Origin of the sequence: Pseudomonas chaetocerotis, from assembly GCF_015712105.2 — a bacterium.
Classification (GTDB): Bacteria; Pseudomonadota; Gammaproteobacteria; order Pseudomonadales; family Pseudomonadaceae; genus Aquipseudomonas; species Aquipseudomonas chaetocerotis.
In genome coordinates, this window is record NZ_JACFYX020000002.1 from 285,908 (window position 1) to 491,526 (window position 205,619).

The window sequence follows — 205,619 nt, forward strand, 5'->3', positions numbered from 1 at the left end:
ACAGGGCATCGAGCAACTCGCCTTGCAGCTGGGCCAGGGCCGGGATGTCCTCGGGCTTGCGGGTCAGCTTGATGTCCGGGTGACGGCGGATCACGCCGGTGGCCGAACAGGGCGCGTCTAGCAGGATGCGCTGGAACGGCTGGCCGTCCCACCAGGCGCCGGTATCGCGGCCGTCGGCGGCGATCAGCGTGGCGTCGAGGTGCAGGCGCTCGAGGTTCTCGCGCACGCGCGTCAGGCGCTTGGCTTCCAGATCCACGGCGACCACTTCGCTCAGCTCCGGTTCGGCTTCCAGCAGGTGACAGGTCTTGCCGCCTGGTGCGGCGCAGGCATCCAGCACGCGCTGTCCGGGCGCCAGCTCCATCAGGTCGGCGGCCAGTTGCGCGGCTTCGTCCTGCACGCTGACGCGGCCGTCCCTGAAGCCGGGTAGTGTGGTGACATCGCAGGGCTGCAGCAGGCGCACGCCGTCGCGGCTGAAGGTGCAGGGCTCGGCTTCGATGCCGGCGCTGCGTAGCTCAATGAGATAGGCATCGCGTGAACCGTGGCGGCGATTGACCCGCAGGATCAGCGGCGGGTGCGCGTTGTTGGCGGCGCAGATGGTCTGCCAGTGCTGCGGCCAGTGCACCTTGAGCGCCTTTTGCAACCAGCGCGGATGCGCGCTGTGCAGCACCGGGTCACGGTCGAGTTCGGCAAACAGCGCTTCGTGTTCTCGCTGGGCGCGGCGTAGCACGGCATTGAGCAGGCCCTTGGCCCAGGGTTTTTTCAGCGCGCCGGCGCAGCCGACGGTCTCGCCGATGGCGGCGTGTTCGGGAATGCGGCTGTGCAGCAGTTGGTAGAGACCGATCAGCAGCAGCGCTTCCACGTCCTTGTCAGCGGCCTTGAAGGGTTTTTCCAGCAGTTTCTCGGCCAGCAGTTGCAGGCGCGGCTGCCAGCGGGCCGCGCCGAAGGCCAGGTCCTGCGCCAGGGCGCGGTCGTGGTGCTCGACCTTGTCCAGCTGTGGCGGCAGGCTGCTGCCCAGCGAGGCCTTGCCGGACAGCACGGCAGTCAGGGCGCGCGCGGCGGCCAGACGTGGGTTCATTGACCGAGTACCAGGCCGGCGGCGAACTGGTCGCGGCGACTGTTATAGAGGTCGGCGAACGCCAGCGGCTTGCCGCCGGGCAACTGCAGGCGAGTCAGGCGCAGTGCACCGTCGCCGCAGGCCACGGTCAGGCCGTTCTTGTCAGCCGCGAGAATGGTGCCTGGGCTGCCCTTGCCCTCCCCGATCTCGGCTGCATGCACTTTCAAGGCATCGCCGTTGAGCATGGTGTGGCAGATCGGCCAGGGATGGAAGGCTCGAACCAGGCGCTCCAGTTCGACGGCTGGGCGGCTGAAATCGAGGCGCGCCTCGTCCTTGTTGAGCTTGTGCGCGTAGTTGGCCAGGGCATCGTCCTGTACCGCACCGATGAGCGTGCCGGCCGCCAGGCCGGCGATGGCCTGCAGCACCGCCTGTGGGCCGAGCTGGGCGAGGCGATCATGCAGCGAGCCGCCCGTGTCGCTGGCGCTGATCGGGGTGCTGACCTTGAGCAGCATCGGCCCGGTGTCCAGGCCGGCCTCCATCTGCATCACGGTAACGCCGCTCTCGGCGTCGCCGGCCTGCACCGCGCGCTGGATTGGCGCGGCGCCGCGCCAGCGTGGCAGCAGCGAGGCGTGGCTGTTGATGCAGCCCAGACGCGGGATGTCGAGCACCGCCTGGGGCAGGATCAGACCGTATGCGACCACCACCATCAGATCCGGCTTGAGCGCCGCCAACTCGGCCTGGGCCTCTTCATTGCGCAGGCTGACCGGTTGGTAGACGGCAATACCGTGCTCCAGAGCAAGCTGCTTGACCGGGCTCGGCATCAGTTTCTGGCCGCGTCCGGCCGGGCGATCCGGCTGAGTGTAGACGGCGACGATCTCGTGCGGGCTGGCCAGCAGAGCCTTGAGGTGCTCGGCGGCGAATTCCGGGGTGCCGGCAAAGACGATACGCAATGAGTCAGGCATGGGGGCTCGCTAAAAGAAAAGGCTTGCAGTAGCAAGCCTTCTGGGTGGGGCGTCAGGCGCGTTGGCGATGCTGTTTTTCCAGCTTCTTCTTGATCCGGTCGCGCTTGAGGTTGGACAGATAGTCGACGAACAGCTTGCCGTTGAGGTGATCGCACTCGTGCTGAATGCACACGGCGAGCAGACCTTCGGCGATCAGCTCGTAGGGCTGACCATCGCGATCCAGTGCCTTGATCTTGACCTTCTGCGGGCGGTCGACGTTCTCGTAGAAACCAGGCACCGACAGGCAGCCTTCCTGGTACTGGTCCATCTCGTCGGTCAGTGACTCGAACTCGGGGTTGATGAACACCCGTGGCTCGGACTTGTCCTCGGACAGGTCCATGACCACCACGCGCTTGTGCACGTTGACCTGCGTCGCGGCCAGGCCGATACCCGGAGCGTCATACATGGTCTCGAACATGTCGTCGACCAGTTGACGGATGGAGTCATCCACGACGTCCACCGGTTTGGCGATGGTACGCAGGCGTGGATCAGGAAATTCGAGGATATTCAGGATCGCCATATGCGTTTGTGATGCACTTGTGGAATAAAGTCAAAATCCGCTGCTAAGATGATGAACAGCATTGAAAAACGGCTTCACGCCGCGTATTCAGCGGGTTTGGCACGCGGCGCTAGGGCGCTTCACGTGAAGGCACATAATAAAGGGATTCACCGTATGAGGAAATCACTACTCGCCCTGCTCTTTGCAGCTGGCGGACTGGCCCTGACCAGCTTGGCTCAGGCCGAAGTGCAACTCAAGGACGGTCACCCGGACCGCTACACTGTGGTCAGGGGCGATACTCTCTGGGACATTTCCGGCAAATTCCTGCGCCAGCCGTGGAAATGGCCGGAGATCTGGCACGCCAACCCGCAGGTCGCTAACCCGCACCTGATCTATCCCGGCGATACGCTCAATCTGGTCTACGTTGACGGTCAGCCGCGCCTGATGCTCAACCGCGGCGAGTCGCGCGGCACCATCAAGCTGTCGCCGCAGGTGCGCAGCACGCCGATGGCCGAAGCGATTCCGACCATCCCGCTGGAGGCGATCAACAGCTTCCTGCTGAGCAACCGCATCGTCGATACGCCGGAAGAATTCAACGGCAAGCCATATATCGTCGCCGGTAACGCTGAGCGCGTGGTCAGCGGTGCTGGTGATCGCGTCTACGCCCGCGGCCAGTTCGATGAAGAGCAGCCGGTCTACGGCATCTTCCGTCAGGGCAAGACCTACGTGGACCCGGAGACCAAGGAATTCCTCGGCATCAACGCCGATGACGTCGGCTCTGGCGAGATCGTGGCCGAAGAGGGTGATGTCGGTACGCTGCTGCTGAAGCGCTCTACTCAGGAAGTGCGCCTGGGCGATCGCCTGTTCCCCACCGAGGAACGTGCGATCAACTCCACCTTCATGCCCAGCGAGCCGATAACCGATATCGACGGTTTGATCCTCGACGTGCCGCGCGGGGTGAGCCAGATTGGTCAGTTCGACGTGGTCACCCTGAACAAGGGACTGCGTGACGGCCTGGAAATCGGCAACGTGCTGGCGGTGTTCAAGACCGGTGAGACCGTGCGTGACCGCGTTACCGGCGAAAGCGTGAAAATTCCGGACGAGCGCTCCGGCTTGCTGATGGTGTTCCGCACCTACGACAAGCTCAGCTATGGCCTGGTACTGCAAGCCAGCCGCCAACTGGCGGTGATGGACAAGGTCCGCAACCCTTAATGCCCAACGAGCCCCGCACTAGCGGGGCTCGTGCTTTCAGGCCGCCAGGATGGCGGTGCAACTGTTCAGGGAAGAGTCGCCATGCCCGCATCCTCCTCGCTTTCCCCCGCCGTTTCTCCTGCCGAACTCGAAGCCCGCTTGCGTCTGCATCTGTTGCCAGAGTTGGGGCCGCGACGCTTTCGCAAACTCCTGAGCGCTTTCGATAGCGCCTCGGCTGCGCTCAGTGCGCCGGCCAGTGCCTGGCGTGCACTGGGGTTGCCGACTGCCTGCGCCGAGCCTCGCCGCAGTGCGGAAATCCGCGAGCGAGCGGCTGCGGCCCTGCGCTGGCTGGATGAGCCTGGTCAGCATGTGGTGATGTGGGACGATCCAGGCTACCCAGCTCTGCTCGGCGAGCTGGCGGATGCGCCGCCGCTGTTGTTCGTGGCGGGCGAGCCGAGCGTGCTGGAGGCGCCGCAACTGGCCATGGTCGGCAGTCGGCGCGCCTCGCGGCCCGGTCTGGATAACGCACGAGCCTTTGCCCGCAGTCTGGCGGGCGGTGGCTTCGTCATCACCAGTGGTCTGGCGTTGGGCATCGATGGTGCTGCGCATCAGGGGGCGCTGGACGGGGGCGGCAAAACGGTGGCTGTGCTGGGTACCGGCTTGCAGTGCCTGTATCCGCGGCGGCATGTGGGGCTGGCGGCGCAGATCATCGAGCACGGCGGGGCGCTGGTCTCCGAGCTGCCGCTGGACTGTCCGCCGCAGGCGAGCAACTTCCCGAGGCGCAACAGGATCATCAGCGGGCTTTCGCTGGGTGTGCTGGTGGTCGAGGCCAGCCCGTCCAGTGGCTCGCTGATCACTGCACGCCTGGCCGCCGAGCAGGGGCGGGAGGTCTATGCCATTCCCGGCTCGATCCATCACCCTGGCGCGCGTGGCTGCCATCAGCTGATTCGTGATGGCGCCACTCTGGTGGAAAGCATCGAACACATCCTCGAAGCGCTGCGTGGCTGGCAGGCGCCGGCCGTCGAATCCACATCGGTGTCGCTGGCTAGCGTCGAGCACCCATTGTTGGCTTTGCTGCATGCCGCGCCGTACAGCACCGAGTCGCTGGTGCAGGTGATCGGCTGGCCGTTGTCACAGGTGCTGGCGGCTTTGACCGAGTTGGAGCTCGATGGCCTGGTGTGCAACGAGGCAGGGCGTTGGCTGGCGCGCAGACCTTAAGTGCCGTGGCAGGCAACGATTGGCTTGGATAGACTGCCGGCCATTGATTCCGTGGGAGACAGTCGATGGCCAGCAACTGGCAGATACAGCAAACGGCGCGAGTGGTACGTGAGGGGGGCGTGATCGCCTATCCGACCGAGGCGGTCTGGGGCCTGGGCTGCGATCCCTGGAACGAAGAGGCGGTGTATCGTCTTCTGGCGCTCAAGGAGCGGCCGATGCACAAGGGACTGATTGTGGTTGCCGATGACATCGAGCAGTTCGACTTTCTGCTCGATGATCTGCCAGAGGTCTGGCAGGAGCGCCTGGCCGGTACCTGGCCTGGCCCGAATACCTGGCTGGTGCCGCATCAGAATCGCCTGCCCGAGTGGGTCACGGGCCAGCACGACAGCGTTGCCCTGCGCGTCAGTGACCATCCGCTGGTTCGCGCGCTGTGCCGCTACACCGGCCCGCTGATCTCCACCTCGGCCAACCCGGCGGGGCGCCCTTCGGCGCGTTCGCGCCTGCGCGTCGAGCAGTACTTCCCGGGCGAACTGGACAAGGTCCTTGGTGGCGCGCTGGGCGGACGCAAGAATCCCAGCCTGATTCGTGACCTGCGCACGGGCGATGTGATTCGCCCGTCCTAGAAGAGCGGCTCAAGCTGCAAGCCATTGCCGTAGGGTGCGCCGCGCGCACCGCGAAAACCACATAGGTCTGAGAACGAGCGGTGCGCATGGCGCACCCTACGGTAAGTCGCGCCGCCATTCGCGAATCATCTCTGGATGATCCCCCGCGGCATGCGCCGCGCGCAACGGCGCTTCGTAACGCCTTGCCCGAAAGAATCGAGACACCATCACTAGCTACCCGTCCTCACGGCAGCAGGATGGTCGAGCCGGTGGTTTGCCGCGAGCTCAAAGCATCCTGTGCGGCGGCGGCGTCCTTCAGCGCGTAGCGGTTGCTGATTTCCACCTGTAGCTGGCCACTGGCAATCATGCTGAACAGCTCGTCGGCCATGGCCTGCAGGCGCTGTGCGCTGGTGGCGTAGCCGGCGAGGGTCGGGCGGGTGACGTACAGCGAGCCCTTCTGCGCCAGGATGCCCAGGTTGACGCCGGTCACAGCGCCCGAGGCATTGCCGAAGCTGACCAGCAGGCCGCGTGGCGCCACGCAGTCCAGCGAGGTTTCCCAGGTGTCCTTGCCGACGCCGTCATAGACCACCGGGCACTTGGCGCCGTCGGTCAGTTCCAGCACGCGCTGTACGACGTTCTCATGGCTGTAGTCGATGGTCGCCCAGGCACCCTGCTCCTTGGCCCGCGCTGCTTTCTCGGCAGAACTGACAGTGCCGATAAGGTTAACGCCCAGCGCCTTGGCCCACTGGCAGGCGAATGAGCCGACACCGCCGGCCGCAGCGTGGAACAGGATGGTTTCGCCGCCCTTGAGCTCGTAGGTCTGGCGCAGCAGGTACTGCACGGTCAGGCCCTTGAGCATCACCGCCGCGGCCTGCTCGAAGCTGATATCGTCCGGCAGTTTCACCAGCTTGTCGGCGGGCAGCACGTGCAGCTCGCTGTAGGCGCCGAGCGGTCCGGTGGCGTAGGCGACGCGGTCACCGACCTTGAGGCCTTCTACCTCGCTGCCGATCGCCTCGACCACACCGGCACCTTCGGTGCCCAGGCTTGAAGGCAGCGCGGGTGGCTGATACAGGCCGCTGCGGAAGTAGGTGTCGATGAAGTTCAGGCCGATGGCCCGGTTGACCACGCGAACCTCGCGCGGGCCTGGTGCTGCCGGCTGGTAGTCACGGTATTCCAGCACGTCGCTGCCGCCGTGCTGGCTGAACTGAATACGCTTGGCCATCTCGGATTCCTTGTCTGACTTGAGCCGCTGCAAGCGGCGAAAGAGCCTATCCAATCGTCCTGATTGACCGACGTCAACTGCGGATGTGCCTGGGTGAATGCTATGCTGCCCGCCGATTTCGACCTGCTCTGTTCAAGGTGCCGCCGTGACTGACCGTACCGAGGCCGTGAAGGCCTACCTGCTCGACCTGCAAGACCGCATCTGCTCCGCCCTGCAAGCCGAAGACGGCCAGGCCGTGTTCGCCGAGGACTCTTGGCAGCGTCCGGCCGGTGGTGGCGGTCGCACGCGGGTGATCGAGAACGGCGCGCTGATTGAGAAAGGCGGGGTGAATTTCTCTCACGTGTTCGGCGACAGCCTGCCGCCCTCGGCCAGCGCCCATCGTCCCGAGCTGGCTGGGCGCGGCTTCCAGGCTCTCGGCGTGTCGCTGGTGATCCACCCGGAAAACCCCTACGTGCCGACCTCGCATGCCAACGTGCGCTTCTTCAGTGCCGAGAAGGAAGGCGAGGAGCCGGTGTGGTGGTTCGGTGGCGGCTTCGACCTGACGCCCTACTACGCCAATGAAGAAGACTGCGTGCACTGGCACCAGGTCGCGCATGACGCTTGCGCACCGTTCGGGGCCGAGGTCTATCCCAAGTTCAAGGCCTGGTGCGACCGTTATTTCCACCTCAAGCATCGCGGCGAGCCGCGTGGCATCGGCGGGCTGTTCTTCGATGACCTCAACGAGTGGGATTTCGACACCAGCTTTGCTTTCATGCGTGCCATTGGTGATGCCTATATCCAGGCCTACCTGCCCATCGTCCAGCGCCGCAAGCTGACGCCTTTCGGCGAGCGCGAGCGCGAGTTCCAGGCCTTCCGTCGCGGTCGCTACGTGGAGTTCAACCTGGTGTTCGACCGGGGCACCCTGTTCGGTCTGCAATCGGGTGGGCGCACGGAGTCGATCCTCATGTCGCTGCCGCCACATGTGCGCTGGGGCTACGACTGGAAGCCGGAGCCGGGGAGCGAGGAGGCGCGCCTGACCGAGTATTTCCTCACGGATCGCGACTGGCTGCAGAAGACGCCGTGATCCTGCAGCCCGGATGCAATCCGGGACCGTTCATAGGCTGCCCCGGATTCATCCGGGCTACGAACTGGCGACATTTCCCCGATGGGAGCCCACTTGCGGGCGATCCGGCCCCAGAGCGAATCGCCAGCAAGCTGGCTCCTACACAAACAGGATTTTCCCATGGACCGCTACTGCGTCTTCGGTAACCCCATCGGCCATAGCAAATCGCCGCTGATCCATCGTCTGTTCGCCGAGCAGACCGGCCAGGCATTGACATATGACGCGCGCCTTGCGCCGCTGGACGATTTCGTCGGTGATGCCCGTACCTTCTTCGCCGAAGGCCAAGGTGGCAACGTCACCGTACCGTTCAAGGAAGAGGCCTTTCGCCTGGCCGACGAACTGACCGAGCGTGCGCGCCGCGCTGGCGCGGTGAACACTCTGAAGAAGTTGGCAGACGGTCGTCTGCTCGGCGACAACACCGATGGCGCCGGTCTGACCCGTGACCTGCAGGACAACGCCGGTTTCAGCCTGGCCGGCAAGCGCATCCTCGTGCTTGGCGCCGGTGGCGCCGTGCGCGGTGTGCTCGAACCCTTCCTGGCGCAGAAACCGGCCGTGCTGGTGATCGCCAACCGTACCGTGGCCAAGGCCGAACAGTTGGTGCGCGAGTTCGCCGATCTCGGCCCACTGGTCGCCGCCGGCTTCGACTGGATCGATGCGCCGGTGGACCTGATCGTCAATGGGACTTCGGCCAGTCTCGGCGGTGAGCTGCCAGCGATTGCGCCAAGCCTGATCCAGCCCGGTCATACGGTCTGCTACGACATGATGTACGGCCGCGAGGCGACCGCCTTCAACCGCTGGGCTGCCGAACAGGGCGCGACGCGCTGCCTGGATGGTCTGGGCATGCTGGTCGAGCAGGCTGCCGAGGCTTTCGAGCTATGGCGTGGCGTGCGTCCGGATACCGCGCCGGTGCTGGCCGAACTGCGCCGCCAGCTGGCGAGCTGAACCCCAGCGTTCCCTGCGCCGCCAGGTGGGGTGCGCCGCGCGCACCAGCAATCGACTCATACGCGGTGCGCACAGCGCACCCTACGGAGCGATGGGTCCGCGCCACCGGGCTTGGGCTAACGTAGGGTGCGCGGTGCGCACCGCCCGTATCTCGCTCAATCCTCGAACTGCACCGGGCAGCGCTCGGCGCCTTCGAGCTTGAGGATTTCCTCCACTACCTGTGGCCGCGCCTGGCGCAGCACCAGGCTGCGTTGCAGCGCCTGCAGGCGGCGCGCCTCCTGGTGCAGCATCTCTACCCCGGCGTAGTCGATGAAGTTGATGTGCCGCGCATCGATCACCAGGCGCTGACCTCGGCTGCGTTGCAGCAATTGCTGGATGTACTGGCAGGCGCCGAAGAAGATCGAGCCCTCGATGCGCAGCACCTCGTCGTCGCCGTCCTGCCACAGGCGCACGCGCGGCTGCGAGGTGCGCTTGAGGTAGAAGAACAGTGAGGCCAGCACACCGGCGTAGATCGCCGTCTGCAGCTCCAGCACCAGGGTCGCGGTGAAAGTCAGCAGCATCACCATGAACTCGGAGCGACTGACCCGGCGCAGTGCGCGGATCGCAGGCAGATCCACCAGTCCCCAGCAGATCAGCAGGATGCCGGCCGCCATCACTGGCAGCGGGATATGCGTCAGCAGCGCTGCGCCGAACACCGCGAACAGCGCCACCAGCAGCGCCGAGAACACTCCGGCCAGCGGTGTACGCGCGCCGGCCTGCAGGTTTAGTGCCGAGCGGGTGAAGGAGCCGGCCGACAGTGAGGCGGAGAACCACGGCCCGAGCATGTTCGACAGGCCCTGGGCGCGAACTTCCTGGTTGGCATCGAGGAACTGGTGTGACTTCACCGCCAGCGCACGGGCGATGGACAGGCTGGTGACCAGCCCGAGCATGCCGCAGGCCACGGCTGCTGGCAGCAGGCGCAGCACGTCGTCGAGGTCGAAACTCAGCGCAGTCAGCGGTGGCAGGCCGCCGGCGAATGGTGCGACCAGGGCAATGTCAGCGGTGAAGCGCGCAGGCAGCAACCAGGCCAGCAGGCTGCCACAGACCAGGCCGATCAGCAGTGCAGGCGCTTTTGGCCAGAGCTTGCGCACGGCCACGCTGAGCAGCAGGGTGAAGGCCGCCAGGGCCAGGCTCGGCCAGTGCGCCTGGGGCAAATGCTGGCCGATCTGCAGCAGGCTGGTCAGGGCCGTGGGTTGGCTGGCGACCTCGACGCCAAGCAGATTGGGCATCTGCCCGATGGCGATCACCAGCGCCGCGCCGAGGGTGAAGCCGAGCACCACCGACTGCGAGACGAAGTTCACCAGGGCGCCGAAGCGCAGCATACCGAGCAGCCACTGGAACAGCCCGGCGAGAAAGGTCAGCAGCAGGATCAGGGCGATGAATTCGTCGCTACCGATGCGCGCCATGGGGCTGACGCTGGTGAACAGGACGATGGAGATCGCGGCGGTCGGCCCGCAAATCAGGTGCCAGGACGAGCCCCACAGGCAGGCGATGATCACTGGCACGATGGCCGCATACAGGCCGTATTCGGCCGGTAGCCCGGCAATCAGCGCGTAAGCCAGCGATTGCGGCAGAGCCAGGATGGCGCCGGTCAGGCCCACCAGCAGGTCATTGCCGAGGGTCTTGCGGCTGGTGCCAGGCAACCAGCGGAGAAACGGCAGCAGGGTCTGTCGGTCAGGTAGGCGCATGATTCGAGTCGAGGGTGGGCCGCAGGCGACTCCACCCTACTCACTTGCCGCGGTTAATTCAAAGCCGCGCCTTCACAGCGGCCAGACCATCGCCACCGTCGAGGGTCTTGACGCCCTGCAGCCAGCCATCGAGTACCTGCGGGTTGGCCTGGAGCCAGGCCTTGATCGCGGCGTCGTTGCTGGCCTGCTTGCTCAGCACCTGATCCATGATGCTGTTCTCCATCTCCTGGGTGAACGTCAGGTTGCTCAGCAGCTTGCCGACGTTGGGGCACTGCGCGGCGTAGCCCTTGCGCGCCAGGGTGTTGACCTGGCCGCTGTCGCCGAAGTATTTCTCGCCGCCTTTGAGGTACTTCATGTCGTGCTGCACGTTCATCGGGTGCGGCGTCCAGCCGAGGAAGACCACGAACTGATCGCGCTTCACCGCGCGGCCGACCTGCACCAGCATCGCCTGTTCGCTGGACTCCACCAGCGTCCAGTCGCCCAGGCCGAATTCGTCGGCGGCGATCATCTGCTTGATCGACTCGTTGGCAGGTGAGCCGGAGGCGATGCCGTAGAGCTTCTTGCCGAACTTGTCGGCGTGTTTGTCCAGATCGGCGAAAGTCTTCACCCCGGCATCAAAGACATAGGTCGGTACGGCCAGGGTGTACTCGGTGCCTTCGAGGTTTTGTGCCAGCTTGTCCACCTCGCCGCTGGCGACGAACTTGTCATAGTTGCTCTGCTGCGCCGGCATCCAGTTGCCGAGGAACACGTCGACCTGGCCCTTCTGCAGGCCGGCGAAGATGATCGGCACGGCCAGGGTCTGGGTTTGTGGCTTATAGCCCAGGCCGTCGAGCAGGAAGCTGGCGATGCCGTTGGTCACGGCGATATCGCTCCAGCCCGGATCACCGAGCTTGACCGTGGCACAGGCTGCGTCCTCAGCCCAGACATTTCCGGCGCTGGTGAGCGCAGTGGTAAGTAACAGCACGCTGAGTCGGTTCATGGCATCTCTCCTTTTTTCTTCTGTGTCGGGCACCTCTAAAAACGTAGGCGAAGCAACCAGCGCAAGGCGCAACGACCGAGGGGAGTGACAGCCAAAGGCTGGCCCGAAGGGTGAGCGCCAGCGAATCAAACAGGCGAAAAACGGTCGGAGTCGCGCTCGACTTTACGCGCTGTAAACGAGCATTTTGATCGGACTCGCGCCCGAGCCTGTCTTTAACGCAGTGATGGCAACGCAGGTAGTTTTTTGAGGTGTCCTTTTGGGGGCGGCAGTGGGTAAAGGTTCATACCTGTGGAAAACGGGCGCGGCGTTCCAGGTCGTCGAGATCGATATGGTTGCGCATGTACTGTTGGCTGGCGTCGACCCAGGGCTGATGATCCCAGCTGGTCAGCTTGCCCTGGCTCAGGGCCTCGGCCACCAGTCGGCGGCGGCGCTGGCTGGCCAGGGTGGCGGCGTGGATGGCCGGAATATCCCAGCGTTCGCGGGCCTCGGCCAGGAAGCCGGCGAGGATACCCTTGTGCTCGCTGCACTCGGCCAGGTTCTGACGCTCGAGCGGGTCATTGTCCAGGTTGAATAGCAGCAGTGGGTCCTGCTCGGAATAGACGAACTTCCAGGGGCCGCGGCGAATCATCATCAGCGGGCTGACAGTGCCCTCGGCCATGTATTCGCCGAGCACTTCGTCGTGGCCACCCGCGCCTTGCAGGTGCGGCAGCAGGGAGTGGCCCTCCAGCTCCAGGCCCTGCTCGACCTGGCCACCGGCCAGTTCCACCAGCGTTGGCAGCAGATCGAGGGTGGATACGGACTGGCTGACCCGGTGCGCGGCAAACTGCTTGGGCGCATGCACCAGCAGCGGCACGCGGGCGGACATCTCGAACCAGTGCATCTTGTACCAGAGGCCGCGCTCGCCAAGCATGTCGCCGTGGTCGCCGGAGAAGACGATCAGGGTGTCCTCCGCCAGGCCGCACTCTTCCAGGGTGTTCAACAGCTTGCCGATATTGTCGTCGATGTAGCTGCAGGCGCCGAAGTAGGCGCGGCGGGCGTCGCGGATCTTGTTCTCGGGCAGCGGCTTGTTCCACAGGTCGATGACCTTGAGCAGGCGCTGCGAATGCGGGTCCTGCTCACTCTGCTCGAGGTACTGGCGCGGCATGGGAATGTCCACACCCTCGTAACGATCCCAGTACTCGCGCGCGATGGTGTAGGGGTCGTGCGGATGGGTCATCGACACGGTCAGGCAGAACGGTTGATCCGGGGTCGTGCGCACATGGTCGTATAGGTACTGACGTGCCTTGAATACCACCTCCTCGTCGAAGTCCAGCTGGTTGCTGCGCACGCAGGGGCCGGCCTGCAGCACCGAAGACATGTTGTGGTACCAGCTGGCGCGTACGTCCGGCTCGTCCCAGTTCACTGCCCAGCCGTAGTCGGCCGGGTAGATGTCGCTGGTCAGGCGCTCTTCGTAGCCATGCAACTGGTCCGGGCCGCAGAAGTGCATCTTGCCCGACAGCGCGGTGCGGTAGCCGAGGCGGCGCAGGTAGTGGGCGTAGGTCGGCACATCAGCTGGAAAGTCAGCGGCGTTATCGAAGGCGCCGATCTTCGACGGCAGCCGCCCGCTGACCAGAGTGAAGCGCGACGGCGCACAGAGCGGGCTGTTGCAGTAGGCCGAGTCGAACACCACGGCCTGCTCGGCCAGCTTCATCAGGTTGGGCATCTGCACCGGCGAGGCGGCATCGTGCAGCGGCAGGATCGGCGCGGCCATCTGGTCGGCCATGATGAAGAGGATGTTCGGGCGCTTCATGGTGACGGGTATTCCATACTGTTGGTTTATGCGACAGTGCGGGCACCATGATTCCGGTAGAACGGCGGCAGGGTAAACCCGGCAGCGAAACATACCTCGGATAAGCAGAGCTTATGTTTAAAGCCATCGATGGACTATCGCTCGACGCACTGCGGGTGTTCGAGTCGGCGGCGCGCCAGCTCAGTTTCACCGCCGCCGCCAGCGAACTGGGCAGCAGCCAGCCGGCGATCAGTCAGCAGATCAAGCGTCTGGAGCAGCAACTGGCCACGCGCCTGTTCGACCGCGTCTACCGAGGCATCGTGCTGACCGAGGCCGGCGAGCTGTTGCTGGCCCATGTGCAGGAAGGGCTGGCGAGCCTCGATGCGGGGCTCGTCGCCGTCACCGCGCGCCAGCAGCATGAAGTGCTGCAGGTGGCCACCGACTTCGCCTTCGCCGCCTACTGGCTGATGCCACGGTTGCAGCGCTTCAACAGGCTGTACCCGGAGGTGGACGTCAGCCTGATCACCAGCGAGCGCGACCCGGCCACGGTGCCGAGCGACATCGACGTGGCGATCCGCTTCGGTGATGGTCGCTTCAAGCATGGCGAGGCGCACCTGCTGTTTCGCGAGGAGGTATTCCCGGTGTGCAGTCCGCGTCTGCTCGGCGAGCTTCAGCCGCCGCTGCCGGTCGCAGTGTTGGCTGAACTACCGTTGCTGCACCTGCGTCCCGAGCACCGTTCGCGCTGGTTCGACTGGGATGGCCTGTTTCGCGCGCTGGGTATCGCCAGTCTGCCAACGCCCGGCGCGTTGCGTTTCGACAACTACACCCTGCTGATCCAGGCGGCGATTGCCGGGCAGGGCGTGGCCATCGGCTGGCGCCATCTGGTCGATGAACTTCTGGCTCAGGGGCTGCTCTGTCGCCTGGGTGAGGCCCAGGTGCATTCGGCGTTGGGCTATTACCTGGTGCTGCCCGAGCGCAAGCGTCGTCAGCGCCTTACCGCGCGTTTCGTCGATTGGTTGCAGGCCGAGCTGGATTCGCCAGCAGCAACCGTTTGACCGGGCCATACTGCAATAGCCAAGCGTGATCCCTATACTGGTCGCCGCCGCTCTGGTCAGTCGTTTTCCACGTCTGCCAGCGGCTCCCACACTCCAACCGGTGAAGTAAACCGTGAAACTCCATCATTCGATTTTGGGCCTGCTGCTGTGCGGCAGCCTTGTTGTTTCGAACCTCCAGGCCGCGCCCGCCCAGCCCAAGCAGGAGCTGGCCGCCGGTAGTGCATTGCTGATCGATCTGAAAACTGGCCAGGAGCTCTATTCCAGCAACCCGGACCTGCGTCTGCCGGTCGCTTCGGTCACCAAGCTGATGACCGCCATGGTGGTGCTGGATGCCAAGCTGCCGCTGGACCAGGTTTTGCCGATCAACATCCGCGACACCCAGGAAATGCAGGGCGTGTTCTCCCGTGTGCGTATCGGCAGCGAAATCACTCGTCGCGAGATGCTGCACCTGGCGCTGATGTCCTCGGAGAACCGCGCTGCCGCCAGCCTCGCGCACCATTACCCAGGCGGCCACTCGGCCTTCGTCGCGGCGATGAATGCCAAGGCCAAGGCGCTGGGTATGCACAACAGCCACTTCGTCGAACCCACCGGCCTGTCCGAGCTGAACGTCGCCACCGCCCGTGATCTGGCACTGATGGTCAAGGCGGCCAACCAGTATCCGCTGATCCACCAGTTCAGCACCGATTCCGAAGCGACCGTGGCCTTCCGCAAGCCCAACTACACCCTCGGCTTTCGCAACACCAATGCGCTGGTGCGCAAGCCTGACTGGAACATCAACCTGAGCAAGACCGGTTTCACCAATGCCGCTGGTCGCTGCCTGGTGATGGCCACCACTATCGCCAATCGCCCGGTAGCCTTCGTGGTGCTCGGCGCCTTCGGCAAGTACACCCACATGGCCGACGCCAACCGCCTCAAGCGCTGGATGGAAACTGGCAAGGTCACCCCGGTACCGGCTGCGGCGCTCAGCTACAAGCAGCAGAAACTGGCCGAGTGGAGTCTGCAGGCCAAGCAGTGATGCAGCGGTGACAGAAAGGGCGACTCGGTGAGTCGCCCTTTTCCGTTGTGCTGTCCTGTAGCCCGGATTGCATCCAGGCTACGGTCGATTTTTCTCAGTCGTGGTGCGTCAGGTCGGACAACCCAGTCGCTCGCTGAGAAAATCGAGAAAGCAGGTGATGCGCGACGCCAGCGCGGTGTTGCGGTAGTACACCGCGTTGATCGGCTGGCGCACCTCCACGCGTTGCTCGGACAGCACCTCGACCAGCGCGCCGCTGGCGCGGGTGCCGTCAGTCATGAAGTCCGACAGGCACACCAGGCCTTCGCCGGCCAGGGCCAGTTCGAGAATGGTGTCGCCGCTGGAGGCGCGCAGGCTTGGGGTGATGCGCCAGCGCTCGCCGAGGGCGTGTCGTAGCGGCCATTCGTTGAGGCTGTCCGGCTCGGTGAAGCCGATGAGGCTGTGCCCGGTCAGATCTTCGGTACGCGCTGGCGTACCATGGCGGCGCAGGTACTCGGGGCTGGCCAGCACGCGGCGGCGACTGTGGCACAGGGGCCTGGCATGCAGGCTGGAGTCCGGCAGGTTGCCGATGCGGATGGCCAGGTCGGTGCGGCGTTCCAGCAGGTCGATGATACGGTCGTCGCTGTTCAGCTCCAGTTCGATCTGCGGATAAAGCGCACGAAACTCGCCGATCAGCGGCACGATCGCATGCAGCATGAAAGGCGAGGCGGTGTTGATTCGCAGGCGCCCGGCCGGTGCGTGGCGGCGCAGGGTCATCTGCTCCTCCGCATCCTCGACACTGGCGAGGATGCGCCGCGCCTGGGCCAGGAATATCTCGCCCTCCTCGGTCAGCTCCAGGCGCCGGGTGGTGCGGCGTAGCAAGGTGACGGCAAGCTTTTCCTCCAGCCGGCTGAGGGCACGGCTGACGCCGGACGCAGTTTGTTCGAGCTGCTCGGCGGCGGCACTGATCGAACCGCAGTCGACCACGTTGGTGAAGGCGAGCATTTCTTCCAGGCTGGTCTTCATTGCTGACCTTCAGTCAAAGGTGTTTGCGGGTTTGATAGGTTTTCCGCATGAGTCTGGCGCGGATACTGCTCTCCATCAAGCCTGCCTGCTGCTCGCCCTTTGCCTTGGGCCTGCAATTTTTACCCACTGAGTCAGGCCGAACCACTCAGTCCCAGCGTCGGTCTGCTGATCGGCCATCCATCTTCACCATCGCTCATTTACGCCAGGCCATCGAGGCAGTGGAGAAGGATGAGATCGCCACCAACCAGGTGGAAAAGCATCCGCTGCTGCAGAACCGCAAGCTGGTGGACTTCGCCCGGCAGCAGGGGATTCATCTGACCGGCTACATGCCGCTGGCCTATGGCAAGGTGCTGGCCGAGCCGGATATCCAGCGCATCCCGCTGCCCATGGCACCAGCCCGGCGCAGGTTGCCCTGGCCTGGTCGTTGCAGCAGGGGTATGCGGTGATTCCGTCCTCGACCAAGCGCGAGAACCTGGCTGCCGCCGAACTGCGCCTGAGCGAGGCGGACATGGCCGCTATCGCCACGCTGGATCGCGGCGAGCGTGTCGCCAACCCGGGCTTCGCGCCACGCTGGGATTGAGCCTGGCGCTGATCACGAACACCCGGCAGGTCCGGGCCTATGACGACGTGACCGCTGCTGCTCAGAATCTCGCGCTCAGGGTCAGTTGCAGGTTGCGCGGCTCGCCATACCAGAGCTGGCTGTAGAAACCGATCTGCTCCAGATACTTCTTGTCGAAGGCGTTGTTGAGGTTGGCGGTCGCCGTGATGTGCTCGCTGATCTGGTACTTGGCCATCAGATCGACCAGGACGTAGCTGCCTGCGCTCACGTCCACCGGGCCGTTGGGGCTGCCGGTGTTGGCGCGGGAGATGCCGCTGCGCCAGGTCGTTCCACCGCCCAGGGTCAGGTCTCTCAATGCACCGTCCAGCCGGTAGGTGGTGAAGAGCTTGAACTGCGTGCGCGGGTGGGTGGTGTTGATCGCCTTGCCTTCGGCATTGCGGGCAATGAAGTGGGTGTAGCTGGTGGATAGGTTCCACACCTCACTCAGCGCGCCGCTCAGCTCCAGGTCGAAGCCATCGACCACCGCGCCCTCGCCGGACTTGTAAGCCTGCTGGCTGGGGTCGGCGGTCAGGAAGGTATCGGGAATGGCTTCGGCCAGGCCCTCCTGTTTGGTGCGATAGACCGACAAGGCAGCATTGAGCCGGCCTCCCAGATAGCCTGCCTTGATCCCGGCTTCGTAGCTGTCGCCGGTGACTGGCTCGAGGAAGCTGCCATCCGGCGCCCTTTGCGTCTGGTTCTTGAAGATGCTGGTGTAGCTCGTGTACAGGCTGTAGGTCTGATCGAGGTCGTAGACCAGGCCGGCATAGGGCGTGACCTCATCGCTATAGCGATAGTTGCGCTGGGTGCCGAAGTAGTTCTGTTCGATTTTCCAGGTGCTGACGCGAGCACCCAGAATCAGATGCAGCGGGTCGGCGAGCGACAGGCGTGTCACTGCGTAGCCGCCAGTCTGGCGAATATCGGTTCGGTCACCGTTGGCCCGAACGTTCGACCAGACGGGTTCGGCGATGTCGCCGTTGGTCCAGTCCAGTCTCGAGTCGGCAATCGGCGCGGTACCTGGCACCGGCAGGTACTGGTCCATCTGCAGATCGTCGTCGATGCTCATCCAGCCGAACGCGGCTTCGTGAGTGCGCCCCAGCAGCTCGAATTGTCCGCTGCTGGTCAGGTGCCAATCGTCGCGGGTGCGCTCACCGTCGTACTTGAGGAAGCTGGCGCTCATGCCGGCGTTGTCCCGGTCTGGATAACCGCCGCGGAACAGGTAGCGCATGGTGTAATCGGCCTCGGTACGACTGTAGGCCGCGCGCAGCTTCCAGTCGTTGTCCAGCTGGTGCTCGAGATCGACGAAGGCGGTGTTCGACTCGGTACCGAAGTACGACCACTTGGTGTTGTTGGCCGTGGAGCGGCCAAAGTTGGTGCGCGATCCGTCGGCGTAGAACATTGGAACGCCGGCGCCCATGCCGTCGGTATCGTTCTTCTGGTGTTCGAGGCTCAAAGTCAGCTGCGTGCTTGGGGTCAGCTCCGCGCTGATCACGCCGTACAGTGTTTCACTGTCGTAACTCTGGTGGTCGATGAAGGTGTCGCGCTCGGAGTAGGCCGCCACCACCCGGGCAGCGATTCGACCGTCAGCGCTGAGCGGGGTGGAGATATCGATATCGCCACGGCGCTGATGCCAACGTCCGATGCCGAGCGAGCCGCCTATGGCGAACTCCGGCAATGGGCGCTTGCGTATGAAGTTGACCGCAGCCGAGGGGTTGCCGGCGCCGGTCAGCAATCCCGTCGAGCCGCGTACCACCTCGACGCGATCATAGATCGCCGAATCGATATCGGTGGCGCCGAAGTTCCAGAAGTTGTTGATCGGCGAAGCCAATCCATCGAACTGGAAGTTGTCGATGTCGAACCCGCGTGCGGAAAACGACACCCGATTGCTGTCGCTGCGGCTCATCGAGATACCCGGAGCGCTGGCGAGAACCGCCGCCGTGTCACGCAGGCCGCGATCTTCGATCTGTTGGCGGGTAACGACGCTCACCGATTGTGGCGTCTCGCGTATCGATAGCGGCAGGCCTACGGCGGTGGACATGCTGCCGGTGGTGTAGCTGCCCGTGCCCTCGGTTCCCGACTGCGGCAGCTGCTTGCCATGCACATTCATCGCCGGCAGCGTCAGGCTGGCCTCGTTCGCGCCGTTGTCATCGAAATCCCCTTGTGGCGTTGCCCCGGCCGTCAGGGGTGCCATTGCGGCGGCCAGCAATGCGCTGCACATCACCGAGGCTAGCGGCGTGAGGGGGAAGATCGAACACTTCGACATTGCAGGGACCTTTTGGGAGTAATTTGTTCATGCGAATTATTCACATTTACTTGAGGGTCCACTTTTGCCGGATGCCAGTGTTCCTATGCTGGATGCCAGGGCAGGAACGACGGTGTTGGGGGTGATGTCCTGCTAGATCGACTCGCGGGGAGAAACACCGAAATGGTGCCGGTACGCGGTGGCGAAATTGCTGGCGTGGCGATAGCCAACATAGTGGGCGGCGTCCTGAACTCGCCAACCCTGTTCGAGGTATTGCCTGGCCAGCTCCATGCGGCGCCGGCGCAGGTAGGCCATGACGCTGACGCCATAGGCGTGCTGGAACTTCTGGCGCAGAGAGCTGGGGCTCATGCACGCCAGTTGTGCCAGCTGGTGCAGGCTGTGCTCGGCTCCAGGCTCTTGATGCAGGTAATCGCGAACCCGTTCCAGCAGGGCCCGATCACGTGGATTGAGCGAGGGGGTGTCGCGCTCATGAGTGCCAATGGCGCTCAAGCCGTGCGCCAACAGTTGCAGTGCCAGGCCCTCGTTCAAGAGCCGTTGCAGGCAGCCTTGCGACTGTTCGCAGGCCAGGGCCTGCAAACCCTGGTGCAGGCTTGCGGGGATGGTCCAGCGTAGGGTGCAGGCGCTGCGGCGTTGCAGGGGGCCGCGTAGCTGATCCGCCAGGTTCTCGTCTGCCAGGTCATCGATGTTGCCGATGGACAGGTTGAGGCCGCGCAAGTTGTGATGAGCGTGATGCCGAGCCGTCTGACCGGGCTCTTCCTGGCCGAGCATGATGACGCCATGACCAGGCGAGAGGGTGATGACGGTGGGGCCGGCGAGCTGAGCCTGTCCCTCCAGCAGGACGATCATGGTCAGGCTGGGAGAGCTGAATGACTGAGCCTGGTAACCCTGGAAGGTTTGTACCTGAGAGCTGACCAGCGTCATGCCCAGGCTGGTTTCCTGCTCGCTGATGTAGCCCTGCATCACGCAGGGATTATCCTCGTGCTGTGCGCCAATCAGGCTGTAATGCACATGATGACGCCGGCCCAACTGGCGGAGGTCCTCCAGCGAATACCGGCATGGGGCATGTTGGGGCTGAGCCAAGAGAGCACCTGATTGTTCAAAGCGCATATAATAGCATTGCTTCTCATTTGCGTAATGATGCTGGTTGGCGGATCGCCTGGCAGATGCCTCCCGCTATGAGGGGGCGCGATAGAGGGATATTGCGGTTTCGCTCGATGTCCCTTCGTTAAGAGCTAGCGCCCGCCAGCGATATCGATCAGCGCGCCAGTGGTGTAGCTGGCCTTGTCACCGAGCAGCCAGACGATGGCTTCGGCGACTTCCTCGGCACGTCCGGGGCGGCCCAGCGGTGTCGCCTTGCCCAGGCGCTCGGCGCGGTCCGGTTGGCCGCCGCTGGCGTGGATCTCGGTATCGATCAGTCCCGGGCGCACGGCATTGACCCGTACGCCCTCGCCGCCCAATTCCTTGGCCAGGCCGAGGGTCAGTACATCCATCGCGCCTTTGGCGCCGGCATAGTCGACATACTCGAAGGGCGCGCCCAGGCTGGCGGCCACCGAAGACACCAGCACCATGGAGCCACCTTCGCCACCGTGATTGCGGGCCATGCGCCGGGCGCCCTCGCGTGCGGTGAGATAGCTACCCAGCACGTTGACGTTGAACATCCGCTGCAAGCGCTCGCCGCTCATCTCCAGCAGCGGCATGGGTGGGGCGACGATGCCGGCATTGACCACCAGGCCGTGCAGCGGACCGAATTTGTCCATGGTCTCGAACAGGCGCAGCACATCGTCCTCGTTGGCGACATCGCCAGGCAGGGCGAGGGCTTTGCCGCCCATCGCTTCGATCTGTGCCACCACCTCATCGGCGGCGGCGCGGTCGCTGCGGTAGTTCACCCCGACCGTCCAGCCGCCAGCAGCGGCCAGCAGGGCGGTGGCGCGACCGATACCGCGGCTGGCACCGGTAATCAGCAGGTTCTTGTTCATGGCGGGGCTCCTTGTTGCAGAATATGTGTCGGGCTGCCGGAGTGTGGCTCCCTTCGTGTCCGGCTTTGCTGGATACAGGTAGCATCGGCGCCGCGCATGTCCGTCTGTGGACGTGTCTCATCATCCGATAAGGAAATCCCATGAAGAAACTGCTGTGTGTTCCCCTGTTCGCCCTATTGTCGAGCGAGGCCAGTGCCGCCACGATCGAAAGCCAGGACCAATTGCTCGGCATCTGGGCCATGACGCCGCTGAACAACGGTATCGCCAACGTCGTCGAGTTCAAGGCCGACGGCAAGAGTGACCTGCATCCGTTCAACTGCGCAACGCCGGGCGAGCAGGAGGTGGAAGTCTCCGACTATCGCCTCAGCGAGGATGGCCAGACCATCCACATCACTTCGCCCTATCAGAGCTTCGATCTGCAGGTCCTGGCTTTCAATGCCAAGACCATGGAGCTGGGCATGGAGATCGAAGGCCTCAAGCTGAATTTCTCCTACGTCAAAGGCGACAAGATCGAGCCGCTGTGCGCTTTGTATCGGTAAGCGATGCCTGACAGAGCCTCTGCTCTGTGATTGTCATGCATACACGGGGTATGGACCAGGTTGCTGATCCCCCGGTCATCTCTGAGCGCATGACGGCAACTTGCTTCGGGCGCTAACATGCGCGCCCTTTTGCCTGTTCACACGCCCGCTCATGAAACCCGCACGCCTACGCGCCGACCTGCTGGCCGGCCTGACCTCGTCCTTCGCCCTGGTACCCGAGTGCATCGCCTTCGCCCTGGTGGCCCAGGTCAACCCGCTGATGGGCCTGTACGGCGCCTTCATCATCTGCACCCTCACCGCCCTGTTCGGTGGCCGACCGGGGATGATCTCCGGCGCGGCCGGCTCGATGGCGGTGGTGATCGTCGCGCTGGTGATACAGCACGGCGTGCAGTACCTGCTGGCCACGGTGCTGCTCGGCGGCCTGATCATGCTGGCGTTCGGCCTGCTGCGCCTGGGCAAGCTGATCCGCATGGTGCCGCATCCGGTGATGCTGGGCTTCGTCAACGGCCTGGCGATCATCATCGCCCTGGCCCAGTTCGAGCACTTCCAGCACGACGGCCACTGGCTGCAAGGCAACGCCTTGTACCTGATGCTCGGGCTGGTGGCGCTGACCATGCTCATCGTCTATCTGCTGCCACGCCTGACCCGCGCCGTGCCGCCGGCGCTGGTCGCAATCCTCGGGATCGGCGCGCTGGTCTACCTGATGGATCTGCCGACTCATACCCTCGGCGACATGGCGCAGATTGCCGGCGGCCTGCCGAGCCTGGTGTGGCCGGACATTCCCTGGAATCTGGAAACCCTCGTCATCATCGCCCCCTACGCCGTGCTGATGGCTCTGGTCGGCCTGCTGGAAACCCTGCTGACCCTGAATCTCACCGACGAAATCACCGCCACGCGCGGCCACCCGGATCGCGAGTGCGTGGCGCTCGGGGTGGCCAACATGACGTCCGGCCTGTTCGGTGGCATGGGCGGCTGCGCGATGATCGGCCAGACCGTTATCAACCTCGGCTCGGGTGGGCGCGGGCGGCTGTCTGGTGTCGTCGCCGGGGTGATGATCCTGCTCTTCGTGCTGTTTCTCTCGCCACTGATCGAGCGCATCCCGCTGGCCGCGCTGGTCGGCGTGATGTTCGTGGTGGCGCAGCAGACGTTCGCCTGGGGTTCGCTGCGCGTGGCCGGCAAGGTGCCGGCCAACGACGTGCTGGTGATCATCGCGGTGACCGCCATCACGGTGGCCACCGACCTGGCAACGGCGGTGCTCTGCGGCATCGTCATCGCTGCGCTCAACTTCGCCTGGCAGCATGCCCGTGAGCTTTACGCCGACAGCGATATGCAGGCCGATGGCAGCAAGCTGTACCGTGCGCACGGCACATTGTTCTTCGCCTCCTGTACCACCTTCCTCGCGCAGTTCGAGCCCGCCGACGACCCGCAACAGGTGACTCTCGACTGCCGCCACCTGAGCTTCGTTGACTACTCGGCCATCGCCGCGCTGAAAACCCTGCGCGAGCGCTACGAGCGCGCCGGCAAGCACCTGCGTGTGGTGCACTTGTCCGAGCGTTGCAAGCAGTTACTCAAGCGTGCGGGTGAGTAGACGACTGACGCCGTAACGAAAAAACCGCTGCACCTTGCGATAGGGCAGCGGTTTTTTGGGGGGCTTGCGATCAGCGCCGCGCGCCACGCACCCCTTCGGCCAGCTCGCGGCACAGACCGAGTACGCCGTCGATGGCCTGTTGCGGGCTTTTCGCCTCGGCGATCTTGTCGATCAGCGCCGAGCCAACCACCGCGCCCTCGGCGCGCCTGGCCACTTCTGCCGCGTGCTCCGGGGTACGGATGCCGAAGCCGATGCACAGGGGCAGGTCGGTGTGGCGACGCAGGCGCGCGACGGCTTCCTCGACATGGTCCATGGTCGCTGCGCCAGCACCGGTCACGCCCGCCACCGATACGTAGTAGACAAAGCCGGAGCTGCCAGCCAGTACGGTGGGCAGGCGATCGTCGTCGGTGGTCGGGGTGGTCAGGCGGATGAAGTCCAGACCAACGGCTTGCGCCGGCTCGCACAGTTCGTCGTTGTGCTCTGGCGGCAGGTCGACCACGATCAGGCCGTCGACGCCAGCGGCCTTGGCGTCAGCGATGAAACGCTCGACACCGTAGACGAAGATCGGGTTGTAGTAGCCCATCAGCACCAGCGGCGTGCTCTGGTTGCCGGTGCGGAATTCGTGAACCATCTGCAGCGTCTGCTGCATACCCTGCTTGCCGGCCAGCGCGCGGATGTTGGCGAGCTGGATGGCCGGGCCGTCGGCCATCGGGTCGGTGAAAGGCATACCCAGCTCGATCACGTCGGCGCCGGCGTCCGGCAGACCCTTGAGGATGCTCAACGAGGTGGCGTAGTCGGGGTCACCGGCAGTGATGAAAGTCACCAGCGCGGCACGGTTTTCCTGCTTGAGTTCGGCGAAACGGTTCTGCAGGCGGCTCATGCGTGCTTCTCCTGGTTGTCCTGCATGTGGTGCATCACGGTCTGCATGTCCTTGTCGCCACGACCGGACAGGTTGATCACCATCAGGTGATCCTTGGGCAGCTTGGGTGCGCGCTTGAAGGCTTCGGCCAGCGCGTGGGCGCTTTCCAGGGCCGGAATGATGCCTTCCAGGCGGCAGCACTGGTGGAAGGCTTCGAGGGCTTCGTCATCGCTGATCGGCACATACTCGACGCGCTTGATCTCATGCAACCAGGCGTGTTCCGGGCCGACGCCGGGGTAATCGAGGCCGGCGGAAATGGAGTGGGCATCGGTGATCTGGCCGTCGTCATCCTGCAGCAGGAAGGTGCGGTTGCCGTGCAGCACGCCCGGCGCGCCTCCGGCCATGCTCGCTGCATGCTTGCCGGTATCGACGCCGTGACCGGCCGCTTCGACGCCGACGATCTGCACCGCGCTGTCGTCGAGGAAGGGGTGGAACAGGCCGATAGCGTTGGAACCGCCACCGATGCAGGCCACCAGCGAGTCGGGCAGGCGCCCTTCTTTCTCGAGAATCTGCTCACGCACTTCGTTGCCGATCACCGACTGGAAGTCGCGCACCATGGCCGGGTACGGATGCGGGCCGGCGGCGGTACCGATCAGGTAGAAGGTGTTGTGGACGTTGGTCACCCAGTCGCGCAGGGCTTCGTTCATGGCGTCCTTGAGGGTGCCTGTGCCGGCAGTGACCGGGATTACCTCGGCGCCGAGCAGCTTCATGCGGAAGACGTTGGCCTGCTGGCGGTCGATGTCGGTGGTGCCCATGTACACCACGCACTGCATGCCGAAGCGCGCGGCCACGGTGGCGGTGGCCACGCCGTGCATGCCGGCGCCGGTCTCGGCGATGATGCGTTGTTTGCCCATGCGCTTGGCCAGCAGGATCTGGCCGATGCAGTTGTTGATCTTGTGCGCGCCGGTATGGTTCAGGTCTTCGCGCTTGAGGTAGATCTTCGCTCCGCCGAAGTGTTCGCTCAGGCGTTCTGCGTAATACAGCGGGCTGGCGCGGCCGATGTAGTCGCGCTGGAAGTAGGCCAGCTCGTCGAGAAAGGCTGGATCGTTTTTGGCCTTCTCGTATTCGGCGGCCAGCGAGTTGATCAGCGGCATCAGGGTTTCGGCGACGAACTGGCCGCCGAAGCGACCGAACAGGCCGCGAGCGTCGGGGCCGGTGCGAAATGAGGTCATGGTCGAGCTCCTGCTTTGGCTCCCCTCGCCCGCTGGGAGAGAGGCTGGGGGGGGAGGTGTGAACAATGGCGTCATTCTACCTCTGGCGGGCAGGCTGAAAAGCGATTAGATTGCTCTGACATGTCAGGAAAAGTCACAAGTCAATGAGTCGAGAACTTCCTCCGTTGAATGCCCTGCGCGCCTTCGAGGCCGCAGCTCGCCTGCAGAGTGTCAGCCGTGCGGGCGAGGAACTGCACGTTACCCATGGTGCGATCAGTCGGCAGATTCGTGCGCTGGAAGAACAGCTTGGTGTCAGTCTGTTCGACAAGGACGGTCGCGGCGTGAAACTCACCGATGCCGGCATGCGTTTGCGCGATGCTGCAAGCGATGCCTTCGAGCGCCTGCGAGGCGTCTGTGCCGAGTTGCGCCAGCGCCAGGATGATGCACCCTTCGTCCTCGCTTGCCCTGGCAGCCTGCTGGCACGCTGGTTTATCCCGCGCCTGGATCGCCTCAATCGCGAGCTGCCGGAGCTGCGCCTGCAGCTATCGGCCAGTGAGGGCGAGCTGGATCCGCGCCGCCCCGGGGTGGACGCCACCCTGTGCTTCGCCGCGCCGCCCTGGCCGGCGGACATGCAGGTGCATGAGCTTGATATCGAACGCATCGGACCGGTCCTGAGCCCGCGCTTTGCCGGCTATGCGTATTTGCGCAATGCGCCCGCCGTGGCGCTGCTCGACGAACCGCTGCTGCACACCGCCTCGCGTCCCCAGGCCTGGCCGCAGTGGGCCACGGCGCAGGGCCTGGAGTTGGCGCGGCTGCAACAGGGCCAGGGTTTCGAGCATCTCTACTACCTGCTGGAGGCGGCTGCTGCCGGCCTGGGCGTGGCCATCGCGCCGCAGCCGTTGGTGGCCGACGACCTGGCCGCCGGCCGCCTGGTCGCGCCCTGGGGCTTCGTCGAAACCGCTGCGCGGCTGGCGCTGTGGGTGCCGGGACGCGTGCGTGATGGCCGCGCTCAGCAATTGGCGCACTGGCTGGAGCACGAGCTACGGGTTTAGGTCATTTCGGCGCGTGCTCTGGCCGCTGGTCTAGGCTGGTAGTAAAGCCACCATGGAGCAACGACATGTCCGACCATCGCACCTACAAGAAGATCGAAATCGTCGGCACTTCCAAGATCAGCATCGAGGATGCCATTCAGAACGCCCTGGCCGAATGTGCCAAGAGCGTGCGCAATATGGACTGGTTCGAAGTCATCGACACCCGTGGCCATATCGTCGATGGCAAGGTGGCGCACTACCAGGTCGAACTCAAGGTCGGTTTTCGCTTGAGTGGTAGCTGATGCCCTGGGCGGTGAGGAAGGCGAAGAAGGCTTCGCGGCTCGAATAGCGCGGTTGGTAGCCGAATTCCTCCTTCAGGCGCTGGTTGGTCAGCACGGGGCGGTAGCGCAGGAAATCCAGTTGCTCCGGGCCGTACTGACTCAGTCCCAGTGGCTTGAGCAGGCGCAGTGCGCCGCTGAGCAGCGACGCCGGTAGCGGCCGGTAGGGTTTGCCGAGGATCTCGGCGATTTCCTTGAGGCTCAACGCGCCATCGCCGGCCAGGTTGTAGATGCCTTCTCGGTTCTCTTCCAGGCCCTGACGGATGATGCTGATCACATCCTGCTCCCAGATGAACACGAAACGGCTGGTGTGGCCGAGCACGCCGAGCACCGTACGCTTCTTGAACAGGTCGCTGATCGGGTTGTTCAGACGTTTGCCAAGGATGGTGCCGGGGCGTAGCACCAGTTGACGCAGTTGCGGATGTTCCTCGCGGCAGCGCGCCAAAAATTGTTCGATCTCCAGTTTGTGCTTGGCGTAGGCGAAATATGGGTGGCCGCGCAGCGGCTGGTCTTCGTCGATCCATTCGGCATTGTCTGCGGCGTAGCCGTAGGCTGCGCCGGAGCTGGCAACTATCAGTTGGCGTACGCCGTTGGCGAGTGCGCTATCCACCAGACACTGGGTACCACCGACCTCGATGGCGTGCAGGTGGGCTTCGGTCATATCGCGCGGTGGGCGTATTACCGTGGCCAGGTGGACGATGGCGTCCGGTTTCCAGCCGCTGATGCAGGCGCGCACCTGCGCCGGGCGACCCATGTCCAGCAGCACCGGCTCGACGTTGGCTTTCAGCCCTTGGCTGGCGAGGGGGCGTATGTCTGCGGCGATAAGCGTCCATTCGGGGTGCTGAATGGCCAGTTCGTCGAGCAACTGATGGCCGATGAAGCCGGCTGCACCGGTGATCAGAACGCGCATGACGGTCTCCCGGCGGACGCTGATGTCCGCCCTGGTCCGTTCGATTGCCGGAAGAGCCCCGGCGCGACGGACGCGGCCCTTTGGATAAACGGGCCTGGTGGTTATTGTTTTTACCCGGCGTCAGGCTAGGCGGGCGACCGTCGGCTGACAATGGCGGAAGTCGCCAGCGGCCGTGGCGATTTACGCCAGGCGGACGGAGGGTGTGGCACCGCGCACAGCCATGAGGGTTGCGGCTGGCCACCAAGGCGTGGATCAGGCAAGCTGGCCACGCTTATTCAGGGAGGATAGTCATGTTCAGGATGATGCTGGTGTTGTTCGTCGCGCTGTCGCTCGGCGGCTGCATCGACAACGAACCGCCACTCGCCGAGGAGCGTCGCTTGCTGCTCAGCGGTGAGGATTTTGCCGCTTACGAGGCGCCGGACGAGGGGCGCTACGAAAAGCTGGTGACCTACGCTGCGCGCAGCATCGACCTCAGTTTCGAGAGCGAGGGCAGCGACTGGTTCTATCTCTACAGCGGCGTCTCGCTCTACCCGCGCGCCGGAGATGCCCTGATGACCAGCTACGCCGAGACCTTCGGCGCCTCGTTCGGCCTGCGTGACAGCGGGTTGGTGCAGCAGGATCTGCCACTGGAAACCAAGCTGGCCAGTCGCGCCAGCCTCAAGCTGCTGACCCAGGACGGTGAGCCGGTGGGCAACCTGTTCTATGCCACAGTCGGCAACAAGTCGATGTTCACCATCTTCACCGGGGTGTACTTCGAGCAGCCCGAGGACTTCGAGGCGTTCATCGCGCCCAAGCTGCTGGCGTTGCGTGAATACCAGCACACCGATCCGTTGCTGAGCTGGGCGGGTGACAAGCTGGGGTTCGGCGCCAACTGAGCGCCCCAGCCCGAAGACAATCAGCCGAAGAACCAGTAGGTGACGGTGATCGCTGCGATCACTCCCGCCAGCTCCGCCAGCAGAGCACAGCCGACGGCGTGGCGAGCACGCTGGATACCCACTGCGCCGAAGTAAACCGCCAGCACGTAGAAAGTGGTTTCCGTACTGCCCTGAACGGTTGCCGCAGCCAACGCAGGGAAGCTGTCCACGCCATGGGTCTGCATGGTCTCGATCAGCATGGCGCGCGCTGCGCTGCCGGAGAACGGCTTGACCAGGGCGGTGGGCAGCGCATCGACGAAACGGGTGTCCCAGCCGAAGGTTTCCACCATCCAGCGGATGCCGTCGAGGCCGAACTCGAGGGCGCCGGAAGCCCGCAGCACGCCGATTGCGCAGAGCATCGCCACCAGATATGGCAGAAGGCTCTTGGCGATATCGAAGCCTTCGCGCGCGCCTTCGATGAACTGCTCGTAGACCTTGACCTTGCGCAGTGCGCCGACCACCAGGAAGGCCAGAATCACGCCGAACAGGGTCAGATTGCCGAGCAACGATGACAGCGCCGCCAGAGCGGTGGCGCTGAGGCCGGCGAGCAGGGCCATGAAGCCACCGAGCAGCAGCGCCCCTGGGATCAGGTAGGCCAGTACCACCGGATCCCACAGGCGCAGGCGCTGCATTAGCGCTACCGAGAGCAAGCCGACAAGGGTCGAGGCACTGGTTGCCAGCAGGATGGGCAGGAACACCAGAGTCGGGTCGGCAGCACCCTGTTGGACGCGATACATGAAGATGGAAACCGGCAGTAGCGTGAGCGACGAGGCATTGAGCACCAGAAAGAGAATCTGCGCGTTGCTCGCGGTGAGCTTGTCCGGGTTCAGCTCCTGCAGGCTGCGCATGGCCTTGAGCCCAATGGGCGTGGCGGCATTGTCCAGACCCAGGCCGTTGGCGGCGAAGTTCATGGTGATCAACCCGAGCGCCGGATGGCCGCGCGGTACTTCTGGCATCAGACGTGCGAACAGTGGGCCCAGCACGCGGGCCAGGGCATCCACCAGGCCGGCTTGCTCGGCGATGCGCAGCAGGCCGAGCCACAGGGTCATGGTGCCGAACAGCAGCACCATCACTTCCACCGACAGCTTGGCCATGGCGAACAGGCTCTCGACCATGGCGCCGAACACCGCTGGGTCATCGCCGATCAGCCAGCGGGAGAAGCCCGCGACCGCTGCCACCAGAAAAAAACTCAGCCACAGGCCATTGAGCATGCCGTACCCCCTCGTCGTTCTGGCGGGGGATGATAACGCGTCGCCCCATTCCATGGGACGTCCGGCAACCTGCCGTTACGTGGTCCTTCGGCGGTCAGGTCGCTTCCCTGCCTCGATAAGCGGGCACTATGTCTAGTACCAGTTGGGATCGCTGCGCAGCTGTTCCATCAGCATCTGCTGGACCTCCTCGTCCGGGTCGCCCAACCAGCGCAGGCTGGCGTGTTCACTGGGCGCACGATCCTCGGGCAGGCCATCGGGCACCTGCACATACAGCGCGTAGGCTTCATCGTCTTCCCATTCGAAGGCGACATAGGCGCGCTGCCCGAAACATCTGTGCGCTTCGCAGACCTGGCCGACCAGGTAGCGATCACTGTCGGCTTCCACTGCCTGCATGGGAGTAGACAGGCCGCTGAGATTGATCAGCCACTCCGGCAGGCGCTCTTCATCTTTTACCAGGTCCTGCCAGGCTTGGCGGTACTCGGTGTTGCTGGTCAGCAACTCGCCTGGATGGAAACGGTCGGCGGCCTGAGCCGCCAGGGCGCCGCCCATCAGCAGGGCGGCGGCAATGGCGTGAATCGACTGCATCTATCTCTCCCTAAAGACGCGGGCGACGGCCCATGACGAACGAGACGATGAATAGCACCAGGAACACCACGAATAGAATCTTGGCGATACCTGCAGCGGTGCCAGCGATGCCACCGAAGCCCAGTACAGCGGCGATGATGGCGATGATCAGGAAAGTGACTGCCCAACTAAGCATGGTGTTTCTCCTCGATGGATCAGTGGGTAATGGCCCAGGCAGGCCAGGGGTCTTGCGCATTGCTCGGGTCCACAGGCTGGGGCGCAGCGCCCGTGGGCAGCTCCAGCTCGGCGGTATTGCGGCTCGCGCACAGGGTCTGACCAATCAGTACAACGCTGGCGAGCGTCAGGCTGAGCAGAAGCAGCAAGGTGGTGAGCACCAGAGCAACTGTCCACATGGCGATTCTCCTGTTGCGTTGGAGGCGGATGGCTCGTTATCCGTCTCTTCCTTGTTCTGCATTGCAACCGGTGCATGACCGGCCACCCACTGGGAACATTGCAGCACCCGTGCCAGGCTGTTTTCTTATATAAAATCCCTAAAAATCAGTTGTTTATGTTTTTCTGGGGTGCCAGGTGGGCAGGCATACTGCCCGAACGAGGTTTGGCCTGTCGTGCGTTTTGCACGATCCGACATGGGCTGTGCGGTTTTGCGTCCTGCCAGAGTGGTCGCTCGTCGACTGCACAGTCGGTATACTCGTTGCGCCCGTGTGCCATGCGGGTTCCGCGCCCAGAACAACAACCGCGCCGCGAGTCTCGAACCGATGAACGACTACGAACAGGAAGACCCGATTCCCCAGGGTGACCTCGCCCTGCAGATCACCGCGTTGCCGCGCGAGACCAATGGTTTCGGGGATATCTACGGTGGCTGGCTGGTATCGCAGATGGATCTCGCCGGCACCGCAATGGCGAGCAAGGTCGCAGGTGGCCGTGTGGCGACCGTCGCCATCGATCGCATGGCTTTTCTGGTACCGGTATCGGTGGGCGCCCAGCTCTCGTTCTACACCCAGGCACTGGAGATCGGCCGCAGTTCGATTCAGATGATGGTCGAGGTGTGGAGCGATGATCCGCTGTCCAACGAGTGGCGCAAGGTCACCGAAGCGGTGTTCGTGTTCGTCGCCATCGACGGCAGTGGTCGCACTCGCCCGGTGCCGCCGCGTCGCGGTTGACGCTTACCCAGCGCAAACGCGAATTGCAGTAACGAAAACGCCGGCTAGAAGCCGGCGTTTTGTTTTGCTGAGCGATCAGCCGCGGATGTTGTAGATATCCTTCTCGTTGCTTTCCGCGTATTCGTAAAGGCGCTTGAGGTAGGCCTTCTGGTGTTCCCACACCTTGGTTGCTGCCGGGTCGGCCGCTGCGCTGGCATCGACCACTTCGGCCGCCACTTCCTTCAGGCGGGCCAGGACTTCGTCCGGCAGGCGGCGAACTTCCACGCCGTCGGCCTTGAGTTGCTCCATGGCCTCCATGTTCTTGGCGTTGTAGTCGTCGAGCATGTCACCGTTGACGTCACGGGCGGCGGCGCGAACGATGGCTTGCAGATCCGCAGGCAGGGTTTCCCAGGCCTTGATGTTGACGTCCAGCTCGAACAGAACGCTCGGCTCCTGCCAGCCTGGGGTGTAGTAATACTTGGCTGCTTTGTGCAGGCCGAGGGCCAGATCGTTGTATGGGCCGATCCACTCGGTGGCGTCGATGGCGCCAGTCTGCATGGCGGTGAAGATTTCACCGGCCGGCATGTTGACCACGGTGCCGCCCATCTTGGTCAGCACTTCGCCGCCCAGGCCAGGGGTACGCATCTTCAGACCTTTGAAGTCTTCGACCGAGTTCATTTCCTTGTTGAACCAGCCAGCGGTCTGCACGCCGGTGTTGCCACAGGCCATCGGTAGGACGCCGAATGGTTTGTAGACTTCTTCCCACAGTTGCTGGCCACCGCCACGATGCAGCCAGGCGTTCATTTCCTGGGCATTCGGGCCGAATGGCGAGGCGCAGAAGAACTGGGCCGCCGGGACCTTGCCTTTCCAGTAGTACGGTGCGCCGTGACCCATCTCGGCGGTACCGCGGGAGACTGCATCGAACACTTCCAGTGCCGGTACCAGTTCACCTGCTGCGTACACCTTGACCTTCAGGCGGCCGTTACTCATTTCATCGACCAGCTTGGCGAAGCGCTCGGCCCCCACGCCGACGCCCGGAAAGTTCTTCGGCCAGGAGGTGACCATCTTCCAGTTGAAGGTTTGGGAACTCGAGCCCTCTTGGGGTGCTGCGGCGCTCTTGGCCTCTTCTTTACAGCCTGCCAGTGCGGTTGCTGCAAGGCCTACGCCCGCTGCGGCGAGTATGTCGCGACGTTTCATGCAATGCTCCTTCTTGTTGTATTGGTCTTACCACGGGATCGCCGAAGGTAGACCGGGCGTGAATAACATAGGGGGTCGTGACCTACAAGCCTAGCTACTACGACTAAAGTTGTACGGGCATTGCTGCATTACCGGTAGCCTGCCTAGAATCGCCGGCCTGCGGCTCACAAGGACGCGGGCGGCGTGATGTGCAGCCAACCGGCTTGCTGTCCTGTCTCCTACACTCATAACGATAAAGGACTCACTATGTCCGACAAGCCTTCATTTCCCCTCGCTCTCGCATACCTGATCGATGCGCTCAACAGCTGGTTCGGCAAGGCCTGCGCCTGGCTGACGGTATTTCTGGTGATCGGTACCGCCATCGTCGTGGTACTGCGTTACGGTTTCGGTATCGGTGCGACAGCCTTGCAGGAGGCGGTGCTTTACGCTCATGCACTTGTGTTCATGGGCGCAGCGGCCTGGGTTCTGCAGCGCAACGGTCACGTGCGCGTGGATATCTTCTACCAGAAGTTCAGCGGCCGCCGTCAGGCGCTGGTGGAAATTCTCGGTAACCTGCTATTCCTGCTGCCGGTCGCGCTGTTCCTCGGCTGGGCCAGCTGGGACTACGTCAGCAACGCCTGGTCGACTTTGGAAGCTTCCAGCGAGTCTGGTGGCCTCAAGTTCGTCTATCTGCAGAAGAGCATCATCCTGGTACTGGTCATCAGCCTGGTACTGCAAGGTATTTCCAATATGATCAAGGCGCTCTACGTCTTCAGCGGTCGCCTGCCGGCTCCGGAGGTGAAACATGGCTGAGTTGATGGCGATTCTGCTGTTCGTCAGTATTTGCGTGGCCTTGATGGCCGGCTTCCCGGTGGCGTTCACCCTGGCCGGCGTTTCCCTGCTGTTCGCCGCTATCGGCGTCGTCACGGGCACCTTCGACCCCGGTTACCTCAGCGCTCTGCCGAACCGTCTGTTCGGCATCATGAACAACCAGACCATGCTCGCCGTACCGCTGTTCGTGTTCATGGGCGTGATGCTGGAACGTTCACGGGTGGCCGAGGACTTGCTGGAGTCCATGTCACGCCTGTTCGGCACCCTGCGTGGCGGCCTGGCGATTTCCGTGTGCGTGGTTGGCGCTCTGCTGGCAGCTTCCACCGGTATCGTCGGTGCCACCGTGGTGACCATGGGCCTGCTGGCTCTGCCGACCATGCTGCGCCGTGGTTACGACCCGGCCATTTCCACCGGTACCCTGGCGGCTACCGGCACCCTGGGGCAGATCATTCCGCCTTCGATCGTGCTGGTGTTGCTGGGTGACGTGATGTCCAGCGCCTATCAGCAGGCGCAGCTGAAGATGGGCATCTTCTCGCCGAAGACCGTGTCGGTCGGTGACCTGTTCGTCGGCGCGCTGATTCCCGGGCTGCTGCTGGTTGGTCTGTACATCGTCTACATCATCGCAGTCGCCATCCTCCAGCCGAAGAAGCTACCGGCGCTGCCCCAGGAAGAACTGGGTCCGATCGAGTGGGGCAAGCTGATCAAAGCCCTGGTCCCGCCGCTGATCCTGATTGGCGCGGTGCTGGGCTCGATCCTCGCTGGCTACGCCACGCCGACCGAGGCCGCCGCGCTGGGGGCCGTGGGCGCCATGTTGCTGGCTTTCAGCAAAGGCAAGCTGAACTTCGGTCAGCTCAAGGAAGTGGCTTACGGCACCACCGAAATCAGTGCCATGGTCTTCATGATCCTGATCGGTGCCTCGCTGTTCTCCCTGGTGTTCCGGGGCTTCGGCGGTGAGGTGCTGATCGAGGACGTGTTCGCCCAACTGCCAGGCGGCGTGCTCGGTGCGTTCTTCCTGGTGATGCTGGTCATCTTCCTGCTCGGCTTCATCCTCGATTTCATCGAGATCACCTTCGTGGTGGTGCCGATCGTCGGGCCGGTGCTGCTGGCCATGGGCCTCGACCCGATCTGGCTCGGCGTGATGATCGCGCTGAACCTGCAGACCTCCTTCCTGACTCCGCCATTCGGCTTCGCGCTGTTCTATCTGCGCGGCGTGACGCCGGCGAGCATCCCGACCAGCACCATCTACAAGGGTGTCGTACCGTTCATCCTGATCCAGATTCTGCTGCTGGTGATCGCCTACATCTTCCCGGGGCTGATCACCTGGCTGCCGGAACAGGTCTACGGCAAGTAAGCATTGCTGGCTGGTTTGGCAAAACGCCCGTCCTTGTGATGGGCGTTTTGCTTTTTGCGTTGTCACACTGTCTGTCATCTATCTCAACGAGAGGTCGCCATGAGCACCGCCCAAGTCGAACGTGTGGAACTGGATCAACTGGTCTGCTGGCGCATCCGTGCCACTGACAGCGAATTGCTGGTGGCCCAGCAGGGTGCGCAGATCCTCAGTTACCAGCAGGGCGAGCAGCCGCCGCTGATCTGGCTAAGCCCGGATGCGGTCTACCAGCGTGGACAAAGCGTGCGTGGTGGTGTGCCGGTGTGCTGGCCCTGGTTCGGTGACCTGCGGCGCAATCCGCAGGCGGTGCAGGCGCACTATCAGGAGGAGCAGGCGCCAGCCCACGGCATGGTGAGGGCGCTGGACTGGGAGTTGCTGGGCATCGATGAGGAAGACCACGCCGTCACCTTGCGCTTTACCTACGACACGCGCAATCAGCCACTGGAGGGTTGGCCCAGGGATGCCAGCCTGACTTTCGTCGTGCGTCTGGCGAACGACCTCAGCATGAGCCTGGAAACCCATAACCGCGGTGACACGCTCCTGACCCTGAGCCAGGCACTGCACAGTTACTTCGCCGTCAGCGATGTGCGTCAGGCCAGCGTCGAGGGGCTGCAGGCCTGTCGCTACCTAGACACCCTGCAGGACTGGCAGGAGCTGCGTCAGCAGAGCGAACTGGGATTCAGCGCCGAGACCGATCGCATCTACCTCGATACTCCCGCGCGGCTAAGTATCATCGACCCCGGCTGGGGCCGGCGCATCCATCTGGATGCCCGTGGCTCGCGCTCGGCTGTGCTGTGGAATCCGTGGGTCGACAAGGCCAGGCGACTCTCGCAGTTTCCCTATGACGCCTGGCAGAACATGTTGTGTATCGAAACGGCCAATGTGCTGGAAGATGTCGTGCAGCTAAAGCCGGATGAAAGGCATCGCCTGGAGTTGCGTATTTCGAGTGAGCTGGCGGGCTAACGGTCAGTGCCGATACATCGAACCTGTAGGAGCCGCGCCTCGCGGCGAATAGCAAGTACGTCGCCAAACCGGAAGCTTCGCCCAGGGGGCTCCTACGAAAGGCATTTAGCGGCCTGCTGGTTCTTCACTGACTGTCAGTGCTTGCTTGTGCCTCCAGGGCTTTTCGCAGATCGTCAGCGCGGCTGAAAACCTGCTGCGAGACGATCTGCAGACCATCGAGCTGCAGCCACAGCACTTCGCCCTCACCGGCCGGATAACGCGGGGCGATGCGCGCATCGCGGTCGAGGAGAATGCGGTAGCTGTAGTCGCGCATCTTCGGCAGGGCGAAGAGGCTGGCGATGATGCCGGGCATGCGGCTGATATCGGCGAGGAAGACCGCTTGGCGCTGTTCCAGATAGCCCCTGGGTTTGCCGTCCAGGGCGGCGTTGACCACTTTGGCGCCGTCCATGTCGCGCGCCACCAGCAGGACGCGGGCCTGATCGTTGAGGGTGTAGGGTGCGTCATGCTGATCCAGCAGCGTCCAGGGCGCCAGGCGCTCGCCAGGCTCCAGAGCCAGCGCAGTGGTGGACAGCAGGCCCAGCAACAGGAACGTGATGATTTTCATGTGCGGCGGCTCAATAAAGGTCTTCGTCAGTTACCAGGCGGACTTCGCCCGCTTCCATGGCATAGGCGGCGTCGGCCAGGTCGTTGCTGACCTGCTCCACCTTGAGCTCGCCGCTGACCCACAGTGGGGCGTAGATATCCTCGAGCGGGATGCCCCTGGGATAGCGCACCAGCACCAGCTGATTGGGCGGCGGTGGCGGTACATGGATGCAGGCGCCCGGGTAGGGCACCAGAAAGAACAGCGTGCTGTTGCCTTTCTCGTCGTTCTCGAGCGGCACCGGGTAACCCCCCAGGCGGATGGCCTTGCCGTCGAGTGCGGCGACGGTTTTGGTGGAGTACATGACCGCAGGCAGGTCCTTGTCCTGCTGACGCAGGCCGCCTTCGCCGTAGAAGGTGCTGTCGCCTTCAGGGCTGTCGTGACTGATGTCGGGCATTTCCTCGAGGGCCTTGCGGTCTTCGGGGGGCATCAGGTCGAGCCAGTCGGTTTCCGGCAGTTCGGCGTGGGCCAGGCCGGTAAATAAAAACAGGGCGAGCAGCAGGTGGCGCATGGGGTATGGCATCTCGTGGCGGCGTGAACCAGGAGCCGACAGGTCGGCTCCTGACCGGGGCCTTTCAGCCCTTCTTGATCGCACCGTAGATTACCAGCAGAACGATGGCGCCGATCACTGCGCCGATAAAACCGGCGGCCTGTCCGGCTTCGTAGATACCCAGTGCCTGGCCGCCATAAGTCGCGGCTATGGAGCCGCCGATACCGAGCAGGATGGTCATGATCCAGCCCATGCTGTCATCGCCGGGTTTGAGAAAACGTGCGATCAACCCGACGATCAGGCCGATGAAGAGGGTGCCGATAATGCCCATTGGCGTGTCTCCTTGATGTGTGCCGCTCGTGCGGCAGGCTGGTCATGGGACAAGCCAATGTGGCTATCAGTTCGCCTGGCCTGGTGGCAGAACGCCATAGCGACGGTAGATCAGGGCCACTTCGCCCTCCTCACGCATGCGCTCGAGCTCAGCGCCCAGGCGGTCGTAGAGTGCGCGCCGGTCGCTCTGGTAGCGTTTCAGCGATGCGCCGAAATGGTTGCCCAGTACCTGCCGGTGTGTGTAGTTCGCGTAGCTGTAGTCGCGAAAGTTAATCGCCTGGAATTGCGCTTCCATCGGTACGGCGTCGAGGATCGCGATGGTGTCCAGGCGCCCGGCGCGGAACATCGCGGCCAACTGCGCGTCGTCGCTGGCATAGGCACGATCGAGCAGGTCATCGCTGTCGAAGGGCTCGAAATAGGCAGTACCGCGTTTGACGCCCACGGACAGATCGTACAGATCCTCGTAGCGGCTCGGTGTGGCTTCTTCCCCCGGGCGCACAACGAAGCGAACGTTCAGTTGCTGATTGCCGATGCTGGGCAGGAAATGGATGTACTCGAGCCGCTGTTGAGTGAGCAATACGCGCGGCACCAGGTCGACTCGCCCGGAGCGAAGGTCGTCGAGGCTGCGCAGGAAGGGGGCTTCACGCCATAGCAGATCTATCCCGACGCGGTGTGCGGCCGTTTCCAGCACGCTGATCAAGGGGCCGCTGGGCAGCCCGTCGACCGCACGCATTTCCGGCGGCCGTTCGCGAAAGTCGACGCGCAGCACCTCTTCCGCGCCAATGCAGGTCAATGCGAAGAGCAGAGGCAGTAAGGAAAGAAGATGTTTCATGGAGGGGGCTCTTGAACGACCGCCGTCGTTCAAGAGTCTAGCTGCGAATCGGCCGGTCAGCCTTCGGCGATCAACGCCTGAACGTCGGTGATACGCGCGTCCAGGCTGGCGCGGTCGGCACACCGCAGGGTGGCGTGACCGACCTTGCGCCCGGCCTTGAAGGCCTTGCCGTAATGGTGCAGGTGGCAGTCGGCAACGCTGATCACCTTGTCCACCGGCGGCACCGAACCGATGAAGTTGAGCATGGCGCTTTCGCCCAGCTTGGCGGTGGAGCCCAGCGGCAGGCCGGCGACGGCGCGCAGGTGGTTTTCGAACTGGCTGCACTCGGCACCTTCGATCGTCCAGTGCCCGGAGTTGTGCACGCGCGGGGCGATCTCGTTGGCCTTGAGACCGCCGTCCACCTCGAAGAACTCGAAGGCCAGCACGCCGACGTAATCGAGCTTGTCCAGCACGCGGCCAACATAGTCCTCGGCCAGTGCCTGCAGCGGGTGATCGGTACTGGCGACGGACAGGGCTAGGATGCCGCTGTCGTGGGTGTTGTGCACCAGCGGGTAGAAGCGCGTTTCGCCGTCGCGGGCGCGCACGGCGATCAGCGATACCTCGCCGGTGAAGGGTACGAAGCCTTCGAGGATGCACGGCACGCTGCCCAGTTCGGCGAAGGCGCCGCTGACGTCTTCGGGCTTGCGCAACACCTTCTGGCCCTTGCCGTCGTAGCCCAGGGTGCGGGTCTTCATCACCGCCGGCAGGCCGATGCTGGCCACGGCGGCGTCGAGGTCAGCCTGCGACTGGATATCGGCGAACTCTGGGGTGGGAATGCCCAGCTCACGGAACATGGACTTCTCGAACCAGCGGTCGCGGGCGATGCGCAGGGCTTGCGCGCTCGGGTAAACCGGCACGAACTGCGAGAGGAAGGCCACGGTCTCGGCTGGCACGCTCTCGAACTCGAAGGTGACCAGGTCGACCTCGTCGGCCAACTGGCGCAGGTGGTCCTGATCGCCGTAGTCGGCACGGATATGCTCGCCGAGCGCCTGGGCGCAGGCGTCCGGCGCGGGGTCGAGGAAAGCGAAGTTCATGCCCAGCGGGGTGCCCGCCAGGGCCATCATGCGGCCCAGCTGGCCGCCACCGATCACACCTATTTTCATAACAAAGCCCCTTTATCAGCAGGTGGCGAGACCAAGCAGTTGAACGCTGCCCGCAGCGCAGGAAGCGGAGTTTACGCCGGTAAATGAGCATTCCGAGCAGCGGACAGCGTTCAAATGCACCGTGTCGCAGCCCCTGATGGAATAGGCTTCAGGCCTCGCGCGGGTCCGGATTGCTCAGCACGGTATCGGTCTGTTCCTGGCGGAACTGCTTCAGCGCCGCATGGAACTGCGGATGCTGGTGACCGAGGATGCTGGCGGCCAGCAGGGCGGCGTTGACCGCGCCGGCCTTGCCGATGGCCAGGGTGGCGACTGGAATGCCGGCCGGCATCTGCACGATCGACAGCAGTGAGTCGACGCCCGAGAGCATGGACGACTGCACCGGTACGCCAAGCACTGGCAGGTGGGTCTTGGCCGCGCACATGCCCGGCAGGTGAGCGGCGCCACCGGCACCGGCGATGATCACCTGAATGCCGCGTGCTTCTGCCTCTTCGGCGTACTGGAACAGCAGATCCGGGGTGCGGTGGGCAGAGACCACCTTGACCTCGTGGGGGATGCCCAGCTTGTCCAGCATCTCGGCGGTGTGGCTAAGGGTGGACCAATCGGACTTGGAGCCCATGATCACGCCAACCAGTGCGCTCATCAAAGTGCCTCTTCTCTCGGGCGCCTCGCGGCGCGTCAAAAACCAACAAGCCACGCGGGCGGGCCAGCGTGGCTTGTCATGATTCGTTGGCCGGGTGCTGCCGGCCGAAGGCCGCGCAGTATAACGCAAAGCCACTGCTGTCGGGCAGTGGTGATGACCGTTTGTCATGCAGGCTGCGGCATAGGAGGAAAACCGCCTAAACCTTGCTCTGGGGCAATGCCGGGGTGGGCTGCGCGCGCACACTGGTCAGACACTCGCATGCAAGAGGAACCGCGCATGAACCAGACCATGAAAGCCGCCGTCGTCCACGCTTTCGGTGAGCCGCTGCGTATCGAGGAGGTGAAAACCCCGCTGCCCGGCCCCGGGCAGATTCTGGTGAAGATCGAGGCCTCCGGCGTCTGTCACACCGACTTGCATGCGGCCGAGGGCGACTGGCCGGTGAAACCGAGCCTGCCGTTCATTCCCGGCCACGAGGGTGTGGGGTATGTGGCGGCGGTCGGCAGCGGCGTGACCCGGGTGAAGGAGGGTGACCGCGTCGGCGTGCCCTGGCTATACACCGCCTGCGGCTGCTGCGAGCACTGCCTGACCGGCTGGGAAACCCTGTGCGAGAGCCAGCAGAACACCGGTTATTCGATCAATGGTGGCTACGCCGAATACGTGCTGGCTGACCCGAACTATGTCGGTATCCTGCCTAAAAATGTCGACTTCCTCGAGATTGCGCCGATCCTTTGCGCTGGCGTGACGGTTTACAAGGGCCTCAAGGAAACCAGGGCACGTCCCGGCCAGTGGGTGGCAGTTTCCGGCATCGGCGGCCTGGGCCACGTTGCCGTGCAATACGCCCGCGCCATGGGCCTGCACGTCATTGCGGTGGACGTCGATGACGCCAAGCTGGAGCTGGCACGCAAGCTCGGCGCCAGCCTGACCATCAACGCGCGCAAGGAGAATCCTGCCGAGGTGGTGCAGCGTGATATCGGCGGCGCTCACGGCGTGCTGGTCACGGCGGTATCCAATGCCGCTTTCGGCCAGGCCATCGGCATGGCACGCCGACATGGCACTGTGGCGCTGGTTGGCCTGCCGCCGGGTGATTTCCCCACGCCCATCTTCGATGTGGTGCTCAAGGCCATCACGATCACCGGCTCCATTGTCGGTACTCGCGCCGATCTGCAGGAAGCGTTGGATTTCGCCGGCGAGGGTTTGGTCAAGGCCACGGTGCACAGCGACAAGCTCGACAACATCAATGCGATCTTCGATCAGATGCGCGGTGGGCAGATCGAGGGGCGGGTGGTGCTGCAGTTCTGATTCGGGAAAGGTCACGGATTGGCAACTTTCCTACAGAACGGACGCGGACGGGCGCACAGATCGCCGCCAGGCGGCAGGCTATACTGTGCACTCTTCATCCGAACAAGGACGTGTCGTCATGAAACAGTACGTTTCGCTCGTTGCTCTCTCCCTGCTCTCCCTTCAAGCCGCTGCGCTGGATCTGGCCAAGCATCCGCAGGTCTTTGATGCCGGCCAGGGCGTCAGCCTGGCGCTGGCCCCTTCTGCCGACGGCAAGCAGGCGCTGGTGCAGGTCCGCGGCATCAACCACCCGCTCGACGAAGTGGTGTTCCTCACCGACGTCCGCGAGCTGGGTAACGAGCAGCGCGACTATGGCATCCGTCTCGATGGTCGCGACTACAACCTGCTGAACAAGCGCCGCGCCTGGAGCGGCGAGAGCTACCAGCTCAACCTGCCGAACACCCCAGGGTTCGAGCTCAGCTACAACGAGGACAAGACCAAGGCGCTGAAGCCGAAGGACCTCCTGGCGATGTACCAGAGGCAGGAGAAGGATGGGCTGCAGGTGCGCCTCGCCGCCTTCGACCGCGAGCAGCGTGTTGCCGATTACAGCGCTCGCCTGCAGGAGATCGACGGTGAGGCCTCCGAGGCCTGCGCCACCCCACTGAGCACCCAGGTGGACTGGAGCGCGACGTCCGATGAGCAACTGATGAGTCTCAGCGTGCCGAGCTTCTGCGGTGAAGTGGTCAACCAGATGGCCTACCTGTGTGGCAAGGATGAGCGCTACAAGGCTGAGGCCAAGACGCTCAAGGGTGTCGACTGTCGCTTCGGCGAGCGCATGAAGTTGCGCGAGCAGGACGGCCAACTGCAGTTCACCACCCTCAAGGACGAACCGAATCAGGGCGACTTCATCAACGCGATTCTGCGTAATCGCTGATCCTTCCCGGCGGGCTGCGGCCCGCCGTCTCGCGGCATATTTCTTGCGTTCCTTTGCGTAATCACGCATACGGAACGCATCATGCTGCACGCCCCACTGACCACCCTGCATGTGGTTTCCCTGATCCTGCAACGCTTCGCCGAGCAGCCCGAGTTACGCCCGCACTTGCTGGCCGGGAGCGGCATTGGTGCGGCTGACCTGGACAATGCCGATGTCCGCATCACCCGGGTGCAGGAGCTGCAGGTCTGCGCCAATGCCCTGGCCCTGCGTGCTGATCTGGGGCTCGACCTGGGGCGCAGCCTGCATGTTTCCTCCTATGGGCTGCTTGGTTACGCTGCGCTGTCGGCTGCCACCTTTGGTGACGCCTGGCGCCTGTTGCTGCAATATCCGGCGCTACTCGGCACCTATTTTCGCCTCGACATTGAGGTAGAAGGCGAGCTGGCCTGGATCTGCGCCAGCGGTTACCGCGATGCCGAGGCGCTGGAAGTGTTCAATGTGGAGATGTGCCTGGCTTCGCTGAAACTGATCGGTGACGAACTGCTGCGCCAGCCGCTGCCACTGGAGGGCGCCGAGTTCACCTATGCCCAGCCGCGCTACGTGAACCACTATGTACACAGCTTTCCCTGCCCGCTGCGTTTCGAGGCCCAGCGCAACGCCTTCGCCTTTCCCGCCGCGTTGCTGGAGCGCCGTCTTCCGCTGGCCGATAGCGTCACCCACGGCGACATGGTGGAACGCTGCCGCCGCCTGAATGCCGAGTTCAGCAGCCGCCAGGCCTGGCTGGAGCGAGTACGCCAGTTGCTCGCCGCGCAGTTGGCCGAGCCGCCGGGGCTGGAGAACCTGGCGCAGCAGATGCATTGCTCGCCGCGTACCCTGCGCCGTCACTTGCAGGAACTGGGCACCAGCTACCAGGGCTTGCTCGACGAGCTGCGCTTCGAGCGCGCCAAGGCGCTGCTCAGCGAGGAGCAATGGCCGATGTACCGCATCGCCGAGGTGCTCGGCTTCAGCGAGACCGCCAGCTTCCGCCATGCCTTCCAGCGCTGGAGCGGCGTGCCGCCGAGTCGCTTTCGCGCGTAGCCCGGATGTAATTCGGGCTACCAGGTTGGTGCGCATGGCGCCCCCTACGAGTCGGTGCAGCGCGCTTTTGTAGGGTGCGCCGTGCGCACCGAATCTTCAGTCCTCCGTCTGCACGTTGCGGTACATCTGCAGCCGCGCTGCTTCATGCAAGCCACGGCTCAGCGCCAGCAGGCGCTGGAACTCTTCCGGGTGACGCTCGGCGACGTTGTCGCGCGGCGTTGGCGAGAGCAGGTCGTGCAAGGTCGGCGAGCTGCCGTCGTGCTGCATCTGCACGAGAAAATCGCGCGTCACCGCGCCAATCACCGGGAAGGTGCCTTCTTGCAGCACCAGCGGCACCACGCGTTCACCTTCCGGCGCCGGTCGCTGCAGGTCGCGGCCCAGGCCGCCGTTATCGAAGGGCACACCGACCAGTCCGGCCACCGTCGGCAACAGGTCGGCCAGGCCCACAGCCTCGTCGAACTCACGCGGTGTCAGCCATTTCGGTGCGTGGATCAGCAGCGGCACGTTGTTGCTCTCCAGCCCCAGTTGCTCGAAGGCCGGCGCCATGTGCGGGATCTGGCTGATGCGGGTGTTGTGGTCGCCGAAGAAGACGAAAATGGTGTTGTCGTAGAAGCCCTGTTCCTTGGCCAACTCCATCAGGCGCCCGATGTTGAAGTCCAGCAGGCGCACCGCGTTGTATTGCTCGACGCTGCGCGAGCCTGCCTGTTGTACCTGTTCCAGCGGCAGGTCGAGGGGCTCGAAGCCGTCGTTGTCCTTGGGAATGGTGAAAGGGCGGTGGTTGCCGGAGGTCTGCAGGTAAGCGAAGAACGGTTTGTCCCTGGGCAGTGCGCCAAGGATGCGCGAACTCTCCTTGAAGAAATCCAGGTCGGAGATGCCCCACACGTCCACCTGCGGCGACTGCCAGTGGCGTTCCTCATAGAGCTGAATGCCGTCGATGCTCTGGCGGATCAGCGCGTTGATGTTGGCCCAGCCGGCGTTGCCGCCGATCATGTAAAACTTTTCGTAGCCTCGTAGCGCGTTGATCAGCGTGCGTTGACGGGCGATCAGCGGGTTGCGCGTCGCCGTCTCCTGGCGCGATACATCGGGGATGCCGGTGATACTCGCCCACACGGTCTTGGCAGTGCCGGTGACTGGCACGTAGAAGTGACGGAAGAACCAGCTTTCCCTGGCCAGACGGTCGAGGTTCGGCGTCGGATTCAGCGGGTTGCCGTAGGCGCCCACGGCGCTGGTGCCGAGGGATTCGAGCATGACGAAAATCACGTTGGGCTGGCGTTCGGTCTGGATGCGATGCGCCTGCACTGGCTGGTGGCGAAAGAAGTTCAGCGTGTTCGGATCGCGCTCGCTGACGCCCAGATAATCGGCCACCACGTCGTAGTGCTCGCGCGTGGCCGTCTCATCGAAAGCGCTGGGTTCGAGCTTGAGGGTGTCGAAGAGAAACAGCGCCGGGTTGATCCCGAGCGCACCCACCTGACTGTTGCCACTGTAGAACGCATCACTCCAGCGCAGCGGCACCGGGTTCTCCAGGTTCAGCGCGCTGGCACGGCCGAGCAGGCCGAAGAACACCAGCACGCTGACCGCTGCCGCGCCGCCGATTGCCGGCAGCATGCCGACTCGTTGTGCGTGCGGCCGATCCAGGGTGGCGCGCTCCAGCCGCAGCAGCGCCCATGACCACAGTGCCACGCCTACCAGCCAGGCCAGGGTTATCCACAGCACCGGGTAGGTCTGCCAGAGCATGCCGGCGGAGATCTGCGCATCACCGGCAAAGCGCAGCACCGTGGCGTTGAGGCGCACGCCCAGGTAGGCGTAATGGCCGAAGTCGATAATGTAGAGCAGGCCCAGCGCGGCCACGGCCAGCAGCAGATAGCCGCGCAGCAGCCAGCGCACCACGCGAAAACGCGCCAGGCGCAGCCTGGGTAGCGCCAGCAGGATACCCACCGGCAGCATCAGCAGCAGGGCCAGGCGCAGGTCGAAGCGCAGGCCGACACCGAGGGTACGCAGCACGTCCGGTTCGCTGATGCTTTCGACAGCCGAAAAGCCCAGCAGAAACAGCCCGCGCAAGGCGGCGAAGAGCACGAACAGCAGCGCCGTGAGGCCTGCCAGGTAATGCAGGCGGCGGGATTTCAGCCAGCTCATGCGAGGTTCCTTGTACGAGTCGAAAGCCGGATCAGCATCCAGCGTCCGCCTGCCATAAGCAGCGCACCGAAGCTGTACAGAGCCAGGTAGGGGTCGATCAGGTAGTCCCAGTAGTTTTCCGAAGCGCCCAGGCGCAGGGCGAAGGCGAGGGTCGCCAGAGCCAGCGTCAGGGCGCCGAGCCAGCTGCGCTGGAGGATCAGCACCGCGCACAACAGGCCGAGCACCAACAACATGGGGCGGGGCTCGAAGCCGAGCTGGTACGGGTCGGCATAACTCAGGCCCAGCGCCGCCGGGTAGAGCAGCACGGCCAGGCCGGCGAACAGCGCCAGGCTGGCCAGGCGATCACGGGCGCCGGCGTGCGACAGGCCAAAACGGCATAGCGTCGCCCAGCCAAGCAGCACCAGGCTGGCCACCGACAGGTCGCCGATATAGGTGCGCAACTGCAGTGCCAGACTGATGCCCTGCACCGGCGCCAGGCTGAGCAGCAGGCAACCCGCCAGCAGGATGCCGCGTTGCGTCGCAGTGCGCGTCAGGCGCGCGAAGATCAGGAATGCGAGCAGGGTGAAGGCCAGATGCGACAGCCAGAAATCAGTCATGTGGTCGGCGCTCCGAGAGCCAGGCCTCGTTGAAGCTCAGGTGCTTGATGAACATGTCGTTCCACGAATAGACCAGGTGGTAAGTGCCTTCGCGGTCGCGGGTGAAATAGGGGTATTCGTAGTCGAAGGAGCAGCCCTCGGCGCTGCACATGCGCTCGCTCACCCGCTCGAGGAACTGCGCCTGCTGCTCCGACTTGCCGCCGCTGGCGCGGAATTTTTCACTGACCACGGCCGGGAATTCGTCTTGCGCAATCGGTTCACCCCAGGGGTTGGGGCTTTCGTCGAGCTCGCCGAGAGTGCGCCAGTTGGCCAGTTTGGCGTCGGTGGCATAAAGGGTCAGGCGAAAGCGCCCATCTTCGAGGTCGTTCATCGCCACCAGCAAGCTGCCGTCCGGGCGGCCGACCGCCGCCAGGGACGAGTTGGGGTTGCTCGGCTCGACCGGCTGCGGATGGCTCCAGCTACGCCCGGCGTCCTCGCTGTAGCTGGCCAGCACGCGGTGATGTTCCTCGCCGGCATAGCGCAAAAGGGCCACGGCGCGACGTTCGTCCAGCGCCACCACGGTCGGTTGCAGGGAATTTCGCCCCTTGCCGATGCGGTACTTGCCCAGCACTTCGCCTTTCGCGCTCAAGTGCAGGTACTCGGGAAACTTGCCGAGGAACTCGTGATACACCGGCAGGCCGATGCTGCCGTCGGCGTGGAACACCGGCGCGGCACGCACCAGCGTGCTGATATTGAGAAAGGGGCTGGTGATCAGTTGCCGGGGCGCCGACCAGGTTTCGCCAAGGTCGTCGGAAACCATGGCGTTGACCGCGCTGCCAGCCCAACCGCCGAGCGACACCGAGACGTAGAACAGCCAAAGGCGATTGTCCGGGGCCAGGCTGATCACCGGATTGCCCAGCTTGCGGATGTGCTTGCCGACCGCGCGCTGGGTCGACTCGCGGCTGGCCAGCACACGCTCGGTGCTCCACTGGCCGCTGGCGGCATCGAAGCGCGCGGCGCGAATCTGTACGTCGGCGGCGCCTTCGCGAGTACCGGCGAACCAGGCTGCCATCAGATCGCCGCCTGGCAGGCCGGTGATCGAGGCGGAATGGACGAAATCCTCCAGATCGGAGGAGGCGAAGTGCGCGGCTCTGGCCGGTGGCGCATCGGCCGACGTCGGTGGCTGGCTGGCGAAGGGCGCCAGTGCGTGCGGGGCAGCGCCGAACCAGGCGCAGGCGAACACCGTGGCAGCGCCCAGCAGCAGTGTGCAGGTCTTGAGGGTCGAGGTCATGTTCGGTGGTTCAGGGGTGTCTGGGTGAAGTCGGGTGCGAACTGGCGACTTCTTCTACCGGGCGGGCATCGACCGGGTCGTAGTAGATCTCCAGCTTGCGGCCGTCACGGTCGAAGCCATAGATCTCGTAGCAATTGCCGGGGGTGATGCGGAACTTGGTGATCTGCACGCCCTGGCGCTTCATCTGCTCGCGGAACTGCGACTCGGGCATCCAGGCGCTGCGGTCTTGCCGAGCACAGTCGGTATCAGCGAGTGCGGCGCTGGATAGTGCAAGCAGTGCGAGCATCGTCAGGGCGCGAACGGGGCGGCGGGCCGGTGTCGACATGCTCGGCATCCTTTGGCGTGGCTGATGGTTCGGGGCTTGGCCCCAGGCAGGTTGCCACCATCGGCCGCCAGGCTTAAGGAAAGCTTAAGCATCACGGGTTGTTACATTTGTCCGCCGTGGGTGGTGGGGAGATTCATGGCCAGCCCTCCCTGGCGGCGACCCGGCGGGCAGTGTCGCTGTGCGCTGTTAAAAACCCGCTCTCGTCCATTTTTGGCCATTTCGATCCCCTTTTGGCCGTTGCCAGCGTTCTCGATTCGCTGCCAGCGGGCGAACAATGCAGGCACAACAACGAGCCTGGAGCGCTTTGCATGCTCACCTACTACAGCGACGACCACCACCTGCACCACGGCAGATGCGAGCTGATCGACGGGCAACTGATGCCCTGCTTCGAGAAGCCGCAACGCGCCGACCACATCCTCGCGCGCGTCAGGCAGCGCCAGCTCGGCGAAGTCCGCGCGCCCAAGGATTTCGGCCTGGCGCCCATCGAGCGCATCCACAGCAAGGCCTACCTGGAATTCTTCAAGGGCGCCTGGACGCGCTGGCAGGAGCAGGGCGGCAAGGGCGACCTGCTGCCGTTCACCTGGCCGGCACGCACCCTGCGCCGGATGATTCCCAACGACCTGCACGGCCAGCTCGGTTACTACAGTTTCGATGGCGGCGCGCCGATCACCGCCGGCACCTGGCAGGCCGCCTACAGCGCTGCGCAGGTTGCGCTGAGCGGGCAGGCCGAGATTGCCAGCGGCGCCCACAGTGCCTTCGCCTTGTGCCGTCCGCCAGGCCACCACGCCGCTGGCGACGTGATGGGCGGCTACTGCTACCTGAACAACGCCGCCATCGCCGCCCAGGCCTTCATCGATCAGGGTTGCAAGAAAGTCGCCATCCTCGATGTCGACTACCATCACGGCAACGGTACCCAGGACATCTTCTATCAGCGCAGCGACGTGCTGTTCGCCTCCATCCACGGCGACCCGGCCGAGGAATTCCCGTTCTTCCTCGGTTATGCCGACGAACTGGGCGAAGGGGCTGGTGAGGGCTGCAACTTCAATTACCCGTTGCCGATGGGCAGCTCCTGGGACACCTGGAACGCTGCGCTGGAGCAGGCCTGCCAGCGCATCGCCGACTACGGCGCCGACGTGCTGGTGGTGTCGCTGGGCGTGGACACCTACATGGAAGATCCGATTTCGCAGTTCAAGCTCGATAGCCCGGATTACCTGGCGATGGGCCGGCGCATCGCCGCGCTCGGCTTGCCGACGCTGTTCATCATGGAAGGCGGCTACGCGGTGGAGGCCATCGGCGTCAACGCAGTCAACGTGCTGGAAGGCTTCGAGGGCGCCTGATCGGCGATCAATCTGCCAAACAAGAGCAACATTTCAGGGGTGAGAAACGATGACAGCCATCAAACAGATGCTCGGCGCCGCCCTGTGCGGCGCCACCCTGCTCAGCGGCGCAGTGCAGGCCAAGGAGTTGCGCGTGTACAACTGGGCCGACTACATCCTCCCGGAGGTGCCCAAGGACTTCCAGAAGGAGTCCGGCATCCAGATCACCTGGGACACCTTCGAGACCAACGAGGCGCTGGAGGCCAAGCTGCTCACTGGCAACTCCGGCTATGACCTGGTGATCCCGTCCAACCAGTTCCTCGAGACCCAGATCAAGGCCGGCGTATTCGCTCCGCTGGACAAGTCCAAGCTGCCCAACTGGAAGAATCTCGACCCGGTACTGCTCGGCCTGCTGGAGAAGAACGACCCGGGCAACCAGTACGGCGTGCCCTACATGTATGGCACCGTGCTGATCGGCTACAACCCGGACAAGGTCAAGGCTGCGCTCGGTGACGATGCGCCGGTGAACAGCTGGGATCTGGTGTTCAAACCCGAGTACATGGAGAAGCTGAAATCCTGCGGTGTGGCCATGCTCGATTCGCCCACCGAAATCATCCCCATCGCCCTGCACTACCTGGGCCTGGACCCCAACAGCGCCAACCCGGCCGACTACGACAAGGTCACTGAACTGCTGCTCAAAGTGCGCCCGTACGTGGCCTACTTCCATTCGGCCAAGTACATGACCGACATCGCCAACGGCGACATCTGCGTGGCCATCGGTTATTCGGGCAGCTTCTACCAGTTCGCCAACCGTGCCAAGGAAGCCGGCAACGGCGTGGTGATCAACTGGCGCCTGCCGAAGGAAGGCGCACCGATCTGGTTCGACACCTGGGCCATTCCCAAGAGCGCGAATAACGTCGACGAAGCCCACGCCTTCATCAACCACCTGCTCGAACCCAAGGTCATCGCGCCGATCAGCGATTTCCTGGGCTACCCCAACCCCAACGTACCGGGCATGAAGTTGGTGGGTGCGGACATCGCCGATGACCATGACCTGACCCCGACACCGGAGCTGCAGAAGTCGCTGTACGTGGTGCAGCCGCTGCCGCAGAAGATCGAGCGCGTGCGTACGCGGGCGTGGACGTCGATCAAGTCGGGTAAATGATTCGTCGCTAGAAGCTCGCGGTTGAAGCGCAATGCTGTCCAGCCGCTCCTGCAGAACGCGATGCCCGCTGTACCGATGGTGCCCACGCTCTGCGTGGGCGTCTGCGTTTGTGACGCTCTGCGTCATGTGTGGCGGCGTTGGTGGCTGTGACGGACGCAGAGCGTCCTGGGCTGCGTTTCCACGCGGAGCGTGGGAACGATCAATGAGTCGCTGCGCGCAGCGCACCCTAGCCGAAAGCTCAGCTGCCCACTTCCCCCGTCTCCAACTTGCGCCACAGCAATCGCACCGCCGCCTTGCGTACCAGGGCGCAGCGGTACAGGCGGATTTCCAGCGGGATCTGCCAGTGTTCGCCGCCGCAGATGGCCAGCTCGCCACGGCCCAGTTCCGCCGTCACCGACAGCCGCGGCACCCAGGCCACCCCCATGCCTTGTAACGCCATGCTCTTGAGGCTGTCGGCCATGGCGGTCTCGTACACCGTCGTCGAGCGCAGCGCGCGCTGGCGCAGCAGCAAGTTGACCGAGCGCCCGAGAAAGGCACCGGCGCTGTAGGCCAGCAGCGGTACGCTCTGGCCGTTGTCGAGGTCGTACAGCGGCGCGCCGGACTCGTTAACCGCGCACACCGGCAACATCGAGGTGGCACCCAGGTGCAGCGAGGGGAAAATCGCCGGGTCCATCTGCAGCGCGGCATCGGGGTCGTAGTAGGCGAGGATCAGGTCGCAGGCGCCTTCGCGCAACGAGTGCACCGCTTCGCCGACGTTGGTCGCTACCAGTCGTGTGGTCAGTGGCAGGCCTTCGCGGCGCAGGCGGGCGATCCACTCGGGGAAGAAGCCCAGGGTCAGCGAGTGAGCGGCGGCAATCGACAGCATTTCGCCCTGCTGACCTTCCAGGTTGTGCAGGTGGCGCACCACCTCGCCGAGCTGTTCGACCAGGCTGCGCGCGGTGACCAGAAACAGCCGGCCGGCTTCGGTGAGTTCGACGGGGGTGCAGGAGCGGTCAACCAGAGTCAGGCCGAGCACCGACTCAAGGCTGCGGATGCGTCGGCTGAACGCCGGCTGGGTGACGAAGCGCTTTTCCGCCGCCTGGGAAAAGCTGCGGGTGCCGGCCAGGACGACGAAATCTTCCAGCCATTTGGTTTCCAGGTTCATCGCAGGCTCCCGAGGCTTGCACGAGGCGTAGGGTGGGTGAGCGACGCAGAACGCGGTTCGGTAGACGCAGCTGCCGTGGTACGTCGCGTAACCCACCAGGCGATGGATCGTCGTTGCGCCGATGGTGGGTTACGCCGCGTCTCGAACGACGTGATGTTCGGCAATGGCAGCATGCGGCTAACCCGCCCTACGTTTGCCGCTATCCCGCAGTCACATCAACATTATGCCGATTGTGCATAGGGCAGCAAGTAACGGCATTGGTAGCGAGGCGGTCGGAACCCCTATTCTATGGGCATCGCGGCACTCGCCGTACTTCCCAAGAGCCATCGCTATCATGTCCTCTGCTGCATCTGTTCGCGTCGAAAAAGACCTGCTCGGCACCCTCGAAGTTCCTGCCGATGCCTATTACGGCATCCAGACCCTGCGCGCCGTGCAGAACTTCCGCCTATCCGGTGTGCCGCTGTCGCACTACCCGAAGCTGGTGATCGGCCTGGCCATGGTCAAGCAGGCCTCGGCAGACGCCAACCGTGAGCTGGGCCACCTCAGCGCGGCCAAGCACACGGCGATCAGCACCGCCTGCGCACGTATCATTCAGGGCGAGTTCCACGAGCAGTTCGTGGTCGACATGATCCAGGGCGGCGCGGGCACCTCGACCAACATGAATGCCAACGAGGTGATTGCCAACATCGCCCTCGAGGCCATGGGGCATGAGAAGGGCCAGTACCAGCATCTGCACCCGAACAACGACGTGAACATGGCGCAGTCGACCAACGACGCCTATCCGACCGCCATCCGCCTCGGTCTGCTGCTCGGTCACGACAGCCTGCTCGGTGCGCTGGACAAGCTGATCCAGTCGTTCGCCGCCAAGGGCCTGGAGTTCGGCCACGTGCTGAAAATGGGCCGCACCCAGCTGCAGGACGCCGTGCCGATGACCCTCGGCCAGGAATTTCGCGCGTTCGCCACCACCCTCGGCGAAGACCTGCAACACCTGAAACTGCTGGCGCCGACCCTGCTCACCGAGGTGAACCTGGGCGGTACCGCGATCGGCACCGGCATCAATGCCGACCCGAAATACCAGGCCCTGGCGGTCAAGCGCCTGGCCATCATCAGCGGCCACCCGTTGACCCCGGCTGCCGACCTCATCGAAGCCACCAGCGACATGGGCGCCTTCGTGCTGTTCTCCGGCATGCTCAAGCGCACGGCGGTCAAGTTGTCGAAGATCTGCAACGATCTGCGTCTGCTCTCCAGCGGCCCGCGTACCGGCATCAACGAGATCAACCTGCCAGCGCGTCAGCCGGGCAGTTCGATCATGCCGGGCAAGGTCAACCCGGTGATCCCCGAGGCGGTCAATCAGGTGGCCTTCGAAGTGATCGGCAATGACCTGGCGCTGACCATGGCAGCCGAGGGCGGCCAGTTGCAGCTGAACGTGATGGAGCCGCTGATCGCCTACAAGATCTTCGACTCGATCCGCCTGCTCACTCGCGCCATGGATATGCTGCGCGAGCTGTGCATCGACGGCATCACCGCCAACGAGGCGCGCTGCCGTGAGCTGATGGAAAACTCCATTGGCCTGATCACCGCGCTGAACCCCTATATCGGCTACGAGAACGCCACCCGCATCGCCAAGGTCGCTCTGGAGAGCGGGCGTGGTGTGCTGGAGTTGGTGCGCGAGGAACAACTGCTGGACGAAGCCACGCTGGCCGACATCCTGCGCCCTGAGAACATGATCGCCCCGCGTCTCGTGCCCTTGCAGCCCTGAGTGGAGAACCATCATGCAGCCTACAACGACGCCTAACGTCAGGTTCCTGTTCCGTACGGTGCATCCGCCACGGCGCTTCTGGCCGGGCCTGGGTGGTTTCTACACCGGGGCGAGCCAGGTGCAAGCCCGCCCGCGCAGCTGACAACCTGTTCATAGGAGGCCTTCACCAGCCTCAACCTTCAGGGATGGCTTTGGCCATCCCTTTTTTTGCCTGCCATTCAATTGGGGGTAGGGTGCGCCGTGCGCACCGTCTGTTGGCCTGGGTTACAGCTTCCACGCCCGGCGCAGCGTCTGCACCGCTTCGACGATCTGCGCCTCCGGCACTGCAGCAAAACCCAGCACCAGCCCGGTGCGGGCGTCCTCGGCCGTCTCGCTGCCTGGCAGCCAGTAATCGCTCAGAGGGTTCATCTCGATGCCGGTTGCGCGCGCAGCGCCGATCAGCTCGCGTTCACGCGTTAGGCTCTCGACCTTGATGCACAGGTGCAGGCCGGCTTCCACGGCCGGTAAAGAAGAGCACCCGGGAATTGCCTGCGGCCAGGCTTCGATCAGGGCGTCGCGTCGGCTGCGCGCAGCCTGACGCATGCGCCGCACATGGCGCTGGAAGTGCCCGGCAGCGATGAACTCGGCCATCACCGCCTGGGTGCCGACCTCCAAATGGCGCATCTCCAGCGCCTGGCGCCTCGCGAAACTCTCGGCCAGCGCGGGCGGCAGTAGTAGATAGCCCAGGCGCAGTGCCGGAAAGGCGAGCTTGCCGAAGGTGCCGACGTAGATCACCCGCTGCTGCTCGTCCAGCGCTGCCAGTGGCGCGAGCGGCGTGCCGCTGTAGCGGTACTCGCCGTCGTAGTCGTCCTCGATGATCCAGCCGTTCACGCGCTTGGCCCACTCCAGCAATGCCAGGCGTCGCGGCAGCGACAGGGTGACGCCGGTGGGGTACTGGTGCGCGGGTGTGACATAGGTCAGGCGGCAATCATTCAGGCGCTGCAGGGCGGCGACGTCCAGGCCTTCGCCGTCCACCGAAACGCCGCACAGCTGCGCGCCGGCCATGGCAAAGGCATGGCCCGCCGCGCGGTAGCCGGGGTTTTCAATGGCCACACGGTCGCCCGGTTGAATCAACAGTTGAGCGCAGAGGCTGATGGCCTGCTGCGAGCCGCAGGTGATCAATACCTGGCGTGCCTCGCAGGTCAGGCCGCGACTGTTGCGCAGGTAGGCGGCGATCAGCTCGCGCAACTGCATGTCACCGGCCGGGTCGCCATAACCCAGCCGTGCCGGCGAGGGTTTGCGCCAGAAGCGTGCCTGCAGGCGTGCCCAGGTCTCGAAGGGGAAAAGATCGAAGGCCGGTATGCCGATGCGAAAGGCGCGCGGTGCGCCCTCGGTGGGCATCGCCAGGTGATGGTTCTGTAACAGCTGCAATGCCGGGCTGGCGGTTGTTGGGGTGACGGCTGCTACTGCGGCAGGGCGACTGCGCGTCAGCTCGGCGACATAGGTGCCATCGCCAACCCGCCCGGCTACGTATCCTTCGGCATACAGCTGGTCCAGCGCGCGGGTCACGGTATTGCGCGAGATGCCGAGCAGCGCGGCCAGCTCACGGCTGGCAGGCAAGCGTGTGCCACCGGCCAGGCGACCGTCGAGGATGCGCTCGCGCAAGGCCTGGTAGAGCTGGCGCGCCAGGCCCTGGCCGGGCTGCAGATGAATGCCGGAAAGATCGAATGGCAAGGCGGACGAGCGATTCATGATCAGCGGATTGGCTCTATCAAAGTTATGAGGAATGGATCTTACGTCAGGCCAATATCCTGCCTAGCATGGCCCCATCACGCCAGGAGAAAACGTCATGTACTGCCCCGCCGCCTTCCGCCAGGACGACCTTGCCACCTTGCATGCACAGATCCAGGCCAGTGGCCTGGCCATTGTGACGAGTAATGGAGAGCAGGGCCTGCAGGCCAGTCACCTGCCGCTGCTGCTTGAGCCTGGTGAGGGCGAGTTCGGTACCCTCTATGGCCACTTCGCCCGGGCCAATTCCCACTGGCGTGACCTGGCCAGCGGCGCCGAGGCACTGGTGGTGTTCAGCAGCGCTGACGCCTATGTGCATCCTGGCTGGTACCCGGCCAAGGCCGAGCACGGCAAGGTGGTGCCGACCTGGAACTACATCGCCGTGCATGCCTGGGGCCAGGCCGAGGTGTTCGATGAGCCCGAGCGCTTGTTGCAACTGGTCAGCCGCCTCAGCGACCGCCACGAACAGGGGCGCCCACAGCCCTGGGCGGTCAGCGATGCGCCGCGCGACTACATCGACGCCATGTTGCGCGCCATTGTCGGTTTTGCCCTGCCGATTCGCAGGCTAGAGGGCAAGTGGAAGCTCAGCCAGAACCGTTCCGAGGCAGACCAGGCTGGTGTACGTGCTGGCCTGACGACGTCAACCGCGCCGCGTGACCATGAGCTGGCGGCGCAGATGAATCCAACCGACTGACCATCAAAGGAATGCCCACATGCTCGACATTCGCCCTGCCACCGCTGCCGATCACGCCGCCTGGCTGCCGCTCTGGCAGGCTTACCAGCGCTTCTACCAGGCCGAGATTCCAGCCGAGACCAGCGCCCTCACCTGGCAGCGCTTTCTCGACCCGGCCGAGCCGATGCACGCCGCCCTGGCCTGGCTGGACGGCGAGGCAGTCGGTTTGGTGCACTTCATCTATCACCGCAGTTGCTGGACGCGTGGTGACTACTGCTACCTACAGGATCTGTTCGTCGCCGAGCACATTCGCGGTGGCGGCATCGGCCGCGCGCTGATCGAGCATGTCTACGCCGATGCTCGTGCCGCCGGTGCCAGCCGCGTGCACTGGCTGACCCAGGAAAACAACTATCAGGGGCGTATGCTCTACGACCGAATCGGCGACCGTTCCGGCTTCATCCAGTACAGGAAGCTTTTCTGATGACGCGTGATCTCGCTCACTGGCAACCCTGTCCAACACCGGACCAGCACACACTGCAGGGCCGCTTCGTGCGTCTCGAGGCGCTGAGTATCGGGCGTCATGGCGATGATCTGTGGCACGCGTTGCAGGGCCCGGACCCGGCGCTTTGGGATTATCTACCCTACGGCCCCTTCATCGAGCGTGGCGCCTTCGATACCTGGCTGGTCGGCAATGCGCAGAGCCGTGATCCGCTGTTCTATGCAGTGGTCGACCTGGCCGGCGGACGCGCTCTGGGGCTGTTCAGCTACCTGCGTATCACCGCGCAGGACGGCAGCATCGAGATCGGTCACGTGGCCTTCGGTGCGCCGATGCAGCGCACGCCAGGAGCGACCGAAGCGGTCTATCTGCTGGCGCGACACGCCTTCGACGACCTCGGCTATCGCCGCCTCGAATGGAAGTGCGACGCGGCCAATGCCCGCTCGCTGCGCGCCGCCGAGCGCTTCGGCTTCACCTATGAGGGCCTGTTTCGTCAACACAGGGTAATCAAGGGCAGGAATCGCGACACGGCGTGGTTCTCCATCATCGATGGAGAATGGCCGGCATGCCGCGAGGCATTCGAGCGCTGGCTGGCTGTGGACAACTTCGATGAGGCAGCGCGGCAGAAGCAGCGCCTGGAGGCGCTGCGGGGGTAACGCCCTACTCCATCTCGAACAGCCCGTCACGTAGCTGCGCGCCGCCCAGGCGCTGGCGGATGTCGTCGTCGATGCGTGGGTCGTCGGGGGCGTAGAGCATCAACTGGCGATAGGCATTGACCCGGTTGATCTCGTTACCCAGGTACTGCCAGACCACGCGGGTGCAGGCCGGTGTGCGGCGGTCGCCGCTGGAGACTCCGGTTTTGATGCCGTTGAGGCGGATGATGCGGCTCTTGAAGCTGGGGATCAGGATGGTCTGGCTCATCTCGTTACCGGTGAGCGACTCGTAGTCCACCAGAAACAGGCGGTCCTGCAGGAAGAACGCCGTGCCCAGGTAGCGACAGCGTACCCAGTCCTCGCTACCGCCGCGTGTGGGTTCCTGGCGCTCCTGGCGTTCCTGGCGCTCGAACAGGTAGTTGCCGCGCTCCTCGCGCAAGTGCACGAGAGACAGCAGCACTTGCCCTGGCACCGACATGCAGTTGGAGTACTCGAAGTAGTAGCCGCAGTAGCGCTCCATCGGGCTGGCCTGACGGCGCAGTGGGGCGAACAGGTCCAGCAGTGGGTCGCTGCCATTTTGCTGCTGCGCATCGCCGCTGCGTGCGCCGATCAGGCGGGTGAACTGCTCGGCCGGCATGGCCAGTTCGAAGGGTTCGACGCCGAAGAAATCGCAGATGCGCTTGAGGTTGTGCGTGGTCGGCCGGCTTTGCCCTGCCAGGTAGCGGTTGAACTGCGCGCGGTTGATCGACAGCTTGCGGCACACCTCGGCAATCGAGCGGTAATGGCTGCAAAGCAATTTCAGATTGCTGCCGAGGGAATCGGACATATGGCCGCTCCAGCTGATGCGAATGACGCGATTCTAGCATCAACTCGCATCAGGTCGCCGCGACCTGCGAAATTGTCCCGCGCGGCGCCTTCACCAAAGATTGCGCCACCCGCCAGGCGCGGCGCATTCCCATTCAGAACAACAAGAGAGAAAGCCTCCATGCTCGATCTTCTCAATGACCTCATCTGGAGCAAGCTGCTGATCGTGATGCTGATCGGTCTCGGCCTGTTCTTCACCATCGCCTCACGCTTCGTCCAGTTCCGCTACTTCGGCAGCATGTTCCGCATTTTCAGCGAGGCCTTCCAGCGTCAGCCGGGCCAGCTCAGCTCGTTCCAGGCCCTGATGCTGTCGGTTGCCGGCCGCGTGGGTGCCGGTAACATCGCCGGCGTATCGGTGGCGATCATGCTCGGCGGTCCGGGCGCCATCTTCTGGATGTGGATCGTGGCCCTGGTCGGCATGGCCACCAGCTACTTCGAGTGCTCGCTGGCGCAACTGTACAAGCGTCGCGAGGCCGATGGCGGCTACCGCGGTGGTCCGGCCTTCTACATCCAGCACGGCCTTGGCCAGCGCTGGCTGGGTATCGTCGTGTCGATCCTGCTGCTGGTGACCTTCGGCTTCGGCTTCAACGCCGTGCAGTCCTTCACCGTCGCCAGCTCGCTGCACGACACCTTCGGTGTTCCGACCCTGGCCAGCGGCATCGCCCTGACCGTGGTGATCGGTCTGATCATCTTCGGTGGCATCAAGCGCATCGCCAAGTTCGCCGACGTGCTGGTGCCGGTCATGGCGTTCTCCTATCTGGGCATGGCGCTGCTGGTGATCGGTCTGAACATCAGCGAAGTTCCAGCCACCTTCGCCCTGATCTTCAAGAGCGCCTTCGGCCTCGAGCCGGCCTTCGCCGGTGGCATCGGCGCGGCCATCATCATGGGCGTCAAGCGCGGCCTGTTCTCCAACGAAGCTGGTCTGGGCAGTGCGCCGAACGTGGCGGCGGTAGCCGAGGTCAAGCACCCGGCTGCACAGGGCATCGTGCAGTCGCTCAGCGTGTTCATCGACACCCTGATCCTGTGCAGCTGCACGGCGCTGATCATCCTGCTGTCCGGCGTGTATCAGCCGGGCATGGAGCAGGCCGGTGTGGTGTTGACCCAGAGTGCCGTCGCAGCCGTGGTCGGTGAGTGGGGCCGGGTGTTCGTCAGTCTGGCGCTGCTGCTGTTCGTCTTCACCACGCTGATCTACAACTACTACCTGGGTGAGAATGCCCTGGGCTTCTTCAGCCAGAAGCGCGGCCCGGTGATGATCTACCGTGTGCTGGTGGTCGGCCTGGTGCTGTGGGGCTCGGTACAGGATCTGGGCACTGTGTTCGCGTTCGCCGACGTGACCATGGGCCTGCTGGCGATCTGCAACCTCATCGCCCTGGCGCTGCTGTTCAAGGTGGGCTTGCGCCTGATGCGCGACTACGATAGCCAGATCAAGGCGGGTGTCGAATCGCCGGTGCTCGACGCCAAGCAGTTCGCTGACCTGGATCTCGACCCTGCCGTCTGGGGCAGTCAGCCAGGTAATGCCGCCGATCAGGCGGAAATCGGTGATCGCGTCTACCAGCGTTGATCTGACTCAGATGGAAGAAGGGGGCGACGCCCCCTTTTTCTTGCCTGCCACCTTTGGCAGCCATTGTTCGGGCAGTCGTGAGCGACGTAGCGAATGTCGCGCAGGCCCGCGATTTGTGAGGAGAGCCCATGGCGACCCCGGAAAAACTCCTGGTGCTGTACACAGGCGGCACCATCGGCATGCAGATGAGCGCAGACGGCCTGGCGCCGGCCTCGGGTTTCGAGGCGCGCATGCGCACGCAACAAACCAGCGAGAACAGCAGCGAGCTGCCGCAATGGACCTTTCGCGAGCTGCTGCCGCTGATCGACAGTGCCAACATGAACACCGGCCACTGGCTGGCGTTGCGCGACGAAATCGTCACAGCGGTGCAGACCGACGGCCACGACGCCGTGCTGGTGCTGCACGGCACCGATACCCTGGCCTACAGCGCCGCAGCGCTGAGTTTCCTGCTGCTGGGTCTCGATGCGCCAGTGGTGCTGACCGGCGCCATGCAGCCGGCCGGTGTGGCCGGTGGCGATGCCTGGCCCAATCTGTTCGGTGCCATGCGCGCCTTGTATCGCGGCGTGAAGCCGGGCGTGCACCTGTACTTCAACGACCAACTGCTGCATGGCGCGCGTTGCTCGAAGTTGCGCAGCGACACCTTCGACGCCTTCCAGGTGCTGCCGCGTCAGCGTCAGGCAGAGCGTGCCATGGTCGATGCGCGGATCGACTTCCGCCGGCCGCGCCAGCCGGTCAATCTTGCCGTGCTGCCGCTGCATCCGGCGGTGCAGGCAGGGCATCTGCACGCGCTGCTGGCCAGCGGCGTGCAGGGTCTGCTGCTGGAGTGCTATGGCAGCGGTACCGGCCCGGCCGGCGACGCGCAATTAATGAGCGTGCTGCGTGAGGCGCACCAGCGCGGCGTGGTGCTGGCGGCAATCAGCCAGTGCCCGCAGGGCCATGTGCAGTTCGGTGTGTATGCGGCCGGCAGCCGTCTGGCCGAGGTCGGTCTGGTGTCCTGTGGCGGCATGACCCGCGAAGCCGCACTGGGCAAGCTGTTCGCCTTGCTCGGCGCGGGGTTGCCACAAGCCGAGGTCGAGCACTGGCTGGCGCGCGATCTCTGTGGTGAGATGAGCGACTGATCCACCTGCCCTAACAGAGGAAGGACGATGAGTATCGACATTCGCCCTGTAGTCGCTGCCGATCACGAAGCCTGGTTGCCCTTGTGGCAGGGCTACCAGCGCTTCTACATGACCGAGATTCCAGCCGACACCAGCGCGGTTACCTGGCAGCGTTTTCTCGACCCCGCCGAGTCCATGGGCGCTGCCCTGGCCTGGCAGGGTGACCAGGCCATTGGCCTGGTGCACTGGGTCACTCACCGCTCGACCTGGACCAATGGCGACTATTGCTACCTGCAGGACCTGTTCGTCGCCAAGGGTCAGCGCAGTGGCGGCGTCGGTCGTCAGCTGATCCAGCATGTTTTTGAGCAGGCGCGTGCTGCCGGCTGTTCACGGGTGCACTGGCTGACTCACGAGAGCAACAGCCAGGCCAAGCTGTTGTACGAGCGCATTGGTGAGCGCTCGGGATTCGTGCAGTACCGCAAGCTGTTGTAGGGTGCGCTGCGCGCACCTTTGGCACTCTTGGCCTGAATGCGATTTGGGGAGCGCGGCCCCTTCCCCGGATTTCATCCGGGCTACGCAGCTGTAGCGCGTCGATTCAGAAGACCGACCAGCCAATACGCTCACTGAGCAGTTCCAGCGCCTTGATCCCTGCCAGGGAGTTACCCGCCGTGTTCAACTCCGGTGACCACACGCACACGCTGAACTGTCCTGGGACAACCGCGACGATGCCGCCGCCGACGCCGCTCTTGCCCGGCAGACCAACACGATAGGCGAAGTTACCGGCTTCGTCGTACAGCCCGCTGGTGGCCATGATGGCGTTGATCTGCTTCGTCTGGCGGGGCGACAGCACCTGCTCGCCGCTGTGCTGGCAGAAACCCTGGTTGGCCAGAAAACCGAAGGCGCGCGCCAGGTCGACGCAGCTCATGCGCAGCGCGCAGCAGCTGAAGTAGCTGCGCAGCACCGCTTCGACTTCGTTATGGAAATTGCCGAACGACTGCATCAGGTAGGCCGCTGCCGCGTTGCGCGCGCGGTGCTGGTACTCCGACTCGGCGACATGGTTGTCCACGGTGACCTCGGTGTTGCCCGACAGGCGCCGGACGAAGTCGCGCATCGACAGCGCCGGTGCGGCGTAGCGCGACTGGTTGATGTCGCAGATCACCAGGGCGCCGGCATTGATGAACGGATTGCGCGGTTTGCCACGTTCGAATTCGAGCTGCACCAGCGAGTTGAACGGCTGCCCGGACGGCTCGTGGCCCAGGCGCTGCCAGATGCTCTCGCCGCTGTGGCCGATGGCCTGGACCAGGCTGAACACCTTGGAAATGCTCTGAATCGAGAAGGGCGTACGTGCATCGCCGGCGACATGCACCTGGCCGTCGTTGCCATACACGGCGATGCCGAGTTGATCGGGCACCACGCCGGCCAGCGCGGGAATGTAGTCGGCTACCTTGCCCCGGCCAATCAGCGGGCGGACTTCATCGAGAATTTCGTTCAACAGCGCTTGCATGCTCAGGCTCGCGAGTAGGCCGGGCAACGTCCCGGCAGGTCAGTGCTAGACGCCTGCGGACGCTGCGGAATCACAGGCAGGCGCTTGCCCTGGGCGGCGTGGCCACCTAGGCTCGGTCCTCCCCTGTCGTTGGCGAAGTTCGATGTCCACCGTTCTCAATGTGCTGCTGCCTATCTTCGGCCTGATCCTGGTCGGATTCATCTGTCGGCGCACCAATCGTCTCGGGCCGACCGCGGCATCGGAGATGAACCGCTTCGTGGTCTGGCTCGGCCTGCCGGCGTTGCTGTTCAGCCTCACGGCCAAGGCCGACTGGACGCAGATCTGGCAGCCCGGTTTTTTGCTGGCCTTCACCGGCGGCATGCTCGCGGTGTTTCTGATCACGCTGGTGTACCGCTGGAAAACCACTGGCAGCCTGGTCGACGCCAGCATCGATGGGCTCAGTGCCGGTTATGCCAATACCGGCTATATCGGCATTCCACTGTGCGTGCTGGTGCTGGGTGAGGACGGCATGGCGCCCGCGCTGATCGCCTCGCTGCTGGTGGTCTGCGTGCTGTTCGGCCTGGCGGTGGTATGCATCGAGGTGGGTCTGCAGAGTAAGAAGGGGTTGGGCGGCGCAATCGCTCAGGTGGTCACCGCGCTGTTGAAGAATCCGCTGGTGGTGGCGCCACTGCTTGGTGCTGCCTGGGCGTTTGGCGGCGTGCAGATGCCCTCGGCGCTGGACGAGTTTCTGCGCCTGCTCGGCGCGGCCACCGTACCCTGTGCACTGGTGTCGCTGGGGTTGTTCCTGGCGCAGCGGCAGAGCGGGCCGAGCGAAGGCGCCTGGCCGTTGGTGGCCCTGAAGCTGGTGCTGCAACCGCTGGTGACCTGGTTCATTGCCTTCGTGCTGCTTGACCTGCCGCCGTTCTGGGCGCATGCCGCGCTGTTGCTCAGCGCACTGCCAACGGGCACCGGGCCGTTCATGCTTGCAGAGTACTACCAGCGCCAGGCGGCGCTGGTTTCGCGGGCGATCCTGTTCTCTACCCTCGGTTCGCTGCTGACCCTGTCGCTGATTCTGCTGGCGATCACCCCTTGAGCTGCAGCTCCACGCCCAACTGCTGCGACAGGCAGGGCCAGCGCTGCCAGGCCGATGCGGTATCCGGTGCCGCCAGGCGCTCACGGTAGGCCTGCACCGAGGGTTGGTCGAAGCTGGCGTCATCGAGCATGCCGGCCAGGGCATGATGCACGGCCTCGTCGAGCTGGTTGGCGAAGGGTTCGCCGATCAACTGATGAGCAATCAGGTTGGCGCGTGTAGTGTCCAGCGGGATCAGCGGCTGGCCAAGGTGGGCGATATAGCGGTCATTGACCTCCTCCACCAGGCGATGGGCCAGATAGGCTTCGTCGAGCAGGCCTTCGAGACCTTCATGGCCCTCCATTAGCGCCGGTGGTTGCAGGAAGAAATGCTCAGCGATCTTCAGCACCGGTTTCACAGCCGCCTCGATTCCCGCTTCGCGCGCGACTTCGGCGGCCGCGTCGAGCACGTCCGGCACCTCCTCGATGTAAGCGATGACGAATGCGCTCAGCGTCCCCGGCGCATCCTCCTCCGGCAGGCGGATTGACGGGTGCAGGCGATCCCGCTGAGCCTGCAGCAAGCGCGAGAGCGCCTGGCTGCCGCTTTCCTGCTGGCGAGCCTGGGCGATCAATTGACGAAGGGCGACGGTGTTCATGACGGCTCCTACATTTCAGGACATGGGCGTGAACATTAGCCGGCTGTTTGGTCGGGCTAAGACGCGATTGTCATAATTTTTTCATACTTATGCGAGTTCGCTATAACGACCTGTATCAGAAAGGCTACACCCCGCGTCAGTCGGGGCGTTTAGGACAGGGCCTGCGCGCCTTCGGCCATTTTTGCGTACACGTTGCGAGGTGAAACTCGCCGTCTATACTCGAGTTCGAAAGGCAGTACCTGATGGAACCGGACGAGCTCAGGCACGGAGAGGTTTCGGCAGTAGTCGCCAGCAGTTGAGCACGGTGCGCGGACAGTGAGTTCGCCTTGGCGCTCCATGGCAGTCGATCCCTTAGCCGCAGGCTCAGCCGGCGGGATAACAAGAACAATCAAGGGGAACCCGCAATGATGCGACATCCACGAGTCTGGATGGGCCTCCTGCTGTGGCTGGCATTAGGCTCGGCGCACGCGCAGTGGACGGTCAATATGGCGCCCGGTGTAACCGACGTCAGCCGCTCCGTCTTCGATCTGCACATGACCATTTTCTGGATCTGCGTTGTGATCGGTGTGATCGTGTTCGGCGCCATGTTCTGGTCAATGATCATGCACCGCCGCTCCACCGGCCAGAAACCCGCGCATTTTCACGAAAGCACCACCGTCGAGATTCTCTGGACCGTGGTGCCGTTGGCCATTCTGGTGGTGATGGCGATTCCGGCGACCAAGACGCTGATCGAGATCTACGACACCTCCGAGTCCGAGCTGGATATCCAGGTCACCGGCTACCAGTGGAAGTGGCACTACAAGTACCTGGGTCAGGACGTCGAGTTCTTCAGCAACCTCACCACGCCGCGCTCGCAGATCGACAACCGTGAAACCAAGGGCGAACACTACCTGCTGGAAGTCGACGAGCCGCTGGTGGTGCCGGTGGGCACCAAAGTGCGCTTCCTGATTACCGCCGCCGACGTCATCCATTCCTGGTGGGTGCCGGCACTGGCGGTGAAGAAGGACGCCATTCCCGGTTTCATCAATGAATCCTGGACACGCATCGAAGAGCCCGGCATCTACCGTGGCCAGTGCACCGAGCTGTGCGGCAAGGACCACGGTTTCATGCCGGTGGTGGTCGAGGCCAAGTCCAAGGAAGACTTCGACGCCTGGCTGGCCGAGCGCAAGCAGGCCGCTGCCGCCGAGCGTGAGCTGACCAGCAAGGAGTGGACCATGGAAGAGCTGATGGCACGCGGTGAGAAGGCCTACAACACCGCCTGTGCAGCCTGCCACCAGCCTACCGGTGAAGGTTTGCCACCGATGTTCCCGGCGCTCAAGGGCTCAGCCATCGCCAAGGGGGCTGCCGAGGGCCATATCGACATCGTCTACAACGGCAAGCCGGGCACCTCCATGGCCGCCTTCGGCAAGCAGCTGTCGCCGGTCGACCTGGCCGCCATCATCACCTACGAGCGCAACGCCTGGGGCAACAATGTCGGTGACATGGTCACGCCCAAGGACATTCTCGATTTCTCCAAGGCGCAGGAGTAAGGACATGAGTGCAGTGATCGACCACGGTCATACTGACCACCACCATGGCCCGGCCAAGGGCCTGATGCGCTGGGTACTGACCACCAACCACAAGGACATCGGCACGATGTACCTGTGGTTCAGCTTCTGCATGTTCCTGCTGGGCGGCTCGATGGCCATGGTCATCCGCGCCGAGCTGTTCCAGCCTGGCTTGCAGATCGTGCAGCCGGAATTCTTCAACCAGATGACCACCATGCATGGCCTGATCATGGTCTTCGGCGCGGTGATGCCGGCCTTCGTCGGCCTGGCCAACTGGATGATCCCGCTGATGATTGGCGCGCCGGACATGGCTCTGCCACGGATGAACAACTTCAGCTTCTGGCTGTTGCCGGCGGCCTTCGGTCTGCTGGTCTCGACGCTGTTCATGGAAGGTGGCGGGCCGAACTTCGGCTGGACCTTCTACGCGCCGCTGTCGACCACCTACGGGCCGGAGAGCACGACCTTCTTCATCTTCGCCGTGCACCTGATGGGCATCAGTTCGATCATGGGGGCGATCAACGTGGTCGCCACCATCCTCAACCTGCGCGCTCCCGGCATGACCCTGATGAAGATGCCGCTGTTCGTCTGGACCTGGCTGATCACCGCCTTCCTGCTGATCGCCGTGATGCCGGTACTGGCTGGCTGCGTGACCATGATGCTGATGGACATTCACTTCGGCACCAGCTTCTTCAACGCCGCTGGCGGTGGTGATCCGGTCTTGTTCCAGCACGTGTTCTGGTTCTTCGGCCACCCCGAGGTGTACATCATGATCCTGCCCGCCTTCGGCGCGGTCAGCTCGATCATTCCGGCGTTCGCGCGCAAGCCGCTGTTCGGCTACACCTCGATGGTCTACGCCACGGCGGCGATCGCCTTCCTGTCGTTCATCGTCTGGGCACACCACATGTTCACTGTCGGCATTCCGCTGACCGGCGAGCTGTTCTTCATGTACGCCACCATGCTGATCGCCGTGCCCACCGGGGTGAAGGTGTTCAATTGGGCCAGCACCATGTGGCAGGGCTCGATGACCTTCGAGGCGCCGATGCTGTTCTCGGTGGCCTTCGTCATCCTGTTCACCATCGGCGGTTTTTCCGGGCTGATGCTGGCCATCGCCCCGGCGGACTTCCAGTACCACGACACCTACTTCGTGGTGGCCCACTTCCACTACGTGCTGGTGCCCGGTGCGATCTTTGGCATCTTCGCTTCGGCCTACTACTGGCTGCCCAAGTGGACCGGCCATATGTATGACGAAACCCTGGGCAAGCTGCATTTCTGGATGAGTTTCATCGGCATGAACCTGGCGTTCTTCCCGATGCACTTCGTTGGCCTGGCCGGCATGCCACGGCGTATTCCCGACTACAACATGATGTTCGCCAACTTCAACATGGTCTCCAGCATCGGCGCCTTCATGTTCGGGGCCACTCAGCTGTTGTTCCTGTTCATCGTCATCAAGTGCATCCGCGGCGGCAAGCCGGCCCCGGCCAAACCCTGGGATGGTGCCGAAGGCCTGGAGTGGACGGTGCCGTCACCGGCGCCTTACCACACTTTCAGCACGCCGCCGGAAGTGAAATAGGAGGTCTGCCGTGAGCGAGGTCATCGCGACTCATCGCCTGGTTACCCGTCTGCTGCTCGTGGTGGTAGTGATGTTCTGCTTCGGCATCTTCGTCCTGCCGCCGTTCTATGACGCCATGTGCCGGGTGTTCGGCATCAACGGCAAGACGGCCGGAGCCTACCAGGGCGAGCAGATGGTGGACGAGCAGCGTCAGGTGCGCGTGCAGTTTCTCGCCACCAATGCCGCCGGCATGGTCTGGGAGTTCGGCCCGCAGGCTGACGAGATACTGGTTCACCCGGGTGAGTCGCGCGACATGCTGTTCGTCGCCTACAACCCCAGCGACCAGCCGATGAGCGCGCAGGCGATCCCGAGCGTATCGCCTTCGAAAGCGGCGGCCTTCTTTCACAAGACCGAGTGTTTCTGCTTTACCCAGCAGGTGTTGCAACCGGGCGAGCGCATCGAAATGCCGGTGCGTTTCATCGTCGACAGAGACTTGCCCAAGGACGTGAAGCACCTGACCCTGGGCTACACCCTGTTCGATATCACCGCGCGCAAACCGCCAGTGGCACAGGCTCCATAAGGAGAACAACAATGTCGAGTCACGAAAGTCACGAGAACTATTACGTACCGGCGCAGAGCAAGTGGCCCATCGTCGCCACTATCGGGCTGCTGGTCAGCTTCTACGGTGTCGGCACCTGGTTCAACGATCTGTCGGCGGGCCGCGAGGGTTCCAACGGGCCGCTGATCTTCTTCGTCGGCGGGCTGATTCTGGCCTGGATGCTGTTCGGCTGGTTCGGCAACGTCATCAAGGAAAGTCGTAGCGGTCTGTACAGCGCGCAGATGGACCGCTCCTTTCGCTGGGGCATGAGCTGGTTCATCTTCTCCGAGGTGATGTTCTTCGCCGCCTTCTTCGGCGCCCTGTTCTATATCCGTACTTGGGCCGGACCCTGGCTTGGCGGCGAGGGTGACAAGGGCGTGGCCAACATGCTCTGGGAAGGTTTCGAATACAGCTGGCCGCTGCTGCAGAACCCCGACTCCAAGCTGTTCCCGCCGCCAACCGGAGTGATCGACCCCTGGCACCTGCCGCTGGTCAACACCATCTTGCTGGTTTCATCCAGCTTCACCATTACCCTGGCTCACCACGCGCTGAAAAAGAACCACCGTGGCCCGCTCAAGGCCTGGCTGGCGGCGACCATCGTCCTCGCCCTGGCGTTCCTGTTCTTTCAGGTCGAGGAATACATCGAGGCCTATACCGAGCTGGGGCTGACCCTGGGCTCAGGCATCTATGGCGCCACCTTCTTCATGCTCACCGGCTTCCACGGCGCGCATGTGACCTTGGGCACCATCATCCTGATCGTGATGCTGGTGCGCATCACGCGCGGGCATTTCGACGCCGATCAGCACTTCGGCTTCGAGGCCGCCGCCTGGTACTGGCACTTCGTTGATGTGGTCTGGCTGGGGTTGTTCGTCTTCGTCTACGTACTGTAGCGGGGGCTACCACGTAACGTGGGACACCAGTTGCCCTGAGTAGAAGCCCCAGGCGACCAGGGCAACGGTAATGGCGGTCAGGCCGACACGGACAGTCAGCGCGCCGACCACGCGGGAACCATGGCCTTCGTCCTTGACCAGGAAGAACAGGCCGCTGAACAGGCTGGCGATGGTCGCCAGCAGCATGAGGACGATCACGGCCTTGAGCATGTGAGACTCCGGGGGATTCGAGTGATGCAGTGCAGTATAGCCAGCAACCCCGATCGTAACGGAGGCGTGCAATGAGCGCCTTTCGTCCCGGTTGGCTGCCCAGCCTTGTGGTTGCCCTGCTACTGCCGGGGTTGCTCTGGCTGGGCTTCTGGCAACTGCAGCGTGGCGATGAGAAGCGCCAACTGCTGGCCAGCTTCGAGGCGCGGCGCCAGGCCGAGCCGATCACTCTCGAGCAGCTCGAGCCCATGCGTGATCCCGTCTACCGCCGCGTTCAGCTGCGTGGACACTTCGATACCGAGCACAGCCTGCTGCTAGACAGCCGCATTCGTGATGGTCATGCCGGAGTCGAGCTGCTGCAGCCTTTTTACGATCAGTCCAGCGGACTCTGGGTGTTGCTCAATCGTGGCTGGCTACCCTGGCCGGACCGGCGCACGCCGCCGCACTTCGACAGCCTCGATGGCGTGCTGCAACTCACTGCCTGGGTCTACGTGGCGCCCTCTGGCGGTCTGAATTTGCGATCCGACGCGGCATCCGAAGGCTGGCCGCGACTGATCACGCAGGTCGAGGCCGGCAGCCTCTGGCGTCAGCTTGGCCGCGGTGGCCTGCCCTTCGAGGTGCGCCTGGAGTCCGGGCCCGCCAGTTATCGCGTCGACTGGCCAATCGTGGCCATGAGCCCCAGCAAGCATCTGGGCTATGCGGTGCAGTGGTTCTCCCTGGCTGCCGCGCTGCTTGGCCTGTTCATCTATCTCGGAATTCACAATGCACGGGAGCATCGTCATGAACCCAGCCATCGCCATGCCTGAGGCACCGCGCAAGGGGCGTGGTCGCCTACAGTTGTTGTTGATCCTGGCCATTGCCATCGGCCCGATGTTCCTGGCCAGCGCCATGTACCAATGGCGCTTCTGGGTACCGGAGACGCGCAGCTACCACGGTGTGCTGATCGGCGATGGGCGCACCCTTGCCGATCTCGGCGTGCAGGGTGAAGTTGAACCGCTGTGGCAGATTCTGGTGACAGCACCGGGCGCATGTGAGGCCGACTGTCAGCAGCTGGTTTACCTGGCGCGGCAGATCCAGATCGGCCTCAATCGCGAGACTGCCCGCGCCAGTCACGGCCTGGCGCTGGCCGAACCATTGCCGGCCGAGTACGACGCCACGCTCAAGCGTGAGTACCCGCAGCTTGGACGCTATGAGCTGGATCTGCAGGCCTACGACAAGGCCGCCAAGTCGGTGCCGGGTGCACAGCTGTGGCTGGTCGACCCGCACGGCAATCTGGTGCTGCGCTATCCGGCCGGGAGCAAGGGCAAGGACATTCTCGATGATCTGCGCTACCTGCTGAAAATTTCCCTGATCGGTTGATGCCGCGCCCTGTCCGTATCAACAGAGCGTCAGGCCCAGTGCCCAAGGAGTAGACATGCACAAGCCCGGATACCGTCTTGCGTTGTTCGCGACCCTCCTGACCGTGGTGGTGGTGCTGCTAGGTGCCTACACCCGACTGACCCATGCCGGCCTGGGTTGCCCGGACTGGCCGGGTTGTTATGGTTTTCTCGGCGTGCCGATGAGCGAGCACAAGCAGGCCATCGCCGAGGCGCGATTTCCCGAGGCCCCGGTAGAGGTCGCCAAGGGCTGGTACGAGATGATCCATCGCTACTTTGCCGGTGCGCTGGGGTTGGTGATTCTCGTCATTGCGGCTCAGGCCGTGCGCCGTCGCGCAGAGCCAACCCAGCCGCTCAAGTTGCCGTTGGCGATTCTGGCGCTGGTGATCCTGCAGGGCGCATTCGGCATGTGGACAGTCACGCTGCAGCTGTGGCCGCAGGTGGTAACAGCTCATCTGCTCGGCGGCTTCGCCACGCTCAGCCTGCTGACCTTGCTCACGTTGCGCCTGTCTGGACGCTTCGCCCCGCTGCAGCTGCCGGGGAGCCTGCGGACATTGGCAGCGGCTTGCTTGCTGCTGGTGATTGGGCAGATCACCCTCGGCGGTTGGGTCAGCTCCAATTACGCTGCGGTTGCCTGCGTCGACCTGCCCACCTGTCACGGCGAGTGGTGGCCGGCAATGGATTTCGGCAAGGGCTTTCACCTGACCCAGCACATCGGTCCCAACTACCTGGGCGGACAGCTCGACAGTGACGCGCGCACCGCGATTCACATGAGCCATCGCATCGGTGCACTGCTGGTGACGCTGGCGCTGTTAGTACTGGCCTGGCGACTGCATGCAGCCAGACTGTCGCGCTTGTCTGCTCTGCTACTGCTGGCGCTGGCTGTACAGATCGGCCTGGGCATCAGCAATGTGATCTTCCATCTGCCACTGCTGGTGGCGGTAGCGCACAACGCAGGTGGTGCGGCCCTGCTGCTGGTGATGGTGCTGATCAACTATCGCCTGAGGGCTGCTTCTGCGGCTACTCGCGAAGCATCCGCTCTCGCGGGTGCACGCGTGTCTCTTGCGTCCAACGGTCTGCTTCAGGCCGGCAAATAACGATTCAGGGAGAAATGCCATGGCGACAATGCTGCGAGCTCACGCCGAACAGGCCACCTGGCGAGATTATCTGGAGCTGACCAAACCACGGGTGGTGATGCTGATGCTGATCACCTCGCTGGTCGGCATGTTCCTCGCCACCCGTGCCGGTGTGCCCTGGACGGTGCTGCTGTTCGGCAACCTTGGCATCGGCCTGTGTGCCGGCGCGGCGGCTGCGGTCAACCACGTGGTGGATCGACGTATCGACTCGATCATGGCGCGCACGCACAAACGTCCGGTCACCGCCGGGCGGGTCTCGCCGGTCGCTGCGCTGACCTTCGCGCTGCTGTTGGCCATCGCCGGCATGAGCCTGCTGATGGTGTTCACCAACGAGCTGGCCGCCTGGCTGACCCTTGCCTCATTGCTCGGTTATGCGGTGATCTACACCGGCTTTCTCAAGCGCGCCACGCCGCAGAACATCGTCATCGGCGGCCTGGCTGGCGCTGCCCCCCCGCTGCTGGGCTGGGTCGCCGTCACCGGTCACCTGAGCGCCGAGGCGCTGCTGCTGGTGCTGATCATCTTCGCCTGGACACCTCCACATTTCTGGGCGCTGGCCATTCATCGCAAGGCCGAATACGCCAAGGCGGACATCCCCATGCTGCCGGTTACCCATGGCGAGCACTACACCAAGGTGCATATCCTGCTCTACACCCTGGTGATGTTCGCGGTGACCTTGCTGCCCTACGCCATCCACATGAGCGGGCCACTTTATCTGGTATGCGCCCTGCTGCTCGGTGGCCGCTTCCTGCACTGGGCCTGGGTGCTGTACCGTGACAGCAAACCGCACGCGGCGATCAACACCTTCAAGTACAGTATCTGGTACCTGTTTCTGCTGTTCATCGCTTTGCTGGCGGATCATTACCTGCTGCTGAATATCTAAGGTTTTTCATGACGCGTACTCAGACCACTGTTTTCGTCCTCGTTGCCATCGTTGCTCTGGTGCTGGGCCTGACCGTCAACAAGGTGCTCAACAGCAAGAGCCAGGGTGACCCGGCGGCACTGCTCGATGCCGGTATCGTGCTTCTACCGCAGAACCGCAGCCTGCCAGCGCTGAGCCTGATCGATCAGGACGGCAAGGAGGTCGCGGTGGATCAGCTCAAGGGTGAATGGAGCCTGCTGTTCTTTGGCTACACCTTCTGCCCGGACATCTGCCCGGCCACCCTCGCTCAGCTGCGCCAGTTGCAGACTCAACTGCCCGAAGAAACCCGTGCACGGCTGAACGTGGTGATGGTCAGCGTGGACCCCCACCGTGACACGCCGGAGCAACTGAGCAAGTACCTGGGCTTCTTCAATGCGGGCTTCAAAGGCCTGACCGGCGAAGAGGAAACCCTGCAGAAATTCGCCAACTCGGTGAGCATTCCCTACATCCCGGCTGACACCAGCAAGGAAAACTACACCGTCGATCACAGCGGCAATCTGGTGATCATCGGCCCGGATGGCACCCAGCGTGGCTTTATCCGTGCGCCGATCAACAACGCCAAGCTGGCGGCACAACTGCCGGGGCTGGTTTCGGGTAGCTAAAGGCACGCCCGTGTCTGCGTAGGGTGGATGACGCTCTTTTCATCCACCGCAGTGCGCGCCATGGTGGATCGATGAAGCGTGATCCACCCTACAAGGCGAATGGCAGGGGCAGGTTGATCTGCTGGCGCTGCGCCAGGCGCCGTTGGAATTCGGCCGGATCATGAATCAGCACTTCCTGCCCGGCGAACGACTCGGCGGCGATCAGGCGTGACAGCCAGAAACGCACGCAGGCCACGCGCAACATGGCCGGCCACAGCTGTGCTTCGGCGGCGGTGAAGGGGCGTAGCGCCGCATAGGCGCCGAGCAGCGCACGGGCGCGAGCGCTGTCGAGGCTGCCGTCTTCGTGTGAGCACCAGTCGTTCAGGGTGATGGCCAGGTCGTAGAGCATCGGCCCGGAGCAGGCGTTGTAGAAGTCGATCACCCCGGCCAGATGGTTGCCGTCGAATAGCACGTTGTCGCGGAACAGATCGGCGTGCAGGTTTGCCCGCGGCAAAGCCAGGATGCGCGGCTTCAGCTCGGCGATCTCGGCCAGCGCATCACGTAGCAGCGGCAATGCCTGCTCATCGAGCTTCAACGCCTGACTCGGGCCTTCGGCGAGCATCCAGTCCAGGCCGCGGTCGCTGCGACGTTCCACCGGCTGTTCGCGAGTCGCCAGGTGGATGCGGGCCAGCAGGCTACCCACTTCCTGACAGTGATGCGCATTGGCCTCGCGCACATGCTTGCCGGACAGCCGTGGCTGCAGCAGCGCCGGTTTCTCTGCCAGGCTGCGCAGTGCCTCACCCTCCTGCGTACGCAGGGCGTAGGGCACTGGCAGGCCGGCATCGTGCAGCACATCGAGTAATTCGATGAAGAACGGCAGGTCGGCCACTGGCCCGCGTTCGACCAGGGTCAGAACGTACTCACCCTGCTCCAGGCTGACGAAGAAGTTGCTGTTTTCGCTGCCCGCAGCAATGCCCTGGAAATCACGCAACCGACCAAGCCCGTAGGGCGCCAGGAAGACTTCGAGCTCATGACGCTCCAGGGGGGTGAATACCGACATATCAGACCTTAATCGCTTACCAGCTAAAGATTTCCCACGATGGGATCAGCATGTCCGGATCGTCCGAACGTACGAAGCTGCCGTCGCTGCCATCGGCGCGAACGAGAAAGTAGGGTTTACCGTTCTTCGGGATGACCTTGATTGCATAGAGGAAGCCATTGACCCGGTATTCCTGAATGGTGCGGTCGCCGTCCTGGCGGATGGTCACGTCCGGATCACCCGAGACCGGATCCTCGGCATGCGCGGCAAGCGGGAGACAGGCCAGCAGGCCGACCAGTAAAAGGCGTTTGGCTGTACCCATGATAACCTTGCTCCTTGTATTCAATGATGCAGCCATTCTAACAGGCCGCTGAAAAACTACCTGCGTTGCCATTGCTGCGTTAAAAAACAGGCTCGGAATGCTCATTTACAGCTCGTAAAGTCGAGCGCGACTCCGATCGTTCCTCGCCTGTTTGATTCGCTGGCGCTCACCCTTCGGGCCAGCCTTTGGCTGTTACTCCCGCCGGTCGTTGCGCCTTGCACTGGCTGCCTCGCCTACGTTTTTCAACTACCTGTAATACTGCACCCGCCGAAAAGGTTGATTCCGCGCATGAGCCAAGCCCCCCTCATTCTGGTCGACGGTTCCTCGTACCTGTACCGTGCCTTCCACGCCCTGCCGCCGCTGACCACTTCCAAGGGCATGCCCACCGGAGCGGTAAAAGGAGTGCTGAACATGCTCAAGAGCCTGCGCAAGCAGTACCCGAGCAGCCCCTTCGCCGTGGTCTTCGACGCCAAGGGCGGCACCTTTCGCGACGAGCTGTTCGCCGAGTACAAGGCTAATCGCCCTTCCATGCCGGACGAACTGCGCGTCCAGGTCGAGCCGTTGCATGCCAGCGTGCGCGCCCTGGGTCTGCCGCTGCTTTGCGTCGAAGGCGTTGAAGCTGACGACGTGATCGGTACCCTGGCCCGCCAGGCGGCCGGGGAAAAGCGCGACGTGGTGATCTCCACCGGCGACAAGGACATGGCGCAGCTGGTCTGCCCGCACGTTACGCTGGTCAATACCATGACCGGAAGCGTCTACGATGCCGATGGCGTAAAGGAGAAATTCGGTGTCGGCCCTGAGCTGATCATCGACTACCTGGCGCTGATGGGCGACAAGGTCGACAACATTCCGGGTGTGCCCGGCGTCGGTGAGAAGACCGCTCTCGGCCTGCTGGTGGGCATCGGCGGTGGTCTCGACGTGCTCTACGCCAACCTCGACAAGGTCCCCGAGCTGCCGATCCGCGGTGCCAAGGGCTTGCCGGCCAAGCTCGAAGAGCACCGCGAGATGGCCTACCTGTCCTATCAGCTGGCAACCATCAAAACGGACGTGCCGCTGAACATCGAGATCGACTCGCTGCATCCGGGCGAGCCGGATCAGGCCGCGCTGGTGCAACTCTACGGTGAACTGGAATTCAAGAACTGGCTGGACGACCTGCTCCGTCAGAACAAGTCGCTGGCCGCCAAGGCTGCTGCGCCGGCTGGCGATCTGTTCGCCGAACCCGCTGGCGAAACCGTCGAAGCAGCCGCTGAACCAATGCCGCCGAGCGATGGTGATTACCAACTGGTGCTGGAGCAGGCGCAGTTCGATGCCTGGCTGAAGAAGCTGGAGCAGGCCGAACTGATCGCCTTCGACAGCGAGACCACCAGCATTGACGCCCAGCAGGCACAGCTGGTCGGTCTGTCCTTCGCGGTCAAGGCCGGCGAAGCGGCTTACCTGCCGCTAGCGCATAGCTACATGGGCGTGCCGCAACAGCTCGATCGTGATGCGGTGCTCAAGGCGCTCAAACCTATCCTTGAAGACCCGGCCAAGGCCAAGGTCGGCCAGCACGCCAAGTACGACATCAACGTCCTGGCCAATGCCAGCACACCGATTGCCGTGCAGGGCGTGGCCTTCGACACCATGCTCGAATCCTACGTGCTGGACTCCACCGCCACCCGCCATGACATGGACAGCCTGGCGCTGAAATACCTGAACCACAGCACCATTCGCTTCGAGGACATCGCCGGCAAGGGCGCCAAACAACTGACCTTCGATCAGATCGCCCTGGAGCAGGCCGGCCCTTACGCCGCCGAGGATGCCGATGTCACCCTGCGCCTGCACCTAGAGTTGTGGGGCCGGCTGCAGTCCTTACCATCGCTGGCCAGGGTGCTGCGCGAGATCGAAATCCCGCTGGTGCCGGTGCTGGCACGTATCGAGCGCAACGGCGCGCTGGTCGACGCCAAGCTGCTCGGTGAGCAGAGCGTCGAGCTGGGCGAAAAACTGGTGGAGCTGGAACGCAAGGCATTCGAGATCGCTGGCGAGGCGTTCAACCTCGCATCGCCCAAGCAGCTGGGCGTGATCCTCTACGAGAAACTGGGTTATCCGGTGATCAGCAAGACCGCCAAGGGCCAGCCTTCCACTGCCGAAGCGGTTCTCGCCGAACTGGCCGAGCAGGACTTCGAACTGCCCAAGGTGCTGATGCAGTACCGCTCCCTGAGCAAGCTCAAGAGCACCTATACCGACAAGCTGCCGGAGCAGATCAACCCGCGTACCGGGCGCATCCACACCAGCTATCACCAGGCAGTGGCCGCCACCGGCCGCCTGTCGTCGAGCGACCCGAACCTGCAGAACATCCCGATCCGCACCGCCGAAGGGCGACGTATCCGTCAGGCCTTCGTCGCGCCCAAGGGCTACAAGCTGATGGCGGCGGACTACTCGCAGATCGAGCTGCGTATCATGGCTCACCTGGCCAAGGATGAAGGGCTGCTGGACGCTTTCCGCCATGACCTGGACGTGCACAAGGCCACGGCTGCCGAGGTGTTCGGCGTGGCGCTGGAAGAGGTGACCAGCGACCAGCGACGCAAGGCCAAGGCCATCAACTTCGGCCTGATCTACGGCATGAGTGCCTTCGGCCTGGCCAAGCAGATCGACGTCGAACGCAAGGAGGCGCAAGCCTACATCGACCGTTACTTCGCTCGCTATCCGGGCGTGCTGACCTACATGGAGCGCACCCGTGCGCAGGCTGCCGAGCAGGGGTACGTGGAGACGGTCTACGGCCGTCGTCTCTACCTGCCGGAGATCCATGCGCAGAATCAGGCCATGCGCAAGGGCGCCGAGCGCGCGGCGATCAACGCGCCCATGCAGGGCACTGCGGCGGACATCATCAAACGCGCCATGATCGCCGTGGACGGCTGGCTGCAGGACAGCGGTATCGATGCGCGCATCATCCTGCAGGTGCACGACGAACTGGTACTGGAGGTGCGCGAGGAGCTGATCGATGAGGTCAGCGCCAAACTCAAGAGCCTGATGAGTGGTGCCGCCGAGTTGGACGTGCCGCTGCTGGTGGACGTGGGTGTCGGCGTCAACTGGGACGAGGCACACTAATCCCCGTCGCCGCGGCGCAATGCCGCGGCCGCTCTAGCTTTGGGGTTTCAGGGAATCAAAAGGCGCTTTCTTATTGCAAATGGTTTTTAAAAAGGCGATGAACTTTCCGCAAACCCATCCGGTCAGAGTTCATGAATGGCCGCAAAGCCCTTCAATGCTCCTTTGTTGTGTTAAGTGTTGGCAGACATCTGAACCCCGCCCTAGCGGTTCAGACCTTGAACCCCGAACTTCTCCCTCCCCATACGAAGCTCGGGGTTTTTTTTGCCCCAAAAAAGCTGCCGCGAGCGGCATTCTGATGACCCTCTCCCTCCGGGAGAGGGTGCCCGAAGGGCGGGAGAGGGTTTGTCCGGCGAAACCAGGCATCGCCTGAGCCGCCCTCTCCCCAGCCCTCTCCACTAGGCGTGCCCCCAATAAATGGGAGAGGGGGCGGACCGTGCATGTCGGGTGCGCACGGCGCACCCTGCGCGTCATAGTCCAACGCTTCCCTCATTCCCTTCCGAGAACAATTCCGTAGGGTGCGCCGCGCGCACCGAATACGCCGCACGGTCACGGTGCGCACGGCGCAACCCGGGGTTCAGGCTTCCCCGGCGCTTTCTTCATTCTCCTCCGGCAACAGATCCAACCAGCCGGCAAGGACCATCTGCGCCTCTTCCACACCCATGCGCTTGGGCGCCGAGAACAGCTGGATGCTGATGGCCTCGCCCCACCGCTTGTGAATTTCCTGGCGTACCTTGAGCAGCGCAGTCTTCGCCGCACCGAAGGCCAGCTTGTCGGCCTTGGTCAGCAGGATATGCAGCGGCATGCCACTGGCCACCGACCAGTCCAGCATCATGCAGTCGAACTCGGTCAGCGGATGACGGATATCCATCATCAACACCAGGCCGCTCAAGCTCTCGCGGCTGCCCAGATACGCTTCCAGATGTTTCTGCCAGTGTTGCTTGAGCGGGATCGGCACCTTGGCGTAACCATAGCCAGGCAGGTCGACCAGGCGACGCTCGTCATCCAGGCGGAAGAAGTTGAGCAGTTGCGTGCGCCCGGGGGTCTTCGAGGTTCGCGCCAGGCTGGCATGGGTCAGCGTATTGAGCGCGCTCGACTTGCCCGCGTTGGAACGGCCGGCGAAGGCGACCTCCAGGCCGCTGTCCTCGGGGCACTGATCGACCTTGGCGGCACTGATGAGGAAGCTGGCCTGCTGGCACAGACCGATGATGGGATTTTTCGGGAGCATGGGGTATCCGGTGGTTACCTCAATCCGCAGAGAGGGTGTCTACAAATGGCTGCGCGCGGCCATGCTGCGTTGGAATCAACCTCGCATGCGAGCCCAGTCAAAATGCTCATGTACTACTCGTACACTCCGCTTTTTCGGCTGACTCCGCCTTGCCTGACCTTTGATCGCTGCTTTGTAGAGACCCTCTTGACCGTTCGAGGGATTGCGACATTTCCGCGCACCTGTCGCACGCCAGGTGGCGCGGCAAGCGGCGTCGTTTCCGTTTCAGCGTTGCCAGTATATAATGCCGCAGATTTTGTGTGCGCTTTGTCCCACCCGCAGGTACCCGATTGCCGGGAGCGATTACATCTCTGCTCGATAGAAAGCAGAACGTTCCCTACCCTGATGAGGTTGATTTGATGAAGAAAATGCTGCTCGCTGCTGCCGTTATGATGCTGTCGTTCAACGTCTATGCTGCTCAGGATCCGCAAGCTGTGTATGACCGCTCCTGTGGCGTATGCCACAACGGCCAGATTCCCACGGCGCCCAAGAAGGGCGACAAGGCCGCATGGGAACCACGCCTGGCCAAGGGCATGGATACACTGGTGCAGAGCGTCACCAATGGTTTGAATGCCATGCCGCCGCGCGGCCTGTGCATGGACTGCACGGCCGAGGATTACCAAGCGGTCATCAAGCTGATGACCGAATGAGTGAGCCCGGCCGATAACCCTTCTCTCTTTTAGCCGTAATTGGATTAGCTGATGAACAAAGTACTCGTGAGTCTGCTGTTGACCCTGGGCCTCACCGGCGTGGCTCAGGCTGCTGGCGATGCCGAAGCCGGTCAGGGCAAAGTTGCTGTCTGTGGTGCCTGCCATGGCGCCGATGGCAACAGCCCTGCACCAAACTTCCCCAAGCTGGCCGGTCAGGGCGAGCGTTACTTGCTCAAGCAGCTGCACGACATCAAGTCCGGTGACCGTCCAGTGGTCGAGATGACCGGTATGCTGGACAACCTCAGCGATCAAGACATGGCAGATATCGCTGCTTACTTCTCCAGCCAGAAGATGAGCGTTGGTGCGGCCGATCCCAAGCTGGTCGCGCGTGGTGAAGCGCTGTTCCGTGGCGGCAAGCTGGAAGAAGGTATGCCGGCCTGCACCGGGTGCCACTCGCCCAATGGTGCTGGTCTGGATGCAGCTGGCTTCCCGCAGTTGGGTGGCCAACATGCTCAGTACGTTGCCAAGCAGCTGACCGACTTCCGCGAAGGCAACCGCACCAACGACGGCGACGCGATGATCATGCGTGCCATCGCTGCCAAGCTCAGCAACAAGGATATCGAAGCGGTCTCCAGCTTCATCCAGGGTCTGCACTGAGAAGTTGTTCCAAGCGACCACTGTTGCAGTTGGTAAGACAAAGGGTGGCTACGGCCACCCTTTTTCATTTGCGTCGCGGCTACAATGGCCGGAACCTGCATCGTGTCGCCCGGTCTTATTTGCGATTCGCCACGAGGCGATGCCTACTACCAAGGAGTACCCCATGCGTAACCTGATTCTCGGCGCAGCTCTGGCCATCAGCAGCCTGTTCGGTATCACTGCTCATGCCGAGCCAGTGGCTGGCCAGCAGTACGTTGAGCTGAAGAGCCCGGTGCCGGTTTCCAAACCCGGCCAGATCGAGGTGGTGGAGCTGTTCTGGTACGGCTGCCCGCACTGCTATCAGTTCGAAGCGACCCTCAACCCCTGGGTCGAGAATCTGCCGGAGGACGTCAATTTCGTTCGCGTGCCGGCGCTGTTTGGTGGCATCTGGAACGTGCATGGTCAGGCGTTCATCACCCTGGAAAGCATGAAGGTCGAACAGAAGGTGCATGAGGCCGTGTTCACTGCCATCCATCAGGAAAAGAAGAAGCTGGCTTCGGCTGAAGAGTTTGCCGACTTCGTCGCGACGCAGGGCATTGATCGCGATGCCTTCCTCAAGACCTTCAACTCCTTCGCCGTCAAAGGCCAGATGGAAAAGGCCAAGAAACTGGCCATGGCTTACCAGGTGACGGGTGTGCCGGTGATGATCGTCGGTGGCAAGTATCGCTTCGACCTGGGATCGGCCGGTGGCCCGCAGCAGACCCTGCAGGTCGCTGACCACCTGATCGCCAAGGAACGCGAGGCGCTTTAAGCGACCGCAGGCGCGAAGCATGCTGCGCCGCTGGCGAAAGACACGCGCGGTTGGCCTGTGCGATCCACAGGTCAACCTGCATTGTTCGCCGCAGGCCGACTGGCCAGCCGACGGCCTCCTGCGTCTGCTCAGTTTCAACGTCCAGGTCGGCATCAATACCCAGCGTTACCATCACTACCTGACCCGCAGCTGGCAGCATCTGTTGCCCCATGCCGGGCGTGCCGGCAACCTGCAGCGCATCGGTGATCTGCTCGCCGATTTCGATCTGGTGGCGTTGCAGGAGGTCGATGGTGGCAGCCTGCGCTCGGGCTACATCAATCAGGTCGAGTACCTGGCCCAACAGGGCGCCTTTCCCTACTGGTATCAACAGCTCAATCGCAATCTCGGGCGCTTCGCCCAGCACAGCAATGGCGTGCTCAGCCGCTTGCGTCCCACCCTGCTGGAAGATCATCCGCTCCCTGGTCCGCCCGGACGTGGTGCGATTTTCCTGCGTCTCGGTGAGGGCGAGCACGCATTGGGTGTGGTGATGATGCATCTGGCGCTGGGCGCACGCACACGAACGCGGCAACTGGCTTACATTCGCGAGCGCGTCAGTGAGTTTCGCCATCTGGTGCTGATGGGCGACATGAACACCCATGCTGCCGACCTGCTGGAAAACTCCCCGCTGCGCGACCTCGGCCTGATCGCTCCACAGGTAGAAGCAACCTTCCCCAGTTGGCGACCGCAGCGCTGTCTCGATCATATCCTGCTCAGTTCAGAGCTCGAACTGGGGCGCGTCGATGTGCTCAGTCAGCCGATTTCCGACCACCTTCCCGTGGCCGTGGAAATCCGCCTGCCGGAAGCACAAAATGCCGCGCAAATGCCTATGCTGAAGACGCCATCTCCCGAGTAAGCCGTATGAGCGATGACGCGCAACGCTGGAAAGACAAATACCTGAGCAGCCTGGAGCAGCAGGAAAAGCTCGATCGCCGTTGGGAGTTGCGCCTGGATCTGCTGCGTCGCGGCCTGGTGCGCAGCAGTCTGGCCGCCGAGGGCGCGGACAAGGCGGTCGATCAGTGCATGCAGGAAATGCGCGAAATCCTTCGCCGCGACGATATGGACGCCGCTTTGAGCGGCCTCATCCCGCGTCTGGAAAAGGCCGTGCTGGATTCCGAGCAGCGCCGTCAGCAGCGCGCCGGCGAGGCGGCGACTGCACTGGCTACCTTGATCGAGCAACTGCAGCGTCTGCAGCCGCCGCGCGAGGTGCGCAAGGCGCTCAAGTCACTGGGCAAACAGCTGGAGGACGCCACCAGTCATCAGTATCTGCTGCCTGCGCTGCTCAGCCAGCTGAGCAATCTGCAGGGTCAGGCGCTGACCGTTCTGCAGGCTCCGGTGCAGGAGCAACCGGGCCTCCTCCAGCGGCTGTTCGGTTCGCGCGGCGAGACCAGCGAAAGTAATGCGGATGCGCCGGGCGTTGTCAGCGAGGCCACTGGCGTTGCCGATGAGCCTGCACCAGAATTGGCGCCAACGCCAACGCCAACGCCAACGCCAACGCCAACGCCAACGCCAACGCCGACGCCTGTAGCGGTAGCGAACGAGCCGCCTCCCAGTGTTCCCGGAGTGGCCAGCGTGCCAGCCCGGCACCAGTTCCACGATGCTTCGCCTGTGCTCGACAGCCTGCCACTGCCGCCGGGGCTGGTACGGCAGGAGGATGCTGGCGACAGCCCGTTCTCATTGCCCAGCAGCGAACCCGGATACAGCGCGGTGGCGCCGCATATCGCCAGCAGTCTGCGCAATTTGCTCGACGAGCTCGAACTGCCGGCGCGCCATCTGCCGCAAGGTGAAGCGCTGCGTCTGCGCCTGGAGGGCAATCTCAACTGGTACGAGCTGGTGCCGGTGCTGGATGACCTGGCTGTGCTGGTGCTTGCCGTCACCGATAGTGGCCAGCGTGAGTTCGCCGGCTATCTCAAGCAACTCAACGAGCGCCTGGCTGCCTTCATCGAAACCCTCAGCGAGGCACACGAGGGCTACAGCGCTTCAGTGGAGAATGCGCGCAGTTTCAACCAGCAATTGCGAGATCAGGTCAGTGATCTGCAGCACAGCGTGCAGGAGGCTGCCGATCTTGAATCGCTCAAGCAGGCCCTGGAGCAGCGCCTGGAAGGCCTCTTGCAGAGTGTCAGTAGTCATCAGCGCCAGCGCGACAGCGGTGGAGATGACGTGGCCGAGCGGCTACAGGGCCTGGTCAAGCGTGTCGCCGAGATGGAGCAGGAGGCGCAGCAGTTTCGCGAGCATATCGAGGAACAGCGACAAAAGTCCCTGCTGGATCCTCTGACTGGGCTGCCCAACCGTGCAGCCTGGAGCGAGCGTCTCGACCTGGAGGTCGCTCGTCGTCAACGCTACGGTGGCCAGTTGTTGTTGGCGGTGCTGGACGTCGATCACTTCAAGCGGATCAACGACGGCTACGGCCACCTGGCAGGTGATCGAGTGCTGAAGATCATCGCCGGGGAGCTCAGCAAGCGTTTGCGCAAGACCGACTTCATCGCCCGTTTTGGTGGCGAAGAGTTCGTTCTGCTGATTCCTGCAACGCCGCTGGAGGGAGGTGTCCAGCTTCTGGAAACCCTGCGCGCGGCAATCGAAGCCTGCCCGTTCCACTTCAAGGGTGAGCCAGTGACCATCACCTTCTCCGCCGGTATTGCGGAATTTCGCAATGGCGAGGCGACCGAGGTCACCTTCGAACGTGCCGATCAGGCGCTGTATCGCGCCAAGGGCGCGGGACGGAACCGAGTCGAACAGACGGCCTGATCCCTTCTACGTTGAGCCGCAGCGCCATCGCGCTGCGGCTCCCTGTGCGAACGCCCCACTCCCTCTAGGGCGTTGCCTCAGCCGGGCCCCTGCTGGTCGCTGATGCGGCAGCAGCGGTTCGTGCCCGTGGCGCGTGATCGTCCTCGTCTTGCAATGGCACCTCATTGCCCTGCGCGTCGTACAGCTTGCCGCCGATGAAGTGATCGCCATCGTGCAGGGCGGCGATGTCGTGGTAACGCAGGCTGCGCTCGGTGCCGGCGACGAATACCGACTGCTGATCCGAGTTGCCGGCGGTGAAATGGTTGAACAGCAGGTTGAGCAGGATCGCCATGATCGCCGCCGAGCTGATGCCCGAGTGGAAGATGGTTTCGAACCAGGCCGGGAAGTGATGGTAGAAGCTGGGCATGGCGATGGGGATCATGCCGAAGCCGATAGAGGTGGCGACGATCACCAGATTCATGTTGTTGCGGTAGTCGACCTTGGCCAGGGTGCGGATGCCGCTGGCGGCGACGGTGCCGAACAGCACGATGCCGGCACCACCCAGCACCGAGGTCGGCACTGCGGCGATCACTCGGCCCATGATCGGCAACAAGCCGAGGGTGACCAGAATCAGCCCGCCGGTGGCGACCACGTAGCGGCTCTTCACGCCAGTCACGGCGACCAGGCCGACGTTCTGGGCGAAGGCACTCTGGGTGAAGGAGCCGAACAGCGGTGCAACGACACTGGCGATCATGTCCGCGCGCAAACCATTGCCGAGGCGTTTGGAATCGACCTTGGTGTCGATGATGTCGCCGACGGCAAGGATGTCGGCCGAGGTTTCCACCAGGATCACCATCACCACGATCAGCATCGAGATGATCGCTGCCACCTCGAACACCGGTATACCGAAATGTAGCGGTGCCGGGAAGGCCAGCACCGGCCCTTCGCTGACCTTGGAAAAATCGGCCATGCCGAATACTAGTGCCACCAGGGTGCCGATGACCATGGCCAGCAGGATCGACAGGCGCGAGAGGGTGGCGCTGCCGACCTTGCTCAGCAGCAGCACGGTGGTCAGGGTGAAAGCGGCCAGGCCGATGTTGGCCATGCTGCCGAAGTCAGCTGCACTGCTGTTGCCGCCCATGGCCCAGCGCGCGGCTACAGGCATCAGCGTCAGGCCGATGGTGGTGATGACGATGCCGGTCACCAGCGGTGGGAAGAACTTGGTGATCTTGGAAAAGATCGGTGTGATCAGCAGCCCGATCGCCGCTGCGCCTATTACCGCACCGAATACCACGGGTAGCCCGCCTTCACCGCCATTGGCGCCGACTATCGCCACGATGGTGGCGACGCTGGCGAACGACACGCCCTGTACCAGGGGTAACTGGCAGCCGAAGAATGGCAAGCCGATGGTCTGCAGCAAAGTGGCGGCGCCACCGACGAAAAGCGAAGCGGCGATCAGCAGGCCGATATCGGCAGGTGACAAACCAGCCGCCTGGCCGACGATCAGGGGGACGGCGACGATGCCGCCGTACATGGTCAGTACGTGCTGCAGGCCGTAAAGCAGATTGGAGCCGAGGCCGAGGTTCTCGTCCTCTGGGCGCTGAGAGGTGGACGTCATGGGAAGCTACTCGCTGTTGTTCTTGTACGGTCAATGTAGACATTTTGTAGTCATACTGGCTACTACTTTGTATACATTTTTTCGAGCGTTTATCCCTGGAACTGTTTCGCCTCTGCTGGTCATAGAATTTCCACATGCGCGGATAATGCTCGAATCTGACCGTGGCGCCGGCTCGCGAGGCGACCCCGTCAGGCCCTAGACTATGCGCACTAGTCACCGGAGACGCCCATGGACATCTTCAGCATCGCCGTGCTGATCTTTTTGGTCACTGACCCTTTCGGCAATATCGCCATCTACATTGCCGCGCTGAAGAACGTCGAGCCGCGCAGACGGTTGTGGATCGCCGCGCGCGAACTGCTGTTCGCCCTTGGCCTGTTACTGCTGTTCCTCACCTTTGGTGACAAATTCCTCACCAGCCTCGGGCTGTCACGCGAGGCAACCGCGATTGCCGGCGGTATCATCCTGTTCGTCATCGCCATGCGCCTGATCTTTCCCAGCCCGCAAGGCCTGCTCGGCGACGTACCAGATGGCGAGCCGATGCTGGTGCCGTTGGCCACGCCGGCGGTCGCCGGACCTTCGGCTCTCGCGGTGCTGATGACCCTGCGCAACACCCACACCGGGCCGCTCTGGGAGCTTTACCTGGCGGTCATCCTGGCTTGGGCAGCGACGGCATTCATCCTGTTGCAGGCTTCGTTCCTGCAGCGTTTTCTCGGTAATCGCGGGTTGATGGCGGTAGAGCGATTGATGGGCATGCTGTTGATCATGCTCAGCGTCGACATGCTGCTGGACAACCTGCAGAGCGTATTCGGTCACGCATGAAGTCTCTCTACCTCGCCCTGGTTCTTGTTCTGCTTGCCGGTTGCACCGGTGGCCTGCGTATCGATGACAGTCACACCGCGACTGGCCAGAACAGCCGCGTGCAGTACGTTGTGCTGCACTACACCTCTGCTGATCTGCAACGTTCGCTCGACCTGCTGACGCAGACCGAGGTGAGCAGTCACTACCTGATCGGTGATGCGCCGCCGACTGTCTACCGTCTGGTGGATGAGAACCGTCGCGCCTGGCACGTCGGTGTCAGCGAATGGAAGGGGCGCACCTGGCTCAACAGCACCACGATCGGCATCGAACTGGTCAACCAGGGTTACTACCAGACGCCGGCCGGTCGTTATTGGCAGCCTTTCGCGCCGCAGCAGATCGATACCCTGATCGTGCTGCTCAAGGACATCGTCAAGCGTCACCAGCTACCGCTGGGCTCGATCATCGCGCACAGTGATGTGGCGCCACAGCGCAAGGTCGATCCGGGCCCATTGTTTCCCTGGAAGCGTCTGGCCGACGAGGGACTGGTGCCCTGGCCGAACGAAGACGCCGTGGCGCGCCAACAGGCGCTGTTCAGCACCAGTCTGCCAAGCGTGCAGTGGTTCCAGGAGCAGTTGGCGCAAAACGGCTACACGGTGCCGCAGCATGGCGAGCTGGATGAAGCAACGCGCAACGTCATGGCCGCCTTCCAGATGAAGTATCGCCCGGCCAACTATGACGGCCAGCCGGACGCCGAAACTGCAGCGCGGTTGCTGGTGCTCAATCTGCAGGCGGCAGGATAGAACTCAGCTGGGTGTCGTGGCGATCAGCCGAGAGTCGGCCAGCGCGGCACTGCGATGAACGGTGGCGGTCTGGTATTCGGGGTCAGAGAGCATGCTCAGAAAGGCTGCTGACGAGGGATAGCGCACCAGCAGGAGCAGATCCCACTGCTCTTCCTTTGGTGCGATCAGCGCCAGGTGGACGTCAGCCATCACCTGCACCTCACCGCCCACCCCCTTGACCTTGCCAAGCGCGGTACGGCTGTAGCGCGCATAGGCCTCGCGCCCGCTGCATGGCGCATGGAGGCCGTCCGCGTCGTAAGTGGCTCGATCGTTGAAACGAAGCAGATTGAGCATCAGGATCGGCGTATCGCCGGGCATGCGCTCGGCGAACGCCTGCAGATCCTCGCGGTTGGGGTTAATGCTGGGCATGCACGTTCCTCGGCTGGCGTTTTTCCTGAGCCTCTCGCCTGAAGCCGAGTACGGCAAGCGCTATTGATCCTTCTGATAGCCAATCATCTGGTCAGCGTGGTGCTCCGCTGCGCTTGCTGAACTGGCAGGTCGATCAGCGTGGGCCAGGTTGGAAATCACGTGCATCACGCGCCCAGACGTCCAGCACCGGTTTGAGATCCTCCAGGGTCAGTTGCGAGCTGCTGTTCTCCAGTGTCAGGCCGTGACCCTTGCGCACCACGCGCAGCACCGGTTCGCTGGTGCGGGCATCGAGGCCCTCCAGCTCGATGAAGATGGTGCTGTCGCGGTCACGGGTGCCTGCGGCTGTGGTTGCCGCAGCGAGTACCAGGGCGACAGGAATCACTTCATAGGCCTTGAGCCCTTCGGTGGAAACCGTCACGCCGGTGATCGCGCTGCGCAGTACCAGGCTGTCCATGGTCGGTTCTTTGACCACCGTCATGCGCCCCTGCAACTCACGGGTCAACGCCTGATGCAGATAATCACGAACGCTGTCCAGCGTCTGCGCGCTGACCTGATCGCTGGGGACTGGTTCTGGATAGAAGGTCGGCTTCTCCACATACACCGTCGTGTAGCGCTCGCTGCTGAACTGCGGCGAAACCCAGCGCAGTACCGGTGCGCCAGTGGCTGAAGTGGCTGGCTGGAGTTGGGAGTAGTCGGCGAGGTAGCCGGAGAACTGGGTGGGTTTGGTGGTCTGGCTGGCGCAGCCGCTGAGCAGCAAACCAGCGAGTAGAGCCAGGCAAAGCGGGTTGGCGTGACGCATCGGTGGACTCTCCTGTCCAGGGGCCTGCAATCAGCCTAGCAGGCCGTTGAAAAACTACCTGCGTTGGTAATGCTGCGTTAAGAACGGCCTCGCGTGCGAGCCCATTCAAAATACTCATTTACAGCACGTTAGCTGCGCTCTTTCTGCCATTCTTGCCGGTATTGTCTTGGCTGCCTCTGCTCGTGCTCCTGTATCCAGGCAGTCGTCGCCTGCACTTCAGCGGCCTGCTAGATGCCGATTCGTCAGCCCGCCAGTTCGCTCAAACGTTGAGCGAGAAGCTTGAAGTCATAGGGCTTCACGATGCTCTCGGTGGCTGCTGCGCTGTCGCGGGCGCGCACCTCTTCGAGCAGGTCGCGTTCGTAATAGCCGCTGGCGAACAACACCGGCAAGGTCGGTCGCAGCTGGCGCGCGGCTTCCACCAGTTCGCGCCCGTCCATCCCGGGCAGGCCGATGTCGCTCATCAGCAGATCGAAGTGCTGCTCGCTGCGCAGCCGTTCCAGTGCGCTGTGCCCGTCGCGCAGGGCGAGGACGCGGTAGCCGAACTCCCCGAGTACTTCAGCGGTGAGTTGGCGCACGACATCGTCGTCCTCGACCAGCAGGATGGTCTTGGTGCTGGCGCAGTCGATTTCGGTCATGGGGCTCTCTGTTTCAGCGCGCAGAATGCGCGAATGTTTGGCAAACTTCGGGGTCGGTGCGCGGTCAGTGTGCCATACGCCTTCTCCGGACAGACAAGAACAAGCGAGACAATCATCGAATGGACGTCCCAATGTCGAATGAGTCCGCAATGGACGAAAAAGGGTTTCGCCGGATTCTCAACCGTAACGTCGCGCTGCCGCTCGGCCTGGGTCTGGTTGGTGCGCTGTTTTTCGCGCTGTTGATCGGCTACCTGCTCAATGCGATTCGCTGGGTCGAGCACACCGATCAGGTGCTCAACAGGGCCAGCGAGGTGTACAAGCTGACGCTTGACCTGGAAACCGGCATGCGTGGTTTCCTGCTCAGCGGCGAAGAGGACTACCTCGCGCCCTACGAGCAGGCGCGCGGCAAATTTCGTCCACAGACCGAACAGCTCATCGACATGGTTTCCGACAACCCGGCGCAGGTGCAGCGTCTCGAACGTCTGTTGGCCATGCAGGAGCAGTGGGACCTCTATGCTCAGGAAGTGATTGGCAGCCGCCGCGATGGCGGCAACTTCATGGCCGAGGTCGGGCGTGGCCGGGGCAAGAATCTTACCGATGGCATGCGCCGCGAACTGGATACCTTCATCAACAGCGAGCGTGAATTGCGTCAGCAGCGCAATGCCGAAGTAAGCGGCACCACGCTCTGGGGGGCCGGCATCTATCTGGTGGTCAGCATCCTGTTCAGTGCCCTGTTGGCGCTGTTCGGTCGCCGTGAGCTGATGAACCTCTCGCAGACCTATTCACTGGCCATGGCCAAGCAGTCCGATTATGCCGATGAGCAGCGTCGCCGCGCCTGGCTCGGTGGTGGTCAGAATCTGCTGGCGGAACGTTTGATCGGTCAGCCGCAGGTGCAGGAATTGGCCGACCGCTCCCTTGAATTTCTTGCCGAGTACCTCGATTGCGTGGTCGCCGCCCTGTATCTGCGCGATGCCCAGACCGGCGACCTCACGCGCGTTGCCGGTTATGGCTTCAGCGAAGACGCCAGCCTCAAGGCGCATTTCTATCGCGGTGAGGGCCTGATCGGACAGGCTGCCCGTGGCCGCCGTCTGGTCTGCCTGGATGATCTGCCTGCTGATTACATCAAGGTCGCCTCAAGTCTTGGAGAAGGCCAGCCAGTGAGCCTCGCCTTGCTGCCGCTGCAGTCCGAAGACCGTGTCAACGGTGTGGTCGAATTGGCCTTCATGCGCGTGCTGGAGCCGCGCGAGCGCGAATTCCTCGAGGCCATCGCCGGCAATGTCGGGATGGCGCTTGAAGCGGCGCGCTATCGCCAGCGACTGCAAGAGGTACTTGGCCAGACCCAGCAACTCAACGAGGAGCTGCAGACCCAGCAAGAAGAACTGCGCGCGGCCAACGAGGAGCTGGAGCAGCAGGCGCGCGTGCTCAAGGAGTCTCAGGCGCACCTGGAAACCCAGCAGGCCGAGCTGGAGCAGACCAACGAGAAACTCTCCGAACAGGCGCAGACGTTGGCCGACCAACGTGACGAGCTGGACCAGCGCAACACCACCCTCGGCCGGATTCAGGCGCAGCTGGAAGAGCGTGCCGAAGAGCTGCAGCGTGCCAGTCGCTACAAATCCGAGTTCCTTGCCAACATGAGTCACGAGCTGCGCACGCCGCTCAATAGCTCGCTGATCCTGGCCAAGCTGCTGGCGGAAAACGGCAACGGCAATCTCAACGACGAACAGGTCAAGTTCGCCGAGTCGATCTATTCGGCCGGTAACGATCTGCTCAATCTGATCAACGACATTCTCGATATCGCCAAGGTCGAGGCTGGCAAGCTAGAGATACGCCCCGAGCGCACGCCGCTGGCGAGTCTGCTCGAAGGCTTGCGTGATGTGTTCGTACCGCTGGCGGGCGAGCGCAGCCTGAGTTTCGAAATCGAACAGCAGGGCGAGCTGCCGCCGGTACTGTTCACCGATCGCCAGCGCGCCGAACAGATCCTGCGCAACCTGTTGTCCAACGCCTTCAAGTTCACTGACCGCGGCGGCGTGACCCTGAGCGTGTCGCGACAGGACGACCAGTACCTGGCCTTCGCCGTGCGCGATACCGGCATCGGCATCGCTGCGGACCAGCAGCAGGCGATCTTCGAGGCCTTCCGTCAGGCCGATGGCACCACCAACCGCCGTTATGGCGGCACCGGCCTGGGGCTGTCCATCTCGCGTGACCTGGCCGGGTTGCTTGGTGGCTCGATCACGGTCAGCAGCGCGCCAGGCGAAGGCAGTACCTTCACCCTGCTGCTGCCCGAGCGTTTGGTCGAAGGTGCAGCTCCCAGCCAGCCGATTGCCGCGCCTCAGGTGGCGGCCGAGGCGTCGCAGCCGGTTGCCGCAGCCATTGCTGCGCCAGTGATGCCGCGAGCGCCAGCGCCTTTCGCCGATGACCGCGAGCACCTCGACGAGCGTGGCGGCCGCCGCGTGCTGGTGGTCGAGGACGAAGTGCGCTTCGCCCGCATCCTCTTCGATCTGGCTCACGAACTGGGCTACGCGTGTCTGGTTGCCACCTGCGCCGATGAAGGCCTGGAACTGGCGCGGCAGTTCCGCCCGGATGCCATCCTGCTCGACATGCGCCTGCCGGACGGCTCCGGCCTCGGTGTGCTGCAACGGCTGAAAGATGATCCGCAGACCCGCCACATCCCGGTCCATGTGGTTTCTGTGGAGGATCAGAGCGAGGCTGCGCTGCACTTGGGGGCGGTTGGCTATGCGCTCAAGCCCACCAGTCGTGATCAGCTCAAGGACGTCTTCGGCAAGCTTGAGGCCAAGCTCAATCAGCAGGTCAAGCGCGTGCTGCTGGTCGAGGACGACCCGTTGCAACGTGACAGCGTTGCCCGCCTGATCAGCGACGAAGACATCGAAATCACTGCTGTCGCACTGGCTGGCGAAGCGCTGGAGAAGCTGCGCGATACGGTGTTCGACTGCATGATCATCGACCTCAAGCTGCCCGACATGCAGGGCAACGAACTGTTGCGGCGCATGGCCGAGGAGGACATCTGCTCCTTCCCGCCGGTGATCGTTTACACCGGGCGTAACCTGACCCGCGACGAGGAAGCCGAGCTGCTCAAGTACTCGCGCTCGATCATCATCAAGGGCGCGCGTTCGCCAGAACGTTTGCTGGATGAGGTCACCCTGTTCCTGCACAAGGTCGAGGCCGAGCTGTCCAGCGAGCACCAGCGCATGCTCAAGACCGCGCGCAGCCGCGACAAGCTGTTCGAGGGCAGGCGCCTGCTGTTGGTGGACGATGACGTGCGCAACATCTTCGCCCTCTCCAGCGCGCTGGAGCAGAAGGGCGCCACGGTGGAAGTCGCGCGCAACGGTTTCGAAGCGCTGGACAAGCTGCGCGAACGCGAGGACATCGACCTGGTGTTGATGGACGTGATGATGCCGGAGATGGACGGCTACGAAGCCACCCGGCAGATTCGTCTGGAGAATCGCTGGAAGAACCTGCCGATCATTGCGGTCACGGCCAAGGCGATGAAGGATGACCAGGAGCGCTGCCGCGAGGCTGGCGCCAACGATTACCTGGCCAAGCCCATCGACCTGGACCGTCTGTTCTCCCTGATCCGCGTGTGGATGCCCAAGCTGGAGCGTCTGTGATGCCTGACGAAATCGAGCTGCGCCTGCTGATCGAGGCGATCTACCTGCGCTACAGCTACGACTTTCGCGACTACTCGAAGGCCTCGCTCAAGCGCCGTGTTCGCCAGGCGCAGGCGCAGTTGGATTGCCCGACCATTTCGGCGTTGCAGGCGCGCATCCTGCACGAGCCGCAGGCGTTCATGCAGCTGCTGCAGTACCTCACCATCCCGGTCAGCGAGATGTTCCGCGACCCCGAATACTTTCTCGCCCTGCGCGAGCAGGTGGTGCCGTTGCTGCACACCTATCCTTCGCTGAAGGTCTGGGTGGCTGGCTGCAGTACCGGCGAGGAGGTGTATTCCCTGGCCATCCTGCTGTACGAGGAAGGCCTGCTGGAACGCACCATGATCTATGCCACCGACATCAATCCGCACTCGCTGGAGAAGGCCGAGCAGGGCATCTTTGCCCTCGACAACCTGCGCGCCTACACCCAGAACTACCAGCTGTCCGGTGGCAAGCGCGCGTTCTCCGACTACTACTCGGCGGCCTACGATCGGGTGCTGTTCGACAAGTCGTTGCGCGCCAACGTGACCTTCGCCGATCACAGCCTGGCCACCGACAGCGTGTTCGCCGAAACCCATCTGGTGTCGTGCCGCAACGTACTGATCTATTTCAACCGCGACCTGCAGGACCGTGCACTGGGCCTGTTCCACGACTCCCTTTGCCACCGCGGTTTTCTCGGTCTGGGCAGCAAGGAAAGTCTGGATTTCTCTGCCTATGCCCGGCAGTTCGAAGCGGTGTCGCGGCCCGAGCGGATTTTCCGCAAGCGATGAGCAGCCAACGGATCAACCTCCGCGGCCAGGTGCGTGCGCCGCTGCAGGCCCTGCTGATTGGCGCCTCGGCTGGAGGGGTGGAGGCGCTGTTGAGCCTGCTCGAGGACTTGCCGCCGGATTACCGACTGCCGGTTGTCTGCCTGCTGCATCAGCCGGATCGTAGCGACAGTCTGCTGGCCGATCTGCTGCAGCGACGCCTGCAACTGCCCGCCAAGGAAGCCGAGGACAAGGAGTACCTGCGCGGCGGCGTGGTCTACGTGGCGCCTGCCGGTTACCACCTGTCCATCGAAACCGAGCGCAGCTTCTCCCTCAGTCGTGAGGAACCACGGCATTTCTCCCGGCCGTCGATCGATATTCTTTTCGAGTCCGCTGCCGATGCCTATGGCGAGCAACTGGCCGCCGCGCTGCTCACCGGCGCCAACGAGGATGGCGCGGCCGGTCTGCTGGCGATCAAACAGGCTGGCGGCCTTACCCTGGTGCAGGAGCCTGCCGACGCGCAGGTGCCCACCATGCCGAATGCCGCGCTGGCGCTGCTGAAACCGGATTTTCTCCTGTCTATCAATGCCATGCGCCTGCTGCTGGCCGAACTGGATGCCCTGCCATGCTGAGGAAGATTGAAGCCAAGGTATTGATCGTCGACGACCTGCCGGAAAACCTGCTGGCGTTGCGTTCGTTGATTCAGAGCGAAGACCGCACCGTGTTCCAGGCCAGCAGCGCCGATGAGGCGCTATCGCTGCTGCTCGAGCACGAGTTCGCTCTGGCCATTCTCGACGTCAAGATGCCGGGCATGAACGGCTTCGAACTGGCCGAGCTGATGCGCGGCACGGAAAAGACCAAGCATATCCCGATCATCTTCGTCAGCGCTGTTGGCCGCGACATGGACTACGCCTTCCGTGGTTACGAGAGCGGTGCAGTGGACTTCCTGCACAAGCCGCTGTCGCCCTTCGAAGTGCGCAGCAAGGTGGCGATGTTCGTCGAGCTGTACCGCCATCGCAAGGCGTTGAGCATGCAGCTGGAAGTGGTCGAGGCGGCGCGTCGTGAGCAGGAAGCGCTGCTCGCCGAGCTGCGCGAAACCCAGGGCGAGCTGCAGAAAGCGGTACAGATGCGTGACGTGTTCATGTCCATCGCCTCGCACGAGCTGCGCACGCCACTCAATGGCCTGATCCTCGATGTGCAACTGCGCCGACTGCGCCTGGAGCAGGGGCGCATGGATGCCTTTACCCCGAACAAGTTGCAGGAGATGGTGGCACGCGACGAGCGACAGATCCGCAGCCTGAGCCGCCTGATCGACGACATGCTGGATGTTTCGCGCATTCGTACCGGCAAGCTTTCCGTGCGTCCAGAACCCGGCGATCTCGGCGTGCTGGCTGGCAACGTGGTGGAGAGCCTGGCCGCGCAGTTCACCAATACCGGCAGCCATATCGAGTTGCACGTCGAGGGACCAGCACCGGTGATGATGGACGAGTTCCGCATCGAGCAGGTGTTGGCCAACCTGCTGACCAACGCCCTGCGTTATGGGGGGGGGAAACCCGTATCGGTGCGTGTGAGGGCGGTGGACGATGTGGTCCGTGCCGAGGTGCGTGACCAGGGGCTGGGCATCTCCGAGGCTGACCAGCGGCGGGTCTTCGAGCAGTTCGAGCGCGTCTCTGGAGCCAGCGTCGCGCAGGGGCTTGGGCTCGGCTTGTTCATCAGCGAGCAGATCGTCCAGGCCCATGACGGGCGCATCGAGCTCAGCAGTCGTCTCGGCGAGGGCTCCTGTTTCAGTATTCTGCTGCCGCTACGCAGTTGATCGTGCAAATTGCACGTGTCGTGATTCATGCATCTTGCAAAGTGCATGAGCGAGGGTGTTTAGATTTGTTTTAAACAATTGATTTATAAGGATATTTTGTCTTCATTGGTGTTGGCATGAGCGCTGCAGAATCAGTCATGTAAGCCCCCGACTGATCTGCTGATGGAGAAGCGTCATGAACATCGTCCGAGTGAGCCTGTTTTGCGTCGCTGCATGGCTGGTCAACGGAGCTTACGCCAAAGATTTCAGTGATTCGGCTGGCGCCATCGCCAAAACGGCCGAGTTCACCCTTTCCAACTCGCCGGTTTGGGAATCGCGTGTCGCTGCGCAGCAAGAAGGCTCTGCCGAACTGCGCACGCAGCCAACTCGCACTGTCGGTGCCGTCGGTGCCGTCGGTGACGATGCGCAGTGGGTGCGCATTTCCGACGAGGGTGACACCGATACCGCCAACCGTGAGCCGCGTCCTGCCAACAGCACCCCACGTTGGGTGTTCTGACCGACAAGGAGTCCTGCCGTGTCCAGAAGTGCCATCCTGTTGTTGATCATGACTCTGTCGAGTCTGGCCGTGCTATGGCTGAGCCCCGCTCTGGACGAGGGTGTCGCCCTGCTGCTCAAGGGAGGCTGCGTCGTCTTCGGTGCGGGCTTTCTGGTCGCGCTGATGGCCGGGCGCCGTATCAAGTTCGACCCGGTGCTGCGCTGAAGCCGCTATGAACTGCACGGCGAGCAGCACTCCCTCCCCGTAGGGTGGGCTGGGCGGCGATCCGCTTTAGTCCACCGGGGTCTACCGTCGCCCGCAACGTCCGATCAAACCGGCAGGTTGAAATAGAAGTTGGCGCCTTCGCCAGGGCGTGAATGAACCTTTAGCTGACCACCGTGCAATTGCACGATCTCCCTTGCCAGCGCCAATCCCAGGCCGACGCCTCCCTTGCGCCGGCCGACCTGAACGAAGGGTTCGAAAATCCGTGCCTGCTGTTCGAAGGGGATCCCTTCACCTTCGTCTTGCACGCTGACGATCACCTGTTCGCCATGGCGACGCACCTGGAGCCGTATCTTGCCACCCGGGTTGCTGTAGCGCAGGGCGTTGTCGGTCAGGTTATCGAGCAGCCGCTGTAGCTGCGCGGCATCGAGCTCAAGCTGCGGCAGTGGCTCATGGACTTCGCAGAGCACCATCACTTCGCGTTCCTCAGCGCTTTCGGTAAAACGTTGAGACATCTGCTGGATCATTTCTCCGAGGTCACAGGGGCGGCGCTGCAGGGTCTGTACACCGTTCTGGTAGCGCGAGAAGTTGAGCAGGTCGTCGATCAACTGCACCAGCCGATGCATCTCCTCGTCGACCGTGCGTATCAGTTCCTGCTCGCGTCCGCCTGATGGCAGTGAAAGACGCTCGCGCAGCAGGCTGAAAGCCATGTGCATACCGGTGATCGGCGTGCGCAGCTCATGCGAGGCGCGCAGGATGAACTCGCTGCGCACTCGGTCGAAGGCGCGTTGCTTGGTGACGTCACGCAGCACCATCACTGCCCCCACGCTACCACCCTCGCGCAGCTGAATCGGAGTCAGGGCCCAGGCCAGTAGCCTGGTCTCTCCGTCACGTTCGATCTGCAGGTCAGCCGGCGGCTCATGCAGCAGTTCGCCTGCCAGCACCTGGCGCAACGCCTCGTCCACTGCATGATCAGGCAGCAGCGGCCCGATCGGCTGGCCGAGGATATCGGCTTGCCAGGAAAGCTGGCGCAGCGCCACTGGGTTGGCGTGTTCGATGTTGCCCTGGGCGTCGAGGATGACCAGGCCATCATCGATGCTGTCGAGCACCGCTTTCAGGCGGCCCTCGCTGTTGAGCAGTTGCTTGAGGTTGCTCGAGTGATATTCGCGCAGGGACTCGGTCATCAGACCGAAGCGGCGGCTCAGGACGGCCAGCTCGAACACCGGGGATACCGGCAGCACCACGTCGTATTTGCCTTGGCCGATATGGTCGGCGGCCCGCGCCAGCATGTCGATGGGGGCGCCGAAGCGACGGGCGATGCCGTGGGCAGTCAGTACGCCAATCGCCAAGACGGCCAGGCCGATAAGCACCAGGAGCCCGGCGATCAGCTGGGAGCGTTCGCCAGCACGGCTTTCGGCCGAGATGACCCAGTCGACGACCTGGTCCTGTTGGGCCAGCAGGTTATCACGCAGGTGCTGAAAGGCTTCGATGAAGGGCTTGTGGTTGCCCAGATCGTGCGGTGTCTCGCCGGGCGCTGTAGCGCTGTTGGCTGCTTCTTCCATTTCAGCGTAAAGCGCTGCGGCTTGTTCCAGGCTGCGTAAATAGTCGTCATTGAGGTTGGCCTTGAGCCCCTCATCGAAGGTGGCACGGAACGACTTGCGAATGGTTTCGAGGCGCTGCGCATCGGGCTGCTGATCGATCAGCACGATCAGTTCGTCGCCCAGGTGCTGGCGCAGTTTCTGGCCGATCTGCACGGCATCGAAGCCGCGCTGGATCAGGTCGCTCTGGCTGCGCGCCATCTGCGTGACGCTGAACAAGCCGAGCAGCAGGCCCAGCAGCGCCACGGTGATCAGCGCGGAGATGCTGAGGAACAGTCGCGTGCGAAGCTTCATCGACAGCTTCATGGAGATCCCGTGGTCAGAGGTTGTACTGCTTGCGTTTGCGGTAGAGGGTCGAGGTATCGATACCCAGCGTCTTGGCGGCCATGTCGAGGGTGTTGCTGCTGGCCAGCACGGCGGCGATATGCGCCTTTTCCAGCTCTTCGAGGCTCATCGCTGCGCCGACGCGCACGGCATTACTGGGTGCTTCGCTGCTGCCGCCCAGGCCGAGATGGCTAACCTCCACCACGTCGCTCTGGCAGATGATGCTGGCGCGCTCGACGACGTTGCGCAGCTCACGGATATTGCCTGGCCAGTGATAAGCCTGCAGGGCGGCGGCAGCCTCGGGGCTGAAACCGCACGCCGGGCGCCCGTAGTCGCTGACGAAACGGGCGAGAAAGCGTTCGGCCAGGCCCATCACGTCTTCGTGACGTTCGCGCAACGGTGGCAGCTTGAGGGTGATGACGTTGAGGCGGTACAGCAGGTCTTCGCGGAAGCGTCCCTCGCGCACCATCTCGTCGAGGTCCAGATTGGTCGCCGCGACGATGCGCACATCGGCGCGGCGGGTTACCGGATCGCCGACACGCTCGTACTCCTTGTCCTGAATGAAGCGCAGCAGCTTGGGCTGCAGGGCCAGCGGGAAGTCGCCGATCTCGTCGAGGAACAAGGTGCCACCGTCAGCCTGACTGACACGGCCCTGAGTGCTTTCGCTGGCACCGGTGAAGGAGCCTCGGGCGTGACCGAACAGTTCGCTTTCCATCAGCTCGGCCGTCAGCGATGGGCAGTTGATGGTTACGCAGGTGCGCTTGGCACGGCGGCTCCAGCCGTGGATGGCGCGCGATAGCTCACCCTTGCCGGTACCGGACTCGCCGAGAATGAGGATGTTGGCGTCGGTAGCGGCGACCTGCCGCGCGGTTTCCAGAATCGCCATCATCGCCGGGCTGTGCGAGTCGAGGCCATCCTTGGCCTTGCGCACCTCACCCTCCAGAGCCTCCAGACGTGCGGCCAGGGTACGCACTTCCAGCTGCTTGGCGGCGGCCAGGCGCAGTTGATCGGGAGTGCAGGGTTTGACCAGGTAATCGGCGGCGCCGGCCTGGATTGCATCGACCGCGGTGTCCACGGCCGAATGGGCGGTGACTATCACCACACGCATCCAGGGTGCCTGGATGCGCATCTGTGCCAGCAGGTCCAGGCCGTTGTCCTCGCCCAGGCGCAGGTCGAGAAAGCACAGGTCGAACACCTGCCGTTGTAGCAGCGCCTCGGCTTGTGTAGCACTGCTGGCGCCGGCGACGTCATAGCCCTCGTCTTCAAGGCAGTAACGGAAGGTACGCAGGATTGCCGCTTCGTCGTCCACCAGCAGAATGCGTCCACTGGTTTGTTCTGCAACTGCCATGTCTGTGCTCCATCTGACGGGTCAATGCAGCTTAGTCAGGTAAAAACCATGCAAGTTGCACGGCCCGACTGTAGCGATACTGCACCCTGCATGCAGACAGAGTGCCTTTATTGTTTATAAGGGTTTGTTTTAAAAGGGAATTCTATTTTTATGCTGGCTGGCACGGGGCTTGCGATATTGCCTGTATCGTCTCACGAACAGGAGTGAACTCATGCCCCCGTTCAAGCCTTTGTTACTGGCCGCCGGCACCGCGCTGATGCTCGGCCTGATGCCTGTGGCCAGCCACGCTGGCGAAGGCCAGCTGTCAGCGCAGCTGGATGCGGCACGCCAGGAAGGTTCGATCTGGACAGCCTTCGCGCTCAACCGGCACCTTAACCCGTTCAAGCTCGATATCGATGTGGAGGACGGTGAAGCCGCCCTCAGCGGCAAGGTCGAGAGCGAGGTTCAGAAGGAGCTGGCCGAGCAGGTGGCGCTGAGCATAGATGGCATCGATTCGGTGGACAATCGCATCGAGGTCAGCAGCGACGCCGTCGAGGGCGCTGCACCCAGCATGGTGCAACGCCTGGAGGACGCCAGCCTGGCTGCCACGGTGAAATCCAAGTTGCTGTGGAACAGCAACACTCGCGGCCTGGATATCCAGGTCAAGAGCGAAACCGGCAACATCACCCTCAGTGGTCATGCGCAAACCCCGGCGGCCAAGGAGTTGGCAGGCCAGCTGGCCGCCAATACCGATGGCGTGCGCGAGGTGTTCAACCACCTCAGCATCAGCACCGCCGACAGCAGTAGCAGCGAAGTGCAGACCGCAGTCGACGAGGCGCGCGAGAACATCAGCGACAGCTGGATCACCAGCAAGGTCAAGGCCAGCTTCCTCTACAGCCGCAACCTGGATGCCCTGAACATTGCGGTGAACACCGACGACGGTCTGGTCAGTCTGCGTGGCAACGTGCTGAGCAGTGCCGAGAAGCGCCTGGCAGTCGAAATCGCTCGCAACATCCGCGGTGTGCGTGGCGTCGATGCCGACGCCCTGCGTATCAGCAGCTGAATTTCAACCCATCGCAGCCGCTGGAGCGGCTGTCATCCCGCAAGTCCCATCGCCAAGGAGTCAATCCATGAGCAGCAAGACCGCACAACTCAATGAACTGATCGAAATCACCCGTGACGGCAAGCGCTTCTACGAGCATGCCCACGAAGAGGTCAAGGATATCCGCCTGCAGGCGCTGTTCCGCGACATGGTGCGTGCCAAGACCGAAGTGATCGACGCCTTGAGCGTCAAGGTCGCGGCCAACCAGAGCGAGCCGGCGTCTGGCGGTACCCTGCTGGGCAAGCTGCGCCAGTTCTACGCCGACACTCGCGCGACCCTGGCCAAGGATGAAGACGCCACCTATGTCGCGCAGCTGGAGGAAGCGGAAGACCGCATTCTGCATGCCTTCGAAGATGCGCTGGAAAGTGCGGACAATGACGTTCGTGTGCTGCTGGCCGTGGAAATGCCCAAGGTACGGGCTTGCCACGACCGCATGCGGGCGCTGAAGCAGAATATGCAGTAACCCCCGCGCGTCATCCGAGCCCCTGCACGCACTGCGTGCGGGGGCTTTTTTATTGGGTCTTAGCAGGCCGCACTGGCAAATAAGTGTGTGCTTTCGACAATTCGCACTACGCACACAAACTTACCAGTCCGGTCTCACCGCATTTCCCCCAAACCACCCGAAGCGCCTTTTCGCTGGCGCAACCGAAAGTCGTCGACGTTCATTTAACTGTCACATTCGTTTCATAGAGTGGTCACGTGGCCTGCAGATACTTGGGCCCGTTCCATCCAACACTATCCTGCTAGGAGCAAGGCATGAAACTGAAGCGTTTGATGGCGGCCCTGACTTTCGCCGCCGCTGGCGTAAGCGCCGTATCTGCTGTAGCCGCCGTCGACCCGGCTCTGCCGACCTATGAAAAGACTTCCGGTGTGTCGGGCAACCTGTCCAGCGTCGGTTCCGACTCGCTGGCCAACCTGATGACCCTGTGGGCAGAAGAGTTCAAGAAGAACTACCCCAACGTCAACATCCAGATCCAGGCCGCCGGTTCTTCCACTGCGCCACCCGCGCTGACCGAAGGCACCGCCAACATTGGTCCGATGAGCCGTGCGATGAAGGACAGCGAAATCCAGGCCTTCGAAGAGAAGTATGGCTACAAGCCGATCGAAGTACCGGTGGCTATCGACGCCCTGGCTGTGTTCGTGCACAAGGACAACCCGATCAAGAGCCTGGACATGGCTCAGGTCGACGCCATCTTCTCCAGCACCCGTCTGTGCGGTGGTGAGAAAGATATCAAGACCTGGGGCGACCTGGGCATGACCGGCGAGTGGGCTTCCAAGCCAATCCAGCTGTTCGGTCGCAACTCGGTTTCCGGCACCTACGGCTACTTCAAGGAAGAAGCCCTGTGCAAAGGCGACTACAAGTCCAACGTCAACGAGCAGCCGGGTTCGGCTTCCGTGGTGCAGTCGATCTCCAGCACCCTGAACGCCATCGGTTACTCGGGCATCGGCTACAAGACTTCCAGCGTGAAGACTGTTCCCCTGTCCAAGAAAGGCGGCGAAGCCTTTGATGCCAACGAAGAGAACGCCCTGGCTGGCAAGTTCCCGCTGGCTCGCTTCTTCTACGTCTATGTCAACAAGGCTCCGAACAAGCCGCTGAGCCCGCTGGATGCCGAGTTCCTGAAGCTCGTCCTGTCCAAGCAGGGTCAGGAAGTGGTCGTCAAGGACGGCTACATCCCGCTGCCTAAGAAAGTCGTCGACAAGACCATGAAAGATCTGGGTCTGTAACGACAGCGTAAGGCTGCAATACGAAGCCCGCCTCTATTCGTAGAGGTGGGCTTTGCTACGTCACCGTGCTGTAACTTTTCTGTCATACGAAACCGCTAAATTGGCCGGGCTCGTGAAACAGACGAAAAAATACGGCGCGCTCATGGCCGCGCAGAGAAGCTCTCAATCATGAATGACCTGGCTAGTGAAACCATGACCGCCTCCCCCAATTCCCTCGGGCTGGACTTCAACACTCCTGCCCTTCAACGCAAGCGCCGCATGCGCGCACTCAAGGATCGCCTGGCTCGCTGGAGCGTTTCCATCGGTGGCCTCGCCGTACTCGGTGCCGTCACCCTGATCTTCTTCTACCTGGCTTATGTCGTGCTGCCGATGTTCCAGGGCGCCGACCTGGAACAGCGCAAACCGGTACAGCCGGCCTGGCTGGCCGAGGCCGGCAAGCCGCTGCTGATGGCCGTTGAGGAGCAGAATCAGGTCGGCATGCGCCTGTCCAGTTCCGGCAACGTGCAATTCTTCGATGCCAAGAGCATGGCCGCGCTGAACGCGGTACCGCTGCCGCTACCCGCTGGCAGCGAAGTGACTTCCGTCGGCGAGGATCAACCTGGCAGCAACCGTGTCGTACTGGGCCTGTCCAATGGCCAGGCTCTTGTGTTCGAGCACAGCTACCGGGTCAGCTACCCCAACGACGTGAAGACCATCAGGCCGGTCGTGTCCTACCCCTTTGGTGAAGAGCCGCTGACGCTGGACCCGCAAGGTCGCCCGCTCGAGCACATGGGCATCAGCCTGGCCAGCGGCACGTTGGTCATCGCTGCATCCGTGGGCAGCGAGCTGCACGCGGTCAGTCTGAGCCGCGAAGAGAATCTGATGACCGGCGAGGTCAGCACCAGCGAAGATCGCCTGTCGCTGCCGCAGATCGCCGATCCGATCAAGGAGCTGATCATCGATCCGCGCCAGCAGTGGCTGTATGTGATCAATGGCAGTGCCACCGCCGACGTCTTCGATCTGCGCCGCAATGCCCTCAACGGCCGCTACAAGCTGCTCAACGACGGCTCCACCGAAGTGACCTACGCCACCTCGCTGCTCGGCGGTATCTCGCTGCTGATCGGTGACAGCAAGGGTGGCATCGCCCAGTGGTTCATGGTCCGTGACGAAGACGGCAAGGCCTCGCTTAAACTGGTGCGTGACTTCAAGATGGCCGGCAGTCCGATTGCCCGGATCATCTCCGAGCAGCGCCGCAAGGGTTTCGTCGCCCTGGATACCGCCGGCAACCTGGGCGTGTTCCACAGCACCGCGCATCGCACCCTGCTGGTCGAGCCAGTGGCCGATGGCTACAGCATGGCGGCCATGTCGCCGCGCGCCAACCGCATCCTGCTGGAGAACAACGGCAGTCTTGAACGCCTGCTGCTCGACAACCCGCACCCGGAGATTTCCTTCAGCGCGCTGTGGGGCAAGGTCTGGTACGAGAACTATGAAGAGCCAGCCTACGTCTGGCAGTCGACCTCGGCCAACACCGACGCCGAGCCCAAGCTGAGCCTGGCCCCGCTGGCCTTCGGTACCCTCAAGGCAGCCTTCTACGCCATGCTGCTGGCCGCTCCCCTGGCCATCGCCGCGGCGATCTACACCGCCTACTTCATGGCCCCGGCCATGCGCGGCAAGGTCAAGCCGGTGATCGAACTGATGGAAGCGCTGCCGACGGTGATCCTCGGCTTCTTCGCCGGCCTGTTCCTCGCGCCCTACGTGGAGGGACACCTGCCGGGGATCTTCAGCCTGCTGATCTTCACCCCCATCGGTATCCTGCTGGCCGGTTTCCTCTGGAGTCGTCTGCCGGAGTCCGTGCGCCTGCGCGTACCGGACGGCTGGGAAGCCGCGCTGCTGATTCCGGTCATCCTGGTCGTGGCGTTCTTGTCCCTGAGCATGAGCGGCCACCTGGAAAACTGGCTGTTCGACGGCAACATGCGTCAGTGGCTGAGCAATGATCTGGGCATTCCGTTCGACCAGCGCAACGCTCTGGTGGTCGGCCTGGCCATGGGCTTCGCGGTGATCCCGAACATCTATTCGATCGCCGAGGACGCCGTGTTCAGCGTGCCGAAAAGCCTGACCTTCGGCTCCCTGGCTCTCGGTGCCACACCCTGGCAGACCCTGACCCGCGTGGTCATCCTGACCGCCAGCCCGGGTATTTTCTCGGCGGTGATGATCGGCATGGGCCGCGCTGTCGGCGAAACCATGATCGTGCTGATGGCCACTGGCAACACGCCGATCATGGACATGAACATCTTCGAAGGCCTGCGTACCCTGGCCGCCAACGTGGCGGTGGAAATGCCGGAGTCGGAAGTGGGCGGTACCCATTACCGCATCCTGTTCCTCTCGGCACTGGTATTGCTGACCTTCACTTTCGTCATGAACACCCTGGCCGAGCTGGTGCGTCAGCGCCTGCGCGTCAAGTACGCTTCGCTCTGAGGACTGCAAGACTATGTCCGTGAAACAGAACAACATGAAATCCTGGTTCAAGAGCGGTTCGCCCTGGATCTGGATGAACGCTGGCGCGGTGTCCATCGCCATTATCATGGTCATCGGCCTGCTGGCAGTGATCGCGGTGCGCGGCCTGGCGCACTTCTGGCCGGCCGATATCATCGAAGCCAACTATCAGGTGCCTGGCCAGGAAGCCAAGGTGATGGCGGGCTCCGTTGTGCAGATCGAGGAAATCCCGCGTGCCCGCCTGGCCGCCTCCGGCCTGCCGGTGGACGTCGAAGGTGGCGAGTTCATGACCCGCGAGCTGATCAAGGTGGGTAACCGCGACCTGTACGGTGCGGACTTCACCTGGGTTGTCGGCGAATGGCTGAGCGACCAGCACAAACCGGTGGATATCACCGCCTTCGAGCGTCGTGAGTGGGGCAACTTCTACGGCTACCTGGTCAACGTCAAGGAAAGTGGGCAGGTGGTCGCCGAGGGCGACGCCGCCTGGTCCGAGCTGCAGAAGCGCCTGGAGCGCGTCGAAGACCTGCACAGCCAGATCGTCAAGATCGAGAAGGCCGACATCGGTCGTATCAACGCTGGGCTCGAGCGCGTGCGTCTGCAGACCCGCAAACTGGAGCTCGACGGCGAGCTGACCGACGCGGCGCAGGCCGACCTGGCTGCCGACCGCGCCCAGTGGGACGCCGAGTACAAGGTGCTGGAAGCGGAGCTGAGCGCGCGCTACGAGCAGTTCAATCGCGACAGCATGACCGTGCGTTCGGCTGACGGCCGCGAGCAGGAGATCAGCCTCGGCAAGGTGGTGCGTGCCTTCCGCCCAAATGCCATGTCGACCCTGGACAAGCTGGGCCACTATGGCAGCAAGGTTTGGGAGTTCGTCAGCGACGACCCGCGTGAAGCCAACACCGAGGGCGGCATTTTCCCGGCCATCTTCGGCACCGTCATGATGACCCTGATCATGGCGGTGATCGTCACCCCGTTCGGCGTGATCGCGGCCATTTATCTGCGCGAGTATGCCAAGCAGGGCCCGCTGACCCGGGTGATCCGCATCGCGGTGAACAACCTGGCGGGCGTTCCGGCGATCGTCTACGGCGTATTCGGTCTGGGCTTCTTCGTCTACGTGCTGGGTGGTTCGATCGACCGTCTGTTCTTCCCGGAATCGGCACCGGCGCCGACCTTCGGTACGCCCGGCCTGCTGTGGGCGTCGCTGACCCTGGCGCTGCTCGCCGTGCCGGTGGTGATTGTCGCCACTGAAGAAGGTCTGTCACGTATTCCGCGTGCGCTGCGTGAAGGTTCCCTGGCCCTGGGTGCGACCAAGGTCGAGACCCTGTGGCGCGTGGTACTGCCGATGGCCAGCCCGGCGATGATGACCGGCCTGATCCTCGCCGTGGCCCGTGCTGCTGGTGAAGTGGCACCGCTGATGCTGGTGGGCGTAGTGAAGCTCGCACCGAGCCTGCCGGTCGACGGCAACTATCCCTACCTGCACCTGGATCAGAAGATCATGCACCTGGGCTTCCACATCTACGACGTCGGCTTCCAGAGCCCCAACGTCGAGGCTGCGCGGCCGCTGGTATACGCTACCGCGCTGCTGCTGGTCCTGGTGATCGCGATTCTCAACCTGACGGCCATCTACCTGCGCAACCGCCTGCGCGAGAAGTACAAGGCCCTGGATCATTGATTGGAGCGGCAAGCCCTGCGGGGCTTGCAGCCTGTAGCTAGCAGCCAGGCGCTGCGAACGGAGTGAGCACATGCAACACGAAAACGCTACCCACGGTATCGACATCTCGGCCCTTGGCCGTGACAAGCAGAGCCTCAACCTGGCCAACGAAACCGTGGCCATCCAGGTGCCGGGTCTGAACCTCTACTACGGCGACAAGCAGGCGCTGTTCGACGTCAAGATGGATATCCCCAAGCAGCGCGTGACTGCCTTCATCGGTCCGTCTGGCTGCGGCAAGTCGACCCTGCTGCGCACCTTCAACCGCATGAACGACCTGGTCGATGGTTGCCGCGTGGAAGGTGAGATCAATCTCGACGGGCGCAACATCTACCGCAAGGGCGAGGATGTGGCTGAGCTGCGTCGCCGCGTCGGCATGGTGTTCCAGAAGCCCAACCCGTTCCCCAAGAGCATTTACGAGAACGTGGTCTACGGCCTGCGCATCCAGGGCATCAACCAGAAGCGCATCCTCGACGAAGCCGTGGAGTGGGGCCTGAAGAGCGCCGCCCTGTGGGACGAAGTGAAGGATCGCCTGCACGAGTCGGCACTCGGCCTGTCCGGCGGTCAGCAGCAGCGTCTGGTCATCGCCCGTACCGTGGCGGTGCAGCCGGAAGTGCTGCTGCTCGACGAACCCTGCTCGGCACTCGACCCGATCTCCACGCTGAAGGTCGAAGAGCTGATCTACGAGCTCAAGAGCAAGTACACCATCGTCATCGTCACCCACAACATGCAACAAGCGGCGCGTGTCTCCGACTACACCGCGTTCATGTACATGGGCAAGCTGATCGAGTTCGGCGATACCGACACGCTGTTCACCAACCCGGCCAAGAAGCAGACCGAGGACTACATCACCGGTCGTTATGGTTGAGCTGATCCCGTAGGGTGCGCTGAGCGCACCAAAGGGCCGGTGCGCACGGCGCACCCTACTTTGCAGCTTTCGCGGAGCGAAACATGATCAACAAAGACAACCTTACCCAGCACATCTCCCAGCAGTTCAACGCCGAGCTGGAAGAAGTGCGTAGCCACCTGCTGGCCATGGGCGGCCTGGTGGAAAAGCAGGTCAACGACGCCGTCACCGCGCTGATCGAGGCCGACTCCGGCCTGGCCCAGCAGGTGCGTGAGATCGACGACCAGATCAACCAGATGGAGCGCAACATCGACGAGGAATGCGTGCGTATCCTCGCCCGTCGTCAGCCGGCGGCTTCCGATCTGCGTCTGATCATCAGCATCTCCAAGTCGGTGATCGACCTCGAGCGCATCGGTGACGAATCCACCAAGATCGCCAAGCGCGCCATCCAGCTGTGTGAAGAGGGTGAGTCGCCGCGTGGCTATGTCGAGGTTCGTCATATCGGCGATCAGGTGCGCAAGATGGTGCAGGAGGCGCTGGACGCCTTCGCTCGTTTCGATGCCGACCTGGCCCTGTCGGTGGCGCAGTACGACAAGACCGTCGACCGCGAGTACAAGACCGCGCTGCGCGAGCTGGTCACCTACATGATGGAAGATCCGCGCTCGATCTCCCGCGTGCTCAACGTGATCTGGGCGCTGCGCTCGCTGGAGCGCATCGGCGATCATGCGCGCAACATCGCCGAACTGGTGATCTATCTGGTGCGTGGCACCGATGTGCGCCACATCGGCCTGACCCGCATGCGTGAAGAGGTCGAGGGCAAGTCCAACGACTGACGCCTGCTTCGTGCTGACGGCCCGGGACTTCCCGGGCCGTTTCGTTAGCGCGATTTGTTGCGCGTCCGGCGTTTTCCGTTGGCCTTAGGCCACTGGCCATGACTATGCTTACTGCCATTCGTACAGGAGTGGCCGATGAGCAAAGTCAGTGTGCTGGTGGTGGATGACGCGACCTTTATCCGTGATCTGGTCAAGAAAGGGCTGCGCGATAACTTCCCCGGCGTACAGATCGAGGAAGCGATCAATGGCCGCAAGGCCCAGCAGATGTTGAGCCGTCAGGTGGTCGACCTGATTCTCTGTGACTGGGAAATGCCGGAGATGTCCGGCCTCGAACTGCTGACCTGGTGCCGCGAGCAAGACAACCTGAAAACCACGCCCTTCATCATGGTGACCAGCCGTGGTGACAAGGAGAACGTGGTGCAGGCGATCCAGGCCGGTGTTTCCGACTACATCGGCAAGCCATTCTCCAACGAACAGCTGGTGACCAAGGTCAAAAAGGCCCTGCAACGGGCTGGCAAGCTGCAGGCGCTGATGTCCAGTGCGCCGCCGAAGATGCTGAGCACGGGTGGCTTCGCCAACGACTCGCTGGCCGCACTCACTGGCGGCAAGGCGGAGGTGGTAAAGCCCAGTGCGCCCACTCCGGCCCCTGCCGCGCCGAGTGCGGCACCTGCCCCGGCTGCCGCAAGCAAGTCGCCGGCCGGTCGTGGTCAAGGGCAGCTGCGTTTACCGGCAGGTAGCATGGCCTGCGTGATCAAGGCGCTGAGCCTCAAGGAGGCACTGCTGGTGGTCAAGCGTACCGACCAGCTGCCGCAGGTGCTGGAGAGTGCGGTGCTCGACCTGGAACAGGGCGAAGCCGCGGAAACCGCGCGGCTCAATGGCTACCTGCATGCGGTGGCGGCATTCGAACCCAAGCCCGACAGTGAATGGCTGCAATTGACCTTTCGCTTCGTCGACCGCGACCCGCAGAAGCTCGACTACCTGTCGCGGCTGATTGCCCGTGGCACCGCACAGAAGCATTTCAGCCCCGGTGCCTGAACGGCACGTGCGCGTTGGTTTTCATCCGTCCGGCAGCCCGGTAGGGCGGGGGCAACCCGCCACACAGCTCGCAGCGTCGACGGTGACTACCCGACCGGCGGCGGTGAGCCGGTTCACAGCCTGACGGTCGGTCTCTCGCGCGCGCGGTGCTGCGCTGCTAGTCTTGCTAACCCGGATATCAAAAAGCCATAAGATCCGAGTCGTTATGCTAGGGCGTCTGATTATTCTCTGCAGTCTGTTGGTCTTTCACGGCCAGGCCGCTGCGCTGACCATCTACAAGTACGTCGACAAGAACGGCGTGGTGACCTATAGCGACCAGGCTGCGCCTGGCGCGCAGGTGTTCGTGTTCAACGACCGCATGGTCGAGCGCCTGGACAATCAGGTGAAGCTGGAAACCAAGAAGCACGAAGCCGGTGAGACCCTGCTGATTCGCAATGACCTGTACGCCCCGGTTGAAATCGAACTGAAGCTGGAGCAGGTACAGAACGCCGTCGGTGCGCCGGACAAACCGATTCGCTGGGTGCTGCCACCGCGTAGCAATATCCGCCTGGCCACCCTCGCCCCACAAGATGTATCCAAGCCGCTGCGCTACAAGCCGAGGTTGCGCTACGCCCTCGGTGATCCGCGTCTGCAGCCGAGCATCCACCGTTATCCGCTGCCCTGGCGTGGCGGTCCGTTCCGTCAGACCCAGGGCGCCAATGGCACCTACAGCCATTTCACACCCAAGGGCCGCTATGCGGTGGACATCGCCATGCCCGAGGGCACGCCCATCGTCGCCGCGCGCGGTGGTGTGGTGGTGAAGACCGAGAACCAGCAGAGCGGCCGCGGCAACAATCCGGCCGGCAACTTCGTGCGCATTCTGCATGACGACGGCACCATGGGCGTTTACCTGCACCTGATGAAGGGTTCGGTCGCCGTGCGTGAAGGCCAGCGGGTGGAAACCGGCAGCCGCTTGGCGCGCTCCGGCAATACCGGCAACAGCACCGGCCCGCACCTGCATTTCGTGGTGCAGCGCAACGTCGGCCTGGCCGTCGAGTCCATTCCCTTCAACTTCCGTCAGCCGGTCAACAGCCTGCCGAACTTCGCCGTCGGCGGCGAATAGCGCGGTAAAGCCAGCCGGCTGCACTCTTCCCCGAATATCACGCCGCAACCCTGTCGCGCGCTCGCGCGTGCCTGTTGCATCCGTTGTTGCGCAGTGCTGCCGGTGCGCATGGCGCACCCTACGGGGTATGTGCGCACCTTGGGGCTTATCGGTATCGGTAGGGTGCGCCGCGCGCACCGCGACTGCGGCTGATGTTGTGGTTTGCCATTGATGCGCCTGACGCTCTGCGGCGTTTTCCTTAAGTCACACCCCTGTGCTGTCGCCTTTGTAATCGGTACGTCCGCCGTCTGCGTGACGCAGGCGGAAGTTGGCCTTCCGCTCGTCGTTCAGCAGTGTGCAAGCGGAAAGGATCTTTCACCTGGCGGAATGCCTAAAGCCCTCTAAATCGGGGCTTTCAGCTGTTGGCACCGCTATTGCTATCTCACAGGAAAACGGGTGTCCGACTATGGCTATCGATTCAGATTACGTTCAAAGCATGGCGACCCAACTGGCCCAATACGAAGTTCAGGGCCAGTTGGCCAAGGCCAACCGCAACCAGGCCGCCTATAAGGCGCAGCTTGGTGCCCTGACCAGCCTGGATACCGCACTCAAGGCCTTCAAGACGGCTGCCAGCGGCCTCAAGCTGGCCGGCAGTAGCATGTTGGTCAACAGTGCGAGCTTCAGCCAGGAGGGTTATGCCAGCGCTACGGTGGGCTCCAAGGCCGTGGACGGTAGTTACGATTTTTTTGTTCAGCAATTGGCCAGCAAGAGCCAGATTGCACTGCAAGGGCTGCAGGACAGCGATCTCGGTAGCGGCAGCCTGACCATCGGTCAGGGCGGTGACGCGTTCAATATCGACCTCAGCGCCGCCGCCACGCTCGACGAACTGGCCGCAGCCATCAACGGCGCGACCGACAACAATGGCGTCAAGGCGACCCTGGTGCGCAGCAATGGCCAGGTCAACCTGGTGCTGACCAGCGAGAAGACCGGCGCCGACCAGGCCATCAGCCTGAGTGCCAGTGGCAATGCTGCGGTTGAAGGTGCGGTGGCCGGCCGGCAGGAGCTGTCGGTCGCCAAGGATGCCATCGTGCGCCTGGGTGGCGAGACCGGTATCGAACTGACCAGCACCAGCAACACCTTCGACAACATCATCGATGGCGTCAGTCTGACCTTCAACAAGGCGCACAAGAGCGGTGACGCGCCGCTGACCATGGAGGTCGGCCAGGACCAGAAAGCCACCAAGGAGAAGACGCAAACCTTCGTCAGCGCCTTCAATGCCCTGATGACCAGTTTCGACTCGCTCACCTCCAGCGGTGGCGAGAGTGGCGGTCGCGGGCCTTTGGCTGGCGATGCCAGCGTGCGCGCCATCGAGACCATGCTCAACCAGTTGGTGCGCAGCCCGTTTGGCGGTGTGAGCCTCACCGAGTTCGGCATCGTCGCCGACCGCAACGGCAAGCTGACCATCGACAACGCCCGCTTCGAGAAGGCCGTGGCAGCCAACCCGGAAGGCTTCGAGAAGCTGTTCACCGACAAGGGCAACCTGCTCGATACCCTGGACAAGAATCTGGCGGTCTACACCAGCAGTGCTGGCGGCCTGCTGAGCAATCGCAAAGACACCCTCAACTCCCAGCTGCGCCGTGTCGATCAGCAGTTCGACACCATCCAGAAGCAATACGACTCCTACTACGCCCGCTATCTCCGTCAGTACACCGGTCTCATGCAGACCATGGCGGCGATGGAACAGACCTACGGAATGTTCTGATGAGTGCCTACAACCTCAACGAAAGTTACGACAGCTACCGCACCGTGGACCTCGAGGCGCGTGCCGCTGCGGCCTCGCCTTACGAACTGGTGCTGGTGCTGTTCGACGGCCTGCTCGATGAGCTGGCGCGTGCCCGTGGTCATATCGAGGCCAAGCGTTACCAGCAGAAGGGCCAATCCCTGGAGAAGTGCCTGAACATTCTGGGCGGTCTCAATGGTGCCCTCGATTACGAGAACGGCGGCGAGTTGGTGCAGGGCCTGGCGCGGCTCTACGACTACTGCATCTATCGCCTCTCCGATGTCAGCGTCAGCCTGTCGCTGGAGGGGTTGGATGAAGTGGTCGGCCTGCTCGGTGTGCTGCGCGAAGGCTGGGAAGGCGTGAATGCAACGCGCAAGTGAACTGCGTGCGCTGCAGCAACTGCACGTGCAGTTGGCGCAGGCGCTGGAGCAGGCTGACTGGACGCGTATCGGTGAGATCGATGCGCTGATCCGCTCCTGCCTGCAGTTGCTGGCCGGGATGCCCAGGCTGAGCGACGAGGTACGCGAGGCCAAGGGGCAGTTGCAGCAGTTGCACGGACAGGCGCGTATCGCCTGCGCCGAAGAGTGCGAACGGGTGCGTCGGCAGCTGCTGACGCACCTGGAATACGCCGAAGGGCGCAGCGCATACATGCGCGTCGATCTGTATCAAGGTGGGAGATAAAAGGTGCTGCAACTGATCAATGCCAATGCTCAGGTGAACCTGACGGAATCCGCCGGGCAAACCCTGCCGGCCGGTTTTGCCCAGGCCGGGAGCGCTGGCGGTGAGACTCCGCTGTTCGATCTGCAGATGGCCGTGCAGGGCTTCATCGCCGCCGCGCCAGGGGCAGCGCTGCGTGAAGGTGCCACTGACGTGAAGGTCACCCTCAGCGAAGCGGATGCCGAGCAGTGGCTGGCCAGCATGCTGGACCAGCAGGCGGTACATATCGAGGCGCGTGAAACACCTGAGCAGGTGCTGCACGAACAGGTGCATCAGGACGGCTCGGAGCAGATCGAGCAGGCTGCCGCGTTGCCTGTCGAGTTCCCTGGCCAGGCGCAGATGCAGCCGCGTGAGCAATTGCCAACCCAGCCCGCGCGCAGCGCAAGTGCTCCAGCGTTCAGCCAGCAATCGTTGTCGTCCCAGGCAGCGACGCCCATGCCGCAGATGGCAGCCGAGATTGCGTTACAGACGGCAGTGCCGGCGATGGCGATGGCGAGTGAAAGCATCGAGGCGAGCGATCTCGAACGCCTGCCGAGTGTCAGCACGGATGCCGATAAAGCGATTCCCGGCACCGCTACTTCCTCTGCGGCGACTTCTGCGCCGCTGACTGCCGAGCGTCCGCTCAAGCTGCATGCGCCACAGACGCAGTGGGGCGAGCAGATGCTGGCCAGCTTGCGCGAGCATGTGGAGCTGCAGATCAACCAGCGCATACAGAACGCCACCATCCGTCTCGACCCGCCTGAGTTGGGCAGCCTGGAAATTTTCCTCAGTCATGAGTCCGGCCGCCTCAGTGTGCAGCTCTCGGCTGCCAACGCCGATGTCGCCCGCCTGTTGCAGCAGACCAGCGAGCGTCTGCGTCAGGAGCTGGTCGGGCAGAACTTCGTGCAGGTCAACGTGCAGGTCTCCGCCGATGCTCAGGGCGGTCGCCAGCAAGGCCAGCCACGCCAGGCCTGGCAGGGCGAAGAGATGGTGCAGGCCGCCAGCCTCATCACGCCGACCAGCGAGCGCGGCACCCCGAATTCCACCAGCGACGTGCTGGTTACCGTTTAACCCTTTGCAAGTGGATCGAGAACCAACCATGACCATGCCGCGCATCATCCTGCTGCTGCTTATCTTCAACACCCTGGTGGTGATCGGCGGCACCGTCTTCAACTACGCGACGCTGCGCTCGATGCAGTCGGGCCAGCCAGTGCTCGGCCTGCCTGGCGACGGCGCTGCGGCGGCGGAAGAGGCGACCAGCGAATACCGCTTCTTCCCCATCGAGAAGGTCATCGTCAGCCTGAAAGGCGAAAACCGTGAGCATTACTTCGTGCTCGACCTGGTACTGCAGGCCGACCTCGAAACCGATCCGAAGAAGCTCGAGCAGATCGACCCGATGGTGCGCAACTCGGTGGTCGCCCACCTGTCTGCCATGACCTTCGAGACGCTGCGCAGCATGCCCATTCCAGAGCTGCAGGGCGCGCTGGAAAGCGCGCTGTTCGATGACTTCGCCAGCAAGAAGCTGGCGATGCCGTTCGCCAATGTGCTGGTCAGCAAACTGATCGTCCAGTAGGTACCGTCGCCATGAATGCCAACTGCGCCATTGACTATCGCTACGCTGCCGAACAGGGCGGAGCTGCGCTGTTCGCCCCAGGGGCCGAGCAGAAGTGGTTGTTGCAGTACCTGCCGCTGGTCAAGCGCATCGTCAGTCAGCTGGCGCTGCAGGCCAACCAGGTGCTCGACCGCGAAGACATGGAACAGATCGGCCTGATGGGCTTGCTCGAATGCCTGCGCCGCTATGGCACCCCGGATGAGCAGTTCGGTCGTTTCGCCGCGCTGCGCATCCGTGGCGCGATTCTCGACGAGCTGCGCCGCCAGGACTGGCGCCCGCGCCAGGTGCGCCAGCAGACCCACAGGATCCGCGATGCCATTCGCCAGTTGGCGCGGCAACTGGGGCGTGTGCCGCAAGAGGACGAGATCCTCCAGGCGGCCGGGATTAGTAGCAAGGATTACCAGGAGTTTCTCCAGGCCGATGCCTGTGAGGCCATCGAAAGCCTCGATGAGTTGCTGCAGAACGGTCACGAAGGCTTCGCCTGTGGCAGCAGTGCGGTCGAGGAGCGCGTGCTCAAGGAGCGCCTGCTGACTCAGGCGCTGAGCCAGCTCAGCGAGCGCGAACGGCTGGTGCTGACCCTTTACTACCAACATGAGCTGAGCCTCAAGGAGATCGCCCTGGTGCTGGAGTTGAGCGACGCGCGCGTCTGCCAGCTGAGCAAGCAGGCGATCGCCAAGGCCAGTCGCTACCTGAACGAGAGAGGCTAGGGTGCAGAAGTTATTAGGTGCATTGATCATCGTCGCCTGCGTGCTCGGTGGCTACGTCATGGCCCATGGTGAGCTGGCCATGCTCTGGCAGCCGGCCGAGGTGATCATCATCGTCGGGGCGGGCTTCGGTGCTCTGGTGGTGGCCAACCCCAAGGACGTGCTGATCGAGATGCTGCATCAGATCAAAGGCGTGTTCGTTTACAAGAAACGCGGCGAGGAATTTCAGCGCCAGCTGTTGATGTTGCTCTATGAGTTGCTGGAGATGGTCGATGTCGGCGGCCTCAAGGTGCTCGACGCGCATATCGAGGAGCCCGAGCAGAGCGAGCTGTTCGCCAAGTACCCGCTGATCCGTCAGGAGAAGAACCTGATGGCTTTCATCGCTGACAACTTCCGGCTGATGGCCATGGGCAAGATCAGCGCCCACGAACTCGAAGGCTTCCTCGAGCAGGAACTGGAGGCCATGGAACACGTGCTGATGCAGCCGTCGCGCTCGCTGCACAAGATCGGTGAGGCGATGCCGGGTTTCGGCATCCTCGCGGCGATCCTCGGCATCGTCATCACCATGGGTAACATCGGTGGTTCGGTGGCCGAGATCGGCGCCCATGTCGCCGCCGCTCTGGTGGGCACTTTCCTCGGCATCTTCATGTGCTATTGCGTGATGGACCCGCTGTCCAGCGCCATGGGTCAGTGCATCAAGACCGAGATGTCGGCACTCGAATGCGTGCGCACCACGCTGGTCGCGCACGTCGCCGGTAAACCCACGCTGCTGGCGGTGGACGCCGGCCGCAAGCTGATCGAGCAGGACGTCAAACCGGCGTTCAAACAGCTCGAGATCTGGGTCAACCGTTACGAAGATGAAAGGGACGCGGCATGAAACCGCGTGCCGGTGAAGGCCATGAAATCATCATCAAACGTCGTAGCAAAAAGGGTGGCCACGACGGGCATGGCGGTGCCTGGAAGGTAGCCTTCGCCGATTTCACCATGGCCATGATGGCGCTGTTCATGGTGCTGTGGATCATCCAGCCACAGACCCAGGACGCCAGCCGCGCCAATGCCGACATGCTGAACAATCCATTGGTCGATGGCGGTGCCGGCATCTTCGATGGCACCAGCACCACGCCGCTGGACCTCGATGGCGTGCCGGTTCAGGTCGCCCCGCGCCGCGATCCCGAGAATCGTGCGCGTACACCGCAGGAAGACCCTGGCGCGGCCCTGGGCGAGGGTCAGCCCGGTGAGCCGCGTCGACCGCACTATGCCGAGTCGCAGCAGATGCAGGATTTGGCCAAGCTGATGGAGGCGCTGGCGCTGCAACTGGATGCCGAGGCCAACATCGAAGTGCAGGTGGTGCCGCAGGGCTTGCGCATCCTGATCAAGGACGATGCCCAGCGCTTCATGTTCAGCCGTGGCAGTGCACGACTGGATCCGCATTTCGCCACGCTGCTCGAGCGCCTGGCGGCCATTCTGGCCAAGGTCGACAACCACCTGATCATCAGCGGCCACACCGATGCCACCCCTTATCGTGGCGTCGTCGGTGGCTACAACAACTGGAACCTGTCCGGCGACCGCGCACTGCGTGCGCGCAACGTGATGGTCGAGGCCGGTTTGCCACCCAGCACCGTGCTGCAGGTCACCGCTCAGGCGGATGGCATGCCCTTGTTGCCGAGTGATCCGGAGAACGGTGCCAATCGACGTATCGAGCTACTGCTGCTGACCCGTCAGGCCGAAGACCTGTACCGCGAGTTGTTCGGCGAGGCCCAGGTGCGCGTGGAGTACCGCGCCGAGGGTGCGCAGCTCAGTGCACCGGATTCGTGATGTGGGGCGATGGCAGGTTACAGGCGCTGCGTGCGGCAGTAGACCTGTCGAGTCTCCAGCGCATAGAGGCAGCCGTCGAGGCGGGTCAGGCGAATGGTCGAACCCTTGTGTCGGCCGTAGAGCAGGTTGAACACCAGTTCGTCGTCGACTTCGCTGGCCAGGCCTGTGACCTGGCCGTCTTCGACGCGCAGCCGGTAATTACCGAGGAAGCCGTACTCCACGACCCCCGACGTCTCCAGGATGCTGTCGCCCTGCCGGGTCATGGCATAGAAACGGCCATGGTTGACCTGCAGGCTGTGGCTGATCTCCAACACCTGGCCATGGCTCAGATGAACCTGACCAGTGGACTGGTAACGACCGTCGAGCTCGGCGCTGGAGATGAAACTCAGCCACAACGCGAGCATGCTCAGCAGCATCGTCAAGGCCGTGGCGAGCATGATCAGCAACCAGCCGCCGCTGATGCCGCACTGTTTGCTCTGACTCATGGCAGGCACCTGCTCAGTTGGGCATCGGCCACCTGATCCAGCTGGCTTTCGTGCAACATCAGCGAGCGTGCACCACCATTGACCTGCAGGCACAGCAGTTCATAGAAACCGCCGCGCAGGCTCAGTATCAGGTTGGCCGGTTTGCTAGCCAGTACCGTAAGCCTGCTGGTCAGGCCGTGAGTCTGCAGAATCAGCTGCTGCAGTCTGTGCGGGTCCTGATCGATGTAGCGCACCTGAAGTGGGCCCAGGTTCATTTCGCTGCTGTGCAGATCTTCGGGCTGGCTGATCGTGTAGAGCGCCGCGAACAAGATGACACCGATGATGCTGAACAGGCTCAGCAGCATCAGCCAGGATGCCCGCTGGCGACTGTGGCGGCGCAGAAAGGCTGGCTGCGGCGCTGGCGTATCGAGGGGTTCGCTGACTGCGCCGATGTCGTCGATGCTCGGCGGATAGACCAGGTAGTTGGGGTTCAGCAGATAGCCGCGGCGCGGCAGGGTCTGGATGATCTCGCGGCTCTTTTCGTCGCCCAGCACCTGGCGCAGGGTGTAGATCTGCTGGTTGAGGCTGCCCTGGCCGACGACCCGATCGGCCCAGGCGTGGCTCATCAGTTCCTCGCGCGAAACCACTTCGCCGGGCTCCTGCAGCAAACGTTCGAGCAGGCGGCTACCGGAATAGCCAAGATCAATCTTCTCTTCGATGCCGCTCTTTACCAGGGTCAGCTGATACAGCGCCGGATAGAAGTGCGCGTAACAATCACTGCGCCCGGTCTTGATTATCAGGCACGTAATGTTGCTTTCCGGCTCGGCTAGCGGCGTTTCGGGGCTGGTGTTCATGCGGTCCTTGAGGCGAGCGGCAATTCCATGCGGGAAATTTCCCGGCGATAGACGGTCGGCATTCTGGCGCCAGGGGAATGCACTGGCAAGTCTTGTGCCAGCTGCTTGTTGCTGGCGGCAGGTTGCCGTTCGCTGGGGGCGATCACTCAATACTAGCCAGTCTGCGGGTGAAGTAGACGATATCGCCGAGATTCGCCGAAGCCACATCGATCATGTCTCGGTTTGATGACAGTTGATCAATGTGCCTGATAGGACGGGATGGGGCCGCAACGAGAAACGCCCCGCGGGTGCGAGGCGTTGGGGAATCGGCGCAATCCTTTGCGCCTGGATGACGCGGGATCAGCCCAGCAGGGACATGACCATGCCCGGCATCTGGCCGGCTTGTTTGAGCATGGAGATGCCCGACTGCATCAGCATGGAGTTCTTGCTCATGTTGGCGCTTTCCTTGGCGAAGTCGGCATCCATGATGCGACCCTTGGCCATGTCGGTGTTGTCCTTCATGTTGGCCAGGTTATTGGCGGTGTGGTTCAGACGGTTGATGTTGGCACCGAAGGCAGCACGCATGGCGCCAATGTCGTCCAGAGCGGTGTTGATGGTATCGATCATGGTGTTGGCGCCAGCGGCGGTGGCGATTTCGGTACCGGCAGTGCCTGGGGTGGTGTAGTTGCTGGACAGGCCGTCCAGCGCAGTACCCAGGGCAGCGGACTGAGTCGTAGCGTCCAGTTCCAGGGTTTCGGCAGTGGTGGCGCCGATCTGGAAGGTCACGGCGGCAGCACCAAACTTGCCGGTAGCACCGTCAAGACCGAACAGGGCGTCGCCAGCGTAGCTGGTGTTGGTCATGATGTTGGCCAGCTCTTTACCCAGCTCGTCGTATTCGGCTTGCAGGGCGTCACGGTCAGCCTGGGCGTTGGTGCCGTTGGAGGACTGGGTGGCGAGGTCTTTCATGCGCTGAACGATATCGGTCATTTCGCTGAAAGCGCCTTCGGCGGTCTGCAGCAGCGATACCGCGTCGCTGGTGTTGCGCATGGCCACGTCCATGCCGCGCGACTGGGCGTTCAGACGGGTAGCGATCTGCAGGCCCGCGGCGTCGTCGGCAGCGGAGTTGATGCGCAGGCCAGTGCCCAGACGCTGCTGGTTGGTGCTCAGGGCGTTGTTGGTCTTGCCCAGGTTGGTCTGGGTGATCAGCGAGGAGTAGTTGGTATGAATCGACAGAGCCATGATGATATTCCTTCAGTTGAGTGAAGCTGGCTGTGATTGCCTGCTGTAAGTGAAGGGCGACCGGCTTCTGGCGCTGCTTAAATGGCGCTAGCGATTTTTTCTGCACCTGTGCACTTGCGGCGCTGGTACGGGCTGTCCTGCGTAGGGTGCGCTGTGCGCACCGGCTGTCGTACTGGCGACTCGTGGTGCGCGCGGCGCACCCCACGGGGAGTCGCGGCAAACGAAAACGGCGACCCGAGGGTCGCCGTTTTGTGAAAACCAGGCGTGATCAGCCGATTTCGATCATCTCGAAATCCATCTTGCCGACGCCGCAGTCAGGGCATAGCCAGTCTTCTGGCACGTCTTCCCAGCGGGTGCCGGGAGCGATGCCGTCATCCGGCCAGCCCTGGCTCTCGTCGTAAATCAGTCCACAGACCACGCATTGCCACTTTTTCATAAAAACCTCAGGCCAATCTCACGGTGTTGCGCGACGCAAGCTACCGCAATTGCACTGATGCGCCAAGCCGGCCGGCGGCAATCGCTGCCAGCCAGTGGCCAACCAAAGGCGGGTCGTGCAGTGCACGACCCGCCAGAAGTCAGCGACTGCTCATCAGTGGATCGGTCAGCGCCATGCCATACATCGCCACCAGCGCGATCACGCCGGCCATGGCGAGATAGTAGAGCGTCGGCAGGATGGTCTTGCGCAGGGTGATGCCTTCGCGCCCTAGCAGACCCACGGTCGCCGAGGCCGCCACCACGTTGTGGATGGCGATCATGTTGCCCGCCGCTGCACCGACCGACTGCACCGCCACCATCATCGCCCCGGACACGCCGATCAGCTCCGCCGCGTTGAGCTGGAACTGCGACAGCATCAGGTTGGACACGGTGTTGGAGCCGGCGATGAAGGCGCCCAGTGCGCCGACCGCCGGCGCGAAGAACGGATACACGCCGCCGACGCTATCGGCCACCAGTTGCGCCATGGCCACAGGCATCGACATCAGGTCGCTGCCGTTGACGCCCGAGTTGATCAGGATACGCACCATGGGAATGGTGAAGATCAGTACGAAGCCGGCACCGAGCAGGGTCTTGCTCGACTCGCCCACTGCCGCCTTGAGCTCGGAAAAGCGCATGCGGTGCAGGAAGAAGGTCACCAGCACCACCATGCAGAGGATGCCACCCGGCAGGAAAAGCGGCTCGATGGTGCCGGATACGCCGGTTTCACCGAGGATGTCCTTCCAGCCGAAGCTCAGGCTCATCAGGGCTGCCTTAACCTCGGGGAAGGTACGCGAGATCACCAGGAACACGGCGAGCAACAGGTAGGGCGCCCAGGCCATGGGGACGGAGATCGGCGCCTTGCCGGCCACCTCGTCGAGCTTCATCTCGATCTTGCCCATCCAGTCGGAAGGCCAGTCCTTTGGGTCAGCGAAGTCCCAGGTTTCCTTCGGCAGCAGGAAGCCTGCCTTGGCGGCCGGCACCACGATGGCCAGGCCGACCAGGGCGCCGATCATCGAGGGGAACTCCGGGCCGAGGAACACGCCGGCAGCCATGTACGGCAAGGAGAAGGCGAAGGCGGTGAAGATGGCAAACGGTGCGACGGCCAGGCCTTCCTTCCAGCTCTGATTCTTGCCGAAGAAGCGCGTCATGATCATCACCATGATCAACGGCATCAGCAGACCGATCAGGCCGTGGGTGATGGCCACGCGCGAGTAGATCAGGTGGAAGAAGGTTTCCCAGGTGCTGCCGTTGGCCACCAGTTGTTCGGTGATTCCGGTTCTGTCCAGACCGGCGCCGACACCTACCAGGATCGGCGTGCCCACCGCACCGAAGGAGACCGGTGTGGACTGCACCATCATCCCCAGCACCACCGCAGCCAGTGCCGGGAAGCCCAGGGCTACCAGCAGCGGTGCGGCCACCGCAGCCGGGGTGCCGAAACCGGAGGCGCCCTCGATGAAGCAACCGAACAGCCAGGCGACGATCAGCGCCTGCACGCGGCGATCCGGGCTGATATTGGAGAAGCCCCGGCGGATCGCCGAGATACCTCCCGAGTGCTTGAGGGTGTTGAGCAGCAGAATTGCGCCGAAGATGATCCACAGGATCGAGGCCGTGAGAATCAGCCCCTGCAGGCTGGAGGCGATGACCCGGTTGAGGGACATGTCCCAGGCCAGCAGACCGATCAGGGCGGTGAGGACGAACACCAGCGGCATCGCGTACTTGGCCGGCCAGCGAAAGCCGATCAGCAGTACACCCGCCAGCACCAGCGGCACGAAGGCCAGGATGGACAGCAGCGTTTGACTCATGGGTTGGTTCCTTCTTTTTCTTGTGAACCACAGTTTTCCGGGGACACCCGGCGCCACGCATCTGGAAGGGCTGGGCACCACGGCACCGACCTTTCCGTGAGTCGCGACGGCAGCCGTCGCGCTCATGCTCGAAAGCCCCGACGGTCAGAAACCGTCAGGGCTTGCTACTGCTCAGTGGGAGGGACTTATCTGCGAGCTGTTTGTAGTGGGTTTGTCACGGCTGAAGCCCCTCCCACAGTCATTCAAACCTCCTCTTTGAAACGCAAACGCCAGGCGTGCAGCAGCGGCTCGGTATAGCCGGACGGCTGCTCGCGGCCCTTGAACACCAGGTCATTGGCGGCGCGGAAGGCATGGGATTGCTCGAAGTTCGGTGCCATCGGGCGGTATGCCGCATCGCCGGCATTCTGCCCGTCCACCACCTGCGCCATGCGCTGCAGCGTCTCGCGTACCTGGGCCTCGCTGACCACGCCGTGGTGCAGCCAGTTGGCGATGTGCTGAGCCGAAATGCGCAATGTGGCGCGGTCTTCCATCAGGCCGACGTTGTGGATATCCGGCACCTTGGAGCAGCCGACACCCTGCTCGACCCAACGCACCACGTAACCGAGGATGCCCTGGCAGTTGTTGTCCAGTTCCTGCTGGATATCGCTGGCGCTCCAGGGCCGTTCGGTGCTGACCGGTACGCTGAGCAGGTCATTCAGCAGGCTGTCGCGCTGGCTGGCCAGGTCGATCAGCTCCAGCTCGCTCTGCACCGCCTGCACGTCGATCTTGTGGTAGTGCAGGGCGTGCAGCACGGCGGCGGTCGGCGAGGGCACCCAGGCAGTGTTGGCGCCGGCTTTCGGGTGACCGATCTTCTGTTCGAGCATGGCCGCCATCAGGTCCGGCATGGCCCACATACCCTTGCCGATTTGCGCCTTGCCCCGTAGCCCGCAGGCCAGGCCGACCAGCACGTTGTTGCGCTCGTAAGCCTGGATCCAGGCGCTGGATTTCATATCGCCCTTGCGCAGCATGGCGCCGGCTTCCATGGCGGTGTGCATCTCGTCACCGGTGCGGTCGAGAAAACCGGTGTTGATGAAGGCCACGCGCGCGCTGGCGGCCTCGATGCAGGCCTTGAGGTTGACGCTGGTGCGCCGCTCCTCGTCCATGATGCCCATCTTCAGGGTGCCCGCCGCCATGCCCAGCAACTGTTCGACGCGACCGAACAGCTCGTTGGCGAAGGCCACTTCGAACGGGCCGTGCATCTTCGGTTTGACGATATAGACGCTGCCGGTGCGCGAGTTGCCACGACGCTTGAGGTCATGCAGGGCGATCAGGCTGGTGACCACCGCATCGAGGATGCCCTCGGGAATCTCATGGCCTTCGCCATCGATGATGGCGGGGTTGCTCATCAGGTGGCCGACGTTGCGCACGAACAGCAGCGAGCGACCGTGCAGGGTCAGTTCGCCGCCGTCGGCGCCGGTGTAGGTGCGATCCGGGTTGAGGCGGCGGGTGATACGCTTGCCGCCCTTGTCCAGCTCCTCGGCCAGGTCGCCTTTCATCAGTCCCAGCCAGTTGCGGTAGATCACCACCTTGTCGGCGGCGTCGACGGCGGCTACCGAATCCTCGCAGTCCATGATGGTCGACAACGCCGCTTCCATCAGCACGTCCTTGACGCCCGCTGCGTCGGTGCGGCCGATTGGGCTGCCCGCGTCGATCTGGATCTCGAAGTGCAGGCCGTTGTTCTTCAGCAGCACCGCGCTCGGTGCGGCGGCCTCGCCCTGGAAACCGACGAATTTCTCCGGCTGCGCCAGGGAGGTCTGTACGCCGCTGCTCAGGGTCACCTGCAGCTGGCCGGCGACTACGGCATAGGCGCTTGCGTCCGCGTGCGAGCCCTTGGCCAGCGGCGCCGCCTGATCGAGGAAGGCGCGGGCGAAGGCGATCACCTTGGCGCCGCGGACTTCGTTGTAGCCGGGGCCCTTGCTGGCGCCACCCTCTTCGCTGATCGCGTCGGTGCCATACAGCGCGTCGTACAGCGAGCCCCAGCGAGCGTTGGCGGCGTTCAGTGCGTAACGTGCATTCATCACCGGCACCACCAGTTGCGGGCCGGCCTGGCTGGCGATCTCGCTGTCGACGTTAGCGGTGGTCGCCTTGACCTTCTCCGGCTGTGGCAGCAGATAGCCGATGGCGCCGAGGAAGGCGCGGTAAGCGTTCATATCGCGGATCGGACCGGGGTTGGCGCGATGCCAGGCATCCAGCTCGGTCTGCAGGCGGTCGCGTTCGGCCAGCAGCGCACGGTTGCGTGGCGCCAGATCGTGCACCAGCGCGTCAAAACCACTCCAGAAGTTCGCAGCCTCGATCCCGCTGCCGGGCAGCACTTCGTGTTCGATGAACTGCTTGAGCTCGGCGGCTACCTGCAGGCGCTGACATTGCACGCGTTCGGTCATTTTTCTGTTCTCCTGTCTATTCGCTCCCCTCTCCCTTTGGGAGAGGGGCTGGGGGTGAGGGGTTATGGCGGTGCGCTGCAAAGCCCCTCATCCGGCACTTCGTGCCACCTTCTCCCGGAGGGAGAAGGGCATCAGTTGGCGGCTGCGCCGCATGTTTAAAGGGCCGCAATACCTGCTTTTGCCACTTGCGCATCCTGCTCGGCCTTGACCCCGGATACGCCCACGGCGCCCACCACCTGGCCATCCACCAGCACCGGCACGCCACCTTCCAGCGAGGTAATCAGCGGCGCGCTGAGGAAGGCGTTGCGCCCGCCATTGACCATGTCCTCGTAACCCTTGGTTTCGCGGCGGCCGATGGCGGCGCTGCGGGCTTTCTCGGTGGCGATGTAGGCGCCGATGGGCGCGCAGCCGTCGAGGCGTTCCAGGGCCAGCGGATGACCGCCGTCATCGACCACGGCGATGGCCACGGCCCAGCCCTGTTGCTGCGCTTCGCTGCGTGCTGCCTGAAGGATCTGGGCAACTTCGTTCTGGCTGAGTACGGCTTTGTGGTGCATGACGGACCTCGTGTTCGTGGTTTCTCTCCCCTCTCACGAGGGTTCAGTTGTAGGGTGGATGTCGCTTTTTACATCCACCGCTTTGGTGGATCGGTGAAGCGGGATCCACCCTACGGTTAGCGTTCGACGGGCAGGGTTACGCCCTAGTCGGCGTGATCACTCCATCGCCTCCTCGACGATCTCGATCCAGTGCCGCACTGGCGTACGCCCGGCGCCATCCAGATGGGTCTGGCAGCCGATGTTGGCGGTGACGATGGCGTCCGGCTTGCCGCTTTCCAGGGCGTTCAACTTGTTGTCGCGAAGCTGCCTGGACAGTTCGGGCTGGGTCAGCGAATAGGTGCCGGCCGAGCCGCAGCACAGGTGGCCGTCCGGTACGGCAGTCAGGCCGAAGCCCAGGCGCGTCAACACACCTTCCACTGCGCCGCCGAGCTTCTGCGCATGCTGCAGGGTGCAGGGGCAATGGAAGGCCAGGCGCTGCTCGGCGCGCACCTGCAGTTTCTCCAGCGCCTCGCTTTGCAGCACCTCGACCAGGTCCTTGGCCAGGGCGCTGACCCGCGCCGCCTTGCCGGCATAGGCCGGATCGCCGGCGAGCAGATGGCCGTAGTCCTTGACGAAGGCGCCGCAGCCGCTGGCGGTCTGTACGATGGCTTCGGCACCGGCTTCGATGGCCGGCCACCAGGCGTCGATGTTCTGTCGAGCGCGTTGCAGGCCGGCTTCCTGAGCGTTGAGGTGATAGTCCACGGCGCCGCAGCAACCCGCTTCGCGAATCGGCGTGACGCTGATACCGAGGCGATCCAGCACGCGCGCGGTAGCAGCATTGGTGTTGGGCGACAGCCCCGGCTGCACGCAGCCTTCGAGCATCAACACGCGGCGCGTGTGCTGCTGCGTCGGGCGCGGCTTGGCTGGGCGAATCTCGCGCGGCAGCTTGGCCTTGAGCGCGGCCGGCAGCAGCGGACGCAGGGCCAGGCCGGTCTGGGTCAGCGTCCTGAACAGCGCCGGTCGTGGTACTACGGCGCGCAGGCCCTGACGCAGCAGGCGTTCGTTCAGTGGTCGCGGTACCGCCTGTTCGACCACTTCGCGACCGATATCCAGCAGGTTGTGGTACTGCACACCGGACGGGCAGGTGGTTTCGCAGTTGCGGCAGGTCAGGCAGCGATCCAGATGCTGCTGGGTCTTGGCCGTGACCTCGTTGCCCTCGAGCATCTGCTTGATCAGGTAGATGCGCCCACGCGGGCCGTCCAACTCGTCGCCGAGCAACTGATAGGTCGGGCAGGTGGCGTTGCAGAAGCCGCAATGCACGCAGGAGCGCAGGATGCGTTCGGCTTCCTCGGCGCGCGGCAGGCGTTTGGCCTGTTCACTCAAATTGGTCTGCACGTCTTATACCTCGGCGTACATGCGGCCAGGGTTGAAAATACCCTGGGGGTCGAGCTGGTTCTTCAGCTGGCGCTGGTAGCGCAGCAGCGGTGCAGCCAGCGGCTGGAAAGGTTGCGCGTGGCCGGCAGCGAAGCAGGTGACATGGCCGCCGAGTTTGGCCGTCACGCGCTGGATCAGCTCGCCATCGGCGTCCGTCTTCAGCCAGCGCTGCGCGCCGCCCCAGTCGATCAACTGGCGACCGGGCAGGTCGAGCAGACCACTATTGGCTGGCAGCGACAGTCGCCAGAGGGAACCGCTGGTGCTGAAGAACGGCAGGCGCTGTTCGCGCAGCTGCTGCCAGTAACCGCTGTCGATCTCTTCGCCACCGAGACGCTGGCGTGCGGCCTGTACCGAGCCCTCGCCACCTTCCAGGCGCAGGTGCAGCGCCGCACCGTCGTGGCTGGCAGCGCTGATCGGCAGTGGCTGCTGGCCCCACTCGGCGAGCTTGTTCAGCGCATGCAGGGCGTCCACTTCCAGGCGCAGGCTGAGCACCTGACGCGGCTTGGGCAGCACCTTGAGCGACACTTCGGCGAGCAGGCCGAGGCAGCCGAAACTGCCTGCCATCAGTCGCGACAGGTCGTAGCCGGCGACGTTCTTCATTACCTCGCCGCCGAAGCGCAGCAGCTTGCCCTGGCCGGTGATCACGCGGGTGCCGAGCACCTGGTCACGCACCGAGCCGGCCCAGGGCCGACGCGGGCCGGACAGCCCAGCGGCGACCATGCCTCCGAGGGTGGCGCCATCGCCCAGATGCGGCGGTTCGCACGGCAGCATCTGGTTGTTGGCCTCCAGCGCCGCCTCGATTTCGGTGAGTGGCGTGCCGGCGCGAGCGGTGAGTACCAGCTCGGTCGGGTCGTAGCTGACGATGCCACGGTGCAGCCGGGTGTCGAGCACCTCGCCGCTGGTGGCGCGGCCCAGGTGGGCCTTGCTGCCGCTGCCCTGGATGCGCAGCGGCGTGGCGCTGTTGAGCGCGTGGTTGACCTGTTCCAGCAACGCGGCGCTGGCGTCGAAATCATGCGACATCAGAAACGCTCCAGTTCCGGGAAGGGCAGTTGGCCGTGGTGCACGTGCATGGCGCCGAACTCGGCGCAACGGTGCAGGGTGGGAATGTTCTTGCCCGGGTTGAGCAGGCCGCTCGGATCGAACGCCGCCTTCACGGCGTGGAACAGGGTGATTTCGTCGCTGTTGAACTGTGCGCACATCTGGTTGATCTTCTCGCGGCCCACGCCGTGCTCGCCGGTGATGCTGCCGCCGACCTTGACGCAGAGTTCGAGGATCTTGCCGCCAATGGCTTCGGCGCGCTCCAGTTCACCGGGCACATTGGCATCGAAGAGGATCAGCGGATGCATGTTGCCGTCGCCAGCGTGAAACACGTTGGCCACGCGCAGGCCGTATTCCTCGGACAGCTCGGCGATGCCGCGCAGCACGCCCGGCAGTTCTCTGCGGGGGATGGTGCCGTCCATGCAGTAGTAATCCGGCGAGATACGTCCGACCGCCGGGAAGGCATTCTTGCGTCCGGCCCAGAATTTCACTCGTTCGGCTTCGTCGCGGGCCAGGCGCACTTCTGTGGCGCCGGCCTTCTCCAGTACTTCGCGCACCCGTTCGCAGTCGTCGGCCACGTCGGCTTCCACGCCGTCCAGTTCGCACAGCAGGATGGCTTCGGCCTCTACCGGGTAGCCGGCGTGGATGAAGTCCTCGGCGGCGCGGATGGCCAGGTTGTCCATCATCTCCAGGCCACCGGGAATGATGCCGGCGGCGATGATGTCACCGACCGCGCGCCCGGCCTTTTCCACCGAGTCGAAGGCCGCCAGCAGTACCTTGGCCACCTGCGGCTTGGGCAGTAGCTTGACGGTGACCTCGGTGACGATACCGAGCATGCCCTCGGAGCCGGTGAACAGCGCCAGCAGGTCGAAGCCGGGAGCGTCCAGGGCGTCGCTGCCAAGGGTCATGAACTCGCCCTCGACAGTGAGAATGTCGACCTTGAGCAGGTTATGCACGGTCAGGCCGTACTTCAGGCAGTGCACGCCGCCGGCATTCTCGGCGACGTTGCCGCCGATGGAGCAGGCGATCTGCGAGGACGGGTCGGGGGCGTAATACAGGTCGAAGGGCGCGGCGGCCTGGGATATCGCCAGGTTGCGTACGCCGGGCTGCACCCGGGCGAAGCGACCTTCGCGGTTGATCTCGAGAATCTGGTTGAAGCGCGCCATCACTAGCAGGATGCCCTTTTCCAGCGGCAGTGCGCCGCCGGACAGGCCGGTACCGGCGCCGCGCGCCACCACCGGCACGCTTCGGGTGTGGCAGAGCTTGAGCAACTGCTGCACCTGCTCGATGCGCTCGGGCAGCACTACCAGCATCGGCGTGGTGCGGTAGGCGGACAGGCCATCGCACTCGTAGGGCTTGAGGTCTTCCTGGGTGTGCAGGATCTCGAGGTCGGGCAGGCGCTGGCGCAACTCCGCCAGCAGGGCGGCCTTGTCGACCTCGGGTAGCGCGCCGTCGACGCGCTCGTCGTACAGAATGCTCATGGCAGGCTCAATCGTGGACGTTGTTGTTATTGGCGGTCATGCCGCGACCTTGGGCCGCATGTTTAGGCTGCCTGCAGGTTTACGTCCATCCTCTTTGATACTGGTAGGACCAGTTTCTTTCGTCAGGCTTTCACACTGTGTCTATCAAAGCGCTTATTCTTTGCAGTCTTGACCAGGGATTGAGGGCGCAGTCAGCGGCCCTTCGTTAACTGGTACGACCAGTTGTGTGGAGGCCTGTATGGACACTGATCAGCGTGCTGCGCGGCGGCAGGTCAGCGATGTGGTAGCAGAGCGGATTGAACGCCTGATCGTCGATGGCGTGCTCAAGGTAGGACAGCCGCTACCATCGGAGCGTCGCCTGTGCGAGAAGCTGGGCATCTCCCGCTCGGCGCTGCGCGAAGGGCTCAAGGTGCTGCGCGGTCGCGGCATCATCGAGACTGCCCAGGGCCGTGATTCACGGGTAGCCAAGCTCAGCGGCGAGCGTGACGCCAGCCCGCTGATGCACCTGTTCAACTCGCAACCGCGCACCCTTTACGACCTGCTGGAGGTACGCGGTCTGCTCGAAGGCGAGTCCGCGCGCCTGGCGGCGCTGCGCGGCACCGATGCCGACTTCGTCCTGCTGACCCGGCGTTACGAAGAAATGCTCGCCGCGCACACCCAGGAAAATCCGGTCGACCCGCGTGAACATGCGCGCCTCGACCATGCCTTTCACCTGGCCATTTGCGAGGCTTCGCACAACCCGGTGCTGGTACACACCCTGCAGTCGCTGACCGACCTGATGCTCAGCACCGTGTTCGCCTCGGTGAACAACCTCTACCACCGTCCGGCGCAGAAGCGACAGATCGACCGCCAGCATTCGAGGCTGTATCACGCCGTGATCGAGCGCCTGCCGGAACAGGCTCAGCGCGCGGCGCGCGACCACATCAACAGCATCCGCGACAACCTGCAGGAGATCGAGCAGGAAGAGCAGCGCCTGGTGCGCGCGACCATGCGTCTGGAAGGCTGGGCGTAGGGCGGGTGAAAGCCGCCACAAGGGGCCGGCGGGTCGCACCCGCCCTACGTGCTTCAACGCCAAGTAGAAGCCAGAGCCGCGCCGCGACTCCCGTAGGGTGGGTTAGCGGCGCCGGGCGCTGGTGTTTCAGGCCCGGTGAAAGTCGTGCGCCGCGTAACCCACCAGGCGATGGATGGCGTTGCGCCTATGGTGGGTTACGCCGCAGCAAGCACAGCGGACATTTCAAGAGCGCACGACAGGCGGCTAACCCACCCTACGCATCGGCGTTATCTGAAGATGCTGGTCACCACTCCTTCTTCCACGACCTGCGCTTCGATCACCTTCTGGCTGCCGAGGTTGCGCACGCGGATCACCTCGCCTTCGCGGCCATTGGCCAGGGCTTCGCCGGTGGCCGACGCAGAGATACCGTCCTGGCTGGCGATGATGGTCACCTGCTGGCCGCGACGGATCAGCAGGGGCGCGGCGAGCAGATTCGGCGCGATCAACTGGCCGGCGCGCAGGCGACGCTTGGCGCCCTGGCCGATCACCTCGTCGACGCTGTTATAGAAGCCGCGTGAGGCTCTGCCGACGTTCACTTCCTGCAGTTGCAGCTGTTCGGCGGCGATGGTCTGGCCGCGTTCGATCACGCGGGCGGCATGCACGGCCGGCAGGAACACGCTGGCCTGCACCAGGGCCGTGACGCTCCAGCCGGGCGCATCGGCGCAGCTCAGGTCCAGGCGTTGACGTGACAGGGGAGAGGGATCGTCGCTGCTGACTGTCACGCTCAGCGCCTGGGTACAGGCCGGCAGGCGTTCGGCGCTATTGAGCAGGGTGATATCGAGGCTGTGGCGCTGCCCTTGCCAGGCCTGGCGCCTGGCTTCCTCGGCCAGCATCTGCTGCATGTGTGCGGTCACGGCCTGGTCGATCTGGCTGGCGGCATCGGTCTCACCGTACGCAGCGCTCAGCGGCAGCAGGGCAAGGAGGAAAAGCGTCGACACCCAGGCGGAAAAGCCCTTTCCGCTTTTCCTCCAGGCCGCGCTTCGATGCGGAAGGAAGGCGACGCGGAAGTCGTCTTTCAGTCTTGTGAATGCCTTTAAAATCAATGTGATACGGCTCTCTACTGGGTTGGGCACGCTTTGTGCTGAAGGCACCTGGGCACAACCTTGGGTTAAGGGTACCGGTAAATGAGTATACGGATTGATGACGTGGTGGGCCTGCATTCGCGAGCGATCGAACTGCGTATGCAGCGCAGCGAAATCCTCGCTGCCAACCTGGCCAACGAAGACACCCCGGGCTTTCTCGCCCGTGACATCGATTTTGCTGACGAGATGCGGCAGCTCGACTCGCAGCCGGCATTCGCCGCCAGCAGCGCGGATCTCAAGTACCGCGTACCGACCCAGCCGTCGCAGGACGGCAACAGCGTCGAGCTGAGTGTGGAGCAGGCCGCGTTCTCCAAGAACAGCATGGACTTCCAGACCAGCCTGACCTTTCTCAGCATGAAATTCCGTGGCCTGAAACAGGCCATCGAGGGGCGTTGATCATGGCTTTCGACTCCATCTACCGCATCGCTGGCTCGTCGATGAACGCGCAGACCGTGCGCCTCAATACGGTGGCCAGCAACCTGGCCAACGCCGATTCGGCCGCCGCCAGCGCTGAGGACGTGTACCAGGCACGCAAGCCGGTGTTCGCTGCCGTCTACAACAACGACCAGCTGACCCGCAGCGCAGGCATGGGCGGCGCCCATGTGCAGGTGCTCGATGTGGTCACTGCCGGTCGTGAACCGGTACGCCGCTATGAGCCGGACAATCCCCTGGCCGATGACCAGGGCTACGTGTTCTACGCCGACATCGATCAGATCGAAGAGATGACCGACATGATGTCGGCCACCCGCAGCTTCGAGACCAGCGTCGAAGTGCTCAATCGCCTGAAAAGCATGCAGCAGGGCCTGCTCAAGCTCGGAGAATCCTGATGACCACGGTCAGTAATAACAGCCAGAACAATCCCGCTTACAGCATCGACGAGGCGGTGAAGCAGTCGGTCAACGTCAGCGATGCGACCCAGTTGGAAAATAACTTTCTCACCCTGATGGTCGCGCAGATCCAGAACCAGGACCCGACCAAACCGGTGGACAGCACTGAGTTCCTCAATCAGTTCGCCGCCATGAGCCAGGTCAAGAGCCTGGAAAACATGGCCTCGCTGAGCAAGAGCAACCTGGTGCTGCTGGACAACCTGCAGACCCTCACCGCCGCTGGTCTGGTCGGCCAGGAAGTGAAGGTGGCGACCGAGCAATTGGAGCTGGGTGCGGACAAGGTCAAGGGTGAGATCAACCTGGAGCATGCCGCCGGCACGCTGGCTCTGGTGGTCACCGACAGCAATGGCGTGAAGAAGGAGATCGCGCTTGGCAGCCAGGCACCGGGGCGCGTGCCCTTCGAGCTGGACCCCGAGGCCCTTGGCCTGGCGCCGGGCAGCTACAAGGTCGAGGTCAAGAGCGACAGCGGCGAGTACCCCAAAGTCGAGGTAGCCGGTCGCGTCACCCAGGTGCGCGTCAGCGCCGAAGGGCCTGTGCTGGAAGTCGTCGGCGTTGGCACCGTGCCCTTCTACAACATCACCGAATTCGGCCAGACGCAGACCGCCGGTCTGCTCTGAACCCTCCTACTCGTTTAATTCAAAGGTCCAGTCGCCATGAGTTTCAACATCGCCATGACCGGCCTCAGCGCCGTCAACGAACAGCTCAACACCATCAGCCACAACATCGCCAACGCCGGCACCACCGGCTTCAAGTCCTCGCGCACCGAATTCGGCAGCATCTACGCCGACAGCCAGGCGATGGGCGTGGAGGTGCTGGCCACCACCCAGAGCATCAGCCAGGGCGGGTCCCTGGTGACCACTGGGCGCAGCCTGGACCTGGCCATCTCCGGCGGTGGCTTCTTCGTCACCCGTGATACCAACGGCGACCTGAGCTACACCCGCGCCGGCGTGTTCGGCGCCGACAAGGACAACAATATCGTCAACGCTGCCGGGCAGACCCTGCAGGGTTATCCAGTGGACGCCGCCGGCAACCTGCTGGTCGGCGCCATGGGCGACCTGCAACTGCAGAACGCCAACCTGCCGGCCCGCGCCACCGACACCCTGGCCTTCGTCATGAACCTGGACTCCAACCAGACCGTGCCGGCCACTGCGCCGTTCGACCCGGCGGACGTGAATACCTACAACTCCACCTACACCACCAAGGTGTTCGACTCCCAGGGCAAGGAACACACCCTGACCCAGTACTTCGTGAAGACTGGCGCCAACACCTGGGATGCCTACTACTACCAGGGCAACACCGCTGTCGGCGGCCCGCAGGCACTGACTTTCGGCACCAACGGCACGCTTACCGCGCCCGTTGGCCCGGTCAACGTCGGCTTCGCCCTGCCAGGTGTCGACCCGATGAACATCGCCATCGACTACAGCAACTCCAGCCAGTACGGCTCCGACTTCGTCGTCACCAGCAACCGTGCGAGCGGCTATGCCGCAGGCGAGCAGACCGGTCTGGCGGTGGAGAAGGACGGCATGGTCTACGCCAACTACAGCAACGGCCAGCGCATGCTCCAGGGCCAGGTGGCGCTGGCCACCTTCGCCAATGCCGGCGGCCTGAAGAACATCAGCGGTACCGCCTGGGTGGAGACCGCCGACTCCGGCGCTGCACTGATCGGCGTGCCGGGTGTCGGTCCGTTCGGCGAGCTGGTGGCCGGTTCGCTGGAGAACTCCAACGTCGACCTGACCCAGCAACTGGTCGGTTTGATGGAGGGTCAGCGCAACTACCAGGCCAACACCAAGGTGCTGACCACCAACAAGGAACTCACCCAAGTTCTGTTCGGCGCGATCTGAGGCTGACCCATGGACCGTCTCGGTTATACCGCAATGACCGCCGCCAGCCGCACCATGAGCTCGCTCACGGTGCGCGCCAACAACCTGGCCAACGTCAACACGCCCGGCTTTCGTGCCGACATGGAGCAAGCCCAGGCTGTCGCCGTGGAAGGCTACGGCTACGACAGCCGGCACCTGGTGCGGGTGAAGAACAACGGCGTCAACCTCGCCCCCGGTGAGTTGATGGCCACCGGCCGTGATCTCGACGTGGCGATCCAGGGCCGTGGCCTGTTCACTGTCGAAGGCGATGGCGGTGCAGAGCGTTATACGCGCAACGGCGCGCTGCAGGTCGATGCCGAGCTGCGTCTGACCCTGAACGGCCGCGCCGTGCTGGGCGAGGGCGGCCCCATTGTGTTGCCCGAGTACGACAGCCTGCACATCGGTCGCGACGGCACCGTTTCGGTGATCCCGCGTGGTGACTTCGTCACCGCCGAGGTCGATCGCATCCGCGTGGTGGATGTCGACGCCGCCGACCTGACCAAGGATGCCAGCGGCCTGCTGGCGCGCACCGACGGTCAGCCAGCCGAGGACATGGAAACGCCGGTGCTGGTCTCCGGTTACCTGGAGGCCAGCAACGTCGGCGCCATCGATCAGTTGGTGGCGACCATGAGCCTGAACCGCCTGTTCGAGACCCAGGTGAAGATGATGAAGGCCGCCGAGGACCTGTCCGAAGCCGGCAACCGTATGATTCGTGGCAGTTGACGGTTCGTAGGATGGGCTTCAGCCCACCTGGCTGTTCTGCAATGGTGGGCTGAAACGGATCGCCGCCCGCCCCACCCTCAGGTGACAGAACACGACTAGGTAGCCCGGATGCAATCCGGGAACGATTTCCCCGGATTGCATCCGGGCTACAGGTATAGAGGAGACACGACATGAGTTCCGCACTTTGGGTCAGCAAGACCGGCCTGGCCGCTCAGGACAAGGCCATGAGCGCCGTGGCCAACAACCTGGCCAACGTCAACACCAATGGCTTCAAGAGCGACCGCGTGGTGTTCGAGGATCTGTTCTACGCCATCGAACTGCAGCCGGGTGCGCAGGCCGATGAGGTCAACACCGTGCCTTCGGGCATCCAGCTTGGCAGCGGTGTGCGCGTGGCCGGCACGCAGAAGGTGTTCACCGAAGGCAGCATCCAGACCACCGGCCAGCCGATGGATCTGGCCATCATCGGCGCCGGCTTCTTCCAGGTGGAAGCGCCAAACGGCGACATCTACTACACCGAGAACGGCCAACTGCAGCTCAATGCCGAAGGCATGATCGTCAACTCCCAGGGCCTGCCGCTGACGCCGGCCATCGAAGTGCCGGCCGGTAGCAGCCGATTCACCGTGGGCAGCGACGGCATCGTCACCGCCGTGCTGGCCGGCGATACCCTGCCTTCGGAGCTGGGCCAGATCACCCTGGTCAGCTTCACCAATCCGAGTGGCCTCGAAGCGCTCGGCGGCAACCTCTACCGCGAAACCGTGGCCAGCGGCGAGCCGGTCGAGGGCGTGCCCGGCGAAGAAGGCCTGGGCAACCTCAAGCAGGGCGTGCTGGAAGGCTCCAACGTGCAGGTGGTCGAGGCGATGGTGGCGATGATCTCCATCCAGCGCGCCTACGAGGCCAACGCCAAGGTGCTCGACGCCGCGTCGGGCATGCAGCAGTTCCTCAACCAGACCGTGTGATTGCCATGAAGCGCCTGATCCCGCTCGCCCTGCTCCTGACCCTGGGTGGCTGCGCCAGCTTCAACGAGATGCTGCCCGACGAAGACTCGAGCCAGTACGAACCCTTGCAACTGGACTACAGCGTGCCACCGAGCACCGGTGGCGGGCTGTTTCGCAGCGGCTACAGCGGTTCGCTGACCGGCGACAAGCGTGCGGTGCGGGTCGGCGACATCCTCACCGTGGTACTCGACGAGTCCACCCAGTCGAGCAAGAGCGCCGGCACCAGCTTCGGCAAAAGCTCGGGCGTGTCCGTTGGTATTCCCACGGTGCTGGGCAATACCTACGACCGTCTGGAAAGCTCCGCCGAGGCCGAGCGCGACTTCAATGGCTCGGCGCGCAGCTCGCAGCAGAACACCCTGCGCGGCTCCATCGCGGTGACCGTGCACCAGGTGCTGCCCAACGGCACGCTGCTGATCAAGGGCGAGAAGGCCCTGCGCCTGAACCAGGGCGACGAATACATCCGCCTGGTCGGCCTGGTGCGCATGGACGACATCAACCGTGCCAACCAGGTGTCCTCGCAGAACGTGGCCAACGCGCGCATCTCCTACGCCGGGCGCGGCGTGCTCAGCGACAGTAATTCGGCCGGTTGGCTGACGCGTTTCTTCACCAGCCCGCTGTTCCCGCTCTGAGGCCCAGACCATGATCAAACGTATTCTCGTCGCCTGTGTCCTGGGTTGGCCGCTGTCGACCAAGGCCGTGCCGCTGATGGATCTGGTGGACATCGAAGGTATTCGCGGCAACCAGCTGATCGGCTATGGCCTGGTGGTTGGCCTGGACGGCACCGGTGACAAGAACCAGGTGCGCTTCACCAGCCAGTCGGTGGCGAACATGATCAAGCAGTTCGGCATCAACCTGCCGCCGAACGTCGATCCCAAGCTGAAGAACGTCGCGGCGGTAACCGTGACCGCAGAAATTCCGCCGTCCTACAGCCCGGGGCAGACCGTGGATATCACCGTCGCCTCGCTGGGCGATGCCAAGAGCCTGCGTGGCGGCCAGTTGCTGATGACCCCGCTGCAGGGTGTCGACGGCGAAACCTATGCCCTGGCCCAGGGTGCCATCGTCGTTGGCGGCCTCAATGCCACTGGGCAGAGCGGCTCCAGCGTGGCGATCAACTCCGCCAACAGTGGTCGTGTACCCAATGGCGCCACCGTCGAGCGCATGATCCCCAGCGATTTCAGCACCCGCGACGACGTCATGCTCAACCTGCGCCAGCCCAGCTTCCAGACCGCCGCGCGGGTGGTCGAAGCGGTCAACGGCCGCTTCGGCAGCGGCACCGCCAGCGCCCTGAACTCGACCAAGATTTCCATTCGCGCACCCATTACCAGCACCCAGCGCATCGGCTTCATGGCCATGCTAGAAGGCCTGGAAGTGGAAGAGGGCCGCGAGCGGCCGCGTGTGGTGTTCAACAGCCGTACCGGCACCGTGGTGGTTGGCCAGGGCGTACGCGTCAAGGCCGCCGCTGTGGCCCATGGCACGCTGACCGTGACCATCAGCGAGAACCCCCAGGTCAGTCAGCCCAATGCCTTCTCCGGTGGCCAGACCGCCGTGGTGCCGCGCTCCGATGTGGCCGTCAGCCAGGACAAGAACGCCATGTTCAAGTGGCCCGACGGCGCCAGCCTGGACAGCATCATCAACACCGTGAACAGCCTCGGCGCCACCCCGGACGATGTCATGAGCATCCTCCAGGCGCTGGAACAGGCCGGTGCCCTCAACGCTGAACTGATCGTGATCTGAGCCATGAGCATCGTATCCCTCGCCCAACACATGAACAGCCACCGTGGCAGCGCCGATGGCATCGGTACCGCCCGTGAGCAGCAGTTGCAGGCCGCAGCCGAGCAGTTCGAGGCGCTGTTCCTGCAACAGATCCTCAAGCAGATGCGCAAGGCCAGCGACGTGCTCGCCGAAGGCAACCCGATGCGCAGTCGCGAGATGGACACCATGCGCGACTTCTACGACGAGGTGCTGGCCGAGACCCTGGCCGGGCGCAAGCAGACCGGCATCGCCGACATGCTGGTCAAGCAGCTGTCCGGCGCGGCGTCCCAGGCGTCGGATCTGGAGGTGGCCGCAGCCGCTGCCCGTTCGGCGGAACTGCCGCAGCGTTCTTCCAGCAGCCTGCTGGAGCCGCTGCGCGCGACCTGGCAGCGCGGCGTCGATGGGCTGGGCAAGGCCTGGGACAAGGGCTCGGCAGGCTTTCTCGCGCTGGTCGATCGCGTCATCCAGCAGGAGTCTGCCGGTCGTGTCGACGCCGTCTCGCCCAAGGGTGCACGCGGTCTGATGCAGCTGATGCCGGACACTGCGCGGGAGATGGCCGCCGAACTCGGCCTGCCGTTCAGCGAAGCGCGCCTGACCAGTGATGCCGAGTACAACAAGCGCCTGGGCAGCGCCTACCTGGACAAGATGTTGCAGCGTTACGACGGCCATCAGGCGCTGGCGCTGGCTGCCTATAACGCCGGCCCTGGCCGCGTCGACGAATGGCTGAAGGTCAACGGCGACCCGCGCAGTGGCGAGATCGCTACCGGTGCCTGGATCGAACGCATTCCCTTCCAGGAAACCCGCGATTACACACGCAAGATTCTCGGCGATCTGGCCAGCCGCGAAACACCGGTCAAGAACGAAGTACAGCAGCAGACCTCGCTCAGTGCGCAGACCCGCCAGCAACTGGCCAGTGCCCTGAGTGCCGACAGTGGCCTGTTGCTCGGTGCTGTTGCCAGCAAGCAGGTGCTGACGCGCGACGGATTTAAGTCCACCGCAGATTCCGTCGCCCTGTCTTCAGTAACAGCCCAATCCGCTGCCGACGATGCCCGTGCGCCGCGTCTGGCGGCCTTCGCTCAGCCGGTGCGTTTCGAGCGTCAGGAGTCCTAAGTCGTGAGCATCCTCAACCAGATCGCCTACAGCGGTGTGCGTGCCAGTCAGGTGGCCCTGGCCACTACCGGGCAGAACATCGCCAACGTCAATACGCCCGGTTTCAGCCGCCTGCAGACCATCACCGGGTCGCTGGCCGGGCAGGGTGGCTTGAGCGTCGGCGGCGGTGTCGAGGTGATCAGCATTCGCCGCATGACCAACGAATTTCACAACCAGCAGTTGTGGCGCGCGACCACCGAGGAGAACTTCTACGGTGCCTCGCAGCAGTACCTGACCGCGCTGGAAGCGCTGATGTCCGGCACCGGTTCGAGCATCAGCGCCGGCCTCGACCAGTTCTTCGCCGCGCTCAGTGAAGCCAGTGCCACGCCGGGCTCCATTGCCTTGCGTCAGCAGATCATCAGTGAGGCCGGCAACCTGGCGCAGCGCTTCAACGGCCTGAGCAGCAACATCGATGCGCAGGTCAAGGCGCTGCAGGAACAGCGTACCGCCATGGCCACCGAGATCAACGGCCTGACCGAGAACATCGCGCTGCTGAACAAGAAGATCGTCGAGACCGAGTCGGTCAAGGGTGACAGCACCGCACTGCGTGATCACCGTGAAAGCCTGATCGGCGAACTCAGCCAGTTCGCCAAGCTGCGCGTCAACGAGACCCCGGACGGCTCGGTCAGCGTCGCCCTGGCCAACGGTCAACCGCTGGTGGCCGGTCCGACCGCCGGCCAGCTCAAGGTGGCGATGACCGCCACGGGTGAGCAGGAAGTCAGCCTGGCCTTCGCCGGCACCAGCTTCCCGCTGCGTCAGGATGGTTTCGGCGGCGCGTTCGGCGGCCTCTACGATGTCGAGTACAACAGCCTGCGGCCGAATCTGGACGCCCTGCACGACATGGCCAGCCAGCTGGCGCAGATGGTCAACGACGTGCTCGCCACAGGCTTCGATCTCAACGGCAACCCCGGCCAGCCGCTGTTCGTCTACGACCCCACCAGCACCACCGCACTGCTGCGTATCGAACCGCTGACCGCTGAACAGCTGGCGTTCTCATCGGCGGCGGGGGAGACCGGCAACAACGAGGTGCTGCTCGATCTGCTCGGACTGAAGAACCAGACCATCACCCTGGGTGGCAGCCAGGTCACTCTCAACGACGCCTACGCCGGCCTGCTAGGTAAAGTGGCCAGCGACAGTCGGCAGAATCAGGCTGACTTCAAGTCCGCCACTGCCGTGACCCAGCAGGCGCAGTCGCAGCGCGACAGCGTCAGCGCCGTGAGCCTGGACGAGGAGGCGGTCAACCTGATGACCTACCAGCAGGCCTACCAGGCCAACATGAAGGTGATCAACACCGCCAACCAGTTGTTCGACGACATGCTTGCCGCGTTCTGAAGCGGCTTTTAGAGAGATTCAGCCATGATGCGCATCACCAATTCGCAGATCACCTCGCTGATGCACAACTCGATGAACAGCAGTTCTGCCGAGTTGGGCAAGCTGATGCAGCAGATGGCCACCGGCAAGCGCATCCTGCTGCCGTCCGATGACCCCATCGCCAGCGTGCGCGTGCTGCGTGTAGAGCGTGAGGAAGCGAGCCTGGAGCAATTTCGCAAGAACATCGCCAACGTCTCCGGCAGCCTCTCGACGCAGGAAGCCAACCTCAAGTCCACTTCCGACGCGATGCTCAACGTGCGCGATCTGCTGCTGTGGGCGGCCAACGGCTCCAACACCAGCGAAGACCTGGCTGCCATGGCCGGTGAGCTGTCGATCATCGAAGACACCATCTTCAGCTTCGCCAACGTGCGGGACGAGGAGGGGCGCTATCTGTTCTCCGGCACCCTCAGTGACACCCCGGCGCTGGGTTTCGATGCGGCCACCCAGACCTACAGCATCACCGGCAACGACAAGCACCGTCAGGCCGCCGTGGCCAACGGCGTGCTGGTCGACGAGAACGTCACGGCGGCCAGCGTCTTCGGCGCCGGGGTGGGCATGCTCAACGAGCTGCGTGGCCTGATCAACACCCTGCAGGACCCGGCGCTGGACGCCACCGATCCGGCCGTGCGCCAGCAGATCACCGACACCCTCGGCGCTCTGGATGATGCTCATGGGCGCGTCATGGGCTCGATCACCGACCTCGGTGGTCGGCAGAACGCACTGACCCTTCTGACCGACAGCAACGAGGATGTGTCGCTGGTCAACCAGAAGATCGAAGGCGAGCTGTCGCAGCTGGACTATGCTGGCGCCACCATCGACCTGAACAACTACCAGTTGGCGCTCGGCGCGACGCAGAAGACTTATCTGAAGATCAACGAGATGTCGTTGTTCAGCCTGCTGTAAGGAGCCTGCGGTGATCAAGGTCGATACACAGCTCCCGGTCGTCACGGCGCTCGATCCGCAGGCCCGTCGCCCGGTACAGGGCGAGCAGCCCGTACAGCGCCAGCGCAAGCAGTTACCCGCTGAGCCTGCATCACCGCCGCGTGGCAAGAGTGCCACTTTCAATCTGCAGCTCAACCAGCAGTTGACCTCGATGCAGGCGGCCGACAGTTACCTCGGCGAACTGGCCGGGCGACTCGGTCAGCTCAAGCTCAGTCTCAGCCGCGAGCTGAGCAATGCCCAGGCCGGTGAGCGCGACGGCATCAAGCGTGAGCTGGAACAGGTACGCAAGCTGCTCGCCGAACGTAGCCAGCGCTCCGGCGAAGCGCTGGATGCCAGCTTCAAGTTGCGTCTCAGCGAGCCGGTGCGCAGCCGCTTCAGCCTGCAAGGGCTGGACTCCATTGCTGCGGTGCAGCAGGCCGGCAAGGAAACCCTGCTGTTCAGCGCCGGACGCAAGCTGGCCGAGCCGCTGGCGGTGGTGCTCGACGAGGGCCTGAGCGAGCAACAGATTCTCCGTCGTTTCAACGGCGGTCTCGGTCCGGCGGGCATCCGCGCTGAAGTCGACAATGGCGGGGCGCTGAAATTCAGCGCCCGCGAGAGTGAGTGGCAGCAGCTCAAGGGCGAGCTGCGCGTGCAGGGTGAAGGCAAACTGGCGAGTCAGGCTCAGGCGGCCGTGGTCAGTCACGAGGAGCAGATGTTGCGCCTGCCCGATGCCGCGCGCCTCGATGGTGCCCGCGAACTGCGTCGGGCACTGGACGAAGTGGTCGCGGCGCTGGATCGGATCGGCACGCTACGTGAGCAACTCAGCCATCGTCAGGAAGAAATTCGCGAGTTTCTCGCCCGTCATGCCGATCACAACGAGCGTGAGTGGGCCAGGGAGTTTGCTGGTGAAGTGTTCAGCCTGATGCGCCGCAGTCCCAGCAGCTACTCGGCGGTGACTCAGACCGTGGTGGCCCAGGCCAATATCAGCCGTTCCAGTGTGGTCAGTCTGTTGTCCTGATCGCTTGCCTCTCCTCAGCCGTCGGTCGCCCTCCCCCTTTTTTGGCGACTGGCGGCTTTTTTAATTCCCGAGCGGCTGGCCACTGGGCGCAGGCATTTTTGCTGAAGGGTAGTGGCATTCTGGAAAAGGACATCCTGACCCGATGCCAGTCAGCTGATTTGACCATTGATCCGCTTTTTGACTGGTCGCACAGAAATGATGGCGTTTTAGCAGCTATCATCGCCCCCCTCTCCGCAGTGTGTGGGCCCGGCGCCCGTCCTATCTGCCCTCTCGCATTCCAATAAAAACCCCGCATTCAAAGGGTTCAACCCGTTCCGGTGGCTTGTGCTTCCGGTGCATTGCCTTGTTCTCGAATTTTGGAGTACCGACGTGTTGAAGAAGTACCTGACTCTCCTCCTGCTTGCCTGCACCGCGCTGGTCAGCGTGCCCAGCCTGGCGCAGTTGAGCGATTCCGAAGCCATGAACATGGCCGGTCTGCAACGTTCACTGACCCAGCGCCTGGCCAAGAACTACCTGATGATCGGCGCCGATGTGCGCGTGGATGCCGCCCAGCGCCAGCTGCAGGAAACCATCCAGCGTTTCGATGCCAGCCACAAAGCACTTACCGAATACGCCCCTAACGCCGAGATCAAGGCCGCGCTGGCCAGGATCGACGGCACCTGGGCCACCTACCGTCAGCAGCTGGAAGCCAAACCGGAGCAGGCCAAGGCCGCCCAGATGTTCGCCACCAGTGAGGAACTGCTGCAGCAGACGCAGACCGTCAGTGAGCTGATGGGCAAGCACCTGGGCGCCATGGGCGCATCGGTCCACCGCACCGGCTGGGCCCGCGTTCAGACCCAGCGCATCGCCATGCTCTACATGGCCAAGTCCTGGCATGTGCAGGCGCCAGACCTGGATGCCAAGCTGGACAAGGCCGTGAGTGACTTCGAAACCATCCTCAAGGAGTTGGAAGCCCGCGGTACGCCGAACGAGGAAATCGCCAACGCCCAGCGTCGTGCCCGTGCCCACTGGGGCTTCACCCTCAAAGGCATCGACCTGCACGCCTCGCAGGACTTCGTGCCGACCGTGATCACCGTCAGCACCGATTCGCTGTTCCGTCAGCTCAACGAGCTGACCCGCCTGTACGCGGGCCTGCAGGCCAAAGAGGCATAATAGCCATTCGCCAGTTCGTCACCTTGGCGACCCGCTTTTGCGCTATAAACAAGCGTTAGTCGGGCAGAGGTGACGGGCATGAGCGAAGCAACTGATCAGGCGGTGTACAAGACCCTGCTGGAGTCCACCCGGGCGATTCCCTGGAAGATCGACTGGAAGACCATGACCTTCGCCTACATCGGCCCGCAGATCGAGACGCTGTTGGGCTGGTCACAGGCCAGTTGGGTCAGTGCCGAGGACTGGGCGACGCGCATGCACCCGGACGACCGCGAGAAGGTGGTGGAATTCTGCATCGCGCAGTCACAGAACGGCGTCGATCATGAGGCCGACTACCGCGCGCTGACCGCCGCCGGCGACTACGTGTGGATTCGCGACGTGGTGCATGTGGTGCGCGACGACAACGGCGAGGTGGATTCGCTGATCGGCTTCATGTTCGACATCAGCGAGCGCAAGAAGACCGAGGAGCAGCTGCTGACCCTGCAGAAGCAGCTAGAGGAATACTCCTACAAGGACGGTCTCACCGGCGTGGCCAACCGGCGCATGTTCGACAGCGTGCTGGCCAGCGAATGGGCCAATGCCCAGCGCACCCAGCAGCCGCTGTCGCTGATCCTGCTGGATATCGATCACTTCAAGCAGTTCAACGACCACTACGGCCATATCCAGGGTGACGATTGCCTGAAGAGCGTTGGCCAGGCTCTGAGCCGCGCGGCCAGCCGGCCACGGGATTTCGTCGGGCGCTTCGGTGGCGAGGAGTTCGTGCTGGTGCTGCCGGAGACTGACGAAGCCGCCGCCCGCCATATCGCCGAGCGCTGCCGGCAGCAGGTGCGCCAGCAGCGCATTCCCCATGAGCGTTCTGCGGTGTCGTCCCTGCTTACCATCAGCCTCGGTGTCGGCACCTTGGTGCCGGGCGCCCACGACCGCCCGCTGGATTTTCTCAATAGCATCGACAAGCTGCTCTACCAGGCCAAGCAACGTGGTCGTGACCGGCTTGAAGTAGCCAGAATGCCTGCGCGCTCGGAGCTGGATGGCGCCGCTGACGCCCGCGCTTGAGCAATCGTTAACTTGGGCGTAACGATTACGCGAGCTGCTTGATTGATGACCACAAGGTCACGCTCCTAATGTGCCTCCACGACAGCGGAACTCGTGGAGTCTTCAATGACAACAACAATATCCCCACCGCCGCAGTGGTCGCGTCGTCGCGCTGAAAAAGCCCGGCGACTCGATCAGGTGCGCACCCTCGCCGATGGCGTGGTCCTGCCCAGCGACAAGATAGTCACCGCACTTGAGGCACTGATTGCCCCCGGCGATCGCGTGGTGCTCGAAGGCAACAATCAAAAGCAGGCGGATTTTCTTTCCCGCTCGCTGGCCAAGGCCGATCCCGGCCGTCTGCACGACTTGCACATGATCATGCCCAGCGTCAGTCGCGCCGAGCACCTGGACCTGTTCGAGCGCGGCATCGCACGCAAGCTCGACTTCTCCTTCGCCGGGCCGCAGAGCCTGCGCATCGGCCAACTGCTCGAAGACGGGCAGATGGAAGTCGGCGCCATCCACACCTACATCGAGTTGTATTCGCGGCTGCTGGTGGATCTGATCCCCAACGTCGCGCTGGTCGCGGGGTTTCAGGCCGACCGTCACGGCAACATCTACACCGGCCCGAGCACCGAGGACACCCCGGCGCTGGTCGAGCCCACGGCCTTCTCCGACGGCATCGTGATCTTCCAGGTCAACGAGATCGTCGACGAGCTGCCACGCGTGGACATTCCCGCGTCCTGGGTCGACTTCGTGGTGGTGGCGGACAAGCCTTTCTACATCGAGCCGCTGTTCACCCGCGACCCGCGCCATATCAAGCCGGTGCATGTGCTGATGGCGATGATGGCGATTCGCGGTATTTACGAGAGACACAAGGTGCAGTCGCTCAACCATGGCATTGGCTTCAACACCGCCGCCATCGAGCTGATCCTGCCGACCTACGGCGAATCGCTGGGCCTGAAGGGCAAGATCTGCCGCAACTGGACGCTCAACCCGCACCCGACGTTGATCCCGGCCATCGAGACCGGCTGGGTCGAGAGCGTGCACTGCTTCGGCACCGAGCTGGGCATGGAGGGCTACATCGCCCAGCGCCCGGACGTGTTCTTCACCGGCCACGACGGCTCGATGCGCTCCAACCGCATGATGTGCCAGCTGGCCGGGCAGTACGCGGTCGACCTGTTCATCGGCGCCACCCTGCAGGTGGACGGCGAGGGCCATTCCTCCACCGTCACCCGTGGTCGTCTGGCCGGTTTCGGCGGTGCGCCGAACATGGGCCATGACCCGCGCGGTCGCCGTCACTCGACACCTGCCTGGCTGGACATGCGCCCGGCCGACAGCGACGCGCCGCTGCTCGAGCGCGGCAAGAAGCTGGTGGTGCAGATGGTCGAGACCTTCCAGGAAGGCGGCAAGCCCACCTTCGTCGAGCAACTCGATGCCGTCGACATGGCCAAGAAGGTCGGCATGCCGCTGGCGCCGATCATGATCTACGGCGATGACGTCACCCACCTGCTCACCGAGGAAGGCATCGCCTACCTGTACAAGGCGCGCACCCTGGAAGAGCGCCAGGCGATGATCGCCGCGGTCGCTGGCGTCACCGCCATCGGCCTGCGCCACGACCCGAAAGACACCGCGCGCATGCGCCGCGAAGGGCTGATCGCCCTGCCCGAGGATCTCGGCATCCGCCGCACCGATGCCAGCCGCGAACTGCTCGCAGCCAAGAGCATCGCCGAGCTGGTCGAGTGGTCGGGCGGCCTGTACAACCCGCCCGCCAAGTTCAGGAGCTGGTGATGAATGCACTCACTGCAATTCAGCCCCAGCTTTCATTGGGGGATTGGCTGGCCGACCTGGCGGTCGACACGCTGATCGACGAGGCCGATCTGTCGCCCAAGCCGGGGCTGGTCGACCGTCGCGGCAGCGGCGCGCACACGGATTTGCACTTGGGCCTGATGCACGCCTCGGCGCTGGCCTTGTGGCCGAGTTTCAAGGCCATGGCCGAGGCCGCGCAGCAGCGCGGCGAGATCGACCAGACGCTGCGTGAAGACGTCGGCCGTATCGGCCGCGAAGGCGAGGTGGAGATGCTGCGCGTCACCGGCGGCGTCAACACTCACCGTGGCGCGATCTGGGCGCTGGGGCTGCTCAGTGCCGCTGCCGCGCTGGATTCCCGTGAGCTGGCGCCAGCGCAGGTCGCCCTGCGTGCCGCGCGTCTGGCGCTTCTCGATGACCGCGCCGCACCGGTCACTGGCGACAGCCATGGTGCGCAGGTGTGCCGTCTCTACGGCGTGCATGGCGCTCGTGAGGAGGCGCAGCTTGGCTTCCCTGCGGTGATCCAGCAGGCACTGCCGCAACTGGCGCGCAGCCGAGCCGCTGGAGCAGGCGAGCAGAACGCCCGCCTCGATGCGCTGCTGGCGATCATGACCCAACTGGCCGACACCTGCGTGCTCTACCGCGCCGGCATGGCCGGGCTGAGCTGCATGCAGGGCGGTGCCCGCGCGGTGCTCGCCGCTGGCGGTTGCGCCAGCCTCGACGGCCGTCGCCGTCTGCGTGATCTGGAACGCGACATGTTGCGCCTGCGCGCCTCGCCTGGCGGCGCTGCCGATCTGCTCGCCGCCACCCTGTTCCTCGACCGCCTGCAGCATGGCCTGCCGGCGCAGCTTGGGAGTCTGTGAAATGGAAACCCTGTCCTTTGAATTTCCCGCCGGGCAACCGGCACAGAGCCGCGCGCTGGTTGGCTGCGTCGGCTCCGGCGACCTGGAAGTGCTGCTCGAACCCGGCCAGGCCGGCACCCTGGCGATCCAGGTGGTGACCTCGGTGAACGGCAGTGCGCCGCGCTGGCAATTGCTGTTCGAGCGCATGTTTCGCGAGCAGCAGCTGCCCGCGCTGAACATCTCCATTCATGATTTCGGCGCCACGCCGGGTGTGGTGCGCCTGCGCCTGGAACAGGGCATGGAGGAACTGAACCATGGCTGAGCAAGACATTGCGCGCCTGCTGGCGCAGCGCAGCTTCACCGAACTCGGTGCTCGTGAGCGGGCTCGCGCACTGCTCGATGCCGGCAGTTTCCGCGAGCTGCTCGATCCCTTCGCCCGGCTGATGTCGCCCTGGCTGCCCAGGCAGGGCATCGTGCCGCAGGCCGATGACGGTGTGGTGGTGGCCAAGGGGCTGATCGATGGTCAGCCAGCGGTGGTCATCGCCATCGAAGGCGCCTTTCAGGGCGGCAGTCTGGGTGAAGTCGGCGGGGCGAAGATTGCCGGTGCCCTGGAGCTGGCCGCCGAAGACAACCGCAACGGCACGCCGAGCCGCGCCGTGCTGCTGCTGGAAACCGGTGGCGTACGCCTGCAGGAAGCCAACCTGGGCCTGGCGGCCATCGCCGAGATCCAGGCTGCCATCGTCGAACTGCGAGCGTTTCAGCCGGTGATCGGCCTGGTAGCCGGCCCGGTCGGCTGTTTCGGCGGCATGTCCATCGCCGCCGGGCTGTGCAGCTACCTGCTGGTGACCCGCGAGGCGCGCCTGGGGCTCAACGGCCCGCAGGTGATCGAACAGGAAGCCGGGCTGGACGAGTACGACTCGCGTGACCGTCCCTTCATCTGGAGCCTGACCGGCGGCGAGCAGCGTCATGCCAGTGGCCTGGTCGACGGCTATGTCAGCGACGACGTGGAGGCGATCCGCGGCGAACTGCACGGGCTGTTCGCCAAGGGTAAACCCGTGCTGGAACGCAGCCGTCGCCACGCCTGGTTCCTCCAGCGCCTGCGCGCTGTCGACACTTCCGTCCAGGCCGATGCCGCTGCCGTGCGCAGCGCCTACCAGGGAGCATGAACATGACAACTGCACAGGAACAACGCGGCCTGCACTGGTTCCAGGCCCTGACCGGCGCTGCCCAGCCGCAACAAGGGTTGCCTGCTTCGCTGCGGGTGGCCGATGGCGAACTGGCCGGTCAGGCGGTGCGCTATCTGGCGGTTATCGCCGATGCCAACAATCCCTTCCCCCGCGCCCGCAACGGCGAGGTTGGCCTGCTCGAAGGCTGGGGTTTGGCACAGGCGGTGGACGAAGCCATCGAGGCAGATCGCGGCAACCTGCACAAACGGGCGCTGATCGCCATCGTCGACGTGCCCAGCCAGGCCTACGGCCGGCGTGAGGAGGCCTATGGCATCCATCAGGCACTGGCTGGCGCGGTGGACGCTTATGCCCGTGCCCGTCTGGCCGGGCACGCGGTGATCGGCCTGCTGGTGGGCAAGGCCATGTCCGGCGCCTTTCTCGCCCACGGCTACCAGGCCAACCGCCTGATCGCCCTGCGTGACGCCGGGGTGATGGTGCATGCCATGGGCAAGGCCGCTGCCGCGCGCATCACCCTGCGCAGTGTCGATGAGCTGGAGGCGCTGGCCGCCAGCGTGCCGCCGATGGCCTACGACCTGGACAGCTACGCCTCGCTCGGCCTGCTGGCGGAGGTGCTCGATGTGCAACAGGTGACGCAGCCGACGGCCGCCGATCTGGCCCGCGTGCAGGACGCCCTGAATCGTGCCCTGGCCGACATCGCCGAGTCGCCGCGTGATCTGCGTAGCCGCCTGGGCGCCGCCAACCGCGTGGCTTCCACCCAGGTGCGCGAGGCCTTGCGCGCGCAGTGGTGAACGGGGTGTGAACGACCGCCGTAGGGTGCGCCGTGCGCACCAGAAACCGAATCGGTACGCATGGCGCACCCTACGTCCGAGGCCAGCCGCAGGGCGCCTGTAACCCGTCAACCAGAAGCGAAATGCCAATAACCCGGAGATTGAAACCATGCACCCCACACCCCGTCCACATGATCTGCTCTGGGGCCTGCTTCCTGAGCACCTGCCGCAGGAGGCGCCGGCCTGGGCTCGCGCCGCTCTGGGCGGGCATGTGCCGGTGGTGGTGCGCCGAGCACCGGCTGACACCGGATGGGTCGCGGTGGGTATTCGTGGCTCTGCACGTGAACAGCGGCATGCCACCTGGATGCGTGTAAACGAGATCAGCCGTCTGGTCAGCCCACAAGCCGTGGCCCGGGCCGGGCGCTGGCGTAGCCACGCTCAGCCGCACTGGCCGGCGCTGCGAGCCTTGAGCCAACTGGCACCACGTTTCGATGCCCTGGGCCTGGCCTGGGGCGTGACCGGCAGCCTGGGCTTCGAGCTGGCCAGCGGTATCAGTGCCGCCCACCCGGATAGCGATCTCGACTTGTCGTTACGTGCGCCCGATCAGCTTTCTCGCGCCGAGGCGCGCACATTGTGCGTTCTGCTGGATGCCGCGCCGGGTCGTATCGACCTGCAGCTGGAAACACCTTACGGCGCTGTGGCGCTGCGTGAGTGGGCCAGCGAGGCGCCGCGCGTCCTGCTGAAAACCCAGAACGGCCCGCTGCTGGTGCGCGACCCTTGGCAACTGCAGCAGGTGGCGGCGTGAGTACGCTCTGGGCCTTCCCTGGGCAGGGCGCGCAGCAGCCCGGCATGCTTCAGGCCTTGCCCGCCGCGCCGGTAGTGCAGGCCTGTATCGAGCAGGCCAGCGCCGCGCTGGGCGAGGATATACGCCTGCTGGATTCTGCCGAAGCCTTGCAAAGCACCCGCGCCGTGCAGCTCTGCCTGTTGATTGCCGGCGTGGCCGCCGCGCGGCTGCTGGGCGAACGCGGCCATCGCCCCGATTATGTGGCCGGCCTGTCCATTGGCGCCTATGCCGCTGCAGTGGTAGCCGGTGCGCTGGATTTTGCCGATGCCGTGCGCCTGGTCGCCCTGCGTGGCGAGCTGATGCAGCGCGCCTACCCCAGTGGCTATGGCATGACCGCCATCCTCGGCCTCGACCAGGCCAGCATCGAACGCCTGCTGGCCGACGCCGACGGCCCGGTGTACCTGGCCAATATCAACGGCGAAACCCAACTGGTGATCGCCGGCAGCGATGGCGCCATGGCGGCGGTGGCCGAGCGCGCTCGCACGCTTGGTGCCGGTATGGCCAAGCGCCTGGCCATGAGCGTGCCGTCGCACTGCGTCTTGCTCGACGGACCGGCGCGGGCGCTGGCTGACGCTTTTGCTGGCGTCGAATTGCGCACGCCGCAGGTGCGCTACCTGAGCAGCAGCTCGGCGCGCCTGATCCGTGATCCGCAAACCCTGCGCGACGACCTGGCTTACAACATGAGCCGTGTCGTCGACTGGCAGGCCACGCTCGTCACCGCCTATGAACGCGGCGTGCGCCTGCACCTGGAACTGCCACCCGGCGGCGTGCTGACCGGGCTCGCCCGGCGCATCTTCGACGCCGGCCAGGCAATCGCCTTCGAGGGCGCACGTCTGGATACACTCGACGCCATGTTGCGTCAGGAGGTAAGCCGCGACCACTGAGCCGTAGCGTTTACCGAAGCACAAGAACAACAACTTCGATATGAACCGAGGACAACAACAATGATCATCTACGGTGTCGCCTTTCTGGCGTTCTGCACCCTGGCAGGCATCTTCATCGGAGAGCTGCTGGGCAAACTCATCGGCGTCCCCGCCAACGTCGGCGGTGTCGGCATCGCCATGATGCTGCTGATCTTCCTGGGCAGTTACCTGAGCAAGCGTGGCCTGTTCACCGGCAAGTCGGAACAGGGCGTGGAGTTCTGGAGCGCCATCTACATCCCCATCGTGGTCGCCATGGCCGCCCAGCAGAACGTCTACGGAGCCCTCAAAGGTGGCCCGATGGCGATTCTCGCCGGTACTGCTGCCGTCGCCATCGGTTTTGCGCTGGTCCCCGTGCTCAGCCGGATCGGGCAAAAGAAGCCTGAAACCGACGCTGCTCCCTCCCTGACCAAAGCGCCACGGTGACTGCCATGTACGAATCATTGATGAAAGTCATTACTGGCTACGGCCTGCTCAGCGGTTTCGCCATCATCGGCATCACCATGTGGGTGTCGTACTGGATTTCCGACAAGTTCACCAAGGGTCGCCTGCACGGCTCGGCCATCGCCATCCTGCTCGGGTTGTTGCTGTCCTACATCGGCGGTGCCTACACCGGTGGTCAGAAGGGCCTGGTGGACATTCCTCTGTTCGCTGGCATTGGTCTGCTCGGCGGCGCCATGCTGCGTGACTTCGCCATCGTCGCCACCGGTTTCGGCGTGAGTGTCGAAGAACTCAAACGCGCCGGTTTCGCCGGTGTGCTGGCGCTGTTCGTCGGCGTGTTCACCTCCTTTATCGCCGGCGTGGCGGTGGCCATGGCCTTCGGTTACACCGATGTGGTCAGCCTGACCACCATCGGCACCGGCGCCGTGACCTATATCGTCGGCCCGGTGACCGGTGCAGCCATCGGTGCCAGCTCCGACGTCATGGCGTTGTCGATTGCCGCCGGCCTGATCAAGGCGATCCTGGTGATGGTGGCCACTCCTTTCATCGCGCCCTATATCGGCCTGAACAATCCGCGCAGCGCGGTGATCTTCGGCGGCCTGATGGGCACCTCCAGTGGCGTGGCCGGTGGCCTGGCGGCAACCGATCCGAAGCTGGTGCCCTACGGCTGCCTGACGGCGGCCTTCTACACCGCACTGGGCTGCTTGCTTGGTCCATCGTTGCTGTACTTTCTGATGCGAGGCCTTCTGGGCTGACCTTTGCCCGCCCTTGTGGCGGGCTTTTTATTTGGGCTGAACGCGCTGCCCACGTAGGGTGCGCCGTGCGCACCAGGATGACCGCGTATGAACGATCATCCTGGTGCCTATGGCTTGCGACTACGACTGCCGACTGTACATCCGGCATTCGGCCAGCAGCGCCAGCAGGTTCGGGTCGCGCTCCTTGGCCCTGAGAAACACCACGCCGATATGCTGCTGCAGGTGGTACTTGGCCTGCAGCGGAATCAGCTTCACCCGGTTCTCGTACACCGCCGCCACACGCCCCGGTAGCAGGGCATAGCCGACGCCCGAACTGACCATGCTGAGCAGGGTGAAGATATCCTTCACCTGCATCGCCACCTTGGGTTCGAAGCCGGCCTGCTTGAACACCCGCTCGCCATCGCGGAAGGTGGCGTAGCCCTGGGTCAGGGTGATGAAGGTCGAATCGCGCAGAGCGGCCAGATCCACTTCGGCGTGATCGGCAAACGGCGAGTCATTGGGTGTGGCGAGGAAAATGTCATCGGAGAACAGCGCCAGTTGTTCGCAATCCGGGTCGCTGACGCTGTCGTCGAGGGCGATGAGGATGGCGTCCAGCTCCATGTTCTTCAGCTTGTACAGCAGGTCGACGTTGGAGCCGAGCACCAGGTCGATGTTCAACTCACTGCGCCGCAGCTTCAGGCCCATGATCAGTTGCGGCACGGTCTTCACCGTCAGCGAGTAGAGCGCGCCGAGCTTGAAGCGCTCGGCGCCGAAGCCCGCCGTCTCGCGAGTCAGGCGCACCATCTCCTGGGCGTCCTGGATCAGCTTCTGGGCCTTTTCCTCCAGCACATAGGCGCTCTCCAGCGGAATCAGGTTGCGTCCCTCGTGCTTGAACAGCGGGCAGCGCAGCGCGCTTTCCAACGAGTGAATGGCGCGGTGCACGCTGACGTTACTGGTCTGCAGCTCGCTGGCGGCGCGCGCCAGGTTGCCGCTGCGCATGAAGGCGAGAAAGACCTCCAGCTTCTTCAGGGTCAGTTCTTCATCGATCAGCATCGGCCTGTCCTTTTCCTGCGATGGCTGATTGTGCCGCATCCGTGCGGGGCAGCGGTGATCGGCTGGTGCGACTTTGGTGGTGTGTGAGCCGGCTTGGCCAGATGATCTCTGCGTGCGAACTGTGCTTTAGTGCGAGCGCTAATCGGCTCTCTCTTCACGCGCCCCAGGAATCTGCCCATGCAACTGATCTACGCCGCCGCCTCACCCTTCGCCCGCAAGGTTCGCGTGCTGGCCGCGGAAACCGGCCTGCTGGACCGAATCGAGCTGCTCGACACCGCCGTTTTGCCGACCACGCTCAACGAACGGGTCAATGCCCTCAACCCGCTGGGCAAGATTCCGGTGCTGCTGACGGATGACGATGAGGCCTTGTACGACAGTCGCGTGATCTGCGAATACCTCGATTCCCTGCACCAAGGCCAGAAGCTGCTGCCGAGCGATGCGGCGCGTTGGCAGGTACTACGCTTGGCCGCACTGGCCGACGGCCTGATGGACGCGGCCCTGCTCGCGCGTTACGAGCGCGGAGTGCGCCCGGCGGAGCTGCAGTGGGCGGCCTGGCTGGAGGGCCAACTGGGCAAGGTGCAGCGCGCCCTTGTAGAGCTGGAGCGCCATGTCGGACGACTACAGGGCCCGCTCGACCTGGCGCAGATTGGCGTCGCCTGTGCACTGGGCTATCTGGATTTCCGCTTCGCCGACCTCGACTGGCGCGCCGCTCATCCTGGCCTGGCGGACTTCCAGCGGGCTTTCGCGCAGCGCACCTCGATGCAGGCCAGCACGCCGGTCTGAGAGTCCGGCAGTGCTGAGGGGTTTAGCTTCACTTCTGCGTGCAATAACGAAACGAGAATTGTCGAGTCTCTGGCGCAAGATTGCTCGGATTGATGTCAAAAGGCTATTATTCTGGCGTATCTATCGTCCAAGGTTAGTCATTTAATTGACTTGTTTTGAGATTTGATGCCGCCCGTCTGAGTTGAATATCAGAAAATTGACAGTTTGTTGAGTGGGCTGATTCAATGCCGATACATAACAAGCGTCACGATTGTGCTCGAGGTCCGGGGGTCGACTAGAGTTTCAGCAAGTGATGGGGGGACGCCTCGCCAGAGGTTTCTGTGAGAAGTAGGCGTGCAAGCGCTTTCCAGTTCAGTGGGTTGATCAGTTGAAATTCTCAAAGGGAATAGCTGGGCTTTTCAGCCTGGCCGTTGCGTTTTTCGCTAGTACAGCACTTGCCCAGCCCTCCAGCGTGGCTTTCTGGTACGCCGATGAGCCGCCGCTGCCCGAGCTTTCCCAGTTCGAGTGGGTGGTTGTTGAGCCCGGACATGTCTCCGCTTCCGACCTCGCGTATCTCAAAGCCCAGGGCCGCACGGTGTTCGCTTACCTGTCGGTCGGTGAATACCAGGGTGATCTCACTGCGGCCGGCTTGCAGGACGCAGCCAGCAGCATCAGAAACAGTGCCTGGAACAGCCAGGTCATGGATCTCGAGGCAGCCGCCTGGCGCGACTATCTCCTGGGCCGAGTCAGTGCTCTGAAAGGGCAAGGCTATGACGGTGTTTTTCTCGATACGCTGGACAGCTTCCATCTTCAACCCAAGGCTTTTCAGGAGCCGCAGCGCCTGGCCCTGAAAAGTCTTCTGCAGCAGATGCATCGCCGTGAGCCCGGGCTCAAGCTGTTCTTCAATCGGGGTTTCGATGTGCTGCCCGAGCTACCGGGCGTCGCGTCTGCCGTCGCCGTAGAGTCCCTTTATGCAGGCTGGGACGCTGCAAGTGGCGGCTATCGTCAGGTGCCCCAGCGTGATCGCGACTGGTTGTTGCCACACCTCGATGACGCACGGTCAAAAGGCATCCCTGTCGTGGCGATCGAATACCTGCCTCCGGAGCAGCGCGAGGCGTCTCGTGAACTGGCTGCGCGCCTGGTTCGTGAGGGTTTCATTCCCTACATCACGTCGCCTGCACTGAATGCATTGGGGATGAGTTCCATCGAGGTCCAGCCACGGCGTATCGGTCTGGTCTATGACCCTCGGGAAGGTGAGGTCGAGGACAACCCGGGCCATATCTATCTTGGCGGGTTGCTCGAGTACCTGGGATATCGCGTCGACTACTGGCCTGCCGACGCCTCGTTGCCGCAACGTTCGCTCAAGGGACTGTATGCCGGCGTTGTGGTATGGATGACCAGTGGCGCCCCGGAAAAGCGCGACATCTTCGAGGGTTGGCTGAACGAGCGACTCGATGAACAGGTGCCGCTGGCTTTCTTTTCCGGTCTGCCGCTGGACAACGACAGCCTGCTCAGCCGTCTTGGTATTCGCGCCCTGTCGCAGCCGATTGCCGATGACGCCGTGCTGGAATCGCATGATGCCGCGCTGGTCGGTGGGTTCGAGGCGCCCATGCGCTTGCGTACCCGGGAGCTGCCCGCGCTGACGGTTACCAATCCTGACGTGACCCAGGCCGCTGTGGCTCTGCGTAGCGGTGAGAGGCGCTATGTGCCTGTCGCTACGGGCGGTTGGGGTGGATACGTGCTGACGCCTTATGTATTCGAGGAGGGGCTGGATCACCGTCGCTGGATCGTCGACCCGTTCGCCTTCCTCAAGCGCGCCTTTGCCTTGCCACCTCTGCCGAGGCCTGACACGACGACGGAAAACGGTCGGCGTATCGCCACTGTGCACCTCGATGGCGATGGTTTCGTTTCGCGCGCTGAAGTAACTGGTACTCCGTACTCCGGTATCCAGGTACTGGATGATTTCATCACCCCCTATCCGTTGCTGACGTCGGTTTCAGTGATCGAAGGCGAGGTCGGCCCCAAGGGCATGTATCCGCACCTGGCTCGTGAGCTGGAGCCGATTGCCCGCAAGATATTTGCCGATCCCAAGGTCGAAGTCGCCAGCCATACCTTCAGCCACCCGTTCTTCTGGCAGCCGGAGAAGTCGTCGCAGCGTGAGGACTTCGAGGCGCAGTACGGATACATGATGGCCATTCCGGGCTACAAGACGCTGGACATGCAGCGCGAGGTCGTGGGCGCGCGCGACTACATCAATCAGCGTCTGACCACGCCTGAGAAGCCGGTGAAGATGATCTTCTGGTCGGGCGATGCCATGCCCAGTGCCGAGACGCTCAAGCTGGCCTATGAAAGCGGTCTGCCCAACGTCAACGGCGGCAACACGGTTCTGACCAATGCCTACCCTTCGCTGACCGGCCTCTATCCATTGCTTCGCCCGACCTCCGGGGGCTTGCACTTCTATGCGCCGGTGATCAACGAGAACGTCTATACGAATCTATGGACGGGGCCCTACTACGGCTTCCGTGGTGTACAGGAAACCTTCGCGCTGACCGACAGCCCGCGCCGCCTGCGCGGCTTTCATCTGTATTACCACTTCTACTCGGGGACCAAGCAGGCCTCCATTCGGGTGATGAAGCAGACCTATCAGGCCATGGTCGACAGTCAGCCGCTTTCGCTGTGGATGAGTGATTACATCCAGCGGGTAGAGGGCCTCTACCGAGCGAGCCTGGCCAAGCGCAGCGATGGCGCCTGGTTGGTCAGAGGGCTGGTGGGTATGCGTACGCTGCGTCTCGACCCGTCGCTGGGCTGGCCCGATCTGTCGCGCTCCGAGGGGGTTGCGGGTGTGCGCGATCTGCCACAGGGACGGTACGTGCACCTCAGTGGACCTACAGCTGTGCTGGCGCTGCGCGAAACGCGTGATCCGCGTCCGTCTCTGGAAGAGGCCAACATCCCGCTGACTGCCTGGCGTTACAACGATGACCGAAACGTCACGTTTTCCTTCGAGGGGGAATTCCCGCTGACGTTCAGCGTTCGCTCGGACAAGGCGTGTCAGGTACAGGTGGGGGGCAGTCGCTTTCAGGCGAGGGCTGACAAGGGTATCTGGCACTTCGAGTTGCCAATGAAGCGGGTGAGAGATGGAAAGCTTATCTGCAACCCGTAAACGTGAGCGCCAGACGCGCCTGCTCAACCCATGGATGATCGTGCTGGTCGCGCTCTTCGTGATTGCGCTGCTGGCGCTGTCCTACAAGAGCGAGGACGTATTCCTTCCGGCCGCTGATACGGCGCCTGACGCGGTTGCCATCAGCTATACCGAGTTGCTGATCAAGGCACACCCAGAAGATGACCAGCTGCGACTGAGACTGATCGATCAGTTGATTCAGGTCGGTGACTTCAAGCGCGCCCGCGAGTATCTCGAGCAGCTGCAAGGCCGCCTTGTGGCCATTACGCCGTTCTATGTGGTGATGCTGGATATCCTCAGGGCTCAGGCCGATCCGAACGGTATCAGCGATGCGCAGCGTGCACAGCTGATCGCTGAGTTGCGGTCGCTGAACATCGTTGACCTGGATAACTCCATGCTGGAGCGTACAGCGCGTTACGCATTGGAGATCGGCGGCCTGGATGTTGCCGTGACGTCCTACAAGGCACTCGCCGAGCGTGATGCCGAGCGACGCACGCACTGGCTGAGCGAGGCCGCTCTGTGGAGCCTGGCGAACAATGACCAGAGTGGTGCTGCTCAGCTCTATCTGCAGTTGGCTGAGGCAGAGCCCGATGCGCAAAAGCGGCTCGAGCTGCTGCGTGAGGCATTCAACGCCTTGCGTGCCGCCAACCATTCCGCGCAGGCCGCGGAGCTGCTGGCTCAGCATCTGGGCGAGTTGAATGCCGAGCAAGAGTCGCTGGATTGGCTCGCCGAAGGCGTGGACGCAGCTCAGGCGGCGCAGCGTTTCGATCTTGCCGAGACGTTCGTTCAGCACTGGCTGAGCCTGAAGTCCGATGATCATCGGGCGCTCAATGCCGACTTCCGCCTCAGTCTGGCATCCGGAGCCATCGAGCGTGCCTGGCAGCTCGGACCGCAACTGCTGGAGCAGGCTCCCGATGATTTCGAGTTGATGGCGGAGCTGGCACGCCTGGCTGAGTGGACCGGTCATACCCAGCAGGCATTGAACTACTGGGTACAGATGCTCGCCCATCAGGAAGACCCGGCAATGCGTGAGCGTGTCTGGCGCTATGCATTGCAGCTGTTCGATTTCGATCAGGTGGTCAGTACGCTCTCGGCCATCGACCGCCTGCGGCAGATGACGGATCAGGAAGTGGACACGCTGGTGTACAGCCATGAGGTCCGCGGCACTCCTGAAGATGCGGAATCCTGGCTACGGGCTTATCTGCAGCGCTACCCCAATCATCTGTTTGCCCGCAAGCGCCTGCGCATGCTGCTGGAGAACACTCAGCAGCTCGACAAGGAAGCTGAGCTCTGGGCCAGCATGGCTGAGCGCACGAGCCTGACCACTGAAGACCGCATCCGCTGGGCCAAGGTGCATTGGAACCTCTTTCAGCCGGAGCAGGCCTGGGCGGTATTGACCGCCGTGGACGCGAGCGCGGTGGATGACCCGCAGTACTGGCAGTTACGCGCTGATCTTGCCTGGAAGCTCGAGCGCGATGCCGACGTTCGTGCGGCGTACGAGCGCCTGGTCAGCCTCGACGTGCCGCTGGACAGGGACGATGAAGATCGCCTGATACGAATCTACTGGGACAAAGAGCCGCGTCGCGCCCTGCAGGTCCTCGTCGAAAGCTGGCGGCGTACCGGCAGGGTGGCGCGGCTGACCATGGCATTGCAGCTGGCCGAGACCTTGCGTGACTGGGATACGCTCAGAGCGCTGCTGGCTGAAGCGGAGCAGTCGCCGGCGGGCCGCGGCAGTTCGCAGTACTGGCTCGCCCGTGCAGCGCTCGCTGCCCAGGACGGGCAATACGAGCAGGCCAACGCATTCTACAAGCAAGCCCTGGCCCAGTTCCCGGAAGACAACCTGGTCCGTCAGCGCATGCTCTGGTTCTACATCGACAATGCCCAGCGCGATGCCCTCGCGGCGCTGCTGCCGCAATGGCGCTCAAGGGCCGTCGCTGACAGTCGTTTGTGGCTGCCCTATGCGACTGGCCACATGATGCTCAACAACACACGCGAGGCCTTGCTCTGGTTCCGTCAGCACCTCAAGTCCAATCCATCCGATCGTCTGGTGCTGGCCGCTTACGCCGATGCCGCCGAGGCTGCCGGTTATGCCGACCTGGCCTGGCGCCTGCGTCGTCAATTGCTCAAGGATATGGACCGCACACGCATCCTCGCGACGCCGGAAGGTTATGCCATGTACCTGCGCCTGCTCGCCGGTAGCCAGGGATCGCGGGTGTCGCTGGCGCAGGCCAGGCAGTTGTGGAATGGCGAACAGGCGACGCTGCAACTCTGGTTCGAACATTTTCTCGAGCGACTGGACGCCGGCAACCAGGCGGCACTCAAGGACGACTGGCTGGCGTGGGGGGCTGCACGCGGCCTCGAGCCAGGTAACTACGATCAGATTCAGCAGGCGCTGCGCAGTGATAACCGTGAGCAGATGCAGCGTCTTCTGCAGCGCGGCAGCCTGGACGTGGCACATCAGGTCGAGGTTCTTGCGCGCCTGGGGCATGACGGCGAGGCATTGGCCACCGCACTCAGCGCCCAGGGCGACGAGCAGCCCGCGTCCATTCGCCAGCAACTGCTCTATCAGGCCACCGGCATGCTGGAGCGCTCGCCGCAGGGCCTTCAGCTGGGTTGGCACAAGACCGACTTCGGTGACCTGGATATCTCCGGGCCTCGCTTGCGCGTCGCGCGCAATCTGGGCGACGACTGGTATGCCGATCTGCAACTCGACCAGGTGCGCTATGACAGCGCCAACCTGGACAGCGCGGTGATGGGCAACGAGCGCAATCTCAAGCTGCATACTCGTCGAGAGCTGTCCGATGGCGACCTCAGCCTGTACCTCGACAGCAGTCTGCGCGATGACGATGACCGCCACGGTCTCGGCGTCGAGCGGACCTGGCGCCTGAGCTCGCGTGACGAGCTGGGCGTCGCCGTGGATTGGCACCGGCAGACCGATGACACCGGGCTGTTGCGCGCCCTGGGTATGCGTGACGGACTGGGTCTGAGAGGTCAGCACGGCTTTTCCGCGCGTGACCAGCTGAGCTGGTCGATCACGCACAGCCGCTACAGCTCGAGAAGCGGCGATGCGCTCGGCACAGGCAATGGCGTATCCGTCGAGTGGGGGCACATGCTGTTCTTCGACGATCCTTCCTGGCTGCTGCGCACCGGCCTCGATTACCAGAAGAACAGTGTCGAGAGCGAGGTTCCCAGTGAGCTTCTGAGCGCGAACGGAGGTGCCTACATACCCTTCGATACCACGCCAGGGGCGACGATCCCGGGCGAAGAGCTCATGCAGGATCGTTACGGCCAGGTGTATGTCGCCAGCACCTGGCGCCGAGGCTTCCCCGGCGCACTGAATCGAACCCGTCCACAGTTCACCTGGATGGTCGACACCATTGCCGGCTGGCAGTGGACGGAAAAGCAGTTCAACTACGGCATCAACCTGGGGGTTGGCGTCGAGTTGTTCGGTGATGACGAGTTGGCTGTGACCCTCGGCTATCAATCCGCTCCCCGTGGTGGAGAGGGTGATGCCGGTGGGTCCATGGGTATTACCTACAGCACCCGCTTTGGGCGCTAAGCAAGGATTCTCAAAGGAGGAATGACGATGCAAATCATCCGTTGCCTGACCCTGGTGGTCATTGCAGCACTCGCGACCGGGTGCTCGAGCTTCACCCGCGAAAGTGGCCAGACGCTGCCGCGCGAAGCCGCCTGGGGTGTCGCGCCGCTGGTCAACTACGCCCAGACGCCGCAGGCCGGTGAGCGCGCCGAGCAGATACTGATCAGCATCCTGGCGGAAGAGGGCGTACGCCCGCTCATGTATCCCCAGGCACCGCGACAGGACCTGTTGCTGCAGGACGACCGTGAGCGCCAGATCCAGGCGCTCGACTGGGCGCGTCAACAGCGTCTGGCTTACGTGATCACCGGTAGCGTCGAGGAGTGGCAGTACAAGAATGGCCTCGACGGTGAACCCGCCGTAGGCGTCAGTCTGCAGGTGCTGGAGCCGGCGACCGGTCGCGTGGTCTGGAGTTCGAGTGGTGCCCGTGCGGGTTGGTCGCGCGAGAGTCTGGCGGGGGCGGCGCAGAAGGTGCTGCGTGAGCTGGTCGGTAACCTCGACTTCGAGTGATGACGATGCAGTCTGCCCATAAGGATTTCATTCTTGCGCCGAGGGCCAGTGGCCGTGTTTCCTGGTGGGAAACCTGCCTGCTGAGCCTCCTCGCCCTAGGTTTCGGCTACTGGCTATCGCCGGACGACCCCCTGCTCGTGGTGGCGTCGTTCCCCTGGATGATTCTCGTACCGATCCTGCTCGGCGTTCGTTACGGATTCCTGCAGGGGCTGTTCAGTGCTGCATTGCTGATCGCTGCGCTGTTCGTGTTTCGGCTGTCGGGGTGGGCGCTCTATCTGGAGATCCCGGCGTCCTTCATCGTCGGCATGTTGCTTTGCAGCATGCTGGTCGGGGAGTTTCGCGACATCTGGGAGCGCCGTCTCGAGCGACTCAGTCTGGCCAACGAGTATCGCCAGCTGCGGCTCGATGAATTTACCCGTTCCCACCATATCCTGCGCATCTCGCACGACCGCCTGGAGCAACGCGTTGCGGGCAACGACCAGAGTCTGCGCAGCTCGCTGCTCAGCTTGCGTGAACAGCTGCGTGCCTTGCCGGGTGATCGCGACGCCCTGAAGACCCTGGCCGATACGGTCATCTCCCTGCTTGCCCAATATGGGGCGCTGCGAGTGGCGGGGCTCTATCGGGTCATGGACAACGCTCAGGTCGACCCCCAACCGCTGGCCACGCTGGGGGAAATGGGCGAGTTCAACGGCAAGGACGTGCTGTTGCGCCAGTGCCTGCAGCGCGGTGAATTGGTCAGTGTGCGCTCCGAGGTGCTGGATCGTGGCGAGGGCGCCCGGCATTCCGCGTTGCAGGTCTGTGTGCCGCTGATCGACACCGAAGGCCGCATCCTGGCGGTTCTGGCGATTCAGCAGATGCCGTTCTTCATGTTCCACGAACGCAGTTTCAGCCTGCTGGCGATTCTGTCCGGGCATATCGCCGACCTGTTGATGAGCGATGCGCAGGCTCTGCAACTGCCAGATGCCGACGCCCAGCACTACTCGCAATTGCTCAAGCGCTCGCTCAGCGATGCACGCGACCACGACCTGCCGGCCAGCCTCTATGCGTTCGAACTCGCCGAGGAAAATGGAGAAGAGATTCAACGTCTGCTGGAGGGCAGCCAGCGCGGTCTCGATGTCCAGCTCAAGGTCATCAATGGGCGCGGCAGTCGCCTCGTGCTGGTGCTGCTGCCGCTGACCTCGGGTGAGGGCGCGCAGGGCTATCTGGTACGTATCAGGCAGCTTTTCGCAGAACGCTTCGGCCAGGGCCGAGATCTTGATTCGCTGGGCATACAGACGCATCAGTTCCTGTTCGAGGGCGGTGATGAGCGCGATGCATTGCGACACTTCCTCTTCAACGAGTGTGCATTGAATGATCAGCAAGTGGCTGTTTAGCGGCGCCGCGCTGCTCGAGGTCGGGAGCTGGGCCAGTGCGGTCAGCGATCTCCCGATTCCTCAGGCCGCGTTGCTCTATGCCTCGGCGCATGGCCTGGGAAGCGCCATGCTGGCTGCCGGGATCTGGCTGCTGCTGCCGCGCCGCTATCGCTACCCCTTGCCCTGGAGCCTGCTGTTCATTTTCAGCGTCTCGTTCTTCATCCCCTTGATCGGGATGATCGGCGTAGCGCTGGCGTTGTTTCCGGCCCTCTACCTGCCGCGCAAGCGCAAGGTGCAGTCCTGGGAGGCGACCGCCGTTCCCGAGTTGCCCTTCCGGCCCCGCGAGCGCAAGCGTGAGCTGATGTTCAGCGATGGCGGGCTGCAGGATGTGTTGCGTCACGCCCCTGATCCCGATCAGCGTCTGACGGCGATCTTCGCCACACGCCGCATGCGTAGCAAGGAGGCCATCCCGATTCTCAAGCTGGCGCTGCGCGATCCATCTGACGATGTGCGTTTGCTGGCTTACTCGATGCTCGATCAACGTGAAAGTCGCATCAATCAGCGTATCGAACAGGCTTTGGCAAACATGGAGAGCGCCAGTACGGATCGCAAGATCGCGCTGCACGCCGAACTGGCGCGTTGGTACTGGGAGCTCGCCTATGTCGGCCTGGCTCAGGGCAGTGTGCTGGAGCACGTGCTGCAGCAGGCCTGGGGCCATGTGATGGCGGCGCTGCAGGGCAACCCGGGTGGCGAGTTGTACTTGCTGGCCGGGCGCATCGCCATGGAGCAGGGCAATCTCGACGAGGCCTTGGCGCAGTTCGACCAGTCCGCACAGGCCGGGATGGATGCGGTGCAACTGGCGCCTTATCGGGCCGAGATCGCATTTTTGCGTCAACGCTATGAGGAAATTCCAGACATGCTGGCGACGATGCCGGCCGAGCTGTTGCAACGTCCCCCCTTCGCGGCCTTGGCAAGATACTGGTTATGAGTGAGAAATCCGCTGTTCCCGACGTGCAGAGCGTCGATGTCTGCCTGTTGCTCGAAGGAACCTGGCCCTACGTGCGCGGGGGCGTGTCGAGCTGGATCAACCAGCTGATTCTGGGGCTGCCTGAGCTGACCTTCTCGGTGTTGTTCATCGGCGGCCAGAAGGAGGCCTACGGCAAGCGCCACTACGCCATCCCGGACAACGTGGTGCACGTTCAGGAGCATTTTCTCGAAGATGCCTGGAGTTCGATTCCCACCACCAGTACGCGGGCGAGCGCGGAACTGGCCGAGCTGATGCTGGATGTGCACCGTTTCCTGCACAACCCGGATGAGCCCAGCGCCGAGCAGGGCGATGCATTCGTCGACACCCTGGCTGCCGGGCGCATCGGCCGTGAGGCTTTCCTGCAAAGTCGTGCCAGCTGGGATGCCATCGTCGACGGCTATACCCAGCACTGCGCCGATCCGTCATTCGTCAATTACTTCTGGACGCTGCGCTCCATGCAGGCGCCGCTGTTCATGCTGGCCGAGGTCTCCAGAACGCTGCCGCGCGCGCGCATGCTGCACTCGATCTCCACCGGTTACGCGGGCATGTTGGGCAGCGTCCTGCAGCGCCGCTGGGGCTGCTACTACCTGCTCAGCGAGCACGGCATCTATACCAAGGAACGCAAGATCGATCTGGCCCAGGCGGGCTGGATCGCCGAAAGCCCCGACGAGCGCCTGAGCACCGGCCTCGATGCGGAGGTCAGCTACATCCGCAGGCTGTGGATCCGCTTCTTCGAGCGTATCGGGCTGATCACCTACCGATCTGCGCACTCCATCATCGCCCTGTACGAGGGCAACAGGCGGCGTCAGGTGCTCGACGGCGCTCCCGCGGAGCGTACTCGGGTCATTCCCAATGGTATCGATCTGGCCAGTTGGGATCAGGCGTTGCTAAGCCGGCCAGAAGGCGTGCCGCCGGTGGCCGGCCTGGTTGGGCGGGTGGTGCCGATCAAGGACGTCAAAACCTTCATCCGCGCCATTCGTGGCGTGGTCAGCGTCATCCCTGAAGCCGAGGGCTGGATCGTCGGTCCGGAAGAAGAAGATCCGGATTATGCGGCCGAGTGCCATAGCCTGGTGGCCAGTCTGGGGCTGCAGGACAAGGTGCGCTTTCTGGGCTTTCGCCAGGTGCGTGAAGTCATGCCGCAACTGGGTGTTATGGTGCTGACGTCGATCAGCGAGGCGCAGCCATTGGTGGTGCTCGAGGCCTGGGCGGCCGGCACGCCGGTGGTGACCAGTGACGTAGGGTCGTGCCGCGAGCTTGTCGAGGGCTCCAGTGAGGAAGATCGCCAACTCGGCACGGCGGGTGAAGTCGTGGCGATTGCCGACCCGCAGGCCACCTCGCGCGCCATCCTCTCGCTGTTACGCAACCCCGAGCGCTGGAAGGTGGCCCAGGCTGTCGGCCTGGAGCGCGTGCGCCGTTACTACACCGAAGAACTGATGCTCGCGCGCTATCGCGAGTTGTATCGCGAAGGCACGGAGAGCGCGTAATGGCGGGTATAGGCTTTGAACTGAGGAAGATCCTGTCCAAGGACTCCTACACATCGACGATGCGCGCCTACCTGTATGCCGGCCTGATCAGTTCCGGCCCTTGGGTATTGTCGATCATCAGCGTGATGCTCATCGGCGTACTGAGCCTGGGGGCGGTGCTGCCGGAAACGCTGATCGGTCAGTTCCTGGTCACCGTGACGTACCTGATGGCCACGTCGCTGATCCTCACCGGCGGGCTGCAGCTGTTTTTCACCCGCTTCGTCTCCGACCGGCTGTTCGAACGGCGCCTGGATCTGATCCTGCCCAACCTGGTGGGTATCCTGCTGCTGGTGACGATCGTCTCGGGGCTGCTGGCGATCTGCGTGCTGGGCCTGTTGTTCGATCAGTCGTTTTCCTATCGCCTGCTGGTGATGGCCAACTTCGTGGTGCTGTGCAACCTGTGGCTGGTGATCATCTTCCTGTCCGGGATGAAGGCCTATAACCGCATCCTCGGGGTGATGTTTCTCGGCTACTCGCTGATGGTCGCCTCGGCCTATCTGCTGCGTTTTCTCAATATCGACGGCTTGCTGCTGGGCCTGCTGATCGGTCACTCCAGCCTGCTGTTCATCTTTCTCTTCGACATCCTGCGCGAGTACCCGGCCGAGCGTCTGGTCGCGTTCGATTTCCTCAAGCGTCGCCAGGTGTTCGGCAGCCTCCTGCTGACGGGGCTGTGCTACAACCTGGGCATCTGGATCGACAAGTTCATCTTCTGGTTCAACCCGTCGACTTCCGAAGCCGTGATCGGCCCGCTGCGCGCATCGATCCTCTATGACCTGCCGATCTTCCTCGCCTACCTGTCGATCATCCCCGGCATGGCGGTGTTCCTGGTGCGCATCGAAACCGACTTCGCCGAGTGGTACGAGCGGGTCTATGACGCGATTCGCGGCGGGGAAACCCTGCAGCACATCGGCTGGCTCAAGGAGCAGATGATCCTGGCGATTCGCCAGGGCCTGATGGAAATCTGCAAGGTGCAGGGGCTGACCCTGGTGCTGCTGTTTCTGCTCGCGCCGCAGTTGTTGTCCTGGCTGGGCATCTCGCACTACTACCTGCCGCTGTTCTACATCGACGTGATCGGCGTGAGCATTCAGGTGGTGTTCATGGCCTTGCTCAACGTGTTCTTCTATCTGGACAAGCGCGCCATCGTCCTCGAGCTCTGCGTTCTCTTCGTCCTGGCCAACGGTGCGTTGACCCTGTTCAGCCAGATGCTTGGCCCGACGTTCTTCGGCTACGGTTTCACCCTGTCGCTGCTGCTGTGCGTGCTCCTCGGGTTGTATCGTCTCAACGAGGCGCTGGACGATCTCGAGTTCGAAACCTTCATGCTCAGCCGCTAAGCGACTTCAGGCGCCTTTGGCCTGACGCGAGTTCGAGGGTGACGGTGAGCGCCCTCGAGCTCAGGTTGAAGCAGGGTGGGCTGCTGTTGGGTCACGAGCGAAAGCACGTCATCAACGGGTTGTGACCGAATGGCTGCTTGCGCCTGCGGTTCCTAGGCACTGGGGATCACCGGTTGCGCTCGTTGTGAGGGCGTGCACATCGGGTGGCGCATGTCGTCATGGTGCAACGAGTTGTCGATAAAGAACATTGCATGCAATAGCTGTTTTGTATGAGGCTGTCATATGTAGGAGTATTGCGGGGTATGGCGCTCTGCGGTTCTTCCCCTTCCCACATACGACCCGAAAACAATAATGAAGAAGCATCTCAACGATCAGTTGTTCGAACTCATCGCAACGAGCATCCGCAAAGGTCGCCTCAAGTCGGGAACGTTGCTGCTCGAAGGCCCCATGGCGGATCTGTTCGGTGTGAGCCGTTCACCTGTGCGCCAGGCGCTGCTCAATCTGCATCAGGCAGGTCTGGTCTGCACGTTCGACGGTCGTGGTTATCTGGTCGGGGCGCAGCCTGGCAAGGTGTTGCGGCGCAAGCTGGAGGCGAGCGATTTCAAACTGACGGATGACCGCACTCAGGCCCCGCGCAAGACGGAAACCTGGAAGTCCGTCTACGATCAGATCGAACGCGACCTGCTGCACCAGTCGCTGTTCGGCACCTATCGCATCAACGAACTCGAACTGTCTCGCCACTACGCCATCAGCCGTACGGTCTCCAGCCAGGTACTGACGCGCTTGTCGTTGATGGGCCTGGTCGAGCGCGACGAGCGCTCGCGCTGGCAGCTCGGGCAGTGGAACGAGGAGCGACTCGGCGAACTGTATGAAGTGCGCCGACGCCTGGAACCCTACGTGCTGGTGCGCGCTGCGGAGTTCATCGAACCCGAGCGGATCGAGGGTTACATCGAGCGTCTGCACCAGGCCATGGCGCTCTATCCGAACATGGACAGTCGCCAGTTCGATGACCTGGAAAGCGACCTGCACATCGAAACGCTCGGCTGTTGCCCCAACCGGCAGATGTTGCAGATCCTGCGGCGTACCCACTCGTTGCTGCTGTCGGGTAAGCACATCCTGTTGGACAAGAGCTACTTCCCCGATGAAGAACCCTTCTTCCGCGAGCACCTGAGCATCTTCGAGAACCTGCAGGCCGGTCGCCCCGATCTGGCGGCGCAGAGCATGGAAGAGCACCTGGTGATCGCCGAGCACAAGGTCAAGCAGCGTCTGGCGCAGTTCCGCGAGCACAACCAGATCGCTGCAGTGCCGTATCTGGAGCGGATCGAAGCGTAGGTCGTTCGGCCTGTGGTACGTACGGTGCACCCTTCGTCTCAGGGGGCGCCGCCGCACCCTGAAAATCAGGTCACCGCACCCACCTGCCACGGCACGAATTCGTTATCGCCGTAGTTGTACCGCTCACTCTTGGATGGCTCGCCCGAGGCGATCTCGATGAGTATGTCGAAGATCTTGTGCCCAGCTTCGGCGATGCTCAGCTCACCGTCGACGATGCCGCCGCAGTTGATGTCCATGTCCTCCTCAAGTTTGCGGAACATCTCGGTGTTGGTGGCCAGCTTGATGCACGGCGCGGGTTTGAAACCGGACACCGAGCCACGCCCGGTGGTGAAGCAGATCATGTTGGCGCCGGAGGCTACCTGGCCGGTCACGGACACCGGATCATAGCCGGGGCTGTCCATGAACACGAAGCCACGCTCGGTGATTGGCTCGCCCCACTCGTACACGCCGTTGAGCGAGCTGGTGCCGCCCTTGGCCGCTGCGCCGAGGGATTTTTCCAGGATGGTGGTCAGACCGCCGGCCTTGTTGCCTGGCGAGGGGTTGTTGTTCAGCTCGGCGCCGTTGATGCGTGTGTATTGCTCCCACCAGGTCAGGCGATCAAGCAGCTTCTGGCCGACTTCATGACTGATCGCCCGGGCGATCAACAGGTGTTCGGCACCATAGATTTCCGGGGTCTCGCTAAGGATGGCGGTACCGCCGTGCTGGGCCAGCAGGTCGGCGGCATAACCCAGCGCCGGGTTGGCGGTGATGCCCGAGTAGCCATCGGAGCCGCCGCACTGCATGCCGACCATGATGTGTTCGACGCTTTCCGAGGTGCGTTCCAGGCGACCGATGGCTTCGAGCATCTCGGTCACCTGCTCGATGGCGCGGGCGATGCTGGCGCGGGTGCCGCCAGCATTCTGGATGTTGAAGACGCGGAAGTTCGGCCCCTCGCAAATGTTGTAGCGCTTCATCAGCGAGCTGATCTGATTGGTCTCGCAGCCCAGGCCGATCACCAGTGCACCCGCCACATTGGGGTTGCAGGCGTAACCCCAGATACTGCGCTCGAGGAACTTGAAGCCTTCCGACTCGGTGTTGATCGCGCAGCCGCTACCGTGGGTCAGCGCCACCACGCCATCGATGTTGTAGCGCTTGAGCAGTTCCGAGCCGTTGAAGTGCGCGGCCACCGCACGCGAGACCGTCGCCGAGCAGTTCACCGTGGACAGGATGCCGATGTAGTTGCGCGTGCCGACGCGCCCGTCCGGGCGGCGGTAGCCCATGAAACGGCGGCGCTGCTCCGGTGGCAGCACTGGCGTACGTGCGATGGGCGGCGGCAACTGGTTGTTGGCGTGGCTCTGCGGCATCGACACGTTATGGGTGTGTACATGGGCGCCGGCGGCGATGTCCTGGCTGGCCACGCCGATGACCTGGCCGTACTTGAGCACGGCTTCGCCGGCGGCGATGGCACGGCGGGCGATCTTGTGCCCGGCGGGAATGTCGTCCAAGGCGTTCAGGGCGAGGCTTTCGACACGGCTGCCACGCGCCAGGGCACGGCGGGCGACGGCTACGGAATCCTGGTCGCTGAGGATAACCACGGTCTGGCTGTTGGTGATGAGTTGCATGGCGCGTTCTCGTTGTTGTTGTGATCGTCTGGCCGCGATACTGACAAAAATGAACATTGCACGCAATAATTTGTGATGTTAGTGTCGGCCTCACACGGCTGCTTGTCAGCGCACAAAAACAACAATGTGAGGCTTTCCAGATGGATCATTCCCATCCTTCCGGGAGCGTTGGCTGCCAGCCGACTTCCTGCCTGTACGCCGCCATCGTCCGTCTGTTGGAGTGCCGTCATGCGTAAGCTCGTCGACGGTTATTTCACTCTGCTCAAGGTGCTGGCGATCATCTGCCTGGTGACCATGGTGGTGCTGGTATTCGGCAACGTCGTGCTGCGCTACGGCTTCAACGAAAGCATCCTGATCTCCGAAGAGATTTCGCGTTGGGCCTTTGTCTGGCTGACGTTCCTCGGTGCCGTGGTGCTGCTGCGCGAGCGCGGTCACATGAGCGTGGACCTGGCGCTAAGGGCGCTGCCGAGCTGGGGGGAGCGCGGCTGTCTGATCCTGTCCCAACTGCTGATGCTGGCCTGCTCGGGGCTGTTCTTCTGGGGGAGTTGGCAGCAGATGGAGATCAACTGGAACGTGCCATCGCCGGTCGCTGGCTGGTCGATGGGCCTGTTCTACGGCTCCGGTGTGTTCTTCGGTATCTCGGCCTGCCTGATTCATCTCTACGAAGTCGCCCGCCTGGCAGCGGGTGGCGAAATACCGCGGCCCGATCTCTCTGCGGAGCTGCATCAGTAGCGCTTTCCGGCAGCTCGCCGGCCTGTCGCTGGCGCTCAATTTCATAATAAGAATCGGAGTGATGTGATGGTCATCATCGCGATATTCGTGCTGTCTCTGCTGGGCGCCATGGCCATTGGCGTGCCCATCTCCTATGCGCTGATCCTGTGCGCACTGGCCATGATGTATCACCTCGATCTGTTCGACGCGCAGATCGTCGCCCAGGGGCTGGTCAACGGTGCCGACAGCTTCCCGCTGATGGCCGTGCCCTTCTTCATGCTCGCCGGTGAGTTGATGAATGCCGGTGGTCTGTCCCGGCGTATCGTCAACATGGCCATCGCCCTGGTCGGCCACATCAAGGGCGGACTTGGCTACGTCACCATCCTGGCGGCCTGTGTGCTGGCCAGCCTGTCGGGCTCGGCCGCGGCCGATGCCGCTGCACTGGCCGCGCTGCTGGTGCCGATGATGGTCAAGGTGGGACATGACAGGGCGACCGCCGGTGGTCTTGTCGCTGCGTCAGGCATCATCGCCCCGGTTCTGCCGCCCTCGATTGGCCTGATTCTGTTCGGCGTTGCAGCCAACGTATCGATCACCAAGCTGTTTCTCGCCGGTATCACTCCCGGTCTGATGATGGGCGCTTCGTTGTGTCTCGCCTGGGCCATCATCTCGCGCCGCGAGACGCTGATTACCCGCCCGCGAGCGCCGATGCGAGAGGTCGCCAAGGCGTTCTACGAAGGCATCTGGGCACTGCTGCTGCCGGTAATCATCCTGGTTGGCCTGCGCGCCGGGATCTTCACGCCCACGGAGGCGGGGGTGGTGGCTGCTGTCTATGCGTTGTTCGTGTCGCTGGTGATCTACCGCGAGCTGACCTGGAAAAGCATGTACCAGGTGCTGGTGTCGTCCGTGATGACCACCTCGATGGTGATGTTCCTGGTGGCCTCGGCGATGGTTGCAGCCTGGATGATCACCGTCGCCGACCTGCCCAGTTCGGTGGTCGAGGTGCTGGAGCCGCTGATGGACAGCCCGCGTCTGCTGATGCTGCTGATCGTCGCCATCATCGTGCTGATCGGCATGGCCATGGACATGTCACCGATCATCCTGATCCTGGCGCCGGTGATGATGCCGGTGGCGGTCGCGGCCGGTATCGACCCGATCTACTTCGGCGTGATCTTCGTCATGACCTGCGCCATCGGGCTGATCACTCCGCCTGTGGGGTTGGTGCTCAACGTGGTGGCCGGTGTGGCGAAGATCGACTTCGTCGCCACCGTTCGCGGTGTGCTGCCCTTCCTGCTCGCCGAACTGTTGGTGATCGGCCTGCTGCTGGCCTTCCCGCAATTGCTGCTTATACCCGCGCAGTGGCTCTACTGATCGACAACGCCGCATTCGTCGTGTTCTGACGGTGAATGCGCAACGGGCTGTTTCGCCCATTTCCCCGCCATGCGTGGCGGCAATAAAAACAAGAGGAAACACCATGACGTTCATCCCTAAAGTCCTCGCCGCACTGCTTTGCTCTTCGGCCCTGCTGCTGTCTGCCGCCACTCAGGCTGCCGAAGAGATCAATCGCCACAACTTCAAGGTCGCCTTCGTCCAGGCCAAGGATCACCCGCACGGCCTGGGCGCGCAGAAATTCGCCGAGATCATCAAGGAGAAGAGCGGCGGCAAGATGAAGGTCATGGTGTTCGCCAGCGGCACTCTGGGTGGCGATGCGCAGGTGATCTCGTCCGTACAGGGCGGCACTGTCGACATGACGCTGGTAACTCCCGGCCTGCTCTCGGGTATCGAGAAGGGTTTCGCCCTGTATGGTCTGCCGTTCCTGTTCCAGGACACCGAAGAGGTCGACGCAGTGCTCGACGGCCCGGCCGGGCAGAACCTGCTGACCACCTTGGAACCGCACGGCCTGATCGGCCTGGGTTACTGGGATCATGGCTTCCGCCACGTCACCAACAGCAAGCATCCGGTCGAGAAGGTCGAGGACCTCAAGGGCCTGAAACTGCGCCTGCAGCAGATACCTACTGCCATCGAATCCTTCCGTACGCTGGGTGCCAACGTGGTGCCGTTGTCGTTCACCGAGCTCTACACCGCGATGGAAACCCGCACCGTGGATGGCCAGGAGAACCCGCTGGCAGCTATCGAGACTTCGAAGTTCTACGAGGTGCAGAAGTACCTGTCGCTGACAGGCCACTTCTACGATCCACTGGTGGCGATCTTCAGCAAGCGTACCTGGGACAAGCTCAACGAAACCGAGCGTGAGCTGGTCCGCAGCGCATCTCTGGAAGCCCAGGCTTACGAACGCAAGGTCTCCCGCGAAATGGATGTCAGCTCGCGCCAAGCGCTGGCCAAGCATGGCATGCAGATCAACGAAGTCGCGCCTGAGGAAATCCAGCGCATGCGTGAGCAGGTGCGTCCGACAGTCGACAAGCTGGTGGCCGAATATGGCCCTGAGCTGATGGCCGAAATGAACGCCGAGATCGCCAAGGTGCGCAACGCTCAGTAACCCTTTGCGACCTTGCTCGGCACCGCATGTGCCGGGCATCGCCGCCACATGCAAGGTGGAGTCTCATGACCGCTATCAATGTTGGGTTCATCGGCCTCGGGTTGATGGGCCATGCCATGGCCAGCAACATCCAGAACAAGGGTTTCAGCCTCGCTGTCACGGCGCACCGTAACCGCCAGCCTGTCGAGGATCTGGTCAGCAAGGGCGCCCGCGAATACGCCAACGCCGCCGAGCTGACGCGTGCCGTCGACGTGGTGCTGCTGTGTCTGCCAGGCACGGCGGAAGTCAGCCGCGCTCTGGCTGGCGAGACCGGTATCCTCGCTGGCCTGCGCCCGGGGCAGATCGTCGTCGACTGCAGCACGGGTGATCCGAATCGCACCGCCGAGCTGGCCGCGCAGGTGGTTGCGCACGGCGGTCATTACCTCGATGCACCGGTCAACCGTACACCCAGGGATGCTGTGGCCGGGCGCCTCAACGTGCTGGCTGGCGGCGATGCCGAAGTGCTCGAGCAGGTACGGCCGGTGCTCGAATGCTTCTCCGAGACCATCCACTACCTTGGCCCGTTGGGCTCGGGCCACAAGGCCAAGGTCATCCACAACTTCATTTCCCAGGGCAATGCCACCATCCTCGCCGAGGCTTTCTGCACGGCGGCGAAAAACGGCATCGACCTGGCTGCGTTCGCCGAGATCTGCAGCATGAGCGGCGGTTACAGCCGAACCTTCGAGCGGATCATTCCCTACGTCCTGCGTGGCGACGATTCCGGCCAGCAGTTCGCCCTGGCCAACTGCGAGAAGGACATGCGCTATTACACCGAACTGACCAAGATGACGCCAACCACCGGCATCGTGTCCGATGCGGTGTACCAGACCTTCATGCTGGCCAAGGTACTGGGTCATGGCGACAAGTACGTACCGCGCCTGTTCGATGTGTTGGGTGAAATCAACGGCGTGCGTGTACGTGCCTACAAGGAAGAGGAACAGGCATGAAACTGTTGCGTTATGGCCCGCCGGGCCAAGAGAAGCCGGGGTTGGTCGCTGCCGACGGCAGCCTGCGCGACCTGTCGCAGCATGTGCTCGATATCAGCCCGCGGACGCTCGACGCCAAGGCGCTCGATGAGCTGCGTGCGCTCGATCCGGCCAGCCTGCCGCGAGTCGAGGAGGGCGTGCGTATCGGCACCCCCATCGCCAATGTCGGCAAGCTGATCTGCGTGGGCCTGAACTACGCCGATCACGCCAAGGAATCCAACCTGCCGGTGCCCAGCGAGCCCGTGCTGTTCATGAAGGCCACCAGTGCCATCTGCGGGCCGAACGATCAGGTGATCATTCCGCGCGGTGCACAGAAGACCGACTGGGAAGTGGAACTGGGCATCGTCATTGGCCGCAAGGCGCAATATGTCGAGCGTGAACAGGCGCTGGAGCATGTTGCCGGCTACTGCATCGTCAACGACGTGTCCGAGCGTGCCTACCAACTCGAAAGGGGCGGCACCTGGGACAAGGGCAAGGGCTGCGACACCTTCGCGCCCATCGGCCCGTGGCTGGTCACGGCCGACGAAATTGCCGACCTGCGCAATCTCGACATGCACCTGAGCGTGAACGGCGAGACCCGGCAGAACGGCAACACCCGCACGATGATCTTTTCCATCGACGAGATCGTCAGCTACATCAGCCAGTTCATGACGCTCAACCCGGGCGACGTGATCTGCACCGGCACGCCGCCGGGCGTGGGCGCTGGCATGAAGCCGCCGCAGTTTCTCAAGGCCGGCGACCGCATGTGCCTGAGTATCAGTGGGCTTGGTGAGCAGTGCCAGGAAGTAGTTGCCTGGCAGCGCTGAGGCTGCCCTTTGCTCCCCTCTCCCGCATGCGGGAGAGAGGCTGGGGGAGAGGGTTGAAGCGTCCGTAAGGACTTTCCCGAGAGCAGAGGCATTCCCTCGCTAACTCTTGTTCGCAACCTGTAGAGAACCAATCATGCAACGACGCCTTTACCCGGGGCGCGATTTTCGTCGTGCGCAGAACATCGAAGAGCTGCGCGAGATGGCCCGTCGCCGCCTGCCCAATTTCTCCTTCGAGTACGTCGAAGGTGGGGCGGACGATGAGTTCACCCTCAAGCGCAACCGCTCGATCTTCGAGAGCGTGACCCTGCAGCCGCGCACCCTGCGCAATGTCGGCCAGCGCAGCCTGGAGCGCAGCTTCTTCGGGTGCACCTCGCAAGTGCCGTTCATGATCGGCCCGACCGGCTTCAACGGCCTGCTGACCCGTGACGGCGACCTGCACCTGGCTCGCGCTGCGGCAGACGCCGGCATTCCCTTCGTACTGAGCAATGCCTCGACCACCTCCATCGAGGACATCGCCGCTGTTGACGGCATCCGCGCCTGGATGCAGATCTACCTGTATCGCACTCGTGACCACGTGGCCAAGCTGGTCGAGCGGGTGAAACGGCTGAACCTGGAAGCCATCATGGTAACCACCGACAGCGCCATCTTCGGCAACCGCGAGTGGGACAAGCGCAATTACGCTAAACCGTTGCACTTGGACCTGCGCAACCGCCTCGATGTGCTGTGTCACCCCGAGTGGATCTGGGACGTGCTGGTGCCCGATGGCGTGCCGCGCTTTCGCAACCTCGGTGACCTGCTACCGCCCGGCAAGGACTCGGTGAAAGGGGCAGCCAGCGCGCTGGCGGCCGAGCTCGACCCGACCCTGAGCTGGGACGATATCGCCTGGTTGCGCGACCTCTGGCACGGCAAGCTTATCGTCAAGGGCATGATCCACCCGGATGACGCGCGCCTGGCCCTGCAGTACGGCGTCGACGGCGTGGTGCTGTCCAATCACGGCGGTCGTCAGCTCGATGGCGCGGTCTCGGCGCTGGAAACCCTGCCGGAGGTCGCACGCATCAACCAGAGGCGGATGGAAATCTTCCTCGATGGCGGCTTCCGTCGCGGCAGCGACATCGCCAAGGCGCTGCTCTTGGGCGCCAGCGGCGTGCTGATCGGGCGCGCCGGCCTGTACGGCCTGGCCGCTGGCAAGGGGCCGGGTGCGGCGCATGCCATCGGCATCCTGCGCACGGAGCTGGATCGCACCCTGGGCCTGCTCGGCTGCAGCAGCTTGGAGGAACTCACCCCCGACCTGATCCACGCTCCGCACTGGCGTGCGCTGGCCGAGCGCATTCGCGCCTAGTTTTCCCTCCGTCTCGTACTCCCCCACGATTGCGGTACGAGGCGGTTTTTTATTGCCAACATGAAGAAGGGCGCCGAGGCGCCCTTCTTCATGTCTGCATAGACCGGAGCTCTCCCCGGCCCTACTTTCGCGGGGCCGGGTTTGCACGCGCCTCGCTTGCCTCGACGCTGGATCGACTCAGTGTGAATGCCGCGGTACGGCAGAGCCGCGACAGCCAACCAGAAAGTCGAAATCGCAGCCTTCGTCGGCCTGCAGCACGTGGTCGACGTAGAGGCGGCGATAACCACCGTCCCAGAGCAGGCCTTGCGGTTGCTGCCAGGCCGCCAGACGCGTCTGCAGCTCGGCGTCGGAGATATCCAGGTGCAGGCGTCCATTGGCACAGTCGAGTTCGATGAAGTCCCCGTTCTGCACCACGGCCAGCGGGCCACCGGCGGCAGCCTCCGGGGCGACATGCAGGACCACGGTGCCGTAGGCAGTGCCGCTCATGCGTGCATCGGAGATGCGCACCATGTCGGTGATGCCTTTGGCCAACACCTTGGGTGGCAGACCCATGTTGCCGACTTCGGCCATGCCCGGGTAACCCTTGGGGCCGCAGTTCTTCATGACCAGCACACAGGTTTCGTCGACATCCAGATGGGGGTCATTGATCCGCGCCTTGTAGTCGTCGAAGTCCTCGAAGACGACCGCGCGGCCACGATGTTGCATCAGGGCGGGGCTGGCTGCCGAGGGCTTTAGCACGGCGCCCTTGGGCGCCAGGTTGCCGCGCAATACGCAGATACCGCCATCCGCGCGCAATGGGTTGCCGAGCTGGCGGATTACCTCGTCGTCACCGTAGATCGGTGCGTCTTTACAGTTCTCCCACAGGTTCTTGCCGTTGGCCGTCAATGCCTTCGGGTTAGGGAGCAGGCCGTTCTCGCCGAGGCGGCGAATGACGGCGGGCAGGCCGCCAGCGTAGTAAAACTCCTCCATCAGGAAGCGACCGGAGGGCTGCAGATCGACGATGGTAGGCGTGCCACGACCCACCCGGGTCCAGTCGTCCAGCTCCAGTTCGACGCCCATGCGCCCGGCGATGGCCTTGAGGTGGATAACCGCGTTGGTCGAGCCGCCGATTGCGGCATTGAGTCGAATCGCATTCTCGAAGGCTTCACGGGTGAGTATCTTCGACAGGCGAAGGTCTTCATGGACCATTTCGACGATGCGCATACCTGATAAATGGGCCAGTACGTAGCGCCGAGAATCGACCGCCGGGATCGCTGCGTTGTGCGGCAGTGAGGTGCCCAGGGCTTCAGCCATGCAAGCCATGGTCGAGGCTGTACCCATGGTGTTGCAGGTACCCGCCGAGCGCGACATGCCCGCCTCGGCGGCCATGAAGTCATGAATCGAAATCTTGCCGGCCTTGACCTCTTCGCTGAGCTGCCAGACCACCGTGCCGGAGCCGATATCCTTGCCCTGATGCTTACCGTTGAGCATTGGCCCGCCGGTCACGACGATGGCCGGTACGTCGCAGCTCGCGGCGCCCATCAACAGGGCCGGTGTGGTTTTGTCGCAGCCGGTCAGCAGTACCACGGCATCTATCGGGTTGCCCCGAATCGCTTCCTCGACATCCATGCTCGCCAGGTTGCGGGTAAGCATGGCTGTGGGGCGCAGATTCGATTCCCCGTTGGAGAACACCGGGAACTCCAGCGGATATCCGCCGGCCTCCAGTACACCCTGCTTGACGTGTTCGGCGATCTTGCGAAAGTGCGCGTTGCAGGGGGTCAGTTCGGACCACGTGTTGCAGATACCGATGATTGGCTTGCCCTGAAACTCATGGTCCGGAATGCCCTGGTTTTTCATCCAGCTGCGATACATGAAGCCATTCTTGTCGGCGCTGCCGAACCACTGGGCAGAGCGTAGGGGACGTTTATCTGTCATGAGAAAACCTGCCAGGGAGCGAAAGGCCGCCCAGGGCCTTTCGGGTTGATCGAAAAAGAGAGTGGGTTACAGCAGCCAGGTCGAGAGCGCCGGCACGTACAGCAACAGGCCGAGCACGAACAGCTGGATGAAGATGAACGGCACCATCGACCTGAAGATGTCGGTAAGGCTGATGTCCGGGGGCGCCACGCTTTTCAGGTAGAAGGCCGCCGGGCCGAAGGGAGGTGATATGTAGGACACCTGCATGCTTACGGCGAAGAGGATGCCGAACCAGACCGGGTCATAGCCGAGCTGCACGACAATCGGCACGAAGATCGGCAGGCACAGCATGGCAATGCCGATCCAGTCGAGGATCATGCCGAGCACCAGGAAAATCAGCATCATCACCAGGATGATGACGAAGGGCGCTACATCCAGACCGGTGATCGCCGAGGAGACGAAGCGGTTGCCACCCATCAGGTTGTAGACCCCGACCAGGCAGGCTGCACCGATACCGATCCAGACGATCATCCCGCAGGTTTCCAGCGTTTGGGTCAGGCTGCCTTGGAGCAGCTTTACGGTGAACTCACCGCGTACGATCACTGCAAGCAGCACGCCCAGAGCCCCCATGGCGGCGGCCTCGGTGACTGAGGCGATACCGCCGTAGATGCTGCCGAGTACCAGACCGGCAATGGCCACCGGGTAGAACATGCCGCTGAAGGCCTCGGCGACCGTGAGGCGTGGGGAATGGTCCTCCTGCTCGAGATTGGCGCCGCCCATCTGCGGGTAGCGCGTACACATCACCACCACGTAGATCATGTAGCAACCCATCAGCAGAAATGCCGGCACTATCGCTGCCTTGAACAGGTCGGCGATCGAGACGCTGGCGATCAGGCCATAGATGATCAGCACGATGGATGGCGGCACCATGGTGCCGAGCGAGCCACCGGCGCACACCACGCCGATGGCGATGCGCTTGTCGTAACCCAGGCGCAGCATCTGCGGCAAGGCGAGCAACCCGAGCAGGACGATTTCACCGCCGATGATTCCGGAGATGGCGGCCAGGAAGAACGCCACCACCAGCGTCTGTACCGCTACCCCGCCGGGCAGTCGCCCTGCGAAGAAACGCATCGAGTTGAACAGGTCGCGTGCCAGGCCGGAGCGGTCGAGTAGCCCGGCCATGAAGACGAACATGGGAACAGCGACCAGCGAGTATTCGGTAATGAAGCCGAACATGCGGCTGGCCACCAGGGGCACGGCCATCGGGCCGAACCATCCCAGGGTAAAAATTGCCGCCACCAGGCCAGTGACATAGGCCAATGGCAGGCCCAGTATCAGCAGACCGAAAATGGCGAAAATGATCAGATAAGTTGCGATTTCAATGCTCATGGCGCGATTCCGGGGTCATGGGTTCTTGCGCCAGTGCTGGCTGATGCGCACCACCTGCTGCAGCGCCATGAGGGCGATCGAGATCAGGATGATGATCTTGATGAAGGCGGGCAGCGGCGGGTTCCACGAGGAGCCGGAGGTTTCCAGGCGCCAACTGCCGTCCGGTGCATGAGTGGCATTGAAAGCCAGCACCCAGGCGGCATAGCCGATGGCCAGGCAGAACAGGATGCCCAGGAGCAGGTTCAACATGTCCAGCCAGGAACGTTTTTGCGGCGAAAGACGGTCGAGCAGGATGCGAATCTGGATGTGCCTGTTGGTGGCCAGCGCGTAAGGCCCGCCCAGAGCGAAGATCGTCGCGACCAGGAACGTGGTGGTCTCGTGAGCCCAGTCCGTGGGGGCATTGAATCCATAGCGCATGATCACTTCATAAACGCTGACCAGCATGGCGACGAATACCAGCCAGGCGACAGCCTGACCGATACGCTGGATGACTTGATCGAAACGGTTCTGGCCAGGCGTGGGTGCTGTGACGGGCAGAGAACCGTCACTCGATGATTGCGGCAGTTTCACTGTAAAGCTCCTCGTCAGCCCCGGCCGAAACCAGGGCTGTGCGCGCTGAGTGTGGGTCGAAGAAGGGCGTCAGAGCAGATCTTTGCTCTGCAAGTAAGCCTGGATCGAGTCGACGGCTTCCTTGGCCTCAGGACTGCGGTCACGCCAGGCGCTCCACTCGGCGCGGGCAATCTGGCGGAATTTCTTCAGCTCTTCGGCAGGGAGCGTGGTCAGGGTGACGTCGCCTTTCTGCTTGGCGATTGCCACCTGCTCTTCGTCCTTGGTCTGCAGGTCTCCGATCAACTGAGAGGTGAAGCTGTCCACCGACTCTTCGAGAATGCGCCTGTGCTCATTGCTGAGCCCATCCCAGATGGCCTTGTTGATGGAGATGTCTTTCATCGGCATCGAATGGAAGCCGGGGTAAATCGCGAAAGGGGCGTACTTGTGGTAGCCCTGCTGATAGTTGGTGGCGAACACGGTGTAGTCGGCGGCATCGATCACGCCTTTTTCCAACGCCGTGTAGACCTCGGAGGTCGGCAGATTCACCGGTGCTGCGCCGACCAGCTTGAAGGCATTCGATACCATGCCTTCAGGTGCACGGACCTTGAGGCCCTTGAAGTCGTCGAGTTTTTCGATGCGCCGCTTGGTGATCAGCGACTCGACGCCGACAGCTCCGGCGCGAATCAGGTGCACGTTATAGGGCTCGACCAGACGGTTGTAACCGTCCTCGCCGCCATTGCGCATGTAATCGAGGAAGGTCGAGGTATCGCTCCAGGCACCTACCATGTTGCCGTAGACGGCGAAGGCCGGATTTTTGCCGGAGAAGTAGCCAGGGTCGGTGATGTGGCCCTGAATGATGCCGGCGCCGACGGCGTCCAGGGTCTCGTTGTTGCCGACGATGGTGCCGGTCGGCATCACCTCGATGAGGATTTCGCCGTTGGTTTTCTGGCCGACGCTCTTGGCCCATTCCTGGGCGATGCGGAATTCGTCATCGCCGGCATTGACGTTGATCTGGAACTTCCATTCCTCTTTCGCCAGCGCGCTGGTGGAGCTCAGGATCAAGGCCAGGGCCGCGATGCCCTTGCCTAGGCGGTAAGGGGTTGCAGTGAGTTTCATGGTGCCTCTCCGGTTATTTTTATAAGGGCATTTTCTAGCGCAGAGGCCCGAAATAGAGCCGCTGCGAAAAACAGACGGATAGTGCGGCATCTGTAATTCTGAGGGTAGAGAGTAGACAGGCGAGAGATCATCAACAAATATGTATTTGTGCTTTTTCAATATACAAATTGATATGTCTGGTTTTCCATGAAGCCTCTCAATAGCAGCTGGTTTGTCCGGGCCCGACTGAAGAGCCGGCACATTCCCTTGTTGGTAGCGCTGGGTGATACCGGCAACCTCAATCGTGCCGCCGAAGGTCTGGGGATCTCCCAGCCGGCCATCTCCAAGTTGCTCAAGGAGCTGGAGGACGGCCTTGAGGTCGCCCTGTTCGAGCGCCATGCCCGTGGCGTGGTGCCGACGCTCTATGGTGAAGCGATGATTCGTCATGCACGGCGCATCCAGACCAGCCTCGAGGACGCCTTCGATGAGATCTTTGCGATGCGCGGCGGTCAGCGCGGGCACGTGCGTATCGGCACCATTCTCACGCCCTGTGCCGAGCTGCTCCCGGAGCTGACGCGACGAGTCAAACAGAGCCACCCGAATCTGGAGTTGAGTATTCGTACGGGGTCGAGCCTTGACCTGATGGCGATTCTCAACGATGGCGAACTGGATTTTCTGGTCGCGCGTTTCTTTGCCGACAGCGCCCAGAGCGGCATGTGTTTCGAGCCCTTGTACAAAGAGCCGTTGTGCGTCTGCGCGCGGGCTGGGTTGATCACTCACGTGCTGTCGCGCGAGGACTTGCATGCTGCCGATTGGGTGTTGCCACCTTCTGGCAGCGTGTTGCGGCATGAATTCGACGCTCTTTTCCAGCACGTCGGCATGTACCCGCCGAGCAAGGTGGTCAATGCCGAGAACCTGTTGATGGTGACCACGCTGCTTGAGCAGAACGACATGCTTACCGTGCTGCCGCGTGAGGTGGTGGCGCACTATGCGCGTTACGGCATGCTGGCTATCGCCGAACTGGAGGCGGGAATCGAGGATGACCTCAACCGCAACCTGATGGCCTACGGCATCATCACCAAGAACGAGGAGTTGCTGTCCCCTGCTGCCAAAAGCGTACTGGCTCTATTGCGTGAGAGTGCGCAGTTGTTGGCGGTAGTGGAGCGGGCGGTGCTCTGAAAAGCCTGGAGCACTTGCCCGCTGTTTGCGATCATTTCGTTGTGTTCGGTAGCAAGCGCTGACTGGCCAGCGTCGCAGTTTCAGCTTCGTGCAATGACCTGTTTACGCGCAGTCAGAAGGGGTAATCGAAGCCCGCTTCGCTTGCCGCACCGCTTAGCGCCGTCAGCACATCGTCCGGCAATTGCAGGCCTTGCTCGAAGGCTTTTTCCCGACGTGCGATGCCTGCGTGGCCCGGCATGCGCACCGGATTTTGCGCCACGCGTGGGCGGCTCTCCAGGCACGCACCGACGAAGTGATCCATCTCCGCTTTCAGTTCATCGACGCCACCGAAGAAGGCCGGATCGAAGGTCAGCACGGTCACCGCAGCGCCCCATTGCTTGACCCCATCCTTGCGGCCGAAACCACCCAGCCCCGCCGTCAGCGCCTCGATCATGGTGCCGAGGGCGAAGCCCTTGTGGCCGAACTCCAGGCTGCCCAGCGGCAGGATCGCGCCCGGCGGCGTGCCGAAGTAGGCCGCGGTATCGCGGGTCGGTTGGCCATCCGGGCCGATCAGCGCGGCGTGTTCCAGCTGGCCATCGGCCTGGTGGGTCTTGTTCACCAGGCCATTGGTGATGGTCGACATGCTGACGTCGATGAGAATCGGTTTCTCGCCGGTGGGAATGCCTATGCCCAGCGGGTTGGGCGTATATACCGGGTCGAGGCCGCCGTGCGGCGCCACCGAGGCCACCGCCGGATCGGAGGTCAACACCAGCGCGATCAGATCCTGTTCGGTATAGCGTTGCAGGTAGGCGGCGAGGCAGGCGATATGGTGCGAGCGACGGATGCTCGCGACGCCGATGCCGAAGGTACGCGCGGCCTCGGCGGTGAAGTCCAGCGCTTGTTCGACGCAGTACGGGCCGAGCAGGTAATCGGCGTCGTAGAGCCGTGCCGCCGGTGTCTGGCGGATGACCTGCAGGCTTTCGGCGTTGCCTTTGGCCTGGCCTGCGCGCAGGTCCTTGAGGTAGCCCTGGGCCAGTTTCACGCCGTGGGTGTGATGACCGAGCAGATCGCCTTCGACCAGCACGCGGCTGACCACCGTGGCGACGTCGGGGCTGACGTCTGCCCCGAGAAAGAGCTGCTTGATGAAGTGTTCCAGTTGTTCCGGGGCGATGCGGCTCATTCGATGGCTTCCTTGGGTGAGGACAGGGCGCGCGGATAGCGCATGCGCCAGTACTTGGCGAGCACCGGGAACAGGGCTACCAGCAGTACCAGCAGGGCCAGACCGATGCTGATCGGGCGCTCGACGAAGGCCAGCAGATTGCCGTCGGCCTTGATCATCGAGGTCATGAAGTTGGTTTCGAGAATGTTGCCCAGCACCAAGCCGAGAATGGCGGGGGCGATGGGGAAGTCGGCGGTGGCGATCAGGTAGGCAGCGACGCCGCAGGCCAGCATGATCCACACATCGGTCAGGCTGTTGTTGATGGCGAAGGCACCGACGATGCAGAAGCACAGGATGATCGGCATCAGCACACGCGTCGGCGTCACCGCGAAGATATGGGCACTGCGGATCGCCAGGTAACCGATCGGCAACAGGATCAGGTTGGCGACGAAGAACGCGGTGAACAGGCCGTAGGCCATGGCGCTGTTGTCCATGAAGATGGTCGGGCCGGGGTTCATGCCCTTCATGTACAGCACGCCAATGACGATGGCGGTGATCGAGTCGCCCGGAATACCGAAAACCAGCGCCGGGACCCAGGCACCTGCGACGGCAGAATTGTTCGCGGAGCCCGCATCCACTAACCCTTCGACATGGCCTTTGCCGTAGGCTTCGGGGGTTTTCGAACGCTTCTTGCTGACGGCGTAGCAGATCCAGGCGGCTATGTCCGCTCCGGCACCGGGCAGCGCGCCGATGAAGGCACCCAGGCTGCTGCCGCGAATCACGTTCTTCCAGTAGCGCTTGAGGTGCGTTGGCACCAGGCCGAAGACGCTGCCATGCTGGGGGGCGATGGTTTGCGCCACGTCCTGCTCGCGCGTCTTGTCGCGGGGGATGGAGTAGAGCTTCATCACCTCGTACATGGCGAAGAAACCAATCATTACCGGGATGAAGTTGATGCCCCCCATCAGGTCGGGCACATCGAAGGTGAAGCGCGGCGCGCCGGTGACCATGTCCAGGCCGACCGTGGCCAGCAGCAGGCCGACCATCAACGACAGGAAGCCTTTTACCGCCGAGCCTGTGGAGATGAATACCGCGCTGCCCAGGCCGAGTACGGCCAGCCAGAAGTATTCGTACGAGCTGAAGTTGAGGGCAAATTCGGCCAGGGAAGGGGCGATCATGACCAGCACCAGTGTTCCGGTCAGGCCGCCGATCACCGAGCAGGTAAGGTTCAGGCCCAGTGCTTCACGCGCTCGTCCCGCCCTGCCAAGAGCCGCAGAGTCGGCAACATAGGCGGCAGAGGCAGGTGTTCCCGGGATGTTCAGGTAGGTGCCTGGAATGTCGCCGGCGAAGATGGCCATGGCCGCGGTGGTGATGATTGCCGCAATGGCAGCGGTCGGGTCCATGGCGAAAGTGATCGGGACCAGCAGCGCGACAGCCATGGTGGCGGACAGGCCCGGAATGGCGCCGACGAAGACACCGAAAAGAGCGGCCAGCAGGATCACCAGCAGCGTCTGGAAATTGAAGACGAGCAGAATGCCGTCGAGTAATGCGTTCATGGATGGCTCCTCAGAAACCTAGGGGCCCGATGGGCAATGGAACCTTGAGCAGGTGACCGAAGGAGAGACTGATGACTGCGGTGGCCACGAGACTGATGACCAGAGATGGCATCAGGCGTACGCCACGCTGGATCAGCAGCGTCAGCATGATCAACAGCATCATCGGGGCGGCGCCGATGACTTCGCTGAGGTAGATGTAGGCCACGACCAGTGCGCAAGGCAGTAACACGCCCAGTGGCGGCAGGCCGAACCCGAATGTGCCGTCAGTGCCTTCAGCGCGCAGCTGGCGTACGGCGCTGAAACTGAGCAATGCCCCACCGACGGCCATGCCTATGGCGATCAGCGTGGGGAAAAAATCGGCGCCGTACTGCATGCTGGGCACTACCGGAAACTCGCGGGCCATCAGCCATACACCCAGACCCAGGGCGATGAAGATCAGACCGAACAGGAGGTCTTTCATGGATGAGCTCTCATACAACCGAGTAAAGGCAAACGGCACCCCGAAGGGGCGCCGTATCGAAAATCTGGCTTATTTCTTCATGCCGATCTTTTCGATGATGCCGCCCATGTACGCGTTGTTCTCGACCAGGAACGCCTTGAAATCAGCGCCTTTGTGCCACTCGACACCGAAACCCTGGCGCTTCATGAAGTCCTGGTAGAACTCGCTGTTGTAGGCCTTCTCTAGGGCGTCTTCGAGCTTGGCTATCACGGCAGGGTCCATGCCTTTAGGGCCGGCGACACCGCGCCACTCACCCAGCGAGTATTCGCTGCCGATGCTTTCCTTGATCGTCGGGATATCCGGGAAAGCCGGATTGCGTTCAGGGGAGAGAATGGCCAGGCCCTTGGCCTTGCCGGCTGTGATCATCGAGCGTGCCTCGGGTACTGAGGACGGGACGAGTTCGATACTGCCAGCGGCCAGTTCGACCATGGCCGGTGCGGCGCCCTGGCTGGGAATCCAGGTGACCTTGTTGGGCTCGATGCCGCGATCCATCAGCAGGCCGGCGAAGGCCACGTGCCAGATGCCACCCAGGCCGGTACCAGAGGCCTTAAAGGTGCCTTGGGGCTTGTCGGCAATGTCCTTCAGGAGCTCTTCGACATTGTTGTACGGTGCATCGGCGCTGACCTGTACGCCGGGGTAGTCGTAGTTGGTCATTGCCAGGGGGGTGAAGTCTTCGTGGGTGATCTTGGTCAGCCCCTGCCAGTGCATCATGTTCAGCTCACCAGTGACGAAGCCCAGGGTGTAACCGTCGGGTTTGGCGCTGGCCATGACCGTGTGACCCACCACACCGCCGCCGCCGGGACGGTTGACGACGTTGATGGTGACGCCCAGCTCCTTCTCCAGTGCGGTGGCGATGCCACGTGCGGCAGAGTCGCTGCCGCCACCGGCGGCCCACGGCACGATCAGTTGGATGGGCTTGTTCGGGTATTCAGCCATGGCTGCAACTGGGGCGCCCAGAAGGGAAAAGCCGAGGGCGAGGCTGAGCGGGCGAAGCAGAGTGCTTAGCTTGATCATGAAAGTTCACCTATTGAAGTTATTTTGAGTGAGGTGCAGCTAGGTTCCGCTTGAACAAGTCGGCCAGGCAGGCGGCATGGCGTGGAATCAAAGCCTGGCCGAAGCTAGGCAACTCTCGGGGAGGTGTCTAATGAGGCTTTTTCATCGAGTCATAACTAGGGGTTATTCGCTGATGATTCATCGCGGGTGACGGTGCGCAGGGCGTCAATGAAGTCGCGGGCTGCGGAGGAGATGGGCTCGTCCTTGCGCAGCAGCACGCCATAGGCCAGCGGAGAGGGCGCCAGGCTCGTCTGGATTTGTTTCAAGCTGCCATCGAGCAGGTTCTGCCTTACCACCGCCTCTGGCAACAGTGCCAGGGTGTCGCTGTTGCAGAGCATTTTCAGCGTCGTTTGTACGGAGGTGGTCTCGATGGCGTTGGCCGGCGGATTTACGCCCGCATCGCTGAACGATTGTTCCAGCGACTGGCGCAGCGGGGTGTTGAGTGGGTAGAGCACCCAGGGCCATTCGGTAAGTTGCGATGGCGAGACCTGCTGGCGATTGCACAGCGGATGTTCGGCTCGAGCGATGAGGATGAAAGGCTCCTCGGCCAGCGCGGTGAAGTCGAAACGCTGGCGCTGCGGGTGGTCGGTGAAGCGACCGACCACCAGATCCAGCTGCTTGTGCTCTAGCAGCTTGAGCAGGTGATCGCTGGTGTCTTCCAACAGCTCGATGGTCAGCAGCGGCCGTCGGCCTTTCAGGCGCAGCAGCGTTTCGGGCAAAGCATGGGCAGTAGCGGCGAAGATCGCACCTACCTTGAGATAGCCATGGCCACCCTGGCGGAGGCTTTCCAGGCGATAGCTGAAGGTCTGGCAGTCATTCAGCGCGCGCTGCGCATAGGCAACCACCTCGGCGCCTAGCTCGGTGGCTGGCAGCTCGCGGTTGAGGCGCTCGAACAGGGTGAAGCCGAACTGGCTTTCGATATCGCGCAGCATCTTGCTTACCGCCGGCTGGCTCAGCCCCAGTTGCTGCGCGCTGCTGTGCATATTGCCGGTGCGCGCCAGGCTGTCGATCAGCGCCAGGTGGCGAAAGCGTAGCCAATTGTGAAGGGTCGGGAGATTGCCTGTTTGGTTCATGGCCGCTGTGCTCGGAAGTACTCGATAACCGGATCATATCGCGGACTGACTATTAGTCATTGGTGGTTATCGCGAATGGAGAGATAAGGTCAGCCGGCCTGACCGCACCCAGGGTGCCTTGCGGGCATTTCCAGTCGCATAAGAAGAAGGACTCCGCCATGCCCTACGCTCTCAGCCTCACACCCAGCAACACCTTGCCTACCGATAGCTTGCGCGGAACCCTCGTCGGCCGGGCCTGGTTGCCCGGAGAGTACGCCGGCCCGGCGCCGATCCTGCTGCGTGAGGATGGTGTCTATGATCTGTCCACATTGGCGCCGACCCTGAGTGGGCTGTTCGAGCAGGAGGGTCTGCTGGCCGGGTTGCAGAGTCTGCGCGGCACGCCGCTGTGCAGTGTCGAGGCCTTGCTGGGTAACAGTGGTTCAGGCTTCAATCCCGAGCTGCCGAGTCTGCTGGCGCCTGCCGACCTGCAGGTGCTCAAGGCGGCGGGTGTGACCTTTGCTTCGAGCATGATCGAGCGCGTGATCGAAGAGCGTGCCGGTGGTGATGCCAGCCTGGCCGAAGGCGTTCGGGCCAAGGTAAGGGATGTGCTAGGCGAGGATTTTGCCAGCATCAAGCCAGGCTCGGAAAAGGCCCAGCAGATCAAGGTGCTGCTGCAGGAACAGGGCCTATGGTCGCAATACCTGGAAGTGGGGATCGGCCCGGATGCCGAGATTTTCACCAAGGCGCCTGTGCTGGCCGCCGTTGGTAGCGGCGCGGAGATCGGCATCCACCCAGGCTCGGTGTGGAACAACCCGGAGCCTGAGGTCGTGCTGGCCGTCAACAGCCGTGGCGAGGTGCTGGGCGCGACCCTCGGTAACGACGTCAACCTGCGCGACTTCGAAGGCCGCAGCGCACTGCTGCTGAGCAAGGCCAAGGACAATAATGCCTCCTGCGCTATCGGCCCGTTCATCCGCCTGTTCGACGATACATTCAGCCTTGATGACGTGCGCAACACGGTGGTTCGCTTGCGCGTCGAGGGTGCCGACGGCTATGTGCTCGAGGGCAGCAGCTCCATGGACAAGATCAGCCGCGATCCGCTGGATCTGGTCGGTCAGGCGCTCAACCGCAATCACCAGTACCCGGATGGCTTCCTGCTGTTCCTCGGCACCCTGTTCGCCCCAACTGAAGACCGCGATGCCCCGGGCGCCGGCTTCACCCACAAGCTGGCTGATCGCGTGATCATCAGCAGCGAGCAATTGGGTGCCCTGCACAACCGCGTCAACCACAGCGACAAGGCTCCTGCCTGGCAGTTTGGTCTCAACGCCTTGATGAGCAGTCTGGCCGCGCGCGGCCTGCTCTAAGAGCCTGCCTGCGGGGGTAGGTTTTCTGTGGGAGGGGCTTTAGCCGCGACAGGTCGCAAAAAGCTCGTGGCTAAAGCCCCTCCTACGCGTGTCGCCACGCCATTCATCGGCAGCATTGGTGCTTGGAATGGTGGACAAAAAGAGCGTTATCTACGTGCCCCATCCGCCCCACAATCAACCGTCAGGGCGTGTCCTGTTGCGGCGTGAGCTGTTCGATAAACAGGCGACTGATCGAGGACAGACTCACGCCGCGCCGGGTGATCAATTGGTACGGCTCGCTCCGGCTTTTCAGGCTCAGCGGCAGGATGCAGGTCATGCCGAAGCCCGTGCAGAAGCGCGCCACGTCGGTCGACAGTAGGGCGACCAGCTCTGGATTTTTCTGCAGAAGCGACAGTGTGGTGAAGGCTGAGGTGGTTTCCAGCAGTTGCAGCGGGAAGCGTAGCCCTGCCTGCTGAAATTCCCGCTCCAGTGAAAGGCGCATCGGCATGTTGGCCGAGTAGACCACCCAGCGGCTATCAGCCAGATCCGCCAGCTCCAGTTGTGCGCGTCCGGCTAACGGATGATCACGGTTGGCGACCACGGCCAGGGTTTCGTCACGCACATCGATGCAGTCGTAGTGCTCTGGCTGGCGGCTGATGCTGGTGCGGCAGATCGCCAGATCGAGGCGGCCTTGATCGAGCAGGCTGAGCAGCCGCGCGCTGGTGTCTTCGACTATCTCCACGGACAGATCCGGGTGCGTCTCCAGCAACTGGGTCAACGCATCCGTCATGAACGGTACCGCGCCCATGATCACTCCGACCGACAGGCGTCCGCCGTGGCCTTGGAGAATACCCAGCATTTCTTCGCGCAGGTGAGTCAGGTCTGTCTGGATCAGCTTGGCGTAGCGAATCGCGCAGTGTCCCAGCTCGTTGGCCTCCAGACCGCGATTGGTGCGTACGAACAGTGGCGCGCCCAGCGTGGTCTCTATTTCCTGCAATGCCTTGGTCGCCCCGGGTTGGCTGATTGAGATCAGTTCTGCGGCTTTGATCAATGAGCCCTGTTCGCCGAGGGCGATCAGCAGGCGCAGTTGCCGGAAGCGCAGGCGGGAAAAAATGGAGGAGACGGATGGCAGCATGTATAGCTTTCCCTTATAGCAGTATCAGCGCCTCTCATTAGTCAGGAGCGCCTCTATCTCATAGTTTGCCTGGGCGGCAAGGCTATCCGTGAGAATGTCCGAGTGATCTTACTCGACGTTTTCCGCTGCCTGCTATTACAAAAACAAGCAGAGGCTCCCTCATGGCACTGATCAACTACCTCACTCAAGTCCAGTTCGGTTATGACGTCCTCGGCCAGTTGGCCGCCGAGTGTCAGCGCATTGGAATCACCCGGCCCTTCATCGTGACTGATACGGGGGTGCGGGCCGCAGGTATCGTCGACAAGGTTCTGGGGCAGTTAGCCGACCCTGCTATTGCGGAAGTTTTCGACCAGACGCCGCCGAACCCGAACGAAGGCGTGGTGCGTGCGGCGGCGGCGCGTTATCGCGACGGGGGCTTCGATGGCATCATCGCAGTCGGCGGTGGTTCCTCCATCGACCTGGCCAAGGGCGTCGCCGTGTGCGGCACCCATGAAGGCCCGCTGAAGCAGTTCGCCGTGATCGAAGGCGGGCTGACCCGTATTACCGCAGCCACTGCGCCGGTGATTGCTATCCCCACCACTGCCGGCACGGGTAGCGAAGTCGGTCGTGGTGCCATCCTGATTCTTGATGATGGTCGCAAGGTTGGCGTGATCTCGCCCTATCTGATTCCGCGTTCAGCTATCTGCGACCCTGAGCTGACTCTCGGCCTGCCTGCACAATTGACTGCTGCCACGGGGATGGATGCCATCGCCCATTGCCTGGAAACCTTCATGGCGCCGGCGTTCAATCCGCCTGCCGATGGCATCGCCCTGGACGGCCTGTGGCGCGCATGGCGGCATATCGAACGTGCAACCCTTACGCCTGGTGACCGGGAAGCGCGATTGAACATGATGAGCGCCTCGATGCAGGGCGCCCTGGCCTTTCAGAAGGGCCTCGGCTGCGTACATAGCCTCAGCCACGCCCTGGGTGGCATCAACCCAAGGTTGCACCATGGCACCCTCAACGCGGTATTCCTGCCGGCGGTTATCGCCTTCAATGCGCAGTCTGACTCGGTGCGTGATGAGCAGAAACAGCAGCGCATCGCTCAGGCTATGGGGCTGGGGAGTGCCGAGGAAATCATCCCGGCGATTCGTGAGATGAACCGTCGCCTCGGCATGCCTTCGGGGTTGGCGGAGATGGGCGTGGACGAGTCGCTGTTCCCGGCGATCATCGAAGGTGCGCTGGCTGACCATAGCCACAAGACCAACCCGCGTCTGGCGAGTGCCGAGGACTACGCCGAGTTGCTGCGCCAGTCCATGTAAGTGGCGGGCTAGGTGCCTTCGTACAGGGCGTCCTGCTCGCTGCGCAGGTGCTCCAGCAGCAGGCTTGCCAGCGGCGACAGGCTGCTGCCGCGGCGGTGGATGATCGAGCACGGCTCGTTGCGTGCCTGCAGCTCCAGTGGCAGGCGGCGCAGCAGGCCGAAGCTCTCGCTGGAGCAGGCGATGGAGTGGGGCATCACCGCCACCAGCTGCGGGTCTTCCTGCAGCAGGCTGAGCATGGTGAAGGTCGAGGAGGTCTCCAGCGGGTAACGGGGAAACTCCAGGCCGGCTTCGCCGAACTCGCGCTCCAGCACCGTGCGCATCGGCGTGCCGGTGGGGTAGACCACCCAGCTATAGCCGCTCAGATCGGTCAGGCTCAGTGCCGGATTTGCCTGCTGCGGATGCTGCGGCGCGGCCACCAGCGCCAGGCGTTCGGCGTGCAGGCTCAGGCATTCGTAGTCGTCCGGGTGCTGGCTGCCGCTGGTTCGGGCGATGGCCAGGTCCAGGCGGCCTTCGTCGAGCAGCTTGAGCAAGCGCGGGCTGATGTCTTCGACGATCTGCACGGAGATGTCCGGTTGCATCTGCCGCAGGCTGGTGAGTGCGCGCAGCACCAACGGCACCGAGCCGGCGATGGTGCCGATCGCCAGGTGGCCGCCATGACCTTGCAGGATGCTCTGCATTTCCTCATGCAGGTGCGCCAGATCCGAGTGGATGAGCCGCGCATAGCGGATCACGCAACGCCCCAGGTCATTGGCTTGCAGGCCCTGTGCCGAGCGTGTGAATAGCGGCGTACCGAAGGTCGTCTCGATTTCGTGCAACGCCTTGGTCGCGCCCGGCTGGCTGATGGCGATGCGCTCGGCCGCGCGATGCAGCGTGCCCAGTTCGTCGAGGGCGATCAGCAGTCGCAACTGACGAATACGCAGGCGGGAAACGATGTAGGTCAGAGGAGGCAGCATGGGGATGACGAAAAGTTATCACCTAATCAGAAGCTTTCATTAGGCAGCACCGCGGGCAGTTTTTAAAGTGCCCGCCAGCAACGTCGCAATCGCGACGCACAAGAACAACAGAAAAAACGGCAGGAGTGCTGCAATGCGGCTGATTCAGTTTGAGAACGAGCATGGCCAGCGTCAGGTCGGCGTCGTCGGTGAGGCGCGCGTCAGCGTGGTCAAGGGCGTGGCCACGACCCGTGAGCTGGCGCTGCAGGCGATCCGTAACGGCCATGGCCTGATCGCCGAGATCGAGCGCTTGGGCGTCGAGCCTGGCCCGGTCTATGCCGAACTGATCGAGCAGCGCCGTGTATTGGCGCCGCTGGATCACGCCGACCCGGCGCACTGCCTGGTGTCCGGCACCGGCCTGACCCACCTGGGCAGCGCCTCCACCCGCGACAAGATGCACCAGCAGGTCGAGGCGCAGCAGGCCGAAGGCAAGCTCACCGACACCATGCAGATGTTCCAGTGGGGCATGGCCGGCGGTCGCCCGGCCGCAGGCAGCGAAGGCGCGCAGCCGGAGTGGTTCTACAAAGGTGATGGCAGCATCGTGGTTCGCCCTGGCGAGGACTTCCCGGTGCCCGACTTCGCCGAGGACTTCGGTGAGGAGCCCGAGCTGACCGGCCTCTATGTGATTGGCGACGATGGCCAGCCGTATCGCATCGGCTTCGCCCTTGGCAACGAGTTCTCCGACCATGTGGTCGAGCGCAAGAACTACCTGTACCTGGCCCACTCGAAGCTGCGCTTCTGCTCCTTCGGCCCGGAAATGCTGATCGGCGAGCTGCCGCGTCACCTGTCCGGTATCAGCCGTATCCGTCGGGGCGATCAGGTGCTGTGGGAGAAGGAGTTCCTCTCCGGTGAGGACAACATGTGCCACAGCCTGGAGAACCTCGAGTACCACCACTTCAAGTATCGCCAGTTCCTGCGTCCCGGCGATGTGCATGTGCACTTCTTCGGCACCGCGACGCTGTCGTTCGCCGACGGCATCAAGGCGCAGCCGGGCGATACCTTCGAGGTCAGCCTCGATGCGCTGGGTGAGCCGCTGCGCAATGGCATCTGCATTCACCAGCCCGCCGTGAAGGTCGGCGAGGTGCGTCGGTTGTAAGGTTTTTGCGGCCCGGCGGCAGGCTGTCGGGTCGAAATTCCGCTCGGCGGATTGCGGATTGCGCCCTCATAAGGGGACGAATGCCGAAGTTATCACTTATCATATGTCTGACAACTGCAGTAGAGTTGTCCCCCCCTCGACCCAAAAGGTCGAGGCCTCATTCATTGTCCCGGGGCGGCGTCGCCGTCCCTCCTGACAGGAGAACGCCATGCTGAGTCTGACTGGCCACAATTACATCGGCGGTGAGCGCCGCGCCGCGGGCACCGTGGAGCACAAAAGCCTCGACGCCAGCAGCGGTGAAGCGCTGCCATACACCTTCATCCAGGCCACGCCGGAAGAAGTCGACGCTGCCGCCCAGGCTGCCGCTGCCGCTTATCCGATCTATCGCAACCTGTCGGCCGTGCGCCGCGCCGAGTTCCTCGAGGCCATTGCCGACGAGATCGATGCCCTTGGCGATGACTTCGTTGCCCTGGTCTGCCGCGAAACCGCACTGCCGGCTGCCCGCATCCAGGGCGAACGTGGTCGTACAAGTGGCCAGATGCGCCTGTTCGCCAAAGTGCTGCGTCGTGGTGACTTCTACGGCGCGCGCATCGACCGCGCCCTGCCCGATCGTCAGCCACTGCCGCGTCCGGATATCCGTCAGTACCAGATCGGTGTCGGCCCGGTCGCCGTGTTCGGTGCCAGCAACTTCCCACTGGCCTTCTCCACCGCTGGTGGCGACACCGCGTCGGCCCTGGCCGCCGGTTGCCCGGTGGTGTTCAAGGCGCACAGTGGCCACATGGCCACTGCCGAGTGCGTGGCTGATGCGGTGATCCGCGCGGCCGAGAAAACCGGTATGCCCAAAGGCGTGTTCAACATGATCTTTGGCGGCGGTGTCGGTGAGCTTCTGGTCAAGCACCCGGCCATCCTGGCCGTTGGCTTCACCGGTTCGCTGAAAGGCGGCCGCGCCCTGTGCGACATGGCTGCTGCCCGTCCGCAGCCGATCCCGGTGTTCGCCGAGATGTCCAGCGTCAACCCGGTGATCGTCCTGCCGGGCGCCCTCAAGGCGCGTGGCGCCACCGTGGCCAAGGAACTGGCCGGTTCGGTGGTGATGGGTTGTGGTCAGTTCTGCACCAATCCAGGCCTGGTCATCGGCATTCGCAGCGCCGAGTTCAGTGAGTTCGTCGCCGGCCTGGCCGATGCCATGGGCGCGCAGCCGGCGCAGACCATGCTCAACGCCGGCACCTTGCGTAGCTACGCCGGTGGCGTGGCGCAGCTCAAAGGCCATGCCAAGGTCACTCACCTGGCGGGCAACGAGCAGGCCGGTAACCAGGCGCAGCCGCAGCTGTTCAAGGCCGACGTGAGCATGCTGCTCGAAGGCGATCACCTGCTGCAGGAAGAAGTCTTCGGCCCGACCACCATCGTCGTCGAAGTTGCCGACAGCGCCGAGCTGACCCATGCCCTGCAGAGCATGCACGGCCAACTGACCGCGACCCTGATCGCCGAGCGTGAAGACCTCACCGCCTTCCGCGACCTGCTGCCGCTGCTGGAAGTCAAAGCCGGCCGCGTGCTGCTCAACGGTTACCCGACTGGCGTGGAAGTCTGCGATTCCATGGTCCATGGTGGCCCGTACCCGGCTACGTCCGACGCTCGCGGTACGTCGGTCGGCACCCTGGCGATCCACCGTTTCCTGCGTCCGGTGTGCTACCAGAACTACCCGGACGAGGTACTGCCGCAAGCCCTGCAGAACGCCAACCCGCTGGGCATCCAGCGCTTGGTCGACGGCGTGCACAGTCGTGATGCGCTGAGCTGATCGGCACGCTGCAACGAAAAATGCCGCACCCGTGAGGGTGCGGCATTTTTCATTCAGATGGCGGCGCCTTTACTTGGCGGCGGCCTGGGTTTTTTCCACCGCCTGGATGATCACCTTGGCCACATCACCCGGGCGCGACTGCTGCGGCACGTGGCTGGCGACAACTTCGGTGGTCTGTGCGCCGATCTTCTTGGCGAAGTCGCGCTGCATCTCTGGCACGATCATGCGGTCATCGCTGGCGACGAGGTACCAGGACGGCTTCTGCTTCCAGGCCGCGACGCTGGTGCGGTCATCGAAGGCCGCCGCGCGGATCGGACCTTGCGTGGCGGTCATGATCGCCGTCTGCTTGGGTGGCAGATCCTGAGCGAAATCGGCAGCCATGCCTTGCGGCGTCAGGTAGAGAAATCCGTTCTTGTCGGCCGCGATCTGGCTCGAGCCCGGCGCGGTGGGATAGCCGCCGTACAGCTCGCCGGTGGATTGACCGGCATTCGGTGCGAACGCCGCGACATAGACCAGGCTGCGCACCTTGTCGTCGCTACCCGCCTGGCTGATCACCGTGCCGCCCCAGGAGTGGCCGACCAGCACTACATCGCCATCCTGATTGTTCAGTACGCGCTGGGTGGCAGCGACGTCGTCGGCCAGCGAGGTCAGCGGGTTCTGTACCACGGTCACCTTGATGCCCTTATCCTGCAGCAGTGGCACGACCTTGGCCCAGTCGGAACCGTCGGCGAAGGCGCCGTGGACGATCACCACCGAAGGCTTGGCCTCGGCGGCCTGGGCATTGACTGCGAAGAAGGGGCTGGCGATGGCGAGGGCGAGGATCAGCGGCTTGGTATTGAACATGATTGAATCTCCTGTGCTTGGGGGAGTTCAGTGTCGATAATGCGCCGGTGTCCCGGTATCGGTCGTTTATCCGAGGCCTGCAAATAAAGGAGAGCTGCAAGGTGAATGACGCCGTCGCGCTGGAAGACGTCATGCTGGCGCTGGCCATGGTCGGTGACCTGAGCATGGGCCAGCCCATCGATCAGTCGCGGCGTACCGCGCGCCTGGCGCAATGGCTGGCGCAGGCCGGTGGCGGCGATCAGGCGCAAATCGATGCGGCCCGGCAGGTGGCGCTGCTGCGCTGGTCCGGTTGTACCGCCAACGCCGATGGCTTCATGCATCTGCTCGGTGACGACGTCGGCGGCCGCCGCGCCATGCTGGCACAAACCCTGGATGCCGCTGGCCAACGTGCCATGCTGCGCACCACGCCGCTGGCCCAGGTGCATTGCGAGATCGCCGGCGATATCGCCCGCACCCTGGCGCTGGGGGGGGAGGTCGAGCGAGGTCTGCGCCATATCTTCGAGTGCTTCGACGGCAGCGGCCGGCCGCTGGGCCTGCGTCACCCCGACGTCCCGCCGGTGGTGTATCAGGTCGTGTTGGCGGGCGATCTGGAAATCCTCTCGCGCGTCCACGGCCTGGACGCGGCGCTCGAGTGGATCGGCGCTCAGGGTGATCGCCGTTATCCCGCTGCTCTCGTCGAGCTGCTCAGCCGCCACGCAGCGGATTGGCTGCAAGCGCTGCGCACACCCGAGGGCGTGCAGCCTGTCGGCGGGGCGGAGGTTTCCCTGACCCTGGTGGGCGACGTGATCGACCTCAAACTACCCTGGCTGGCCGGCTATTCACGCCAGGCCGCGGGCCTGGTGCGCGACGCCGGTCGGCTATGGGGGTTGCCCGAGCCGCGTATCGAGCTGCTCGCCAAGGCGGCGCTGATCCATGGCCTGGGGCGGGCGGCCGTGCCCAATCGCGTCTGGAGCACGCCCGGCCCGCTGCTCGACGGTGATCTCGAAGCGGTGCGCCTGGTGCCCTACTGGACGCACCGCGCCTGCAGCCAGATCGGTGGTCTGAACGAAGCCGGACAACTGGCTGCGCATGCCTACGAACGTCTGGATGGCAGCGGCTATTTCCGCTCGTTGAGTGGCGACGCCCTGAGCGCTGAACACCGCCTGCTGAGCGCCGCCCTGGCCTGGCTGGCACTGCGCGGCGAACGCCCCTGGCGCGCGGCCTTCAGCGACGCTGAAGCTGCCCGCCTGTTGCTGGATGAAGCCGAGCAGGGCCGCTTCGACCCACGCGCCTGTCAGGCGGTAATCAGCGCTGCTCATGGCGAACAGGCGCCAATGGTCAGCAAGCCCGGCAACGGTCTGCTCAGCGAACGCGAGACGGAAATCCTCCAGCGCATCAGCACCGGGGCGAGCAACAAGGAAGTGGCGCGCGACCTGGGTATCAGCCCAAGCACGGTGCGCACCCATGTCGAGAGTGTGTTTCGCAAGCTGCAGTGTTCGACGCGCGCGGCGGCGACCTTGAAGGCACTGACGTTGGGGGTGATCTGAGGCGAGGCTGGAAGGTCAATCACCTCCGCCGCCATCGCCACCCGAGTCGAAGCCCCCGTCACCGAAACCAGGGCTGGAGTCCTGTCCGCTCAGGCCGCTGTGCTCTCTCTTGCGCGCGAGACGCCTGGGGCGCGAGCGTCGCCAGCAATAGATGAAGAGCACCACGAAGGCGCCGGCGATCAGCAGCAGAATGTCCATATGTCTTCCCTACATAACCTGGCGCCAATCCTATGAGGTAATGAGGCTCGATGTAAGCGCCGAGGGAACGACAAAAACGCAGAAGCCCGCACGTTGGCGGGCTTCTAAAATGGCGCATCCGGCGGGATTCGAACCCACGACCCCTCCTTCGGAGGGCAATGCGGTACAGGAATCTCAGTTGCCATGCAGAGATCAAAAATGCCGCTAAGTGCCATCCTGCAAGGGTTTCGTCTTGTGCCGCTCCCTGCAGTTTAAGGCCTATAGCGACACATGAGGGTGGTTATCCGTGGCACAAAAAACGAAATCTGGGATGTCGGTTTTTGACTACTAGCCAAACCCAGGCTCGCCCTGCCGCCGTCTGACTGAACCTGAATTTCGACTATCGACCTACAGATGATCACCCTCACCCAGTACGCTCACTGGTAGGCCGTGGAAATTAACAGATCGATAAGACCTTGCGCTGCTCCGGTTACATAGGAACTTGGAATGACGACTGTAAGCGGCGCTGCGCCTGAGTTCAGCCAACTACGTTTTGCTTCTCTGGGCTGTGTCGTTACAAACGTACAACCTAGGAATACGCGGACCGAAAAGTTAGCGAAGCTTTTCTGGTGCCAGGCTCTGCCCTCGCAGGAGACCATGGCAGAGCGGCAAGCGCCGAGATTCGTGGGCAGGAGGCTGGGCAGTCAGCTCAGTCGTCCTTGGCGTTTACCTCGGCAGAGACTTTGCCAAACGACTCCCAGTGGCCAACCAGCTCATCCACGCGATCAGGAATGCGCGGTGACTTACTGAGCACCAGACAGCGGGTTGTACCCACATACTCCTCAAGGAGATAGAGCGTGTCCCCAACGTCGACGCCCATCTCCTGCAGAACGTCGTCGGGTAGGCGAATAGCACCGTCGCCTTCCCAGTCCTCAATCACTACATGATTCCGCATCGTGACCCCAGGAAACGGTTGAATGGGTGTCCGCAGGGGGGAAGCAACGGCGAGCCGTTGCCAGCGAAGCCCCGCGGCACAAGTCGACAGAATAGCAAAAAGCTCCTGGGCTCAGAGCGCTGTAACGACGCCGCCCTTCATCTCTAGCCGTAGCTTCTGACATTTGAACTCGCCCCGGGCCTGCCAGCTACCACCGCCGTTGTTAAGCTGAAAATCCTGCAATACTACCGGGGAAATTCACTATCCCCATGCCGCACTCAGCTAATCCACCGGCAGCTCACTGATAGGTCATCGAGACTTCGCTCTGTAGCCACCGTGGCTGCACTCGATTACCGCAGAATGTCGGTGGCAGTCCTGCAAAAACCACTGAGCCGCCACAAGCGCTCACTGGGGCACCTTCGCCGAACTAGCCAAATACACCCTCGTGACGACAGAACCCTCCACCGAATCGCCAATATCCAGCATGCGCCCCCGGAATAAATCGTCAAACCTCGACTGGCCTGGCCTTTCACTCACTCTATTCAAATGACACCGCCCCTGCGGACCATTAAACGAAGCCCACCCGCCAGGACAAATACGTATCATGAGGCAGCGGGTTAGCTTGGTAAGCTCGCTCTCAGACAACCTTTGTCGATGTGGCCGTCATGGAAGAAAGCGCGCAACAGCGTTCAGAACGCTATGTATCTGCCCGCAGCCAGCACCCCGCGTGGCTTTTGCTTGCCTCGCGGCGTGCTCCGCTCGTATTGGGCTGCCTGCGCACGCTGTTCGAGCGGGCGCATGATGGGATCCCCATGGAGGATGCGCTGCAAGCGCTGTCCGAAATGCTGGCTGCTTATGCCAGCCAGGAGCTTTACGAAATCGACCCGGATGCAACGCATCTCCAAGCAGGTCGTGAACTTCGTGAATGGATCAAGCGGCGTCTGGTCGTAGAACGAGAGGGGCGTATCTACGCAACCGACGCGCTGGAGTCAGCCATCCAGTTCGTAGATTCGCTGGATAGTCGGATCATGACTTCCACAGCATCTCGCCTTTCGGTGGTTCAGCGCGAGATCGAAAACCTGGAAACGGGTCTGAACCCCAGCCCAACTGGCCGTATTGCCAGCCTGCGCCGCCGAATCCAGGATTTGGAGCACGAGCTAGCGCAGGTAGAAGCTGGCAACGTCATCGTGCTGGATGAAGCGCAGGCGATAGAGGGCATACGCGAGGTATATAACCTGGCCACCAGCCTACGCGCGGACTTTCGACGAGTTGAAGACTCTTGGCGCGAGGCGGATCGCGCCCTTCGACACTCGATCATCAGCGAGCAGTCTCACCGTGGAGAAATCGTCGATCGGTTGCTGGACGGGCAAGATGCTCTACTCAACACTCCCGAGGGGCGTGTCTTCGAAAGCTTCCAGCAGCAACTGAGGCAGTCCGCTGAGCTGGAAACCATGCGTGAGCGTTTGCGCACCATCCTTCGTCATCCAGCGGTTCCAAAGGCACTGAATCGTCCCCAGCAACGTGAGCTACGTTGGCTGGCGTTACGCCTGGTTCGGGAGTCGCAGGCTGTGCTCCAAGCGCGTGCCCGAAGCGAGCGCGATGTTCGTGGCTTCATGAAGACGGGGCTGGCCGCCGAGCATCATCGCGTCGGACAGTTACTCAACGATTTCTTCAATCTAGCGCTCAGAGTCGACTGGCAACGCCAGTCAGAACGCCGTAAGCCTGCATGTTTACCACCAGTTGGCGTAGCCATTACCGGTATCCCGGCAATCGAGCGTCTCCGCTTCAAGACCCTGGATGACGATGATACGGGCGAGCTGGATCTGAGTTTGAAGCCGGCGGGGTTGGAGCAGATTGATGATGACTTCTGGGATGCCTTCGACGGGCTGGATCGTGAAGCGCTGATTCAGGACACCCTAGCTGTGCTGGCGGAGCAGGGGCGCCCTGTGAGTCTCGGGGAGCTTGCGTCTTTGCTTCCACCTGCTCACGACCTAGAAACCTTTGCGCTCTGGTTGGCGATGGCACGCGAGGCAGGTATTGAGGTGCTGAAAGAGGAGCGTCAGCTCGTGGAGCTAGTTGACGAGGATGAGCAACGCTGGCGCTTCAATCTGCCTTATGTCGGACTCGACCACGAGGCACTCAAGGACATCGATTGGGAGTTGTGAGCATGGCAGGGATCTTCGATCGAATAGCAGGCGCCTCTGGCACCGACGAAACGGAGCTGACGGTGGAGCCCATAGCGTTGGATGACGGCATGGATGATGAACAGCCTCTTATGAGCGCCGCTGTTCAGGTCGATGAGCGCCGGACGCCGCAACGGGTACGTGAGGCCGTACAGGAAATGCTCAAGTACGGGCTGCTGGAAGAAAGTCACAAGCCCAATCTGTATCGCTCGGCGCTTGCCAATATCGAGGCGGTCGACACAATCCTGGAACCCCTCGACCTGGCCATGGGGGTCGACGAGGTTCGCGGGCTGGTGTTCGTCACCGTTCGTCAGGGCGAGGTGGCCGAGCAGGATGACTGGTCGCACCCCCTTGTGCGCAGGCAAAGGCTGAACCTGGAGCAGTCCCTGCTGATCGCCATTCTGCGCCAGCATTTCATTGCCTACGAACAGGAAAGCGGTACGGGCGCCACTCAGGCACTGGTAGCTGTGGATGAGCTGATTCCGCAATTGCAGGTTTACCTGGGCGAGCTGGGCAGTGAGGCGAAGGAGCGCAATCGCGTCATCACGCTGCTGGATCAGCTCAAGGGGCATGGTTTGGTGTCGGCTCTGGACGCCCATGACCGCGTCATCATCCGCCCCATCATTACCCACTTGGCCAACCCGGAGAACCTGCAGGCACTGGTGGTTTGGCTGCGCGAGCAGGTGGAGGGCGCGACTACCCCGGCTGCCGCTGCTGAGGAGGACGAGGCGTGAAGCAAGCACTGCTCTGGCGTGACAGCGAGACCTTCATTATCAGCAGCATCGAACTCTATAACTGGGGCGGCTTTCAGGGCTATCACCGTGCCGAGATCAATCCCTCAGGCACCGCCGTGATCGGCCCAACGGGTAGCGGTAAAACGACGCTGGTGGATGCTCTGATGACCTTGCTGTGCGCCAACCCGCGCTACAACCTGGCTTCCACAGGTGGGCATGAAAGCGACCGTGATCTGGTGTCCTATGTGCGCGGGGTTACCGGCCCTGGAGACGGAGGTGTAGAGCAATCTCATATCGCGCGCCAGGGTAAGACGGTCACCGCCATTGTCGCCACGCTCGAGCGTGACGGTGCGCAGGTTCGACTGGGCGCTGTACTCTGGTTCGAGGGCACCAGCTCCTCGGCGTCCGATCTGAAAAAACTGTGGCTGTTAAGCGAGTCCCCCGAGCAGACGCTGGAGCATTGGCTCAGCCAACATCACGCAGGCGGCATGCGGGCGTTGCGTCAGATGGAGAAGGATGGGACGGGTATCTGGCCGTATCCCAGCAAAAAAGCCTTCCTGGCCAGGCTCAGGGATTACTTCGAAGTCGGTGAAAACGCCTTCACCTTGCTCAACCGCGCTGCCGGCCTGAAACAGCTCAATAGCATTGATGAGATCTTTCGCGAGTTGGTGCTCGATGACCGCTCCGCTTTCGGGCGGGCTGCCGAGGTCGCTACTAGTTTCGATGATCTAACGGACATTCACCGGGAACTGGAAACCGCTAGAAAGCAGCAGCGCTCATTACAACCGGTTGCCGATGGCTGGGAGCGTTACAAGGCCTTACAAGAACAGCTGCAGGATAAACAGGTGCTCGAAGGCATTCTTCCGGTCTGGTTCGCCGAGCAGGGGTATCGCCTGTGGCTGGCCGAAACCAACAGGCTCGAGCAGGAGCACAAGCAGGCCGAACTGGATCAGGAGCAATGCAGGGAGCAGCTTGAGGTTCAGAAGAGCGTGGTCGATCAACATCGTCAGCGCTACCTGCGCGTAGGTGGCGCAGGGCTGGATCAATTACGCGGGCGCATCGCGGATTGGCTCAGGGAGTGCGATAAGCGGCGCCTGAAGGCCGAGCAGTACCAGCGCCTGGCCAAGGGGCTTGGACTGGCGGAGGCATTATCGGCCGCAGCCCTCGAGGAGAATCAGCAGCAGATCGCGGCGCGCCTGGAAATACTGACCCAGCAGATTACTGACGCGCGGCAAACGGCGTTCGATGCGGGTCTCGTCCAGCAGGAGCTCAATGGCCGCCTGCAGGCCTTACAGCAGGAGCGTGCCGAGGTGGAGAGACGGCCAGGTTCGAACCTGCCCGGGCATTTCCATGCTTTTCGAGGAGATCTGGCGCAGGCGCTTGGCGTCGATGAAGCGGCCCTGCCTTTCGTCGCCGAGCTGGTGCAGGTCAAGCCCGAGGAACTGGCCTGGCGGGGTGCCATCGAGCGGGCAATCGGCAGCCACCGGCTGCGTATCCTGGTGCCGCAGGGCGCGTCCGAGGCTGCACTGCGTTGGGTGAACCAACGGCATAACCGCCTGCATGTGCGCTTGCTGGAGGTCAAGGAGCCGTCGTCGCGCCCCGTGTTCTTCGACGATGGCTTTACCCGCAAGCTGACCTTCAAGGAGCATCCGTACCGAGAAGCCGTGAAGGCACTGCTGGCGGACAACGACCGACATTGTGTGGAAAGCCCGGAGCAATTGCGTCATACCCCTTACGCCATGACGGCCCAGGGGCTGATGTCGGGTAAGGAACGCTTCTTCGACAAGCAGGACCAGAAGCGCCTGGATGAAGGCTGGCTGACCGGCTTCGACAACCGCGACCGTCTGGCCTTCCTGGCTGAGCAGATTGGCGAGGTCGATGAACAGCTCGCCCCTGCCAAGCTGGCCCTGGATACCGCCCAGGGCGCTGTCCGCCAGTTGGAGAGTCAGGCTTCGCTGCTGCAACGCGTCGAAGAACTGCAGTTCGAGGAGATTGATCTGCCGGGCGCCGAGCGTCAGCTGGAGTCGCTGCGTGCGCAGCTCGAGACTCTGACGCGCCCCGATTCCGACCTCGCCTTGCTCAAGGCCGAGCTGGATCAAGCCGAGGTGCTGCTGGACTCTCTGGACCGACAGAGGCAACGACTTATCGAGCAGTGCGGTCAGTTGAAAATGCAGTTCGAGCAGGCCGCATCCGCTACCCGTAAGGCCTATCGCGGCGCCGAGAAGGGGCTGAGCGATACGCAGCGTGAGTTGGCGCAAGCGCACTTCCCGACCCTGGCGGCAGATGACCTCGGCGATATTGTCGAACTGGAGCGCCAGCATACGCGTGAGCTGCAAGGGCAGCTCAAAGCGCTCGGCGATAAACTGGGCGACCAGAAATCGGAGCTAGCCAAACGCATGTCCGACGCCCTGAAGGTGGACACCGGTGCACTGTCAGAAGTCGGGCGAGAGCTGGTGGACGTACCCAAGTATCTGGAGCGTCTGCGCGTGCTGACCGAGGAAGCCCTGCCCGAGAAACTCAAGCGCTTCCTGGAATACCTCAATCGTTCCTCGGATGACGGCGTCACCCAGCTGCTCAGCTATATCGACCATGAAGTCTCGGTGATCGAGGAGCGCCTGGATGACCTCAACAGTACGATGCAGCGTGTCGATTTTCAGCCCGGACGCTATCTGCGCCTGGTGGCGAAAAAGGTCATCCACGAAAGCCTGCGCACCTTGCAACAGGCTCAGCGCCAACTGAACTCGGCGCGTTTCATCGATGATGAAGGCGAGAGCCATTACAAGGCATTGCAGGCGCTCGTCGGGCTGCTCAAGGACGCCTGCGAACACAGCAGGAATCAGGGCGCCAAGGCACTGCTGGATCCGCGCTTCCGCCTGGAGTTCGCGGTATCGGTGGTCGATCGCGAAAGCAGGAATGTCATCGAGACCCGCACAGGTTCTCAGGGCGGCAGTGGTGGCGAGAAGGAGATCATCGCCTCCTATGTGCTGACCGCCTCCCTCAGCTATGCGCTCTGTCCCGACGGCAGCAGCCGGCCGTTGTTCGGCACCATCGTGCTCGACGAGGCGTTCTCGCGCAGCTCCCATGCGGTTGCCGGTCGGATCATTGCAGCGTTGAGAGAGTTCGGCCTGCACGCTGTCTTCATCACGCCCAACAAGGAAATGCGCCTGTTGCGCCACCATACGCGTTCGGCCGTCGTCGTTCATCGGCGCGGCGTGGAATCCAGTCTGGTTTCCCTGAGCTGGGAAGCGTTGGATGAGCATCATCAACAGCGCATCAAGGCCATGCATGAAGTCGCCCACTGACATCGGCCACAACCTGGCCAGGCAATGGCAGCGTTCCAGCGTGCGCCTGGAACGCTTGCTCAATCCCGCCAGCTGGCCGCAAAGCCTCAACATCGGCAAGCCTTCGGCACGCCTGTTCGCTGACAACATCCAGGCGGTGCTCCGCCATGTGGAGAGCTGGCGGAGCGTGAAGGTGGGGACGGTCGACTGGGAGCCCGTCAGCTACCGGGCAGGGCTGGACGCCATTTCCTTGCCGATGCGCTGGCACTTGCGCAGCCCCACCGAATGGATTGCCGCGACCGACGATCCAGCGGTCAGCCAGGAATACGCTCAACTCGAGTATCTGGTCGAGCAGGTCGACAGTGCCTTTCATGCGCTGCTGGTGGCCCAGCGCAGCCTGTGGTTGACGAAGATGCCTGAGGAAGTCGTCGCCACGGCGCAACTCGCCACCCGCTTGTCGCCAGGCTGTGCCCGAGGCCGTCCACTGCGCCTGCTTGCCGAGCATGGCGTGGACACCAAGTTTTTCGAGCGCAACGCCAGCTTGCTGACCAGGCTCCTCGACGAGCGCTTCGCAGGCGCGGCGTCCGAACAAGGCCTGACGACGTTTCTGGATGCCTATGAAGAAAGCGCTCACTGGGTTCTGGTCGTTCCTCTTCAGCCTGGGCTGCTGCCCTTCAAGCGGCTCAGGCTCACCACTGCGGAACTGGCCGAGACCGCACTTCCCGGTTCGCGCTTGCTCGTGGTGGAAAATGAGCAATGCATTCACTTGCTGCCTGAGAACTTACCGGACACCCTGGCTGTGCTGGGCTCAGGACTCGATTTGCAGTGGCTAGCGTCCGCGCACCTGGCCGGGAAACAGATCGCATACTGGGGCGATATGGATACCTGGGGCTTGCTGATGCTGGCGCGAGCGAGACTCCATCAACCAGCAGTCGAAGCACTATTGATGGAGCAAGAGCTGTTTGAGCAGCACTCACCGGTGAGCGCAGTCGTCGAGCCGACCAAAGCTCTGGATTCGGCACCGCCTGGTTTGCTGGCTGACGAAGCGGACTTCTATCGGTATCTGCTGGTGCAAGAACGAGGACGTCTTGAGCAGGAGTACCTGCCAAAGGAACAAGTTGAGCGCGCTATCGAGCAGTGGGCTCGAAAGATCCCTGTATAGAGCGGCTGGCGGTGGGCTCAATAGCCCTGTAATCCAGAGACCGCCTACCCTTAAACCACAGTCTTCAGATATTCCTTCTCTGAAAATTCCAACGTTGATCACTTTAGGCGGCCGGTTTTCAGCGATGGTCTGCAACGAGCCTTTCCACCTCGTCGACGATCTCGGCTGCGGTGCAGCCTAGGGGTGTAGCTAGCTTGATCAAGGTGGTGATCGTTGGCTGGTTGATGCCCCGTTCCATCAGGCTGACGTAGTTACGCTGCAATTCCGCCTCATGGGCCAATTGCTCCTGGGTGAATCCTGCTTCGACACGCCGTCTGCGCAGGACCTTTCCGAACGCCAATCCGACTTCCACAGATGACTCCCCAAAAGGGAGGACTATCTGGGCGGCGTCATCTCTGGTCTTCACAGTATATTGTGAATTTGGTAGAACGTGACCTCATGGCATGGCGTCACCCCAGCGAATTGCAGGGCTGCCTTCCTACATGCCGTCTTCGTAATCGGCTGTAATTCAGTGCAAACGATTAATTTCCGATAAATAAGCAGTTAAATAGAAGGATGTTAAAAGTATATGAGGATTATTGGTATGGCTGCTTTCGTGTCATTTGCACTGTCTTTGCAGTCTGGAGCCTCCGCTGGCGAAACTGGAGTTCAGCAACTTGTTAAAAGATGCGAGGCTGCTTCCAAGGCGCACGGATCCTCACCTGCGCTCTGTTCGTGCACGTTGGAAAGAATGCAGGAGTATGGGTTCACTGATTCGGAGATTGTTAATTTTTCTCGACGAGACTTTAAGCCAAAGAATCTACATGAAACTGAACGCCATATGGACTACAGTATTAAGATTCGATTAATAGCAGGGCAGTGCGGCTGATTAGCTTTTTCACAGTCGTCAGTCTGGTCGTACGCCATTGATTATGTGATTTACCGTAAAGGATTTTATGCGGAACTTTTCTAGGTTTATTTCATTTGCTCTTGCCAGTTCCATTCTTGCTGGTTGTGGCAGTGAGGATTTCACAGGTGCGTATCGTTATAAGATACCCGGTGGCGAGAGGGTAATGGTTCTCAACGTTCACGGTGATGAGGCCGAGATATTTGGAGAGGATGTGAGCGACGGTCGCATCAAACCGCTGGTTAAAATGAATGTTTCAGTAAAAGATAAAAAGTTACTCCTTGATGATGTTAATAGTTCCGAGCGCTTGGCCCTCACGCGAAATGTAGATGAGCAGAGTGTCGATTGTCTCAACTGCAAGGTGCTTGGCATCAATGACGCAGCGGTTTGGAAGTATGACCCTCAAGGGCCCTATGACGTAGAGCAGATGCTGAAAGACCAAGCCCTTAAGGATGAAGAGGCGCTGAATGCCGAAATGCTCAAGATACAGGAGCAAATTTATGAGCAGGCCAAGCGAGACGAAGAAGCAACCAAACTAGGTCCCTATGAAGGGGATTGGGTTTATCAGAGAACAACGAAACAAGACGCCTTGATCATCATGACTATCTGGCGCAAAAGTCAGATTAAACGCTGGTCGTTCCGATTTGAAACCATGGATCGAATAGGGCAGGAAGTACCAGGATTCGAGGTCTCAGATGTTGGATTGAAGATCAAAGTTGACTCTGAGAGGCGTCTATACAGCCTCAGCCCTGATAAGCAGATACTGACCTGCACGAACTGCAGAAAACCTGAGCGGTGGGCCAAGGCTGACCCCAAGAAAGACCTCAGCGATCGCCATTACGCTCGACAGATGGCTGGCAATCCTTAGTCCCAGCCGGAGCGTCCCTGTCCGAGCTTGCACTGGACAGGGACTTTCTAAGCGTTTGATATCCCGATTTTTTGAGATTGCGCTCACTCTTGAGCAGTCTGTGCGCTGGTGCCTAATAGTACGTGACTTTACTGACTTGACCACCCATTTGCATATCCACTGATCAGCCAATTGCATTTCAGCTGATCAGGGTTCGCATTCAAATTTACCGGCGCACGCCTCAGCTACGACCGGCAGAGAACGGTCAATAACGGGCATGCTTAATTCGCCAGAGCCGGCAAAGACTCACCTTCTTGTCAGGTGAGTCTGTGGATAAAGTTTCTAATGATGCCAAGCGTCTTCAGCCAGCAAAAAATCTTGGACATACTGGCGCTGATCCGAAATATCTGGACGGGTCAACGCCCAGCCGAGATGAGCGCTGACAAACTCACCTTGCGCACCATCACAGTAGTACGCCGTCTGCGCTTTTCCCAAAGTGTACAGGTTGATCAGCCGAGCACGAGCATGCGGCTTGAGAAGATCAAAAACTACGATGTCTGGATTATTTGAAAAAACCAAAGCCTTATCCGGACTGATAGCAATGATGAATAAGGGGAGCCCGCAGAATTCGGAAAAAATCGTACGCTAAGGTTTTCCGGGCATCCGTAAGGGCCGAAACTTCCCGTCTTCCAGTCTGCGGCTCTGCCGCCAGACGTAATCGCCGGTTAGGTTGATGTGCTCCCAGCCCAGCGGCGACAGGAATTGCAGCAGCTCGCCGTCCACCGGCTTGCCGGCCTCGACCAACCCCTGGGTGGCGCGT

At 63.1% G+C, this 205,619-nt stretch carries 194 protein-coding genes and 1 pseudogene (1 of these 195 cut by a window edge); 122 read left to right on the forward strand and 73 right to left on the reverse strand.

Annotation, left to right across the window (positions count from 1 at the left end; genetic code table 11):
- The 3 genes in view from rsmB to def are tightly spaced (at most 52 nt apart) and all read right to left on the reverse strand, a layout consistent with a single transcriptional unit that may run on beyond the window.
- Nucleotides 1–1,075 carry the 5' portion of a 16S rRNA (cytosine(967)-C(5))-methyltransferase RsmB gene (gene rsmB, locus H3221_RS05290; RefSeq protein WP_196474314.1) on the reverse strand. 239 nt of this gene lie to the left of the window's left edge, so the window shows 1,075 of its 1,314 coding nt (coding positions 1–1,075); it begins with the start codon at nucleotides 1,073–1,075; its stop codon lies off the left edge, out of view.
- Nucleotides 1,072–2,016: a methionyl-tRNA formyltransferase gene (gene fmt, locus H3221_RS05295; protein WP_196474313.1), complete on the reverse strand. Its 945-nt coding sequence runs from the start codon at nucleotides 2,014–2,016 to the stop codon at nucleotides 1,072–1,074. Before fmt ends, rsmB begins: the two co-directional genes overlap by 4 nt.
- 52 nt (nucleotides 2,017–2,068) lie before the next feature.
- A complete protein-coding gene (gene def, locus H3221_RS05300) occupies nucleotides 2,069–2,575 on the reverse strand; it encodes a peptide deformylase (protein ID WP_013713230.1) in 507 nt (168 codons plus the stop codon).
- Nucleotides 2,576–2,728: 153 nt separating this feature from the next.
- Between def and H3221_RS05305 the strand changes: the two genes are divergently transcribed.
- The 3 genes from H3221_RS05305 (at nucleotide 2,729) to H3221_RS05315 (ending at nucleotide 5,586) form a co-directional block, all read left to right on the forward strand.
- Entirely contained in the window at nucleotides 2,729–3,766 is a 1,038-nt protein-coding gene (locus tag H3221_RS05305) for a LysM peptidoglycan-binding domain-containing protein (protein ID WP_196474312.1), read from the forward strand.
- A gap of 81 nt (nucleotides 3,767–3,847) precedes the next feature.
- A complete protein-coding gene (dprA, locus tag H3221_RS05310) occupies nucleotides 3,848–4,963 on the forward strand; it encodes a DNA-processing protein DprA (RefSeq protein ID WP_196474311.1) in 1,116 nt (371 codons plus the stop codon).
- 65 nt (nucleotides 4,964–5,028) lie between these two features.
- Nucleotides 5,029–5,586 carry an L-threonylcarbamoyladenylate synthase gene (locus H3221_RS05315; protein WP_196474310.1) on the forward strand — a complete coding sequence of 186 codons (558 nt, stop codon included), beginning with the start codon at nucleotides 5,029–5,031 and terminating at the stop codon, nucleotides 5,584–5,586.
- Between the two features lie 223 nt (nucleotides 5,587–5,809).
- Here the strand turns inward: H3221_RS05315 and H3221_RS05320 are convergent, their stop codons facing one another.
- Nucleotides 5,810–6,787 (reverse strand): NADPH:quinone reductase, encoded by a 978-nt coding sequence (locus tag H3221_RS05320; protein ID WP_196474309.1) that lies wholly within the window; start codon nucleotides 6,785–6,787, stop codon nucleotides 5,810–5,812.
- 145 nt (nucleotides 6,788–6,932) lie between these two features.
- Here H3221_RS05320 and hemF point away from each other — a divergent pair, with 145 nt between their 5' ends.
- Both hemF and aroE read left to right on the forward strand, forming a co-directional pair.
- On the forward strand, nucleotides 6,933–7,850 hold the full coding sequence (gene hemF / locus H3221_RS05325; protein ID WP_196474308.1) for an oxygen-dependent coproporphyrinogen oxidase: 918 nt from the start codon (nucleotides 6,933–6,935) through the stop codon (nucleotides 7,848–7,850).
- A 159-nt stretch (nucleotides 7,851–8,009) separates the two neighbouring features.
- Nucleotides 8,010–8,831 carry a shikimate dehydrogenase gene (aroE, locus tag H3221_RS05330; RefSeq protein ID WP_196474307.1) on the forward strand — a complete coding sequence of 274 codons (822 nt, stop codon included), beginning with the start codon at nucleotides 8,010–8,012 and terminating at the stop codon, nucleotides 8,829–8,831.
- A 155-nt stretch (nucleotides 8,832–8,986) separates the two neighbouring features.
- Here aroE and H3221_RS05335 read toward each other — a convergent pair whose 3' ends face one another.
- From H3221_RS05335 to betC, 3 genes are all read right to left on the reverse strand, one after another.
- The gene (locus H3221_RS05335) at nucleotides 8,987–10,558 is read right to left on the reverse strand and encodes a SulP family inorganic anion transporter (RefSeq protein WP_196474306.1); all 1,572 of its coding nucleotides are present in this window, start codon (nucleotides 10,556–10,558) and stop codon (nucleotides 8,987–8,989) included.
- A gap of 58 nt (nucleotides 10,559–10,616) precedes the next feature.
- Complete coding sequence (gene choX / locus H3221_RS05340; RefSeq protein ID WP_196474305.1) at nucleotides 10,617–11,537, reverse strand: choline ABC transporter substrate-binding protein; 921 nt, start codon at nucleotides 11,535–11,537, stop codon at nucleotides 10,617–10,619.
- Nucleotides 11,538–11,817: 280 nt separating this feature from the next.
- Nucleotides 11,818–13,326 (reverse strand): choline-sulfatase, encoded by a 1,509-nt coding sequence (gene betC / locus H3221_RS05345; RefSeq protein ID WP_196474304.1) that lies wholly within the window; start codon nucleotides 13,324–13,326, stop codon nucleotides 11,818–11,820.
- A 113-nt stretch (nucleotides 13,327–13,439) separates the two neighbouring features.
- On the opposite strand from betC, the gene H3221_RS05350 reads away from it, so the two are divergent.
- Complete coding sequence (locus tag H3221_RS05350; protein ID WP_160018612.1) at nucleotides 13,440–14,360, forward strand: choline sulfate utilization transcriptional regulator; 921 nt, start codon at nucleotides 13,440–13,442, stop codon at nucleotides 14,358–14,360.
- A gap of 112 nt (nucleotides 14,361–14,472) precedes the next feature.
- Nucleotides 14,473–15,375, forward strand: coding sequence for a D-alanyl-D-alanine endopeptidase (gene pbpG / locus H3221_RS05355; RefSeq protein WP_192985380.1), 903 nt, complete (start codon nucleotides 14,473–14,475; stop codon nucleotides 15,373–15,375).
- Nucleotides 15,376–15,483: 108 nt separating this feature from the next.
- On the opposite strand, the gene H3221_RS05360 is transcribed toward pbpG, so the two are convergent.
- Nucleotides 15,484–16,377, reverse strand: a complete 894-nt coding sequence (locus tag H3221_RS05360) for a LysR substrate-binding domain-containing protein (RefSeq protein WP_196474303.1) — start codon at nucleotides 16,375–16,377, stop codon at nucleotides 15,484–15,486.
- Between the two features lie 176 nt (nucleotides 16,378–16,553).
- Between H3221_RS05360 and H3221_RS05365 the strand changes: the two are divergent.
- A pseudogene (locus tag H3221_RS05365) lies at nucleotides 16,554–16,957 on the forward strand (aldo/keto reductase); the annotation flags it as partial.
- Between the two features lie 61 nt (nucleotides 16,958–17,018).
- On the opposite strand, the gene fauA reads toward H3221_RS05365, so the two are convergent.
- From fauA to H3221_RS05380, 3 genes are all read right to left on the reverse strand, one after another.
- A complete protein-coding gene (fauA, locus tag H3221_RS05370; protein WP_196474302.1) occupies nucleotides 17,019–19,235 on the reverse strand; it encodes a TonB-dependent alcaligin siderophore receptor FauA in 2,217 nt (738 codons plus the stop codon).
- A 132-nt stretch (nucleotides 19,236–19,367) separates the two neighbouring features.
- Complete coding sequence (locus H3221_RS05375; protein ID WP_196474301.1) at nucleotides 19,368–20,315, reverse strand: helix-turn-helix transcriptional regulator; 948 nt, start codon at nucleotides 20,313–20,315, stop codon at nucleotides 19,368–19,370.
- A gap of 152 nt (nucleotides 20,316–20,467) precedes the next feature.
- Nucleotides 20,468–21,211 (reverse strand): SDR family oxidoreductase, encoded by a 744-nt coding sequence (locus tag H3221_RS05380; protein ID WP_196474300.1) that lies wholly within the window; start codon nucleotides 21,209–21,211, stop codon nucleotides 20,468–20,470.
- 140 nt (nucleotides 21,212–21,351) lie between these two features.
- Here H3221_RS05380 and H3221_RS05385 point away from each other — a divergent pair, with 140 nt between their 5' ends.
- Nucleotides 21,352–21,750, forward strand: coding sequence for a hypothetical protein (locus H3221_RS05385; protein WP_196474299.1), 399 nt, complete (start codon nucleotides 21,352–21,354; stop codon nucleotides 21,748–21,750).
- A gap of 151 nt (nucleotides 21,751–21,901) precedes the next feature.
- Complete coding sequence (locus tag H3221_RS05390; protein WP_196474298.1) at nucleotides 21,902–23,338, forward strand: SulP family inorganic anion transporter; 1,437 nt, start codon at nucleotides 21,902–21,904, stop codon at nucleotides 23,336–23,338.
- Between the two features lie 70 nt (nucleotides 23,339–23,408).
- Here the strand turns inward: H3221_RS05390 and trpA are convergent, their stop codons facing one another.
- Together trpA and trpB are read right to left on the reverse strand one after the other, a co-directional pair.
- Nucleotides 23,409–24,218 (reverse strand): tryptophan synthase subunit alpha, encoded by an 810-nt coding sequence (gene trpA / locus H3221_RS05395; RefSeq protein ID WP_196474297.1) that lies wholly within the window; start codon nucleotides 24,216–24,218, stop codon nucleotides 23,409–23,411.
- Nucleotides 24,215–25,429: a tryptophan synthase subunit beta gene (gene trpB, locus H3221_RS05400; RefSeq protein ID WP_196474296.1), complete on the reverse strand. Its 1,215-nt coding sequence runs from the start codon at nucleotides 25,427–25,429 to the stop codon at nucleotides 24,215–24,217. Before trpB ends, trpA begins: the two co-directional genes overlap by 4 nt.
- A gap of 143 nt (nucleotides 25,430–25,572) precedes the next feature.
- Here trpB and H3221_RS05405 point away from each other — a divergent pair, with 143 nt between their 5' ends.
- On the forward strand, nucleotides 25,573–26,460 hold the full coding sequence (locus H3221_RS05405; RefSeq protein WP_196474295.1) for a LysR family transcriptional regulator: 888 nt from the start codon (nucleotides 25,573–25,575) through the stop codon (nucleotides 26,458–26,460).
- A 65-nt stretch (nucleotides 26,461–26,525) separates the two neighbouring features.
- A complete protein-coding gene (locus H3221_RS05410; protein ID WP_196474294.1) occupies nucleotides 26,526–26,741 on the forward strand; it encodes a dodecin in 216 nt (71 codons plus the stop codon).
- Here the strand turns inward: H3221_RS05410 and H3221_RS05415 are convergent.
- The gene (locus tag H3221_RS05415) at nucleotides 26,710–27,687 is read right to left on the reverse strand and encodes an SDR family oxidoreductase (RefSeq protein WP_196474293.1); all 978 of its coding nucleotides are present in this window, start codon (nucleotides 27,685–27,687) and stop codon (nucleotides 26,710–26,712) included. The genes H3221_RS05410 and H3221_RS05415 overlap by 32 nt on opposite strands.
- A 290-nt stretch (nucleotides 27,688–27,977) precedes the next feature.
- Here H3221_RS05415 and H3221_RS05420 point away from each other — a divergent pair, with 290 nt between their 5' ends.
- Complete coding sequence (locus tag H3221_RS05420; RefSeq protein ID WP_196474292.1) at nucleotides 27,978–28,562, forward strand: hypothetical protein; 585 nt, start codon at nucleotides 27,978–27,980, stop codon at nucleotides 28,560–28,562.
- Between the two features lie 20 nt (nucleotides 28,563–28,582).
- Here the strand turns inward: H3221_RS05420 and H3221_RS05425 are convergent, their stop codons facing one another.
- The 4 genes from H3221_RS05425 to H3221_RS05440 all read right to left on the reverse strand — a co-directional run bounded on the left by H3221_RS05425 (nucleotide 28,583) and on the right by H3221_RS05440 (nucleotide 30,789).
- A complete protein-coding gene (locus H3221_RS05425; protein ID WP_059390990.1) occupies nucleotides 28,583–29,812 on the reverse strand; it encodes a nucleoside recognition domain-containing protein in 1,230 nt (409 codons plus the stop codon).
- Nucleotides 29,813–29,944: 132 nt separating this feature from the next.
- Nucleotides 29,945–30,397 carry an inhibitor of vertebrate lysozyme family protein gene (locus tag H3221_RS05430; RefSeq protein WP_196474291.1) on the reverse strand — a complete coding sequence of 151 codons (453 nt, stop codon included), beginning with the start codon at nucleotides 30,395–30,397 and terminating at the stop codon, nucleotides 29,945–29,947.
- 10 nt (nucleotides 30,398–30,407) lie between these two features.
- Entirely contained in the window at nucleotides 30,408–30,572 is a 165-nt protein-coding gene (locus tag H3221_RS05435) for a DUF1328 domain-containing protein (RefSeq protein ID WP_017676339.1), read from the reverse strand.
- A gap of 19 nt (nucleotides 30,573–30,591) precedes the next feature.
- Entirely contained in the window at nucleotides 30,592–30,789 is a 198-nt protein-coding gene (locus tag H3221_RS05440) for a hypothetical protein (RefSeq protein WP_196474290.1), read from the reverse strand.
- Nucleotides 30,790–31,152: 363 nt separating this feature from the next.
- Here H3221_RS05440 and H3221_RS05445 point away from each other — a divergent pair, with 363 nt between their 5' ends.
- On the forward strand, nucleotides 31,153–31,557 hold the full coding sequence (locus H3221_RS05445; RefSeq protein WP_017676341.1) for an acyl-CoA thioesterase: 405 nt from the start codon (nucleotides 31,153–31,155) through the stop codon (nucleotides 31,555–31,557).
- 75 nt (nucleotides 31,558–31,632) lie between these two features.
- Here H3221_RS05445 and H3221_RS05450 read toward each other — a convergent pair whose 3' ends face one another.
- On the reverse strand, nucleotides 31,633–32,733 hold the full coding sequence (locus H3221_RS05450; RefSeq protein ID WP_192985401.1) for a TRAP transporter substrate-binding protein: 1,101 nt from the start codon (nucleotides 32,731–32,733) through the stop codon (nucleotides 31,633–31,635).
- Nucleotides 32,734–32,979: 246 nt separating this feature from the next.
- On the opposite strand from H3221_RS05450, the gene H3221_RS05455 reads away from it, so the two are divergent.
- The 3 genes from H3221_RS05455 (at nucleotide 32,980) to H3221_RS05465 (ending at nucleotide 35,893) form a co-directional block, all read left to right on the forward strand.
- Entirely contained in the window at nucleotides 32,980–33,525 is a 546-nt protein-coding gene (locus H3221_RS05455) for a TRAP transporter small permease subunit (protein WP_192985402.1), read from the forward strand.
- On the forward strand, nucleotides 33,518–34,894 hold the full coding sequence (locus H3221_RS05460; RefSeq protein WP_160018585.1) for a TRAP transporter large permease: 1,377 nt from the start codon (nucleotides 33,518–33,520) through the stop codon (nucleotides 34,892–34,894). Before H3221_RS05455 ends, H3221_RS05460 begins: the two co-directional genes overlap by 8 nt.
- A gap of 99 nt (nucleotides 34,895–34,993) precedes the next feature.
- Complete coding sequence (locus tag H3221_RS05465; RefSeq protein WP_196474289.1) at nucleotides 34,994–35,893, forward strand: D-hexose-6-phosphate mutarotase; 900 nt, start codon at nucleotides 34,994–34,996, stop codon at nucleotides 35,891–35,893.
- Between the two features lie 124 nt (nucleotides 35,894–36,017).
- Here H3221_RS05465 and H3221_RS05470 read toward each other — a convergent pair whose 3' ends face one another.
- The 6 genes from H3221_RS05470 to purE form a co-directional block, all read right to left on the reverse strand.
- Nucleotides 36,018–36,497, reverse strand: a complete 480-nt coding sequence (locus tag H3221_RS05470; protein ID WP_196474288.1) for an FAD/FMN-containing dehydrogenase — start codon at nucleotides 36,495–36,497, stop codon at nucleotides 36,018–36,020.
- A 10-nt stretch (nucleotides 36,498–36,507) separates the two neighbouring features.
- Nucleotides 36,508–37,044 (reverse strand): DUF3299 domain-containing protein, encoded by a 537-nt coding sequence (locus H3221_RS05475; protein ID WP_196474287.1) that lies wholly within the window; start codon nucleotides 37,042–37,044, stop codon nucleotides 36,508–36,510.
- A gap of 64 nt (nucleotides 37,045–37,108) precedes the next feature.
- The gene (locus H3221_RS05480) at nucleotides 37,109–37,354 is read right to left on the reverse strand and encodes a GlsB/YeaQ/YmgE family stress response membrane protein (RefSeq protein ID WP_074859846.1); all 246 of its coding nucleotides are present in this window, start codon (nucleotides 37,352–37,354) and stop codon (nucleotides 37,109–37,111) included.
- Between the two features lie 66 nt (nucleotides 37,355–37,420).
- Nucleotides 37,421–38,185: a substrate-binding periplasmic protein gene (locus H3221_RS05485; RefSeq protein WP_196474286.1), complete on the reverse strand. Its 765-nt coding sequence runs from the start codon at nucleotides 38,183–38,185 to the stop codon at nucleotides 37,421–37,423.
- A 56-nt stretch (nucleotides 38,186–38,241) separates the two neighbouring features.
- Nucleotides 38,242–39,327 carry a 5-(carboxyamino)imidazole ribonucleotide synthase gene (locus tag H3221_RS05490; RefSeq protein ID WP_196474285.1) on the reverse strand — a complete coding sequence of 362 codons (1,086 nt, stop codon included), beginning with the start codon at nucleotides 39,325–39,327 and terminating at the stop codon, nucleotides 38,242–38,244.
- 148 nt (nucleotides 39,328–39,475) lie between these two features.
- Complete coding sequence (gene purE, locus H3221_RS05495) at nucleotides 39,476–39,967, reverse strand: 5-(carboxyamino)imidazole ribonucleotide mutase (protein WP_003242109.1); 492 nt, start codon at nucleotides 39,965–39,967, stop codon at nucleotides 39,476–39,478.
- A 276-nt stretch (nucleotides 39,968–40,243) separates the two neighbouring features.
- On the opposite strand from purE, the gene adhP reads away from it, so the two are divergent.
- From adhP to H3221_RS05510, 3 genes are all read left to right on the forward strand, one after another.
- A complete protein-coding gene (gene adhP / locus H3221_RS05500) occupies nucleotides 40,244–41,266 on the forward strand; it encodes an alcohol dehydrogenase AdhP (protein WP_196474284.1) in 1,023 nt (340 codons plus the stop codon).
- A 118-nt stretch (nucleotides 41,267–41,384) separates the two neighbouring features.
- Nucleotides 41,385–42,179, forward strand: a complete 795-nt coding sequence (locus H3221_RS05505; protein WP_196474283.1) for a hypothetical protein — start codon at nucleotides 41,385–41,387, stop codon at nucleotides 42,177–42,179.
- A gap of 81 nt (nucleotides 42,180–42,260) precedes the next feature.
- The gene (locus tag H3221_RS05510; protein WP_196474282.1) at nucleotides 42,261–43,253 is read left to right on the forward strand and encodes an AraC family transcriptional regulator; all 993 of its coding nucleotides are present in this window, start codon (nucleotides 42,261–42,263) and stop codon (nucleotides 43,251–43,253) included.
- A 96-nt stretch (nucleotides 43,254–43,349) separates the two neighbouring features.
- Here H3221_RS05510 and H3221_RS05515 read toward each other — a convergent pair whose 3' ends face one another.
- From H3221_RS05515 to H3221_RS05530, 4 genes are read right to left on the reverse strand one after another with little or no spacing between them, the layout of a single operon-like run.
- Nucleotides 43,350–45,386: an LTA synthase family protein gene (locus H3221_RS05515; protein ID WP_196474281.1), complete on the reverse strand. Its 2,037-nt coding sequence runs from the start codon at nucleotides 45,384–45,386 to the stop codon at nucleotides 43,350–43,352.
- A complete protein-coding gene (locus tag H3221_RS05520) occupies nucleotides 45,383–45,982 on the reverse strand; it encodes a hypothetical protein (protein ID WP_196474280.1) in 600 nt (199 codons plus the stop codon). The genes H3221_RS05515 and H3221_RS05520 overlap by 4 nt, the downstream gene beginning before the upstream one ends.
- Nucleotides 45,975–47,252, reverse strand: coding sequence for a sialidase family protein (locus H3221_RS05525; RefSeq protein ID WP_196474279.1), 1,278 nt, complete (start codon nucleotides 47,250–47,252; stop codon nucleotides 45,975–45,977). The genes H3221_RS05520 and H3221_RS05525 overlap by 8 nt, the downstream gene beginning before the upstream one ends.
- Before the next feature lie 10 nt (nucleotides 47,253–47,262).
- Complete coding sequence (locus H3221_RS05530) at nucleotides 47,263–47,577, reverse strand: PepSY domain-containing protein (protein ID WP_224490501.1); 315 nt, start codon at nucleotides 47,575–47,577, stop codon at nucleotides 47,263–47,265.
- A gap of 308 nt (nucleotides 47,578–47,885) precedes the next feature.
- On the opposite strand from H3221_RS05530, the gene H3221_RS05535 reads away from it, so the two are divergent.
- Both H3221_RS05535 and H3221_RS05540 read left to right on the forward strand, forming a co-directional pair.
- Nucleotides 47,886–48,914: a histone deacetylase family protein gene (locus H3221_RS05535; RefSeq protein ID WP_196474278.1), complete on the forward strand. Its 1,029-nt coding sequence runs from the start codon at nucleotides 47,886–47,888 to the stop codon at nucleotides 48,912–48,914.
- Nucleotides 48,915–48,963: 49 nt separating this feature from the next.
- Complete coding sequence (locus H3221_RS05540; protein WP_196474277.1) at nucleotides 48,964–50,058, forward strand: polyamine ABC transporter substrate-binding protein; 1,095 nt, start codon at nucleotides 48,964–48,966, stop codon at nucleotides 50,056–50,058.
- A 238-nt stretch (nucleotides 50,059–50,296) separates the two neighbouring features.
- Here the strand turns inward: H3221_RS05540 and H3221_RS05545 are convergent, their stop codons facing one another.
- The gene (locus H3221_RS05545; protein ID WP_196474276.1) at nucleotides 50,297–51,202 is read right to left on the reverse strand and encodes a LysR substrate-binding domain-containing protein; all 906 of its coding nucleotides are present in this window, start codon (nucleotides 51,200–51,202) and stop codon (nucleotides 50,297–50,299) included.
- Nucleotides 51,203–51,536: 334 nt separating this feature from the next.
- Between H3221_RS05545 and aspA the strand changes: the two genes are divergently transcribed.
- Nucleotides 51,537–52,961 carry an aspartate ammonia-lyase gene (gene aspA / locus H3221_RS05550; protein ID WP_196474275.1) on the forward strand — a complete coding sequence of 475 codons (1,425 nt, stop codon included), beginning with the start codon at nucleotides 51,537–51,539 and terminating at the stop codon, nucleotides 52,959–52,961.
- Between the two features lie 13 nt (nucleotides 52,962–52,974).
- The gene (locus H3221_RS25575; protein WP_256667064.1) at nucleotides 52,975–53,103 is read left to right on the forward strand and encodes a hypothetical protein; all 129 of its coding nucleotides are present in this window, start codon (nucleotides 52,975–52,977) and stop codon (nucleotides 53,101–53,103) included.
- Nucleotides 53,104–53,225: 122 nt separating this feature from the next.
- Here H3221_RS25575 and pdxR read toward each other — a convergent pair whose 3' ends face one another.
- On the reverse strand, nucleotides 53,226–54,692 hold the full coding sequence (gene pdxR / locus H3221_RS05555) for a MocR-like pyridoxine biosynthesis transcription factor PdxR (protein ID WP_196474274.1): 1,467 nt from the start codon (nucleotides 54,690–54,692) through the stop codon (nucleotides 53,226–53,228).
- A gap of 97 nt (nucleotides 54,693–54,789) precedes the next feature.
- Between pdxR and H3221_RS05560 the strand changes: the two genes are divergently transcribed.
- Genes H3221_RS05560 through H3221_RS05570 form a run of 3 tightly spaced genes read left to right on the forward strand, consistent with a single transcriptional unit; the run spans nucleotide 54,790 to nucleotide 56,553 of the window.
- Nucleotides 54,790–55,422: an FMN-binding negative transcriptional regulator gene (locus H3221_RS05560; RefSeq protein ID WP_196474273.1), complete on the forward strand. Its 633-nt coding sequence runs from the start codon at nucleotides 54,790–54,792 to the stop codon at nucleotides 55,420–55,422.
- Between the two features lie 19 nt (nucleotides 55,423–55,441).
- Nucleotides 55,442–55,882: a GNAT family N-acetyltransferase gene (locus H3221_RS05565; RefSeq protein WP_196474272.1), complete on the forward strand. Its 441-nt coding sequence runs from the start codon at nucleotides 55,442–55,444 to the stop codon at nucleotides 55,880–55,882.
- Nucleotides 55,882–56,553, forward strand: a complete 672-nt coding sequence (locus tag H3221_RS05570) for a GNAT family N-acetyltransferase (RefSeq protein WP_196474271.1) — start codon at nucleotides 55,882–55,884, stop codon at nucleotides 56,551–56,553. The genes H3221_RS05565 and H3221_RS05570 overlap by 1 nt, the downstream gene beginning before the upstream one ends.
- Before the next feature lie 4 nt (nucleotides 56,554–56,557).
- Here the strand turns inward: H3221_RS05570 and H3221_RS05575 are convergent, their stop codons facing one another.
- Complete coding sequence (locus H3221_RS05575; protein WP_196474270.1) at nucleotides 56,558–57,376, reverse strand: helix-turn-helix domain-containing protein; 819 nt, start codon at nucleotides 57,374–57,376, stop codon at nucleotides 56,558–56,560.
- Between the two features lie 159 nt (nucleotides 57,377–57,535).
- Here H3221_RS05575 and H3221_RS05580 point away from each other — a divergent pair, with 159 nt between their 5' ends.
- From H3221_RS05580 to H3221_RS05590, 3 genes are all read left to right on the forward strand, one after another.
- Nucleotides 57,536–58,975, forward strand: a complete 1,440-nt coding sequence (locus H3221_RS05580) for an alanine/glycine:cation symporter family protein (protein ID WP_196474269.1) — start codon at nucleotides 57,536–57,538, stop codon at nucleotides 58,973–58,975.
- Between the two features lie 128 nt (nucleotides 58,976–59,103).
- Nucleotides 59,104–60,093: an asparaginase gene (locus H3221_RS05585; protein WP_196474268.1), complete on the forward strand. Its 990-nt coding sequence runs from the start codon at nucleotides 59,104–59,106 to the stop codon at nucleotides 60,091–60,093.
- A gap of 27 nt (nucleotides 60,094–60,120) precedes the next feature.
- Entirely contained in the window at nucleotides 60,121–60,564 is a 444-nt protein-coding gene (locus tag H3221_RS05590; RefSeq protein ID WP_196474267.1) for a GNAT family N-acetyltransferase, read from the forward strand.
- 103 nt (nucleotides 60,565–60,667) lie between these two features.
- Here H3221_RS05590 and glsB read toward each other — a convergent pair whose 3' ends face one another.
- A complete protein-coding gene (gene glsB, locus H3221_RS05595) occupies nucleotides 60,668–61,576 on the reverse strand; it encodes a glutaminase B (protein WP_196474266.1) in 909 nt (302 codons plus the stop codon).
- 142 nt (nucleotides 61,577–61,718) lie between these two features.
- On the opposite strand from glsB, the gene H3221_RS05600 reads away from it, so the two are divergent.
- Nucleotides 61,719–62,648 (forward strand): AEC family transporter, encoded by a 930-nt coding sequence (locus H3221_RS05600; protein WP_196474265.1) that lies wholly within the window; start codon nucleotides 61,719–61,721, stop codon nucleotides 62,646–62,648.
- Here H3221_RS05600 and H3221_RS05605 read toward each other — a convergent pair.
- On the reverse strand, nucleotides 62,638–63,279 hold the full coding sequence (locus H3221_RS05605) for a hypothetical protein (RefSeq protein ID WP_196474264.1): 642 nt from the start codon (nucleotides 63,277–63,279) through the stop codon (nucleotides 62,638–62,640). The two genes, H3221_RS05600 and H3221_RS05605, sit on opposite strands and share 11 nt — an antisense overlap.
- A gap of 404 nt (nucleotides 63,280–63,683) precedes the next feature.
- On the opposite strand from H3221_RS05605, the gene coxB reads away from it, so the two are divergent.
- Genes coxB through H3221_RS05625 form a run of 4 tightly spaced genes read left to right on the forward strand, consistent with a single transcriptional unit; the run spans nucleotide 63,684 to nucleotide 67,863 of the window.
- Nucleotides 63,684–64,808 (forward strand): cytochrome c oxidase subunit II, encoded by a 1,125-nt coding sequence (coxB, locus tag H3221_RS05610; RefSeq protein WP_196474263.1) that lies wholly within the window; start codon nucleotides 63,684–63,686, stop codon nucleotides 64,806–64,808.
- Nucleotides 64,809–64,812: 4 nt separating this feature from the next.
- Nucleotides 64,813–66,396: a cytochrome c oxidase subunit I gene (ctaD, locus tag H3221_RS05615; protein WP_196474262.1), complete on the forward strand. Its 1,584-nt coding sequence runs from the start codon at nucleotides 64,813–64,815 to the stop codon at nucleotides 66,394–66,396.
- A 10-nt stretch (nucleotides 66,397–66,406) separates the two neighbouring features.
- Nucleotides 66,407–66,955, forward strand: a complete 549-nt coding sequence (locus H3221_RS05620; RefSeq protein WP_196474261.1) for a cytochrome c oxidase assembly protein — start codon at nucleotides 66,407–66,409, stop codon at nucleotides 66,953–66,955.
- 11 nt (nucleotides 66,956–66,966) lie between these two features.
- Nucleotides 66,967–67,863 carry a cytochrome c oxidase subunit 3 gene (locus tag H3221_RS05625; protein ID WP_021487545.1) on the forward strand — a complete coding sequence of 299 codons (897 nt, stop codon included), beginning with the start codon at nucleotides 66,967–66,969 and terminating at the stop codon, nucleotides 67,861–67,863.
- A gap of 6 nt (nucleotides 67,864–67,869) precedes the next feature.
- Here H3221_RS05625 and H3221_RS05630 read toward each other — a convergent pair whose 3' ends face one another.
- Nucleotides 67,870–68,073, reverse strand: coding sequence for a twin transmembrane helix small protein (locus tag H3221_RS05630; RefSeq protein WP_196474260.1), 204 nt, complete (start codon nucleotides 68,071–68,073; stop codon nucleotides 67,870–67,872).
- A 71-nt stretch (nucleotides 68,074–68,144) separates the two neighbouring features.
- On the opposite strand from H3221_RS05630, the gene H3221_RS05635 reads away from it, so the two are divergent.
- From H3221_RS05635 to H3221_RS05655, 5 genes are read left to right on the forward strand one after another with little or no spacing between them, the layout of a single operon-like run.
- A complete protein-coding gene (locus tag H3221_RS05635) occupies nucleotides 68,145–68,876 on the forward strand; it encodes an SURF1 family protein (RefSeq protein WP_196474259.1) in 732 nt (243 codons plus the stop codon).
- Nucleotides 68,851–69,429 (forward strand): hypothetical protein, encoded by a 579-nt coding sequence (locus H3221_RS05640; protein ID WP_196474258.1) that lies wholly within the window; start codon nucleotides 68,851–68,853, stop codon nucleotides 69,427–69,429. Before H3221_RS05635 ends, H3221_RS05640 begins: the two co-directional genes overlap by 26 nt.
- 55 nt (nucleotides 69,430–69,484) lie before the next feature.
- On the forward strand, nucleotides 69,485–70,543 hold the full coding sequence (locus H3221_RS05645) for a COX15/CtaA family protein (protein WP_196474257.1): 1,059 nt from the start codon (nucleotides 69,485–69,487) through the stop codon (nucleotides 70,541–70,543).
- Nucleotides 70,544–70,562: 19 nt separating this feature from the next.
- Nucleotides 70,563–71,462, forward strand: coding sequence for a heme o synthase (cyoE, locus tag H3221_RS05650; RefSeq protein ID WP_196474256.1), 900 nt, complete (start codon nucleotides 70,563–70,565; stop codon nucleotides 71,460–71,462).
- 8 nt (nucleotides 71,463–71,470) lie between these two features.
- Complete coding sequence (locus H3221_RS05655; RefSeq protein ID WP_192985434.1) at nucleotides 71,471–72,103, forward strand: SCO family protein; 633 nt, start codon at nucleotides 71,471–71,473, stop codon at nucleotides 72,101–72,103.
- A gap of 88 nt (nucleotides 72,104–72,191) precedes the next feature.
- On the opposite strand, the gene H3221_RS05660 is transcribed toward H3221_RS05655, so the two are convergent.
- Both H3221_RS05660 and H3221_RS05665 read right to left on the reverse strand, forming a co-directional pair.
- Nucleotides 72,192–73,142 carry a homoserine kinase gene (locus H3221_RS05660; RefSeq protein ID WP_196474255.1) on the reverse strand — a complete coding sequence of 317 codons (951 nt, stop codon included), beginning with the start codon at nucleotides 73,140–73,142 and terminating at the stop codon, nucleotides 72,192–72,194.
- 16 nt (nucleotides 73,143–73,158) lie between these two features.
- The gene (locus H3221_RS05665) at nucleotides 73,159–73,443 is read right to left on the reverse strand and encodes a DUF2782 domain-containing protein (protein WP_196474401.1); all 285 of its coding nucleotides are present in this window, start codon (nucleotides 73,441–73,443) and stop codon (nucleotides 73,159–73,161) included.
- A 288-nt stretch (nucleotides 73,444–73,731) separates the two neighbouring features.
- Here H3221_RS05665 and polA point away from each other — a divergent pair, with 288 nt between their 5' ends.
- Nucleotides 73,732–76,527 (forward strand): DNA polymerase I, encoded by a 2,796-nt coding sequence (gene polA / locus H3221_RS05670; RefSeq protein ID WP_196474254.1) that lies wholly within the window; start codon nucleotides 73,732–73,734, stop codon nucleotides 76,525–76,527.
- 574 nt (nucleotides 76,528–77,101) lie between these two features.
- Here the strand turns inward: polA and yihA are convergent.
- Entirely contained in the window at nucleotides 77,102–77,752 is a 651-nt protein-coding gene (yihA, locus tag H3221_RS05675; RefSeq protein WP_196474253.1) for a ribosome biogenesis GTP-binding protein YihA/YsxC, read from the reverse strand.
- Between the two features lie 398 nt (nucleotides 77,753–78,150).
- Between yihA and H3221_RS05680 the strand changes: the two genes are divergently transcribed.
- The 5 genes from H3221_RS05680 to H3221_RS05700 all read left to right on the forward strand — a co-directional run bounded on the left by H3221_RS05680 (nucleotide 78,151) and on the right by H3221_RS05700 (nucleotide 82,669).
- Complete coding sequence (locus tag H3221_RS05680) at nucleotides 78,151–78,441, forward strand: c-type cytochrome (RefSeq protein ID WP_192985437.1); 291 nt, start codon at nucleotides 78,151–78,153, stop codon at nucleotides 78,439–78,441.
- 51 nt (nucleotides 78,442–78,492) lie between these two features.
- Entirely contained in the window at nucleotides 78,493–79,098 is a 606-nt protein-coding gene (locus tag H3221_RS05685; RefSeq protein ID WP_192985438.1) for a c-type cytochrome, read from the forward strand.
- Nucleotides 79,099–79,261: 163 nt separating this feature from the next.
- Nucleotides 79,262–79,888: a thiol:disulfide interchange protein DsbA/DsbL gene (locus tag H3221_RS05690; protein ID WP_196474252.1), complete on the forward strand. Its 627-nt coding sequence runs from the start codon at nucleotides 79,262–79,264 to the stop codon at nucleotides 79,886–79,888.
- Nucleotides 79,889–79,907: 19 nt separating this feature from the next.
- Nucleotides 79,908–80,780, forward strand: a complete 873-nt coding sequence (locus H3221_RS05695) for an endonuclease/exonuclease/phosphatase family protein (RefSeq protein ID WP_196474251.1) — start codon at nucleotides 79,908–79,910, stop codon at nucleotides 80,778–80,780.
- Nucleotides 80,781–80,785: 5 nt separating this feature from the next.
- Nucleotides 80,786–82,669 carry a GGDEF domain-containing protein gene (locus H3221_RS05700; RefSeq protein WP_196474250.1) on the forward strand — a complete coding sequence of 628 codons (1,884 nt, stop codon included), beginning with the start codon at nucleotides 80,786–80,788 and terminating at the stop codon, nucleotides 82,667–82,669.
- A 64-nt stretch (nucleotides 82,670–82,733) separates the two neighbouring features.
- On the opposite strand, the gene H3221_RS05705 is transcribed toward H3221_RS05700, so the two are convergent.
- Nucleotides 82,734–84,266 carry a nucleobase:cation symporter-2 family protein gene (locus tag H3221_RS05705; protein ID WP_196474249.1) on the reverse strand — a complete coding sequence of 511 codons (1,533 nt, stop codon included), beginning with the start codon at nucleotides 84,264–84,266 and terminating at the stop codon, nucleotides 82,734–82,736.
- A gap of 228 nt (nucleotides 84,267–84,494) precedes the next feature.
- Here H3221_RS05705 and H3221_RS05710 point away from each other — a divergent pair, with 228 nt between their 5' ends.
- Both H3221_RS05710 and H3221_RS05715 read left to right on the forward strand, forming a co-directional pair.
- Nucleotides 84,495–85,085, forward strand: a complete 591-nt coding sequence (locus H3221_RS05710; RefSeq protein ID WP_017676425.1) for a MarC family protein — start codon at nucleotides 84,495–84,497, stop codon at nucleotides 85,083–85,085.
- Nucleotides 85,082–85,864 (forward strand): N-acetylmuramoyl-L-alanine amidase, encoded by a 783-nt coding sequence (locus tag H3221_RS05715; protein ID WP_196474248.1) that lies wholly within the window; start codon nucleotides 85,082–85,084, stop codon nucleotides 85,862–85,864. The genes H3221_RS05710 and H3221_RS05715 overlap by 4 nt, the downstream gene beginning before the upstream one ends.
- 3 nt (nucleotides 85,865–85,867) lie before the next feature.
- Here H3221_RS05715 and H3221_RS05720 read toward each other — a convergent pair whose 3' ends face one another.
- The 3 genes from H3221_RS05720 to H3221_RS05730 all read right to left on the reverse strand — a co-directional run bounded on the left by H3221_RS05720 (nucleotide 85,868) and on the right by H3221_RS05730 (nucleotide 87,706).
- On the reverse strand, nucleotides 85,868–86,272 hold the full coding sequence (locus H3221_RS05720; protein WP_196474247.1) for a DUF1330 domain-containing protein: 405 nt from the start codon (nucleotides 86,270–86,272) through the stop codon (nucleotides 85,868–85,870).
- A 133-nt stretch (nucleotides 86,273–86,405) separates the two neighbouring features.
- Nucleotides 86,406–87,071: a DUF3313 domain-containing protein gene (locus tag H3221_RS05725; RefSeq protein ID WP_196474246.1), complete on the reverse strand. Its 666-nt coding sequence runs from the start codon at nucleotides 87,069–87,071 to the stop codon at nucleotides 86,406–86,408.
- Between the two features lie 242 nt (nucleotides 87,072–87,313).
- Nucleotides 87,314–87,706, reverse strand: a complete 393-nt coding sequence (locus H3221_RS05730; protein ID WP_196474245.1) for a response regulator — start codon at nucleotides 87,704–87,706, stop codon at nucleotides 87,314–87,316.
- 131 nt (nucleotides 87,707–87,837) lie between these two features.
- On the opposite strand from H3221_RS05730, the gene H3221_RS05735 reads away from it, so the two are divergent.
- From H3221_RS05735 to H3221_RS05760, 6 genes are all read left to right on the forward strand, one after another.
- Nucleotides 87,838–91,332, forward strand: a complete 3,495-nt coding sequence (locus H3221_RS05735) for a response regulator (protein ID WP_196474244.1) — start codon at nucleotides 87,838–87,840, stop codon at nucleotides 91,330–91,332.
- The gene (locus tag H3221_RS05740; RefSeq protein ID WP_196474243.1) at nucleotides 91,332–92,141 is read left to right on the forward strand and encodes a CheR family methyltransferase; all 810 of its coding nucleotides are present in this window, start codon (nucleotides 91,332–91,334) and stop codon (nucleotides 92,139–92,141) included. The genes H3221_RS05735 and H3221_RS05740 overlap by 1 nt, the downstream gene beginning before the upstream one ends.
- Complete coding sequence (locus tag H3221_RS05745; protein WP_196474242.1) at nucleotides 92,138–92,749, forward strand: chemotaxis protein CheB; 612 nt, start codon at nucleotides 92,138–92,140, stop codon at nucleotides 92,747–92,749. The genes H3221_RS05740 and H3221_RS05745 overlap by 4 nt, the downstream gene beginning before the upstream one ends.
- Nucleotides 92,743–93,930, forward strand: coding sequence for a hybrid sensor histidine kinase/response regulator (locus H3221_RS05750; RefSeq protein ID WP_196474241.1), 1,188 nt, complete (start codon nucleotides 92,743–92,745; stop codon nucleotides 93,928–93,930). Before H3221_RS05745 ends, H3221_RS05750 begins: the two co-directional genes overlap by 7 nt.
- Nucleotides 93,931–94,105: 175 nt before the next feature.
- Nucleotides 94,106–94,426 (forward strand): hypothetical protein, encoded by a 321-nt coding sequence (locus tag H3221_RS05755; protein ID WP_196474240.1) that lies wholly within the window; start codon nucleotides 94,106–94,108, stop codon nucleotides 94,424–94,426.
- An 18-nt stretch (nucleotides 94,427–94,444) separates the two neighbouring features.
- A complete protein-coding gene (locus tag H3221_RS05760; RefSeq protein WP_196474239.1) occupies nucleotides 94,445–94,630 on the forward strand; it encodes a PA3371 family protein in 186 nt (61 codons plus the stop codon).
- Nucleotides 94,631–94,734: 104 nt separating this feature from the next.
- Here the strand turns inward: H3221_RS05760 and H3221_RS05765 are convergent, their stop codons facing one another.
- Complete coding sequence (locus H3221_RS05765; protein WP_196474238.1) at nucleotides 94,735–96,531, reverse strand: ATP-binding protein; 1,797 nt, start codon at nucleotides 96,529–96,531, stop codon at nucleotides 94,735–94,737.
- A 13-nt stretch (nucleotides 96,532–96,544) separates the two neighbouring features.
- Nucleotides 96,545–97,897, reverse strand: coding sequence for a sigma-54-dependent response regulator transcription factor AlgB (gene algB, locus H3221_RS05770; protein WP_196474237.1), 1,353 nt, complete (start codon nucleotides 97,895–97,897; stop codon nucleotides 96,545–96,547).
- A 211-nt stretch (nucleotides 97,898–98,108) separates the two neighbouring features.
- On the opposite strand from algB, the gene H3221_RS05775 reads away from it, so the two are divergent.
- From H3221_RS05775 to H3221_RS05855, 17 genes are all read left to right on the forward strand, one after another.
- Nucleotides 98,109–98,939: a BON domain-containing protein gene (locus H3221_RS05775; protein ID WP_196474236.1), complete on the forward strand. Its 831-nt coding sequence runs from the start codon at nucleotides 98,109–98,111 to the stop codon at nucleotides 98,937–98,939.
- Nucleotides 98,940–99,006: 67 nt separating this feature from the next.
- A complete protein-coding gene (locus tag H3221_RS05780) occupies nucleotides 99,007–99,441 on the forward strand; it encodes a ferritin-like domain-containing protein (RefSeq protein ID WP_160018528.1) in 435 nt (144 codons plus the stop codon).
- A gap of 293 nt (nucleotides 99,442–99,734) precedes the next feature.
- Nucleotides 99,735–100,703, forward strand: a complete 969-nt coding sequence (locus tag H3221_RS05785) for a PstS family phosphate ABC transporter substrate-binding protein (RefSeq protein ID WP_196474235.1) — start codon at nucleotides 99,735–99,737, stop codon at nucleotides 100,701–100,703.
- Between the two features lie 168 nt (nucleotides 100,704–100,871).
- Nucleotides 100,872–103,157, forward strand: a complete 2,286-nt coding sequence (locus tag H3221_RS05790; protein WP_196474234.1) for an ABC transporter permease subunit — start codon at nucleotides 100,872–100,874, stop codon at nucleotides 103,155–103,157.
- Nucleotides 103,158–103,170: 13 nt separating this feature from the next.
- Nucleotides 103,171–104,847: a phosphate ABC transporter permease PstA gene (gene pstA, locus H3221_RS05795; protein WP_196474233.1), complete on the forward strand. Its 1,677-nt coding sequence runs from the start codon at nucleotides 103,171–103,173 to the stop codon at nucleotides 104,845–104,847.
- Between the two features lie 70 nt (nucleotides 104,848–104,917).
- A complete protein-coding gene (gene pstB / locus H3221_RS05800; RefSeq protein WP_196474232.1) occupies nucleotides 104,918–105,751 on the forward strand; it encodes a phosphate ABC transporter ATP-binding protein PstB in 834 nt (277 codons plus the stop codon).
- A gap of 83 nt (nucleotides 105,752–105,834) precedes the next feature.
- Complete coding sequence (gene phoU / locus H3221_RS05805) at nucleotides 105,835–106,563, forward strand: phosphate signaling complex protein PhoU (protein WP_072423651.1); 729 nt, start codon at nucleotides 105,835–105,837, stop codon at nucleotides 106,561–106,563.
- Between the two features lie 135 nt (nucleotides 106,564–106,698).
- Nucleotides 106,699–107,598, forward strand: coding sequence for a response regulator (locus tag H3221_RS05810; RefSeq protein WP_196474231.1), 900 nt, complete (start codon nucleotides 106,699–106,701; stop codon nucleotides 107,596–107,598).
- A gap of 205 nt (nucleotides 107,599–107,803) precedes the next feature.
- Nucleotides 107,804–108,700, forward strand: a complete 897-nt coding sequence (locus H3221_RS05815) for a peptidoglycan DD-metalloendopeptidase family protein (protein ID WP_196474230.1) — start codon at nucleotides 107,804–107,806, stop codon at nucleotides 108,698–108,700.
- A 445-nt stretch (nucleotides 108,701–109,145) separates the two neighbouring features.
- Complete coding sequence (gene fliD, locus H3221_RS05820) at nucleotides 109,146–110,441, forward strand: flagellar filament capping protein FliD (RefSeq protein WP_196474229.1); 1,296 nt, start codon at nucleotides 109,146–109,148, stop codon at nucleotides 110,439–110,441.
- On the forward strand, nucleotides 110,441–110,839 hold the full coding sequence (gene fliS / locus H3221_RS05825; RefSeq protein ID WP_017676447.1) for a flagellar export chaperone FliS: 399 nt from the start codon (nucleotides 110,441–110,443) through the stop codon (nucleotides 110,837–110,839). Before fliD ends, fliS begins: the two co-directional genes overlap by 1 nt.
- The gene (locus H3221_RS05830) at nucleotides 110,823–111,140 is read left to right on the forward strand and encodes a hypothetical protein (protein WP_196474228.1); all 318 of its coding nucleotides are present in this window, start codon (nucleotides 110,823–110,825) and stop codon (nucleotides 111,138–111,140) included. Before fliS ends, H3221_RS05830 begins: the two co-directional genes overlap by 17 nt.
- A 3-nt stretch (nucleotides 111,141–111,143) precedes the next feature.
- On the forward strand, nucleotides 111,144–112,226 hold the full coding sequence (locus H3221_RS05835) for a flagellar hook-length control protein FliK (RefSeq protein WP_196474227.1): 1,083 nt from the start codon (nucleotides 111,144–111,146) through the stop codon (nucleotides 112,224–112,226).
- Between the two features lie 28 nt (nucleotides 112,227–112,254).
- Nucleotides 112,255–112,728, forward strand: a complete 474-nt coding sequence (locus H3221_RS05840) for a flagellar basal body-associated FliL family protein (protein ID WP_196474226.1) — start codon at nucleotides 112,255–112,257, stop codon at nucleotides 112,726–112,728.
- An 11-nt stretch (nucleotides 112,729–112,739) separates the two neighbouring features.
- Nucleotides 112,740–113,474, forward strand: a complete 735-nt coding sequence (locus H3221_RS05845; protein ID WP_196474225.1) for a FliA/WhiG family RNA polymerase sigma factor — start codon at nucleotides 112,740–112,742, stop codon at nucleotides 113,472–113,474.
- A 1-nt stretch (nucleotide 113,475) separates the two neighbouring features.
- The gene (gene motA, locus H3221_RS05850; RefSeq protein WP_021487573.1) at nucleotides 113,476–114,348 is read left to right on the forward strand and encodes a flagellar motor stator protein MotA; all 873 of its coding nucleotides are present in this window, start codon (nucleotides 113,476–113,478) and stop codon (nucleotides 114,346–114,348) included.
- Nucleotides 114,345–115,286 carry a flagellar motor protein MotB gene (locus H3221_RS05855; protein WP_196474224.1) on the forward strand — a complete coding sequence of 314 codons (942 nt, stop codon included), beginning with the start codon at nucleotides 114,345–114,347 and terminating at the stop codon, nucleotides 115,284–115,286. The genes motA and H3221_RS05855 overlap by 4 nt, the downstream gene beginning before the upstream one ends.
- Nucleotides 115,287–115,303: 17 nt before the next feature.
- On the opposite strand, the gene H3221_RS05860 is transcribed toward H3221_RS05855, so the two are convergent.
- From H3221_RS05860 to glcD, 10 genes are all read right to left on the reverse strand, one after another.
- Nucleotides 115,304–115,771: a hypothetical protein gene (locus tag H3221_RS05860; RefSeq protein ID WP_196474223.1), complete on the reverse strand. Its 468-nt coding sequence runs from the start codon at nucleotides 115,769–115,771 to the stop codon at nucleotides 115,304–115,306.
- On the reverse strand, nucleotides 115,768–116,604 hold the full coding sequence (locus H3221_RS05865) for a winged helix-turn-helix domain-containing protein (RefSeq protein WP_196474222.1): 837 nt from the start codon (nucleotides 116,602–116,604) through the stop codon (nucleotides 115,768–115,770). The genes H3221_RS05860 and H3221_RS05865 overlap by 4 nt, the downstream gene beginning before the upstream one ends.
- 339 nt (nucleotides 116,605–116,943) lie before the next feature.
- Nucleotides 116,944–117,822 carry a lateral flagellin LafA gene (gene lafA, locus H3221_RS05870; RefSeq protein ID WP_160016941.1) on the reverse strand — a complete coding sequence of 293 codons (879 nt, stop codon included), beginning with the start codon at nucleotides 117,820–117,822 and terminating at the stop codon, nucleotides 116,944–116,946.
- 268 nt (nucleotides 117,823–118,090) lie between these two features.
- Nucleotides 118,091–118,258, reverse strand: a complete 168-nt coding sequence (locus H3221_RS05875) for a rubredoxin (protein ID WP_003242223.1) — start codon at nucleotides 118,256–118,258, stop codon at nucleotides 118,091–118,093.
- Nucleotides 118,259–118,397: 139 nt separating this feature from the next.
- Complete coding sequence (locus H3221_RS05880) at nucleotides 118,398–120,098, reverse strand: L-lactate permease (protein ID WP_196474221.1); 1,701 nt, start codon at nucleotides 120,096–120,098, stop codon at nucleotides 118,398–118,400.
- A gap of 242 nt (nucleotides 120,099–120,340) precedes the next feature.
- Nucleotides 120,341–122,518: a malate synthase G gene (locus H3221_RS05885; protein ID WP_196474220.1), complete on the reverse strand. Its 2,178-nt coding sequence runs from the start codon at nucleotides 122,516–122,518 to the stop codon at nucleotides 120,341–120,343.
- A 155-nt stretch (nucleotides 122,519–122,673) separates the two neighbouring features.
- Nucleotides 122,674–123,072: a heme-binding protein gene (locus H3221_RS05890; RefSeq protein ID WP_196474219.1), complete on the reverse strand. Its 399-nt coding sequence runs from the start codon at nucleotides 123,070–123,072 to the stop codon at nucleotides 122,674–122,676.
- A 156-nt stretch (nucleotides 123,073–123,228) separates the two neighbouring features.
- Nucleotides 123,229–124,446: a glycolate oxidase subunit GlcF gene (gene glcF, locus H3221_RS05895; protein ID WP_196474218.1), complete on the reverse strand. Its 1,218-nt coding sequence runs from the start codon at nucleotides 124,444–124,446 to the stop codon at nucleotides 123,229–123,231.
- Between the two features lie 3 nt (nucleotides 124,447–124,449).
- Entirely contained in the window at nucleotides 124,450–125,505 is a 1,056-nt protein-coding gene (glcE, locus tag H3221_RS05900; protein ID WP_196474217.1) for a glycolate oxidase subunit GlcE, read from the reverse strand.
- Nucleotides 125,505–127,004 carry a glycolate oxidase subunit GlcD gene (gene glcD / locus H3221_RS05905; protein ID WP_196474216.1) on the reverse strand — a complete coding sequence of 500 codons (1,500 nt, stop codon included), beginning with the start codon at nucleotides 127,002–127,004 and terminating at the stop codon, nucleotides 125,505–125,507. The genes glcE and glcD overlap by 1 nt, the downstream gene beginning before the upstream one ends.
- A 238-nt stretch (nucleotides 127,005–127,242) precedes the next feature.
- Here glcD and glcC point away from each other — a divergent pair, with 238 nt between their 5' ends.
- On the forward strand, nucleotides 127,243–128,016 hold the full coding sequence (gene glcC, locus H3221_RS05910) for a transcriptional regulator GlcC (protein WP_196474215.1): 774 nt from the start codon (nucleotides 127,243–127,245) through the stop codon (nucleotides 128,014–128,016).
- A 266-nt stretch (nucleotides 128,017–128,282) separates the two neighbouring features.
- Here glcC and flgA read toward each other — a convergent pair whose 3' ends face one another.
- Nucleotides 128,283–128,993, reverse strand: coding sequence for a flagellar basal body P-ring formation chaperone FlgA (gene flgA / locus H3221_RS05915; protein ID WP_224490503.1), 711 nt, complete (start codon nucleotides 128,991–128,993; stop codon nucleotides 128,283–128,285).
- Nucleotides 128,994–129,179: 186 nt separating this feature from the next.
- Between flgA and flgB the strand changes: the two genes are divergently transcribed.
- From flgB to madM, 23 genes are all read left to right on the forward strand, one after another.
- A complete protein-coding gene (gene flgB, locus H3221_RS05920; RefSeq protein WP_196474214.1) occupies nucleotides 129,180–129,533 on the forward strand; it encodes a flagellar basal body rod protein FlgB in 354 nt (117 codons plus the stop codon).
- Nucleotides 129,534–129,535: 2 nt separating this feature from the next.
- Entirely contained in the window at nucleotides 129,536–129,964 is a 429-nt protein-coding gene (gene flgC / locus H3221_RS05925) for a flagellar basal body rod protein FlgC (RefSeq protein ID WP_160016933.1), read from the forward strand.
- Nucleotides 129,964–130,641, forward strand: a complete 678-nt coding sequence (flgD, locus tag H3221_RS05930; protein WP_160016932.1) for a flagellar hook assembly protein FlgD — start codon at nucleotides 129,964–129,966, stop codon at nucleotides 130,639–130,641. Before flgC ends, flgD begins: the two co-directional genes overlap by 1 nt.
- 36 nt (nucleotides 130,642–130,677) lie before the next feature.
- Entirely contained in the window at nucleotides 130,678–131,865 is a 1,188-nt protein-coding gene (gene flgE / locus H3221_RS05935; RefSeq protein ID WP_196474213.1) for a flagellar hook protein FlgE, read from the forward strand.
- Nucleotides 131,866–131,874: 9 nt separating this feature from the next.
- Complete coding sequence (locus H3221_RS05940; protein ID WP_196474212.1) at nucleotides 131,875–132,606, forward strand: flagellar basal body rod protein FlgF; 732 nt, start codon at nucleotides 131,875–131,877, stop codon at nucleotides 132,604–132,606.
- Between the two features lie 170 nt (nucleotides 132,607–132,776).
- Nucleotides 132,777–133,562 carry a flagellar basal-body rod protein FlgG gene (gene flgG, locus H3221_RS05945; protein ID WP_072423629.1) on the forward strand — a complete coding sequence of 262 codons (786 nt, stop codon included), beginning with the start codon at nucleotides 132,777–132,779 and terminating at the stop codon, nucleotides 133,560–133,562.
- A gap of 5 nt (nucleotides 133,563–133,567) precedes the next feature.
- Nucleotides 133,568–134,230 (forward strand): flagellar basal body L-ring protein FlgH, encoded by a 663-nt coding sequence (gene flgH, locus H3221_RS05950; RefSeq protein ID WP_196474211.1) that lies wholly within the window; start codon nucleotides 133,568–133,570, stop codon nucleotides 134,228–134,230.
- A 10-nt stretch (nucleotides 134,231–134,240) separates the two neighbouring features.
- Nucleotides 134,241–135,335: a flagellar basal body P-ring protein FlgI gene (locus H3221_RS05955; protein ID WP_196474210.1), complete on the forward strand. Its 1,095-nt coding sequence runs from the start codon at nucleotides 134,241–134,243 to the stop codon at nucleotides 135,333–135,335.
- A gap of 3 nt (nucleotides 135,336–135,338) precedes the next feature.
- Nucleotides 135,339–136,463, forward strand: a complete 1,125-nt coding sequence (locus H3221_RS05960) for a lytic transglycosylase domain-containing protein (protein ID WP_196474209.1) — start codon at nucleotides 135,339–135,341, stop codon at nucleotides 136,461–136,463.
- Nucleotides 136,464–136,466: 3 nt separating this feature from the next.
- Nucleotides 136,467–137,834, forward strand: a complete 1,368-nt coding sequence (flgK, locus tag H3221_RS05965; protein WP_196474208.1) for a flagellar hook-associated protein FlgK — start codon at nucleotides 136,467–136,469, stop codon at nucleotides 137,832–137,834.
- Between the two features lie 24 nt (nucleotides 137,835–137,858).
- Nucleotides 137,859–138,776: a flagellar hook-associated protein FlgL gene (gene flgL / locus H3221_RS05970; RefSeq protein WP_196474207.1), complete on the forward strand. Its 918-nt coding sequence runs from the start codon at nucleotides 137,859–137,861 to the stop codon at nucleotides 138,774–138,776.
- Nucleotides 138,777–138,789: 13 nt separating this feature from the next.
- On the forward strand, nucleotides 138,790–139,812 hold the full coding sequence (locus tag H3221_RS05975; RefSeq protein WP_196474399.1) for a hypothetical protein: 1,023 nt from the start codon (nucleotides 138,790–138,792) through the stop codon (nucleotides 139,810–139,812).
- A gap of 369 nt (nucleotides 139,813–140,181) precedes the next feature.
- Nucleotides 140,182–140,964, forward strand: a complete 783-nt coding sequence (locus H3221_RS05980; protein WP_196474206.1) for a type IV pili methyl-accepting chemotaxis transducer N-terminal domain-containing protein — start codon at nucleotides 140,182–140,184, stop codon at nucleotides 140,962–140,964.
- Nucleotides 140,965–141,042: 78 nt separating this feature from the next.
- Nucleotides 141,043–142,014, forward strand: coding sequence for a sensor domain-containing diguanylate cyclase (locus tag H3221_RS05985; RefSeq protein WP_196474205.1), 972 nt, complete (start codon nucleotides 141,043–141,045; stop codon nucleotides 142,012–142,014).
- 105 nt (nucleotides 142,015–142,119) lie between these two features.
- Nucleotides 142,120–143,781, forward strand: coding sequence for a malonate decarboxylase subunit alpha (mdcA, locus tag H3221_RS05990; protein WP_196474204.1), 1,662 nt, complete (start codon nucleotides 142,120–142,122; stop codon nucleotides 143,779–143,781).
- Entirely contained in the window at nucleotides 143,781–144,659 is an 879-nt protein-coding gene (locus tag H3221_RS05995) for a triphosphoribosyl-dephospho-CoA synthase (RefSeq protein WP_196474203.1), read from the forward strand. The genes mdcA and H3221_RS05995 overlap by 1 nt, the downstream gene beginning before the upstream one ends.
- A 1-nt stretch (nucleotide 144,660) precedes the next feature.
- Entirely contained in the window at nucleotides 144,661–144,960 is a 300-nt protein-coding gene (locus H3221_RS06000) for a malonate decarboxylase subunit delta (RefSeq protein WP_196474202.1), read from the forward strand.
- Nucleotides 144,953–145,804: a biotin-independent malonate decarboxylase subunit beta gene (locus tag H3221_RS06005; RefSeq protein ID WP_196474201.1), complete on the forward strand. Its 852-nt coding sequence runs from the start codon at nucleotides 144,953–144,955 to the stop codon at nucleotides 145,802–145,804. The genes H3221_RS06000 and H3221_RS06005 overlap by 8 nt, the downstream gene beginning before the upstream one ends.
- Nucleotides 145,805–145,806: 2 nt before the next feature.
- The gene (gene mdcE, locus H3221_RS06010) at nucleotides 145,807–146,613 is read left to right on the forward strand and encodes a biotin-independent malonate decarboxylase subunit gamma (RefSeq protein ID WP_196474200.1); all 807 of its coding nucleotides are present in this window, start codon (nucleotides 145,807–145,809) and stop codon (nucleotides 146,611–146,613) included.
- 148 nt (nucleotides 146,614–146,761) lie between these two features.
- On the forward strand, nucleotides 146,762–147,397 hold the full coding sequence (locus H3221_RS06015; protein ID WP_224490505.1) for a malonate decarboxylase holo-ACP synthase: 636 nt from the start codon (nucleotides 146,762–146,764) through the stop codon (nucleotides 147,395–147,397).
- A complete protein-coding gene (gene mdcH / locus H3221_RS06020) occupies nucleotides 147,394–148,320 on the forward strand; it encodes a malonate decarboxylase subunit epsilon (protein WP_196476723.1) in 927 nt (308 codons plus the stop codon). Before H3221_RS06015 ends, mdcH begins: the two co-directional genes overlap by 4 nt.
- A gap of 60 nt (nucleotides 148,321–148,380) precedes the next feature.
- Nucleotides 148,381–148,782 (forward strand): malonate transporter subunit MadL, encoded by a 402-nt coding sequence (gene madL, locus H3221_RS06025; protein WP_196476722.1) that lies wholly within the window; start codon nucleotides 148,381–148,383, stop codon nucleotides 148,780–148,782.
- A gap of 5 nt (nucleotides 148,783–148,787) precedes the next feature.
- On the forward strand, nucleotides 148,788–149,552 hold the full coding sequence (gene madM / locus H3221_RS06030) for a malonate transporter subunit MadM (protein ID WP_196476721.1): 765 nt from the start codon (nucleotides 148,788–148,790) through the stop codon (nucleotides 149,550–149,552).
- A 120-nt stretch (nucleotides 149,553–149,672) separates the two neighbouring features.
- On the opposite strand, the gene H3221_RS06035 is transcribed toward madM, so the two are convergent.
- Nucleotides 149,673–150,584 (reverse strand): LysR family transcriptional regulator, encoded by a 912-nt coding sequence (locus H3221_RS06035; protein ID WP_196476720.1) that lies wholly within the window; start codon nucleotides 150,582–150,584, stop codon nucleotides 149,673–149,675.
- 177 nt (nucleotides 150,585–150,761) lie between these two features.
- On the opposite strand from H3221_RS06035, the gene H3221_RS06040 reads away from it, so the two are divergent.
- The 9 genes from H3221_RS06040 (at nucleotide 150,762) to H3221_RS06080 (ending at nucleotide 165,194) form a co-directional block, all read left to right on the forward strand.
- Nucleotides 150,762–151,367: a glutathione S-transferase gene (locus H3221_RS06040; protein ID WP_196476719.1), complete on the forward strand. Its 606-nt coding sequence runs from the start codon at nucleotides 150,762–150,764 to the stop codon at nucleotides 151,365–151,367.
- A 367-nt stretch (nucleotides 151,368–151,734) separates the two neighbouring features.
- Nucleotides 151,735–154,506 carry a bifunctional glycoside hydrolase 114/ polysaccharide deacetylase family protein gene (locus H3221_RS06045; RefSeq protein WP_397427971.1) on the forward strand — a complete coding sequence of 924 codons (2,772 nt, stop codon included), beginning with the start codon at nucleotides 151,735–151,737 and terminating at the stop codon, nucleotides 154,504–154,506.
- Complete coding sequence (locus tag H3221_RS06050; protein ID WP_196476718.1) at nucleotides 154,481–158,083, forward strand: tetratricopeptide repeat protein; 3,603 nt, start codon at nucleotides 154,481–154,483, stop codon at nucleotides 158,081–158,083. The genes H3221_RS06045 and H3221_RS06050 overlap by 26 nt, the downstream gene beginning before the upstream one ends.
- Before the next feature lie 27 nt (nucleotides 158,084–158,110).
- Nucleotides 158,111–158,629 carry a penicillin-binding protein activator LpoB gene (locus H3221_RS06055; RefSeq protein ID WP_196476717.1) on the forward strand — a complete coding sequence of 173 codons (519 nt, stop codon included), beginning with the start codon at nucleotides 158,111–158,113 and terminating at the stop codon, nucleotides 158,627–158,629.
- A gap of 5 nt (nucleotides 158,630–158,634) precedes the next feature.
- Nucleotides 158,635–160,002 (forward strand): PelD GGDEF domain-containing protein, encoded by a 1,368-nt coding sequence (locus H3221_RS06060; protein ID WP_196476716.1) that lies wholly within the window; start codon nucleotides 158,635–158,637, stop codon nucleotides 160,000–160,002.
- Nucleotides 159,980–160,969 carry a tetratricopeptide repeat protein gene (locus H3221_RS06065; RefSeq protein ID WP_196476715.1) on the forward strand — a complete coding sequence of 330 codons (990 nt, stop codon included), beginning with the start codon at nucleotides 159,980–159,982 and terminating at the stop codon, nucleotides 160,967–160,969. Before H3221_RS06060 ends, H3221_RS06065 begins: the two co-directional genes overlap by 23 nt.
- Nucleotides 160,966–162,492: a GT4 family glycosyltransferase PelF gene (gene pelF, locus H3221_RS06070; protein ID WP_196476714.1), complete on the forward strand. Its 1,527-nt coding sequence runs from the start codon at nucleotides 160,966–160,968 to the stop codon at nucleotides 162,490–162,492. The genes H3221_RS06065 and pelF overlap by 4 nt, the downstream gene beginning before the upstream one ends.
- Nucleotides 162,492–163,862: an exopolysaccharide Pel transporter PelG gene (pelG, locus tag H3221_RS06075; RefSeq protein WP_017676500.1), complete on the forward strand. Its 1,371-nt coding sequence runs from the start codon at nucleotides 162,492–162,494 to the stop codon at nucleotides 163,860–163,862. Before pelF ends, pelG begins: the two co-directional genes overlap by 1 nt.
- 351 nt (nucleotides 163,863–164,213) lie before the next feature.
- The gene (locus tag H3221_RS06080) at nucleotides 164,214–165,194 is read left to right on the forward strand and encodes a GntR family transcriptional regulator (protein ID WP_196476713.1); all 981 of its coding nucleotides are present in this window, start codon (nucleotides 164,214–164,216) and stop codon (nucleotides 165,192–165,194) included.
- A 65-nt stretch (nucleotides 165,195–165,259) separates the two neighbouring features.
- Here H3221_RS06080 and H3221_RS06085 read toward each other — a convergent pair whose 3' ends face one another.
- Nucleotides 165,260–166,795, reverse strand: coding sequence for a UxaA family hydrolase (locus H3221_RS06085; RefSeq protein WP_196476712.1), 1,536 nt, complete (start codon nucleotides 166,793–166,795; stop codon nucleotides 165,260–165,262).
- A gap of 228 nt (nucleotides 166,796–167,023) precedes the next feature.
- On the opposite strand from H3221_RS06085, the gene H3221_RS06090 reads away from it, so the two are divergent.
- The 6 genes from H3221_RS06090 to H3221_RS06115 all read left to right on the forward strand — a co-directional run bounded on the left by H3221_RS06090 (nucleotide 167,024) and on the right by H3221_RS06115 (nucleotide 173,170).
- Nucleotides 167,024–167,527, forward strand: coding sequence for a TRAP transporter small permease (locus tag H3221_RS06090; RefSeq protein WP_196476711.1), 504 nt, complete (start codon nucleotides 167,024–167,026; stop codon nucleotides 167,525–167,527).
- 66 nt (nucleotides 167,528–167,593) lie between these two features.
- On the forward strand, nucleotides 167,594–168,874 hold the full coding sequence (locus tag H3221_RS06095) for a TRAP transporter large permease subunit (RefSeq protein ID WP_196476710.1): 1,281 nt from the start codon (nucleotides 167,594–167,596) through the stop codon (nucleotides 168,872–168,874).
- Nucleotides 168,875–168,977: 103 nt separating this feature from the next.
- Entirely contained in the window at nucleotides 168,978–170,000 is a 1,023-nt protein-coding gene (locus H3221_RS06100) for a TRAP transporter substrate-binding protein (RefSeq protein WP_196476709.1), read from the forward strand.
- A gap of 65 nt (nucleotides 170,001–170,065) precedes the next feature.
- Complete coding sequence (locus H3221_RS06105; protein ID WP_196476708.1) at nucleotides 170,066–170,986, forward strand: NAD(P)-dependent oxidoreductase; 921 nt, start codon at nucleotides 170,066–170,068, stop codon at nucleotides 170,984–170,986.
- Complete coding sequence (locus tag H3221_RS06110; protein WP_196476707.1) at nucleotides 170,983–171,831, forward strand: fumarylacetoacetate hydrolase family protein; 849 nt, start codon at nucleotides 170,983–170,985, stop codon at nucleotides 171,829–171,831. Before H3221_RS06105 ends, H3221_RS06110 begins: the two co-directional genes overlap by 4 nt.
- Nucleotides 171,832–171,964: 133 nt before the next feature.
- Nucleotides 171,965–173,170 carry an alpha-hydroxy acid oxidase gene (locus H3221_RS06115; RefSeq protein ID WP_196476706.1) on the forward strand — a complete coding sequence of 402 codons (1,206 nt, stop codon included), beginning with the start codon at nucleotides 171,965–171,967 and terminating at the stop codon, nucleotides 173,168–173,170.
- A 177-nt stretch (nucleotides 173,171–173,347) separates the two neighbouring features.
- Here H3221_RS06115 and H3221_RS06120 read toward each other — a convergent pair whose 3' ends face one another.
- The 4 genes from H3221_RS06120 to dctP all read right to left on the reverse strand — a co-directional run bounded on the left by H3221_RS06120 (nucleotide 173,348) and on the right by dctP (nucleotide 178,117).
- Nucleotides 173,348–175,084, reverse strand: coding sequence for an IlvD/Edd family dehydratase (locus H3221_RS06120; RefSeq protein WP_196476705.1), 1,737 nt, complete (start codon nucleotides 175,082–175,084; stop codon nucleotides 173,348–173,350).
- A gap of 66 nt (nucleotides 175,085–175,150) precedes the next feature.
- Entirely contained in the window at nucleotides 175,151–176,452 is a 1,302-nt protein-coding gene (locus tag H3221_RS06125; protein ID WP_196476704.1) for a TRAP transporter large permease, read from the reverse strand.
- A gap of 15 nt (nucleotides 176,453–176,467) precedes the next feature.
- On the reverse strand, nucleotides 176,468–177,022 hold the full coding sequence (locus H3221_RS06130) for a TRAP transporter small permease subunit (protein WP_196476703.1): 555 nt from the start codon (nucleotides 177,020–177,022) through the stop codon (nucleotides 176,468–176,470).
- A 69-nt stretch (nucleotides 177,023–177,091) separates the two neighbouring features.
- Complete coding sequence (gene dctP, locus H3221_RS06135; protein WP_196476702.1) at nucleotides 177,092–178,117, reverse strand: TRAP transporter substrate-binding protein DctP; 1,026 nt, start codon at nucleotides 178,115–178,117, stop codon at nucleotides 177,092–177,094.
- A gap of 186 nt (nucleotides 178,118–178,303) precedes the next feature.
- Here dctP and H3221_RS06140 point away from each other — a divergent pair, with 186 nt between their 5' ends.
- Nucleotides 178,304–179,275, forward strand: a complete 972-nt coding sequence (locus tag H3221_RS06140; RefSeq protein ID WP_224490506.1) for a LysR substrate-binding domain-containing protein — start codon at nucleotides 178,304–178,306, stop codon at nucleotides 179,273–179,275.
- 112 nt (nucleotides 179,276–179,387) lie between these two features.
- On the opposite strand, the gene H3221_RS06145 is transcribed toward H3221_RS06140, so the two are convergent.
- From H3221_RS06145 to H3221_RS06165, 5 genes are all read right to left on the reverse strand, one after another.
- Complete coding sequence (locus H3221_RS06145) at nucleotides 179,388–180,434, reverse strand: Ldh family oxidoreductase (protein ID WP_196476701.1); 1,047 nt, start codon at nucleotides 180,432–180,434, stop codon at nucleotides 179,388–179,390.
- Nucleotides 180,431–181,966 (reverse strand): tripartite tricarboxylate transporter permease, encoded by a 1,536-nt coding sequence (locus H3221_RS06150; protein ID WP_196476700.1) that lies wholly within the window; start codon nucleotides 181,964–181,966, stop codon nucleotides 180,431–180,433. Before H3221_RS06150 ends, H3221_RS06145 begins: the two co-directional genes overlap by 4 nt.
- 10 nt (nucleotides 181,967–181,976) lie before the next feature.
- A complete protein-coding gene (locus H3221_RS06155; RefSeq protein WP_196476699.1) occupies nucleotides 181,977–182,426 on the reverse strand; it encodes a tripartite tricarboxylate transporter TctB family protein in 450 nt (149 codons plus the stop codon).
- A 69-nt stretch (nucleotides 182,427–182,495) separates the two neighbouring features.
- A complete protein-coding gene (locus H3221_RS06160; protein WP_196476698.1) occupies nucleotides 182,496–183,479 on the reverse strand; it encodes a tripartite tricarboxylate transporter substrate binding protein in 984 nt (327 codons plus the stop codon).
- A 155-nt stretch (nucleotides 183,480–183,634) separates the two neighbouring features.
- A complete protein-coding gene (locus H3221_RS06165; RefSeq protein ID WP_196476697.1) occupies nucleotides 183,635–184,591 on the reverse strand; it encodes a LysR family transcriptional regulator in 957 nt (318 codons plus the stop codon).
- A gap of 158 nt (nucleotides 184,592–184,749) precedes the next feature.
- Between H3221_RS06165 and H3221_RS06170 the strand changes: the two genes are divergently transcribed.
- Complete coding sequence (locus H3221_RS06170; RefSeq protein WP_196476696.1) at nucleotides 184,750–185,931, forward strand: fumarylacetoacetate hydrolase family protein; 1,182 nt, start codon at nucleotides 184,750–184,752, stop codon at nucleotides 185,929–185,931.
- Between the two features lie 181 nt (nucleotides 185,932–186,112).
- Here H3221_RS06170 and H3221_RS06175 read toward each other — a convergent pair whose 3' ends face one another.
- The gene (locus H3221_RS06175) at nucleotides 186,113–187,045 is read right to left on the reverse strand and encodes a LysR family transcriptional regulator (protein WP_196476695.1); all 933 of its coding nucleotides are present in this window, start codon (nucleotides 187,043–187,045) and stop codon (nucleotides 186,113–186,115) included.
- Nucleotides 187,046–187,206: 161 nt separating this feature from the next.
- On the opposite strand from H3221_RS06175, the gene H3221_RS06180 reads away from it, so the two are divergent.
- Nucleotides 187,207–188,346 carry an iron-containing alcohol dehydrogenase gene (locus tag H3221_RS06180; protein WP_196476694.1) on the forward strand — a complete coding sequence of 380 codons (1,140 nt, stop codon included), beginning with the start codon at nucleotides 187,207–187,209 and terminating at the stop codon, nucleotides 188,344–188,346.
- Nucleotides 188,347–188,354: 8 nt separating this feature from the next.
- On the opposite strand, the gene H3221_RS06185 is transcribed toward H3221_RS06180, so the two are convergent.
- Nucleotides 188,355–189,299, reverse strand: a complete 945-nt coding sequence (locus tag H3221_RS06185) for a LysR family transcriptional regulator (protein ID WP_196476693.1) — start codon at nucleotides 189,297–189,299, stop codon at nucleotides 188,355–188,357.
- A 133-nt stretch (nucleotides 189,300–189,432) separates the two neighbouring features.
- On the opposite strand from H3221_RS06185, the gene araD1 reads away from it, so the two are divergent.
- Both araD1 and H3221_RS06195 read left to right on the forward strand, forming a co-directional pair.
- Nucleotides 189,433–190,434 carry an AraD1 family protein gene (gene araD1 / locus H3221_RS06190; RefSeq protein WP_196476692.1) on the forward strand — a complete coding sequence of 334 codons (1,002 nt, stop codon included), beginning with the start codon at nucleotides 189,433–189,435 and terminating at the stop codon, nucleotides 190,432–190,434.
- 208 nt (nucleotides 190,435–190,642) lie between these two features.
- Nucleotides 190,643–192,226 carry an aldehyde dehydrogenase (NADP(+)) gene (locus tag H3221_RS06195; RefSeq protein ID WP_196476691.1) on the forward strand — a complete coding sequence of 528 codons (1,584 nt, stop codon included), beginning with the start codon at nucleotides 190,643–190,645 and terminating at the stop codon, nucleotides 192,224–192,226.
- Nucleotides 192,227–192,295: 69 nt separating this feature from the next.
- Here H3221_RS06195 and H3221_RS06200 read toward each other — a convergent pair whose 3' ends face one another.
- Nucleotides 192,296–193,069, reverse strand: coding sequence for an alpha/beta fold hydrolase (locus H3221_RS06200; RefSeq protein ID WP_196476690.1), 774 nt, complete (start codon nucleotides 193,067–193,069; stop codon nucleotides 192,296–192,298).
- Nucleotides 193,070–193,170: 101 nt separating this feature from the next.
- Here H3221_RS06200 and H3221_RS06205 point away from each other — a divergent pair, with 101 nt between their 5' ends.
- Nucleotides 193,171–194,595: an HD domain-containing phosphohydrolase gene (locus tag H3221_RS06205; RefSeq protein WP_196476689.1), complete on the forward strand. Its 1,425-nt coding sequence runs from the start codon at nucleotides 193,171–193,173 to the stop codon at nucleotides 194,593–194,595.
- Between the two features lie 15 nt (nucleotides 194,596–194,610).
- Here H3221_RS06205 and H3221_RS06210 read toward each other — a convergent pair whose 3' ends face one another.
- On the reverse strand, nucleotides 194,611–194,793 hold the full coding sequence (locus H3221_RS06210) for a hypothetical protein (RefSeq protein WP_196476688.1): 183 nt from the start codon (nucleotides 194,791–194,793) through the stop codon (nucleotides 194,611–194,613).
- Nucleotides 194,794–195,481: 688 nt separating this feature from the next.
- The gene (locus H3221_RS06215; protein ID WP_134587732.1) at nucleotides 195,482–195,727 is read right to left on the reverse strand and encodes an AbrB/MazE/SpoVT family DNA-binding domain-containing protein; all 246 of its coding nucleotides are present in this window, start codon (nucleotides 195,725–195,727) and stop codon (nucleotides 195,482–195,484) included.
- A 644-nt stretch (nucleotides 195,728–196,371) separates the two neighbouring features.
- On the opposite strand from H3221_RS06215, the gene H3221_RS06220 reads away from it, so the two are divergent.
- From H3221_RS06220 to H3221_RS06235, 4 genes are read left to right on the forward strand one after another with little or no spacing between them, the layout of a single operon-like run.
- Entirely contained in the window at nucleotides 196,372–197,871 is a 1,500-nt protein-coding gene (locus tag H3221_RS06220; RefSeq protein WP_134587733.1) for a DUF3375 domain-containing protein, read from the forward strand.
- Between the two features lie 2 nt (nucleotides 197,872–197,873).
- The gene (locus tag H3221_RS06225) at nucleotides 197,874–198,623 is read left to right on the forward strand and encodes a DUF4194 domain-containing protein (RefSeq protein ID WP_196476687.1); all 750 of its coding nucleotides are present in this window, start codon (nucleotides 197,874–197,876) and stop codon (nucleotides 198,621–198,623) included.
- Nucleotides 198,620–201,925, forward strand: a complete 3,306-nt coding sequence (locus H3221_RS06230) for an ATP-binding protein (RefSeq protein ID WP_134587734.1) — start codon at nucleotides 198,620–198,622, stop codon at nucleotides 201,923–201,925. The genes H3221_RS06225 and H3221_RS06230 overlap by 4 nt, the downstream gene beginning before the upstream one ends.
- Nucleotides 201,876–203,066 carry a Wadjet anti-phage system protein JetD domain-containing protein gene (locus H3221_RS06235; RefSeq protein WP_224490508.1) on the forward strand — a complete coding sequence of 397 codons (1,191 nt, stop codon included), beginning with the start codon at nucleotides 201,876–201,878 and terminating at the stop codon, nucleotides 203,064–203,066. The genes H3221_RS06230 and H3221_RS06235 overlap by 50 nt, the downstream gene beginning before the upstream one ends.
- Nucleotides 203,067–203,184: 118 nt before the next feature.
- Here the strand turns inward: H3221_RS06235 and H3221_RS06240 are convergent, their stop codons facing one another.
- Nucleotides 203,185–203,418 carry a helix-turn-helix domain-containing protein gene (locus H3221_RS06240; protein ID WP_043100189.1) on the reverse strand — a complete coding sequence of 78 codons (234 nt, stop codon included), beginning with the start codon at nucleotides 203,416–203,418 and terminating at the stop codon, nucleotides 203,185–203,187.
- A gap of 700 nt (nucleotides 203,419–204,118) precedes the next feature.
- Between H3221_RS06240 and H3221_RS06245 the strand changes: the two genes are divergently transcribed.
- Both H3221_RS06245 and H3221_RS06250 read left to right on the forward strand, forming a co-directional pair.
- A complete protein-coding gene (locus H3221_RS06245; protein ID WP_134587735.1) occupies nucleotides 204,119–204,820 on the forward strand; it encodes a hypothetical protein in 702 nt (233 codons plus the stop codon).
- A gap of 324 nt (nucleotides 204,821–205,144) precedes the next feature.
- The gene (locus H3221_RS06250) at nucleotides 205,145–205,369 is read left to right on the forward strand and encodes a hypothetical protein (protein ID WP_196476686.1); all 225 of its coding nucleotides are present in this window, start codon (nucleotides 205,145–205,147) and stop codon (nucleotides 205,367–205,369) included.
- Between the two features lie 75 nt (nucleotides 205,370–205,444).
- Here H3221_RS06250 and H3221_RS06255 read toward each other — a convergent pair.
- On the reverse strand, nucleotides 205,445–205,619 hold a 175-nt coding region (locus H3221_RS06255; RefSeq protein ID WP_131126024.1), incomplete at its 5' end, for a Tn3 family transposase.

Coding starts and splice junctions, on each gene's coding strand:
- fmt (WP_196474313.1), bottom strand. CDS start 2,016: ATGCCTGACTCATTGCGTATCGTCTTTGCCGGCACCCCGGAATTCGCC.
- def (WP_013713230.1), bottom strand. CDS start 2,575: ATGGCGATCCTGAATATCCTCGAATTTCCTGATCCACGCCTGCGTACC.
- H3221_RS05305 (WP_196474312.1), top strand. CDS start 2,729: ATGAGGAAATCACTACTCGCCCTGCTCTTTGCAGCTGGCGGACTGGCC.
- dprA (WP_196474311.1), top strand. CDS start 3,848: ATGCCCGCATCCTCCTCGCTTTCCCCCGCCGTTTCTCCTGCCGAACTC.
- H3221_RS05315 (WP_196474310.1), top strand. CDS start 5,029: ATGGCCAGCAACTGGCAGATACAGCAAACGGCGCGAGTGGTACGTGAG.
- H3221_RS05320 (WP_196474309.1), bottom strand. CDS start 6,787: ATGGCCAAGCGTATTCAGTTCAGCCAGCACGGCGGCAGCGACGTGCTG.
- aroE (WP_196474307.1), top strand. CDS start 8,010: ATGGACCGCTACTGCGTCTTCGGTAACCCCATCGGCCATAGCAAATCG.
- H3221_RS05335 (WP_196474306.1), bottom strand. CDS start 10,558: ATGCGCCTACCTGACCGACAGACCCTGCTGCCGTTTCTCCGCTGGTTG.
- choX (WP_196474305.1), bottom strand. CDS start 11,537: ATGAACCGACTCAGCGTGCTGTTACTTACCACTGCGCTCACCAGCGCC.
- betC (WP_196474304.1), bottom strand. CDS start 13,326: ATGAAGCGCCCGAACATCCTCTTCATCATGGCCGACCAGATGGCCGCG.
- H3221_RS05350 (WP_160018612.1), top strand. CDS start 13,440: ATGTTTAAAGCCATCGATGGACTATCGCTCGACGCACTGCGGGTGTTC.
- H3221_RS05360 (WP_196474303.1), bottom strand. CDS start 16,377: ATGAAGACCAGCCTGGAAGAAATGCTCGCCTTCACCAACGTGGTCGAC.
- fauA (WP_196474302.1), bottom strand. CDS start 19,235: ATGTCGAAGTGTTCGATCTTCCCCCTCACGCCGCTAGCCTCGGTGATG.
- H3221_RS05380 (WP_196474300.1), bottom strand. CDS start 21,211: ATGAACAAGAACCTGCTGATTACCGGTGCCAGCCGCGGTATCGGTCGC.
- H3221_RS05385 (WP_196474299.1), top strand. CDS start 21,352: ATGAAGAAACTGCTGTGTGTTCCCCTGTTCGCCCTATTGTCGAGCGAG.
- H3221_RS05390 (WP_196474298.1), top strand. CDS start 21,902: ATGAAACCCGCACGCCTACGCGCCGACCTGCTGGCCGGCCTGACCTCG.
- trpA (WP_196474297.1), bottom strand. CDS start 24,218: ATGAGCCGCCTGCAGAACCGTTTCGCCGAACTCAAGCAGGAAAACCGT.
- trpB (WP_196474296.1), bottom strand. CDS start 25,429: ATGACCTCATTTCGCACCGGCCCCGACGCTCGCGGCCTGTTCGGTCGC.
- H3221_RS05405 (WP_196474295.1), top strand. CDS start 25,573: ATGAGTCGAGAACTTCCTCCGTTGAATGCCCTGCGCGCCTTCGAGGCC.
- H3221_RS05410 (WP_196474294.1), top strand. CDS start 26,526: ATGTCCGACCATCGCACCTACAAGAAGATCGAAATCGTCGGCACTTCC.
- H3221_RS05415 (WP_196474293.1), bottom strand. CDS start 27,687: ATGCGCGTTCTGATCACCGGTGCAGCCGGCTTCATCGGCCATCAGTTG.
- H3221_RS05420 (WP_196474292.1), top strand. CDS start 27,978: ATGTTCAGGATGATGCTGGTGTTGTTCGTCGCGCTGTCGCTCGGCGGC.
- H3221_RS05425 (WP_059390990.1), bottom strand. CDS start 29,812: ATGCTCAATGGCCTGTGGCTGAGTTTTTTTCTGGTGGCAGCGGTCGCG.
- H3221_RS05430 (WP_196474291.1), bottom strand. CDS start 30,397: ATGCAGTCGATTCACGCCATTGCCGCCGCCCTGCTGATGGGCGGCGCC.
- H3221_RS05435 (WP_017676339.1), bottom strand. CDS start 30,572: ATGCTTAGTTGGGCAGTCACTTTCCTGATCATCGCCATCATCGCCGCT.
- H3221_RS05440 (WP_196474290.1), bottom strand. CDS start 30,789: ATGTGGACAGTTGCTCTGGTGCTCACCACCTTGCTGCTTCTGCTCAGC.
- H3221_RS05445 (WP_017676341.1), top strand. CDS start 31,153: ATGAACGACTACGAACAGGAAGACCCGATTCCCCAGGGTGACCTCGCC.
- H3221_RS05450 (WP_192985401.1), bottom strand. CDS start 32,733: ATGAAACGTCGCGACATACTCGCCGCAGCGGGCGTAGGCCTTGCAGCA.
- H3221_RS05455 (WP_192985402.1), top strand. CDS start 32,980: ATGTCCGACAAGCCTTCATTTCCCCTCGCTCTCGCATACCTGATCGAT.
- H3221_RS05460 (WP_160018585.1), top strand. CDS start 33,518: ATGGCTGAGTTGATGGCGATTCTGCTGTTCGTCAGTATTTGCGTGGCC.
- H3221_RS05465 (WP_196474289.1), top strand. CDS start 34,994: ATGAGCACCGCCCAAGTCGAACGTGTGGAACTGGATCAACTGGTCTGC.
- H3221_RS05470 (WP_196474288.1), bottom strand. CDS start 36,497: ATGAAAATCATCACGTTCCTGTTGCTGGGCCTGCTGTCCACCACTGCG.
- H3221_RS05475 (WP_196474287.1), bottom strand. CDS start 37,044: ATGCGCCACCTGCTGCTCGCCCTGTTTTTATTTACCGGCCTGGCCCAC.
- H3221_RS05480 (WP_074859846.1), bottom strand. CDS start 37,354: ATGGGCATTATCGGCACCCTCTTCATCGGCCTGATCGTCGGGTTGATC.
- H3221_RS05485 (WP_196474286.1), bottom strand. CDS start 38,185: ATGAAACATCTTCTTTCCTTACTGCCTCTGCTCTTCGCATTGACCTGC.
- H3221_RS05490 (WP_196474285.1), bottom strand. CDS start 39,327: ATGAAAATAGGTGTGATCGGTGGCGGCCAGCTGGGCCGCATGATGGCC.
- purE (WP_003242109.1), bottom strand. CDS start 39,967: ATGAGCGCACTGGTTGGCGTGATCATGGGCTCCAAGTCCGATTGGTCC.
- adhP (WP_196474284.1), top strand. CDS start 40,244: ATGAACCAGACCATGAAAGCCGCCGTCGTCCACGCTTTCGGTGAGCCG.
- H3221_RS05505 (WP_196474283.1), top strand. CDS start 41,385: ATGAAACAGTACGTTTCGCTCGTTGCTCTCTCCCTGCTCTCCCTTCAA.
- H3221_RS05510 (WP_196474282.1), top strand. CDS start 42,261: ATGCTGCACGCCCCACTGACCACCCTGCATGTGGTTTCCCTGATCCTG.
- H3221_RS05515 (WP_196474281.1), bottom strand. CDS start 45,386: ATGAGCTGGCTGAAATCCCGCCGCCTGCATTACCTGGCAGGCCTCACG.
- H3221_RS05520 (WP_196474280.1), bottom strand. CDS start 45,982: ATGACTGATTTCTGGCTGTCGCATCTGGCCTTCACCCTGCTCGCATTC.
- H3221_RS05525 (WP_196474279.1), bottom strand. CDS start 47,252: ATGACCTCGACCCTCAAGACCTGCACACTGCTGCTGGGCGCTGCCACG.
- H3221_RS05530 (WP_224490501.1), bottom strand. CDS start 47,577: ATGTCGACACCGGCCCGCCGCCCCGTTCGCGCCCTGACGATGCTCGCA.
- H3221_RS05535 (WP_196474278.1), top strand. CDS start 47,886: ATGCTCACCTACTACAGCGACGACCACCACCTGCACCACGGCAGATGC.
- H3221_RS05540 (WP_196474277.1), top strand. CDS start 48,964: ATGACAGCCATCAAACAGATGCTCGGCGCCGCCCTGTGCGGCGCCACC.
- H3221_RS05545 (WP_196474276.1), bottom strand. CDS start 51,202: ATGAACCTGGAAACCAAATGGCTGGAAGATTTCGTCGTCCTGGCCGGC.
- aspA (WP_196474275.1), top strand. CDS start 51,537: ATGTCCTCTGCTGCATCTGTTCGCGTCGAAAAAGACCTGCTCGGCACC.
- H3221_RS25575 (WP_256667064.1), top strand. CDS start 52,975: ATGCAGCCTACAACGACGCCTAACGTCAGGTTCCTGTTCCGTACGGTG.
- pdxR (WP_196474274.1), bottom strand. CDS start 54,692: ATGAATCGCTCGTCCGCCTTGCCATTCGATCTTTCCGGCATTCATCTG.
- H3221_RS05560 (WP_196474273.1), top strand. CDS start 54,790: ATGTACTGCCCCGCCGCCTTCCGCCAGGACGACCTTGCCACCTTGCAT.
- H3221_RS05565 (WP_196474272.1), top strand. CDS start 55,442: ATGCTCGACATTCGCCCTGCCACCGCTGCCGATCACGCCGCCTGGCTG.
- H3221_RS05570 (WP_196474271.1), top strand. CDS start 55,882: ATGACGCGTGATCTCGCTCACTGGCAACCCTGTCCAACACCGGACCAG.
- H3221_RS05575 (WP_196474270.1), bottom strand. CDS start 57,376: ATGTCCGATTCCCTCGGCAGCAATCTGAAATTGCTTTGCAGCCATTAC.
- H3221_RS05580 (WP_196474269.1), top strand. CDS start 57,536: ATGCTCGATCTTCTCAATGACCTCATCTGGAGCAAGCTGCTGATCGTG.
- H3221_RS05585 (WP_196474268.1), top strand. CDS start 59,104: ATGGCGACCCCGGAAAAACTCCTGGTGCTGTACACAGGCGGCACCATC.
- H3221_RS05590 (WP_196474267.1), top strand. CDS start 60,121: ATGAGTATCGACATTCGCCCTGTAGTCGCTGCCGATCACGAAGCCTGG.
- glsB (WP_196474266.1), bottom strand. CDS start 61,576: ATGCAAGCGCTGTTGAACGAAATTCTCGATGAAGTCCGCCCGCTGATT.
- H3221_RS05600 (WP_196474265.1), top strand. CDS start 61,719: ATGTCCACCGTTCTCAATGTGCTGCTGCCTATCTTCGGCCTGATCCTG.
- H3221_RS05605 (WP_196474264.1), bottom strand. CDS start 63,279: ATGAACACCGTCGCCCTTCGTCAATTGATCGCCCAGGCTCGCCAGCAG.
- coxB (WP_196474263.1), top strand. CDS start 63,684: ATGATGCGACATCCACGAGTCTGGATGGGCCTCCTGCTGTGGCTGGCA.
- ctaD (WP_196474262.1), top strand. CDS start 64,813: ATGAGTGCAGTGATCGACCACGGTCATACTGACCACCACCATGGCCCG.
- H3221_RS05625 (WP_021487545.1), top strand. CDS start 66,967: ATGTCGAGTCACGAAAGTCACGAGAACTATTACGTACCGGCGCAGAGC.
- H3221_RS05630 (WP_196474260.1), bottom strand. CDS start 68,073: ATGCTCAAGGCCGTGATCGTCCTCATGCTGCTGGCGACCATCGCCAGC.
- H3221_RS05635 (WP_196474259.1), top strand. CDS start 68,145: ATGAGCGCCTTTCGTCCCGGTTGGCTGCCCAGCCTTGTGGTTGCCCTG.
- H3221_RS05640 (WP_196474258.1), top strand. CDS start 68,851: ATGAACCCAGCCATCGCCATGCCTGAGGCACCGCGCAAGGGGCGTGGT.
- H3221_RS05645 (WP_196474257.1), top strand. CDS start 69,485: ATGCACAAGCCCGGATACCGTCTTGCGTTGTTCGCGACCCTCCTGACC.
- cyoE (WP_196474256.1), top strand. CDS start 70,563: ATGGCGACAATGCTGCGAGCTCACGCCGAACAGGCCACCTGGCGAGAT.
- H3221_RS05655 (WP_192985434.1), top strand. CDS start 71,471: ATGACGCGTACTCAGACCACTGTTTTCGTCCTCGTTGCCATCGTTGCT.
- H3221_RS05660 (WP_196474255.1), bottom strand. CDS start 73,142: ATGTCGGTATTCACCCCCCTGGAGCGTCATGAGCTCGAAGTCTTCCTG.
- H3221_RS05665 (WP_196474401.1), bottom strand. CDS start 73,443: ATGGGTACAGCCAAACGCCTTTTACTGGTCGGCCTGCTGGCCTGTCTC.
- polA (WP_196474254.1), top strand. CDS start 73,732: ATGAGCCAAGCCCCCCTCATTCTGGTCGACGGTTCCTCGTACCTGTAC.
- yihA (WP_196474253.1), bottom strand. CDS start 77,752: ATGCTCCCGAAAAATCCCATCATCGGTCTGTGCCAGCAGGCCAGCTTC.
- H3221_RS05680 (WP_192985437.1), top strand. CDS start 78,151: ATGAAGAAAATGCTGCTCGCTGCTGCCGTTATGATGCTGTCGTTCAAC.
- H3221_RS05685 (WP_192985438.1), top strand. CDS start 78,493: ATGAACAAAGTACTCGTGAGTCTGCTGTTGACCCTGGGCCTCACCGGC.
- H3221_RS05690 (WP_196474252.1), top strand. CDS start 79,262: ATGCGTAACCTGATTCTCGGCGCAGCTCTGGCCATCAGCAGCCTGTTC.
- H3221_RS05695 (WP_196474251.1), top strand. CDS start 79,908: ATGCTGCGCCGCTGGCGAAAGACACGCGCGGTTGGCCTGTGCGATCCA.
- H3221_RS05700 (WP_196474250.1), top strand. CDS start 80,786: ATGAGCGATGACGCGCAACGCTGGAAAGACAAATACCTGAGCAGCCTG.
- H3221_RS05705 (WP_196474249.1), bottom strand. CDS start 84,266: ATGACGTCCACCTCTCAGCGCCCAGAGGACGAGAACCTCGGCCTCGGC.
- H3221_RS05710 (WP_017676425.1), top strand. CDS start 84,495: ATGGACATCTTCAGCATCGCCGTGCTGATCTTTTTGGTCACTGACCCT.
- H3221_RS05715 (WP_196474248.1), top strand. CDS start 85,082: ATGAAGTCTCTCTACCTCGCCCTGGTTCTTGTTCTGCTTGCCGGTTGC.
- H3221_RS05720 (WP_196474247.1), bottom strand. CDS start 86,272: ATGCCCAGCATTAACCCCAACCGCGAGGATCTGCAGGCGTTCGCCGAG.
- H3221_RS05725 (WP_196474246.1), bottom strand. CDS start 87,071: ATGCGTCACGCCAACCCGCTTTGCCTGGCTCTACTCGCTGGTTTGCTG.
- H3221_RS05730 (WP_196474245.1), bottom strand. CDS start 87,706: ATGACCGAAATCGACTGCGCCAGCACCAAGACCATCCTGCTGGTCGAG.
- H3221_RS05735 (WP_196474244.1), top strand. CDS start 87,838: ATGTCGAATGAGTCCGCAATGGACGAAAAAGGGTTTCGCCGGATTCTC.
- H3221_RS05740 (WP_196474243.1), top strand. CDS start 91,332: ATGCCTGACGAAATCGAGCTGCGCCTGCTGATCGAGGCGATCTACCTG.
- H3221_RS05745 (WP_196474242.1), top strand. CDS start 92,138: ATGAGCAGCCAACGGATCAACCTCCGCGGCCAGGTGCGTGCGCCGCTG.
- H3221_RS05750 (WP_196474241.1), top strand. CDS start 92,743: ATGCTGAGGAAGATTGAAGCCAAGGTATTGATCGTCGACGACCTGCCG.
- H3221_RS05755 (WP_196474240.1), top strand. CDS start 94,106: ATGAACATCGTCCGAGTGAGCCTGTTTTGCGTCGCTGCATGGCTGGTC.
- H3221_RS05765 (WP_196474238.1), bottom strand. CDS start 96,531: ATGAAGCTGTCGATGAAGCTTCGCACGCGACTGTTCCTCAGCATCTCC.
- algB (WP_196474237.1), bottom strand. CDS start 97,897: ATGGCAGTTGCAGAACAAACCAGTGGACGCATTCTGCTGGTGGACGAC.
- H3221_RS05775 (WP_196474236.1), top strand. CDS start 98,109: ATGCCCCCGTTCAAGCCTTTGTTACTGGCCGCCGGCACCGCGCTGATG.
- H3221_RS05780 (WP_160018528.1), top strand. CDS start 99,007: ATGAGCAGCAAGACCGCACAACTCAATGAACTGATCGAAATCACCCGT.
- H3221_RS05785 (WP_196474235.1), top strand. CDS start 99,735: ATGAAACTGAAGCGTTTGATGGCGGCCCTGACTTTCGCCGCCGCTGGC.
- H3221_RS05790 (WP_196474234.1), top strand. CDS start 100,872: ATGAATGACCTGGCTAGTGAAACCATGACCGCCTCCCCCAATTCCCTC.
- pstA (WP_196474233.1), top strand. CDS start 103,171: ATGTCCGTGAAACAGAACAACATGAAATCCTGGTTCAAGAGCGGTTCG.
- pstB (WP_196474232.1), top strand. CDS start 104,918: ATGCAACACGAAAACGCTACCCACGGTATCGACATCTCGGCCCTTGGC.
- phoU (WP_072423651.1), top strand. CDS start 105,835: ATGATCAACAAAGACAACCTTACCCAGCACATCTCCCAGCAGTTCAAC.
- H3221_RS05810 (WP_196474231.1), top strand. CDS start 106,699: ATGAGCAAAGTCAGTGTGCTGGTGGTGGATGACGCGACCTTTATCCGT.
- H3221_RS05815 (WP_196474230.1), top strand. CDS start 107,804: ATGCTAGGGCGTCTGATTATTCTCTGCAGTCTGTTGGTCTTTCACGGC.
- fliD (WP_196474229.1), top strand. CDS start 109,146: ATGGCTATCGATTCAGATTACGTTCAAAGCATGGCGACCCAACTGGCC.
- fliS (WP_017676447.1), top strand. CDS start 110,441: ATGAGTGCCTACAACCTCAACGAAAGTTACGACAGCTACCGCACCGTG.
- H3221_RS05830 (WP_196474228.1), top strand. CDS start 110,823: ATGCAACGCGCAAGTGAACTGCGTGCGCTGCAGCAACTGCACGTGCAG.
- H3221_RS05840 (WP_196474226.1), top strand. CDS start 112,255: ATGACCATGCCGCGCATCATCCTGCTGCTGCTTATCTTCAACACCCTG.
- H3221_RS05845 (WP_196474225.1), top strand. CDS start 112,740: ATGAATGCCAACTGCGCCATTGACTATCGCTACGCTGCCGAACAGGGC.
- H3221_RS05855 (WP_196474224.1), top strand. CDS start 114,345: ATGAAACCGCGTGCCGGTGAAGGCCATGAAATCATCATCAAACGTCGT.
- H3221_RS05860 (WP_196474223.1), bottom strand. CDS start 115,771: ATGAGTCAGAGCAAACAGTGCGGCATCAGCGGCGGCTGGTTGCTGATC.
- H3221_RS05865 (WP_196474222.1), bottom strand. CDS start 116,604: ATGAACACCAGCCCCGAAACGCCGCTAGCCGAGCCGGAAAGCAACATT.
- lafA (WP_160016941.1), bottom strand. CDS start 117,822: ATGGCTCTGTCGATTCATACCAACTACTCCTCGCTGATCACCCAGACC.
- H3221_RS05875 (WP_003242223.1), bottom strand. CDS start 118,258: ATGAAAAAGTGGCAATGCGTGGTCTGTGGACTGATTTACGACGAGAGC.
- H3221_RS05880 (WP_196474221.1), bottom strand. CDS start 120,098: ATGAGTCAAACGCTGCTGTCCATCCTGGCCTTCGTGCCGCTGGTGCTG.
- H3221_RS05885 (WP_196474220.1), bottom strand. CDS start 122,518: ATGACCGAACGCGTGCAATGTCAGCGCCTGCAGGTAGCCGCCGAGCTC.
- H3221_RS05890 (WP_196474219.1), bottom strand. CDS start 123,072: ATGCACCACAAAGCCGTACTCAGCCAGAACGAAGTTGCCCAGATCCTT.
- glcE (WP_196474217.1), bottom strand. CDS start 125,505: ATGTCGCATGATTTCGACGCCAGCGCCGCGTTGCTGGAACAGGTCAAC.
- glcD (WP_196474216.1), bottom strand. CDS start 127,004: ATGAGCATTCTGTACGACGAGCGCGTCGACGGCGCGCTACCCGAGGTC.
- glcC (WP_196474215.1), top strand. CDS start 127,243: ATGGACACTGATCAGCGTGCTGCGCGGCGGCAGGTCAGCGATGTGGTA.
- flgB (WP_196474214.1), top strand. CDS start 129,180: ATGAGTATACGGATTGATGACGTGGTGGGCCTGCATTCGCGAGCGATC.
- flgC (WP_160016933.1), top strand. CDS start 129,536: ATGGCTTTCGACTCCATCTACCGCATCGCTGGCTCGTCGATGAACGCG.
- flgD (WP_160016932.1), top strand. CDS start 129,964: ATGACCACGGTCAGTAATAACAGCCAGAACAATCCCGCTTACAGCATC.
- flgE (WP_196474213.1), top strand. CDS start 130,678: ATGAGTTTCAACATCGCCATGACCGGCCTCAGCGCCGTCAACGAACAG.
- H3221_RS05940 (WP_196474212.1), top strand. CDS start 131,875: ATGGACCGTCTCGGTTATACCGCAATGACCGCCGCCAGCCGCACCATG.
- flgG (WP_072423629.1), top strand. CDS start 132,777: ATGAGTTCCGCACTTTGGGTCAGCAAGACCGGCCTGGCCGCTCAGGAC.
- flgH (WP_196474211.1), top strand. CDS start 133,568: ATGAAGCGCCTGATCCCGCTCGCCCTGCTCCTGACCCTGGGTGGCTGC.
- H3221_RS05955 (WP_196474210.1), top strand. CDS start 134,241: ATGATCAAACGTATTCTCGTCGCCTGTGTCCTGGGTTGGCCGCTGTCG.
- H3221_RS05960 (WP_196474209.1), top strand. CDS start 135,339: ATGAGCATCGTATCCCTCGCCCAACACATGAACAGCCACCGTGGCAGC.
- flgL (WP_196474207.1), top strand. CDS start 137,859: ATGATGCGCATCACCAATTCGCAGATCACCTCGCTGATGCACAACTCG.
- H3221_RS05985 (WP_196474205.1), top strand. CDS start 141,043: ATGAGCGAAGCAACTGATCAGGCGGTGTACAAGACCCTGCTGGAGTCC.
- mdcA (WP_196474204.1), top strand. CDS start 142,120: ATGACAACAACAATATCCCCACCGCCGCAGTGGTCGCGTCGTCGCGCT.
- H3221_RS05995 (WP_196474203.1), top strand. CDS start 143,781: ATGAATGCACTCACTGCAATTCAGCCCCAGCTTTCATTGGGGGATTGG.
- H3221_RS06000 (WP_196474202.1), top strand. CDS start 144,661: ATGGAAACCCTGTCCTTTGAATTTCCCGCCGGGCAACCGGCACAGAGC.
- H3221_RS06005 (WP_196474201.1), top strand. CDS start 144,953: ATGGCTGAGCAAGACATTGCGCGCCTGCTGGCGCAGCGCAGCTTCACC.
- mdcE (WP_196474200.1), top strand. CDS start 145,807: ATGACAACTGCACAGGAACAACGCGGCCTGCACTGGTTCCAGGCCCTG.
- H3221_RS06015 (WP_224490505.1), top strand. CDS start 146,762: ATGCACCCCACACCCCGTCCACATGATCTGCTCTGGGGCCTGCTTCCT.
- madL (WP_196476722.1), top strand. CDS start 148,381: ATGATCATCTACGGTGTCGCCTTTCTGGCGTTCTGCACCCTGGCAGGC.
- madM (WP_196476721.1), top strand. CDS start 148,788: ATGTACGAATCATTGATGAAAGTCATTACTGGCTACGGCCTGCTCAGC.
- H3221_RS06035 (WP_196476720.1), bottom strand. CDS start 150,584: ATGCTGATCGATGAAGAACTGACCCTGAAGAAGCTGGAGGTCTTTCTC.
- H3221_RS06040 (WP_196476719.1), top strand. CDS start 150,762: ATGCAACTGATCTACGCCGCCGCCTCACCCTTCGCCCGCAAGGTTCGC.
- H3221_RS06050 (WP_196476718.1), top strand. CDS start 154,481: ATGGAAAGCTTATCTGCAACCCGTAAACGTGAGCGCCAGACGCGCCTG.
- H3221_RS06055 (WP_196476717.1), top strand. CDS start 158,111: ATGCAAATCATCCGTTGCCTGACCCTGGTGGTCATTGCAGCACTCGCG.
- H3221_RS06060 (WP_196476716.1), top strand. CDS start 158,635: ATGCAGTCTGCCCATAAGGATTTCATTCTTGCGCCGAGGGCCAGTGGC.
- H3221_RS06065 (WP_196476715.1), top strand. CDS start 159,980: ATGATCAGCAAGTGGCTGTTTAGCGGCGCCGCGCTGCTCGAGGTCGGG.
- pelF (WP_196476714.1), top strand. CDS start 160,966: ATGAGTGAGAAATCCGCTGTTCCCGACGTGCAGAGCGTCGATGTCTGC.
- pelG (WP_017676500.1), top strand. CDS start 162,492: ATGGCGGGTATAGGCTTTGAACTGAGGAAGATCCTGTCCAAGGACTCC.
- H3221_RS06080 (WP_196476713.1), top strand. CDS start 164,214: ATGAAGAAGCATCTCAACGATCAGTTGTTCGAACTCATCGCAACGAGC.
- H3221_RS06085 (WP_196476712.1), bottom strand. CDS start 166,795: ATGCAACTCATCACCAACAGCCAGACCGTGGTTATCCTCAGCGACCAG.
- H3221_RS06090 (WP_196476711.1), top strand. CDS start 167,024: ATGCGTAAGCTCGTCGACGGTTATTTCACTCTGCTCAAGGTGCTGGCG.
- H3221_RS06095 (WP_196476710.1), top strand. CDS start 167,594: ATGGTCATCATCGCGATATTCGTGCTGTCTCTGCTGGGCGCCATGGCC.
- H3221_RS06100 (WP_196476709.1), top strand. CDS start 168,978: ATGACGTTCATCCCTAAAGTCCTCGCCGCACTGCTTTGCTCTTCGGCC.
- H3221_RS06105 (WP_196476708.1), top strand. CDS start 170,066: ATGACCGCTATCAATGTTGGGTTCATCGGCCTCGGGTTGATGGGCCAT.
- H3221_RS06110 (WP_196476707.1), top strand. CDS start 170,983: ATGAAACTGTTGCGTTATGGCCCGCCGGGCCAAGAGAAGCCGGGGTTG.
- H3221_RS06115 (WP_196476706.1), top strand. CDS start 171,965: ATGCAACGACGCCTTTACCCGGGGCGCGATTTTCGTCGTGCGCAGAAC.
- H3221_RS06120 (WP_196476705.1), bottom strand. CDS start 175,084: ATGACAGATAAACGTCCCCTACGCTCTGCCCAGTGGTTCGGCAGCGCC.
- H3221_RS06125 (WP_196476704.1), bottom strand. CDS start 176,452: ATGAGCATTGAAATCGCAACTTATCTGATCATTTTCGCCATTTTCGGT.
- dctP (WP_196476702.1), bottom strand. CDS start 178,117: ATGAAACTCACTGCAACCCCTTACCGCCTAGGCAAGGGCATCGCGGCC.
- H3221_RS06140 (WP_224490506.1), top strand. CDS start 178,304: ATGAAGCCTCTCAATAGCAGCTGGTTTGTCCGGGCCCGACTGAAGAGC.
- H3221_RS06145 (WP_196476701.1), bottom strand. CDS start 180,434: ATGAGCCGCATCGCCCCGGAACAACTGGAACACTTCATCAAGCAGCTC.
- H3221_RS06150 (WP_196476700.1), bottom strand. CDS start 181,966: ATGAACGCATTACTCGACGGCATTCTGCTCGTCTTCAATTTCCAGACG.
- H3221_RS06155 (WP_196476699.1), bottom strand. CDS start 182,426: ATGAAAGACCTCCTGTTCGGTCTGATCTTCATCGCCCTGGGTCTGGGT.
- H3221_RS06160 (WP_196476698.1), bottom strand. CDS start 183,479: ATGATCAAGCTAAGCACTCTGCTTCGCCCGCTCAGCCTCGCCCTCGGC.
- H3221_RS06165 (WP_196476697.1), bottom strand. CDS start 184,591: ATGAACCAAACAGGCAATCTCCCGACCCTTCACAATTGGCTACGCTTT.
- H3221_RS06170 (WP_196476696.1), top strand. CDS start 184,750: ATGCCCTACGCTCTCAGCCTCACACCCAGCAACACCTTGCCTACCGAT.
- H3221_RS06175 (WP_196476695.1), bottom strand. CDS start 187,045: ATGCTGCCATCCGTCTCCTCCATTTTTTCCCGCCTGCGCTTCCGGCAA.
- H3221_RS06180 (WP_196476694.1), top strand. CDS start 187,207: ATGGCACTGATCAACTACCTCACTCAAGTCCAGTTCGGTTATGACGTC.
- H3221_RS06185 (WP_196476693.1), bottom strand. CDS start 189,299: ATGCTGCCTCCTCTGACCTACATCGTTTCCCGCCTGCGTATTCGTCAG.
- araD1 (WP_196476692.1), top strand. CDS start 189,433: ATGCGGCTGATTCAGTTTGAGAACGAGCATGGCCAGCGTCAGGTCGGC.
- H3221_RS06195 (WP_196476691.1), top strand. CDS start 190,643: ATGCTGAGTCTGACTGGCCACAATTACATCGGCGGTGAGCGCCGCGCC.
- H3221_RS06200 (WP_196476690.1), bottom strand. CDS start 193,069: ATGTTCAATACCAAGCCGCTGATCCTCGCCCTCGCCATCGCCAGCCCC.
- H3221_RS06210 (WP_196476688.1), bottom strand. CDS start 194,793: ATGGACATTCTGCTGCTGATCGCCGGCGCCTTCGTGGTGCTCTTCATC.
- H3221_RS06215 (WP_134587732.1), bottom strand. CDS start 195,727: ATGCGGAATCATGTAGTGATTGAGGACTGGGAAGGCGACGGTGCTATT.
- H3221_RS06220 (WP_134587733.1), top strand. CDS start 196,372: ATGGAAGAAAGCGCGCAACAGCGTTCAGAACGCTATGTATCTGCCCGC.
- H3221_RS06225 (WP_196476687.1), top strand. CDS start 197,874: ATGGCAGGGATCTTCGATCGAATAGCAGGCGCCTCTGGCACCGACGAA.
- H3221_RS06235 (WP_224490508.1), top strand. CDS start 201,876: ATGAGCATCATCAACAGCGCATCAAGGCCATGCATGAAGTCGCCCACT.
- H3221_RS06245 (WP_134587735.1), top strand. CDS start 204,119: ATGGTTCTCAACGTTCACGGTGATGAGGCCGAGATATTTGGAGAGGAT.
- H3221_RS06250 (WP_196476686.1), top strand. CDS start 205,145: ATGATGCCAAGCGTCTTCAGCCAGCAAAAAATCTTGGACATACTGGCG.